This is a genomic window from Vibrio porteresiae DSM 19223 (genome assembly GCF_024347055.1).
GTDB lineage: Bacteria > Pseudomonadota > Gammaproteobacteria > Enterobacterales > Vibrionaceae > Vibrio > Vibrio porteresiae.
The window spans coordinates 1,441,554-1,672,239 of the sequence record NZ_AP024896.1 but is presented as its reverse complement, the minus strand read 5'-3'; the positions used below and the strand labels follow the sequence as shown (position 1 = coordinate 1,672,239).

The 230,686-nt window shown below is 44.9% G+C and carries 205 protein-coding genes (2 of these 205 only partly in view); 130 read left to right on the top strand and 75 right to left on the bottom strand.

Translation table 11 applies throughout. The features are described 5' to 3' along the window. The 9 genes from dgcN to OCV11_RS24095 all read left to right on the top strand — a co-directional run. A protein-coding gene (gene dgcN / locus OCV11_RS24135; RefSeq protein ID WP_261896995.1) for an N-acetyltransferase DgcN crosses the window boundary here: on the top strand, positions 1 to 506 show its 3' portion. Its footprint begins 505 nt before the window's first position; only the last 506 of its 1,011 coding nucleotides appear in the window; its start codon lies beyond the left edge, outside the window; the stop codon is at positions 504 to 506. Between the two features lie 12 nt (positions 507 to 518). Beyond that, a complete protein-coding gene (dgcA, locus tag OCV11_RS24130; RefSeq protein WP_261896994.1) occupies positions 519 to 1,484 on the top strand; it encodes an N-acetyl-D-Glu racemase DgcA in 966 nt (321 codons plus the stop codon). Positions 1,485 to 1,501: 17 nt separating this feature from the next. Beyond that, entirely contained in the window at positions 1,502 to 3,349 is a 1,848-nt protein-coding gene (locus OCV11_RS24125; protein ID WP_261896993.1) for an ABC transporter ATP-binding protein, read from the top strand. 86 nt (positions 3,350 to 3,435) lie between these two features. Beyond that, positions 3,436 to 4,977 (top strand): glutathione ABC transporter substrate-binding protein, encoded by a 1,542-nt coding sequence (locus OCV11_RS24120; protein WP_261896992.1) that lies wholly within the window; start codon positions 3,436 to 3,438, stop codon positions 4,975 to 4,977. Between the two features lie 18 nt (positions 4,978 to 4,995). Next, positions 4,996 to 5,916, top strand: coding sequence for an ABC transporter permease (locus tag OCV11_RS24115; protein WP_068716408.1), 921 nt, complete (start codon positions 4,996 to 4,998; stop codon positions 5,914 to 5,916). Between the two features lie 11 nt (positions 5,917 to 5,927). Beyond that, complete coding sequence (locus OCV11_RS24110) at positions 5,928 to 6,806, top strand: ABC transporter permease subunit (RefSeq protein WP_068716414.1); 879 nt, start codon at positions 5,928 to 5,930, stop codon at positions 6,804 to 6,806. Positions 6,807 to 6,867: 61 nt separating this feature from the next. Then, entirely contained in the window at positions 6,868 to 7,920 is a 1,053-nt protein-coding gene (locus OCV11_RS24105; protein ID WP_261896991.1) for a DmpA family aminopeptidase, read from the top strand. Positions 7,921 to 8,020: 100 nt separating this feature from the next. Further along, entirely contained in the window at positions 8,021 to 8,842 is an 822-nt protein-coding gene (locus OCV11_RS24100; protein WP_261896990.1) for a M55 family metallopeptidase, read from the top strand. A gap of 357 nt (positions 8,843 to 9,199) precedes the next feature. Further along, positions 9,200 to 9,562, top strand: coding sequence for an NADH:ubiquinone oxidoreductase (locus OCV11_RS24095; RefSeq protein ID WP_261896989.1), 363 nt, complete (start codon positions 9,200 to 9,202; stop codon positions 9,560 to 9,562). Positions 9,563 to 9,715: 153 nt separating this feature from the next. Here OCV11_RS24095 and OCV11_RS24090 read toward each other — a convergent pair whose 3' ends face one another. Then, positions 9,716 to 10,903, bottom strand: coding sequence for a dienelactone hydrolase family protein (locus OCV11_RS24090; protein WP_261896988.1), 1,188 nt, complete (start codon positions 10,901 to 10,903; stop codon positions 9,716 to 9,718). A 278-nt stretch (positions 10,904 to 11,181) separates the two neighbouring features. Between OCV11_RS24090 and OCV11_RS24085 the strand changes: the two genes are divergently transcribed. The 6 genes from OCV11_RS24085 to OCV11_RS24060 all read left to right on the top strand — a co-directional run bounded on the left by OCV11_RS24085 (position 11,182) and on the right by OCV11_RS24060 (position 16,699). Next, a complete protein-coding gene (locus OCV11_RS24085) occupies positions 11,182 to 11,427 on the top strand; it encodes a hypothetical protein (RefSeq protein WP_261896987.1) in 246 nt (81 codons plus the stop codon). A gap of 102 nt (positions 11,428 to 11,529) precedes the next feature. Further along, on the top strand, positions 11,530 to 12,534 hold the full coding sequence (locus OCV11_RS24080) for a response regulator (protein WP_261896986.1): 1,005 nt from the start codon (positions 11,530 to 11,532) through the stop codon (positions 12,532 to 12,534). Then, positions 12,534 to 12,986, top strand: a complete 453-nt coding sequence (locus tag OCV11_RS24075; RefSeq protein WP_261896985.1) for a PAS domain-containing sensor histidine kinase — start codon at positions 12,534 to 12,536, stop codon at positions 12,984 to 12,986. The genes OCV11_RS24080 and OCV11_RS24075 overlap by 1 nt, the downstream gene beginning before the upstream one ends. 66 nt (positions 12,987 to 13,052) lie before the next feature. Then, positions 13,053 to 14,522, top strand: a complete 1,470-nt coding sequence (locus tag OCV11_RS24070) for an NAD(P)H-hydrate dehydratase (protein ID WP_261896984.1) — start codon at positions 13,053 to 13,055, stop codon at positions 14,520 to 14,522. 424 nt (positions 14,523 to 14,946) lie between these two features. Then, complete coding sequence (locus OCV11_RS24065; RefSeq protein WP_261896983.1) at positions 14,947 to 15,990, top strand: GMP reductase; 1,044 nt, start codon at positions 14,947 to 14,949, stop codon at positions 15,988 to 15,990. 511 nt (positions 15,991 to 16,501) lie between these two features. Continuing rightward, entirely contained in the window at positions 16,502 to 16,699 is a 198-nt protein-coding gene (locus OCV11_RS24060; protein WP_261896982.1) for a hypothetical protein, read from the top strand. Positions 16,700 to 16,767: 68 nt separating this feature from the next. Here the strand turns inward: OCV11_RS24060 and OCV11_RS24055 are convergent, their stop codons facing one another. After that, a complete protein-coding gene (locus OCV11_RS24055) occupies positions 16,768 to 17,592 on the bottom strand; it encodes a hypothetical protein (RefSeq protein ID WP_261896981.1) in 825 nt (274 codons plus the stop codon). Positions 17,593 to 17,707: 115 nt separating this feature from the next. Between OCV11_RS24055 and OCV11_RS24050 the strand changes: the two genes are divergently transcribed. Beyond that, positions 17,708 to 18,819 (top strand): IS3 family transposase gene (locus tag OCV11_RS24050; protein ID WP_373332800.1). Its coding sequence is split into 2 segments (ribosomal slippage): positions 17,708 to 17,969 and positions 17,969 to 18,819, totalling 1,113 coding nucleotides; the frame shifts between segments, so codons are not numbered across the junction. Here OCV11_RS24050 and OCV11_RS24045 read toward each other — a convergent pair. Next, the gene (locus tag OCV11_RS24045; protein WP_261896980.1) at positions 18,800 to 19,438 is read right to left on the bottom strand and encodes a hypothetical protein; all 639 of its coding nucleotides are present in this window, start codon (positions 19,436 to 19,438) and stop codon (positions 18,800 to 18,802) included. The genes OCV11_RS24050 and OCV11_RS24045 overlap by 20 nt on opposite strands. Before the next feature lie 651 nt (positions 19,439 to 20,089). Between OCV11_RS24045 and OCV11_RS24040 the strand changes: the two genes are divergently transcribed. The 3 genes from OCV11_RS24040 to OCV11_RS24030 all read left to right on the top strand — a co-directional run bounded on the left by OCV11_RS24040 (position 20,090) and on the right by OCV11_RS24030 (position 22,067). After that, positions 20,090 to 21,091: a PAAR domain-containing protein gene (locus OCV11_RS24040; RefSeq protein WP_261896979.1), complete on the top strand. Its 1,002-nt coding sequence runs from the start codon at positions 20,090 to 20,092 to the stop codon at positions 21,089 to 21,091. Further along, positions 21,081 to 21,503, top strand: a complete 423-nt coding sequence (locus tag OCV11_RS24035; protein ID WP_261896978.1) for a hypothetical protein — start codon at positions 21,081 to 21,083, stop codon at positions 21,501 to 21,503. Before OCV11_RS24040 ends, OCV11_RS24035 begins: the two co-directional genes overlap by 11 nt. Positions 21,504 to 21,626: 123 nt before the next feature. Beyond that, on the top strand, positions 21,627 to 22,067 hold the full coding sequence (locus OCV11_RS24030; protein WP_261896977.1) for a hypothetical protein: 441 nt from the start codon (positions 21,627 to 21,629) through the stop codon (positions 22,065 to 22,067). Between the two features lie 73 nt (positions 22,068 to 22,140). On the opposite strand, the gene OCV11_RS24025 is transcribed toward OCV11_RS24030, so the two are convergent. Then, entirely contained in the window at positions 22,141 to 24,234 is a 2,094-nt protein-coding gene (locus tag OCV11_RS24025; RefSeq protein WP_261896976.1) for a TonB-dependent siderophore receptor, read from the bottom strand. Positions 24,235 to 24,631: 397 nt separating this feature from the next. On the opposite strand from OCV11_RS24025, the gene OCV11_RS24020 reads away from it, so the two are divergent. Then, positions 24,632 to 25,186, top strand: coding sequence for a helix-turn-helix transcriptional regulator (locus OCV11_RS24020; protein WP_261896975.1), 555 nt, complete (start codon positions 24,632 to 24,634; stop codon positions 25,184 to 25,186). 32 nt (positions 25,187 to 25,218) lie between these two features. On the opposite strand, the gene OCV11_RS24015 is transcribed toward OCV11_RS24020, so the two are convergent. Continuing rightward, positions 25,219 to 26,742 carry an alpha/beta hydrolase-fold protein gene (locus OCV11_RS24015; protein WP_261896974.1) on the bottom strand — a complete coding sequence of 508 codons (1,524 nt, stop codon included), beginning with the start codon at positions 26,740 to 26,742 and terminating at the stop codon, positions 25,219 to 25,221. Positions 26,743 to 27,055: 313 nt separating this feature from the next. On the opposite strand from OCV11_RS24015, the gene katG reads away from it, so the two are divergent. After that, positions 27,056 to 29,236 (top strand): catalase/peroxidase HPI, encoded by a 2,181-nt coding sequence (katG, locus tag OCV11_RS24010; protein ID WP_261896973.1) that lies wholly within the window; start codon positions 27,056 to 27,058, stop codon positions 29,234 to 29,236. Between the two features lie 129 nt (positions 29,237 to 29,365). Here katG and OCV11_RS24005 read toward each other — a convergent pair whose 3' ends face one another. Both OCV11_RS24005 and OCV11_RS24000 read right to left on the bottom strand, forming a co-directional pair. Further along, entirely contained in the window at positions 29,366 to 30,871 is a 1,506-nt protein-coding gene (locus OCV11_RS24005; protein WP_261896972.1) for an NCS1 family nucleobase:cation symporter-1, read from the bottom strand. A gap of 453 nt (positions 30,872 to 31,324) precedes the next feature. Continuing rightward, positions 31,325 to 32,236, bottom strand: coding sequence for a LysR family transcriptional regulator (locus OCV11_RS24000; protein WP_261896971.1), 912 nt, complete (start codon positions 32,234 to 32,236; stop codon positions 31,325 to 31,327). A 148-nt stretch (positions 32,237 to 32,384) separates the two neighbouring features. Here OCV11_RS24000 and OCV11_RS23995 point away from each other — a divergent pair, with 148 nt between their 5' ends. The 5 genes from OCV11_RS23995 to OCV11_RS23975 all read left to right on the top strand — a co-directional run bounded on the left by OCV11_RS23995 (position 32,385) and on the right by OCV11_RS23975 (position 39,059). After that, the gene (locus tag OCV11_RS23995; protein ID WP_261896970.1) at positions 32,385 to 33,707 is read left to right on the top strand and encodes an aminotransferase class III-fold pyridoxal phosphate-dependent enzyme; all 1,323 of its coding nucleotides are present in this window, start codon (positions 32,385 to 32,387) and stop codon (positions 33,705 to 33,707) included. A gap of 171 nt (positions 33,708 to 33,878) precedes the next feature. Beyond that, positions 33,879 to 35,156, top strand: coding sequence for an NAD-dependent dihydropyrimidine dehydrogenase subunit PreA (preA, locus tag OCV11_RS23990; protein WP_261896969.1), 1,278 nt, complete (start codon positions 33,879 to 33,881; stop codon positions 35,154 to 35,156). A gap of 20 nt (positions 35,157 to 35,176) precedes the next feature. Continuing rightward, positions 35,177 to 36,439, top strand: coding sequence for a Zn-dependent hydrolase (locus OCV11_RS23985; protein ID WP_261896968.1), 1,263 nt, complete (start codon positions 35,177 to 35,179; stop codon positions 36,437 to 36,439). Positions 36,440 to 36,452: 13 nt separating this feature from the next. Then, entirely contained in the window at positions 36,453 to 37,817 is a 1,365-nt protein-coding gene (gene hydA / locus OCV11_RS23980) for a dihydropyrimidinase (RefSeq protein ID WP_261896967.1), read from the top strand. A 9-nt stretch (positions 37,818 to 37,826) separates the two neighbouring features. Beyond that, on the top strand, positions 37,827 to 39,059 hold the full coding sequence (locus OCV11_RS23975) for an iron-containing alcohol dehydrogenase family protein (protein WP_261896966.1): 1,233 nt from the start codon (positions 37,827 to 37,829) through the stop codon (positions 39,057 to 39,059). A gap of 83 nt (positions 39,060 to 39,142) precedes the next feature. Here the strand turns inward: OCV11_RS23975 and OCV11_RS23970 are convergent, their stop codons facing one another. Genes OCV11_RS23970 through OCV11_RS23940 form a run of 7 tightly spaced genes read right to left on the bottom strand, consistent with a single transcriptional unit; the run spans position 39,143 to position 45,929 of the window. Further along, positions 39,143 to 39,508 (bottom strand): hypothetical protein, encoded by a 366-nt coding sequence (locus OCV11_RS23970; RefSeq protein WP_261896965.1) that lies wholly within the window; start codon positions 39,506 to 39,508, stop codon positions 39,143 to 39,145. A gap of 40 nt (positions 39,509 to 39,548) precedes the next feature. Next, positions 39,549 to 40,178 carry a bifunctional 4-hydroxy-2-oxoglutarate aldolase/2-dehydro-3-deoxy-phosphogluconate aldolase gene (locus tag OCV11_RS23965; RefSeq protein WP_261896964.1) on the bottom strand — a complete coding sequence of 210 codons (630 nt, stop codon included), beginning with the start codon at positions 40,176 to 40,178 and terminating at the stop codon, positions 39,549 to 39,551. Positions 40,179 to 40,187: 9 nt separating this feature from the next. Next, positions 40,188 to 41,150, bottom strand: coding sequence for a sugar kinase (locus OCV11_RS23960; protein ID WP_261896963.1), 963 nt, complete (start codon positions 41,148 to 41,150; stop codon positions 40,188 to 40,190). Continuing rightward, positions 41,147 to 42,565: a glucuronate isomerase gene (uxaC, locus tag OCV11_RS23955; protein WP_261896962.1), complete on the bottom strand. Its 1,419-nt coding sequence runs from the start codon at positions 42,563 to 42,565 to the stop codon at positions 41,147 to 41,149. The genes OCV11_RS23960 and uxaC overlap by 4 nt, the downstream gene beginning before the upstream one ends. Before the next feature lie 10 nt (positions 42,566 to 42,575). Further along, positions 42,576 to 44,039: a mannitol dehydrogenase family protein gene (locus tag OCV11_RS23950; protein WP_261896961.1), complete on the bottom strand. Its 1,464-nt coding sequence runs from the start codon at positions 44,037 to 44,039 to the stop codon at positions 42,576 to 42,578. A gap of 60 nt (positions 44,040 to 44,099) precedes the next feature. Next, positions 44,100 to 45,401, bottom strand: a complete 1,302-nt coding sequence (locus OCV11_RS23945) for a TRAP transporter large permease (RefSeq protein WP_261896960.1) — start codon at positions 45,399 to 45,401, stop codon at positions 44,100 to 44,102. A gap of 15 nt (positions 45,402 to 45,416) precedes the next feature. Further along, positions 45,417 to 45,929 (bottom strand): TRAP transporter small permease, encoded by a 513-nt coding sequence (locus OCV11_RS23940; RefSeq protein ID WP_261896959.1) that lies wholly within the window; start codon positions 45,927 to 45,929, stop codon positions 45,417 to 45,419. 298 nt (positions 45,930 to 46,227) lie between these two features. On the opposite strand from OCV11_RS23940, the gene OCV11_RS23935 reads away from it, so the two are divergent. From OCV11_RS23935 to OCV11_RS23920, 4 genes are all read left to right on the top strand, one after another. Next, positions 46,228 to 47,211, top strand: coding sequence for a TRAP transporter substrate-binding protein (locus OCV11_RS23935; RefSeq protein ID WP_261896958.1), 984 nt, complete (start codon positions 46,228 to 46,230; stop codon positions 47,209 to 47,211). 99 nt (positions 47,212 to 47,310) lie between these two features. Then, positions 47,311 to 48,093 carry an FCD domain-containing protein gene (locus tag OCV11_RS23930; protein ID WP_261896957.1) on the top strand — a complete coding sequence of 261 codons (783 nt, stop codon included), beginning with the start codon at positions 47,311 to 47,313 and terminating at the stop codon, positions 48,091 to 48,093. A gap of 136 nt (positions 48,094 to 48,229) precedes the next feature. Next, positions 48,230 to 49,423: a mannonate dehydratase gene (gene uxuA / locus OCV11_RS23925; protein WP_261896956.1), complete on the top strand. Its 1,194-nt coding sequence runs from the start codon at positions 48,230 to 48,232 to the stop codon at positions 49,421 to 49,423. A 272-nt stretch (positions 49,424 to 49,695) separates the two neighbouring features. Continuing rightward, positions 49,696 to 51,960 carry a glycoside hydrolase family 3 N-terminal domain-containing protein gene (locus OCV11_RS23920; RefSeq protein ID WP_261896955.1) on the top strand — a complete coding sequence of 755 codons (2,265 nt, stop codon included), beginning with the start codon at positions 49,696 to 49,698 and terminating at the stop codon, positions 51,958 to 51,960. A 419-nt stretch (positions 51,961 to 52,379) separates the two neighbouring features. Here the strand turns inward: OCV11_RS23920 and OCV11_RS23915 are convergent, their stop codons facing one another. From OCV11_RS23915 to OCV11_RS23890, 6 genes are all read right to left on the bottom strand, one after another. Continuing rightward, entirely contained in the window at positions 52,380 to 55,553 is a 3,174-nt protein-coding gene (locus OCV11_RS23915) for an HD domain-containing phosphohydrolase (protein ID WP_261896954.1), read from the bottom strand. Between the two features lie 360 nt (positions 55,554 to 55,913). Further along, positions 55,914 to 57,347, bottom strand: a complete 1,434-nt coding sequence (locus tag OCV11_RS23910) for a methyl-accepting chemotaxis protein (protein ID WP_261896953.1) — start codon at positions 57,345 to 57,347, stop codon at positions 55,914 to 55,916. A gap of 311 nt (positions 57,348 to 57,658) precedes the next feature. Beyond that, positions 57,659 to 60,355: a glycoside hydrolase family 3 C-terminal domain-containing protein gene (locus OCV11_RS23905; RefSeq protein WP_261896952.1), complete on the bottom strand. Its 2,697-nt coding sequence runs from the start codon at positions 60,353 to 60,355 to the stop codon at positions 57,659 to 57,661. A gap of 6 nt (positions 60,356 to 60,361) precedes the next feature. Further along, on the bottom strand, positions 60,362 to 60,622 hold the full coding sequence (locus tag OCV11_RS23900; protein ID WP_261896951.1) for a hypothetical protein: 261 nt from the start codon (positions 60,620 to 60,622) through the stop codon (positions 60,362 to 60,364). Positions 60,623 to 61,422: 800 nt separating this feature from the next. Beyond that, on the bottom strand, positions 61,423 to 62,040 hold the full coding sequence (locus OCV11_RS23895; RefSeq protein ID WP_261896950.1) for a HutD/Ves family protein: 618 nt from the start codon (positions 62,038 to 62,040) through the stop codon (positions 61,423 to 61,425). Then, entirely contained in the window at positions 62,033 to 63,454 is a 1,422-nt protein-coding gene (locus OCV11_RS23890) for a formimidoylglutamate deiminase (protein ID WP_261896949.1), read from the bottom strand. The genes OCV11_RS23895 and OCV11_RS23890 overlap by 8 nt, the downstream gene beginning before the upstream one ends. 157 nt (positions 63,455 to 63,611) lie before the next feature. Between OCV11_RS23890 and hutC the strand changes: the two genes are divergently transcribed. From hutC to OCV11_RS23865, 5 genes are all read left to right on the top strand, one after another. Next, a complete protein-coding gene (gene hutC / locus OCV11_RS23885; protein WP_261896948.1) occupies positions 63,612 to 64,367 on the top strand; it encodes a histidine utilization repressor in 756 nt (251 codons plus the stop codon). 217 nt (positions 64,368 to 64,584) lie between these two features. Next, positions 64,585 to 66,117 (top strand): histidine ammonia-lyase, encoded by a 1,533-nt coding sequence (gene hutH, locus OCV11_RS23880; protein ID WP_261896947.1) that lies wholly within the window; start codon positions 64,585 to 64,587, stop codon positions 66,115 to 66,117. 12 nt (positions 66,118 to 66,129) lie between these two features. Continuing rightward, a complete protein-coding gene (gene hutI / locus OCV11_RS23875) occupies positions 66,130 to 67,356 on the top strand; it encodes an imidazolonepropionase (protein WP_261896946.1) in 1,227 nt (408 codons plus the stop codon). Next, positions 67,346 to 68,170: an N-formylglutamate deformylase gene (hutG, locus tag OCV11_RS23870; RefSeq protein WP_261896945.1), complete on the top strand. Its 825-nt coding sequence runs from the start codon at positions 67,346 to 67,348 to the stop codon at positions 68,168 to 68,170. Before hutI ends, hutG begins: the two co-directional genes overlap by 11 nt. Positions 68,171 to 68,218: 48 nt before the next feature. Beyond that, positions 68,219 to 70,216 (top strand): urocanate hydratase, encoded by a 1,998-nt coding sequence (locus OCV11_RS23865; RefSeq protein WP_261896944.1) that lies wholly within the window; start codon positions 68,219 to 68,221, stop codon positions 70,214 to 70,216. Between the two features lie 87 nt (positions 70,217 to 70,303). Here the strand turns inward: OCV11_RS23865 and OCV11_RS23860 are convergent, their stop codons facing one another. Beyond that, complete coding sequence (locus tag OCV11_RS23860) at positions 70,304 to 71,482, bottom strand: MBL fold metallo-hydrolase (RefSeq protein WP_261896943.1); 1,179 nt, start codon at positions 71,480 to 71,482, stop codon at positions 70,304 to 70,306. A 589-nt stretch (positions 71,483 to 72,071) separates the two neighbouring features. Between OCV11_RS23860 and OCV11_RS23855 the strand changes: the two genes are divergently transcribed. Then, positions 72,072 to 73,475, top strand: coding sequence for a hypothetical protein (locus tag OCV11_RS23855; protein WP_261896942.1), 1,404 nt, complete (start codon positions 72,072 to 72,074; stop codon positions 73,473 to 73,475). Positions 73,476 to 73,569: 94 nt separating this feature from the next. Here the strand turns inward: OCV11_RS23855 and OCV11_RS23850 are convergent, their stop codons facing one another. Continuing rightward, positions 73,570 to 74,778 (bottom strand): MFS transporter, encoded by a 1,209-nt coding sequence (locus OCV11_RS23850; protein WP_261896941.1) that lies wholly within the window; start codon positions 74,776 to 74,778, stop codon positions 73,570 to 73,572. A 98-nt stretch (positions 74,779 to 74,876) separates the two neighbouring features. Here OCV11_RS23850 and OCV11_RS23845 point away from each other — a divergent pair, with 98 nt between their 5' ends. Further along, positions 74,877 to 75,686, top strand: a complete 810-nt coding sequence (locus OCV11_RS23845; RefSeq protein WP_261896940.1) for an AraC family transcriptional regulator — start codon at positions 74,877 to 74,879, stop codon at positions 75,684 to 75,686. 7 nt (positions 75,687 to 75,693) lie between these two features. Here OCV11_RS23845 and OCV11_RS23840 read toward each other — a convergent pair whose 3' ends face one another. Both OCV11_RS23840 and OCV11_RS23835 read right to left on the bottom strand, forming a co-directional pair. Then, positions 75,694 to 76,902, bottom strand: coding sequence for an MFS transporter (locus OCV11_RS23840; RefSeq protein ID WP_261896939.1), 1,209 nt, complete (start codon positions 76,900 to 76,902; stop codon positions 75,694 to 75,696). Positions 76,903 to 76,976: 74 nt separating this feature from the next. Continuing rightward, positions 76,977 to 77,159 (bottom strand): hypothetical protein, encoded by a 183-nt coding sequence (locus OCV11_RS23835; protein ID WP_261896938.1) that lies wholly within the window; start codon positions 77,157 to 77,159, stop codon positions 76,977 to 76,979. 132 nt (positions 77,160 to 77,291) lie between these two features. Here OCV11_RS23835 and soxR point away from each other — a divergent pair, with 132 nt between their 5' ends. Next, positions 77,292 to 77,732 carry a redox-sensitive transcriptional activator SoxR gene (gene soxR, locus OCV11_RS23830; RefSeq protein ID WP_261896937.1) on the top strand — a complete coding sequence of 147 codons (441 nt, stop codon included), beginning with the start codon at positions 77,292 to 77,294 and terminating at the stop codon, positions 77,730 to 77,732. 37 nt (positions 77,733 to 77,769) lie between these two features. Here the strand turns inward: soxR and OCV11_RS23825 are convergent, their stop codons facing one another. Further along, positions 77,770 to 78,180 carry a bleomycin resistance protein gene (locus tag OCV11_RS23825; RefSeq protein WP_261896936.1) on the bottom strand — a complete coding sequence of 137 codons (411 nt, stop codon included), beginning with the start codon at positions 78,178 to 78,180 and terminating at the stop codon, positions 77,770 to 77,772. A gap of 172 nt (positions 78,181 to 78,352) precedes the next feature. On the opposite strand from OCV11_RS23825, the gene OCV11_RS23820 reads away from it, so the two are divergent. From OCV11_RS23820 to OCV11_RS23805, 4 genes are all read left to right on the top strand, one after another. Then, a complete protein-coding gene (locus tag OCV11_RS23820) occupies positions 78,353 to 79,036 on the top strand; it encodes a tetratricopeptide repeat protein (protein WP_261896935.1) in 684 nt (227 codons plus the stop codon). Positions 79,037 to 79,375: 339 nt separating this feature from the next. Continuing rightward, positions 79,376 to 80,170 (top strand): NPP1 family protein, encoded by a 795-nt coding sequence (locus tag OCV11_RS23815; RefSeq protein ID WP_261896934.1) that lies wholly within the window; start codon positions 79,376 to 79,378, stop codon positions 80,168 to 80,170. Positions 80,171 to 80,341: 171 nt separating this feature from the next. Continuing rightward, positions 80,342 to 82,303, top strand: coding sequence for a methyl-accepting chemotaxis protein (locus OCV11_RS23810; protein ID WP_261896933.1), 1,962 nt, complete (start codon positions 80,342 to 80,344; stop codon positions 82,301 to 82,303). Between the two features lie 132 nt (positions 82,304 to 82,435). Then, the gene (locus OCV11_RS23805) at positions 82,436 to 83,188 is read left to right on the top strand and encodes an SDR family NAD(P)-dependent oxidoreductase (RefSeq protein ID WP_261896932.1); all 753 of its coding nucleotides are present in this window, start codon (positions 82,436 to 82,438) and stop codon (positions 83,186 to 83,188) included. A gap of 99 nt (positions 83,189 to 83,287) precedes the next feature. On the opposite strand, the gene OCV11_RS23800 is transcribed toward OCV11_RS23805, so the two are convergent. Further along, complete coding sequence (locus OCV11_RS23800; RefSeq protein ID WP_261896931.1) at positions 83,288 to 84,055, bottom strand: DeoR/GlpR family DNA-binding transcription regulator; 768 nt, start codon at positions 84,053 to 84,055, stop codon at positions 83,288 to 83,290. A gap of 164 nt (positions 84,056 to 84,219) precedes the next feature. Between OCV11_RS23800 and OCV11_RS23795 the strand changes: the two genes are divergently transcribed. Beyond that, on the top strand, positions 84,220 to 85,194 hold the full coding sequence (locus OCV11_RS23795) for a Gfo/Idh/MocA family protein (protein ID WP_261896930.1): 975 nt from the start codon (positions 84,220 to 84,222) through the stop codon (positions 85,192 to 85,194). 67 nt (positions 85,195 to 85,261) lie between these two features. On the opposite strand, the gene OCV11_RS23790 is transcribed toward OCV11_RS23795, so the two are convergent. Beyond that, the gene (locus tag OCV11_RS23790) at positions 85,262 to 86,218 is read right to left on the bottom strand and encodes a TIGR03571 family LLM class oxidoreductase (RefSeq protein ID WP_261896929.1); all 957 of its coding nucleotides are present in this window, start codon (positions 86,216 to 86,218) and stop codon (positions 85,262 to 85,264) included. 38 nt (positions 86,219 to 86,256) lie between these two features. After that, positions 86,257 to 86,703, bottom strand: a complete 447-nt coding sequence (locus OCV11_RS23785; protein WP_261896928.1) for a nuclear transport factor 2 family protein — start codon at positions 86,701 to 86,703, stop codon at positions 86,257 to 86,259. 173 nt (positions 86,704 to 86,876) lie between these two features. On the opposite strand from OCV11_RS23785, the gene OCV11_RS23780 reads away from it, so the two are divergent. Beyond that, positions 86,877 to 87,800 carry a LysR family transcriptional regulator gene (locus OCV11_RS23780; RefSeq protein WP_261896927.1) on the top strand — a complete coding sequence of 308 codons (924 nt, stop codon included), beginning with the start codon at positions 86,877 to 86,879 and terminating at the stop codon, positions 87,798 to 87,800. Positions 87,801 to 87,853: 53 nt separating this feature from the next. Here OCV11_RS23780 and OCV11_RS23775 read toward each other — a convergent pair whose 3' ends face one another. Further along, positions 87,854 to 88,477, bottom strand: coding sequence for a DsbA family protein (locus OCV11_RS23775; protein WP_261896926.1), 624 nt, complete (start codon positions 88,475 to 88,477; stop codon positions 87,854 to 87,856). 156 nt (positions 88,478 to 88,633) lie between these two features. Here OCV11_RS23775 and OCV11_RS23770 point away from each other — a divergent pair, with 156 nt between their 5' ends. Then, positions 88,634 to 89,524, top strand: coding sequence for a LysR family transcriptional regulator (locus tag OCV11_RS23770; RefSeq protein WP_261896925.1), 891 nt, complete (start codon positions 88,634 to 88,636; stop codon positions 89,522 to 89,524). 265 nt (positions 89,525 to 89,789) lie between these two features. Beyond that, positions 89,790 to 90,140 (top strand): hypothetical protein, encoded by a 351-nt coding sequence (locus tag OCV11_RS23765; RefSeq protein WP_261896924.1) that lies wholly within the window; start codon positions 89,790 to 89,792, stop codon positions 90,138 to 90,140. 125 nt (positions 90,141 to 90,265) lie between these two features. Here the strand turns inward: OCV11_RS23765 and OCV11_RS23760 are convergent, their stop codons facing one another. From OCV11_RS23760 to OCV11_RS23750, 3 genes are all read right to left on the bottom strand, one after another. Next, positions 90,266 to 91,435: an iron-containing alcohol dehydrogenase gene (locus OCV11_RS23760; protein ID WP_261896923.1), complete on the bottom strand. Its 1,170-nt coding sequence runs from the start codon at positions 91,433 to 91,435 to the stop codon at positions 90,266 to 90,268. 448 nt (positions 91,436 to 91,883) lie between these two features. Further along, complete coding sequence (locus OCV11_RS23755) at positions 91,884 to 92,381, bottom strand: (R)-mandelonitrile lyase (protein ID WP_261896922.1); 498 nt, start codon at positions 92,379 to 92,381, stop codon at positions 91,884 to 91,886. 222 nt (positions 92,382 to 92,603) lie between these two features. Next, positions 92,604 to 93,485, bottom strand: a complete 882-nt coding sequence (locus OCV11_RS23750; RefSeq protein ID WP_261896921.1) for a DMT family transporter — start codon at positions 93,483 to 93,485, stop codon at positions 92,604 to 92,606. A gap of 215 nt (positions 93,486 to 93,700) precedes the next feature. Between OCV11_RS23750 and OCV11_RS23745 the strand changes: the two genes are divergently transcribed. Beyond that, the gene (locus OCV11_RS23745) at positions 93,701 to 94,036 is read left to right on the top strand and encodes a metalloregulator ArsR/SmtB family transcription factor (RefSeq protein ID WP_261896920.1); all 336 of its coding nucleotides are present in this window, start codon (positions 93,701 to 93,703) and stop codon (positions 94,034 to 94,036) included. 11 nt (positions 94,037 to 94,047) lie between these two features. Then, complete coding sequence (gene arsB / locus OCV11_RS23740) at positions 94,048 to 95,112, top strand: ACR3 family arsenite efflux transporter (protein ID WP_261896919.1); 1,065 nt, start codon at positions 94,048 to 94,050, stop codon at positions 95,110 to 95,112. An 89-nt stretch (positions 95,113 to 95,201) separates the two neighbouring features. On the opposite strand, the gene alr is transcribed toward arsB, so the two are convergent. The 9 genes from alr to cobA form a co-directional block, all read right to left on the bottom strand. Continuing rightward, positions 95,202 to 96,431, bottom strand: a complete 1,230-nt coding sequence (alr, locus tag OCV11_RS23735) for an alanine racemase (protein ID WP_261896918.1) — start codon at positions 96,429 to 96,431, stop codon at positions 95,202 to 95,204. 89 nt (positions 96,432 to 96,520) lie between these two features. After that, entirely contained in the window at positions 96,521 to 98,152 is a 1,632-nt protein-coding gene (locus OCV11_RS23730; protein WP_261896917.1) for a methyl-accepting chemotaxis protein, read from the bottom strand. Between the two features lie 355 nt (positions 98,153 to 98,507). Then, positions 98,508 to 99,152 carry a two-component system response regulator NarL gene (gene narL, locus OCV11_RS23725; protein ID WP_261896916.1) on the bottom strand — a complete coding sequence of 215 codons (645 nt, stop codon included), beginning with the start codon at positions 99,150 to 99,152 and terminating at the stop codon, positions 98,508 to 98,510. Between the two features lie 67 nt (positions 99,153 to 99,219). Continuing rightward, on the bottom strand, positions 99,220 to 101,001 hold the full coding sequence (locus OCV11_RS23720; protein ID WP_261896915.1) for a type IV pili methyl-accepting chemotaxis transducer N-terminal domain-containing protein: 1,782 nt from the start codon (positions 100,999 to 101,001) through the stop codon (positions 99,220 to 99,222). A 93-nt stretch (positions 101,002 to 101,094) separates the two neighbouring features. Then, on the bottom strand, positions 101,095 to 102,855 hold the full coding sequence (locus tag OCV11_RS23715) for a protein kinase domain-containing protein (RefSeq protein ID WP_373332836.1): 1,761 nt from the start codon (positions 102,853 to 102,855) through the stop codon (positions 101,095 to 101,097). A gap of 49 nt (positions 102,856 to 102,904) precedes the next feature. After that, positions 102,905 to 104,371, bottom strand: a complete 1,467-nt coding sequence (locus tag OCV11_RS23710; RefSeq protein ID WP_196124172.1) for a NarK family nitrate/nitrite MFS transporter — start codon at positions 104,369 to 104,371, stop codon at positions 102,905 to 102,907. Between the two features lie 89 nt (positions 104,372 to 104,460). After that, positions 104,461 to 104,787 carry a nitrite reductase small subunit NirD gene (gene nirD / locus OCV11_RS23705; protein WP_261896913.1) on the bottom strand — a complete coding sequence of 109 codons (327 nt, stop codon included), beginning with the start codon at positions 104,785 to 104,787 and terminating at the stop codon, positions 104,461 to 104,463. Positions 104,788 to 104,810: 23 nt separating this feature from the next. Continuing rightward, complete coding sequence (gene nirB / locus OCV11_RS23700) at positions 104,811 to 107,351, bottom strand: nitrite reductase large subunit NirB (RefSeq protein ID WP_261896912.1); 2,541 nt, start codon at positions 107,349 to 107,351, stop codon at positions 104,811 to 104,813. 39 nt (positions 107,352 to 107,390) lie between these two features. Beyond that, positions 107,391 to 108,209 (bottom strand): uroporphyrinogen-III C-methyltransferase, encoded by an 819-nt coding sequence (gene cobA, locus OCV11_RS23695; RefSeq protein WP_261896911.1) that lies wholly within the window; start codon positions 108,207 to 108,209, stop codon positions 107,391 to 107,393. A gap of 405 nt (positions 108,210 to 108,614) precedes the next feature. On the opposite strand from cobA, the gene OCV11_RS23690 reads away from it, so the two are divergent. Further along, the gene (locus OCV11_RS23690) at positions 108,615 to 111,089 is read left to right on the top strand and encodes a molybdopterin oxidoreductase family protein (RefSeq protein ID WP_261896910.1); all 2,475 of its coding nucleotides are present in this window, start codon (positions 108,615 to 108,617) and stop codon (positions 111,087 to 111,089) included. Positions 111,090 to 111,311: 222 nt separating this feature from the next. Then, entirely contained in the window at positions 111,312 to 112,901 is a 1,590-nt protein-coding gene (locus tag OCV11_RS23685) for an ABC-F family ATPase (RefSeq protein WP_261896909.1), read from the top strand. Between the two features lie 106 nt (positions 112,902 to 113,007). On the opposite strand, the gene OCV11_RS23680 is transcribed toward OCV11_RS23685, so the two are convergent. Then, positions 113,008 to 113,949 carry an AraC family transcriptional regulator gene (locus tag OCV11_RS23680; protein WP_261896908.1) on the bottom strand — a complete coding sequence of 314 codons (942 nt, stop codon included), beginning with the start codon at positions 113,947 to 113,949 and terminating at the stop codon, positions 113,008 to 113,010. Between the two features lie 482 nt (positions 113,950 to 114,431). On the opposite strand from OCV11_RS23680, the gene OCV11_RS23675 reads away from it, so the two are divergent. The 4 genes from OCV11_RS23675 (at position 114,432) to OCV11_RS23660 (ending at position 117,807) form a co-directional block, all read left to right on the top strand. Next, positions 114,432 to 115,073: a carboxymuconolactone decarboxylase family protein gene (locus OCV11_RS23675; protein WP_261896907.1), complete on the top strand. Its 642-nt coding sequence runs from the start codon at positions 114,432 to 114,434 to the stop codon at positions 115,071 to 115,073. Between the two features lie 166 nt (positions 115,074 to 115,239). Then, positions 115,240 to 116,106: a DUF3737 family protein gene (locus OCV11_RS23670; protein WP_261896906.1), complete on the top strand. Its 867-nt coding sequence runs from the start codon at positions 115,240 to 115,242 to the stop codon at positions 116,104 to 116,106. Positions 116,107 to 116,111: 5 nt separating this feature from the next. Beyond that, complete coding sequence (locus OCV11_RS23665) at positions 116,112 to 117,299, top strand: MalY/PatB family protein (protein ID WP_261896905.1); 1,188 nt, start codon at positions 116,112 to 116,114, stop codon at positions 117,297 to 117,299. Next, positions 117,286 to 117,807 (top strand): cyclophilin-like fold protein, encoded by a 522-nt coding sequence (locus tag OCV11_RS23660; protein ID WP_261896904.1) that lies wholly within the window; start codon positions 117,286 to 117,288, stop codon positions 117,805 to 117,807. The genes OCV11_RS23665 and OCV11_RS23660 overlap by 14 nt, the downstream gene beginning before the upstream one ends. A gap of 93 nt (positions 117,808 to 117,900) precedes the next feature. Here the strand turns inward: OCV11_RS23660 and OCV11_RS23655 are convergent, their stop codons facing one another. The 3 genes from OCV11_RS23655 to cysM all read right to left on the bottom strand — a co-directional run bounded on the left by OCV11_RS23655 (position 117,901) and on the right by cysM (position 121,706). Then, positions 117,901 to 119,820 (bottom strand): PhoX family protein, encoded by a 1,920-nt coding sequence (locus tag OCV11_RS23655; protein ID WP_315972755.1) that lies wholly within the window; start codon positions 119,818 to 119,820, stop codon positions 117,901 to 117,903. Positions 119,821 to 120,146: 326 nt separating this feature from the next. After that, complete coding sequence (locus OCV11_RS23650; RefSeq protein WP_315972754.1) at positions 120,147 to 120,629, bottom strand: heme-degrading domain-containing protein; 483 nt, start codon at positions 120,627 to 120,629, stop codon at positions 120,147 to 120,149. Between the two features lie 195 nt (positions 120,630 to 120,824). Continuing rightward, a complete protein-coding gene (gene cysM, locus OCV11_RS23645) occupies positions 120,825 to 121,706 on the bottom strand; it encodes a cysteine synthase CysM (protein WP_261896903.1) in 882 nt (293 codons plus the stop codon). A gap of 244 nt (positions 121,707 to 121,950) precedes the next feature. Here cysM and cysP point away from each other — a divergent pair, with 244 nt between their 5' ends. The 4 genes from cysP to OCV11_RS23625 all read left to right on the top strand — a co-directional run bounded on the left by cysP (position 121,951) and on the right by OCV11_RS23625 (position 125,892). Next, entirely contained in the window at positions 121,951 to 122,961 is a 1,011-nt protein-coding gene (cysP, locus tag OCV11_RS23640) for a thiosulfate ABC transporter substrate-binding protein CysP (protein ID WP_261896902.1), read from the top strand. 70 nt (positions 122,962 to 123,031) lie between these two features. After that, positions 123,032 to 123,886, top strand: coding sequence for a sulfate/thiosulfate ABC transporter permease CysT (gene cysT / locus OCV11_RS23635; RefSeq protein ID WP_261896901.1), 855 nt, complete (start codon positions 123,032 to 123,034; stop codon positions 123,884 to 123,886). A 9-nt stretch (positions 123,887 to 123,895) separates the two neighbouring features. Beyond that, positions 123,896 to 124,747: a sulfate ABC transporter permease subunit CysW gene (gene cysW, locus OCV11_RS23630; RefSeq protein ID WP_261896900.1), complete on the top strand. Its 852-nt coding sequence runs from the start codon at positions 123,896 to 123,898 to the stop codon at positions 124,745 to 124,747. 11 nt (positions 124,748 to 124,758) lie between these two features. After that, the gene (locus OCV11_RS23625; protein ID WP_261896899.1) at positions 124,759 to 125,892 is read left to right on the top strand and encodes a sulfate/molybdate ABC transporter ATP-binding protein; all 1,134 of its coding nucleotides are present in this window, start codon (positions 124,759 to 124,761) and stop codon (positions 125,890 to 125,892) included. 199 nt (positions 125,893 to 126,091) lie between these two features. Here the strand turns inward: OCV11_RS23625 and OCV11_RS23620 are convergent, their stop codons facing one another. Then, positions 126,092 to 126,364: a hypothetical protein gene (locus OCV11_RS23620; protein WP_261896898.1), complete on the bottom strand. Its 273-nt coding sequence runs from the start codon at positions 126,362 to 126,364 to the stop codon at positions 126,092 to 126,094. A gap of 374 nt (positions 126,365 to 126,738) precedes the next feature. Between OCV11_RS23620 and OCV11_RS23615 the strand changes: the two genes are divergently transcribed. The 6 genes from OCV11_RS23615 (at position 126,739) to OCV11_RS23595 (ending at position 130,723) form a co-directional block, all read left to right on the top strand. Then, entirely contained in the window at positions 126,739 to 127,128 is a 390-nt protein-coding gene (locus tag OCV11_RS23615; protein WP_261896897.1) for a tautomerase family protein, read from the top strand. Positions 127,129 to 127,374: 246 nt separating this feature from the next. Next, on the top strand, positions 127,375 to 128,298 hold the full coding sequence (locus OCV11_RS23610; protein ID WP_261896896.1) for an AEC family transporter: 924 nt from the start codon (positions 127,375 to 127,377) through the stop codon (positions 128,296 to 128,298). Positions 128,299 to 128,620: 322 nt separating this feature from the next. After that, entirely contained in the window at positions 128,621 to 129,520 is a 900-nt protein-coding gene (locus OCV11_RS23605; protein ID WP_261896895.1) for a LysR family transcriptional regulator, read from the top strand. A 155-nt stretch (positions 129,521 to 129,675) separates the two neighbouring features. After that, the gene (locus OCV11_RS23600) at positions 129,676 to 130,332 is read left to right on the top strand and encodes an NAD(P)-binding oxidoreductase (RefSeq protein WP_261896894.1); all 657 of its coding nucleotides are present in this window, start codon (positions 129,676 to 129,678) and stop codon (positions 130,330 to 130,332) included. Between the two features lie 39 nt (positions 130,333 to 130,371). Continuing rightward, positions 130,372 to 130,503: a GFA family protein gene (locus OCV11_RS25140; RefSeq protein ID WP_444546125.1), complete on the top strand. Its 132-nt coding sequence runs from the start codon at positions 130,372 to 130,374 to the stop codon at positions 130,501 to 130,503. 1 nt (position 130,504) lies between these two features. Beyond that, positions 130,505 to 130,723, top strand: coding sequence for a hypothetical protein (locus tag OCV11_RS23595; RefSeq protein WP_261896893.1), 219 nt, complete (start codon positions 130,505 to 130,507; stop codon positions 130,721 to 130,723). 52 nt (positions 130,724 to 130,775) lie between these two features. Here OCV11_RS23595 and OCV11_RS23590 read toward each other — a convergent pair whose 3' ends face one another. Further along, positions 130,776 to 132,419, bottom strand: coding sequence for an ABC transporter substrate-binding protein (locus OCV11_RS23590; RefSeq protein WP_261896892.1), 1,644 nt, complete (start codon positions 132,417 to 132,419; stop codon positions 130,776 to 130,778). A gap of 242 nt (positions 132,420 to 132,661) precedes the next feature. On the opposite strand from OCV11_RS23590, the gene mpaA reads away from it, so the two are divergent. Together mpaA and OCV11_RS23580 are read left to right on the top strand one after the other, a co-directional pair. Further along, a complete protein-coding gene (gene mpaA / locus OCV11_RS23585; RefSeq protein WP_261896891.1) occupies positions 132,662 to 133,366 on the top strand; it encodes a murein tripeptide amidase MpaA in 705 nt (234 codons plus the stop codon). A gap of 355 nt (positions 133,367 to 133,721) precedes the next feature. Beyond that, positions 133,722 to 134,111, top strand: a complete 390-nt coding sequence (locus OCV11_RS23580; RefSeq protein WP_261896890.1) for a DUF805 domain-containing protein — start codon at positions 133,722 to 133,724, stop codon at positions 134,109 to 134,111. A gap of 73 nt (positions 134,112 to 134,184) precedes the next feature. On the opposite strand, the gene OCV11_RS23575 is transcribed toward OCV11_RS23580, so the two are convergent. Beyond that, complete coding sequence (locus OCV11_RS23575; RefSeq protein WP_261896889.1) at positions 134,185 to 135,405, bottom strand: AbrB family transcriptional regulator; 1,221 nt, start codon at positions 135,403 to 135,405, stop codon at positions 134,185 to 134,187. Between the two features lie 357 nt (positions 135,406 to 135,762). Between OCV11_RS23575 and OCV11_RS23570 the strand changes: the two genes are divergently transcribed. Further along, positions 135,763 to 136,143 (top strand): NUDIX hydrolase, encoded by a 381-nt coding sequence (locus tag OCV11_RS23570; protein WP_261896888.1) that lies wholly within the window; start codon positions 135,763 to 135,765, stop codon positions 136,141 to 136,143. A gap of 64 nt (positions 136,144 to 136,207) precedes the next feature. Here the strand turns inward: OCV11_RS23570 and OCV11_RS23565 are convergent, their stop codons facing one another. The 3 genes from OCV11_RS23565 to OCV11_RS23555 all read right to left on the bottom strand — a co-directional run bounded on the left by OCV11_RS23565 (position 136,208) and on the right by OCV11_RS23555 (position 139,495). Continuing rightward, on the bottom strand, positions 136,208 to 137,245 hold the full coding sequence (locus tag OCV11_RS23565; protein WP_261896887.1) for an alpha/beta hydrolase: 1,038 nt from the start codon (positions 137,243 to 137,245) through the stop codon (positions 136,208 to 136,210). 277 nt (positions 137,246 to 137,522) lie between these two features. After that, on the bottom strand, positions 137,523 to 138,602 hold the full coding sequence (locus OCV11_RS23560; RefSeq protein ID WP_315972753.1) for a tartrate dehydrogenase: 1,080 nt from the start codon (positions 138,600 to 138,602) through the stop codon (positions 137,523 to 137,525). 32 nt (positions 138,603 to 138,634) lie between these two features. Further along, positions 138,635 to 139,495: a GNAT family N-acetyltransferase gene (locus tag OCV11_RS23555; RefSeq protein WP_261896886.1), complete on the bottom strand. Its 861-nt coding sequence runs from the start codon at positions 139,493 to 139,495 to the stop codon at positions 138,635 to 138,637. Between the two features lie 318 nt (positions 139,496 to 139,813). Between OCV11_RS23555 and OCV11_RS23550 the strand changes: the two genes are divergently transcribed. The 33 genes from OCV11_RS23550 (at position 139,814) to OCV11_RS23390 (ending at position 168,477) form a co-directional block, all read left to right on the top strand. Further along, positions 139,814 to 141,298, top strand: coding sequence for an aldehyde dehydrogenase family protein (locus OCV11_RS23550; protein ID WP_261896885.1), 1,485 nt, complete (start codon positions 139,814 to 139,816; stop codon positions 141,296 to 141,298). A 776-nt stretch (positions 141,299 to 142,074) separates the two neighbouring features. Further along, positions 142,075 to 142,305, top strand: coding sequence for a Flp family type IVb pilin (locus tag OCV11_RS23545; RefSeq protein ID WP_261896884.1), 231 nt, complete (start codon positions 142,075 to 142,077; stop codon positions 142,303 to 142,305). A gap of 86 nt (positions 142,306 to 142,391) precedes the next feature. After that, positions 142,392 to 142,622, top strand: coding sequence for a Flp family type IVb pilin (locus OCV11_RS23540; RefSeq protein WP_261896883.1), 231 nt, complete (start codon positions 142,392 to 142,394; stop codon positions 142,620 to 142,622). An 86-nt stretch (positions 142,623 to 142,708) separates the two neighbouring features. Then, positions 142,709 to 142,939: a Flp family type IVb pilin gene (locus tag OCV11_RS23535; protein WP_261896882.1), complete on the top strand. Its 231-nt coding sequence runs from the start codon at positions 142,709 to 142,711 to the stop codon at positions 142,937 to 142,939. A gap of 22 nt (positions 142,940 to 142,961) precedes the next feature. Then, on the top strand, positions 142,962 to 143,417 hold the full coding sequence (locus tag OCV11_RS23530; protein WP_261896881.1) for a prepilin peptidase: 456 nt from the start codon (positions 142,962 to 142,964) through the stop codon (positions 143,415 to 143,417). Positions 143,418 to 143,445: 28 nt separating this feature from the next. After that, positions 143,446 to 144,237, top strand: coding sequence for a Flp pilus assembly protein CpaB (cpaB, locus tag OCV11_RS23525; RefSeq protein ID WP_261896880.1), 792 nt, complete (start codon positions 143,446 to 143,448; stop codon positions 144,235 to 144,237). Between the two features lie 16 nt (positions 144,238 to 144,253). After that, entirely contained in the window at positions 144,254 to 145,564 is a 1,311-nt protein-coding gene (locus OCV11_RS23520; protein ID WP_261896879.1) for a type II and III secretion system protein family protein, read from the top strand. Beyond that, entirely contained in the window at positions 145,561 to 146,052 is a 492-nt protein-coding gene (locus tag OCV11_RS23515; RefSeq protein WP_261896878.1) for a hypothetical protein, read from the top strand. The genes OCV11_RS23520 and OCV11_RS23515 overlap by 4 nt, the downstream gene beginning before the upstream one ends. A gap of 10 nt (positions 146,053 to 146,062) precedes the next feature. Beyond that, positions 146,063 to 147,295, top strand: coding sequence for an AAA family ATPase (locus OCV11_RS23510; RefSeq protein ID WP_261896877.1), 1,233 nt, complete (start codon positions 146,063 to 146,065; stop codon positions 147,293 to 147,295). A gap of 4 nt (positions 147,296 to 147,299) precedes the next feature. Continuing rightward, positions 147,300 to 148,586: a CpaF family protein gene (locus OCV11_RS23505; protein WP_261896876.1), complete on the top strand. Its 1,287-nt coding sequence runs from the start codon at positions 147,300 to 147,302 to the stop codon at positions 148,584 to 148,586. Further along, positions 148,586 to 149,518 carry a type II secretion system F family protein gene (locus OCV11_RS23500; protein ID WP_261897989.1) on the top strand — a complete coding sequence of 311 codons (933 nt, stop codon included), beginning with the start codon at positions 148,586 to 148,588 and terminating at the stop codon, positions 149,516 to 149,518. The genes OCV11_RS23505 and OCV11_RS23500 overlap by 1 nt, the downstream gene beginning before the upstream one ends. Before the next feature lie 8 nt (positions 149,519 to 149,526). Continuing rightward, positions 149,527 to 150,387 carry a type II secretion system F family protein gene (locus OCV11_RS23495; protein WP_261896875.1) on the top strand — a complete coding sequence of 287 codons (861 nt, stop codon included), beginning with the start codon at positions 149,527 to 149,529 and terminating at the stop codon, positions 150,385 to 150,387. After that, positions 150,387 to 151,175, top strand: a complete 789-nt coding sequence (locus OCV11_RS23490; protein ID WP_261896874.1) for a tetratricopeptide repeat protein — start codon at positions 150,387 to 150,389, stop codon at positions 151,173 to 151,175. The genes OCV11_RS23495 and OCV11_RS23490 overlap by 1 nt, the downstream gene beginning before the upstream one ends. Further along, positions 151,162 to 151,686 carry a pilus assembly protein gene (locus tag OCV11_RS23485; RefSeq protein ID WP_261896873.1) on the top strand — a complete coding sequence of 175 codons (525 nt, stop codon included), beginning with the start codon at positions 151,162 to 151,164 and terminating at the stop codon, positions 151,684 to 151,686. The genes OCV11_RS23490 and OCV11_RS23485 overlap by 14 nt, the downstream gene beginning before the upstream one ends. Continuing rightward, positions 151,667 to 152,227: a tight adherence pilus pseudopilin TadF gene (tadF, locus tag OCV11_RS23480; RefSeq protein WP_261896872.1), complete on the top strand. Its 561-nt coding sequence runs from the start codon at positions 151,667 to 151,669 to the stop codon at positions 152,225 to 152,227. The genes OCV11_RS23485 and tadF (OCV11_RS23480) overlap by 20 nt, the downstream gene beginning before the upstream one ends. Before the next feature lie 3 nt (positions 152,228 to 152,230). Continuing rightward, positions 152,231 to 153,568, top strand: coding sequence for a TadE/TadG family type IV pilus assembly protein (locus OCV11_RS23475; RefSeq protein ID WP_261896871.1), 1,338 nt, complete (start codon positions 152,231 to 152,233; stop codon positions 153,566 to 153,568). A gap of 123 nt (positions 153,569 to 153,691) precedes the next feature. Then, entirely contained in the window at positions 153,692 to 154,213 is a 522-nt protein-coding gene (locus OCV11_RS23470) for an OmpA family protein (protein ID WP_261896870.1), read from the top strand. A gap of 87 nt (positions 154,214 to 154,300) precedes the next feature. Beyond that, positions 154,301 to 154,687 (top strand): hypothetical protein, encoded by a 387-nt coding sequence (locus OCV11_RS23465; RefSeq protein WP_261896869.1) that lies wholly within the window; start codon positions 154,301 to 154,303, stop codon positions 154,685 to 154,687. 591 nt (positions 154,688 to 155,278) lie between these two features. Then, positions 155,279 to 155,485: a Flp family type IVb pilin gene (locus tag OCV11_RS23460; RefSeq protein WP_261897988.1), complete on the top strand. Its 207-nt coding sequence runs from the start codon at positions 155,279 to 155,281 to the stop codon at positions 155,483 to 155,485. Between the two features lie 21 nt (positions 155,486 to 155,506). After that, positions 155,507 to 155,959, top strand: a complete 453-nt coding sequence (locus tag OCV11_RS25100) for a prepilin peptidase (protein WP_373332835.1) — start codon at positions 155,507 to 155,509, stop codon at positions 155,957 to 155,959. Positions 155,960 to 155,987: 28 nt separating this feature from the next. After that, on the top strand, positions 155,988 to 156,773 hold the full coding sequence (gene cpaB, locus OCV11_RS23450; protein WP_261896867.1) for a Flp pilus assembly protein CpaB: 786 nt from the start codon (positions 155,988 to 155,990) through the stop codon (positions 156,771 to 156,773). Between the two features lie 10 nt (positions 156,774 to 156,783). Further along, positions 156,784 to 158,163, top strand: coding sequence for a type II and III secretion system protein family protein (locus OCV11_RS23445; protein WP_261896866.1), 1,380 nt, complete (start codon positions 156,784 to 156,786; stop codon positions 158,161 to 158,163). After that, a complete protein-coding gene (locus OCV11_RS23440; protein WP_261896865.1) occupies positions 158,160 to 158,645 on the top strand; it encodes a hypothetical protein in 486 nt (161 codons plus the stop codon). Before OCV11_RS23445 ends, OCV11_RS23440 begins: the two co-directional genes overlap by 4 nt. A 6-nt stretch (positions 158,646 to 158,651) precedes the next feature. Beyond that, positions 158,652 to 159,884 (top strand): type II secretion system protein Z, encoded by a 1,233-nt coding sequence (locus OCV11_RS23435; RefSeq protein ID WP_261896864.1) that lies wholly within the window; start codon positions 158,652 to 158,654, stop codon positions 159,882 to 159,884. A 5-nt stretch (positions 159,885 to 159,889) separates the two neighbouring features. After that, positions 159,890 to 161,173, top strand: a complete 1,284-nt coding sequence (locus OCV11_RS23430; RefSeq protein ID WP_261896863.1) for a CpaF family protein — start codon at positions 159,890 to 159,892, stop codon at positions 161,171 to 161,173. Beyond that, entirely contained in the window at positions 161,173 to 162,102 is a 930-nt protein-coding gene (locus tag OCV11_RS23425) for a type II secretion system F family protein (protein WP_261896862.1), read from the top strand. The genes OCV11_RS23430 and OCV11_RS23425 overlap by 1 nt, the downstream gene beginning before the upstream one ends. 6 nt (positions 162,103 to 162,108) lie before the next feature. After that, positions 162,109 to 162,978 (top strand): type II secretion system F family protein, encoded by an 870-nt coding sequence (locus tag OCV11_RS23420; RefSeq protein WP_261896861.1) that lies wholly within the window; start codon positions 162,109 to 162,111, stop codon positions 162,976 to 162,978. After that, positions 162,968 to 163,765, top strand: a complete 798-nt coding sequence (locus tag OCV11_RS23415; protein WP_261896860.1) for a tetratricopeptide repeat protein — start codon at positions 162,968 to 162,970, stop codon at positions 163,763 to 163,765. The genes OCV11_RS23420 and OCV11_RS23415 overlap by 11 nt, the downstream gene beginning before the upstream one ends. Beyond that, positions 163,740 to 164,279, top strand: a complete 540-nt coding sequence (locus OCV11_RS23410; RefSeq protein WP_261896859.1) for a TadE/TadG family type IV pilus assembly protein — start codon at positions 163,740 to 163,742, stop codon at positions 164,277 to 164,279. Before OCV11_RS23415 ends, OCV11_RS23410 begins: the two co-directional genes overlap by 26 nt. Then, entirely contained in the window at positions 164,260 to 164,826 is a 567-nt protein-coding gene (tadF, locus tag OCV11_RS23405) for a tight adherence pilus pseudopilin TadF (protein WP_261896858.1), read from the top strand. The genes OCV11_RS23410 and tadF (OCV11_RS23405) overlap by 20 nt, the downstream gene beginning before the upstream one ends. A gap of 1 nt (position 164,827) precedes the next feature. Then, the gene (locus OCV11_RS23400) at positions 164,828 to 166,264 is read left to right on the top strand and encodes a TadE/TadG family type IV pilus assembly protein (protein WP_261896857.1); all 1,437 of its coding nucleotides are present in this window, start codon (positions 164,828 to 164,830) and stop codon (positions 166,262 to 166,264) included. Between the two features lie 9 nt (positions 166,265 to 166,273). Continuing rightward, on the top strand, positions 166,274 to 166,897 hold the full coding sequence (locus OCV11_RS23395) for an OmpA family protein (protein WP_261896856.1): 624 nt from the start codon (positions 166,274 to 166,276) through the stop codon (positions 166,895 to 166,897). A gap of 230 nt (positions 166,898 to 167,127) precedes the next feature. Next, positions 167,128 to 168,477, top strand: coding sequence for a TadE/TadG family type IV pilus assembly protein (locus tag OCV11_RS23390; protein ID WP_261896855.1), 1,350 nt, complete (start codon positions 167,128 to 167,130; stop codon positions 168,475 to 168,477). Between the two features lie 72 nt (positions 168,478 to 168,549). Here OCV11_RS23390 and OCV11_RS23385 read toward each other — a convergent pair whose 3' ends face one another. The 3 genes from OCV11_RS23385 to OCV11_RS23375 are packed head-to-tail and all read right to left on the bottom strand — an operon-like array spanning position 168,550 to position 171,031. Further along, a complete protein-coding gene (locus tag OCV11_RS23385; RefSeq protein ID WP_261896854.1) occupies positions 168,550 to 169,428 on the bottom strand; it encodes a metal ABC transporter substrate-binding protein in 879 nt (292 codons plus the stop codon). 28 nt (positions 169,429 to 169,456) lie between these two features. Continuing rightward, positions 169,457 to 170,317, bottom strand: a complete 861-nt coding sequence (locus OCV11_RS23380) for a metal ABC transporter permease (protein ID WP_261896853.1) — start codon at positions 170,315 to 170,317, stop codon at positions 169,457 to 169,459. A 9-nt stretch (positions 170,318 to 170,326) separates the two neighbouring features. Next, a complete protein-coding gene (locus OCV11_RS23375) occupies positions 170,327 to 171,031 on the bottom strand; it encodes a metal ABC transporter ATP-binding protein (protein WP_261896852.1) in 705 nt (234 codons plus the stop codon). 396 nt (positions 171,032 to 171,427) lie between these two features. On the opposite strand from OCV11_RS23375, the gene argE reads away from it, so the two are divergent. Next, positions 171,428 to 172,585, top strand: coding sequence for an acetylornithine deacetylase (gene argE, locus OCV11_RS23370; RefSeq protein ID WP_261896851.1), 1,158 nt, complete (start codon positions 171,428 to 171,430; stop codon positions 172,583 to 172,585). 90 nt (positions 172,586 to 172,675) lie between these two features. Here argE and OCV11_RS23365 read toward each other — a convergent pair whose 3' ends face one another. Further along, positions 172,676 to 173,602, bottom strand: coding sequence for a 2-hydroxyacid dehydrogenase (locus OCV11_RS23365; RefSeq protein ID WP_261896850.1), 927 nt, complete (start codon positions 173,600 to 173,602; stop codon positions 172,676 to 172,678). Between the two features lie 313 nt (positions 173,603 to 173,915). Between OCV11_RS23365 and garL the strand changes: the two genes are divergently transcribed. From garL to OCV11_RS23320, 9 genes are all read left to right on the top strand, one after another. Further along, positions 173,916 to 174,680, top strand: a complete 765-nt coding sequence (gene garL, locus OCV11_RS23360) for a 2-dehydro-3-deoxyglucarate aldolase (RefSeq protein ID WP_261896849.1) — start codon at positions 173,916 to 173,918, stop codon at positions 174,678 to 174,680. A 9-nt stretch (positions 174,681 to 174,689) separates the two neighbouring features. Then, positions 174,690 to 175,574 (top strand): 2-hydroxy-3-oxopropionate reductase, encoded by an 885-nt coding sequence (gene garR, locus OCV11_RS23355; protein WP_261896848.1) that lies wholly within the window; start codon positions 174,690 to 174,692, stop codon positions 175,572 to 175,574. 54 nt (positions 175,575 to 175,628) lie between these two features. Next, complete coding sequence (locus OCV11_RS23350) at positions 175,629 to 176,771, top strand: glycerate kinase (protein ID WP_261896847.1); 1,143 nt, start codon at positions 175,629 to 175,631, stop codon at positions 176,769 to 176,771. A 31-nt stretch (positions 176,772 to 176,802) separates the two neighbouring features. Next, complete coding sequence (gene gntU, locus OCV11_RS23345; RefSeq protein WP_261896846.1) at positions 176,803 to 178,155, top strand: gluconate transporter; 1,353 nt, start codon at positions 176,803 to 176,805, stop codon at positions 178,153 to 178,155. A gap of 55 nt (positions 178,156 to 178,210) precedes the next feature. Next, a complete protein-coding gene (locus OCV11_RS23340; RefSeq protein ID WP_261896845.1) occupies positions 178,211 to 179,542 on the top strand; it encodes an enolase C-terminal domain-like protein in 1,332 nt (443 codons plus the stop codon). Between the two features lie 269 nt (positions 179,543 to 179,811). Next, on the top strand, positions 179,812 to 180,906 hold the full coding sequence (locus tag OCV11_RS23335; RefSeq protein WP_261896844.1) for a sugar diacid recognition domain-containing protein: 1,095 nt from the start codon (positions 179,812 to 179,814) through the stop codon (positions 180,904 to 180,906). Positions 180,907 to 181,252: 346 nt separating this feature from the next. Next, on the top strand, positions 181,253 to 181,966 hold the full coding sequence (locus tag OCV11_RS23330) for a glutamine amidotransferase (RefSeq protein ID WP_261896843.1): 714 nt from the start codon (positions 181,253 to 181,255) through the stop codon (positions 181,964 to 181,966). 156 nt (positions 181,967 to 182,122) lie between these two features. Next, positions 182,123 to 182,926, top strand: coding sequence for a polysaccharide lyase (locus OCV11_RS23325; protein ID WP_261896842.1), 804 nt, complete (start codon positions 182,123 to 182,125; stop codon positions 182,924 to 182,926). Between the two features lie 114 nt (positions 182,927 to 183,040). Continuing rightward, positions 183,041 to 183,958, top strand: a complete 918-nt coding sequence (locus tag OCV11_RS23320) for a LysR family transcriptional regulator (protein ID WP_261896841.1) — start codon at positions 183,041 to 183,043, stop codon at positions 183,956 to 183,958. A 37-nt stretch (positions 183,959 to 183,995) separates the two neighbouring features. Here OCV11_RS23320 and OCV11_RS23315 read toward each other — a convergent pair whose 3' ends face one another. Continuing rightward, positions 183,996 to 184,895, bottom strand: coding sequence for a LysR family transcriptional regulator (locus tag OCV11_RS23315; RefSeq protein WP_261896840.1), 900 nt, complete (start codon positions 184,893 to 184,895; stop codon positions 183,996 to 183,998). A 138-nt stretch (positions 184,896 to 185,033) separates the two neighbouring features. After that, on the bottom strand, positions 185,034 to 186,797 hold the full coding sequence (locus tag OCV11_RS23310; protein ID WP_261896839.1) for a tannase/feruloyl esterase family alpha/beta hydrolase: 1,764 nt from the start codon (positions 186,795 to 186,797) through the stop codon (positions 185,034 to 185,036). A 140-nt stretch (positions 186,798 to 186,937) separates the two neighbouring features. On the opposite strand from OCV11_RS23310, the gene OCV11_RS23305 reads away from it, so the two are divergent. Next, positions 186,938 to 187,750 (top strand): MerR family transcriptional regulator, encoded by an 813-nt coding sequence (locus OCV11_RS23305; RefSeq protein ID WP_261896838.1) that lies wholly within the window; start codon positions 186,938 to 186,940, stop codon positions 187,748 to 187,750. 9 nt (positions 187,751 to 187,759) lie between these two features. Here the strand turns inward: OCV11_RS23305 and OCV11_RS23300 are convergent, their stop codons facing one another. Further along, on the bottom strand, positions 187,760 to 188,668 hold the full coding sequence (locus tag OCV11_RS23300) for a LysR family transcriptional regulator (RefSeq protein WP_261896837.1): 909 nt from the start codon (positions 188,666 to 188,668) through the stop codon (positions 187,760 to 187,762). A gap of 136 nt (positions 188,669 to 188,804) precedes the next feature. Between OCV11_RS23300 and OCV11_RS23295 the strand changes: the two genes are divergently transcribed. After that, positions 188,805 to 190,760: a TonB-dependent receptor domain-containing protein gene (locus OCV11_RS23295; protein WP_444546124.1), complete on the top strand. Its 1,956-nt coding sequence runs from the start codon at positions 188,805 to 188,807 to the stop codon at positions 190,758 to 190,760. A 91-nt stretch (positions 190,761 to 190,851) separates the two neighbouring features. Here OCV11_RS23295 and OCV11_RS23290 read toward each other — a convergent pair whose 3' ends face one another. Beyond that, positions 190,852 to 191,307 (bottom strand): GNAT family N-acetyltransferase, encoded by a 456-nt coding sequence (locus OCV11_RS23290; RefSeq protein ID WP_261896836.1) that lies wholly within the window; start codon positions 191,305 to 191,307, stop codon positions 190,852 to 190,854. Positions 191,308 to 191,822: 515 nt separating this feature from the next. Here OCV11_RS23290 and OCV11_RS23285 point away from each other — a divergent pair. The 3 genes from OCV11_RS23285 to OCV11_RS23275 all read left to right on the top strand — a co-directional run bounded on the left by OCV11_RS23285 (position 191,823) and on the right by OCV11_RS23275 (position 195,412). Further along, on the top strand, positions 191,823 to 192,182 hold the full coding sequence (locus tag OCV11_RS23285) for a hypothetical protein (RefSeq protein ID WP_261896835.1): 360 nt from the start codon (positions 191,823 to 191,825) through the stop codon (positions 192,180 to 192,182). A gap of 213 nt (positions 192,183 to 192,395) precedes the next feature. Beyond that, positions 192,396 to 194,390, top strand: a complete 1,995-nt coding sequence (locus tag OCV11_RS23280) for a methyl-accepting chemotaxis protein (protein ID WP_261896834.1) — start codon at positions 192,396 to 192,398, stop codon at positions 194,388 to 194,390. Between the two features lie 248 nt (positions 194,391 to 194,638). Next, entirely contained in the window at positions 194,639 to 195,412 is a 774-nt protein-coding gene (locus tag OCV11_RS23275) for an ABC transporter substrate-binding protein (protein ID WP_261896833.1), read from the top strand. A 141-nt stretch (positions 195,413 to 195,553) separates the two neighbouring features. Here the strand turns inward: OCV11_RS23275 and OCV11_RS23270 are convergent, their stop codons facing one another. Together OCV11_RS23270 and OCV11_RS23265 are read right to left on the bottom strand one after the other, a co-directional pair. Further along, complete coding sequence (locus tag OCV11_RS23270; protein WP_261896832.1) at positions 195,554 to 195,979, bottom strand: MarR family winged helix-turn-helix transcriptional regulator; 426 nt, start codon at positions 195,977 to 195,979, stop codon at positions 195,554 to 195,556. 144 nt (positions 195,980 to 196,123) lie between these two features. After that, positions 196,124 to 196,978, bottom strand: a complete 855-nt coding sequence (locus OCV11_RS23265; RefSeq protein ID WP_261896831.1) for a universal stress protein — start codon at positions 196,976 to 196,978, stop codon at positions 196,124 to 196,126. Positions 196,979 to 197,358: 380 nt separating this feature from the next. On the opposite strand from OCV11_RS23265, the gene hpxO reads away from it, so the two are divergent. The 3 genes from hpxO (at position 197,359) to OCV11_RS23250 (ending at position 200,102) form a co-directional block, all read left to right on the top strand. Then, positions 197,359 to 198,513 carry an FAD-dependent urate hydroxylase HpxO gene (gene hpxO / locus OCV11_RS23260; RefSeq protein ID WP_261896830.1) on the top strand — a complete coding sequence of 385 codons (1,155 nt, stop codon included), beginning with the start codon at positions 197,359 to 197,361 and terminating at the stop codon, positions 198,511 to 198,513. A gap of 314 nt (positions 198,514 to 198,827) precedes the next feature. Continuing rightward, positions 198,828 to 199,625, top strand: coding sequence for a PhzF family phenazine biosynthesis protein (locus tag OCV11_RS23255; protein ID WP_261896829.1), 798 nt, complete (start codon positions 198,828 to 198,830; stop codon positions 199,623 to 199,625). A 30-nt stretch (positions 199,626 to 199,655) separates the two neighbouring features. Next, on the top strand, positions 199,656 to 200,102 hold the full coding sequence (locus OCV11_RS23250) for a GNAT family N-acetyltransferase (protein ID WP_261896828.1): 447 nt from the start codon (positions 199,656 to 199,658) through the stop codon (positions 200,100 to 200,102). Positions 200,103 to 200,115: 13 nt separating this feature from the next. On the opposite strand, the gene OCV11_RS23245 is transcribed toward OCV11_RS23250, so the two are convergent. Further along, positions 200,116 to 200,799, bottom strand: coding sequence for a response regulator (locus OCV11_RS23245; protein ID WP_261896827.1), 684 nt, complete (start codon positions 200,797 to 200,799; stop codon positions 200,116 to 200,118). After that, positions 200,793 to 201,680, bottom strand: coding sequence for an ATP-binding protein (locus tag OCV11_RS25095; RefSeq protein WP_373332852.1), 888 nt, complete (start codon positions 201,678 to 201,680; stop codon positions 200,793 to 200,795). The genes OCV11_RS23245 and OCV11_RS25095 overlap by 7 nt, the downstream gene beginning before the upstream one ends. Before the next feature lie 653 nt (positions 201,681 to 202,333). On the opposite strand from OCV11_RS25095, the gene OCV11_RS23235 reads away from it, so the two are divergent. From OCV11_RS23235 to OCV11_RS23215, 5 genes are all read left to right on the top strand, one after another. Further along, positions 202,334 to 203,548: an efflux RND transporter periplasmic adaptor subunit gene (locus OCV11_RS23235; RefSeq protein WP_261896825.1), complete on the top strand. Its 1,215-nt coding sequence runs from the start codon at positions 202,334 to 202,336 to the stop codon at positions 203,546 to 203,548. A 9-nt stretch (positions 203,549 to 203,557) separates the two neighbouring features. After that, positions 203,558 to 206,707, top strand: a complete 3,150-nt coding sequence (locus tag OCV11_RS23230) for an efflux RND transporter permease subunit (RefSeq protein WP_261896824.1) — start codon at positions 203,558 to 203,560, stop codon at positions 206,705 to 206,707. Then, positions 206,704 to 208,134 carry an efflux transporter outer membrane subunit gene (locus OCV11_RS23225; protein WP_261896823.1) on the top strand — a complete coding sequence of 477 codons (1,431 nt, stop codon included), beginning with the start codon at positions 206,704 to 206,706 and terminating at the stop codon, positions 208,132 to 208,134. Before OCV11_RS23230 ends, OCV11_RS23225 begins: the two co-directional genes overlap by 4 nt. A 376-nt stretch (positions 208,135 to 208,510) precedes the next feature. Then, on the top strand, positions 208,511 to 208,981 hold the full coding sequence (locus tag OCV11_RS23220) for a hypothetical protein (protein WP_261896822.1): 471 nt from the start codon (positions 208,511 to 208,513) through the stop codon (positions 208,979 to 208,981). A 98-nt stretch (positions 208,982 to 209,079) separates the two neighbouring features. Continuing rightward, entirely contained in the window at positions 209,080 to 209,619 is a 540-nt protein-coding gene (locus tag OCV11_RS23215; RefSeq protein WP_261896821.1) for a ferritin-like domain-containing protein, read from the top strand. Positions 209,620 to 209,686: 67 nt separating this feature from the next. On the opposite strand, the gene OCV11_RS23210 is transcribed toward OCV11_RS23215, so the two are convergent. Further along, positions 209,687 to 211,063, bottom strand: coding sequence for an IS4 family transposase (locus OCV11_RS23210; protein ID WP_261892255.1), 1,377 nt, complete (start codon positions 211,061 to 211,063; stop codon positions 209,687 to 209,689). A gap of 436 nt (positions 211,064 to 211,499) precedes the next feature. On the opposite strand from OCV11_RS23210, the gene OCV11_RS23205 reads away from it, so the two are divergent. Together OCV11_RS23205 and OCV11_RS23200 are read left to right on the top strand one after the other, a co-directional pair. After that, positions 211,500 to 211,898 (top strand): SpoIIAA family protein, encoded by a 399-nt coding sequence (locus tag OCV11_RS23205; protein WP_261896820.1) that lies wholly within the window; start codon positions 211,500 to 211,502, stop codon positions 211,896 to 211,898. Between the two features lie 78 nt (positions 211,899 to 211,976). Further along, positions 211,977 to 212,489 (top strand): GNAT family N-acetyltransferase, encoded by a 513-nt coding sequence (locus tag OCV11_RS23200; protein ID WP_261896819.1) that lies wholly within the window; start codon positions 211,977 to 211,979, stop codon positions 212,487 to 212,489. Positions 212,490 to 212,532: 43 nt separating this feature from the next. On the opposite strand, the gene OCV11_RS23195 is transcribed toward OCV11_RS23200, so the two are convergent. The 5 genes from OCV11_RS23195 to OCV11_RS23175 all read right to left on the bottom strand — a co-directional run bounded on the left by OCV11_RS23195 (position 212,533) and on the right by OCV11_RS23175 (position 219,859). Then, a complete protein-coding gene (locus OCV11_RS23195) occupies positions 212,533 to 214,689 on the bottom strand; it encodes a TonB-dependent receptor (protein WP_261896818.1) in 2,157 nt (718 codons plus the stop codon). A gap of 361 nt (positions 214,690 to 215,050) precedes the next feature. Beyond that, positions 215,051 to 217,045 (bottom strand): Fe(3+)-hydroxamate ABC transporter permease FhuB, encoded by a 1,995-nt coding sequence (gene fhuB, locus OCV11_RS23190; protein ID WP_261896817.1) that lies wholly within the window; start codon positions 217,043 to 217,045, stop codon positions 215,051 to 215,053. After that, on the bottom strand, positions 217,035 to 217,940 hold the full coding sequence (locus tag OCV11_RS23185; protein ID WP_261896816.1) for an iron-siderophore ABC transporter substrate-binding protein: 906 nt from the start codon (positions 217,938 to 217,940) through the stop codon (positions 217,035 to 217,037). Before OCV11_RS23185 ends, fhuB begins: the two co-directional genes overlap by 11 nt. A gap of 15 nt (positions 217,941 to 217,955) precedes the next feature. Then, complete coding sequence (locus OCV11_RS23180; RefSeq protein WP_261896815.1) at positions 217,956 to 218,723, bottom strand: ABC transporter ATP-binding protein; 768 nt, start codon at positions 218,721 to 218,723, stop codon at positions 217,956 to 217,958. 239 nt (positions 218,724 to 218,962) lie between these two features. Beyond that, positions 218,963 to 219,859, bottom strand: coding sequence for a LysR family transcriptional regulator (locus OCV11_RS23175; protein WP_261896814.1), 897 nt, complete (start codon positions 219,857 to 219,859; stop codon positions 218,963 to 218,965). A gap of 125 nt (positions 219,860 to 219,984) precedes the next feature. Here OCV11_RS23175 and OCV11_RS23170 point away from each other — a divergent pair, with 125 nt between their 5' ends. Then, the gene (locus OCV11_RS23170) at positions 219,985 to 221,385 is read left to right on the top strand and encodes a M20 family metallopeptidase (protein ID WP_261896813.1); all 1,401 of its coding nucleotides are present in this window, start codon (positions 219,985 to 219,987) and stop codon (positions 221,383 to 221,385) included. A gap of 128 nt (positions 221,386 to 221,513) precedes the next feature. Here the strand turns inward: OCV11_RS23170 and OCV11_RS23165 are convergent, their stop codons facing one another. The 4 genes from OCV11_RS23165 to cspE form a co-directional block, all read right to left on the bottom strand. Then, positions 221,514 to 222,812, bottom strand: a complete 1,299-nt coding sequence (locus tag OCV11_RS23165) for an MFS transporter (protein WP_261896812.1) — start codon at positions 222,810 to 222,812, stop codon at positions 221,514 to 221,516. Between the two features lie 173 nt (positions 222,813 to 222,985). Next, entirely contained in the window at positions 222,986 to 225,400 is a 2,415-nt protein-coding gene (locus OCV11_RS23160; protein WP_261896811.1) for a putative bifunctional diguanylate cyclase/phosphodiesterase, read from the bottom strand. 218 nt (positions 225,401 to 225,618) lie between these two features. Next, entirely contained in the window at positions 225,619 to 225,762 is a 144-nt protein-coding gene (locus OCV11_RS23155) for a hypothetical protein (RefSeq protein ID WP_261896810.1), read from the bottom strand. Positions 225,763 to 226,156: 394 nt separating this feature from the next. Next, positions 226,157 to 226,369, bottom strand: coding sequence for a transcription antiterminator/RNA stability regulator CspE (gene cspE, locus OCV11_RS23150; protein ID WP_068719007.1), 213 nt, complete (start codon positions 226,367 to 226,369; stop codon positions 226,157 to 226,159). A 500-nt stretch (positions 226,370 to 226,869) separates the two neighbouring features. Between cspE and corA the strand changes: the two genes are divergently transcribed. Together corA and OCV11_RS23140 are read left to right on the top strand one after the other, a co-directional pair. Further along, positions 226,870 to 227,826, top strand: coding sequence for a magnesium/cobalt transporter CorA (corA, locus tag OCV11_RS23145; RefSeq protein WP_261896809.1), 957 nt, complete (start codon positions 226,870 to 226,872; stop codon positions 227,824 to 227,826). Between the two features lie 281 nt (positions 227,827 to 228,107). Further along, positions 228,108 to 228,773 (top strand): OmpA family protein, encoded by a 666-nt coding sequence (locus tag OCV11_RS23140; RefSeq protein WP_261896808.1) that lies wholly within the window; start codon positions 228,108 to 228,110, stop codon positions 228,771 to 228,773. Between the two features lie 109 nt (positions 228,774 to 228,882). On the opposite strand, the gene OCV11_RS23135 is transcribed toward OCV11_RS23140, so the two are convergent. Next, the gene (locus OCV11_RS23135) at positions 228,883 to 229,602 is read right to left on the bottom strand and encodes a LysR substrate-binding domain-containing protein (RefSeq protein ID WP_261896807.1); all 720 of its coding nucleotides are present in this window, start codon (positions 229,600 to 229,602) and stop codon (positions 228,883 to 228,885) included. A 16-nt stretch (positions 229,603 to 229,618) separates the two neighbouring features. Beyond that, positions 229,619 to 229,741: a helix-turn-helix domain-containing protein gene (locus tag OCV11_RS25090; protein ID WP_373332834.1), complete on the bottom strand. Its 123-nt coding sequence runs from the start codon at positions 229,739 to 229,741 to the stop codon at positions 229,619 to 229,621. Positions 229,742 to 229,850: 109 nt separating this feature from the next. Here OCV11_RS25090 and OCV11_RS23130 point away from each other — a divergent pair, with 109 nt between their 5' ends. Together OCV11_RS23130 and OCV11_RS23125 are read left to right on the top strand one after the other, a co-directional pair. Further along, positions 229,851 to 230,372, top strand: coding sequence for a cupin domain-containing protein (locus tag OCV11_RS23130; protein WP_261896806.1), 522 nt, complete (start codon positions 229,851 to 229,853; stop codon positions 230,370 to 230,372). Positions 230,373 to 230,414: 42 nt separating this feature from the next. Further along, on the top strand, positions 230,415 to 230,686 hold the 5' portion of the coding sequence (locus tag OCV11_RS23125; RefSeq protein ID WP_261896805.1) for a MoaF-related domain-containing protein. It continues 43 nt past the right edge of the window; 272 of the gene's 315 nt are visible here — the first part of the coding sequence; its start codon is at positions 230,415 to 230,417; the stop codon falls past the right edge of the window.

Genomic DNA, 230,686 nt, shown 5'->3' with positions numbered 1-230,686 from the left:
TGAAAGCGGAATTTCGCGCGACAGGTCAAACCGGTATTTTGGTCGCGGGGGCAGGCATTCCGATTGACGCCGTTGTGTCTGACTTTATCTCTGGTGCGGCTGAGTGGATTTCTCCGGCCAACGATGCGGATCACTGGGATGTGATAGAAGGTCAAGGCTCACTATTCCACCCATCTTATGCGGGCGTGAGTTTAGGCCTACTGCACGGTTCTCAACCCGATTATTTAGTGATGTGTCATGAAATGGGCCGTCCACATACACGTCATTTACCGCACCATCCGTTGGTTGAAATGGAAGATTGTGTCTATCTCAACTTGTACAACGCTCGTCTGACAAATCCGAATGTACAGCTGGCGGGTATTTCAGTGAACACGTCTAATTACCCTGAAGAAGAAGCGAAAGCTTATTTGGCTGAACTCACTGAAAAGTTCCAAGTACCAGCCACCGATTCAGTGCGCTTTGGCATCGACGCGATCGCCGAGTTTCTTCTTCATCAAGTGAACTAAGAAGAGCGAATTATGCGTACTGTGGATATTGATGTGGTGGAATTGCCACTTTCAAGACCGTTTACCATTTCGCGCGGCACACGTACGGCGGTCACCGTCGTTCGTGTGAGTTTAGAGCAAGAGGGATTCGTTGGTTTAGGCGAATGCACTCCAACTCCGCGCTACAACGAAACGCCAGAAAGCGTTGTGGCACAAATCCAATCGGTCGTGCCGCAATTGCAAGAAGGGATTTCCCGTGAGGCGTTGCAAAACCTGTTACCCGCAGGCTCGGCTCGTAACGCGTTGGATTGTGCTCTTTGGCGCCTAGAGGCACTCAAAAAGCAGAGTACCTTATGGCGCTTGACCCATATTGCTCAGCCTGAAGCGATCATCACCGCGGAAACCATCAGTTTAGATACGGTTGAAGCAATGACCGCAGCAGCGAAATCGGCTGCAGAGCGCGATGGCATTCTGCTTAAGATAAAGCTGAATAGTGAACAGATCGTCGAAAAAGTCGCCGCCATTCGTTCGGTAGCACCGAAAGCAACGTTAATCATTGATGCGAATGAAGCGTGGACCGATTGCAATTTACCGGAACTGTTTGACGCGTTACTGCCATTTGATATCACCATGATTGAGCAGCCGTTACCTGCTGGCAACGATGACGCTTTAGCTGATTTCGCCCATGTGATTCCCGTATGCGCCGATGAAAGCTGCCATACCGCGACCGACATTGCCGCGCTGAAAAATCGCTATGAGTTCATCAATATCAAACTCGATAAGTGTGGCGGCTTAACTCAAGCCCTTGCCATGGTGGAAACGGCTAACGCATTGAATATGCGCTTGATGGTCGGCTGTATGCTTGGCTCGTCGTTAGCGATGGATGCTGCCTTACCGATAGCCGCTCAGTGTGAGCTGGTGGATTTAGATGGTCCGATTTGGCTTGCGATGGACAGTGCGCCTTATCTGGAGTATCGCCAAGGCAAAATTTGGATTTAATCAGGAGCGGATCAGGGATGACTTTTCAAGCAAGTAAACCACTGCTCGCGGTGGAAAACCTCAGTGTTGGTTTTCGTAGCCACGAAGGAATGAACTCGGCGCTGCGTAACGTGTCGTTTAGCGTCGAACGAGGAGAGATAGTGGCGGTCGTGGGGGAAAGCGGCTCTGGCAAGTCAGTCACATCGCTGACCATTATGGGGTTGTTGAGCGATAACGCGGTGATTGAGCAGGGAGAAATCCATTTTCAACCGGCGCAATATCGCCAAGATTTATTGCAATTGACCCCAAGTGAGCAGCGCCAAATTCGTGGCAAAGAGATTGCCATGATTTTCCAAGAGCCGATGACCTCGCTCAATCCCGTATTGCGCATTGGTGACCAGCTAACGGAAGCCTTGCTCGATCACCAAATTTGCAGTAAAGCCGAAGCGTACAGCAAAGCTTGTGATTTACTTAAACAGGTTCATATCGCTGATGTGGATCGGGTGATGAAAAGCTATCCCGATGCGCTATCGGGTGGGATGCGCCAACGTGTGATGATCGCTTTGGCACTCACTTGCGACCCTCAAATGCTGATCGCCGACGAACCAACCACGGCACTGGATGTGACTATCCAGTCACGCATTTTGAAAATTTTGAAAGACTTACAAGCGAAGCGCGATATGTCGGTGATGTTTATTACTCATGACATGGGCGTCGTTGCTGAAGTGGCTGACAAAGTGGTGGTGATGTTTCGTGGTGAAGTGGTGGAAACGGGCAGTGTGGAAGAGATCTTCCATCGGCCGCAACACTCTTACACCAAAGCGCTACTCGCTGCCGTTCCTAAACTGGGCGATATGACCGATAGCTACTGGCCAAAGCCGTTTGAATTGGTTGGACAGCCGACACTGGTTGGAGACCAAGAACATCGCACTGCAAACTACGATGGCAAACCGCTACTTGATGTACGCGGTCTAAAAGTCTATTACCCCGTTCGCAGTGGCGTGCTATCTCGAGTGCGTCATGAAGTGCATGCGGTGGAACAGATTGATTTTAGTTTGTGGCAGGGAGAAACCTTAGCCATCGTTGGAGAAAGTGGCTGCGGAAAATCGACTACTGGGCGCTCGCTGTTGCGTCTGATTGAAAGCCAATCAGAGAGCATTCATTTTCAAGGCAAAGAGATCTCTTTGTACAACGAAGCCAAATTCAAACCGATTCGCCGCGAAATGCAGATGGTGTTTCAAGACCCTTATGCCTCGCTCAATCCTAGGTTGACGGTGGGTTTTTCGATTGCCGAACCTTTGCTTATTCACGGCTTAGCCAAAAACTTGGCAGAGGCGACCCCAGAGGTAGAAAAGCTACTGGTGAGTGTCGGCCTTAAACCAGAACATGCGCAGCGTTATCCCCATGAATTTTCTGGCGGTCAGCGTCAACGTATTGCGATTGCCCGCGCGATGGCGCTCAAACCGAAAGTGATCATTGCTGATGAAGCGGTGTCCGCGCTTGATGTGTCGATTCAAGCGCAAGTGATCAACTTAATGATGGATTTGCAAAAGCAAACTGGCGTGGCGTGGATTTTCATCTCCCATGACATGGCGGTTGTGGAACGCATCGCCAACCGAGTCGCGGTGATGTATCTCGGCAACATTGTTGAATTTGGCAGTCGTCAGGCGGTTTTTAACCATCCACAACACCCATATACGCGCCGTTTGCTTGATTCGGTGCCGATTGCTGATCCGAACTTACGTAAAGAGCGTCAATTTGATGATAGCGAATTGCCACCATCACCTATGCGCCCTGTCGGGGTGGAAGGAACCAAATTGAATTACCGTAAAATCGCCCCAGAGCATTGGGTGGCACAATCGGTCGATGAATCACTCGTAGTTTAGCTAAACCCCATTCCCTAAAAGAGGCTTTGAGCTGTTTCTCTTTCTCTGGGACTGACATTTTGATTATGGATAATCAGGAGAAACCCATGAAATCATTATTTACCCGTTCAACGGTGGCCCTTGCGCTCGCCCTTAGCTTTTCCGGTGGCGTGCTCGCCGAAGATCTGAAAATCTCGATGTATGCGGATATTACCGGTCTTGATCCACACGATACCTCTGACAACGTGAGTTACTCAGTGCAAAGCGGCATCTTTGAGCGTCTGTTCCAGTTTGATAATCAGATGAAACTGATTCCTCAATTGGCGACCCAATACACCAGCAATGCCGATGCTACCCAATTTACCATCACCTTGCGCGATGGTGTGACCTTCCAAGATGGCACGCCATTCAATGCGGCGGCGGTGAAAGCGAACCTTGATCGTCTGTCAGATCAAACCAAAGGTTTGAAACGTAATAGCTTGTACAAGATGATCGAGAAAGTCACCGCAGTTGATGATCACACCGTTAAAATCGATTTAAACCAGTCGTTTGGTGCTTTTATTAACACCTTGGCTCACCCATCCGCGGTCATGTGGAGTCCTGCCGTATTGGCCAAATACACCAGTGAAGCAGAACTGCGCATGCATCCAACCGGTACTGGACCATTTAAGTTTGTGGAGTGGAAACCAGGCAAAGATGTCAAGTTGACGAAGTTTGACCACTACTGGAAACAAGGCTGGCCAAAAGTCGATAGCGTGACCTTCTATCCAGCGCCAGAAGATTCCACTCGCGTAGCGTCATTGATTGCAGGGCAAGTTAACGCTATCTATCCTTTGCCTGCCGATATCATCAACTCTGTTACCAAAGACAGCAAACTGGCGGTACAACGCGACCCTAGTATTTACATGATGTACATGGCGATCAACACCCAACATAAAGCGTTGGCAGATGTGCGTGTGCGCCAAGCGATTAACTACGCATTGAACCGCGATGTATGGTTGAAAATCAGTGCCGCTGGCATGGGCGTTCCTGCGCACTCAGCTATTGCTCCGAATGTGCAGTTCTACTCTCAGCAAACTTCTCCTGATTACAGCTACAACCCTGACATGGCGAAAAAACTGCTGAAAGAAGCGGGTTATGACAAAGGTCTATCGCTCAAGCTTTGGACTTCCAATGCGACCACAAGTGTGCGCTCAGCGCAGTTTGTGAAACAGCAGTTAGGCCAAGTAGGGATTAACGTCACCGTGGTGCCGATGGATTCTGGTACACGTAACTCCAAGTTGTGGAGTGTTAAAGATCCTAGCAAAGCTGAGTTCGACCTCTACTACGGTGGCTGGTCTCCATCTACTGGTGATGCCGACTGGGCTCTTCGTCCTTTGTTTGCTACCGAATCATGGACGCCAACCGCGTATAACGTCTCTTACTACAGCAACAAGGCCGTCGACAATGCCATCATGGATGGTTTGAAAACCGCTGATCCTGCTGCACGTGCGAAAGCTTACGCCAGCGCTCAATCGCTTATTTGGAAAGATGCGCCAATCGCGTTCTTAGGTACGCCAGATAACTTGGTAGGTAAACAGAAAAACCTCACTGGCGTTTCGATGCTAGCCGACGGTTCACTGCTGTTTAACCAAGCGCAATTTAACTAAGCGGTAGAGGAGAGCACCTTGTTATCGTATGTTGTTCGTCGATTATTAGAAATGATCCCGGTACTACTGGTGGTCTCCTTATTGGTGTTTGGTTTTATCAAACTGTTACCGGGAGATCCAGCGCGCGTCTATGCCGGGGAAGATGCCACATTGGAAGCGGTGGAGGCGGCGCGGATCCATTTAGGTTTAGATAAGCCATTACCACAGCAATATTTTCATTGGCTCAATGGGTTAGCTCATGGCGACTTAGGTGTGACCTACCGAACTCGTCAGCCAGTAAAAGAAGTGATTGCTGAAAGCTTTATGCCAACCTTCTGGTTGGCATTAGCGGGATTCGTTTGGTCGGTGATTCTGGGTTTAGTGGTGGGCGTATTTTCTGCCTTAAAGCGCGGGAAATGGCAAGATTGGACCTTAATGAGTGCCGCGATTGGCGGCATCTCAGTCCCACCATTTTGGCTGGGCTTACTGCTCATTCAATTTGTCGCGATGCCATTTGGGATTTTCTCGGTCAGTGGATTTAATCAACCCAGCGACATTATCTTGCCTGCATTAACGCTCGGCGCTTCGGTAGCGGCAGTGATGGCGCGATTTACTCGCTCAGCCTTTTTGGAAGTGGCACAAGAAGATTATGTGCGCACCGCGAAGGCCAAAGGGTTACGTGCTCGATTAGTTACATGGAAACACGTGATGCGAAATGCGTTAATTCCTGTGATCACCATGCTCGGTCTGCAATTTGGCTTCTTGCTGGGGGGCTCAATTGTTGTTGAGCGAGTATTTAGCTGGCCGGGACTCGGATGGCTTTTGATTGAATCGATTCAAACCCAAGACCAGCCCGTGATTCAAGCGTTAGTCATGCTGTTTGTTCTTGAATTTATAGTGATTAATTTATTGGTGGATCTGCTTTATGCCGTAGTGAACCCAGCGATTCGTCTGCGTTAGGGAGAAGCGTAATGGAAAACACTTTATCTATCAGTACTCAAGGGCCGATTCGCTCTCCTTGGCGTGATTTCTGGCAACGTTTCTTGCGTAACCCAATGGCACTGGCTTCTGGCGGATTTGTGCTGCTACTGGTGTTGGTTGCGCTATTAGCACCATGGCTTGCCCCCTATGACCCGATGATTTCTGATTGGATGGCGATCTCCTCGCCACCTAGTTGGGCACACTGGATGGGCACAGATGATTTAGGTCGTGATGTGATGAGCCGGATCATTTATGGCGCGCGAATCTCGATGTATGTCGGAACGTTTTCGGTCACTCTTGGTATGGTTGTTGGTATTGTTTTAGGGCTTGTTGCTGGCTATTACGGTGGCAAAGTTGACATGTTGATTATGCGTGGCGCGGATGTGCTGTTTGCTTTTCCCGGTATGCTGTTGGCGATTGCCGTCGTAGCGATTTTAGGTCCAGGCCTAAATAACGTGATCGTTGCTGTGGCAGTGTTTAGTGTGCCGGTATTTGCGAGGATCGTGCGAGCGTCGACATTATCTTTGAAACAATCGCCTTATGTGGACGCCGTGAAATGTGTCGGTGCATCCGACAAATTGATTCTGTTTCGTCATATCTTGCCAGGCACTTTATCGAGTGTGATTGTTTATTTCACCATGCGTATTGGTTCGAGTATCTTAACGGCGGCAAGCTTGAGCTTTATTGGCTTAGGGCCAGAGCCTGATGTACCTGAGTGGGGTAACATTTTGGCGATGGGACGCAATATGATGATGGCAGGTATTTGGCATGTCAGTGTGTTCCCCGGTCTCGCGATTTTTCTCACGGTACTGGCGTTTAATTTGCTTGGCGATGCACTGCGCGATACCTTAGACCCGAAATTGAAATGATCCCCCAATAGTGGTCAACCTAAATAGCTATTAACCTGTGCCTTAGGCACAATGAGTACACATGGACAGTTTACAAGCACGTATCTCCTTACTTTTAGACCGTTGGCGCTCTGAGCGCCAACTGGGCTTTCGCCATTTTGCCAGTGGTAAACATGACCGCATCACTGATGTTGCAGGAGTGACCGTCGGTCACCACACCTTAAATGATGGTGAATGCCAAACGGGCGTCACTGCGATTTCACCCAAAGCGGTGGGTATTTATGCTGAGCCTTTACCGTGCGGTGTGGCGGTATTAAACGGGTTTGCCAAACCCATCGGGCTAGTTCAAATCGAAGAACTTGGCCGCTTAGAAACCCCGATAGTGTTAACCAATACCCTCTGTGTTGGCCGAGCGTTTAGTGGCACAGTTCGCTATATGATTGAGCAAAATCCGCAAATTGGACGCACCTTGCCCACGGTCAATCCTCTGGTGTTGGAGTGTAATGACGGTTACCTCAACGACATTCAAGCGCTGGCGATCACCGAAGAAATGGTGATGGAAACGCTAAGTCACACAGAGACAGAATTTGCTCGCGGCAGTGTTGGTGCAGGGCGCGGCATGAGCTGCTTTGCCTTAAAAGGTGGTATTGGCACCAGCTCTTGTGTGGTTCCTAGTCTTAATGCCACTCTGGGTGTGTTGGTGCTTGCTAACTTTGGCGCTCTTAGTGCACTTCAGTTAGAAGGTATTCCGATGGGTGAAACGCTGCAAGCGCTGCTCAACACCCATAGCGAGCAGCAGGATAAAGGCTCAATCATTATTGTTATGGCAACCGATGCGCCCCTCGATGCGCGCCAATTGAAACGCGTGGCAAAACGTGCCGGGGCAGGGCTTGGTCGTTTAGGCAGTTATTGGGGACATGGCTCTGGCGACATTGCGGTCGCTTTTTCTACCCAGTCACAAAGTCAGAATATCTCTGATAGTGAGCTGGACCCAATGCTGCGAGCCGCAGCCGAAGCGACCGAGCGTGCAGTTTTGGATGCGTTAATGCAAGCGACGCAAGTAACCGGATTTGCTGGACATCAACGTCCAGCGTTAAGTGATCTGTTGGATCAGTTAGTGACTCAACAACATTAATGGCGCAACAGAATTTGATGGTTGAGCTCATATTCGCCACGGCTAACCGGTGGGCATATTGAGTCAGCTGTTGATCTAACGATTAAGTGAAGGATGCATAATGAGAATTTTTATTTCGGCTGATATTGAAGGCATAGCTGGCGTCGTAGCTTCGCAGCAGTGTCGTGCTGGCAATGGTGAGTACGAACTTGCCCGTGCTTTGATGGAACAAGAAGTGAATGCAGCGATTGCTGGTGCGTTCGATGCAGGTGCCACACAGGTGGTGGTGGCAGACAGTCACGGTCCGATGACCAACTTACGTGCGGATTACCTTGATCCTCGAGCGGAGCTGGTCTCCAGTAAACCTCGTCCATTTTCTATGGTCGAAGGGATTGACCATCAACCTTTTGATGGTCTGTTCTTGATTGGTTATCACAGCGCGGCGGGTGAAAAGGGCGTATTAGCCCATACCATCAACGGCGCCGCGTTCTATCGTGTGTGTGTTAATGGTCTGCCAATGGCAGAAGCCGATCTCTACACCTCATCAGCCCTAGAGCACGGCGCTCCTTTGCTGTTGGTATCGGGGGATGATCAGTTGCAAGGCTGGATTGCAAAACGCTATCCCGGTGTGAGCTATGCTTGTGTTAAACGCGCTATTTCCACCACTGCGGCTCAATCGCTCAGCCCTAAAGATGCACAAGAAAAAATTCGCGCAGCGGCGTTTAATGCCGTCATCAACCGCACTAAAACCGAGCAACGCTTATTAACTCCCCCTTATGTACTGGAACTGAGTGCCACTAAACCAGTAATGGCTGACCTGTTTGCTTTGATTCCTGGCGTGGAGCAATTGGATGCACGCACGGTCACTTATACGGCCAATGATATGAAAACGCTGATCAGTTTATTGTGTGCATTTTCCTATCTAGGTACGACGCAAAGTTAAGTAGAAACGGCACAAAATGAAAGTGTGAGTGCATATGCAAATTGGTGCAATTTAACCTCATTTTGCACAAATGTAACAGCCAAGCCGTAAAAAGTTAAATTGTAAATAATCTGTTAAATTTGCTTTGTGCGGCTTAATTAATAACGAATTTGCTAAGAGGAAGAATAGGTTGCCTACCCCTTTTGTGTAATACGGTGTTAACCTGTTGTTATTTTGAGCGGTTTTGTAAAAATTTGTCACAATTCCCTCTCTGCCAATGATTGAAAATAGTTTTTTACGGGCGACAATACCCGTGTCTTTGGCATGGATAGCGAGAGTCACTGTACTGGTTCGAGCTATTTTTGAGGTTGGCAGACTATGAAAATTTTATTGATCTTGATGACATCAGTGTCGGCGGGCGTCGCGTCAGGGGATCATTTCCACTCCTTCCTTCTGGGTTTAGGTATTGCGACCTTAGCGGTGGGTTGTTGCCACTGGTTTGCGTTTCGCAGCAGTAAATTCCCAGAATTAGCCCTTTTTTTGCTTATTTGTGGGCTGCTTGCGAAAGTCACCATCACTGTGATTGGGGTTATGTGGGGGATCTCTAGAGATCTGATCACTTCTCCATTGGTGTTTGCGTTGTCCTATTTGTTCTTCTCAGTAGTGGCAACCTATGTATGGTTCCGTTATCAAGAGTACTTGTTAGCGGTTAAGCAAAAGGTGCGGAAAAGGCTGGCATAACCACCATCACCATTTGCCCTAGATTGAAAAAAATGAACAGTTAAAAAATGGCTCCGTTTTCACGGGGCCATTTTTGTTTTCGCCATTACATTTTTGCGTTGGCCACAAAAGAGGTGAACCTAAGACAGCCAAACCGTTAGGATTGGCGATAAGTTAGTGTTTCACCTTAAATTGCTGATCGAGCCAATTAAACGCGGCTTCTTGCATATCCTGCGTAAAAATATGCGATTTTTCAGGCCAAACTTTGGTGACCAATTTATCGTCTGCGTTATTGGCTTGCCAAATGCTGTGCAATTTACCAAAGGCTTCTTTGACCGCAGTGACAGGAAAGAGCGGATCTTGACCACCGGCATAAACCAACATAGGTTTAGGCGCTGCCAAACCTGCGACATCAGGATAATCAAGATAACGGGCAATATAAGGGTGCAGCATGGTAAAAGAGGACTGACCTTTCAACTGGTTATTGCCCGGAACCATCAAACCTTGCATGGTTCCCATCCAACAATCAACAACGCTGGCTTTAATGTCGGGAGAAAGCGCTGCAACTTGCCACGAACGAAATGCCCCCATAGAGAAACCGACCGAAGCGACCCGTTGTTTGTCGACCTTAGGTAAGCTTGCAAGGTATTTTGCAGCGCGCAGGTCATCAAGAGCAATAATGCCAGCAAATGAACTGCCGAGGTTAAACAGGTTAGAGGCTAACGCTTGTTGTGAGTCGGTTTTAAACCCTGAGACAGAGCGGTCGCCCCAACCAAGCGCATCAATCGACAGCACCACGTAACCTCGTTTGGCTAACTCATCTCCCGGGAAACGATCGGTGAAGTATTTGTGCGCCCACTGTTTGGATGACGCTAAGCGTGCATCGTCGTTCCATGTTTCAACAAACTTCTCTTTACCTATGTCAAAGCGTGCGCCGTGGTCGTGTAAAAAGAGCGCAGCAGGGAAGGGACCTTTGCCTTTTGGCGTTAGCAGCAACGCCATGACGCGGCTCTCATCACTGATGTTAAACACCACCTTTTGTGCGATGTAGCTGCCACGGTCAATCTGATCAATCACCACCGAATTGAATGGCGTGTTGTCGGAGTAAGGCAGAATCAGTTCCTGCGCTTTTGCTAACGCCTTTTTGTGCCATGCTACCGGGTCCATGCCGTCATGCCAAGCCAGAGCAAACGGCATGCGGTGATCTTTTAGCTTTTGATAAAAAGTAGGAAAGCTGCGATCCGGTGAGTCAATTTCTTGGTGGACATAATCTTTACCCGTTGCGCCTTGTGAGGCCGCGTTGGAACTGGGGCTAAGCAGGCAGAACGCACTGCTAAGAAGTACACAGAGGAGTTTCTTCATCTCGTGATCCTTGTTATTGAGATTAAATAGGGTAGAAACGCTTTATCTTATTATTTGAAACGATGTTTTAATTTACATTTTGATGGGCAGTGCGTGCGTTAAAAGGATCACAATTGTTTATTTTTTCTACGCTTAGATAGGTAACTTACGACTTTAGTGCTAACGACAGTAGCAGGTTCTAAACCTATTCTTATCAGGAAGACACGGGAATTTGGGTGGGGTGTTCTTTGTCTCAGTGGGATTTGAGATGCAACACACACGGATGAAAGGATTGGATTATGGCGCTCACGATATTTTGGTTAGAAAAAGGCATTCTGCTGTTGGGTATTCTATGTTTAATGACGGGCATCCTGCAGTACGGTCGCCGCAGTCACGACTGGAAAGGCGTCATCACCATGTTTTATAAACGGGTGCCGCTTTCAGTGACGGAATTTAAATGGTATCGAAGTGGCATTGCTTTTGTGTTAGTTGCGGTGGTGTTGAAGGTGTTGCTGTTCACCCTATGGCCTCATCAAGTGGTCTAACAAGTGACTGATTTATAAAATATTACATCTTATCGCCTGCCGCTTGGAACGATTTAGGTATACAATTTATTAACTTATCAGAATATAAAAAAGGGTGGTGGCATGTCGTTCCCCGTACTTATCTGTGATGACTCTGCGTTGGTTCGTAAGCAGATGGCGCGTTCTTTGCCTGCGTCATTAAATGCAGATATCAGTTTTGCTGTACATGGTTTAGATGCTTTAGCTCAGCTTGAAAAAACAGAATTCAAGTTGATGTTTCTTGATCTCACCATGCCTGAACTGGACGGTTATGGCACGCTAGAAGAGATGCAAAAACGCGGTATGGCCACTCCCGTCGTAGTGGTCTCTGGCGACATCCAACCCAAAGCGAAAGAGCGTGTGTTAGGACTAGGCGCAAAAGCCTTTATCCAAAAGCCGCTTGATAAAGCCACCCTAAACTTAGTGCTCAAAGAGATTGTTGAACCACCTGCTCAACCTAAGTTAGTCACGCCGATCTCCATTGATTTACCCGTACTTAAACGGCGCGATATTTATATGGAAGTGGCTAACGTCTCGATTGGTCGAGCCGCTGATGCGCTGGCGCGTCACTTCGATGTGTTTGTGCATTTACCCTTACCAAACGTCAATATTTTTGAAGTCAGTGAGCTACACATGGCGCTTCGCGATATTGCTGATAACGACCAAGTTTCTGGTGTGTGTCAGGGTTTCAGCGGAGAAGGAATTGCCGGTGAGGCGTTAGTTTTGCTTAGTGATTCGAGCGTCTCTGATCTCAAAAAACTGATGAAAGTCCCAGCGGATAGTGAAGAATTAGAAGAGCTTGAACTGTTGATGGATGTTTCCAATATTTTGGTGGGATCGTTCTTAAATGGTTTGGGTCAGCAAGCAGAAGTGCGTTTTTTCCAAAGCTCACCAGTGCTGCTTGGACAACACATTTCTATTGAGTCTGTGATTCGTAATACGGCGGGCTCTTTCCACAAAACGATGACATTTGAAGTGAGTTACACCATCGAAGGCACGTCGATTCGTTGTGATTTGTTGTTTATGTTTGTTGATGAGTCACTGCCATTACTCGACAGCAAACTCTCCTATTTGATGGAGGATTTCTAATGCTTGCACTGCCTGCCGAATTTGAACAGTTCCACTGGATGGTCGACATGGTGCAAAACGTCGACATGGGGCTAATCGTTTTGGATCGTGAATACAAGATTCAGGTATGGAACGGTTTTATGACCCATCACAGCGGTAAACAAGCCCACGATGTGATAGGCAAACCCCTGTTTGAGATTTTTCCAGAAATTCCGCACGAATGGTTTAAGTTAAAAACCAAACCCGTATATGACTTGGGGTGTCGCAGCTTCATTACATGGCAGCAGAGACCGTTTTTGTTTAAATGCCGTAACGTACGTCCAGTGACTCAACAAGCGGAATTTATGTATCAGAACATTACGCTCAATCCGATGCGTACGCCCACAGGGGTGGTCAGTTCGATGTTCTTATCGATTCAAGATGCGACTGCAGAAGCGCTTGCATCACTTCAAGCTCGAGAAAATGATAGATAAGCCAAGGAATCCCTTGGCTTTTTTTGTACACTAGAGTCATGATTTTTCGACAATAGGGTAAAGCATATGCCACTGCCAAATTCGTTCTACACTGCGCAACAAGTCAAACAAGGTGAAGTCCAAGCTGCCAAAGCGAAGGGCCTTGAGATGTTCAGTTTAATGGAAAGAGCGGGGCAAGCGGTCTTTACCATTGCACTGGCTCAGTATCCTTCTGCTCATCACTGGTTAGTGTGCTGCGGTGGCGGCAACAATGGCGGCGACGGTTATATCGCGGCTTGTCTGGCTAAATCAATGGGACATCAAGTTACGGTTTGGCAAATTGGTGATCCTGAAAAACTCACAGGTGATGCCCTAACGGCTTACTATCATTGGTTGGATCATGGTGGTGATGTTTATCCTGTGGATGATCGCATTCCTCGCGATGTGGATCTGATTTTGGACGGCCTTTTAGGCACAGGTTTAAACGGACCAGTGCGCGAGCCTGTCAGTGATGTGATCGACACCATTAATCAAAGCGGTAAGCCGGTTATCGCCATCGATATCCCTTCGGGTTTGAGCGCTGATACGGGTGCAGTGCTGGGTAAATCTGTGCGAGCTCAGCACACCATCAGTTTTATTGGACTCAAACAAGGCTTAGTGACGGGCGAAGCTCGCAATTACGTTGGTAAGCTTCACTTTGCGGGGTTGGGCGTATCGGAAAGCTTTGATGAGCAGAATATTCCCACGGTAAAAGCGATTGATACGCGCCTGATGAAGCTCTGTTTGCCTCGTCGTGCGGCAAGCTCTCACAAAGGGAAACACGGTAAAGCGGTGTTGATTGGTGGCCATGCAGGCATGGGCGGCGCCATGATTCTCTCTGCTCAAGCATGCAGCCGTGTGGGATGTGGTTTAACCGCAGCGCTCGTTCATCCAGAAAACACTACCGCGATGTTAATGGCAGCGCCAGAAGTGATGTGTGCCGGTTGGACTGAAGAGCGCTTAGCTCAGCGTTTAGAGTGGTGTGATGTGATTGGCCTTGGCCCAGGTTTGGGGCGTGATGACCAAAGTCAGTACCTTTTCGATGCGGTAAGAGCCAGTCAAAAACCCAAAGTGGTCGATGCTGATGCGCTTTGCCTGTTGGCTCAAACGCCTAATTATGATGATCGCCGTATTTTGACTCCTCACTCGGCAGAAGCGGCACGACTACTGGGTGCCAGTGTTGAACTGATCGAAGCGGATCGCTATAAAGCCATTACGGCGCTGCAACAAAAATACGGTGGTGTCATCGTGCTAAAAGGGGCCGGCACTCTGGTGTGCGATGGACATGAAACGTTTGTTTGTCTAGCGGGGAATCCGGGGATGGCAACTGGCGGCATGGGCGATGTCCTCACTGGGGTGATCACCTCTCTGCTTGCGCAAGGTTTATCACTCTTTAACGCAGCAAAAGCAGGGGTATTGATCCACAGCCAAGCAGCTGACAAAGATGCAGAGCTCAAAGGTGAACGTGGATTATTAGCTAGCGACCTTCTGCCACATCTGAGAATGTTAGTAAATTAGTTGCTTATTCTGAGCCAGTGAAATGGCTAAGTGGCGAATAAATCACCTTTTTATGCGAAAAATCCAAGCTGCACAAAAGGTGATTTATGTCACGCTTTTTGCTTTATCTGAGAGTATGCTTAGAGAGTTGTGCGTAGTGCGGGAAATGTTGCGAACCAGTTATCTAGTTTAATCTACTGATTTATATAGGTTAATTCTAGTGTGCGGAAAGTTATCAGCGCGAGGGTATGGAATCTTCGTGATGGTATCACAAAAAAAATGCAAATATCAGACTTGCCGGAAAAAAAACGCAGCCTATAATGCTGAAAACCGGAGCGTCTGCCAACGCTCCGGTTTTTTTGTGTCCGAAATGTTCTGATGTCTGCCAACATTGGAACTACGCACCACGCGAGACACAACAGTGAATCAGACTAGGAAAAGCATAATGCGTATCGAACAAGAACTTAAGTTAGGTTTTAAAGATGTATTGTTTCGCCCGAAACGTTCTACACTCAAAAGCCGTTCTCAAGTAAATTTAACCCGCGAGTTTACATTCAAGCACAGCGGTCGTCAATGGTCAGGTGTACCTATTATTGCAGCTAATATGGATTCAGTCGGAAGTTTTGCGATGGCTGAAGCATTAGCTAAGCATGATGTGATGACGGCAATTCACAAACACTACACTGTTGAACAGTGGGCGGAGTTTGTGAACGGGGCTAGCCAAAACACCTTAAACAAGGTGATGGTCTCGACTGGTACTTCAGAAGCCGACTTCGTTAAGACACAACAAGTGCTAGCGTTAAGCGAAGAACTGATCTTTATCTGTATCGATATTGCCAACGGTTACTCCGAGCATTTGGTGGAATACGTAGAGAAAGTGCGTGCGGCATTCCCAGATAAAATCATCTCTGCCGGTAACGTTGTAACTGGCGATATGGTGGAAGAGCTTATCCTTGCTGGCGCAGATATCGTAAAAGTGGGTATTGGCCCTGGTTCTGTGTGTACCACTCGCGTAAAAACAGGCGTAGGTTACCCGCAGCTATCAGCCATTATCGAATGTGCTGATGCCGCACACGGCCTTGGTGGCCGTATCATCGGTGATGGCGGCTGTACTTGCCCTGGCGACGTATCTAAAGCGTTTGGTGGCGGTGCCGATTTCGTGATGCTCGGCGGTATGTTAGCAGCCCACGAAGAGTCAGGTGGCGAACTCATTGAACAAGATGGTTCTGTCTTCATGAAGTTCTACGGCATGTCTTCACAAAGCGCGATGGACAAGCACTCCGGCGGCGTTGCCAATTACCGCGCAGCTGAAGGAAAAACTGTACTATTGCCATACAAAGGCCCAGTAGAACACTCCATCCAAGACATCCTTGGCGGCGTACGCTCAACCTGCACCTACGTAGGCGCAGCGCAGCTTAAAGAGCTAACTAAGCGCACCACTTTTATCCGCGTACAAGAGCAAGAAAACAACGTGTACGGGAAAGAGTAACACTGCAATACTTCGGAAAAATCGAACTTTAAAAAGCCGCTGAAAAGCGGCTTTTTTATGCCCAAAATTGGGAAATGGCGACAAAGTGGCGACAACTTTGAAAAATGAAGCTTAATTTAGTGGCTACTATCAAGTAGACATTAATGGTCAAAGCAAGAGAACATCATAGGCAAAAAGGTCATTGAAGCGATGGGGAACATTGAACTGCTGGCAGTGGATACCTCGAACTTGGCAGTTTAGGCAATATGCAGTTGGCGACCGCTGGGGAATTGGTGGAAGTGATCGGCAAGCTAAGAAACATCGTCGTAGCTCAATAGGATAAATTAAAGGTCATGGGAAACAAATGGACCACCATTGAGAAAGACTGGGAAGCGAGTGCCAAGAACATTCGATTTTAGGCAGGTCTTATCGCACTGAACCAAGGTAAAGGGGGTGTTCAAGGGGACTGTATTTGTGCTTTTACGGGCAAACGCCATTCTGATTTATCCGCAACCGTAACGGCAGGGAAGTAATGGCATTAAGTCAATCATCGTTAAAAAGTAAGATTGTCTCTGAGTTGAACGCACAAGGTTTTGTGACAGAAGGAGATCATGCAATGGCTCAGAAAATGGCAGAAGCGATTGCCAATGCGGTCGTGGATGAAATCCAGGCTAACGCTAAAGCCACGGTACAAAGTGGCAGTTCTGCAGGAGTGTGGCCAATACAGTAGGCAGTCATTGTGGAATATTAAAGTAAGGAAACATATGAAGCCCTTAGATAGTTAAGGGCTTGAAATTATTATTTGAGGGATTTCAATATGTCAATAACTTGTTTGATAGTGTCAGTCTGCTTTTCATCTTTGATTTTTATAGATTTATTCACAAATATACGCATGACCAACTCAATTTTAGTATTACGCTTATAATCCCTGATTTCATCATCGGTCATTTCTGTTTTAGGCAAAGAGCCTGTAATCTGCTCTGCTAAAATTGATGCTTTAAGCATATTCATCTTATCTTCGTTGACAGAAATCATGTTGTTTACAAGATAAAATAACAAAGCAGACAAAGTGCCAATAATTAAGGTGGTGGCAGTGATAAGAGGTAATCGACTCAATAAAATATTCAATGTAGAGATTGTGGGGTTAACGTCGACTAGATCTGAATAAGTCTTTGCATTGTAATATATGAGCCCAAAAACACCGGCTAGTAATAGGATAGAAACTAAAGTCAACCAAAAATACTTTGAAATTTGATTATGACTCTCACTAGAGAAACCTCTCATATCTAAAGTGGTCACATTGATATCAGCTTTTGCTCTATCTATCTCACTTTTCAAGTCACTTAACTCCCCCATTGAATCTGAGATTGAATTGTTAATCTCATTTAACCTTGCCTGGCCAGAATTTATCTGGCTCTTATTTTCTTTGATTTTATCCAGAAGATCTTTGGCTGCATTAGAATATTCATTATGTTTAGCTTGCACCTCTTCGAAGTTTTTAGTTTCATTTTCAATATCAGAACGAATACGGCTTAAGATTTCATTTTCATTTTTAGAAATATTATGCAGCCTATCTCTTTCTTTAAGTAGTGAGGTAACTTCATTCTTAAATGACTTCATCATACTAGTTTTATCATTAATATAAATATCTATCTCAGACTGTAATCACCCCCTAAAATAGTGGCATACCATTTTAGAGTTCTTCTGCATAAACTGATTTAATCAGGGAGAACTCGCTATGAAGAAATCACGCTATACCGAAACACAAATCGTGAAGATTTTGAAAGAAGTAGAAGGTGGTCGTCTTATCAAGGAAGTTTGCCGTGAATACGGCATATCAGAGGCAACCTACTACAACTGGAAGTCTAAATACGGGGGTATGGAAGCCTCTGACGTCAAACGTTTAAAAGAGCTAGAAGATGAAAACCGTCGCCTTAAATCGATGTTTGCAGAACTGAGCCTAGAGCACCGTATTCTCAAAGATATCATCGAAAAAAAGCTGTGAAGCCAGCGATTAGACGTGAATTTGTTGACTATGCACGGCGAGTGCACAAAGTCAGTTTACGTCTTGCTTGTCGCGCAGTTGGCATCAGCGACTCAGTTTATCGATATCAGCCTAAATTGAACGATGACCAAGAGGTTATTAGTGAGCTACAAAAGGCCGCTGAGCGCTATCCAGCCTATGGCTTCAGTATGTTACTTAAGATCCTTCGTCGGTGGGGTCATACATGGAATCATAAGCGAATATATCGGATTTACTGCGAGCTAAAACTGAATAAACGCCGTAAAGGGAAAAAGCGTCTACCAAGCCGTAACCCTGAGCCGCTGAGTGTACCGCTGTCAGAGAATCAATGCTGGTCTATCGACTTTATGAGCGATAGCTTGCAATGCGGACGTCGGTTCCGAACCTTCAATATTGTGGATGATTTTAATCGAGAAGCGTTAGCCATCGAAGTCGATCTCAGCCTACCAGCTCAGCGAGTGATTCGAGTACTTGAGCGGGTCATTGCATGGCGAGGATACCCAGAGAAACTCCGAATGGATAACGGCCCTGAATTTATCTCTACAACATTGGCAACGTGGGCAGAAGAGCACGATGTTCAGTTGGAATTTATCCAGCCAGGGAAACCGACTCAGAACTCGTACGTTGAACGATTTAATCGCACATACCGCACTGAAATCTTAGATATGTACGTCTTCAAAACACTAACGGAAGTTCGAGAGTTAACAGAGGACTGGCTCAGAGAATACAACGAAGAACGACCTCATGGTGCACTGGATGATTTGACACCATGGGAATATTTAATGAAGCATGAAAAGGCTGAAAACTCTAATTATGGGTGTAACTAATTAGGGGAGGTTTACAAGACAACTGGGATTTGATATTTTTCTTTAATTCATGAGTAGCAAAATAAATGTCGTTTTGTGCTTTTGAAATCTCAGAAAGTTTTTTATCATTTGTATAGAGTTGTTCTAAATCTATACAATCTAAAGAGTTAAAAGTACTACCAGTAGGTAATATAAATCCCATTACAATTTCATTAGCAATGTAAACTGAATTAATAATATCTTCTTGAGAGTAATTTTGATGATGATCTAATGTGATCATTTTTTTATCAGTAAATCTACTGGTTAACAACCTGATTAAATTACTTTTATTATTATTGTAATTAGGCGTGCAATAAATATTTGATACTAAATAGGGCTTATCAAAAAGAACTACTCTTTCGCTTTTTAAAGCTTCGATATCATAATTAGTGATAAATATTTTATCTCTTAAATTTTGATTCAACTCATCTGTTTTTATTATTTCATTGAAAATAATGTGAGATGAGTCACTTTTGATGGAAATGTATTGGTCATTTACGGCATTGATAAATTCATCTAAAGTTTTGTCTAATTCCGTAGTATTCAGCCTATCAAGCAGAGGAATTTCATCATCAGGTAAAGTTATATTTTGAGTACTCATTCGTAATCAGCATCCAAGTAGTTTGGTCCTTCGCATAAGATACCATGAGTAATCAGTGTCATAAAGGAGTGCTAAATTATAGTGTTACCGCAAGCTCAGCGAGCTGATATGACAAAATCAAGCTTACCTTCCACGGAATCCGCACTCATCTACACCCGCCTGCGCGGTTTTTGGATCGCTTTTTTTGCAGTTTTGGATTAACGAAAAACGAGGGTGGTGTTCAGTATGGTAGACAGCGCGTGAGACCATACTGCATAAAGGTTTCGTTTGGGTGTCTGAAACAATAATCCTAGCTTTTATAAAAGATCAAAAATTTCGATCAGTTCAGTTTTTTTCAGTAAATTAAAAAGAATAAATCGAACTTCTTAGTTGTGGTGTTGCTCAACTATATGAAAAATAATGATTATATTGTTTTTGTTCAGTTGTTTGGGAAATGATCAGCCGCGGGTGGAGAATGAGATTCTCATGTAACCAATTGATATTTATGCATTCGCTATTGTAAGTTCTCATTGGTAGATGCAAACTATTTCGTTAACCCAAACAAAGTTTGAATCGAAGTCACTATTTGTATTTCAGGTAGTTAGGCAGATTTTTGCCTAGTAAAAATTGAGATTATGATGAGCCATTAGAATACTTACGTGAGGATAAGTCGTGACCTTTTTCGATATGTTTGACGAAGAAAAAATATATCAGTGCCCTATCGGATACAATCCTGAAACTTGTACTTGCTCTTCATGTGTGATGAATAGAGAGTGGGTTAGTAGTTTGGAGAGCATGAAGCGAGCTGATGCTAAGAATTTTGCTTCAGGTTCAAGTTTTGCAAGTATGAGCAATCAAACACAGGTCGATGTTCCTAAAAAGTCACTAAAGGAAAGACTTCAGGCTCAGCGTAAAGCAAATCTGGAAGAAAGTGATAAAGCTTTTGCCAACTTACAATCACAGAAAACATCAATTAATCCTAATAATATGTATTGGCCACCGTACAACCCATTAGCACCTGAAGGTGAAAAAACAATAGAGTTGGAATATACACAGGATGTGGTTAATTTTGCCGTTTTAGCTCCTATTGAATGGACATCTTTCTTTGACACTTTCGATATTGTGAAAAATTTAAAAGATGCAGGTACGGGATTATACAATGCCAAGACAACAGCGGCAGCTTTGGGTGGTGTTGGTGTTACCGCTTTAGTTAAAACTATTGATGGTGTTGATTACGTTATTCTGAAAAATTATAAATATTGGGAGCAGACTTTACTTCATGGTGGTGTCTTTAAAGCTGATAATGCAAGAGTAGTTAGACTTGGCTTAGGCGCTTTAGACTCTGTAAAAGGTATGACTCGTTATGTAAAAGTTACTGCACCAATGGATATTTTAGTTGGGTCAGCGATTAATGTTTTACAATTTATTGTAAATGATGAATACACGTTGAGAAAATTAAGTGTTGATGAAGCAAAGTTATTTATTAATACGCTAGTTGTTGCCGGAGTATCACTAGCCGCGGGAACTTTGGTTTCTTTGAGTGCCCCTATCACATTTACTACAGGAGCTATTATCTTAGTGGTTTCGAACTTAGTTGTTTGGGGCGTAGATAAATGGACCAATTTTGAATCAAAATTGGTAAACAAAGTAATTGAAGAATTTGATGATGAATAAGTTAATTATAGGTCTTGTTGGCTCTCTAGCCTTTTTTTTGGGAATTATGTGGTTAGCTATTGAAATGGCAATGCCATTATTTACAGCAAAAGAAAATTTACAATTTGTCAGATTCAGTTGGTTAGGTTTGCCACTTGTAGGTACTTATGCGTTTTTGGGGTTAATGGGGGCTAATATTGTCGCGATAAGTATATCGATAAAACATAAAAAACAGATTATGCGCTCTTCTAAGTTTTTACTTATACCGACATTAATTGCTGGACTATTTGGACTTGGAGTAAACTACGCAAATTATTTTATGGTTATCAAACCGCTGAACTTAAAAGCTTGTACCCTCATTCCAGGATACCGTGAAAATTTGCTTCTTGATTATGTGAAGGATATTTCTGAGTGTGAAAAGAGGGATAAATAACTATCTTGAAAAACACCGCTATTGTTTCCCTCTTAATAATGGCGACGAAATTGACTCACCAACGATTATAGATGTGTGTACAAAATGCATTGTAAGAGATTATTGATTATTAGCATTGGTTTGATGAGCACGAGTGTTTTTGCCAACACTTGGGTGGACGATTTAAAGCATCAGGTCGAATTAACGCATCAGCAGTTCAACGGCGCGATTGAACGATGTAACAATCTAAGGTTGTCATCACCTAAAAAGATAGAATCATCGTGGTTCGATACGCTTTCTTGGGAGAAAAAGTTTGCGGCCATTACGTATCTTTCATACATGGCCGATGAAAACTGTTATTCGCCAGAGCTAAACGCTTACAGCGCGGCACTCGTTAATTACGTTGCCGAAACTGGTGATCGAGATCCGTTGGATAAACTCATTAAAGCAAGGCGAGTCTATAAGCCAACTGGGACTAAGCACTATTTTGATTCTATCGACATGTCGCAGTTGAAAAAATTGGGCGAAAAATCAGAGCTAAGCAGACCTTTTGACCCTGTCGCACTGTCTGATCTTTATCGCTAATAATGAGATAAAAATAAGCCCCAAGACAATCCATCTTGGGGCTTTATAACTTACAACAAGCACTTCTCTTTGGTTAGAAGCTATAATTCAACGCCACTTTCGCATTAAACGGTGCGCCGTAACGGACGGTGTTGGATGAGTTTAAATAGCTGTAATAGCTTTTATCAAACACGTTTTCCATATTGACGCGCATCTTCAGATCTTTGGTTATCTGATAACTTGCCATTAAATCCACGATGGAATAGGCAGGTTGACTAATGTCGTCTGTAGCATGGATTTCACTTTGCCAACGTATATCAGCACCGATAGTTAACTCTGGTAGCCAGTTCACTAACTGATAGTTGCTGGAAAGCTTCACTTGTTTACGGGCGTAGTTGGTGTTGACGTCTGCGCCATCACTGTCTTCGGCGGTAAATTGAGTCAGGCCGAGGTTAATATCCATGCCATCAACAGGTTTAGCGGCAATCTGAATTTCGATACCTTTACTCACGGTTCCTTTCACTGCTTTTTGCGCGGTGTTGGTGGTATTAGGAATGGTGTAACCTGTGTCATCTTGGGCCAAGTTATCTTGCTCAATACGGAACAATGCACCCGATACGGTTACTTGCGAATTAAGGTTCGATTTAACCCCAATTTCATAGGTTTCCCCTTCTAACGGGTCAAGGAAATCGCCATTGCGGTCTTGCTCGTTTTGCGGCTCATAAATGGTCGCGTAGCTCACATACACACGGCTTTCCTCGGTGAAATCGTACAATAGACCGGCATATGGCGTGATGATGCCGTTATCACCATAGTTTTGATCGCCGTAGTTGTATCCTCTACGTTGCCAGTTAGCGATACGCGCCCCTAAAATCGCTTTGGTGTTGTCCGTTAAGCTCAAGCGTGTCGCGGTATAAAATGCCAATTGTTTGGTGGTGAAATCGTACTCTGTGGTCTTACTATCTTGCCATTGCGGTTCTGCTGAATGGCCATTCCAAGTAAAGAAGTTATCAATCGAACCGTAAGCAATCGGGTTTAACGCATAGTATTGGTTGAAATCTTTAAGGTGGTTGTAGCTCACACCGAGCATCAACTCGTGTTGTCGACCTAACAGGTTGTAGTCGCCGCTTACATTGACGTTAAAACTGTCTTGGGTGCTCTCACCCTCGTTATTGTATGACCAAGTCGACAGCCCAGAACCATCTTTGGCTAGCGATCCAATATTGATGTTGGTGAGCTTCGCTCTTTGACTGTATTGGGTATGGTTGTAGCTGGATTTGAGCTGCCAACCGTTGGAAAACTCATATTCATAATCAGCAAAAAGACTTAAGTGTTCAGTATTCCAATAGTTCCAATCCGCGGCTGCAGAAGTTGAGCGAGAAAAATGCGTCGCTGACCCATCGGAATAGACGCCCGGCAAACCACCCCATGCCGCACCATCGCGATCGTCGGCTTGGTAGCTTGCGCCCAAGCGTAATAGGCTGCTGGCGGTGAGATCTTTTTCAACCACGGTGTAGAGCACTTTGCGGTCGCTAGAATAACGGTCAACAAAAGAATCGCCTTCAGCGTATTTCGCGACCACGCGACCACGCAAACTGCCATCGTCATTCAAGGCATTACTGACATCCGCCGTCACGCCGCGTTGATCCCAACTGCCCGCCGAGACTTGAACATTGCCAGTTAGCGTGGTGCTGTCAGCATGTTTTCTAACTAGGTTTATTGATGCAGAAGGATTACCAACACCCGTGGTTAATCCGGTTGAGCCACGAACGACTTCAACACGTTCATAAATAGAGGTATCAATTTGCGTTTGACCACTAAAACCTGCGGTATCGCCCCAGCTGTAAGGCATGCCATCAACTTGATAGCTGGTAATGGCGAATCCGCGAGATTGGAACTGATTGCGCACGTCATCGGTTTTCAGTGAGCTAATTCCAATCACGTGATCAAGCACATCATCCACCGAAGAGAGATCACGCTCTTCGAGAAAATTAGCATCAAGTACGGTGACGGATTGCGGCGTTTCCTCTGGGGCAAGTGCTAAGCCTGTTGAACTACTGACTTTCTGTGTCGCAGCTTGGCTACCCACAACCGTCAGCGTTTCAACACTCTCTTGGGGATTCGCTTGGCTTAGCATAGGTATGAAGGGCAGACTCAGCATAATTGGAGAGTAAGCGAAAAGTTTCACGGTCAATTTCCTTGTTCCATCACGGGGCTAAACGGTGTGTGATCGCTTCTCGCTTTATCGCAATCGTGCTTTCTGCTGAGACACAGCCGTTATTAGGTTGGGATTAAACGATAAGATGAAATTCATTCTCATTATCGTTTCGCAATGTAAAGAAATGTACATGATTACGATGTGATATCATTACCGCCACATCGACATTTAATACGGGTAATCGGCCATCATTATAAAAATTCACTCCCTGAATCGTGAACAAACCAAAGAAGGGCCGTGGCATGAACACGACTGGGGGCAACTATATTGGGTAACCAACGGCATTATTAATGTCGAAACCAGTAAAGCCCAATGGGCGATTACGCCAGGTTCTGTGGGATGGACGCCTAAACACTGTTCTCATAAGGTGAAAATCTTCGCCGGGGTTCAAGTGTATGTGTTGGATTTAGATTACTCAGATGCCGATGGCTTCCTCAATGATCCGGGCGTGTTTGGAACGAGCGCCTTTCTTAACTCCTTGCTTGAGAAAGCAAGTGATCTTGATGACGTCAGTTATCCGTCTGGTTATATCCAGCATTTCGCCGCCTTGCTCAGTTATGAAATCGCGCGCTTGGAAGAACTGCCACTTGGTCTGCCATTACCTTCGGATCGCCGTGCGCGGAATATCGCAGACCAATTAATGAATTGTCCCGCGAGTGAATTAACACAAGATCAATTGGCTAATCAGTGGGGAGTGAGCGTGCGAACATTAAGCCGCATTTTCACTAAACAAACCGGACTTACTTTTAGTCAATGGCGGCAGCAAGCCAAAATTGTCACCTCGTTGCAATGGATTCAAGAAGGCTTGCCAATCAACGATGTTGCCGAGCGCAGCGGTTATACTAACGTAAGTGCTTATATCGAAGCTTTCCGCCAAAGGTTTGGTGAAACACCGGGTAAGTTTCAGTCAAAGACTCTTTAAAGTCTGTCCTCTGTCCTCGCTTGAGCGAATGCTTAGCGCTTAAAAAGCGCCGCTAAACCATGGGCGAGCGTCACGCGCCAGTTAAAATAGTCATGGCCGCTGGCGACTTCTTCAAACGTGACCTGATAGCCCAAGTGTTTGAGCGTAGCGACTAAGGTTCGATTGGTGTTGAGAATCTCGTAAGCCTTTGGCGTTATCTCAAACAGCCCCGCATTCATATAGATCTCTATGGCGTGTTTGGGCATCTCTTTTACCAAATCGACAAACCAATGCTCAGACGGGGTCTTTGTATTCGCATTGCTTGGTGGTGCCCACCAAAATGATCCCGATTGACAGAGCACTTTGCCAAAGTGGTCAGGATGAGAAAATGCAATAAACATCGAAGCTAAACCGCCATAGCTAGAACCCGAAAGGATCGTGTTTTGTGCACTAGGGGCAATGCCTAACTGATTACATAACCAAGGTTTAAATTCCGTCGCCAAAAAATCAGCGTAAGCTTGATTAGGCGTGAGTTCTTGCGCACGTAAATCTGGGCTCGGTGTATCGATGAAGACGGCCCGCATCGGAGGAATGGTTCCCTCTGCGATGAGATTATCTAAGATGGTCGGCGTAGGGACTTTAGTTAAGTAATCACTGCCATCAAAGAGCATCAGTAATGGCGAGCTAGGGGTAAGGGCATAACTGTTGTGCGGTGTATAGAGGTGAATTTTCCTTGAGTTACCCAATCGTGCGCTTGCATAGTCAAATGCTGTGATGTCTCCTTTCGGCACGTCTCGCTTAAACACTATCGCATCGTTTGGCGCATCAGGTAGGCTCACCGTAGACGCGCAGCCAAACAGTGATTGCGGATCGCCAAATTGCGGTTGCTGGTTTAATGGGTCAACCATCACCGAAGAGAAACACGCCAAATATTGCTCATTCCAATTGTCCTCAGCGAGCTGCGCCACATTCACCGCCAAGCGATAGGAGAAGCGACTGTGGTTCGGTAAACGATAACTTTTAAACCAAATCTGGCTGTGAGCGAGATGCGTTAAATACGCCCGTCCATCATAAGGAGCGCCAAGCAGCAAAACGTTCTCAGTTGAATCCTCTCCTTGATACACAAACGTCACAACCGATTCGCCAGCGCTGGTGGGTTCAATCAGTGGTGAACCTAGCTCACTCACCCTTTGCCAAAATTCAGCTTCTGCGTTGACATCGTGCTGCGCGATGCCTTTGCTGGTTGCCGTCAGTAGCGGACTGATGATCTCTTGCTGAGGTGAAACCCGTTGGTCTGGTTTTAATTCCAATAAGTGATAGTCGAATTCAATTGTGGTCGGCGTATTTGGCTGAGGTACAAAATGAAAAAGATAATGATCAGGTTTGTCGGCAAACCAATAGATCTCAGCTTTGTTGCCTTTAATTTTTAGCAGATGACGAATCGTTTGACCTTGGCTATCGGTAATGTAAATGGCTTGAACATCCATATCACAGCGAATCGAACCGCGTAAATAACTGGGTGTATCGATGATTTTCGCCCATGTAGTAGGTGCTGTGATAGTCAGTTGTTGCTGCATGATTACCGCCGAAATATCGTGAAAAAGGGGCTCGTCGGAGCGAGCTGTATTGCTCTGTTGAATCGGCGATTATCAGGAAAATGAGAATTGATGTCACGAATAAACTATGCAGCACGATGCCTGATTGTTTACTGTGAGTAATAGATAACTCGATATCAATCAGTTTTGTCTATCAGATTAATCGTTAAACAAGATTATCGCGTTAGTCACTTCCTCTATAAAGTGTTGATGAAAAGAATAATATCAGTGCCCGAGTTTTTCTAAGCAGAGTAAAGGTGGCACTTACCATCATCACTATCCAAGGGAAGAAACAATGACGCAGCAACTGAATAATTCAAAAGGGCAGTCTATCTCAAAAGGACAATGCCCAGTTATGCACGGCAGCCTTACGTCGCCAAATAGAGCGAAAGAGTGGTGGCCCAATAGCCTTAACTTAGACATTTTGCATCAACACGATCGCAAGACCAACCCGTTGGACGACGGTTTTGACTATCGCGCTCTGGTTCAACAGCTTGATGTTGCGGCACTAAAAAGTGACCTAAAAGCGTTGATGACCGATAGCCAAAGCTGGTGGCCAGCCGATTGGGGCCACTATGGCGCATTGATGATTCGTATGGCTTGGCACTCTGCTGGCAGTTATCGCACTGCCGATGGTCGAGGCGGCGCAGCCACTGGCAATCAACGTTTTGCTCCTCTGAATTCATGGCCTGATAACGCCAACTTGGATAAAGCGCGCCGTTTGCTATGGCCGATCAAGAAAAAATATGGCAATGCGATCAGTTGGGCTGACTTGATTATTCTTGCGGGAAACATGGCGTATGAATCTATGGGGCTAAAAACGTTCGGCTTTGCATTTGGTCGAGAAGATATTTGGCATCCAGAAAAGGATACCTATTGGGGTTCGGAAACCGAATGGTTGGCAAACAGTAAAGCACAGCATTCGCGCTATAGCGGTGAGCGTGACCTTGAAAACCCTCTGGCAGCAGTGATGATGGGGCTAATTTACGTCAACCCAGAAGGCGTTGATGGGAATCCCGATCCGTTAGCCACCGCACAGGATATGCGAGTTACCTTTTCTCGTATGGCGATGAACGATGAAGAAACCGTTGCGTTAACGGCGGGCGGCCACACCGTTGGGAAATGTCATGGTAACGGTAATCCTAGCCAGTTATCGCGAGAGCCCGAAGCAGCAGAGGTTGAAGAGCAAGGGTTAGGTTGGGTGAATCACCAATCACGCGGTATTGGTCGTGATACTGTCACCAGTGGTATCGAAGGCGCATGGACAACGCATCCAACGCAATGGGATAACGGCTACTTCGAACTTCTGTTCAAATACGATTGGGAACTGAAGAAAAGTCCTGCTGGCGCATGGCAATGGGAACCTATTGATATCGCGGAAGAAGATAAACCTGTCGATGTGGAAGACCCGTCAATTCGTCATAACCCGATCATGACTGACGCCGATATGGCGCTAAAAATGGATCCGACCTATCGCGAAATTGCCGAGCGCTATTATCGAGATCCTGCGCTGTTTGCTGATGCGTTTTCTCGTGCTTGGTTTAAGCTTACGCACCGCGATTTAGGTCCTAGAGAGCGCTATATCGGTCCTGATATTCCGCAAGAAGAGCTCATTTGGCAAGACCCCGTTCCTGCTGGCAACGCTGACTATGTTGTGGATGCAGTGAAAACCAAGATTCGTGAAAGTGGCTTACCTTTAGCAGAATTAGTGGCAACCGCATGGGATAGTGCCAGAACATTTCGCCAGTCGGATTACCGTGGAGGCTCGAACGGTGCGCGCATTCGCTTAGCTCCGCAAAACGAGTGGGTGGGGAATGAGCCAGAACGTTTGAGTAAAGTGCTGGCAGTATTAGAACCTATCGCTGTGGCGTTTGGAATTAGCATAGCTGATGTCATTGTTTTAGCGGGTAATGTTGGAGTTGAACAAGCGATTAGAGCCGCTGGTTTTTCTCTAACGGTGCCTTTTACGCCCGGTCGTGGTGATGCGCTACAAGAGATGACCGATATAGAGTCTTTTGCTGTATTGGAACCTATTGCCGATGGTTTTAGAAACTGGCAAAAAGCCCATTACTCGGTCAAACCAGAAGAACTGTTACTCGATAGAGCGCAACTGATGGGACTATCCGCACCGGAAATGACCGTCTTAATCGGTGGTTTGCGGGTGCTTGGTGTCAACCATGGCGGTAGTCAGCACGGGGTATTTACCGACCGCGTTGGCGCGTTAACCAATGATTTCTTCGTCAATTTGACAGACATGAATAATCGCTGGGAACCCACTGGTCGCAACAGCTACAATATTTGCGATAGGCAAAGTGACAAAGTGAAATGGACGGCGACGCGAGTTGACTTGGTCTTTGGCTCCAATTCGGTATTGCGAAACTACGCAGAGTTTTATGCTCAAGATGATAATCAGGAAAAAATGATCCGCGATTTTATCGCTGCATGGAACAAAGTGATGAATGCCGGACGATTCTAAGCTTAGCCTTTAAGATTCAATCGCCTTGAAGTGATTAGCTAAAAGAAGTGTTATTTTTAACCAAATGAACCCCACGTGATGTGGGGTTCGTTTTATTGGTATGGAAAATGATGCTTCTAGTTTCAATCATTAGCCCGCTTGAGCTGGTGCTGGTGCTTTTTGTGTCGCAAAGTTAGCGACGAAATAGTAGATAACGCCACCAGATAGTGCGCCGGTAAACCAACCGTAGTTATAGAACCAGTTAAAGACATTAAAGAATACGGAGACAAGAGTGAAAGCGACGGGAATCAGTAGGGCAATGAAACCGGAAGCATTGAAGGCAGGATAAAGATTCTTGTCAGAATAGAGCCCAATCACATCGATCTCTTGTTTTTTAATCAGGAAGTAGTCGACAATCATGATGCCAGCTATCGGGCCCAATAGACTGCCGTAACTCAGCAACCAGTTGGAATACATTGCTTCCACACTGACATCTGACTCGATTAAGTTCAGTTTTTTCAGTAGCTCCCAAGCCATCAAAAGAATACCGATAATCCCGGTCAGCAGTACGCCGCGCGTATGGTTGATTTTCTTCGGCGCGAAGTTTTGAAAGTCGTTAGTTGGAGAAACCACATTCGCTGCAGTGTTGGTAGATAAAGTGGCAACAATGATCAATACCATGGCAATACTTACCCAAAATGGGCTATCGATTTTGCCGATTAAAGTAATCGGATCAGAAACGGTTTCACCGACCAATTTGGTTGAGGCGGCAGTCAAAAATACACCGAGAGCCGAGAAGATGAACATGGTGAGTGGCAAACCGAGGATTTGACCGACCACTTGGTCTTTTTGCGATTTTGCGTAGCGGCTGAAATCAGGAATATTCAGTGACAATGTTGCCCAAAACCCAACCATTGCTGTTAAGCCTGCAAAGAAGTAACTGAAAAATCCGGCATTTTCAGGGCGAGTTGCAGGAGTAGATAATACTTCCACATAAGATATCTCACCGCCAGCCCAATACATTAATCCAAGGCCAACGACTAATAGAATTGGAGCTGATAAGGTTTCTAGCCACTTAATCGATTCTGCGCCTCGAATAACTACACCGATGTTTAATGCCCAGAAAATAAAGAAGCCAAGCACTTCACCTACACTACCTAAATGCGCCCAACTATCGGATAGTTCGGATAACAGCAGATGAATTGCCAGTCCGCCAAACATGGTTTGAATACCAAACCAGCCACAGGCAACAAAACCTCGAATTAAGCATGGGATGTTAGATCCCACAATACCAAATGAAGAGCGCAATATTACCGGGAAAGGAAGGCCAAATTTGGTGCCGGCATAGGCATTGAGCGTTAGTGGGAGCAACACAACTATGTTGGCTAATAAAATGGTGATGAGGGCCTCCATAACAGAGAGACCAAAATAGGCGGTGAGCACGCCACCCATGGTATAGGTTGGCACACAGATAGACATCCCAACCCAAAGAGCAGCAATATTGAATTTTCCCCAAGTGCGTTCGGCAACTTTGGTTGGTGCAAGATCGTGGTTGAAGTAGGTGCTACCTACTAAATCTTGACCGACTTCGAGTTCGTAAAACTCACCCACCTTTTTAAGTTTACTTGTATTCGCCTCTGTGACTGTATTTGGCATATTACATTCCTTGTCTATTCACTATGATCCAAGCCATTCATTGGCTAGTGTTGTGCTTATTGTTAAAAAACAAGAGATCACAGGAACCCTATCCTTTGTGTTCATTTAAAGTGAACTCTGAATTTCTAAGTAAGTCGCAATACCATTTTATGACTCTGATTAGTCGAGGGAATAACCTGCTGTTATTACCCGATAAGGTGGCATTCACTTCAACATACAAAATGATATTAGGTTCCTAGATGTACTGTAGGGGATTCAATAAGTCGGATAAATTACCAATTATCAACGTAAACATTAGGGTTTTTGCAACTATGAGGCTGAGTAGATAGGAATAATGGCAGAATGGTGTTGCAGATATGCAAGGGTGGTCTGAGCCTCGATTTCATATAACGTTATGATAAATAACGAGTTCAGACATGACCTTATGGTGTTGTTCCAGTGAATGATGAGCGGCTACGGATGCATCGTATGGGATAACGCGTCGATAAACTGTTGTACAACACGAGTGGGTTTAGGTGATTTACGATGTATAGAGGTAAATTCACAGTGGTAACTGAATTTGGGATTTTGTATTTTTTGAATTTGTTCTTCGCCTATCATATGTTCGACAAAATGCTCGGGTAGAAAACCGATATATTGGCCTGAACGAATGAGCGTCATAATCCCTTCTTGGTTGCTCGCGCCCGCACTTTTTATCAATCCCAGAGTGTTACTGTGTTCCATATTGGGGCTACTAAACGTGAGACCCGTATAGCGTTGTTCGAGGATTTCTTGAACACTTATTGTGTCAGTTCGACCGAATAGTGCGTGACCTTTACCGCAGTAAAGTGCCATTTTTTCACCGAATAGAGGCATATATTCCAAACTTTCTGACCGACGAGTTGGCGGGGCTATCCCTATATCATAGCGACCATCTATCACTCCTTTTTCAATTTCGTTGACTGGCACAACATGGATTTCGATAGAAATATCAGGTGCTCGCTCCACGTAGTGACGAATTGCCTCATTCACCTTACAGTCGGGATTGGTCGTGGTCATATCGAACATGGCGATGACCAAATGTCCTTTTAAGCTTTGGTGTAGGTCGTTTACCTCATTGCGAAAACCTTCGATAGACCGCACCAAACGTACTGCAGAATCGTAAATCTGTTTTCCTTCGCTGGTGAGAGAAAAGCCGCCTCTACCTCGGTGGCACAATACCATTCCTAAACGCCCTTCCAGCGTTTGCAAATGACGACTGATGGTCGAACGACCAATGTTGAGTTCCATCTCTGCAGCACTGATTCCACCGCTATCAACGACAGAAATAAACACTCGCAGTAAGCGGATATCCATATCAGACAACTGTCCGAGTAATGCTTTCATTGTTTCATAAACCCTAATGTTTACGTTGATAATTGGTAATTTATCAAACATAAGGGATTGCTTAAAGTACATATCATATTGAAATACCTTAGGTAATAGAGGTTACTTGTTGATACCTCTTTCCCTTGATTCTAAAAGGCGATGAAAAATGAATGGAAGCGAAGTAAAAACAACGCAGAAAAAATACAGTCTGCAATCATGGAGTGCACAAAAAGGAACGGACCCGATTCCGGTGCAAAAAGCCGATGGCATCTACTTTTGGGATTTTGATGGCAATCGCTATACCGACATGTCTTCTCAACTGGTTAACCTCAACTTAGGTTTTGCGAACCCGGTGATTAACCAAGCAATCAAAGAACAGGTGGATCAATACTGCTTTCTGTCGCCCTCTTATGCGTCGGAACCACGCGCTGAATTGGCCGAAAAAATCATTAGCTTGATGCCGGATAACATGGGCAAAGTGTTCTTCACCAATGCAGGGGCAGACGCCAACGAAAATGCGGTCAAAATTGCGCGTATGTTCTCTGGAAAATTCAAAGTCTTTAGTCGCTATAGAAGTTACCACGGCTCCTCTTTTGGGGCGGGTAACCTGACTGGTGAACCTCGCCGCTATGCGCTCGAGCCTGGTGCTCCTGGCTTCATTAAATTCTTCGACCCTTATCTCTACCGTGAGGTGATTGAATTTGCCTCAGAAGAGAAGGCAACCGAATACTATCTGGCCAAATTACGTGAGCAAATTCAGTACGAAGGTCCAAACAACATCGCCGCCATCGTGATGGAAACCATTACTGGCTCAAACGGCATCATCATTCCACCGCAAGGTTACTTGCCTGGGGTGCGAGCGCTGTGTAATGAATTCGGTATTCTGATGATTTGTGATGAAGTGATGACTGGCTGGGGACGTACCGGCAAGATGTTTGCTTTTGAAAACTTTGATGTGAAGCCCGATATTGTCACGTTCGCCAAAGGCGTGACCTGTGGCTACGTCCCATTAGGCGGTGTGGCAGTTAGTAAAGAAATTGCTGAGTATTTCGATGAGAACGTGCTCTCGTGTGGCCTGACATACAGTGGTCATCCATTGGCGTGTGCTGCGGGGTTGGCAACGGTTAATTATTACCAAGACGCCAATATTTTGGAGAACGTCAATCAGGTTGGTCATGCACTGGGAGAAATTCTTGAATCGTTCAAAACCAAACATGCTTGCGTGGGTGACGTACGTTACATTGGCTTGTTCTCGGCGATTGAATTGGTGAAAGACAAAACCACTCGCGAGCCATTGGTTCCTTACGGTAAAGACCCTGAAGGAATAATGAAAAAGATTCTTGGCATGCTGAAAGCGAAAAATTTCATGACCTACTCCCATGAAAATGTAGTGATTATTGCTCCTGCATTGATCATTACCAATGAGCAACTAAATGAAGAGATGTGCAAGATGGATGAAGTGCTCTCTCAAGTAGACGCACTGATTTAACGGTCGGTATCGAAAATGGATGCCTTAGCTTAGGCATCCGTTTTTGTTTTTACTGCGTAGGTTGTGAGAGCTTAGTGAAGGAAGAAATAGATTACTTATGATCAACAAGGTGGGGAGATCAATGAGTAAAAACTAATGGATGAACTGTTCGAATTATAGGGATTATAAACTATGGCAAATTTAGAAATTGATTTCAGTGGAATAAAAAGCCCAAACCCATTTTGGCTGGCCTCCGCGCCACCATCAAATACTGGCGATCAAATCATGCGCGCCTTTGAGACAGGGTGGGGCGGTGCTGTTTGGAAAACCGTGGGTAATCCCGTTAAAAATTTACATAGTCGCTATGCCGCGCTTAAAGGCGGCTCTGGCAAGATCATTGGTCTAAATAATATCGAACTGATCTCCGATCGCGGGTTGAGCATTAACCTGCAAGAGATGACTGAAGTGAAGAAAAAATACCCGCATCACGCTTTACTGGCCTCGATTATGGCGGGTACTCGTCAAGAGTGGATAGAGCTGATTCGTCGTGTAGAAGATACGGGCGTCGACGGCTTAGAGCTGAATTTTAGTTGCCCGCATGGCATGTGTGAACGTGGTATGGGATCGGCGATTGGGCAAGAGCCTGAGGTGGCGGCTGAAATCATGGCTTGGGTACGCGATGCCACAACGTTACCTGTGCTGATGAAGTTAACGCCGAATGTGGCGGACATTCGTGAGCAGGGACAAGTGGCGGTTAATGGTCATGCTGATGGTGTGGCTCTTATCAATACCATTAAATCGATTATTGGTGTCGATTTAGATGACTTCATTCCTTATCCAAAAGGTCGCAATGGGGCGACCAATGGCGGTTACTGTGGTACTGCCGTTAAGCCAATAGCACTGCATATGTTGGCAACATTGGGCAAAACCGATTGGTTTAATTTACCTGTTTCCGGTATCGGCGGGATTAACAGCTGGAGAGATTGTGCCGAGTTTATTGCTCTCGGTAGCACTTCGGTGCAAGTGTGTACTGCTGTGATGCATCATGGCTTTGGTATTGTTGACGGCATGATAGATGGCCTCTCAAAGTATCTCGATTCGAAGGGCATGAGCAGTGTTAATGAGCTGCGGGGCAAGGCATTAAATCAGTATAAAGATTGGGGCGAGCTCGACATGAATTATAAGGTTGTGGCGTCTCTTGATGAAAGACGATGCACCGGTTGTGGTAAGTGCTTTAAAGCTTGTAACGATGGTGCGTATCAATCCATTGAAATCACAGATAAAAAAGCCAGAACGGGTGATCCGATTCCACGGATTAACACCGACAAATGCAAAGGATGCAATTTGTGTTCGCTGGTTTGCCCACGTGACTGTATTTCAATGAAAGATGTATCAACAACGGAAGCGGTGAAAAGCTGGCAAGAGATGGTCAGAAGTGGTGAGTTCGCTGTGGCAGATGGAATTTTGTAAAAGGATTTAGAGGTATAACCATGTATCAATGTAATTTAGAAAGAATGACCGATAAAATCACAACGTTTAGCCAATTTGGTGATGCCGGACATGGAGGGATTACCCGCTATACCCTTTCACCAGAAGATATATTGGTGCGTAATGAATTTATCAAACGAATGGAAGCGATTGGCGCGACAATTGAAATTGATGACGTCGCTAATGTTTACGCGACGCTTGCCGGAACGGATCCTAAAGCGAAACGTATCGTGATGGGGTCACATTCTGACTCTGTTAAAAATGGTGGCAACTACGATGGCATTTTAGGTGTGATGTCCGCCATGGAAGTGCTCGAAACGGTGGCTGAGCAAGACATTCCGCATAAACACCCGTTAACCGCCATGATTTGGACCAATGAAGAAGGTTCGCTTTATCCACCCGCCATGATGGTGTCGGGCATTGTGTGTTATGACTATTTACCCGCAGACATCAAAGGCAAATTTCAACTCGATAACATGCTGCAATCAAAAAGTGTGTTGGATAAAGAGACGACCTTTGGTCAGGCACTAGACTCCTCTGGTTTCAAAGGTGATAGCGCTTATCGACTTTCACCTGAAGCTTATAAATGCATGTTTGAAATTCACATCGAACAAGGGCCAATTTTGGAAGATGCGGGTAATGACATTGGTGTGGTGGATTGTGTCTTAGGTATGTTTAACTACCGTCTACGTTTTTATGGTCAAACTGTCCATGCAGGGACGTTTCCGATGCCAAAACGTCGTGATGCGTTGTATGCCGCTTCTCAAGCGCTTTGCTATCTCCATGATGAGATCGATAAATTAGGTCACTCCGATTTGGTGTACACCACGGGGGAAATTGAGTGTCATCCTAATGTTCATACGTGCGTGCCTGATGCGGTCGATTTTTCCATTGATGTCCGCCATGAAAGTGCTGCGGTTTTAGAGCAAGTACTTGCTGTGGTCAAATCGTGTGCAGAGAAAAGTTGGGCAGGTTGCCGTTGCGACGTGGAAAAAATGTGGAACCGTGACACTGTGTATTGGAACGATACTCTAGTGAGTTTTGTAAAAGAAGCGGCTGAAGAATCGGGCGTTTCCCATCAAGTGCTTCATTCTGGCGCAGGGCACGATGCTCAATTTGTGGCGTATATGATTCCTACCACCATGATTTTTGTGCAGTCCAAAGATGGCTTGTCACATTGCGAGTTGGAATACTCATCACCGGAACAGTGTACGGCTGGGGCGACAGTGCTGCTTAATGCCGTGTTAAAAGCCGATGCAGAATAAGGAAGAGACTCATATGGATATGATAATCAAAAATGGTTCCGTGGTAACTGCTAGCGAAACCGTAAAAGCAGATGTGATGATTTCGGATGGCAAGATTATTGCGATTGGCAGCAATTTACCGACAGCGGGGATAACTGTTGTTGATGCCAAGGGCAAACTGGTGTTGCCCGGTGCCATTGACGTGCACACGCACCTGGCGATGCCTTTTGGTGGTACAACATCAGCCGACAGCTATTTAGCCGGCACTCGCGCAGCCGCGTGTGGTGGTGTGACCACGGTATTCGATTACCCAATGCAGCGCAAAGGCATGACCATCAAAGAGGTGATCGACTCCAAAAAGGCCATTTGCGCCAAAGAAGCGTGTGTCGATTATGCTTACCACTGTATTATTACGGATTTAAACGACGGCGCGATTTTGGAAGAGATGGCTTCTGCGGTTGAGTCCGGCATCACCAGCTTTAAGTGTTTCTTTGTTTATAAGAAAGAAGGGATGATGGTTGATGATGGCACCTTTGCTCGATTGCTGCTTAAAGCAAAAGAAGTCGGTGCGATGATCAATTTGCATGCGGAAAACCCCGATCTGATTGATTACAACATTGAGACTTTCTTAGCGGAAGGGAAAACCTCGGCTTGGTATCACTATTTAAGTCGTCCTGAATATGTGGAAGCGGAAGCGGATAAACGTGCTGTGCACTGGGCTAAACATTTACAAGCGCCTTTGTATTTGGTGCATATGGCAGACAAAGAAGGATTGGAAGCCGCGATCGAAGCCAGAAAAGAGCACAGCGACATTTACATAGAAACCTGCCCTCAATACTTAGAATTTACCTGCGATGTTTATAAACGCGAAGATGGGCGCAACTTCGTATGTTCACCACCGATGAAAGGTCAAGAGAGCCAAGATGCCTTGTGGAAGGCGATTAAAAATGGCGAGATTGATGTAGTGGCGACCGATCACTGTCCATTCCAATCCTATGAAAAAGATTGGGGCATTGACGATTTCACTAAAATTCCTAATGGATGTGCAGGGGTCGAAAACTTGTACCCGTATATGCTTTCTGCCGCTAACCAAGGTAAAATTTCGTTTAACCGTGCGATAGAGTTGTGCTCAACGAATCCAGCGAAGATTTTCGGTTGTGCTAACAAAGGCAGTATTGCTGTGGGTAAAGATGCGGATATCGTGATTTACGATCCGGATATCGATTTCACCATCACCGTTGATAAAATGCATTCCGATTACGACCACACCATTTGGGAAGGCATTCAGTTAAAAGGGTATCCTATTCAAACCTATTCACGCGGTCGCTTGGTGTACGATCATGGCGATTTTATCGGAGAACCGGGTTGGGGCCAATTTGTGAAACGCGAAAAACGCTGAGAGTTAAAGTTGGGTATAGCCATTTTCTATTTGACCTCTGCGTCGTCAGAGGTTAATGAAAATGCGTTACATCAAGGTAAGATCAAACGGATTTTGAAAAAAGAGAACAGCATGAATTACAAATACCATATGCCAACCAAAGTGTTTTCTGGCAAAAATTGCATTGTTGCGAATAGCGATGTGTTTAAAACGTTCGGCACCAAAGCGATGTTGGTGACTGGACGCTCTTCCGCGAAAAAAAATGGGTCACAACAAGATGTGATCACAGCTTTAGAACAACAAGGTATTGATTACGTTGTCTTTGATAAAGTAATGGCTAACCCAACAATTGCCTGTGCTTACGAAGGTGCTGAGTTTGCCAAAGCGAATCAGGCCGATTTTATTGTGGCCATTGGTGGTGGTTCCCCTATGGATGCGGCGAAAGCGATGGCCTTGCTGGCGAAGCAAGACATTCAGCCCGAAGACTTGTTTAATGGTCAATACGCTGCGGATGTATTACCGATCATAGCCGTACCAACGACTGCTGGGACTGGCTCAGAGGTCACTCAATATTCGATTCTAACCAACGATGTATTGGAAACCAAAACCAGCATTGCCGCTGAGATTCTATTCCCTAAAGTGGCGTTTGTGGATGCAAAATACATGCTGGGATTGCCGGTTACCACAACCATTAATACGGCAGTTGATGCGCTATCTCATTCAGTGGAAGGCATGTTGAGTATTCGTTCCTCACTGGTCTCTGATGCGTTAGCGAAAGAGAGTATTCGCTATTTTGTGAAAGCTGCCCCTGCGATGTGTGATGCTGTTGGCTCTGGCGATGTCAGCCTGCTTGATGAAGCCGTGAGACAAGATTTAATGCAGTGTGCCATGCTGGCGGGCATGGTGATTGCCCAGACCGGAACAACAGCAGTGCATGCGATGGGCTACTCGTTGACCTACTTCAAGAATATTGACCATGGTCGCGCGAATGGCTTGCTGCTTGCTGAGTACATGGCCGTAGTGCAAGAGAGTGAACCTCAGCTGGTGGCGGAAATCCTTGCTGCTCTTGGCATGAGTAAGTTGAGTGAATTTAAGGCGTTGTTGAGCAAACTGTTGGGCGAAGTGGAAGTGCTCACCAAAGATGACATCGCTAAATACAGTGCTAAAGCGGTGGCAGCACCGGCTATCAAAGGTAACTGTAAAGTGAAACCGTCAGAAGACGAAGTGAATGCCATGTTTAGGCAGGCATTTCAATTAAGTTAATGCATTGATGTGTAACGATAGGCCGCTCAAAATGACGCGGCCTTTTTTGTACTTTTTTACTAAGCCGACAGATGCGTTGCGGATTATTTAATGGCGGTTAATTTACCGGCTATGGCATTCATTGCGGGGATCCACACCAAACGGTCTGCTGACATTTTTTTGCCATTCGGCATTTTGACGTGATTAACGAGCCACAACACGCACCCTTCAGTAAGGTTAAATAGGCAGCGTGTTTGAGTGTACAAATTGCCATCGTCATAGGCTTCTGATACGGGCATTGCGACCTCTTGCCACGCTTGACTTAACTGCTCTAAAGGTGCGGATAAGGTTAAGGTGATCTGTTCAGGTTCAACGTCTTTGACGATCGTCATCTGAATTTGTGTATGCCCATCGATCTCATTGAGCGCCAGTTGATGTGGGATTGAACCATCTTTCCATGTGAGTTGCATGATTATTTCCTCAAATGAGTCATTAGGTGAGTTACCTAGATTAGTGATGAACAAGCTCTACGGCTTCGCGAGTAAGACGAGCCAGCTCTTCCCATTGACCTGCGGCAATGAGCTTTTTGTCTACCATCCATGTACCGCCACAGGCTATCACGCGAGGAATCGCAAGGTAGTCACGTATATTGGCAGGCGTAACCCCACCTGTTGGCATGAGTTGAATGTTAGTGTAGGGGGCCAGTAAAGCTTTGAGCATATTGATACCGCCTGATGCTTCGGCTGGGAAAAACTTGAGGGTATTCAGACCTAATTCTAGTGCTGCCTCAATAGTTGACGGGTTGTTTACCCCAGGAATGATGTCAATGCCCAATTCTTGGCATGCTTTGACGGTATTGGGGTTAAGACCAGGTGAAACAATAAAAGTCGCACCAGCTTCTTTGGCTTCTATGACTTGTTCACGAGTCAGCACGGTTCCGGCACCAATCAGCATGTCTGGTTGGCTTTGACGCAGCAAGCGAATGGCTTCTGCGGCAGCATCGGAGCGAAAGGTAATTTCGGCTGTTGGTAATCCGTTCTCGGCTAACACTTGTCCCAAGGGAATAATGTCACTGGCCTTATCAATAGCGATGACAGGAATGACTTTTAGAGCTTTTAATTGTTCAGTAATGGTAGACATATACGATCCTTAAATAATGCCAAGAGCGGCCTGAGTTAATGCTTTGGGAATAATGGCGCCTTGGTGTTGAATGACGGTGCCAGCCAATGTATTGCCGCGTTGGCAAGCGGTGATAAGATCCTCACCGCAAAGATAGGCAGAAAGAAAACCGCCGTTAAAAGAGTCACCAGCGGATGTAGTATCGACGACCGCATCAATCTTCTGGGTGGGGACAGATTGGGGAGGAAAATCCGTGGTGAAGTCTTGAACCAAACAGCCCTCAGCACCCAATTTAATGATGCACTTTTTCACTCCATCGGTGGCTAGACGTTGCAACGTTTGAGTTGGCGTGTTATCTCCCCAAATCAACTGTTCATCGTCAAAGGTCACTAGAGCGAAGTCGGTTATTGCGTACAGAGCTTGATAGAACTCTCGGACAGTATGGTGTTGGTCTTGTGGCCATAATGCCGGACGGAAGTTGCTGTCAAAGGCGATTTCAACATTGTGTTCTTTGAGTTGGTGTAACCAGTGGATCAATGCCCAACGATCTTCTTCGGGTAAAATGGCGAGAGAGATACCACTGATGAACACCATGTCGACTTGATTTAATGCTTGTTTAAGCAGCCCAAAGTTGGGGTGTTGCAACAGGTATTTGGCAGCAGATTGATTACGCCAATATAAGAAGGTCCGTTCACCTTGATCATCTAATTGGATGAGATACAAACCTGGAGTACGAGTATCGTCCTCTAAAACCCATTGTGTACTAATGCCTTCGTTCTCCCACCGGGACAACATGCCTTTACTGATGGGATCTGAACCGAGCGCGGTGACATAAGAGACTTGAATTGCCTCTCCATTGAGATTGGCTTCTTGGCCACGGCACAGGTACACCGCCGCATTGAGCGTATCTCCCCCGAAGGTTTGCTGCATAGCCCCAAATGGTTTGCCATTCAGCTCTATCATGCATTCACCAATAATCGCAATGTGTTTCATTGTGGGTTTCTCTCTTCAAAGTAACGTTGAGCATTGCCGAAACAGATGTTTTCAATCATGGGACCAAGGAGTGACATATCGTGCGGGATTTCACCGTTTTCAGCCCAGCGCCCAACCAAATTACATAAAATGCGACGAAAATACTCATGACGGGTATAAGAGAGAAAACTGCGCGAGTCCGTCAGCATCCCCACGAATTGGCTCAGTAGACCTAATGAAGACAACTGCTCCATTTGGCGCTGCATGCCATCTTTTTGATCGTTAAACCACCAACCAGAACCAAATTGCACTTTGCCTGCAATGCCTCCGCCTTGGAAATTGCCAATCATCGTTGCCATCATTTCGTTATCTCGTGGATTGAGGCAATACAAAATGGTGCGTGGCAGTTGGTTGGTTTTATCCATTTCATCGAGTAAATGAGCCAATTCAAAGGCAAAAGGTTTATCCCCAATAGAATCAAACCCTGTATCAGCGCCTAACTGCAGGAACATGCGGCTATTATTGTTGCGTTGTGCGCCGATGTGCAGTTGCATGACCCAGCCCAGTTGCGCGTAACGCTGACCTAGCCATACCTGCACGGCTGTTGAATATTGTGCGCATTCCAGCTCGGAAAGTGACTCACCATTGAGGCGACGAGAAAGGAGCTTATCCAGTGTTTGCTCGGTTGGGATTGGCGCATATCGTACCACTTCAATACCGTGGTCTGCTGAGCGGCAGCCATGTTGGTTGAAGTGAATCAATCGCTTATCTAGCGCAGCAATAAGGTCGGCAAAGCGGGATATTTCGATGTCAGCAGAACGGCCAAGCATCTTGATGTAATCGGTGAAGGTATCGAGCTCAATCTTAAACGCTTTATCTGGACGCCAGCTTGGGCACACTTTGGTGGAAAAAGAAGTGTCTTGAGCGATCGCTTGGTGATGCTCTAAAGAATCGATCGGATCGTCTGTTGTCCCCACCATGACCACATTCATCTGTTGCATAATGCCACGAGCGGTAAAGTCGGTTGTGGAAAGCAGCTCATTGCATTGATTCCAAACCGCATCGGCAGTCTCTGGGCCAAACAAGGTATTGGTAATACCAAATGGTCTACGTAATTCAAGATGAGTCCAGTGGTATATGGGATTGCCCAAGGTGAGCGGAACGGTTTTCGCCCAAGCCATGTATTTGTCGTAATCACTGGCTTGGCCAGTGATCAGTTGCTCATCGATCCCTGCAGAGCGCATGCAACGCCACTTGTAATGGTCACCCTCAAGCCATATCTGCGCCAAATTGGCGAATTGACGATTGTGGGCAATTTCTGCAGGGTTAAGATGGCAATGATAATCGTAAATCGGTTGATGACTTGCGTGTTCGAAATAGAGTCGGCGAGCCGTCTCGTTTGACAGTAAGAAATCTTCGGTTAAGAAATTCTTCATGTTGGCTCTCCTAAAGGGCGGCAACTGTTGCCCGCGCTCCACGTTCGATGAGTGATTGATAGGCTTTCGTCACGGCTTGAATCACTTGTGGGTTTTGACCAATGTCGGCTGGGAATATGGCTTCAAGTGCCAGCAGTGCTGGAACCACCGAGACATTTAACCCATGTTCATCACAGATGCTGCGCAGTGTGGTGCTCATGGGATCACGAACATCAATCGCATTCCCTTGCTCATCTACCCCAGCGACATAACGCATCCATCCAGCAATCGCTGTTGCAATCCAGGAGAAATCCGTGCCTTGCTTGAGGTGATAACGTAAGCTGCCGCCCATCCGTTGTGGGATTTTCTGGCTGCCATCCATCGCAATTTGCCAAGTTTTATGTTTGAGACTAGGGTTGGTGAAGCGCTCAATCAATAGCTTCGCATAGCTTTCGAGATCGGTGTCGCCGGGCATATTCAAAGAGGGAGCTTGCGCTTTGATCATCATGTCGTAAGCCGCTTTTTTGTAGCCTTGGTCGGTCATGGTGTCGGAGATGTGTGCATAACCGCCTAGGTAGCCAAGATAAGCCAAAAATGAGTGGCTACCATTGAGCATACGTAACTTCATCTCTTCATAAGGGACGACATCGGCAACAAATTCCGCACCAGCCACATTCCAATCGGGACGACCAGCAACAAAATGGTCTTCAATAACCCACTGACGGAACGGTTCACATGCAATACCACATGGATCTTCACAACCAAGAAGTTGTGCAATTTCGGCCAATGTTTCGTCTGTGGCTGCGGGAACAATGCGGTCCACCATGGTACATGGGAAGGTGACGTTAGTTTCAATCCAATCACGCAGTTCAGGATCCAATAATTGGGCGAATTCAAGTATAGCGGCTTTTGCGACATGACCATTTTCTTGCACGTTGTCGCAAGACATCACGGTAAAAGGCTTCAGACCACGTTCACGGCGCAGTCTTAGTGCTTGCACGAGGTAGCCGAGAGCCGATGTTGGTTGAGTGGGATTAGCAAGGTCGTTGATGATGAGCGGATTATTTTTATCCAATTGTCCTGTTGCTGAATCCGTGCAGTATCCTTTTTCTGTAATGGTCATTGAGACAATAGCAACTTGGGGTTCGGCCATTTTTTCCAAAATAGCCTCAGTGCCATCAAAATTAGGATGCATAGATTCGGTTACCGAGCCAATGACTTTCACGTCGGTGCCTTGTGCGCCTTTTTCAGCAACCGTGTATAGATGGTTTTGCGCGCGTAGCGCTTGAATCAGTGCTTCTCCGCCAAATAGGTTAACCTCGCAAATGCCCCAATCACTGCCCGTCTCGCTGAGCATAAGATCAGTAAATAAGCCTTGGTGTGCACGATGAAATGCGCCAAAACCGAGGTGAACGATACGACTTTTCAAGGTTGAACGGTCGTAAGTTGGAACAGACACATTGCTGTTAAGAAGCGAGTTTGAGATATCTTTCATTTCCTAGTCCTTAAGAGCTACCAAGTTTGCACTTGGTAGCCGAAGTATTGTCATTGAGAATCAGTAGCCTAAGACGAGGTGAGGTAAGAATAGACTCAACTGTGGGAAGAACGTGACAGCGAGTAAAGCTACAACTAAAGCCCCATAAAATGGCAGTAGAGGTTTGATGACTTTGTCGATGGAGATGTTGGCGACAGAGCAGCCGATAAATAGAGCACTACCCACTGGTGGAGTACAAATACCGATAGCTAAGTTAAAGGTCATCATGATGCCAAAATGAACCGGATCGACACCCATATCCAACACGATAGGTAGGAAGATCGGCGTAAAAATAAGGACCGCAGGTGTCATATCCATGAAAATACCAACAATCAATAAGATGACGTTAATGATCAGGAGAATCATGAATGGGTTGTCTGAAATGGACAGTAGTGCATCGGCGATCATATAAGGAATATCAGCATTAGCCATTGCCCATGACATACCCATTGATGCGCCTACAAGTAGCAGCACAATCGAAGTCGTGACAGCGGACTCTAGAACAATCTTAGGCAACTGCGACCACTTCACTTCTTTATAAACCAGAACAGCCAAGATAAAGGTGTAAATAACGGCAATCGCAGAAGCTTCAGTTGCAGTAAAAATACCGCCGATAATCCCCCCCATGATCACGATGATCAGCATGAGCGATGGGGCTGCTTTTAAAAAGGTACTCCACACTTCAGCGAACGATGGGCGAGCAGCAATAGAATATCCTCTGCGTTTAGCGATAAAACCAGCGATGACCATAATGCTAAGACCCATCAGAATACCGGGAATATAGCCAGCTAAGAATAATGCGGCGATAGATGTCCCACCTGATACTAAAGAAAAGACAATGAGCGTATTGCTTGGTGGAATCAGTAGCCCAGAAGGACAAGAGGTGATATTCACCGCGGCAGAGAAGTTTTCATCATAGCCATCTTTCTTTTGTAAAGGTGACATCGTGCCACCGACCGCTGCTGCAGAGGCGACGGCTGAACCGGAAATAGAGCCAAACATCATATTCGCCATGACGTTGACGTGGGCTAATGAGCCTGGTAGCCGCCCGCCTAACACTTTGGCAAAATTAATTAAGCGCAATGCAATACCACCTTGGTTCATGATATTGCCAGCTAAGATAAAAAATGGGATTGCCAATAAGGCAAAGTTATCTAAGCCGGCTGCCATACGTTGCGCGACAACGGCAATGGCAGGTTCTAAAGGTAAACTCATCAAAATGGTTGCGAGTGATGATAGACCGATGGCGAAAGATACCGGTATCCCGAGTATTAATAAGACGGCAAAAGAGCCGAATAAGGTAACAATGACTTGCCATTCCATTATGGGATCCTTTTATTAATCTATTTGCGAATGAGTAATAAGTGCGTTGCTGTTTTTAAATTCCTGCACGCGTTCGTAGGTATAGGCCACTGAGTAGAAAATCATTAATGCTCCACTAAGCGGTAAACAAAAATAGATGTAGCCCATTTGAATACCCAAGGCTGGAGTGACTTGGCCTGTTGATAATGTTTTTGCTGCTAATTGCGCTCCGCCATAAACCAAAACAACACAAGCAAATCCTGCGATAGCGATTTGAATAATAATCTCGTTAATTATTTTTCTTGTGCCCGTTAATTTCATCGTTAATAAATCGATAGCGAGGTGGCGTTTTAATCCAGTGGTATATGAAGCGCCTATTAAAGCCACCCACATAAATAGATATCTGGCGAGTTCATCAGTAACAGTACTTGGTTTACCAATGACATAGCGTGAGATGACTTGCCATACCACGCAAAAAACCAGAAAGGTTAAGAGAGAGATAGTAAAGGCGGATAGGCCCTTATTGATTACCCCGACCAGTTTATTCATGTTATTTCCCTTATGTAGTTATTATCCCTACATTAATTGGTTAACCAAAAATGAGTTCTAATAGATAGATTTCGTCACTTACACATTTCTAATTTGTGGTGAAGTATAAGTTTGGTTATTAAATCGTCCTGTGAGTGTGTTCACATTTAGATTGGTTGACCAATTTTGACGTGATAAATGTGATATTGGTCGTTATGTGAACTATTTTGGTTTGACGGTTGGGTTTCTTACGACAAATAATGCCTATGAAATGTCGAGTTCCTACGATATTGGACAACCAATTATGGAGATGGAAATAATGATTACGAGAAAAAGCATCATTTGTACGGTCGTTGGCGCGGCACTGAGTTTTGGTATGGCTGCATCCTCTTATGCAGCAACAACACTGAAATTAAGTCATAACCACCCTCGTGACCATGCTGTGCATAAGGCGATGGATTTCATGGCGAAAGAAGTTAAAGATCTGACCCATGGTGAAGTTAGGATTCGTATCTATCCCGATGCCCAACTTGGTACGCAACGTGAGTCAATGGAACTCATGCAAAATGGTGCTCTGGATATGGTGAAAAGTAATGCGGCTGAATTGGAAGCGTTTTCTCCTGATTATTCTGCATTTAACTTGCCGTATTTGTTCCGAGATAAAGAGCACTATTACAAAGTCATCGGTGGTGAAATTGGGAAAGAAATTCTTGAGTCTTCGAGAAAAAGTGGCTTTATTGGCGTAACCTATTTTGATGCAGGCGCTCGTAGTTTCTACACTTCAAAACCGATTAATAGTCCTGCCGACCTGCAAGGGTTGAAAGTACGTGTGCAGCCAAGCCCAACCGCGATTGCGATGGTGAAATCACTGGGGGGTAACCCAACACCATTGGCTTACGGTGAACTTTATACTGCATTGCAACAAGGTGTTGTGGATGCGGCTGAAAATAATATTCCTTCATTCAGTTTGAGTCGCCACAGCGAAGTCTCCAAATTCTTCAGTTTGGATGAACATACCATGGTGCCTGATGTGTTGGTTATTTCTACCAAATCCTACGATAAGCTGACGCCCGATCAGCAAGCGGCTTTAATGAAAGCAGCAAAAGATTCCTCTGAATACATGAAAAAACTGTGGGCTGAATCTGAAGCGAAAGAAACAGAGAAGGCCGAAAAAATGGGCGTGACTTTTGTTCATCCTGACAAGGCTTCATTCGTTGCTGCGGTACAACCTATGTACCAAGAATTGAGCAAAACGAATCCAGAATTGAGTGCTCTGGTTGAGCGCATTAAGAATGTCAAATAAAGTCACTGAATTCTGAAGAAAAATTAGGTGTTGTCACTGTTGTAAACAAATAGGTTGACCAATTGCTCTTGGTCGCTATGATTGTATAAGCATTTCAGCATGATTAAACATAACTCCATGATATTATTCGAACCGAAACGCCCTTATCAAGAAATAGGGTTGGTACTAAGACAGCAGCTTATCGACGGCTTATATCAGGTAGGTGAACGTTTACCTCCAGAGCGTGATATTGCAGAGCAGTTAGATGTCAGCAGAACCGTTGTGCGTGAAGCGATCATTATGCTTGAGTTGGAAAACTTAGTAGAGGTGAAGAAAGGGTCAGGAGTCTATGTTCTCAATATTCCCACGACGTCGGATTCGCAGGAAAATATCATCAATGATGATGCGGGGCCTTTTGAGATGTTGCAAGCGCGGCAATTGTTGGAAAGCAATATCGCCGAATTTGCCGCAACGCAAGTGACTCCTGGTGATATTGTGCGCATGCGTGCTGCACTTGAACTGGAACGTAAAGAGTTCGAAAACGGCACTGCTGGGCAAGAAGGAGATGAAAAATTTCATCTTTGTATTGCAGAAGCGACACAAAACTCTGTGTTGGTTGAGATGCTGAAATATTCATGGCTACGGCGCCAACATAGCCCAATGTGGAATAAATTACATTCACACATTCGTGGTGTTGGATATCGAGCCGACTGGATAGACGATCATGCCAAAATACTGTCTGCACTTAAACGTAAAGACCCTATTGCAGCCAAGAATGCCATGTGGCAACACCTAGAAAATGTAAAACAACGTTTATTCGAACTGTCTAACGTTGATGATCCTGATTTCGATGGTTATTTATTTAGTTCAAATCCGGTCTTTTTAGTAGACCAAGATAAATAACATTATATTGAGTTATTCAATCGGGAACTGAACCAGACAATATGTATTTTGCTATTTATTGTCTTCTATGTGTCGTTATAACACTTAATCTTGATGCAATCAGGTGGGTTAAGTGTGTCTTTAAAAGGTATATATCATGGAACAAACTTGGCGATGGTATGGTCCTAGCGATCCCGTAACTTTAGATGATATTAAGCAAGCGGGAGCAACAGGTATTGTAACGGCTTTACACCATATCCCTAATGGAGAAGTCTGGAGTAAAGAAGAGATCCTGAAACGTAAAGCGATTTTAGATGAGAAAGGGTTTAATTGGTCGGTAGTTGAAAGTGTACCTGTTCATGAAGAAATAAAAACACGCAGTGGACAGTATCAGAAATGGATTGCAAATTATCGCCAGTCTCTCATTAATCTTGCCGAATGCGGTATTGATACGGTTTGCTATAATTTCATGCCTGTATTGGACTGGACAAGAACCGATCTTGAATATCAGTTACCCGATGGTTCTAAAGCGTTGCGTTTTGATCAAATTGAATTTGCTGCGTTTGAATTATTTATATTAAAGAGACCAGGTGCTGAGCTGGAATATTCAGATAGTGAACAATCAGAAGCGAGAGTTCGCTATGAGCAGATGTCTCAAGCTCAAATTGATAAGCTGACGGCAAATATTATTGCAGGTTTACCTGGAGCCGAAGAAGGTTATACATTAGACGAATTCCAAGCGCGACTCGATACCTACAAAGGTATTACAAAAGAGAAGCTACGTGAACATATGGTATTATTTCTTCAAGAGTTAATGCCAGTGTGTGAACAATATGGATTGAAATTGGCGGTGCATCCTGATGATCCACCACGTCCAATTCTAGGTTTACCTCGTATCGTGTCAACGATTGAAGACATTGAGGCGTTGACAACAGCGGTATCGAGTAAAATGAATGGTATCACCATGTGTACTGGTTCCTACGGTGTCAGAGGGGATAACGATCTCGTAAACATGATTGAGACGTTTGGTGACCGAATTTATTTTACTCACCTCCGTTCTACTCAGCGTGAAGAGAATCCATTAAGTTTTCATGAAGCTGCCCATCTTGAAGGTGACGTAGACATGTATTCTGTCATCAATGCGTTGTTGAAAGAGGAAGTTCGTCGTGAAAACGTTGGAGATTTGCGAAAAATACCGATGCGTCCTGATCATGGTCATCAAATGATTGATGATTTAAGAAAGCAAACCAACCCAGGTTATTCTTGTATTGGTCGCTTAAAAGGTTTGGCAGAAATTCGAGGGGTTGAATTAGCTTTAAGACGAGCATTTTATCCCAAAAAAAGCGCATAGCTACTAGCCATTATTACTGAACATTAAGATGTAGAATTATTTTATATCTTAATGTTCTTTATTTTTTATGCAATGGTTTTTCTGCATATATTTGATTTATAGCAATGATAATACTAAAAATATTTATTTGTTATTTTAAATCCAATCTGTATTTTTTCATTTTAGATTCGTTGTGTTCGTATATTAATCGATGTAGGTTGTGTGCGTTATTAGAACGCCTTATATCGGTTAATTGGTAATTCTAACCTGACCCTACATTAGGACAAAAATAAATGAAAAAGCCTAAATATCTTCTTACCCCGATCGCTTTAGCTATCTTATTAGCTGGATGTAATAACGATTCGAATACCTATCAACAGCCCATATTAGGAGAACATGTTACCAATATTCTCCAACAAGATGGTTATCAATTTAAAGATCTGAATAAAAATGGTGTGCTAGACCCTTATGAGGATTGGCGTAATACTATTTCGATTCGTGTGGATGACTTAGTTAGTCGTATGACGCTCGAAGAAAAAGTCGGAATGATGTTGATTGATACCATGAATGCGGCGGCTTACGGGGCAACCAATGAGACGCATGTTAACTATATCGACCAACAAAAAATGACACGGTTTATCTTCCGTAACTCTATTTTGACGGAAGAGCAGCTCAATGGGATGAGTGAATCTGAGCGTAATCCGAGTGGTAATGTGATTACTGGTTTAAATAGTGCTCCGATTTCTCCTCGTGAAGCTGCACGTTACATGAATTTGATACAGGAACTATGCGAAGGTACTCGGTTAGGTATCCCTGCCTTATTTAAATCTAATGCACGTAACCACTTAGATCCTAACGCTCTGCCGGGGATTAACGTTTCAGCTGGGGCATTCTCTGAATGGCCTAAAGAAGGTGGATTAGCTGCTGCCGCATTGGGGGATGGTGATATGAGCACCATCGAAGAGTTTGCTCGCGTCATGAAAGACGAATGGAAAGCGATCGGTTTACGCGGTATGTACGGTTATATGGCGGACTTATCGACAGAACCACGTTGGCACCGTGTGCATGAAACCTTTTCTGAAGATTCGGACTTGACCTCTAACATCATCACCACTTTGGTCAGTACGTTACAAGGTAGCTCAGTGAGCAGTGACAGTATTGTGTTGACCATGAAACATTTCCCTGGGGGCGGCCCACAATTTATTGGTTTGGATCCTCATTATATTGCTGGTCAACACCAAAGTTACCCAACTCATAATTTTGAGTATCACGTGAAACCTTTTATTGCGGCAGTAAACGCAGGGGTTGCTGCGATTATGCCTTATTACGGTGTGGTTGGCGGCGGTGAATGGAAGTTGAGTGACTTAGCGACCGGTCAAACCGTCGCGGCAGATGGCACCAACTTGTACGTCGGGACACGTACCTCTGACGGTCAAGTACTCTCTTTAGCGGATGTCGTTTCTGATCGAGTGAAAGATACGCTCAGAGTGCCCAATAACGACTACAACAATGATGCGACAGCGGGGACTCCAACTGGCAACGTTGGTGTGGCGTTTTCTGCCGGGATTTTAAATGGGTTGTTACGTCAACGCTTAGGCTTTACTGGAGTGATCAACTCTGATACCGGTATCATTAATGACCCTAATACTGGCGTGCCAGATGATGAAGCGATGCAGAATAACCGTGCTTGGGGTCTGCAAGATAAATCGAAAAATGAGTTGTTCAAAATTGCGATTGACGCTGGTACCGACGTTTTTTCAGGATTTCATCGAAATGCCGACATCATGAGCGCAGTACAAGAAGGTGCGATTCCTGAAACTCGTATTGATCAATCGGTGAAACGACTGCTTACCGTTCAATTTGAATTGGGGTTATTTGAAAATCCTTATGTGGATGAAAGCGTAGCGAATCAGATCGTTGGAAGCCAAGATCATCAGAATAAAGCGGACATTGCTCAGCGCAAATCGGTCGTATTATTGAAAAGCGAAAATGCGCTGTTACCACTGCCAACGGGGACTGCTGCTTCTGATGTTAAATTGTTTACTTTAGGTGTGAACGATGGGGTTGCTGCGCAATACGGTTTTACTCCAGTCAGTGATATGAACAGTGCCGATAAAGCCGTTGTTCGCGTGCGAGTGACCAATCGAAATACCGGTGCTTTAGTTTTTGGTGGCGCCAAATTTGATGAAGTGGATGTTCTTGATTTTACCGGAATGTCGCAAGCACAAACGTGGGATATTAGCCCATCCCTTGCCGAGATTAAGCAAGTAATGGACACTGTTGGTGCGGAAAACACGGTGTTATCGATCTACTTCCGTCATCCTTTTGTGTTGGACGATGTGAGTGGATTAAAAAATGCGGGCGCGATTTTGGCCACCTTTGGTGCCAGTGATTCTGCTCTGTTTGATGTGTTAACCGGGCGCTTTACGCCGAAAGGGAAATTGCCATTTGCTCTGGCAAACAGTGCTCAAGCGATTATTGATCAAGCTTCGGATGCTCCGGGGTATACTCCTGCGGATACTTTGTATGGCTTTGGTTATGGACTGACGGACTATTAGTCAGCAAGTCAATCACGAGCTAAGTTGTTGTAATGAAAGGCTACAGAGAGTGTCATTCTGTAGCTTTTTTGTTGCTAGGTGGCCTAGCTAATGAAATATTAAAGTTGGCTATTTCCTGTTCTGGTTGGATTTCGGTGAGTCGCGGAATTCGCTTAAAAGCTATGAAATTATTATCGTTCGACTGCTTGCTGTTCTGGTTTTAGGGCAGTTTGGTAAGAGTACATCTGCAGATTTAGAGCACTTAAATTGTATCGCTAATCAGCAGGCTATGACCTTAGTTTCCCTGATGGACTTCTATCTGATGCTGCCATTGTTACTTCTGTTACGTAAGCCTGCAAAATAACGAAAGTACACATTACCAAGACGGAATGTTTTTGTGAGCTTTCTTATGGTCGCTAAATACGCGTGAGCTACGTCTCTTAGTAGAGATATTTGCTCTCCTCAATCTTATCGATTTGTTCTGGCGCTAAAAAGCGGGTGGCGTATTCTTGATAAATCCCACTAGTGAGGAGCAGTTTGAATAGGTCAGCGTCTAGATGCTGGTCTTTCACCATTTTGGCTAAAATATCAATTGATTGACTGAGTGTTTTGGCTTTTTTGTATGGCCTGTCAGAGGCGGTAAGGGCTTCAAAAACATCAGCGATGGCCAAGATTCTGGCTTCAATCGATAGCTCTTTGGCGGTGAGCTTTTTCGGATACCCAGTCCCAATCAGGGTTTCGTGGTGACCTCCGGCGATTTCGGGAACGCGCGATAGCTCTTTGGGTAAGGGAAGAGATTCCAACATATGAATGGTCGCGATGATGTGCTCGTTAATCCGGTAACGATCAGAATCGGTCAGAGTGCCTTTTTGAATCGAGAGATTGTATATCTCACCCAAATTAGCGCGTACTTTCGGCACGTTCATGTGCATATCCGCACTCAAAATTGCGTGAGGGTCGGTAACCCAAGGAAGAATATGTTCTTGCTTGTCATCGAGTAAATATTCCGTCGCTGGCAGTGGCTTTTCTGGAATCTTAGCGAGGTGCTTTTCTTCCTCTGGAGACAAACCAAGGCGGTCACTAAAGTGGCGGATCCAGGATTGTTTGCCTATCGCGCGAATAGCGTTAATGCGCTGCTCATCCATAAATTCTGTCCCCACGTTACTTTTGGCAATCAGCGCAAACTGCTCGGTCAGCTCAGTTTGGCGCTTTTGTAATTCGGCCTGCGCTTCTTGCTCTGAATCCTGCTTGAGTAGCCGCTCGAGATAGCGGATTTTTGCATCACGCCACAGCACTTCAAAGCGCGTGCGAACTTCATGAATTCGGTTGTAAATGGTTTCAAGCTTAGTGCCTTTATCAATAATGTGCTCTGGTGTGGTGACTTTGCCGCAGTCATGTAGCCATGCCGCAATTTCAAATTCACGCCGTTGATCAGCTGTGGCAAAAGAGAAGTTCTCAAAAGCGGGCAAATGGCTTTTGTGCGCGCGTTCAGCCAACATAATCGCAAGCTCTGGGACGCGAGCACAATGGCCACCGGTGTAGGGGGACTTTTGGTCAATCGATTGGGCAATAAGCTGAATAAATGAATCTAGCAACTCTTGCTGGTGCACTTGGTGTTGCTCAAGATCTTTTGCCATAGAGACGATAGAGTCTGACAGTTGGTCGAGTTCTTTGATCCGGCTCGGCACTCTTTTTACAAATGAGAATGCTCGATGTCGAATCTTGCCGTTTTCTACGGAAAGCGAACTAATGGGGGTCACGATAGCGTTGGCAAAGTGGTACAGAATCGGGAACAGCAGAATCAGCAGAATAAATGTAATGCCAATAGAAACATACACTTTTTGTAAGTGAGGTGTTTGGATGATGGACGTTGGCACCATCACGCCGAGATAGTAGTTTCCTTCTTTATCCGACAGCACAGAGTTCACGTACAGAGTGTAGTTTTGTCCGTTGATGTTGGTTTGTGATAACTGAGCTTGGTTTCCTCGTATCTGTTTAGCGATGGACACAAAAGCCGAAGTAGGAACGAGACCTGCCATAATACGGGCTTGAATGGTCGCCTCTTTGGGCTGATTGAACCATTTGTTTTCCAGCATTTCATGCTCTTGTGGCGTGAGAGAGTTGATTGCCTTATTGATGATCTCGGTGAGCAGTGGTTGTTCGGATGTGCTCAGAAAATGCAGATTTTGGTTACCTTGCAGCGGCATCGCCGATAGACCTGCATGAAGAGAAAGGTTTTCTAAGCCGTACAACGCGATAAAGTACTTGGCGACGTATTCAGACTCAATCGCCATGTCCGCCTGATGTTGACTCACTGCTTGAAGCGCTGCGATGGTGGTTGGTACTGAGAGAATGATGGCATTTGGGTAGGTACTCTTCACCTTTTCAGCTAACGACCAACCTTGTGGTATCGCGATGGTTCTACCGCTGAAATCATCATTTTCTTTAGGAGAGAAGGTGGTAGAAGTGACGACGACTGTTTTTAACTCTTTGTAGGGTATTGAAAAGTCACCTAGCCCTACCCGAGAGGGAGATTTAAAAACCGCACTGACGATATCAATCTTATTGTTTTTAAACAGGTCCATAAACTGATCCCAGCTATAACCGTTGATGAACTCAAATTCCAAACCGGTTTTTTGGGCAATCAGTTTAAGCAAATCAACAGAGTAGCCTTGTGGTTCTCCACTGTAAGAAAAATCAAACGGTGGCCAGTCTGATTCATTGGAGACGCGAAACGTTCTATGACGACTAACAAAATCTCGCTCTGCTTCATTTAACCGAATTGGAGTTACTTTAATGGCCTTGGGAGCGGCAATATTGGGTTGAGATTGCGCAGAAATCTTGCCATTAGCATCAAAAATGAACGTCTCACTTTGCTGCATCGGGCGATTTTTTTGCAAATAATCAGACATCTCCGCTAATGATATGTCTACGCCTAACACGTTGTTTGAGTGAGGGATTGTCTGCGCGAAGGTGATGCCAGATGTTTGCGTTGAATGAAAAATATAGGGCTGAGTTTTAATCGTTACATCAGGGGTTGCCAACGCTTGTCGAAACCATGGGCGAACGTTGGCATAGTATTGACTCGGTTTGACGATTTGCCGGGATATCTGAAAATGTTCATCGAGATATTGGTTGGTTTGCAGGCGCTTATCACCCTGATTCTGAATGGAAAGAATCAGCCAGCGTTCGTTTGCGTTAGCATCCACTGTGGTGCGCAGAAAAGAGCCGCTATTCAGATTGATCAGCTCATAAAAATCACCGTTGCTATAGCCGACATACACAGCATAAAGATATGGGCGTTGTTCAATCACTTTCGCCATGACCGGAATGATGGGACGGATGGCATCGTTACCAGGAATGCTATCAATATTGGGAAACTGGCTAACCAGCGAGACGACCGAACTGCTTTCTCTATCAATAGTGGCGATTTTCTCGCTGACATTTGCAGCCGTATGGTTAAACAGGGTTTGAGCTGAATCTTTTGCCAGAGATTGCGAAAAGTAAAACTGCAAACCTAATGCAATCCCAACAATGATGGCAGACAGGGTGATAAACAGAGTTAACACGGTGACTTTTATACTGAATTTTGTTTGCTTTAACTCATCGAACATAACAACCATCCTTGATGTATCCATTACGTAATGCACCAGCGTTAGTGTTAACGACAAGGCATCCCCTCATTTCGATTGCCCCTAGTGAGCTTATTTACCTGCGGTGGTGTGGATTTGCGATGAAGATAAGTTAATCAAAAGAGAAATCGAGGGAAAATACAGTGCGCTAGTTATCATTTATGTAATGATACTGAATGCGTATTGATAGAATTTGATTGGCTTGGGAAGCAATATCGAAGAAAAATAAAAGTAGTTGATCTCTCAGATTTGCCTTATGAGGCATTTGCGGTTGTTAAAAAGTTCTCTCAGCAGAAGTGGCTGTAGTAATTAAGCCAATTCGTGAGAGAACTCAATCATGATTTAAATAATAAATTTATTTCCCGATTCTTTGAGTCGAATCATCTCAGTTTGCAGTTCCTGAATATTTTTGCTTTGGCGTTCAACTTCATTGAATATCATTTTCGATACGTCATTCACATTGATGATGTTTTCGTTCACTTGACTAAGGGCATGGGTTTGCTCAGTGACAGATGAGGAAATTTGATACATTTGATCATTGATACCAACGGTGTGGTGGCTAGACTGACTAATCGAGGTTTGAATCAATTGAATTTGGTTGTTTAAGCTGGTGGATACTTCATTAACATGCGCCATGCCATCGGTTGCCACTTGGACGTTTTTATCCAGTGATGAGAGTGTTTCTGTTATTTGTTCGACACTTGCATTTGTGCGCAAAGATAAGGCGCGAACTTCATCCGCCACCACGGCAAAGCCACGTCCCGCTTCCCCGGCTCGTGCTGCTTCAATTGAGGCGTTGAGGGCGAGCAAGTTGGTTTGTTCGGAAATATCGCGGATGTTTTTCAAAATGACATGAACATTCTTGGTTTCTTGCACCACACGTTCAATATTACCTGTGGTGGTTTTGAGCAAACCACCCAGTGCACGGATATTATCGGCACATGTTTTCGAACTGCTGACCACTTGTTTATTCAATTGAGTGGCATTTTCAAGCTCGGTCTTGCACTGATGAATGTTATTGTCGACTTCATTAAAAGAAATGCCAATTTCCTCAGCGGCTGAAGCAACAAGTTCGGTATTTTGCGTATTTTCTTGAATTTTGTTGTGGATTATTTTTGTGCTTTCCACTGAGCTATCAGAAATACGATGCAGTTTTTCAATCATTTGTTGGTTAGATGCAGTTGATTCTTGTAGCTGGCGGATAATCTGATCAAACTTATGACAAAATTCATCATCAATGGAATTCAACGTCACTTTTAAGTTTAAACGATCTCCTTCAACGATTTTATCAAGCATACCTGCAACATACTGACGGCGCTGTATATTGAGTCCGTTCATAAAACAGCTGTACATCGCGATAACAGCCAGCAAGCCTGCATAGAGACAGTGCTCAATAGGGAGCCAAATCGTTAAATGGTGATCAAAAATAAATAAGTTATAGCCTGTTGATTGAAGGTAGTAGAAAAGAAAGTGATGTATGGCGGCGGCGATTAGGTTAGACAGAATCATCATCCAATCGTTATATATCATCAGCAAACCGAGCAAAATAAAAACTTCAAAATGCAACATAGTAAGACCGTGTGACTGGTCGATATGCATCGCGACAAAACCATACAATAGGAAAGCATTAATCAAGCGAAACCGAGGTTGATTAAGCGCGATAATAATGATGCTCAGCACGATGTTAATCATAAGATCGATCGCCGAGAAACCGTATAAAAACATGTAGATAAAAGTCAAAGCGGCCATCGGGACTAGGATGACTGCAGTTTTCATCTGAAAGGAAAAGTCCTTTTTTAACTCAGATAGATAGGATGACATAAAAGTTAGCTAGCTCCATGTATTGGCAGACCGTCGGATCGTTTAACCGCAAGCATTCACGATGCCCATTAACGAACTTGGTTTATGGCTAATTCTAGTCTAAGGAATTAAAGGAAATTGAAATTAGCCCATAATTGGTAGAGCTTCTAAAATGGAAAAAAAGCCTCCATGGCTGGAGGCTATATAAGATGTCACCGAGGTGATGATACTCACCTGTAACTAAGTGCTACGTGGCTCTTAGTCAGACGTTAAATACAAGTTGCCAGTTAGTACGCTTCGTCATCCGCGACTTGTACGGCATTTTGTACTGGTGTCGGTAACGGATTCGAAACCGTGGTACTTACGGCGATTGCATTTGGTGCCGAAATAGAAGCAGAGGTATCTAAGTCGTCAGAGCTGCCGCCGACCAAGACATTAAACTGCGCGTTTTCTGGGATAGTCCAAGTATTATCACTTTGTTTGTAGTAAGAGAATGAACGAGCATTTAGTGGAATCGTCACTTGCTTGCTTTCCCCTGCTTCTAAGTACACTTTGCTAAAGCCTTTCAGTTCATGATCAGGACGTTCCACTTCTGGATTGATCGGTTGAACATAAAGCTGAGCCACTTCATAACCTGCATTACCACCTGTATTGGTTACCGTTACGGTTGCGTAAATAATGCCGTCACGAGTGATGGTGTTGGATGACAACTTCAGATTGCTGAATGAGAAGTCGGTATAGCTTAAACCAAAGCCAAATGGGTAGAGCGGTTTATGCTGGCTTGATTGATAACCACGGTAACCCATGTTGAGGCCTTCGCTGTAGACCATAGTGGTTTTCGCATCGTCACCTAAGTAATCATCTGGATCAGAATAAGAAGCATAACTTGGGTTATATTTCACATACTTATCTATAGTGATTGGCAAGCGACCTGATGGGTTAACATCGCCATAAAGAATCTCAGCAAGTGCTTGACCACCGAATTGACCACTGTACCAAGCATGAAGCGCTGCGCCTGCATCTTGGATCCACGGTTCCATTAACATAGCGCTACCACCGTGCATGACCACAATCGTGTTCGGGTTTGCTTTGGTGAGTTTTTCTAGCATGTAACCTTGGCGATCGGGAAGGGTGTAATCGTGATCGAGTGTTTCACCTTCTGTTTCGTAGTTACGACCAACAATCGCGACGACCGCATCGTAATCCCCAATATTGTCTGGCACTTCAAGTGAGGCCCAGCTCATTTGTAGACCACGAATACTACCGTAATAAGGAGTAAATAGACGCGTGCGGTTATACTCTAGTTTCACGGTATACAGTTTACCCGCTTGCAGCTTCTTGGTTTTCACTGATAGAGGAACAGCATCGATCAAGTCGGTTGCTTTTGGCACACCATCGAAGGTCAAAATCTGCTCGCCATCCAAATAGAGGGTAAATGGACCATCTGCTTTGACTTTGATGACCTGTCGACCGGAAATGGTCGGTTTGATTTGACCAGTAATACGCAAGCCAAATGAGCCAACTGAAGGATCAACATTATCTAAGTCGTGACTTCCTTCTGAATCAGTGTTGGTCAGGTCGTCCCAGTCAAAGTTAGCTACTTGCTCGGTACTGGTTTGAACAGGCTCACCGCTCAGTTCATTGTTATCGAAGTACTCGACTTGCAAACCTGTTTCACAATCATCAGTACAGTCTGGTTGATACCAAGTCGTCGCTGATGGTGTCAGTGACATAGCACTAATAAAAGTGACGTTGTCGGCCGAATAGTTGATATCTTGCAGACCCGCCAATTCGGTTACATAACCAGATTGAGGAACAGAATAAGGCGTACCAAAAGGTGAACTTGGCGCGTTGATTGCCCCGTCACCAATGACCGCAATTGTTGCATTTTTGCTCAGTGGTAACAGACCGCCAGTCCCGCCTTGAGCGCCTTGGTTTTTCAGCAACACGATACTTTCACGTGCGAGATCGAGCGATGCATCTTCACCGTGTTCGGGGTTATCTAGCGTTTGAGCATCATACACAGTTTGGTCGAAACCATAGTCAAATAGAGCGCGCAGATTGCGGCGAACTTTGTTGTCGATGACATTTTGCGTTAGCGTGCCATCTTCTAGATACGGAGTGAGCTTTTTCTCGCGGAAATAGTAGCCACTAGGCTGATCAAGGTCGGTTCCAGCGTAGGCGGCATCATAGGCGCTGATGATCGAGTTGAAGTCCGATGAGACGTAACCTTTAAAGCCCCATTCGCCCTTTAAAACATCAGTAATGAGGAAATGGTTGGAACATGCTTGCACGCCATTGATGTAGTTAAAGCCACACATGACGGCGCCAACACTGGCATTTTTCACTAAGGATTCAAACGCTGGCATGTAGATTTCACGCATCGGGCGCGCTTCCATTTGTACATCAAGATTGTAGCGGTTGGCTTCTTGTTCATTGGCAAGCCAGTGTTTCACAGTGGCAACAACGCCTTGTTTTTGTACAGCATTGGTTAGTGCAGGGGCCAATACTGCACAGAGGAACGGGTCTTCACCACAGATGGTTTCGGCGTTACGCCCACCAAACGGAGTTCGGTACATATTCACCACGGGAGAGAGAAAGTGCTCCGAACCAGACATGCGAGTTTCATAGCCTAAAGCCAAACCCAGCTCTTTAACGCGGTTGATGCTCCAAGACGCGGCAGCTGCCGTTTGTGAAGGGTAGCTCGCACCATAAAGAAGTTTGGTGGATTTGACACGAATACCCATTGATGAGTCTACCGAGTTGGTTCCGGGTAAACCTAAGCGATCATTAGGACGAAACAGGTAGCCGCTATCGACGTGAATATAGTTGAATTTTTCTGACTGCGTCATCTGACCCAAGATATTATCGACCTTGTTTTCGACTTCCACGGCGGTGCGACCAGAAGTCCCAGCAGCCAACGCAGTAAGTGGTGCACTGAAACAGAGTAAACCCGTAATGAGGGTGTGTTTATGTGTCATCATCGTTATCTACTCTTGTTCATTATTGAGTTCGACGTTGGTAGGAGCATCGTCGGTTTTGATGGGAGCGCTAAGTAGATTTTTTCGAGCACCGCGTTCATCGGAAACATAATCCTTGAGATTAACCACCGCCTCTTGCTGCTTTTCTATTTCAATACGTTGTTCGACGGCCTGATTTGCCTCGTTGACACTCATGGTATGACTATTAGCTTGGTAACTAATCGTCAGTAATGTACCTGCAGTTATACAGCACCAAATTAATTTAGACATAGAGATCCTCTATTGAATATTTTATATCCATATAAACATCAATGATTATGTAGTTTGCTATGAAGATGAGTTAAAACTCAGAAAGATGAGCTACTAATTTATGGTTTTATTATTTCTAAAACAAATTGACTGGAACTTTTTTGGTTAATGAGTATCCAACGTTTTACTCATTTAAAATTTGATTTGGTTTTGGTTTAATCATTTGTTTTAATGATATTAAATGATGATTATTAGGTATTTTTGAAAAAGTAAATTCAACTAATGCATTGTTTTGTAAATAAAATAAAAACATTGTCAGTCTTGTGCAATATTTGACATTGATGTCAAAGTCAAAAATATAAAAATTATATTAATAAATTTATTATTAATTTTAGTAAATTCTTTGAATCTGTATTCCGATAAAAGTATTGATTTATTGGGAGTAAGATCAAAATAAATTATGGATTTAATATTTTACAAGAGATGAAAAATGATATTCAGTCATTGTGTTACACAATGATAGAGATAGGAAATGGCAATATAACTGTGCCAAGTGTTAAATAAGTAGCATAGTTGGTTTTCTTGATTTTAAATGAATCTATTTTTATTGTGTATATAACCGAAGGGTGATTTAGGACGTGGCATTATATTAATAAAATTATACCCAAGTAACCTCAAGATGCTGTTTTGGCGAGAATGTAATCGCTTATAGGCACGGCACCGATTTGAATACATCGTTATTCTATGTAGAAAACAGGAGTAGAAATTAGCGGTTAATTTCTACTCCTCACTTTTGAAGTGGTATGCGAGTTTATGAACAGTTACGCATTGTGTGGCAAAAAGTTGCTTTGTATAGCGACTCCTTTTCCTTTTTGTACAGCAAGTGTTACCGGCGCAGTGATCCGTACGGTAGACATTGCTGCAAGATTGAGGGTGAAGGGGATAGCATCGGTTGCGATTGGCGTGATAAGTAATACGCAATTATCTGTGGCATAAAAGCCGTCAAATAAGGTTTGATCGGTTTCGTTAAATTCGAGCGATAGACCTGAGCGCAGTGCTTGTACATACGAGATCACTTCCTCTTCTCTGACCATGATATTGAGATCTTCTATCGGACCATGAGTCAGATGTGCTGCGGTTTTATCGGCTCCAGAAAAGCGCGCAATATCAAGTGGGTGGGTTAAGTGATGACGGCTAATTTCACCCGACGACGCGGTATGGGTGAGCTGCATACCGTCACCATTGATCAAGACCAAGGTGCGGTGCATGCCACTAAAATCAGAGAACTCACCATCTTCCACTACCGCTGCTTGGCTGAGGCGAAACAGTACGCCATTGGCATCTTCGATGCGGGCAATTTCTAAGGTGACACCGAGGCCATTTTTCCATGGCATACGCGTGTATTGGTCAGGAGAGAGTAGGATATGGTCGCTATGCATCGTAGATCACCGTTTTTATCACATGAGTAAAGGCAGCGCGGCTTTCGACCTCAAGTGCATGTCGGCCATTTTTAATCACCAAGTTGCCTGCAACATAGACATCTTTAACCAGATTCTCGTTGCATGCAAATATCCAGCGGTTGAATAGGTCCTGTGGTTGACTCGCGCCAATAAACGGATGGGATTCATCCAGCACCATAAAATCGGCACGGTTACCTACCGCGATGCCCAATTTAACCGCACAGGATTGATTTCCGCCCTGCAATGCCTGATTAAACAGATATTCGCCAACATTATTGGTCTGGTTTGGCGCTGTTGTAGAGGCAGAGGAGTTTAGTTGAGTTCGATAGAGACGGTTACGCTGCTGATCGCGCAGGCGTTGACCATATTCCAAGGTGCGCAGCTCATCAACAATCGATAAGCTCACATGGCTATCAGAACCGATCGCCCAGTGCCCGTGGTGCTTTTCGTATTCAACGCCTGGGAAAATACCATCTCCGAGGTTGGCTTCGGTGGTTGGGCAAAGTCCAGCAATCGCGCCGCTGTTGGCAATCGCAGCGACCTCTTGTGGATTAAGATGTGTGGCGTGGATAAGCGTCCAACGGTTATCAAGACCGATGTGGTTATTGAGCCACTCGACAGGCCGCTCACTACTCCAGCTTAAACAGTCGTTAACCTCTTTTTGTTGCTCAGAAACATGAATGTGAATTGGGCGAGGCGCTTTGATGTGACTGAGAACGTCTTTAATTTGTTGTTCACTCACCGCACGCAACGAGTGAAAGCAAATCCCCAACGTATTCTTGGCGTCATCTTTAAAGTGAGCCTCTAACTGCTGGTGTAATGCAAGGTAAGAATCGGCGCTGTGAATAAAGCGAGCTTGCCCGCTATTGGCTGGCTGTGAGCCAAAACCTGAGTAGCTATAAAGCACCGGTAGCAGCGTTAACCCCATGCCAGTGCGCTGAGCGGCATCAAGCAGTTGCAGCGACATTTCCGCAGGGTTGGCGTAGGCCGCGCCGTTAGCTGCATGGTGCAAGTAATGAAATTCACCTACTTGAGTATAACCCGCTTTGAGCATCTCAATATAAAGCTGCGTGGCAATCACATTGGCTTGCTCAGGTGAGAGCTTTCCGACGATCTTGTACATCAAGTCGCGCCAACTCCAAAAGCTGTCATCGGGACGTAGGCTAATTTCTGCCATACCTGCCATCACCCGTTGAAAGGCATGGGAGTGCACGTTGGCAAGCGTCGGTAGCAGTGGACCTGTTACGTGCAGGGCGCCGGCTGGCTTTACGCTATTGGCTTGAACCGAGACAAACGTGCCTTGCTCAATCTCTAAAGTCACTTGTTGTTGCCAACGATCATCGATCCATGCGAGATCAGCAAAAACAGTGGTACGTGATTGATGAGCGGTCATTTTTCTTCCTTGCTAAAATGATTTCCTATTGACGTCAGCATAGCAGGGTCTAACATGTATAGACAAGTGGAGTGTGATGTCTATATGTGTTCTGTTAAGGTGCTACGTTTTCCGTTATACTCAATTTCCTCTGATTTCTGTGGATGTTCAATGACCTATGCCTGATTCAACGACGAATATGATGAACCATTTATCAAAATTGATTGATGACTCACCGACGCCCATTTATGCCAAGGTGAAACAGGCTATTTGCCAGCAAATTGATAGTGGTGAGTGGCAACCGGATCAACGTGTTCCGTCGGAATTGGAGATGGTGAAAGCCTTAAACGTGAGCCGCATGACGGTGAACCGCGCTCTGAGAGAATTAACGGCAGAAGGTATACTGGTTCGTCAGCAAGGGGTAGGGACATTTGTCGCTCGTAAGAAAACCCATTCAGCCCTTTCTGAAGTCCATGCGATTGCAGATGAAATTGCCCAGCGAGGTAATTTGCACAAGGCCGAATTGTTGGAGATCTGCCAGACCAAGGCCACGATGGAAGAAGCGATGGAGCTTGGGGTGAGGACCAATCACCGCATTTTTCGCGCAACGATTTTGCATTATGAAAATGAAGTGCCGATTCAAATTGAATACCGAGTTGTTAATGCAGAATTAGCCCCTGAATATGACCAGCAAGATTTCCAAAATAATGGCGCTTATACCTATTTGATGACGGTCGCGCCGATTACGGAAGGTGAGCATCTTGTTGAAGCCGTGAATGCCTCAGAAAAAGAGTGTGAGTTGCTGAAAATTTCAGCCTCTGAGCCGTGTTTGCAGATCAAGCGTCGCACATGGTGTAAAGAGAACTTGGTCACCAACGCACGTCTAATTTCACCCGGTTCACGCTTCCAACTGTTTGGACATTTTAAACAGTAACAACACACTATTTATCACCAACTCAACCTATTGATTGATTTTATTTTTCCCTATAAACAAGGTGAGTCAGCCTTGTTTATCCGCTGGCATTTCGTAAAAGCACTTGAACTATTCGCCCTTTGCTTATATTGTTTATTTAAGTTGTATATACATGTTAAGTCATTGCGGATGAAATGACTTCTCAATTTCGTGTTTGTGTTATGGAGAACGTAGGTCAATGCTCGAACTAACTCTAGTGCCTGGAGAATTGACGCTGGCGCAGTTGCGTCAGATCAGTCGTGGTAAAGTCAAATTGTCACTGGATCAACAAGCGATCGCAGGTATTCACGCGAGTACTCAAGTGGTGAACGACATCATCGCAGAAGATAGAGCGGTGTATGGTATCAACACCGGCTTTGGTCTTTTAGCCAACACTCGTATCGCTACTGAAGATTTGGATGAGTTGCAGCGTAGTATCGTGTTGTCACATGCTGCTGGCACAGGCGAACTGATGAACGATGCGACCGTGAAGTTAGTGATGACACTCAAAGTCAACAGCTTGGCTCGCGGTTTCTCTGGTATTCGCCTTTCCGTCATTGAAGCGCTTATCACGCTGATCAATAAAGAAATCTACCCATGTATTCCCCAAAAAGGCTCAGTAGGCGCGTCTGGCGATTTGGCCCCGTTAGCGCACATGAGTGCGGTGTTACTGGGTGAAGGGAAAGCACGCTACAAGGGCGAAATCATTTCGGGTCAAGCTGCGCTTGCGATTGCGGGAATGGAGCCGATTAAACTTGCCCCGAAAGAAGGCTTGGCGCTATTGAACGGTACTCAAGCATCGACGGCGTTTGCGCTGGAAGGGTTGTTCCACGCGGAAGATTTATACGCTTCAGCGATTGTGTGTGGTTCACTGTCTGTCGAAGCGGCGCTCGGCAGTCGCCGTCCATTCGATGCGCGCATCCATCAAGTTCGCGGTCATCAAGGTCAAATTGATGCAGCGAGCGCGTATCGTCATCTGTTGTCTGAGCACAGTGGCTTGGGCGATTCCCATATCAACTGTGAAAAAGTGCAAGACCCATACTCACTGCGCTGTCAGCCACAGGTAATGGGTGCTTGTTTGGACCAAATTCGTAATTCCGCCAGAACGTTACTGGTGGAATCCAACTCTGTTTCTGATAACCCATTGGTGTTTGCAGATGATGGTGACATCATCTCCGGTGGTAACTTCCATGCTGAGCCAGTGGCGTTTGCCGCAGACAACTTGGCCCTTGCAATTGCTGAAATTGGTAGCTTATCTGAGCGCCGTATGGCGCTGCTGATCGACAGCAATTTAAGCAAGTTGCCGCCATTTTTGGTCAACAACGGTGGGGTGAACTCAGGATTTATGATTGCTCAGGTCACCTCTGCCGCATTGGCAAGTGAAAACAAAACCTTTGCTCATCCGGCTTCTGTCGATAGTTTACCTACCTCGGCTAACCAAGAAGACCATGTGTCGATGGCAACCTTTGCGGCGCGCCGTTTGAAAGATATGTCGGAAAATACTCGCGGCATTTTAGCGGTCGAGCTTCTCGCTGCCGTGCAAGGGATGGATTTTCGTACCGGATTGAAATCGTCGGAATTGCTTGAGCAAGCGCGCGCCGAGCTGCGTTCGCGTGTGCCTTTCTACGATAAAGACCGTTATTTTGCGGCAGATATCGAAAAGGCCACCGAGCTTCTTGCAGAAGCGGCGCATAACCGCTTGATGCCGTTGGATCTACTGCCAAGTCTGTAAGGGAGAAAGACCATGAACCAAGAGATTCATTTTGATTCACTTTGGGTTGGCTTTCATCTTGCGACCATGGAAGACGGTCAATACAACACGGTTACCGATGCGGCCATTGGCGTTATCGGTGGCAAAATTGCATGGTTGGGTAAAGCGAACGCATTGCCTGTTCATACCTGCGATACAAAACACGATTTACAAGGCGGGTGGGTTACACCCGGCTTGATCGACTGTCACACTCATTTGGTGTTTGGCGGTAACCGTGCTGGCGAATTTGAACAGCGCCTCAATGGCGTGAGTTATAAACAAATAGCCGAGCAGGGCGGCGGTATTGCAGCGTCAGTCAAAGCAACCCGTGAAGAGAGCGATGAACAACTGCTCGCATCTGCAGCGCGCCGTTTGCGTTCACTCATTAAAGATGGTGTTACCACGGTAGAAGTGAAATCCGGCTACGGTTTATCTCTGGAACATGAACTTAAAATGCTGCAAGTCGCCCGTTCGCTGGCTGAGCATTTTCCGGTTGATGTGCAAACCACTTGTCTTGCCGCGCACGCTTTACCTGCCGAATACCAAGGCAAAGCCGATGCGTATATCGACTATTTATGTGCTGAAGTGCTGCCCGCGATTGCACAATCAGGCTTAGCCGATGCGGTTGATGCTTTTTGCGAAGGGATTGCGTTTACTCCAGCCCAAGTCGAACGTTATTTCCAAACCGCGCAAGGTTTGGGGCTGCCCGTGAAGATTCACTCTGAGCAGTTGTCGTCGTTTGGCGGCACGCAACTGGCCGCACAATATCACGCCTTATCGGCAGACCATCTTGAATACATGACCGAAGCCGACATTGCCGCTATGGCGAGCTCTGGTACGGTGGCGGTGCTTCTGCCCGGTGCCTATTTCACATTAAGAGAAACTCAGCAACCACCGGTCAATTTACTGCGTGATTATCACGTACCGATGGCGATTGCTACGGACGCCAACCCTGGCACATCGCCTGTGCTATCGCTGCGTTTAATGATGAATATGGCGTGCACGTTGTTCGGTTTTACACCGGAAGAAGCACTTGCTGGTGCTACGATTCATGCTGCGAAAGCGCTTGGTTTGGAGCAAACTCACGGCTCGCTCAGTGTGGGTAAAACCGCCGATTTCATCTGTTGGGATGTCGAAAGTCCGGGAGAGCTTAGCTATTGGTTAGGTGGCGAGCTTTTAAAAACGCGAGTTAAAGCAGGGGAGGTGGCTCATGTCACTTAAGATCAACGACCCATTTTGTTTTACGGCTGGTGATAGCCAGCTGTTAGTAAGCATGCCCCATTGTGGTACGCAGCTTTTACCTGGCATGGAAGAGACACTGACCGATGCTGCAAAAAAATTGCCAGATACCGACTGGTACATGCCAGAGCTGTATGTGTTTTTACGCTCGCTCAATGTCAGTATCATCAGTGCTAACTATTCTCGTTTTGTGGTGGATTTAAATCGCCCTGTCGATGATAAGCCGCTCTACACCACCAAAACGACCGGATTATTTCCCGATATTTTGTTTGCCGATGCACCGGTGTTTCTCGAAGGCAAAGGGTTAAGTGATGCAACCAAAGAGCAGATCAAAGCGCAGATTTGGCATCCTTATCATCAGCAAATCGCCAGCGAATTAGAGCGCATTAAAGCTCGCTTTGGTTATGCAATTTTGTTTGATGCGCACAGTATTGCTGCGCAAGTGCCAATGCTGTTTGAAGGCACGTTGCCCGATTTTAACTTTGGCAATAATGGTGGCCTTTCCTGTGCCGCGCAGCTGCTGAATAACGCTGCAGAGATCGTTAGCCAAAGCCCTTACACCCATGTGTGTAACGGACGCTTTAAAGGCGGCTACATTACGCGCCACTTTGGTCAGCCAGAGCAGCATGTTCATGCTCTGCAGCTTGAATTATCGCAAGCGACCTATTTGGCCGACTTTGCCAATACAGAAGGCCAACCCAATGACTATGTGCTCGATAGTGATAAACAGCAGTGCGTTGGCGCGGTGTTACAGAAGATCATCGCTTCTCTACTAGCGGCCGACCATCTGGCCTAATTCACTATCGATAATCACACCTGAGTAACAAAGGATAAGGTAAGCAGTATGACTTTTAAGGAAATGATTTTAGAAGGGATCCCTGACGTTTTGCCACCGAAACGTGAGCGTAACGAGAATCTAAGCCATGCGCCAAAACGCAAAGAGATTTTAACCGCGGAAGAGAAAAAACTGGCGATTAAAAACGCCCTGCGTTACTTCGATAAAAAACATCATGAGCTATTGGCGCAAGAGTTTTATGCAGAGCTCGAAGCCTATGGCCGCATCTACATGTATCGTTTGATGCCTGACTACAAAATTACTGCACGTTCGATTGATGAGTTCCCTCATCAGTCCAAACAGGCGGCTGCGATCATGTTGATGTTAAGCAATAACTTGGATGAAGCGATTGCTCAGCACCCACAAGAGCTGATCACCTATGGTGGCAATGGCTCGGTATTCTCTAACTGGGCGCAATATCGCCTCACCATGAAATACCTAGCGGAAATGACGGATGAACAGACGCTGGTGCTTTATTCCGGTCATCCAATGGGGCTTTATCCTTCCCATCCTAATGCGCCGCGTGTGGTAGTGACTAACGGGATGATGATTCCGAACTACTCCAAACCGGATGATTGGGAGCGTTTTAATGCCCTTGGCGTGACTCAGTATGGGCAGATGACCGCTGGTTCGTTTATGTACATCGGCCCACAAGGCATTGTGCACGGCACTACCATTACCGTGCTGAATGCGGTTCGCATGAAAAAAGACCGTGATACCAGTAAGTTACCTATTTTTGTTACCTCTGGTCTGGGTGGTATGAGTGGCGCACAACCCAAAGCAGCCGTGATTGCCAAAACCATCGGTGTGGTGGCGGAAGTGAATCCGAAAGCAGCGTACAAACGTCATGAACAAGGTTGGGTGGATGAAGTGCATCCTGATTTGGATGAGCTGATTACTCGTATTCACCGTGCGGTGGAAGAGAACAAACCAGTCTCACTGGCGTACTTAGGTAACATCGTTGATTTGTGGGAACGCCTTGTTGATGAAGATCTAACGGTTGACCTAGGCTCTGACCAAACCTCACTGCATAACCCATGGGCGGGTGGTTACTACCCAGTCGGTTACAGCTTTGAAGAGTCAAACGACTTGATGGCAAACGATCCTGCGGCATTTAAAGCGGCAGTGCAGGCAACCTTGCAGCGTCATGTGGCGGCCATCAATAAATTGACCGCCAAAGGCATGTATTTCTTCGATTACGGGAATGCGTTCTTGCTAGAATCGAGCCGCGCTGGCGCGGACATTATGCAAGCGGATGGCACCTTTAAATATCCGTCTTACGTGCAAGATATTATGGGCCCGATGTGTTTTGATTACGGCTTTGGCCCGTTCCGCTGGGTGTGTGCATCGTCTGACCCTAAAGATTTGGATACCACTGACCAAATTGCCGCTCAGGTGCTAGAAGAGATGCTGGAACACGCGCCTGAAGAGATTCGTCAGCAAATCTCCGATAACCTACTTTGGATCAAACAAGCCAAAGCCAACAAGCTGGTGGTCGGTTCGCAAGCGCGTATTCTTTATGCCGACGCTGAAGGGCGCATCAAAATCGCGGCAGCGTTTAACAAAGCAGTCAAAGAGGGCGTGTTGTCTGGCCCTGTCGTTTTAGGCCGCGATCACCACGATGTATCGGGTACCGATTCGCCTTATCGCGAAACCTCAAACATCTATGATGGTTCAAAATTCACTGCCGATATGGCGATTCAAAACGTGATTGGCGACTCTTTCCGCGGCGCAACGTGGGTGAGTATCCATAACGGTGGTGGTGTGGGTTGGGGCGAAGTGACCAACGGCGGTTTTGGTATGGTGCTAGACGGCTCAGCCGAGTGCGATACCCGATTGACCTCTATGCTGCACTGGGATGTGAACAACGGTATTTCTCGCCGCAGCTGGGCAAGAAACGACGGCGCAATGTTCGCCATCAAACGGGCGATGGAAATCGAACCCCGTTTAAAAGTGACCATTCCAGAAATTGCCGACGATGAGTTGTTGGATGCGGTGGTGAAGTAGCACGTTCTATAGTCTAAGTTAACTTCAATAAATAGAGCCGCATGATGCGGCTCTATTTGTTGTTACGCTCTGATGTTGAGCATGAATTTAAGCGCCTTCTTCGCCTTTCCACCACTGGCTAAATTCTTGTTGCGGGTTATCAACCAAGATGGTTTCACCAATCATGGGTGTCATCAGGCGAAATTCATGCTCGCGACTGGCTTCGGTAATGCGATCGAGTGGGTCATACCAAGTATGATGCGCGAGTTTAAATTTGCTGTTGTGCGAGGGAATGAGCGCTTTGGCTTTAAGATCCGCCGCTGCTTGTGCGGTTTGCTCTGGGGTCATATGGATATCGGGCCAATCTTTGTCGTATTGACCATCCTCGAGTACCGCAATATCGAATGCGCCGACTTTAGCCGCTATCTCTTTAAAGTGGCTTGCATAGCCACTGTCACCGCCAAAATAGAGTTTATGTTGCGCCGTTTCGATGCCAAATGAGCTCCACAGAGTTGGGTTACGTTTAAGCATGCGACCTGAAAAATGGTGCGATGGCAAAATATGAATTTTCAAGCCATCGGCTTTAAATGCACTGTACCAATCACCCTCGAAGATGTGCTGTTCATCAAATCCCCATTGACGGAAATAAGAACCCACACCGATAGGCGTAATGATCTGATGGATTTTCGATTTCAGAGCGGCAATGCTTGGATAATCAAGGTGATCCCAGTGATCGTGGGTGATCAGCAGGTAATCAATTTCTGGAATATCGTCTGCGTGATAGACATTGCTCCCCTCAAAAACGACGTTAGTTTTCGGTATGGGAGACGCATTGTCACTAAAGACAGGATCGATGAGAAAGCGTTTACCTGCGAGTTGAACGAAGTAGGAAGAATGCCCCATCCAAACGATAACGTTTTGTGATTTATCCAGAGTATGCAAATTGGTTTTTTGCGAAGGAATATCGTGCAATGGAATCGCATCTTTATCTTTCTCAAAGAGAAAACGATACATGATGCCCATCGAACTGCTTTCAACCTTGGGCGCATCACTCACGGTTGGATTATGAAAGGCACCATCGTAATACTTACCTTGATAATCTTGCTTAGTGACTTTGGGTGAAACGTATTGCGGTTGCTGCAAGTAACCCCATAATCCGGCAACGATGGCCGACAAAGAATAGAAAGCGGTTTTCACTTTACGGCGAGAATGCATTGGCTTTGCTTGTGCTTCTTGGGTTTCATTAGCACAGTTTTCTTGCACTAATGTCGATTTGTTGTCTTGCATATTTGAACTATTTCACCTGAGTTAAGAGTGCGTTAGAGCAAAAGACGAGCGATCAACTGATCGCTTTAAGGTTGATGAGTGGTTACTGTTCAGACCCTGCCTAAATTCTTTGCCACTGTGTTGAATGCTCGATGTTGATGTAACAGATATGGCGCTTTGGTACGGGCTTTTCAATGTGAGTGGCGATTTTTTATTCGCCTCACTGAGTTTCGCTGTTTCACGGTTTCACTGAGCATGTGATGAGCTGTCGGTACAGTGTAAGGGAATAGGCCGGGTGAATTAATGGGGAAATTTTAATTATACTTATGAGCTAATTTAATGAATTCTCGGGGCCAAATGGCGATGACTTTCTTGGGTTGATACCGGACATGACGATTGTTGTAAAAGTAAGTTCAGGTAAATCAATGTGAAGATGGTTGCTGTCTCTTAACGAAGTTTCGACAATCGTAAAAAGTCATATCTAGGTCATCTTGAGAGTGAATCAACATCGTTGCTGTCGCTTGGATGATGACGGAATAGCCAATGTCTAACGCTTAGATGTTGACAGTGACAATTGCGAAAAGACGTCGAATAGGTAGAGGCATCATTGATGAAAAAATCATGGTTTATATTATGTGGGTTGGCCTCATTAACGGGTTGTGCGCCAGGGCCTGATGGGCAGCCGATGATTGATGCGCGGATATTAACGCCGGCGATAGGACCTTTTGTTGTTGACCCACAAGGTGGGCCACCGCCACTACCTCCTGAAGGTATGCCACCACACCCCGATAATCGTATGCCACCGCCTCCGGGTGGTTTCCAACCTGGCGGTCCGAAAGCGGAGTTTGGTACAGCGGCGTACATTGTGGCAGATGGCGAACGCATCGATGGCGGTACTTACTCTTCCGGTCGTAATGATGAGAACGTGATTCGTGCTCAAGGCGATACAAGCGCCACTCTCAATGGGGTGACGATCGTGAAGAATACTGGGCGTGCGAGTAGTAATGAAGGTTCGAGTTTCTACGGCCTTAACGCCGCAGTATTGGTGAAAGATCACGCCAACTTAGATATTAATGGTGGTCGAATTGTCGCCAATGCAGAAGGTGCCAATGGCGTGTTTGCTTATGGTAATGCCATCATTCATATCCGTAATACTCAGGTGCAGGTCTCTGGCGGTAATGCGGGTGGTATCGAAGTGGCTGGTGGAGGCGTGTTGTACGCAGATAACCTTAATGTTCATACGACGGTTAAAGCAGCGATTCGTAGCGATCGTGGGGGCGGCCAACTCTTTGTTAATGGTGGAGAATATACTACCCAAGGCAGCATGGGCGCGCCAGCCATCTACAGTACCGCGGATATTCATGTTAACAATGCGAATTTAACGGCTAACGACTCTGAAGCGGTGGTGATTGAAGGCTTTAATTCTGTGACCTTAAATAACTCTCACTTAACAGGTCATATGCGCGATCCGCAGGGTAGAGATGGCGATGACGTCGTGCGTAATGTCATGCTGTATCAAAGCATGTCGGGTGATGCGCAAGATGGTATGAGCAAATTTACTATGAATGGCGGTGACTTAACGGCACGCAGTGGTGATATGTTCTATGTGACCAATACTGATAGTGTCGTTAACTTGCACAATGTGGCGGTGACGTTAGCCCCCAATTCTTTGCTTCTTCGTGTTTCTGGAAATCACCATCAGAATGGCTGGGGAGCTCAGGGGCATAATGGCGGCATTTGTGGTTTTAATCTCACTCATCAAACCATAACAGGCGATATTCTCGTCGATACCATTTCCCAGCTGAATTTGAGTATGACCGCTTCGTCTCATTATACGGGCGCGATTAATCGTCAGGGGATGGCTGCTCAGTCGCTCTCTGTGACGATGGATGATTCAAGTACTTGGATCTTGACTGATAACAGCTATATCAGTGAGTTTCACGGCAATTTGCACCGTGTTGAATTCAATGGTCACACCTTATATATCGGTGGCAAGGCAGTCACTCACGCATGATGAATTTATGATGAGAAAAGTAAAAGCAGAGGATTTCCTCTGCTTTTTTATCTTTATGCTTGATATAAAGCCGCGTTAACTTGCCGCTGTTTCACTATCCATTTAACGCTTCTGCCGCTTTTAAATGAATGGTGCGCGTGCGTCCGGCTAAAGCGCCATTAGACAGCATGACGAGTGATAACAAAGTGGCAATGATCAACATGGCACTCCAAGAATGGGTAAGATTATGCAACGTGCCCACAAGAGTTGGGCCTAACGCTGCCAGCAGGTAACCAACACCTTGCGCCATTCCCGAAAGCTGTGTGGCTTGCAAAGTGCTCGTCGTGCGAAAGCCAATAAACATAAACGCTAATAATATGACACCGCCCGAGCCAGCACCAAAGCAAGAGACCCAAATGGCAGCTTCTTTAGGTGCAATCCAAAGACCGATTAAACCCACGCTGATCAGTGCGCTCATGATGATCGCAATGATGACTTGGTTCTTCATCCTGCTTACGATTGGTCCAAGAAAAAGTCCTGGGAGAGCCGATGCCATTTGCATCAGACCATGTACTGAACCTGCTTCCAAAGTTGAAAAGCCTGCGTCTGCCAAGATGGAAGGTAACCAAGCAATTAATATGTAATAAAGCAGCGAGTTGATGCCCATAAATAGAGTGATTTGCCATGCCAGCGGTGACTGCCAAATGGGCTTATGATCCTCTGCCGACGTTGCCGGTTTAGCATGGTAGGTTTGCACATTTAATTGAGTGCACCAAACTAGCGTTGCCAACACGGGTAAGATCATGGTGGATCCCAAAGCCACTTGCCAGCCGCTCCAAAGCTCGAGCGGAACGATGGTAGCTGAAGCAACACCCGCGGATACGCCCATAAACAGACCACACAGACCCGTGGTGTTTGCCACTTTATGCGGGAAATTTTGTTTCACTAAACTCGGCAGTAGTGTGTTCCCTACAGCGATACCTGCACCCGTCAGCAATGTGCCCAAATACAAACTGGAAACCCAACCTAGAGAGCGAGTCACGATGCCGATCATAAGTAGAGTCAACGCCGTGAGTAGTGTGGTGTTGAGGCCAAATCGCTTTTCTAACCGAGCCACAAACGGAGAAATCACCGCAAAGCATAACAGCGGTAGAGTAGTCAGCAGCCCAGTTTGATACGCGGAAAGAGAAAAAGCAGATTGAATGGTATCGAGTACTGGTGCTATGCCGGTAAAGGGAGCGCGCAGATTGCAGGCAATCAGCAGCAAGCCAATGATCAAAAACAGTGATGACAAGCTTTTCTTGTCAGTCGCTTGATGGTTCATTTAAGGGACTCTTGGTCGAAGTAACTGTTATCACCTTATCATTTGTCGCATAGTGATAATTTTTATATTATGACAAAAAATCGCTAAATTATGACAACATGTTCAACGACAAATCTTCTTTACTCGAAACCATTAATCAGTTTGATCATGAGCATCATGGTTCGCCAGTGATTGCACTGCGCGAAAACGTAAAAGACAAGCAGAGTGAAGTGCCTATTCATCAGCATACGATGGGACAGCTTGTGTTCGCGTTAAAGGGCGGAGTGACCTGTCAGCTACCGCAATCAACTGTGATCGTACCACCACAATGTGCGGTGTGGATTCCCAAAGGCGTATTACACCGAGTCAATGCCACTGCCAATGCGCAAATTTGCTATCTGTTTGTCCGTCCAGACATGGCGTCGCTGCCTCAATCCGGTTGCACCTTGTCTATTTCGCCGCTGGTTCGTGAACTGATTTTGGATATGAGTGAGCAGCCCCATGATTACAGTGACGACCTTAGTGTAGTTCGTAAGGCATTGGTGTTACTCGAAGAGTTGGGCAAAATGCCGATCGAGCATCTATCCCTACCCAATCCCGATGATCCTCGCTTGAAAAGGATCGCCAAAGAGCTGTTTGATAATCCTGCCGACCGCCGCACTTTAGCAGAATGGGGAATGGCAGTGGCGATGAGTGAGCGCTCGCTGGCACGACTTTTTAAACAAGAAACCGGCATTACTTTTGGTCGTTGGCGACAGCAGTTGCACCTGATCATCGCGATGCACCAGCTGTCAGAAGACTACCCAGTGCAGCGCGTGGCTGACTATCTGGGTTATCAGTCGGTGACTGCCTTTATCACCATGTTTAAAAAATCGGTCGGCAAACCACCCGCGCAATATTTTGCCAAACTGAAACAGTCGGAATCTTAGCGCTTTATTAGGCTTGTGCTGGACTGATGTTGAACTCGGGGTTTTTGAGTAAACGCATCATGACGATCACTGCAGTTGCCATCACCGCCGCAGCGAGGTAAAAGCCGAGTTGCGTGATGCCAAAATGGCTTAAATAAGCTATCGCCACATAACTGATGCTTTGCGCGAGTGTGCTGAACATTTGCAGCATACCATCGGCTCGTCCGCGCTGCTGAATATCGATCACATGGTGCATCCAATTGGTGCGAGCGATGCGATTTAATGCGTTGAAAGTGCCAAAGAAAAAGGTAAACGCGAGTAGTATTTGTGGGTAAGGGGAAAGGCTCATACCCAGTAACATGACACTGGCGATGCTCATCGCGCCAATCATGATTTTTGGGTGTGAGCTTAAGCCGAGTAATCTTCCGACGAGAAGTCCAGTGACTAGTGATCCCAAAGCAAACGCGATGTTGTATCCCGCGAACCAACTGCCTGATACGCCTGTTTCTGCAAACCAAATAGGCACCAATTTACTTAGGAAAGTGAGAATGGGGTAGCTTAATGCCGACAGCATCACAAAGGCAAAAAAGCGCGGTTTGCAGGCAATAATGGTGCGACTCTCTTTGATTTGAGTGACAAAAGAGCTGGCGATGGACTGGCTCAGTTGGCGTCGGTAAGGGGTGACAATGTAGCTGATACTGGCAATAGTTGAAGCTAGCGCGGCAAGGCATGAAAACTCAAACATCCCCCACATTTCTAATAGCATCACGCCCAACGCACCCGAGCCAAGGGTGGTGGTTTGCATGATGATCTCTTGTTTTCCTGATAGTGCAGCGTATTCGTAGGGTTCAAAGTTTTCTTGGGTAAAGGCGCCGTTGCTTGACCAGCCGAGGTTATTTGAAACCCAAAAAATCAGTTGTGCGGCGGCCAATATCCATTGAGATTCAATCCCTAATCCATAGAAGACAGCCACTAAGGCGGCGGTGGTAGCTTGCACGACTTGTACCCAAATCAACAACTGTTTTCTCGAAAAGCGGTCAATAAAAGTAGCGAAAACAGGTGTCAGAAGAAACGATAAAACCGTGCAGGTGAGTGCCACCATGGCGACAAACGAGCCCATGTTAGGCTTTGATAGCATCATCCAAGGTACTGCCATCATAAACATGCCGGAGGAAATGCCATCAAAAAATAGCCCCGTTAGATAAGGCCGAGTACTCGAAGTAAAGGTAAAGTTCATAATGTGATTCCGTTGAGAGTGACCAAAGTCGTTAATAAGTAATGAGATGCGAGGTTAAACATTTATTTATGTTGCTATGGCTGCATCAAAGCGTTAACACACCCCCATAAGAACGAGATAACACCGAGCAAAACGGCCAGTTTCCCGATGCGAGAAATCACTCGTGCCACAGGGCCTTGCTCTTTTACGGCAATGAGCACCTGGCCTTGTTCGTTTTTGCTGAGTAGTGCTTTCACAAAGTCAAAATACATAGTCATGTTTGATCCCTAGCCTTACGCTGCTTCCATAGTTTGAATCTTTACAACGGGTTAATGTTGCGGTTATGGTTGAAGCCTAATTCCTCATGTTAACTTGAGGTCAAGGGGTAAATGGCAAAATGGAGAGAGCAAATGGAAATGAGTGTGGGCCAAGTGGCGAAGCGTTCAGGCGTAAGTGTTGCGACATTGCATTTTTATGAGTCAAAGGGACTGATATTTAGCCATCGCACAGCAGCAAATCAGCGGCGCTATAGCCAACATATCCTGAGACGCATCGCGTTTATCAAGGCTGCGCAGAATGTGGGGTTAACGCTTAATGAGATTGCCGATGCGCTGGAGCAACTGCCCAAACACCAAGCACCAAGTAAGGAAGAGTGGGAACAGTTAGCGCGATCGTGGAATGATCTTCTCGAGATGCGGATTCAAAGTTTAAAGGCACTACAAACCCAATTAGGGAGCTGTATCCATTGCGGGTGTTTATCTTTGGAGCGTTGCGCGCTGTATAACCCTAACGATACCAAAGGTGTATTTCATAGTGGTGCGGCGTTGGTTGATGTAAAGCAACTCGATTAAGCCGCACTTAATCATAAAAACAAGCATAAAAATAGGGTTAGCGAATATCGTCTTGGCAAAAACGAAATAAATATCCGTCAGGGACTTGGATAATAAATTGTTTTTGGATAACAAGCTCTTCTTTTACCTGATAACCTTTGCTCTCCATCGGTAAATATATGGAATCAGGCGCTCTCTTTAAAATATCGGCATACATACTATCGATATTGTCTACATCCCATTGAAAGTTGATGCCGCGTCCGAATGGCGCCTCTAGTTCTTGCGTGATCCATTTTCGACTCGGACTGGATAGCCCCTCGAGCATGAGATCAACGCCAGAACGAGTTAAATAGGCAAAGTGTTCTTCTGGTCGTTGATATTTAATTTCAAATCCCAAAACATGGATAAAAAATTCGACACTGGTATGAATATCAGTGCAGTAAAGCTCGGGAACAACACGTAATTTCATTCGATTCCATTTTGATTATGACAAGCAATCTGGCTACGATACCCAAGTCTCCTATGATGAACAATAAAGAGATTATTGAGTTAGCGTTAATGTGCCAAGTTATGAGCGACTGTCATTGCTCCGTCACGGTGCATTTTTATTATCGTATTCCCAATGTTAAGCAAGTAAGGGTATGGACTTGAGTTTCCCAATCCACAATAAAAAATCTTCGGACACAGGCCTGCCATTGGCGACCGGATTTGTGCGTCTTATTGGTGCGTTAAGTGCCGTATTTGCAGCTCACAGTTATGCAGGAACCGTAGATACCTATCCTTATGAAGTGCAATGGTCTAAGTGCCAATATCAAACCGAGAAAGAAAAGCAACCACCTTGTTTCTCTGCTTTAGTTGATGAGTTATATCAATTGCACAATCAATATCCCAACGATGCGGATATTCAGGCGCTCTGGGGTATTAATATTGCTTCACTTGCAGGTGTGTCAGGGCTATCTCAAGCCCTGAAGTTAATCGATAAATCAAAAGAGATCATTGAACAGGCTCTTGAGATGGATCCGGAAGCATTAAATGGCGCACCTTATGTGACGTTGGGCGCACTATATTATCGTGCTCCGGGGTGGCCACTGAGCTTTGGTGATGATGACCTCGCAGCTCAGTTTTTGGAGAAAGGGGTTAAGCGCAACCCTAATAACAGTTCAACGTTGTATTTCTATGCTGATTTTCTCGCATCTCAAGGGGAGAAAGAGCAAGCGATTAAGATATTGCAGCGCGCATTAGACTTGCCAATCAATCCTAAATATAAAATTGGTGATATGGGTAGGCGCGAGGATATCAAGGTGCTACTTGCTTCATTGAAGTGATTGAAGTTTACCCTAGGTATTAGACTGAGAATACCTAGGGATCGAATCGCTAGACAATGTTTTAATCGGCTGGTAGACGGTAAATTTATATTGTTTAACGCATTGAAAATATAACCAGTGCTATTCAATCTCACTGTTAAATATTATTTATTATTATCCAGTCTAATATTAATTTTATGAAATAATCGAGTCATTGGTTCAAGCGATATTATTTATTTTCATTAAAGTGTCATGTGAATACCGTTAACTAAATCGACATCAAATACAGTGGATGTAGATGATGGATATTTCGGTAATTTATGCTTCGGCCCATTAACGATGTTTCACGTAGGAGAACTCATGAAATTAAATACGATTTGTCTTCTTTGCTCTTTGACATTATCAGGGCTTACTTTACCTGCTTATGCAGATGATTTTGCCAAACTTGATCAAGCTTTGCCTAACAATGTCGATGCTGATTCTATTGCTCCGGTATTTGATTTTGATAGTGACGGATGTTTACCTAGTGCAGGTATTAGTCGCACAGGTGCGCAAAATGGCGGTCTCAATCCCACCGGGTCGATTACGGGCGGTTGTCGTAGTTCCAATTTTCTCGACCTTTCCAATACCTATCACCGCTACGCCTGTATTACTGAATCTAGCGACCAATATTGTGCCCATTTTTATGCACTCTATTTTTTAAAAGATCAGATTTTAGATGGAATTAAGAGCGGCCATCGTCACGATTGGGAGAACGTCGCCATTTGGACCAAAAATGGTGAAGTAACTCATGGAAGCTATAGCGCACACGGTTCATTAACCACAAAAACAATCTCTGAATTAGACACGGACGGCAATCATATTAAGTTTGTCTACCATAAAGATGGCGCTTTAACTCACGCTATGCGCTTTGCGAAAAGTGGTGAAGTTGCAGAAAATGATTATGGCAGTTTTGTCACGCCAGATATTGTCAGTTGGTACACTATGTATGGGGATAATACGACCAATAGTGAACTGCGCAATGATTTAAATACTTACGATTATGGCAGTGCTAATGTACCGATTAAAGACAGCAATTTTTTGACCAATATTAATGAAGGCAAACCAAGTCAATATCCTACGTTCACGGCTGATAGTATTACTTCTTCAAATTAAGCCTGTCTAACCCAAATTGACTCATAAAGGGCATCCCATGATGCCTTTTTTCATTTTTTCGTGCTTTAGGAGATTAATCCCCGGCGAATTCCTGACGACCTCAATAAAAGCGTCTATTTTTAATGCTAGGTAGATGATGGTCTTTGCTTTTTTGAAAGGATGTTACGCGCTATGAAAATTCGGACAAAACTGATCCTAACGTTTACGGTTGCTGTCTTGGCACCTGTGGCGATTTTGGCAGCCTACTCAATTAATGAAGTGAGCAATACAGCGATCGAGCAGTTTCAAAAGTCGAGTGCGAAAGAGATCGTGCAAGTGGATAAGGCGTTTAATATCTTTTTTGATGATGCCAAGAAAAGTATTGATTACCTCTCTTCAATGCCTACGATGCAAAACCCTACTGGGGCACCCAGTTTTGTGACTCAAGCTCAAGTCGATGGCTTTTCAGGATGGGCAAATGTCTCCGGTTCGGCTGGGGAGCTTTGGGTCAGCTTTGGCCGTTTTGCGAAAGCGCATAAGAACTTAGCCTATGTTTATACCGGGCGTGAGGATGGAACCTACATTGAATGGCCGGGAAGTGTATTCAAATCACCGTTTGATCCTCGAGTGAGGCCTTGGTATATCAAAGCCAAGCAGGCGGATGGCAAAACCGTGATGACCAACGCTTATTACTGGAAAGGGGACGACGCAACCTATATTGCTATCGCCAAAGCCATTAAGAATGCCCAGAATCAGCTTATGGGCGTGGTAAGTTTGGACGTATCGGTCAATGAGCTAACTGAAATCGTTAAGAATATCACCATCGGAGAAAAGGGTTTTATTGTCTTGATAGAAGACAATGACAATATCCTTGTTGACCCTCTTCAACCAGAAAACACCTTTAAATCGGTTACCTCGATTGATGCTCCGTTCTACAAATTATTAGCTTCACATCCTAAAGGCTTGTTCACCATTGAACGCAATGGCACAGACTATTTGGGGCAAGTGGTTACGTCCAAATATCTCGGCTGGCGATTCGTTGCGTTAGTGCCAAAGGCGGAGGTTTATTCTGCTGCGGTGAAACAGAGTTATGTGACGTTTGCGATTGCTATTCCATTGGTCATTCTCTTCATTTTGATGGCCTCTTATGTAGCGAAGGTGATCACGTCACAAATCAGTAGTGTTGCCAATGTGCTGCGTCAGATTTCTCAAGGGCATGGTGATTTAACCGTGAAGTTAGATGTCTCAAGTAATGATGAAGTGGCCGATTTGTCGTTAGCATTTAACAGTTTTGTTTCTAAGCTAAATAGCCTAATTCGAGAAGTCGTGAGCTTAAGTACTCAGCTAAAAGGTATGGCGGATAACGCTGCTGGTAAGGCGCATCAATGGCAGGCGGATTCGGGAAGACAATTGGAAAAAGTCACGTTGGTGACCGAAGCAATCAGTGAAATGTCGAAAGCCACCGCTGAAATAGCCTCTAATTCTGAACAAGCAGCGGTTGTGGCTGAGCAGGGCTCGACATCATGTACTGAGGGTAAAACGGTCGTAGAATCAACCCGTAAGTCTATCGAAACGTTGTCGAAAGAAGTAGAAACGACCAGCAATATCATTGGTAAATTGAATACCAACACTCAGCAGATCACCACCATTCTGACCACTATCCAAGGCATTGCTGAACAAACTAACTTGCTCGCTCTGAACGCGGCAATTGAGGCGGCTCGTGCTGGTGAACATGGGCGTGGATTTGCGGTGGTAGCCGATGAAGTCCGTAATTTGTCCCAGAAAACCACTGCGTCTACGGAAGAAATTCAGCAGATGATCCACGAGTTACAACAAACAACGCAACAAGCGACATCCGTGATGGAAAACAGTCGAAACATGACTGGAGATGCGGTGGAACAGGCGAATCTAGCTAGCGACAGTTTGATCAAGTTAGCTGGCTCAATTGATGAGATTAAGGGAACCTCAATTCAGATTGCAACCGCGACAGAAGAGCAGTCGTTCGTTTGTGAAGATATCACTAAAAATACCCAACAAATCAATGATATTGCTAATCAACTGACCGAAGAAGCGAAAGGCCAATTGCGCACTGCAGAAGAGTTTCGAAATCTGGCCATAAACATGCACGAGTTGGTTGGAAAATTTAAATTATAGGTGGGTCTCGTAAGCCGCTTATGTTCGATTATGGAAAATAAAGCCTATCACTTCGGAATTAAGTGGTCTTTATTCCTTGTGTCAATATCCACATAGTCACGGGTAGATTATGCTGACTTTGAGGATTAAGTTATGAATAAAGTCGTTGTTGTTACCGGTGGCACACGCGGTATTGGCTTTGAAACAGCGAAGAAATATCTTGTTAACGGCGATAAAGTGGTGATTGCAAGTATCGATAAACCAGAAATTATCGAGCAAGCGATGGCAGAATTGAAAACCTTTGGTGAAGTTGAGTTCATTGAATGCAACGTAGGTAATACAGAGCAATGTCAGGCGGCTATTGATCTCGCGGTTAACAAGTTTGGTACCATTGATGTTCTGGCTAACGTTGCTGGGATCGTGGGGCAACGAGTTGATCTCATAGAAGCTGACTTAGAAGATATCTTCCGCACGATCCAAGTCAATCTCATGGGAACCATCCAATTGTGTCAGTTTGCGGGTAAAGTTATGGCAGCAAACAAATCCGGCGTTATTATCAACGTGGGCTCAATTTGCGGTGCTATTGCCAATACAGAGAGTATTGGTTATCACGCGAGTAAAGGTGGCGTGCGCATGGCGACTCAAGCGATGGCTCGTGAATTATCTCCTTACGGGGTTAGAGTGCTTTCCGTTGCTCCTGGCTGGGTCAAAACAGGCATGATTGATAAACCGATTGAAGAAATTGGCAGCAAACTGCACATGAAAGGTCGCATCATAGAACCCACTGAAATTGCAAATGCGATTTATCTGTTGTCACTTCCAGAGGCCAGTGCTATCAACGGTTCGACGGTAATGGTTGATGATGGTTACTCTTCATTTAAAGGTGTGGATGGTTTCATTGCCTAGCAATGACTAGTTCAACAAAGAAGGTGTGTAAGCATCTTCTTTGTTGGAATCATAGCCGACTGTGATATTCAACGGTGGCCTGCTTTGGACAACTGCACGTTAGTGATTAAGCACAATCAATTCCACGTCATGTTGTTCAATTTGTTCAAGCAGATTTTGGGGCGGTTTTTTGTCGACGATTAGGCAATCAATATGCTCCCAACCACAAGATTGATACATTAGCTGGGTATTGAACTTAGCTGATGTGCTAATACAGATCACTTGAGTCGATTGCTCTGCCATGGCGAGTTTAAGCCGTGCATCCATCTCGCTATTGGTGGTTATCCCTGCGTCCGAGAGCGCGCTGACGCCAATAAACGCGCGGTTGGCGCGATATTTTCGAATATGCTCAATGGTCATTTCGCCCAAAATAGTATGGGAATAATCATCAAACCCGCCGCCAAGTACGCATTTACGAATTTGCGTTTTGTTGATCAGTTCATTCACACACTCAAGAGAGTTGGTAATCACACTCGATTCCACATCGAGATAACCCGCCAGTAAGCTGTTGGTGGTGCCCGCATCTAAGAAAACAATGTCATTTTTTTCAATAAGGGACGCGCCATATTCTGCCAGTTGTTGTTTGACAGGGTCGGGTTCATTGCGTTGAGAAAAGGAGAGATAGCTTTTGCTTTCGTTAAGAATCGCCCCACCGCGAATACGCAAGATCCCTGGCTGAGCGCCTAATTTCACTAGGTCGCGGCGTGCTGAATCATAAGAGATATTAAAGTGTTCACAGATAAACTCTAAAGTCACTTTGCCATGATTACGAATGTAGGTTGCTAGTTCAATTAAACGCTCATCTTGGGTCATCTTATTCTTACTCATCACTTACTTTTGCCGATTATCATAAGGTTTTGTAAGTGATTGTGCACTATTTTTATCTTTATACTGGTTTGTAAGTGGTGTTGATAACTTACATTGACTTATGCCTTAATATGTTGGATATTGGCACTTAACGTATCCGTGAATGTAAGTGAAGGTAAGTTTTTATGCGTATAGGTGTGGTAGGTGCAGGTAACATCGTCAACATGTGTTTGGATGCTTTGGCACAAATCGATGACGTAGTGTGTGAAGCGTTGTGCGTTCGCGAAGCGAGCAAAACCAAAGGGCAACAGCTGTGTGATCAATATGCGATTAACAAACTGTATACTGATTACGCAAGCATGCTGACGGATAGCCAGATTGATTTTATCTATATCGGCATTCCCAATAACATGCACTTTGATTATGCCTTGCAGGCATTGAATGCCAATAAGCATGTGGTGTGCGAAAAGCCATTTACCACAACGGCGGAAGAGCTGACTAGCTTGATGGATACGGCAAAACAAAAAGGCCTATTTTTGTTTGAAGCGATCACCAATATTCATTCACCTAACGTAAAGTTATTTAGAGAAAAGTTGCCCTTGATTGGCGATATTAAATTGGTGCAAGGTAACTATTCACAGCTATCTAGTCGTTATGCTGCCTATTTACAAGGGGAAGTCCACCCAGCGTTTGACCCGAAAGCATCGGGCGGTGCGTTGTACGATATTAATATCTATAACATTCACTTAGCTTGTTTTATGTTGGGGGCGCCAACCTCGATTCAGTACACCTTCAACCGTGGTTTTAATGGTATTGATATGTCGGGTGTGGTTGTGATGCAACACGAGAAAGCTATCTCGATGTGCGCTGGCGCGAAAGATTCTGACAGTGAAGGGCGTTTCGTGGTGCAGGGCGATAAAGGATACCTAGCGATCCAAGGTATTCCGAATGTGGCGGCATCATTTGAGCTTGGCTTAAAAGGCCAAGAGGTACAGACGTTCAACTTAAACCATGCTGATAATCATATGGTGTATGAGTTCCAAGACTTTAATCAGATGTTTAAAGAGAACGATTTAGCGCAATGTTATCGTTATCTTGAACACTCTCTTGAAGTGATGAAAGTCTTGCAGGTTGGGCGAGATCAGGTGAACGAGGCTTAAACTCGTCTATGAGATAGTGGTGAACGGAATCCATTCACCACTATCATTTACTGAGTCACGTCTGCTGCTACCCGCGTTGTAACGCGGGTAGAACGTGATCACCCATTTCATCAATGACGTCTTGCGCGCTGCGCTGTGAAGGTTTGAGGTTTAGAGCAATATGACTTACTCCAAGTTCTTGATGTTTAAGTAGACGTTCAATAAGAGCATGACGCCCGATTCGCACCACATTATAGAAACGTTGGTAAGGGGCATCAGGATTCGCGGCTAAATCAAAAAAGGTCGCATAGCCATATTTTGGGGGCGCTTTATCACCCGCTGCAATAGCGAGAGAGGCGTTGATCTCTTGAATGGCGCGTTCATCATCCACAGACCAAATCCAAGCATCCATATTCTTTGCTAACCACTCAATCGGTTGACGTGAACGACCTACTGCCATCATCGGGATTCTGCCATTGACTGGTTTCGGATGCAGATCAAGATTTCCGGTTAATGCACCGTAAAACTGACTCTTCATGCGTGGGTAATGTTCCGTATGTAAGCGTTGGATCATCTCGATGGAATCTCGATAACGTTCAGCACGTTCATCAAACGCTACGCCAAAGGCTGGGTATTCGGTCGGGCGATCGCCAGTTGATAGCCCTAAAACGAAACGCCCATTGGTCAGCATGTCGACAGAAGCCGCTTGCTTGGCAACGGAAATCGGGTCACGCAATGGCAGCACGATACCTGCTGTTCCTAAGGTGATCTCTTGGGTTACGGCACTTAAAAATCCCGCATAAACAAAAGGATCAAGCAATTGTGCCGCATCACCAAAGCTTGGATCGTAAAAAGGGACATCCCGCAGCCAGATGCTAGCAAACCCAGCATCTTCTGCTAATTTTGCGATGCTTTGGTGCTGTGCCAGCGTCGGAAATGGCGAGTTGGGATACGCTTCGACAGGAGTGAGCAGTCCTATCGATAATCTGTTTTGAGCGAATACACGCGTAAAACTGTTTGGCAGTGCCATATTATGCTTATTCATGAAGGAGACTCTTTTAGCTGAAATTTGGAGTGGCGGAATTACTGTTCAGGCCAAACGACATCCAGTTCGCTATGAGCAATGCGCCATTCGCCGTTGACACGAACATACTGATCAACATAGTGACCTAGCAGAAGGAAGGGATGTTGCCCTTGTTCGCGGTCGGTCACGAAATCAAGTAGGTAGCAGCTACCATGAGCATGATTGTCATCTACTAAGGTAATGGTGTGATTGGTAACCGCATGAACAAATGGAAAATGTTGACGGTTTTTGGTATCGAACGCATGGTAGGCGTCTTTTAGGCTCTGCTTGATTTGTTCGATGCCTTTCATTGACCCGACTGTCACTTTCACCTCTGCATCTTCAGTAAAGACTTCGTCCATTTTCTCTGCTTGGCCGCCATCTAATAGCTGGCTGTAACGCAAACGCAGTTGGCGGATCTCTTCGCGATCGAGTAACGCATTAATTCGTTGTGTGTTGTTAGTCATGACCTATACCTCATTGATAAAAGTGAACGATTTATCGTATGAAATGGCCATCTAACATCATTGGTGTGATAGACATTGGTAAACCGATAAATCTTGAACAGGGCTATTGTATTATTTTGTTTAAAAATGATAATGGAGTTCTATTTCCATTTATTTAGTCCTGTGGTTCTATAATGAAATTAAATGAAACCCAATTCTCTGGCGTGATTGAATACGTTGAAACCTTAAGAACTGGCTCGTTTACGTCAGCGGGAGAGAAGCTTGGGTTGACAGGCTCTGCCGTCGGTAAAAGCGTGACTCGCTTGGAGCAGAAATTAGGAACTAAATTATTGCATCGCACCACGCGCAGTTTGACACCCACTCCCGAAGGTCAGCGTTATTTTGATGGTTGGATTGCGATTTTGGATGAAATCGAAAGTCTAGAGCAAGGGGTCGTCGCGGGGAGTATTAAAGTCTCTGGGCGACTGAATGTACATCTGCCTGCCGCATTCGGGCGTCGTCATGTAATGCCGGTGTTGCTGGAGTTGACCAAAGCGTATCCCCAACTCGATCTTGCGGTGGCGTTTAGTGAACGACGTATCAATCTCGTCGATGAAGGGGTCGATTTAGTGGTGCGTATAGGCGCTTTAGAAGATGATGCCGATTTGGTCGCAAGATGTTTAGGTCGCCAGCGTTTAGTAGTCTGTGCCAGTCCCGAGTACCTAAGCCGAAAAGGCGTTCCTAAATCGGTTGCAGAGTTGACCAAGCACGACTGTATCTTGGGCAGTCAGCGCAGTAATCAACCAGCTTGGCTATTTAAACGAGGCAATGGAGAGGGCTTTTCTCAAGTGATTCGCGGACGATACAGCTTTACAGATGGTGATGCCATATTATCTGCGGTCCTAGATGGTATGGGTTTATCTCAATTACCGACTTGGCTAATCAATGAGCATTTGGCCACTGGAGCTTTGGTGACGGTATTGGATGAATTCGCAGGCGCAGAAATGCCAATTCACGCAGTATGGCCCCGCTCCCGTTACCTAAAACCGAGACAACGAGTTGTGATTGATGCATTGGTCGCTGACGCAGAAAAGGCAACGTCCGTTTATCGAATGTAGATTTTGGGGGCGAGCTGTTAAATAGCCAATGCCCTTAAGGCATTGGCGTCGCATTATTTCACCAGTGAATCCAAGAGTTTATTCCACTGCTCTTGTTTTCCATAGAATTGCTCATGGGGCAATTTAATGAACTGATTGTTGATATTGGCAATTAAGGTTGGGTAGCCAGAGACGGACCAATGTGCCATCAATTCATGACTATCTATTATTTCTTGCTCAATGTGGTCGGCGCTCTCTTGCATTTTGCGTTGCCACTCTACCTCATTTAGCCCAAAGCGCTGCGCCAGTAAAGCGAGGGTTGCTTCATCAGACACCACCAAACCTTCTTGATAATGGGCCGTTTGAATGGCTTTGATCATTTTGTATGCCTCAATGCCCATCGATTGAGCGACCGAGATGGCGCGAATCGGTAGGTAGGAATCCAAAATGAAAGGCTGATCGCTTTTTAAGCGTTCGATGTAAGCTTCACCGAAAGATGCCCCTGTCAAAGCGGCGATGCGGGGATCAGCCTGTAGGACATGCTGCTTAAAGCCCTCGGTAAGCGCTTTTCTTTCAATCATCCCGCCAGGGTGATACACCAAGGTAAATTGTGGATGTTCAGCAATGGCCTGAATCAAGGATGTTGCGCCGTAACACCAGCCACACATAGGGTCATAAAAATAATGGACTTCATTCATTTTGTTCTCTCCTTCAGATCGATACGCTCGCAGTGTTGTGCTTTAGGTTTGGGAGCCTGTTTTAGGCGCTGCGTTATGTCACTACTATAGAAAATTGATTCGCTCAGATAAATGCATTAATATAGACAATAGTGTTTCTTAAATCGTGCAAATAAGATGGATAGATTAACTGCCGCCAAGGTTTTTGTAGATGTTGCCCATTCCGGTAGCTTTACCGATACCGCAGACCGATTAAATATGTCTCGCCCGATGGTGACACGCTATGTTGAAGCGCTGGAAAACTGGTTGCAAATGCGCTTATTGCATCGCACCACCAGACGAGTGACGTTAACGACATCGGGGCAACAGAACCTTGAGAAAATCGAGAATTGGTTGAATGTGGGCGAAGCGCTCACTGATGTGGTTGGCGATGCGACCCTGTTATCAGGGCAGATTAAAGTTTCGACCAGTATGTCGTTTGGTTTTGCTCAGTTGGTTCCAGCAACCAAACATTTTATGCAGTTGCATCCTGAGATTAACATCGAGATATTTGTTGATGATTCCCATAACGATCTGGTTGAGCAGCAGATCGATTTATCCATTCGTATTGCCTCTAATCCAGACAGCTCGCTGATCGGCAAACCGATCGGCGTGTGTCGCTCCTTACTCGTGGCTTCACCTGAGTATCTTAATCACGCAGATCCCATTGAAAAACCGACTGATTTGTTGCGGCACTCTTGTTTGGGCTATAAACATTTTGAACGTCATACATGGCATTTAACCAATGGCGAACAATATGAAGCGATTGAGATAAAACCAAGGTTATCGGCGAATGAAGCGACGGTGCTAAGGCAAGCCGCTTGTGAAGGGATAGGCATCTCTTTACAGCCCACTTATTTGGTGGCAAACGAGCTGGCGTCGGGACAATTAGTTCACATTCTTCCCGATTGGAAACCCAATGACTTGCAGATCTACGCGCTCTACTCCTCGCGTAAGCATCTTTCATCTACCACCAGAGCGTTTATTGACTATTTGGCGGACTATTTTCAAGAGTCTTTATCTCTCTAATTAGCAGCAGTTGAGAGATTGAGCGATAGCGAATTTTGGGTGTACGGCGCTCGATCTCTTCTTACTTTTAATACTGATGTTATGAGTGACTTATCTCTGTGGTCTTTTCTTATAAAAAGCGAACTAGTTAACCCCTAATAACGTCTTCATAGGCTATGTTTAAACTGGTTTTATAGCTCAATACCTAACGTTACTTCGTTTCACTATCTGTGATGACAACGCTAAAAGGCGATGTGTTTCGGCCCTCTTTTGGAGAGTTTTTAGTATGACTAGTTACGCTAACGCATGGTTTAAATCTATTAAGAACGAGTTGATTAATCGAAAAAACAACAAAGCGGCAAACAGTGCTCAGCTTGAAAAAGTGCCACTGCGAACTCCGTTGGGAACGCTCTTTAACGCGTTGAAATCTGGAGTGCTCTTTACGCTGTGTCTGTACGGTATTCTTTTTGTCGCAGCGGGATTATTAGCATTTGAAGGTGAAGTGAGTTTCTACCAAGAATGTGCTCGCATCTTGACCACGGATATGACGGTGGCGATTGCTTCATTGGGCGCTATTGCAGCGCTTATCTCATGGCTGAGTCATATCTGGGCAACGCCGAATAGGAGACGAAAATGAGTGAGCATTTATCTCTTCCTTCCCACTTCGTTTCATTAGAAAAGAAAAGCCAGCAATATTGAATTTGCTGGCTTTTTTCTGTTATCGACCTCAATACATTGAGGTTTTATCTCAGAAGGTCAGGCTTAAAAGCACGCTTCTAGTACTTGTTGAATCTCTTGTGTGGTGATGGCATGGTAACCGCCACCGAGAATGATGGTAGATTCAGCAATCTTAGGTAGCATCTCTTTGGTTGCACCGAGTTCTTCCAGAGAGGTCACAATGCCACACTCTTTAGTGAAGGCTTCTAGCGCATCGATACCAGCAAGCGCGATCTCTTCATCCGTTTTATCTTCAGCAGCGATACCCCAAACTTGAGTCGCGAAACGGACGAATTTTTCTAGACCAAATTTGTAGATTAGGCGGTAGTAAGGCAGTGAAATTGCCGCTAGACCCATACCGTGAGCACAGTCGGTGTAAGCACCTAATTGGTGTTCAATCATGTGGACTTGCCAGTCTTGTGATTTAGACAAACCAGTTAGCGTGTTCAGTGCTAGGGTCGCGTTCCACATTAGGTTTGAACGAGCTTCGTAATCGTTTGGAGCTTTTAACGCAACACGTAGGTTATCGATAGACGATTTTAGTAGGCTTTCAATCACATAATCTGTGGTGTTCGCACCTTTGTCAGAGAAGTACTGTTCCATAAGGTGAGACATGGTATCAAACACGCCGCTCACCATTTGGTATTGAGATACAGTGAATGTGTACTCTGGGTTTAGGATCGAAAATTTAGGAAATACGTGCGCAGGGAAAACACGACCTGCTTTGTATTTGGTCTCTTCGTTAGTGATAACAGAACCACCGTTCATTTCTGAACCCGTACCAACCATAGTTAAGATAGACGCTACAGGGACTACTTCGTTATCCACATCTTTGAATTCACACCAGTATTTTACAAATGGGTCTTGATCTTCACAGTAGGCAGATACAGAAATACCTTTGGCACAGTCAATAACAGAACCGCCTCCGACAGCCAGAATAAGGCTAACGTTGTGGTCACGTACGATTTGCACGCCTTCACGCATTTTTTCAAGGGTAGGGTTAGGCATCACACCGGATAGCTCAACCACTTTTTTGCCTGCTTGTTCAAGGATGGCAACCACTTTGTCGTAAAGACCGTTGGCTTTGATCGCGTTACGACCGTACACCAACATGACTGTTTTGCCGTATTTGGGTGCTTCTTCTTTTAGTTTGGCTAGCGAGTCTTTACCAAAGTGAATGGTGGTTGGGTTGTAGTAAGAGAAATCTAATTGCATTGTCACACTCTTCTTGTTTGATGAGTTATCAGCCTTTTGGTGTGATGGTGTAAGCACATCACTAGCGACCTAAGGTGTCGTTATCAAGGCGTTATTATTGGATATATCGGTAACAGACGTATCCGTTGATGTGGGTATATTACGAATAACTAATGAATTGGTTAATATCCAATCATCCTTATTCATTGCCTAAAATTCCAAAATGATGGATCTTGGTTTGAACAAAAAGCTGCTGATGGCTTGGTGACTCTACGTAACGGATTGTTTATTTGTCCGTTATTTTGAATTTATGCTGTGGTTGAAAAAGGTCAACGGACGATATTTTCCAATTAACCAAGGTTTACTCAATGTTGATGGATGAAGGCTAGTAGAAATTTTGGATAAAAAAACAGGCCATACAGGCCTGTGTAATTGCTCATTCCATTGAACCAAAGCAGTGGATTTAACATTATTTAGTTTGTAGCGCCGCCTGATACTCTTTATCTGAGACTTTCTCTTTCCAGACGACATTCTTACCTTGAGCGTCAGAAGCGGTAACGACAAAGTGAGTCATAGCTGCGTTAGCAGTGGCGCCGTGCCAGTGATCGACATCTGGTGGACACCAAACGGCTTCACCAGGATGAAACGCAAGGACTTTACCATCGCGGGTAACGGTCAGCGCGGTTCCTTGGGTCACTATCATATGCTGACCCGCCGGGTGCGAATGCCAAGCGGTTCTTGCACCCTGTTCAAAGGTAACAAAAGCACCGGAATAGTGGGCAACCTCATTGGCAGGAAAAGCCATTTTTACATGTACTTTACCAGTGAAATACTCCGCTGGGCCGTCAAACTCACCTTGAGTTTCAGCAGTATACAGAGATTGTTCTGCAGCCATTACTGCGGGTGTAGCAATGCCAAACACGGTTGCTATGCCGGCCAGTAGCCATCCATTAAGTCGTCGTTGCATGATGATTCCTTATCGATTGATGAACTAGAACGTATCTCAACGTGTTGACTGCAGTCAGTTAAGACACAACTAGCTTAAGGGCTCATCAGGTAAGTCGTTATCTTGATAATCCACGATTGTTGCCTAATCGACTTAGCTTAGCGTTTGTTGTGTAACAAGATGTGGCAAAAGTGCTAGGTAGTAAAACCATGGCTAGGATCGCTAACGGTTTGAGCATCAATCCTATTTGGCGGGATCTTGAGCCAACGAAGTTTGCGCTCGAAATAGCCATTTTCGCCATTGGATCGGCATCATCGGAATCACGATAAGCACGATACCGATACAGGTCAGCAGATCGGGCATTTCCGCAAACAAGACAAATCCCAAAATGGTGGCAAAAACCAATCCAGAATACTCAGCCAACGCAATTCGGTTTGCTTCGACGGGACGGTAAGCCATCACGACTAATGCATGGTAACCCAGTACCAACAGGTTGATGAGGACTATCCAGCCTAAGTTAGCCCAGCGAATAGGTTCCCACTGCGGTAACGCCAGCAGTAACGAGATAGGCAAGGTCATCAAGCCCGTCCAAAACAGGGTTGATACTAACGCTTGTTGCGCGGGGAGACGACGAATTAATAGGTTGCATAATGCATTTGAGAGGGCGCAGCCTAAGCCCGCTATCGCTGCCCATTGAAATTGTTCTGGGCGGAGCACAATCAGCACCCCAGCAAAGCCCGCCGCCGTTGCCAATATCTGTTTTAAGGTTGGGTGCTCTTTCAGCAATAAAAAGGCGAGTGGCAACATGAGTAATGGCGCAACATAAAACATTGCGTTAGCCGTTGCTAAGGGTAAGTAAGTGACCGCTATCATGGCACAAGCGCTGCCTAATAGAATAAGCTGCGCACGCGAAAACGTAATCCAACTGAGCCCTTCTTGACGTTGCTCCTTCGGCAGTTTCCACCAAAAAGGAAACAGCAATCCCGTACCGATCAGTTGACGGATAAACACGTATTCAAAGGTCGGTACTTCACCGTTCAGTACTTTTAACGTGACATCAGAAAAAGCAGCCAGCAGGTTAGCCCCAACCAGCAATAGGATTGAACGAGAAACGGCGTTAGACATCAAGATTACCCAGCAGAGATTGAAGCGCCATTCTAGCGAATTTATCCAAATTGAAAAGGTGTTTTAAAAAACAAAATCGAAGCTGTGACTATCGACAGATTTGGTGCTTTTATCGGCGCTGGTTATTCGGCAAAAATGTTTAACTTTGTGCAGATCTTTACATATGGAAAAACAGATATATTATTTAACGTATGTGTTGATAATGAAATGACCCTATGGATGCTCTTGTTTTTTACAAATTGCTCGCTGACGAAACTCGTCTTAAGTCATTGTTACTTTTAGAAAGTGCCGGTGAGCTTTGTGTGTGTGATTTGATGACGGCTTTAGAACTAAGCCAGCCCAAAGTGTCACGCCATTTGGCTGATTTGCGTAATAACCAAGTGGTAGAGGCCACGCGCAAGGGGAAATGGGTCTTTTATCGTATTCATCCTGATTTACCAAGCTGGATGAAGCAGATTTTGCAGCTAACCGCGCAGCATAGTCCGACATTGATAAGTGCTGAGCAAAGCAGATTGATCGGGTCTAGATGCGCGCCAAATGATGACTATTAGGACAAAGATGAATGAGTAATAGCATGGCAAATGTGCACAACGCTCCATCGCAAAATATGAGCTTTCTTGATCGCTATCTGACCTTATGGATTTTTCTAGCAATGGTCATTGGAGTTGCTCTTGGCGCTGCGTTTCCGCAAATAGGGCATTGGAATGAGCGCATGTCGGTGGGCTCAACCAATGTTCCTCTCGCCATTGGCCTTATTTTGATGATGTATCCGCCATTAGCGAAAGTGAATTACGCTCTGCTGGGGCAAGTGACACGAGACAAAAAGGCGATTGGTTTATCGCTGGTGATGAACTGGATTGTTGGGCCGGTGTTTATGTTTACCTTGGCACTGATATTTTTGCACGATTATCCCGGATACATGGTTGGTCTGATCTTGATTGGTTTAGCACGTTGTATTGCGATGGTACTGGTGTGGAATGACATCGGTGGCGGCAACAAAGAATACGGTGCTGCGCTGGTGGCACTGAACAGCGTGTTTCAAATTGTCACCTACAGTTTTCTGGCTTGGTTATTTATCACCGTGATTCCACCGATGCTCGGTATTCAAGGAATGGACGTGACGATCACCATGGGAGACATTGCCCAAAGCGTGCTGATTTACCTTGGTATACCGTTTGTTGCGGGCTTTTTGAGTCGCGTTATCTTGGTGTCGATGAATGGCGAAGAGTGGTACAAGAAGACTTTTATTCCTCTGATTTCACCTCTGACTCTAATAGCTCTGTTGGCGACGATTGTTTTGATGTTCAGCCTGAAAGGCGAAATGATCTTACAATTGCCAATGGATGTGGTGCGAGTTGCCATCCCACTCGTCATCTACTTTTTGGTGATGTTTATGGTGACCTTTTTCATCGGTCGACGGATGAATTTGCCATACGACAAAAATGCATCAATTTCATTTACCGCCACAGGAAACAACTTTGAGTTAGCGATTGCAGTGGCGATTGCTGTTTTTGGCGTTAACTCGGACCAAGCATTCGTCGGAGTCATTGGTCCTTTAGTCGAAGTACCTGTGTTGATTGGCTTGGTTAACTTGGCGTTGCGCATGAAAAAGGGCTATCACGCATAACTCTCTTTAGATTCGGCACAAATGAAAACGGCCTGCGATCAGGCCGTTTTGCATTATTGCTTGTTGTGGCAAACCCTGTTTAAGATTGGCTATTTGACATAAATGCGAGGGTTTGAGTAACCCCAGATGGTGTAAAGCTCTGGGAAAATCACATCTGAGCTACTTTCCATATCTGCCGCGATAATCGACTGTCCTTTGGAATGACCAAACAGAATCACTTCCATGCCCGGCTTCACCCCTTTGATGTTAGAGACATCGACCATGGTGGTATTCATTGACGCTACGCCAACTACGGGTGCTTTCTTACCGTTGATGATTACTTGCGCTTTGTTGCCCATTTTACGTGGGTAACCGTCAGAATAACCGACGGGCAAGTTCGCCAGCACACTGTCTTTTGGGGTCGTAAAGGTACTGTCGTAGCCGACCGTATGATCTTTCGGTAAATGGTGAATTGATGCGATACGCGTTTTGAACGACACAATTGATGGGTACTCTAAGTTGGTTGGCTGGTCACCATAAAGCGCGCCACCAGGACGAACCATGTCTAACTGAGCTTCAGGAACATTCAACGAGGTAAATGAGTTAGCGACGTGCAGCGTAATGTCTTCACGCTTCAAGTTGGCTTCTTTCATCAGCCAAGCTGAGTGCTCGTTAAATGACACCAATTTTTTACGCACATCGTCGGCTTCATAGGTTGGGAAGTGGGTCATAATGCCAACTACACGAATGTTTTTGTGGCTAGCAATTTGTACCGCTTCTTTCTTACCCGCATCGGTACTCATATCAATACCGTTACGTCCCATGCCACCATCGTTAAGTGCAATATGGACGCGAATTTCTTTGCCTGATTTTTTGGCAAGATCAGCCAAAGCATCGGCTTGCGCTTTGCTACCAATCAGCTCTTCCATATCCAAATGTAGCGCTGCTTTAATTTCGTTGAGACTGGCTGAGCGCACGCGCATCAACTCGCCTTTAAAACCGCTGTCGCGCACCATTTGTGCATCCGCATTACTTGCCACACCAACACATGGGATTTGTTGTTCAAGAACAATGGGCATTAAACCTTGAATGCCGTTGCCGTACGCATCCGCCTTCATGATGGCACAAATTTTGGTGTGATTATTCATCTTAGTTTTGAACTGTTCAATGTTAGAACGGAACTGACCAAGATTGATTTCTAGCCACGAGTTGGCTGACTCGATATCCGTTGCTTGTTTATCTACTCCCAGTAACGCCATCGGCGCGCTGTGGGCAGGCATGATTGGGGCTAAGGTCGCTGCGGCAATAGAAAGGGCGAGTAAGGTTTTTTTAATGCGCATGGAAACTCCAAAAAAAGTGATTCTGGTCGATCAATTAAGAGTCAAAGAAAAGCTCATGCTGTGGGATGAACCACAGCATGAAGATAAGATTAGTTCAATTTGAAGCGTCGCATCGCTTCTTGTAGTGAAGAGGAGAGGCGACTCAACTCTTGGCAAGCTTGAGAGGTCTTTTGTGCACCTTGTGCCACCTCTTGTGATGCCATATGAATTTGCTCAGTGCTGCGGCTAAGGTCTTCGGCAACCGAATCTTGTTGGGTACATGCCGTCGCAATTTGTGTACTGGTATCGGAGATATCAGCAATCGCTTGACCGATGTCGCTCATCAGTTGTTTCGAACGCAAGCCTTGCGCTGCACATTCGGTAATATTGTTCCGCGACAACTCAGACGCTTGTTGTGCCTTTTTGGCTAACGATTGCAACTGTTCAATGATCGCTGTGATTTCGCTGGTGGAGTGTTGCGTACGACCCGCAAGTGTGCGGACTTCGTCTGCTACTACTGCAAAGCCTCGACCTGACTCTCCTGCACGCGCGGCTTCAATCGCTGCGTTGAGTGCAAGAAGGTTGGTTTGATCAGCAATATCACGAATAACATCAAGGATCACGTTGATTTGGCTCGATTGTTTTTCTAGTTCAGTGACAGTGTCACCTGCAACGCCGATAACAGTCGCCACCTCTTCAATAGAATCGATGATGTTTTGCGTTTCACGCACGCCCATTTGAGTGCGGTCATTTGCGTGACTTGCTTTGCTCGCAGACGCTTGAGTATTCTCAGCCACATCGGCAACTGTTGCTTTCATTTCGGTCATTGCCGTTGCAATGTGGGTGATCTGCAATTGCTGCTCTTTCATACCTGTCGCGGATTGCTGAGAAATGTGGGTCATTTGCTCAACAGAGTGACTGAGTTGGTTAACCGCATCCACCACGTTGTGAATGACCGTGCGCAGGTCGTCCTGCATTTTTGATGTGGCGTCGGCAAGTTCGCCTAGCTCATCGTTACCAATAGAGCTGCGGTCCAGTTTTTTCGATAGGTCACCCTTAGCGATGGCATTCGCTTGCGCCACCACGATTTTCAATGGGCCACAAATGAGGCGCGCAAGAGCTAAAGTCATTACCACCATCAAAGCTAAGATAAACACGTTGCTCAAAATAGCCGACATGTTCATGTTGTCTACCGAGGTCAGAATGCTCACCTTGTTGCGATCCATGGCTTCTTTAAGGATGTTGGTTAGCTTACCCAATTCCACATCGATTCGACCGAATGTTTCTAAAGAAGGGGCAATGGTGCCCTTGGCTGTCGCGCGGTCGCCATTTAGCATCGCATCGTAATAGGTATCGACAATCCCTTTGTAAGAGGTCCATTCTCTCATCAAGCGATTGAAGGTTTCTTGCTCTTCACCTGGCCATACGGTTTTACCATAAGCTGCGATTTGCGCTTCAACTTGGTGACGTTTGGTGATGTTTTCATTGATATGCTGTTGGATTTCCGATTTTTCTTCTTGAGTATAAATCGCTATTTGCCACGCACGCAGACGCGCTAAGTCATAACGGATAGCGTTGACAGCATCAACTGCAGGTAAAGTATCGTCAGCAAAGTTAATCAGTTCTGCTTTGATGCCATTAAGTTTGGTATTTAAAAAAACGCCGAAAAGAATGTTAATCAGCGCAATGAGCAGAAAAGACAGGGAGATCTTTTTCGCTATCGATAGGTTTTTTATCAGCATGGTGTTGTTTTGCCTTGTTTTCTTTAATTTGCAAAGAGTTACTTATCCCTAACTATAACCAGTATCCATGTATTAACTGGGCTAATTATAACCTTGTCAATATAGTTACGGATACCCAACAAAGCAAACCACGCGAAAAAAAATTGTTTAAGAACGTAAAAAAGCGAGCTTTATTTAGGCAATGTTTTGATTTAGCTAAATAAAAGGTGAATTGGTGAGCATGGGCGTTTTGAGAAACTAAGAATTAGCAAACGTTCTGAACTTACTTAGCCACGAGGGCCCAGAACATGGCATTTTGCTAGGGTTCATCCAATCAGAAAAACCTGCTCAAAACTGGTAACGAGAACCAATGGATCTAACGAGAGTTTTCCATCAACCAGGCGGCGGCTTCTAAGCGGGAGTGTAAATCGAGCTTTTTCAGTAGATTTTTCACGTGGACTTTGGCGGTTGCTTCAGAAATCTTTAATTCAGTGGCGATAAGGCGATTACTCATGCCCTTAGTTAATAAGATCAGCGTTTGATGTTCGCGTTCCGTGAGGCTTGAAAGCTTGTTGGGGTGCTGCGTTTTGGGTTTATGCCATGATTGGGCGAGCACTTGTGTGAGCCGATCAGACAGTGCTAATTTGCCGAGCACGGCTTGTTTGATGTTGGCGACAATGTCCTCGGGTTCCATATCTTTAAGTAGATAGCCATCAGCACCATATTGCATTGCGGTAAGCACATCTTCTTCCGTATCAGAAACAGTGAGCATCACGATTCTTGCGGTGACGCCTTTCGCGCGCATTTGGCGCAGGGTTTCTAACCCATCCATCCCTTGCATGTTCAAATCAAGCAAAATTAAATCAGGATCATCTTGCAGCGCACTCTCTAACGCTTCAGCACCGGAGTGACATTCCTTGGTCACTTCTAAGTCTTCTTCATAGGTGATAAAACGCTGTAATCCTTTACGAAATAAGGGATGGTCATCGACGATCATGATAGTAGATTTCCCATTACTCATTTGGCTCTCCTTTGCGGCTTGAGTGAAAGGTGTTAGTAAACGTCAAACGATGATGTTGTGGCATAGTCTACCCAAGTTCCTTGCTATTGTTGAGGTAATTCGGGGTAAACACCAAACTCACTTCGGTTCCGCCATCGGGTAAGGTGTTGATTGCCAATGTTCCTTTCAGTGAATGACAACGCTCTTGCATAATTTCAGTGCCGTAATGGTTGAGCACCCGCTCGGTTTGAGTAAAGCCTATTCCATCGTCTTGTACCAACAGAATGATGTTTTTCTCCTTGTTTTCCGTTAGAGAAATGGTGATGAGTGAGCCTTGCGAATGTTTGACGGCGTTCTGCACCGCTTCTTTGGTGATTTGCAATAGGTGAATTTCCTCATTGGGTTCGAAGGGCACATGGCGACAGTCGTAATGCAGTTGGATTTGCATGGCGCTGTGTTTCGCTAAGGTCTGCACGGTATCACTCAGAGCCGCTTGCAAACCGCCACTGTCAATCTGTAAGCGAAAGGTAGTGAGGAGCTCTCGCAGTTGACGATAAGCCGATACGACACCTTCTTTGAGTTCATAAACTGGGGTGGTGACTCGCTCGCTCACTGGCTCTTTCTCAATGCCTTTTTCAATACACGCGACCTGAAATTTAAGGTACGAGAGAGATTGAGCCAAAGAATCATGCAGCTCGCGCGCAATAATATTTCGTTCACTCAGTAGCGCGATGCGTCTCTCTTGGTTGAGTTGGTTCGAAAAACTCCGTGCAATGCCCAATTGATCCACCAAGGATTCCACCAAATCGCGCTGCCAATTTGCCATTGGTGATTGGGTAAAAACACGGATGTCGCCATAGTGGTTGTCATTGCGTTCTATTGGAAAGTGAACGGGTTGGCTCGATGCGCTATTTTCCAGCTCTGAACCAATAAGCACTTGGTGATAAGGAAGTTCAGGCTGCGAGGTAAAGAGTGTCAGCTGTAGGCTATTGAGTTGGCTAACGGCGCTTAATTGCTGCAAAATCGACTCAAAATCGAGTTGACCATAATGAGATTGGTTGACCTGTTGAGCTACATTGTACAAGAACGTGAGCATCTGATTGCTCTGGCTGAGCGCTTGGGTCTTTTCGTCAATCCGTTGTTCAAGATCTTGATGAATCGACTGCATGCTTTGATTGGCTTTGTTGATGGTTTTGGCCAAAAGACCAAGCTCATCATCGCGATGCACCAAACAGCGTTGGCTCCAATCACCTTGTGACGAACTTTCCGCCACGTCGGTTAGCTCGCGTAGCGGTCGCGCGATGTATTTGTGAATCGAGTAAATCGAGAGAAGAATCAGGCCCAATGTGATGGCAAGCGTAATGGTCTGAATGATTTTTAGCTCTTGCAGGCGCTCTTCCAATACTTTTTGATAGCCATAGACTAGACGGTCAATGGATTGCACAAAGCTTTCGAGTTTGGGCAAAAACGGCCCTAATTGAAATTGAGCGTTGGCATTCGCCAGTGTTGGCTTAATCTCTTGGTTCCATGTGTGTGCGACTTGATCGTATTCGTCTTTAATCGCCACCTGATGAAAGCGAATAAAATCCTTTTTTAACACAGGGTCGTTAAACAGGGTTTCGAACTGTTGAATCAGTTGCTGTACTTTGTGGCGATTCTCTGGGGAATCTTCGCTTTGCAATAGCGTTACCTGAGTGGTGATACGGTAACTCATCATGCGCAGAGATCCAGAAAGGTTGATGGTTTTGCCATCGTACTCACTGATTTGCGACATATACATCGATGAGAAAATACTGACGAACGCCATCAAGATCAAACTGACCATGATCGCGGTGATCTTCATGACAATTGAGCGGCTAAGTTTGGGCAATCTAACGTCCTTTTCCTTTTAATAAATCCATTTTCTCGCCGCTTTTTCACTCCTTCCCCTTGGCCGTCCTGATCTTTACGCACTGCGGGTAACCTAGTGATTGAGCAAAAGCAGCGCCTCTACGATAGCGACAAACAGTGCTGCAAGGGAAATCATTTTCCAAAATAGCACAGGATTGCGAGTCATTAGTGGTCGATTGCTTGGACTATTGATGAGTGCGGTATTGGGTGTACTCAAATCGGTAACAAAATCGCCTAATGCTTGATAGCGCTGCTGAGGTGACTCTTCAGTTGCTTTACGAAAGGCCAAATCGACCCAAAGCGGAATGTCGGCGCGATAAGTTTGTAGCGACTGATAATGCCATTTGGTATGACGGGCACTTTGAATCGCTTGCGAGGTATTTTCTTTAAAGGGCAAGGAGCCGCTCAGCATCTCATAACCAATTACGGCAATGGAGAACAAATCCGATAAGGTGGTAGCTCGCCCTGTATTGATGTATTCCGGCGCAATGTAGTTAACCGTGCCAAGTGGGAACGGATCATCTTGATGTGTTTGTGCCTCCTTGAGTCCCAGTACGTCGACAGTACCAAAATCGATCAATTTTACTGTCCCTTCTGGTGTAATCATGATGTTCTCGGGTTTGAGATCGCAATGAACCATATCAGCGCGCTGCAACACTCGTACTGCTCTCACCAATTCGGTGAGCAGTGTCCGAACCTCATTGAGAGAAGGATTGGGATGATCAAACATCCATTGGCGTAATGTTGCTCCGGGAATCCACTCACTGATTTGATAGAGAAACGGCGTTTCTGCTGGGGGCGCGTACATTTTCATTATGCGTGGGTTATTGAGTTGTGAGGCAATCCAATATTCGTTAGCGAATCGGCGTAACGTCGGCAGATCGTCGCTGGCATTGACTGATGGCGCTTTAAGTACTCGCTGCTCTCTTATGTATGTATCTTCCACCAGATAGACGTGACTACGCGAGCCATCGTGCAAGGTGCGCAGCACTTTAAAGTGGTCGAGGCTCATTCCGGCTTTGAGTACCGGAGGAATGCGGCGGCTGATAAGTTGCTGTTCCAGTTCTGGTAAGCTCTTTTCTGGCAACGCCATGATATCGAAAATGACACAAGTGCAGTTATCTTGACTGCCATTGTCGATGGCGAGTTGGCAAAGCTTAGCACTCAGCGCTTCGGCACTGTCTTGCTGCGCTAACACTGCGCTTATTTGCTCAGGGGAGAGTGTTTGGTGAACACCATCGGTGGTAAGCAAAAAACGATCATGTCGGTTCACTTCCAGCGTTTGATAGTCCACATCGGCGTTCTCATCCATGCCGAGAGCTCGAGTGAGATGGCCCGTTCCTTTGGCGGTCGTGCGTTGATGGTCGCGGGTCAATTGGGTGAGTTTGTGGCGGCGATAGCGATAGATACGGCTATCGCCAATATGAATCAAATGAGCGGTATTGGATTTTAGAATGATCGAGCTAAACGTGGTGACCATACCGTTATGGCGCAGCGCATCTTGGCCTTGAGTATAAAGCCATTGATTGAGTTGACTTAAAAGCGAAGTGACAGAATGAGAGACGCTCCAACTGTGAGGCGTGGCGTAGTAGTCTTGGACAAATTGCGTGGTGACCGTGTGACTGGCTTGCTGACCTTGGTCGCTGCAACTGACGCCATCGGCAATGCAGACTACGGTGCCTTTGAACGTCAGCTCATCTTGCCTTTGCGGGTGTTTAACAATAAAGGCATCCTGATTTTCAGCGCGAACACCGGTGAGCGATGTACCGCCGAAGGTGACCTGTTGGAGTGATTTATCCATCCTCAAACTGCTCCTTGTGGTGTGAACCATCAATAACGAAAGCTCCTCAGCCATCGACTGAGGAGCTAAGGGAACATCAACCTTAAGAGACTTTGATCAGCGTAACTGAACCGTCTTCGTTCACTTCAGTTATTTCACCTTTAGGCTCTTCCATAAAGAACAGCGTAGCAAAACCAACCACAGCGGTTGCTGCAATCACGTAGAAGAAGGTTTGGTAGCTCACAAAAGAGAGAATCGTCAGATAAACCACTGAACCTACGTTACCGTAAGCGCCTGTCATCCCAGCAATTTGTCCTGTCATGCGACGTTTAATCAGTGGAACGGTAGCAAAAACCGCACCTTCACCGGCTTGAACGAAGAACGAACACGCCATCGCAGCCGCAACCGCCAGCCATAGTGGCCATGAGCCGTTTACTTGTCCCATCAAGAAGTAACCCACAGCCAAACCCGCAGTCAAAATCAGTAGCGTCATCTTACGGCCGTATTTGTCAGACAAGATACCGCCACCAGGACGAGACATCAGGTTCATAAAGGCGTATGAAGAGGCTACCATCCCTGCCATCACGGGCGTTAGTTGGAATGTGTCGGAGAAAAACAGTGGTAGCATTGATACCACAGCAAGCTCAGAACCAAAGGTCGCAAAATAGAGTACGTTTAGCACTGCGACTTGTTTGAATTTGTATTGGTGTGCAGGTTCAACCGGAGTGGTGAAGATGGTTTTGTTCACTTTCCAAACTTGCAGCGCATCGAAAAGATAAAGTGCAGTCAGGCCAACGTAAATACCGATAACCACCCCTTCACTGAGCATATTGATACCGCTTGGAGAGAGTTTCCATGCCAGTAAACCAAGTACGGCGTACATCGGGATTTTCATCAGCAGGAGGAAAACAAAATCGCCTTTAGAGGTCACTTCCATGGCTGACAGATGTTTAGGACGAAAATAGGTGGCGCCTTTTGGCGTATCGGTGACGTTACGATAGAAAATAACAGAGAACACCAAACTCATTAAGCCCGTTAATGCAGTCGCATAGCGCCAGCCGTCATCACCGCCGAACGCTAAAGCCAAAGCAGGTAAAGTAAACGCGGCGGCGGCAGAGCCAAAATTACCCCAACCGCCATAAATGCCTTCTGCTGTGCCCAGTTGGTTGTGCGGGAACCATTCAGAGACTAAACGAATGCCCACCACGAAACCGGCACCGATAAAGCCAAGTAAGAAGCGAGCAATCGCTGCTTGAATAAAGCTGTCGGCAAAAGCAAAAGCAAAACAAGGAATGGAGCAGATGGCGAGGAGCGCTGAGTAAACTGCGCGTGGACCAAAGCGGTCGGTAAACATACCAATCAGTACCCGAGCTGGAATGGTCAGTGCCACGTTGAGGATCAGCAAGGTTTTGATCTCTTCCGTTGATAGCCCAAGGGAGGTTTTGACCATTTGCAGCATCGGCGCAAAGTTAAACCAGATAACAAAGGTGATGAAAAAGGCGATCCAACTGAGGTGGAGGATCTTCATCTTGCCGCTAAATGAGAACAGCGAAAATTTAGTATTGTCCATAATCTAATTCCTAACTGTAGAGTGTGTTGGTCCGCACAGTGCTGCAACCAGCACTGTGTGTACGAAATAGTGATAAACGATGTAAGTAACTAGATTCTTATTTGAATCTCATCATTGGCTTGCTGAACTTCATAAGTGGCGATGCTCAGTTCCGGCTTTTCTAAACAAGCACCAGTTGCTAAATTCCAGTGTTGTTTATAAAGGGGGGACGCCACATACAGTTCATTGTCGATGGAGCCGATGATCCCGCGCGACAGCACATTGGCTTTGCCAATCGGGTCATAGTTGCCAATCGCATAAAAGTGGTTGGTGCGTTGACTAAAGAAGATAGCGACCTGTTTATCGCCCACCTTGGCACAAACGCCACTGTTTGGTGCGATATCGCTGATTTTACAAATGGTTTGCCATTGACTCATCTTGTGTTTCCTTCTTTAACCAATTATTGAACTTGGGTGATTTCGATAGCGAGATCATCGCGGTGCGCTTTAGGGGCAATTTGTCCGCGAATATCGACAAACTGGATGTTATCATCACGGTCATCACTGTTGATGAAGTGGCTAAAGCGTTGCAATTTTTCGGGTGTTTCTAGTGTGGTTTTCCACTCGCATTGGTATTTGGCGATGTTGTCTGCCATGGCTTGATCGAGTTCGGTGCAAATGCCGAGTTTGTCTTCAATCACTACCTCTTTGACGTAATCTAAGCCGCCTTCAAGGTTCTCTAACCACACTGACGTGCGTTGCAGGCGGTCGGCAGTGCGGATGTAGAACATCAGCACGCGGTCGATATATTTCACTAAAGTAGCTTGGTCGAGGTCGGTCGCGAATAGGTCTGCATGACGAGGGCGCATACCGCCGTTACCACAGATATAGAGGTTGAAACCTTTATCAGTGGCAATCACGCCGATGTCTTTCGATTGCGCTTCAGCACATTCACGGGTGCAGCCTGAGACGGCAAACTTGAGTTTGTGTGGTGAGCGCAGCCCTTTGTAGCGATTTTCTAAGTCAATCGCGAGACCCATGCTGTCTTGCACGCCGTAGCGACACCAAGTTTGTCCCACACAGGATTTGACGGTACGCAGAGATTTGCCGTAAGCATGACCCGTTTCAAAGCCCGCATCCACCAAACGTCGCCAAATAAGCGGTAAATCGTTAAGTTGTGCGCCGAACAGGTCGATACGTTGTCCGCCGGTGATTTTGGTGTACAAACCAAAATCTTTAGCGACTTCGCCCAGTACAATCAATTTTTCTGCGGTGATTTCGCCGCCCGGAATCCGTGGGACGACCGAGTAAGTGCCATCTTTTTGCATGTTGCCCAAGAACAGATCGTTGGTGTCTTGCAGCTCAATGTGCTCTTGGCGCAGGATGTAATCGTTCCAGTAAGAGGCAAGGATAGAACCCACTGCCGGTTTGCAAATTTCACACCCTAAGCCCGAACCGTATTGAGCAAGCAGTTCGTCGAAGGTTTTGATTTGATGGACGCGAATCAAATCGCTCAGTTCTTGGCGTGAATAGGCGAAGTGCTCACACACATGGTTGTTGACTTCGACGCCCAATTTTGCCAGTTCGCGGTCTAACACTTGTTTAGCCAGAGCGCTACAACCACCACAACCTGTCGAGGCATTAGTGGTCTCTTTCAGTTCAGCCATGGTGGTGCAGCCGGCTTTAACGGCTTCGACAATGGTGCCTTTGGTGACATCAAAACATGAACAGATCACCGCGCTATCAGGCAGGGCATCGACGCCCATGGCAGACGATTCATCTTCTGCCACGTTAGGTAAAATTAGCACTGATGGGGTTTCTGGCAACGTCATGTTGTTTTGACGCAGTTGCAGTAAGTTGGAGTAGCATTGCGCATCACCGACTAATACTGCGCCGACAATGGATTTCTTATCGTGAGAGAGAATCAGACGTTTGTAGACTTGCTCAATGTCGTCTTTATAGGTGTACGACAGCGCGCCTGCGGTTTTGTCGTGCACTTCACCGATGCTCGCCACATCGACACCGAGTAATTTGAGTTTGGTGCTCATATCTGCGCCAGTAAATTCAGCAGCTTGCTCAGGCGTTAAGATATGTTGCGCGGCGACTTTTGCCATTTGATAGCCCGGAGCGACCAAGCCAAAAATTTGGTTATTCCACAGGGCACATTCGCCAATGGCATAAATATCGTCATAGTTGGTTTGGCAGTGATTGTTGATCACAATCCCACCACGTTCACCGATGGTAATGGTGGAGTTGCGTGCCAGTTCGTCACGAGGACGAATCCCAGCGGAGAAGACAATCATGTCGGTTTCGAGATGCGAACCATCGGCAAAGTTCATGCGATAACGTGCCGACTCGCCAGCAACGATTTCCGTGGTTGCCTTTTCGGTGTGCACATTGACGCCCATGGCTTCAATTTTACGGCGCAATAATTCGCCGCCGTCTTGGTCGAGCTGCACTGCCATGAGGCGTGGTGCAAATTCCACCACATGTGTCGTCAGACCTAAATTCTTAATCGCATTCGCCGCTTCTAAACCCAGCAGACCACCCCCCACGACCACACCGCTGGTGCTGGATTGGCTAGAGGCTTCAATGGCATCTAAATCTTCCAGAGTGCGATACACATGGCAATGTTCGCCATCGTTACCTGCAATCGGAGGGACAAATGGGAATGAGCCGGTCGCTAAAATCAGTTTGTCGTAGGCTAGGGTTTCACCATTGGTTAACGTCACGGTGCGCTGTTCGGGATTGACCGCGGCAACTTTGGCGTTCAAGCGATATTGAATGCCGTGAGTTTGGTAATACTCTTCGGTGGTGAGGGCTAAATCGGCGGCCGTGCTGCCAGTAAGATAAGAGGTTAAATGCACACGGTCATAGGCTAGACGGGCTTCTTCACAAAAGGTGATTATCTCATACTCATTGCTGCCAGATTGAATCACATTGTCGATAAACTTATGACCGACCATTCCATTGCCTGCCACAATAATGCGTTTTTTGCTCATGATGATGTCCTTATTTTGTTTTTAGAGTCAGTGCTGTCATTACGCGGTGAGGCGAATGGTTGTGGTGTCTGACTTTGCTTCCCGTTCTGTTAATTGTTCTAGCCACTCCATTTGTGACGCCACTTTGACCACTTGACCGATGACGATCAAGGCAGGCGAACAGACTTGGTGGTGTGTTGCTAAATGGTGTAATTCGGTCAATTCGCCTGTGAAGGTGCGCTGGCGAGTGGTGCAGCCATTCTCAATAATCGCAACAGGGGTGCTTTGATCCATGCCATGTTTGATTAAGGTCTCTTGAATCCATTGCGCTTTCGATAAGCCCATGTAAATGACTAAGGTTTGGTTCAGTGACGCCAGTGCGCCCCAATTAACATCAAGGGATTTATCGGCATGAGCAGTGATAAAAGTGCACCCTTGTGCGAGCCCTCGATGAGTTAAAGGAATATTGGCGTAAGTGCTGCAACCTGAAGCGGCGGTGATACCCGGTACCACTTCAACTCGGATCCCTCTTTGAGCCAGAAACAGCATCTCTTCACCACCGCGACCAAAGACAAACGCATCACCGCCTTTGACTCGGCACACTTGCAACCCTTGCATGGCGTAGCTGGCAATCAGTTCATTGATCTCTTCTTGCTTCATGCTGTGGTGGCCTTTGGCTTTACCCACATAGACATGCTGAGCAGAATGCGGAAAGGTCGCTTGAATTTCACGACTCACCAAATTGTCGTAAATGATGACGTCCGCAGCATCAATGGCCTTGACCGCTTTCATGGTGAGCAAGTCTGGATCGCCAGGACCTGCGCCGACCAAAGCCACATTACCGAATGTGATCGTTGAGCTTGTGATTGTCTTCATCATTCCAGTGCCTCGTCATGGTGATTAAGTTTGGGCGTCGATTGTTCCGACAGCGCTTTTCCCCTCTAGAGCAAGTTGAATGCCAAATAGGTGATGTAATGAGAGAATACTTTTTTAAAATAATATTTTTCAATAAGTTAGATAACGTCATCTCCAAAGAATCACCATATACGGGTCATAAGCGAGAATGGGCAAGATTGAGAAAAATGGTCCATGGATGTGCGACGATTTCTTTTCATGGTGAAAAATACATAAAAGTGGGTAGTAGTCTTGGGTAGTCACCTCTACCTAATAGTGGGTAGATAAATTATTTTATTTAATAAATTCAAATACTTGATTGGTTTACGTGAGGGTATTGGTCTATAAATTGCTTTTCTATGCTGAAAGTAGAAATAGTAAGGGAAATGTATGGTGACGCATGATGGATGGACCAAGTCAACGTGTGCTTACTGCGGAGTCGGTTGTGGTATTGAAGCCCGTGTTTTAGGCAGTGGAAAGCTAGAAGTGCGTGGAGATAAAAGTCATCCTGCCAACTTCGGCAAGCTGTGCACCAAAGGCATCGCCTTGGGCGATACGGTCATTGAAGATGGTCGCTTACTTTATCCTCAGCAACGCATTGCGGGGAAATGGCAAAGAGTGGCTTGGGATGAAGCCCTGACTACCGTTGCTGACAAATTTACGCAAACCATTGCAGAATATGGCCCTGATTCCGTTGCTTTTTATGTTTCAGGTCAGCTCCTTACCGAAGACTACTATGTCGCTAATAAATTGATGAAAGGCTTTATTGGCAGCAGCAATATCGACAGCAATTCGCGTTTGTGTATGGCATCGTCAGTCGTAGGACACAAACGTGCCTTTGGTATGGACAGTGTGCCGGTGGTCTATGAAGATTTGGAACAAGCAGAAGTAGTGATTCTGGTTGGTTCGAACCTCGCATGGTGCCATCCAGTTCTGTATCAACGTTTGCGTGTCGCCAAGGAAAATAACCCTGATCTTAAAGTGCTGGTGGTGGATCCACGGCGTAATGAAAGCTGCGATATCGCCGATCAGCATTTGCCCATTCATTCCGGCTCTGATGTCGCGTTGTTTAATGGTTTATTCGGTTATCTTGCCGACCATCAAGCGCTCGATAGGGAGTTTATTACTAAGCACACCAACCAGTTTGAGGCAGCGTTAGCCGCAGCGCAGCAAGAAACCAATACGGCAGATGTAACGGGATTAACGAGTACCGAGCTAGATCAGTTTTATCGAGTGTTTGCTGAACATAAAAGAGTAGTGACCATTTACTCACAAGGGGTCAACCAATCCACTCAGGGCTCAGATAAAGTCAACAGCATTATCAATTGTCACCTTGCGAGTGGAAAAATCGGTTATGCAGGCTGTGGTCCGTTTTCGGTGACAGGGCAGCCTAATGCGATGGGCGGACGAGAAGTGGGTGCATTAGCCAGCACCCTTGCGGCGCATATGGAGTTTGATCAGCCGCAAGAGATGGCGGCGATTCGCGAATTTTGGCACACCGACTCGCTCGCCAGCAAACCGGGACTCAAAGCAGTGGATATGTTTGATGCGCTGGCGGTAGGCAAAATCAAAGCGATTTGGATTATGGCGACCAATCCGGTAGTGAGTTTACCGAACAGCGACAAAATCCAAGCTGCACTTGAGAATTGCCAATTTGTAGTGGTATCCGACTGCATTGCCGATACCGCCACCACGCGCTGTGCTGATTTACTGTTACCTGCCCAAGGTTGGAGTGAAAAATCCGGCACCGTCACTAACTCTGAGCGCCGTATCTCGAGACAACGAAAATTGCTCGCCAGTCCAGGGCAAGCGAAACCCGATTGGTGGATCGTCAGCCAAGTGGCTCAGCGCATGGGATTTAAAGAGCAGTTCGATTATCACCACGAAGGGGAAGTGTTTCGCGAATATGCAGCGATGACGGGGCTGAATCAGCATGTGAAACCACGGGATTTGAACTTGATTGGTTTGGCTAAACTGACCGATCAAGAGTATCACCACTTGATGCCACAGCAGTGGCCCGTGCTCGAGTATCAATCTGAGTTAGTTAATCAGCGCCTTTTTACCGATAAGCAGTTTTATACCGCTAATGGCAAAGCGAATTTTTTAGCGGTGAGTCATCGAATGCCTCAACGGCAGATCTCAGCGCAATATCCGTTGTTGCTCAATACTGGACGTACAAGGGATCACTGGCACACCATGACACGTACCGGATTATCAACGCGCTTAGCCTCGTTTCACTGCGATCCTTACTTTATGATCCATCCAGATACCGCGCAGCAATATCAGCTCAATGACGGGCACATTGCGACAGTGAGCAATCAGCAAGGTAAAGTGCGGGCTAAGGTGATGTTTAACGATGGGATGAAACGTGGTGAGCTTTTTATGCCAATTCATTGGAATGAATTAACCGCTGCGGATGCCAAACCTTGCAGCTTAGTTGACCCACGAGTTGATGCCTATTCGGGACAACCGGAATTTAAATGTACCCCAGTGGAGATTGCTCCAGAGCCAACGCCCAATTCGGTAGTGGTTGCCACTGAAAATCCGCTTACGCTTGGCCGCAGTGATTATTGGTCGCGACAAAAAATCGCTGGGGGATATCTCTACTATATCCGCAGTGGGCGAGAAGTTGCGCAGATATTATCCGAGTTACCTAAGCAGGAAGGAGACGAGGTCAGTTACCGTTCTGGCTCTTGGCATTTCAAAGCCACGCGGCAAGGTGCAAAAACAGTGCGGTTAGTGGTGGTGAGTACCGTTGCCAACTTTACGTCTGAACACGTTTCCGATGTGGCAGAGCTGTTTGCACAGACGGAAGAGGTCATGTCGACTCAGCAGCGCTTTTATTGGTTAGAACAACGTTGGTAGTTTTTTCGTTATCATAATGATTTATATTGATATTTTTCGACATATTTAAAGGTATGTCGTAGGCTATCAATGATAAAAGTGACAAGATTAAGATGAAATATCCTCGGAAGGGCTGAAGATTAGAAAAAAAACTGCTACTATGTCACAAATTTGAAAGTTGGCTAATGCCAACTTTTTTCGTGTTTATCACGCTGTTTATGTAAAACGAACTTAGGATTTCTTGTGCTCTCAACTGCAAACATCACAATGCAATTTGGCGATAAGCCATTGTTTGAAAACATTTCCGTTAAATTTGGTAATGGTAACCGCTATGGTCTTATCGGTGCGAACGGCTGTGGCAAATCGACCTTTATGAAGATTCTAGGTTCTGAACTTGAACCTTCTGGCGGTATCGTTATGGCGGATCCAAATGAGCGTATGGCGAAGTTGGGTCAGGACCAATTTGCGTTTGAAGCGCATTCGGTTATCGATACCGTTATTATGGGTCACAAAGAGTTGTGGGCAGTAAAAGAAGAGCGCGACCGCATCTATGCATTGCCAGAAATGTCTGATGAAGACGGTATGCGTGTTGGCGATCTAGAGACCGAATTCATGGAGATGGACGGTTACTCAGCTGAAGCTCGTGCGGGCGAATTGCTGTTAGGTCTTGGTATCGAAGAGTCTTACCACTACGGTTTGATGAGCGAAATCGCTCCTGGTCTAAAACTGCGTGTGTTGTTGGCTCAGGTTCTGTTCGCTGAACCTGACATCATGCTACTTGACGAACCAACCAACAACTTGGACATGAGCACCATCGCATGGTTGGAGCAAACGCTATTGGCGCGTAACTGCACCATGATCATCATTTCCCACGACCGCCACTTCCTAAACACGGTATGTACACATATGGCGGACTTGGATTACGGTGAGCTACGTATGTTCACTGGTAATTACGACGAATACATGATTGCAGCAGAGCAAGCTCGTGAACGTCTCCAAGCGGACAACGCGAAGAAGAAAGCACAAATTGCTGAACTAAAAACGTTCGTAAGCCGCTTCTCTGCTAACGCATCAAAAGCAAAACAAGCAACTTCTCGTCAAAAACTGATTGATAAGATTCAGATTGATGAAGTGAAACCGTCAAGCCGTCAATCGCCATTTATCCGTTTTGACCAAGCGAAAGAGCTTTACCGTAACGCACTTGAAGTGACCGAAATGAAACAAGGTTACGACGACAACATCTTGTTCAACAACGTGAACATGATGGTTGAAGTGGGTGAGCGTATTGCGATCATCGGTGAGAACGGTATCGGTAAATCAACCATGCTAAATACGCTAGCGGGTGCGATGGAACCAATGCACGGTGAAATCAAATGGTCTGAGAACAGCAACATCGGTTACTACGCTCAAGACCATGCGCATGAATTTGCGGAAGATTTGAGTCTACTGGACTGGATGGGTCAGTGGAAGAAAGAAGGTGACGATGAGCAAGTGGTGCGCGGCATCCTAGGTCGTATGCTGTTCTCACAAAACGACATTAAGAAATCAGTAAAAGTGATTTCTGGTGGTGAGCAAGGTCGTATGCTGTTTGGTAAGTTGATTATGCAACAACCAAACATCCTATTGATGGACGAACCAACCAACCACATGGATATGGAATCGATCGAAGCATTGAACTTGGCGCTTGAGAACTACAAAGGCACCTTGATGTTTGTTTCTCACGACCGTCAGTTCGTATCGTCTATTGCGACGCGTATCATCGAAATCAGTAAAGAAGGCGTTAACGACTTCCACGGCACTTACGATGAGTACCTAGCGAAAAAAGGCCTATAGTGGCTTAAGCAAGGCTCGATTAACGAAGAAAGGCGGCTTATAAAGTCGCCTTTTTTATTTGTGAAAAATTCCCTTTTCCTATTCCTTTCCTAGCTTCACAAACCGTTTAACTGGCGGGAGCAAGAGCGCCTGATTCTCTCAACTGCTTGATGTCTTTTACCGGTGGCGCGCCAAAAAGACGGCTGTACTCGCGGCTAAATTGCGATGGGCTTTCGTAACCCACTTTAAAGGTTGTGGCGAGCGCATCTAGATTTTCTGTGAGCATCAAACGACGCGCTTCATTTAAACGCAGTTTCTTTTGAAATTGCAGCGGCGTCATTGAGGTGATGGAACGAAAGTGGTTATAAAACGCTGACTTACTCATTCCCGCATAAGAGGCAAGATCACTCACGTTCAGCGGTGAGATGTAGTTACGTTTGATCCACTCAATCGCACGAGAAATATGGTGTGTGTGGCTACCATTGGTCACCAGTTGATGTAAGCGCTTCCCTTGTTCTGTGGTCAGTAATCGAAAGAAAATTTCCCGTTTGATCATCGGCGCGAGAATTGCAATGTTATGCGGCTCTTCAAGTAAATCCACTAAGCGCACGAACGCATCCAATAGGGGCTCAGTTAATGAACCAATGCCAATCCCTTTCTCTAGGGTGCTCGAATTGGCGTAATTCATTTCTGTATCGACCATGAGCTGCGAAATCTCTTGCAGGTCCAATTCTAAGATCAATCCCAAATAAGGTTTCTCTGGTGAGGCTTCGATGATGTTGGCTATCACGGGTAAGTTAACCGATGAAATCAGAAAATGATTGGCGTCATACACATAATGCTCATCGCCCAATACCACCTGCTTTTTACCCTGAGCAATAAGACAAATGCTTGCGTTGTGGGTGTAGCTAGTGGGTAAGGTTGTTGAGTCCCAGCAGGTTAAAGTTAGGCCTGAGATTTTGGTTTCAGTGTGATTTCTACCACCGCTCCATTTGGCTAAACATTCCGCCAGTTTGGTTGAGGTTGCGATTGAAACTTGCTCAGTTCTATCAGAGTTATTTGAGGTCATGATTCCACCGTATATCAGTAGGCTGACGAAGCCTTGATCCTATCATTGTTTAGCAATAAAGGAATATTAGGCAATTTGTAAGTAAGTGTGACTTAAGCAAATTATTAGAATTTGTCATAGATAACACCTCGAAATCATTGAGTTTGTTGCTGGATTGATGAGCTATTTCACTTAAATCAATGAGTTTTTATCACTAATTAATCCTAGCGAACTACGGGATAATGAGCAATCACAGTGAGAGTGAATTGGATTTTTAGGCAATGAATCGAGCCAATCAGGCTACCGTTATCGCTTTTTAAACGGCTAGAGTAATGCCTATTGTGTTGCTCACCCAAAACTGACGCGCTTTGTTGTCGGTTTGGCGAGCATTTTAGGCAGTTACCGTCGTTTAAAAGGAGATTCTAATGAAATCATTCATGTTGGTAAGAAGGACCCTCACTGTCGTATTACTCATGCTCATCGGACTAACGGAGACATATGCCATGTCAGAATCAGCCTTAAATAAAAGACAAATCGCCATCATTCCAATCGCTGCCCAGACAGCCAGCGGCGACATTGATGGACTCAAAGTCAGCTTAAATAAAGGACTGGATGCGGGGTTAACCGTTAATGAAATCAAAGAGATTTTGGTTCAAATGTACGCTTACACTGGTTTTCCGCGCAGCCTTAACGGTCTAGGCGCTTTCATGGGCGTACTACAAGAACGTAAAGAAAAAGGCATTAAAGACGAAATCGGTAAAGAAGCATCTGCTCTACCCGCCGATTACGACAGCTTACAAGACGGTACGGCTAACCAAACACAATTGATTGGTGTGGAAGTCAAAGGCCCACTATTTGACTTCGCTCCAGCGATTGACCAATACCTTAAAGCCCATTTATTTGGCGATATTTTTGCTCGTGATGTACTTAGCTGGCAAGACCGCGAACTTGCGACCATTGCCGCTCTTGCAAACCTGAAAGGAGCAGGCAGTCAGCTAGGCTCACACTACGCCATCAGTATGCACAATGGGTTAACTGAACCTCAAATTCGTGCTTTCATCGAAGTGTTGCGTCAAACCATTGATGAGCAGACTGCAACCGATGCTGCGCAAGTGTTTGACCAAGTTCTCGCAGCTCGTCGCTGATCTTAAAAACGCTGCGTGCAATACGCAGCGCTTTCACTCTGTTCGTTTCAATTTGCGCCCTAGGGCGATCCTGTTTGCTAGCACAGCACATTCATCATAAGCATTGAGAACTTTTCAGTGCTTTAGCTCGTTATGGGCAATAACAACTCAAGAGGACACTTTCCCAATGACCGCTACGACGTTGGAAAAACAATTAATAAAAGAGACCTTTTTTGAAGGTGAGCGCCCATTATTTGCGTGTGAAAACACCACGTTGGAAAAAGTTCGTTTTTATCCAGGGGAGTCTGCGCTCAAGCATTCCAAACACATGATCGCCAAAGAGTGTGAGTTTATGGGTAAGTATCCATTTTGGCATAGCGATGATGTCGTACTTGAGAACAGTGTGTTTACCGTTTATGGCCGTGCGGCGATTTGGTACACCCAAAATATGGTGATGCGTCATTGCAAAGTTGAAGCGCCGAAAATGTTTCGTAAGGTGTCGCATCTTACGGTGGAAAATACCGTCTTCTCTTCTGCTGGCGAAACCCTGTGGTGGTGTGACCACGTGACCTTGAACACGGTGCAACTGAAAGGGGCTGATTACGTCTTTATGCATGGCGAACATATCGACATCAACGATATGAACCTACAAGGTAACTACTCATTCCAAGAAGCCAAAAATGTCGTGATTCGTAACTCTCATCTTGACTCAAAAGATGCCTTTTGGGAGTCGGAAAACGTGACGGTTTACGACAGTGTTATTGAAGGTGAATACCTTGGTTGGCACTCAAAAAATCTTCGGTTGGTGAATTGCACTATTCGCGGTGAACAACCTTTCTGTTATGCAGAGAATCTCATTTTGGAGAACTGCATCATGGGTGAAGATACTGAACTTGGGTTTGAATATTCCACCGTAGAAGCGGATATCCAGTCCCATGTGATGAGCATTAAAAATCCCAAAGGTGGCTATATCCGAGCACTTTCTGTCGGGGAGATCATCATTGATAAGCACTGCATTAATCCCGGTGCCTGCGTGATTGATGTTGTGGAGTAAATGGGATGACCGATTTTGACCAAGTGGCTTATTTTGACCAAGTCATAGAACGCAAGGGTAGCGGAAGTTATAAATGGGATTCTGTTGAGCAGGAGAATGCTTTGCCGATGTGGGTCGCTGATATGGATTTTGCTACTTCTCCCGCGATTGTTGAGGCATTAATGCGACGTGTTCAGCATGGCATTTTCGGTTACGCCAAAGTTCCAGACGTGTACTACCAAGAGTTGTTGAGTTGGTTTGCTCGTCGCTATGATTTTGCGATTGAGCGCGATTGGGTACTGTATACCTCAGGCGTTGTGCCTGCGGTTTCGGCAGCGATCAAAGCGTTGAGCATGTCAGGTAATGGCGTGATTGTGCAAACGCCAGTATACAACTGCTTTTTTAGCTCCATTCGGAATATGGGGTGCCAAGTAATTGAAAATACGTTGATTAACCGTGAAGGTTACTACGAAATCGATTTCGAAGATCTGGAGCAAAAAGCGCAAGATCCAAACAACACCGTATTGTTATTGTGTAACCCACATAACCCAGTGGGTCGGGTTTGGACAAAAGCAGAACTGCTACGTATTGGCGAAATCTGTTTTGCTCATGGCGTGAAAGTGATCAGCGATGAGATTCACTGCGATTTGGTGTTTCCTGGGCATAAGCATCAGCCTTTTGCTGATTTAGGCCCAGAATTTCTCAGCAATACAGTGACCTGTCATGCGCCAAGTAAATCATTCAATATTGCCGGATTGCAAATCGCTAACATCATTGTGCCAAATCCAGAGTTACGCTTACGTATTGATAAGGCACTGAATATTCATGAAGTGTGCGATGTGAACCCGTTTGGTATTGAGGCGTTGATCGCCGCTTATCGAGATAGTGAACGCTGGTTCGATGCGCTGCTTTGCTATCTTTATGGTAACTATCAATTTGTTGCTGAGTTTATTCAGCGGGAAATTCCAACGCTCAAGCTAACCAAACAAGAGGCGACCTATCTAGCGTGGATTGATTGTCGTGAGTTGGGACTGCCCGCCGAAAAATTGGTTGACCTTCTCGCGCAACATGCCCTGCTCATATTAAGCCCTGGAACCTTATTTGGTGACGCTGGCGAGGGGTTCCTGCGGTTGAATATGGCTTGTCCGCGTAGCGTCTTAGCCGAGGGATTACAGAGACTAAAAATGGGAGTCATGGCCTGTGAACAAATTTAGTCGCGATGATCGCCAAGTTTACCGGCTGAGTACGGCAAAAAAATGGTGGCGACGAACGTCGGGTTCCCTATTGTCACTGGCGTTTGCTTTTTCCATATCTGGTGTGTCGCTACCGATTAATGCGATGGACCATCACTTAGATTTAGAGAGTTCTACGATGAAAATTCGTTTTGTTTTTGACGATCAAACTATTCACGCAACGCTCGATGACACGCCTTCTACTCGTGCTTTCGTGCGTCAATTACCTTTGTCATTCGAATTGGAAGATTACGCAAGTACCGAAAAAATCGCCTATCTGCCAGAAAAGCTCACTCGTGAAGGTGCTCCTTCAGGTACATCAGCTCGCGCCGGTGATATCGCCTACTACGCGCCGTGGGGCAATCTGGTGATCTTTTATCGCGATTTTGGTCATGCGAATGGTTTGATTCATTTGGGAAAAATCGATGCGGGCTTGAAACGGTTTACGTCAGGCAAGTCGATGGAAGTGACGATTGAGCTAGATGACTAATTCACTAAGCGGCCTTAAAAACAAAAGGCAGCCGAGTAGTAACGGCTGCCAGTGCATTTTTATAACAGATGAATTTAGCTTTAACAGCTGAAACTAGCTCAGTTTTGGCATACCTGTGATGTAGCCGACCGCCGAACCATAACCCCCTTTGTAATTGGCCTTGATGTACGGGTCGAGAATGTCTTTCACTTTGTCATGTAGTGGGCTTTCCCAATCACCTGGGTGCTGAGCGTTACTCATGATGTAGGTCCAACCGTTGATTTCATCAACTGCGTGAAGCCCTGTCGATTCAGCACCTGCGGCACAAGAGATGATGCGCGACAATTCGCCAGTATCGACATGGTATGCCCACAAGAAGTTGTTGACATGGTTGCCACTGTCTTCACCGATAAAGAGTGTACGCAATTTTTCAGAGAACTTAATGTTATCTGGGTTTGCGATACGGTTTGCATTCGCGGTATTGCCAAGTGCATCTGCTTTTGCTAAGTCTTCACCTACTAGGTTATAAGGCACATGCATATGTGTGGAAACCCATTCACTGTCGATCGCGTGCCCATCCAAATCGCGTTGATTGCCTTTCAGTGTATGTTCATACACTGCGCCAGCTTTAGGGCCTTCAACATGAATATCGGTAGTACCATCGGTCATACTTTTGTAGATGTAAGACATAGCAGAGTAGGCTTTCTTATCGGCAATGTTCACTGTGGTGCCTTCCATTTTAGTAAAGCCAAGTGAAGCACCTTTCAGCGCAGCATAACGGTGCGTTTCAAGGAACGTTGCCGCCTTTTCCATTCCAGGTTTGAGTTTGACCCAGTTATCTTTGCCTGAGTAGCGAATGTGCGTAAAGCTGTTGTCATTCGGGTTCTTAGTACGAATATCCATGATATCGGCGGCTTTAATACCACCATCAATCAGTTTCTTGATCTCTTGACTGGTTGCGTGACCCAGTTTCATCCAATGGATATCGCCTGCACCTGGGCCCTTGCTTTCAGTCTGCTTCCATTTAGCGACATACAGAGTACCTGCTGATAAATTGCGCTTTTTATCTGCAATGAACATAAAAAGGCCGCCATTGGTCGCATCATCACCCATTAGTACCGTACGTTCATCAGGCATGACTTGGACTAACTCGTGAGAAATACGACCAAGGCAGTAATGCTTGGCAATACGGCCTGTGCCGTCTGGTTGTACAGTCACTTCTGGTAAATGACCGTAGTTATAAGGATTCGCGTGGTTTTCATCACCAAAAAGATGACGGCTAAAGCCTTTAAATTCAGCGTTGTTAAGATCAGATGCGTCAGGCTCATACTCTTCACTGGAAAGGTGTGTACCCCAAGGAGAGAGGCTTGCGCCACACGTAATCCATAAACCGCCCACCGATGAAGTGTCAACATTGCTGTATTTCACCAGCTTCAATTCGCCCGTCATTGGGTTTTGGTCTAACGTCAGCACTGCGATAGGAGATGGCAATTGACCATACATGTCCTCTTTCGCGCCGTTTTGCGTGGTGTATTCAAACTGCACCACGGCAAAAACTGGATTGCCATACACGCCATCTACTTGAGCGTTAGGAATGGTTAATAGGCTTGAACCATCTGGGCAGTCGGAGAAAAATTGACGATTGTTGGCGGTTGGGTCAAGAATCGGCTTGTTGTGGATATCGTAGTAGCCACCCGCAACGACGGTATTTCCTTTGCCATCTGGCACGCGATCGCCAGTGATAAAAAACGGTTGGTATGCCAATTTTACTTCGCGCGTTGAACCATCACTAAAGGTTAACTGCATTGCAGAGTCGATGGTTGTCTTTGCCATCGCCGCTGGGTTCGCCAGTGTTGGGGCATCCATAGAAATAAAACGTACGCTCTTTAGCGAGGCGTTGCTGTCGGAGGCAAAAGCCAATGAACTAACGCTGCTGCCAATCATGCCACTGGCAAGAGGCAATAGTGGTGCGCCAGCCAAAAATTGCAACATACGACGTCGTGTATTATCAGTCACTTGTGATGGTTGAGACATTGAGCACTTCCTTGAAAAATCAACTCGATAAGTTGGGAAAGATTGGCGCATTGATATGATTTAGTTGTATTTCTTTGCGCTAATCCAAAGTCATGCAGGACTGTAGCAACCGTTTATGACGGTTATCTTGCATCGTTGTTAAGCTTTGGTCACATTCGATGGCTCAACGTGGAAATCAACTGGGGATACAACGAACTGAGATCTCATTGATATTAGAGTTGCAGTACGCCTAATTCGCTTTGATAAGCCATTGATTTAAATGCCAAACATGGATATGTATTCCCTCCTTTGGGTAAGGAGGGCGAATGATACTGAGAGAATCCAAGTTATCTGCTAAATAGAGATTGTTCCAACTCATGCTTAATTGCGGTGAGGGCCTCGGCCACTAAAGCGTGGTCTTCTTCAGCACTTAATGCGGAGGTGGTAACAGTGCCGATAAGGCCACAGCCTTGAATTCGGATCGGGAAAGAGCCTCCGTGGCCGCAGTATTCTTGGTTATCGATGTGCGGCATTTCTTCAAAAACACGCTGTTTTGCTTGGTTATACAAGGCGATTTGGTAACTGCTTTTGTTGTAACGCAGTACGGCATTACGTTTGCGGCGCATCCAATCCAACTGATCGATACAGGTGCCTTGCATCGAATATTGAAACAGGGTTTGCCCAAATGCGTACACTTCAATAACAACCGTTTTATTGCGAGATTCTGCCAACTCTTTAATTTTTAATCCTAATTGCCAAGCAATGTCATTATTAAAAAGAGGCAGTTGCAACTGCTTCTCTTGTTCTATCACTTCATTTAACGTCATCATAACCCTTCATATTCACTTATTTATAATTGATATCCAGCAAGATACTAGCATAGTACGCATAAACGCTTAAGTGATTATCAAGTTTTGTTCAGTAAACGAAGGGTAAGAAGATAGGTTGAAGTATCTGTCAGGCTTGGGGGACAAAAAAGCCACCTCAAATAAGGTGGCTTAAGTAGGCGTTAATCGGTCTGAATATTAAGAAAAGAGACCAGATGAAAGGTAACGATCGCCACGGTCACAAACGATAGCGACTACAACTGAACCTGGATTTTGTTTAGCAATTTGTAGCGCTGCATAGACCGCACCACCTGAACTGATACCAGCACTAATGCCTTCAATACGAGCGAGTTCACGGGCAGTTTCTTTTGCGTCGGCTTCTTCCACATCAAGCACTTGGTCAACGCGAGCTGCATCAAAAATACCTGGTAGGTATTCCGCTGGCCAGCGGCGAATACCAGGGATAGAGCTGCCTTCTGCTGGTTGTAGACCAACAATTTGTACCGCTTCGCTTTGCGATTTTAAATATTTAGACACGCCCATGATAGTACCAGTGGTGCCCATACTAGAGACAAAGTGAGTGATCGTTCCTTCGGTTTGTTGCCAGATCTCTGGACCTGTCGTTTTGAAATGAGCGTCTGGGTTATCAGGGTTATTAAATTGGTCTAGCACTTTGCCTTTACCTTCTGCTTGCATTTGCAGAGCAAGGTCGCGTGCCACTTCCATCCCTTCAACGAGAATAAGCTCGGCCCCATAGGCTTTCATGGAATCAACACGTTCTTGAGTTGAGTTCGACGGCATGATCAGAATCATCTTGTAGCCTTTAATTGCCGCAGCCATCGCCAATGCAATACCCGTGTTACCGCTGGTGGCTTCGATGATGGTGTCACCTTGTTGAATTTCGCCTCTTGCTTCGGCTTGAAGAATCATATTCAGCGCTGGACGATCTTTTACTGAGCCTGCAGGGTTATTGCCTTCCAGTTTAACGAGTACAGTACTGGTTGGTTCGGTGTTCAATCGTTGCAGACGTACTAGTGGCGTATTGCCAACAAAAGATTCGATAGAGGGAAATTGTGCCACGTTGGGTTCCTTTATTCCGTTATTGGGGGAGGGATTTGAAAGCCAATGATAAAGCGGTCGATAGCCAGAGTACACCCTATCTTGTCCCTAGAGCTCAATTTCTCAAGTATTTCGGCAGTTGTGAATACAATTAATAAGCTGAAAATATTCCAAAAGGTTATATTGATTCATTTTATTATTACACCAATTTACCATAATCTATCTCCCTGTTATCGCACCACTTTACCGTGATCACGGAGTCATCATGAAAAGCCATTTTGCCAAATCTCTTTTAAGTGCAGTGTTACTTGCAGGAAGCATCACACCTGCCTTTGCTGCGGACCAAACGTTGCTTAACTCGTCTTACGATATTGCTCGTGAGCTATTTGCCAGTTATAACCCAGTGTTCCAAAAACATTGGCAAGAAAAGACCGGTAAAACAGTAGAAATCAAGCAGTCTCATGCTGGCTCTTCTGCTCAAGCGCGTTCGATTTTACAAGGCTTGCCAGCTGACGTGGTCACCTTTAACCAAGTGACTGACGTCCAAGTATTGGCTGATCGCGGTCATCTCATTCCTGCCAACTGGAAAGAACTGCTACCAAACAGTAGCTCACCATACTATTCCACCACGGCATTTTTGGTGCGCAAAGGTAACCCAAAACACATTCAAGACTGGGGTGATTTGGCACGTGATGACGTTTCTTCTGTCTTCCCTAACCCAAAAACTTCTGGGAATGGACGTTACACCTACCTTGCGGCATTAGGTTATGCACAAAAGACCTTTGGCAAAGAAAATATTGCTAAGCAAGACACCTATCTAAAAACCTTCTTAAAACATGTGGCTGTGTTTGATACCGGCGGTCGTGGCGCTACCACCTCTTTTGTTGAACGTGGAATTGGTGATGTACTGATTACCTTTGAATCAGAAGTAAACAATATTCGTAACCAATACGGTGTTGATCAATACGAAGTCGTCGTCCCTAAAACTTCAATTTTGGCTGAATTCCCAGTTGCAGTGGTTGAGCGTAATGCAAAACGTAATGGCACGTTGGATGTTGCGAAAGAATATCTTTCATACCTTTACAGTGAAGACGCACAGCGTTTGCTCGCCGGCTTTAACTATCGCGTGCACAACGACAAAGTGGTTAGCGAGTTTGCTGATCATTTCCCGAAAGTGGAATTAATGACGGTTGAGCAGATTGTGGGCAGTTGGGATAACGCGATGAAAACCGAATTTGCCAATGGTGGTCGCTTAGATCAATTGCAACGTCGTTAATCACTGTTTAGTGACTCTCCCACTGCTTGGTGGGGGAGTTTTAAGTATTTAGATTTAGAAAAGAGTGGTTATGAGTCAATCCCTTTCATCGGTTTCCCGCCCGAAAACTATGCGAGTGTTACCTGGCTTTGGTTTGAGCCTTGGGATTTCGCTACTATTTGTTAGCTTAATTTTACTGTTACCTATCACTGGCTTGATTGCCCAAACCAGTCAAATGACGTGGTCGGAATATTGGTTTGTGATTACCGATCCACGAGTCGTGGCCAGCTATAAAGTCACAGTATGGGGCGCACTGATCGCCTCGGTATTTAACGGGTTCTTCGGTTTGTTGCTGGCATGGGTGCTGGTGCGCTACGATTTCCCGGGTAAGCGTTTGTTGGACTCTCTCGTTGACTTACCTTTCGCTTTGCCAACGGCGGTGGCGGGGATTACGCTTGCGACCCTCTATTCCGCTAATGGCCCTTTAGGGCAGATGCTGGAAAGTATTGGCATTAAAGTCGCTTATACTCCGCTCGGCATTATTGTGGCCATGGCATTTACCAGTATTCCTTTTGTCGTTCGAACGGTTCAGCCAGTTCTTGAAGAATTGTCTATTGAGGAAGAAGAGGCGGGGATGACTCTCGGTGCTTCCGATTGGCAGGTATTTCGCCGTGTGATTTTCCCATCTTTGTGGCCTGCTTTGCTAGTGGGTGTTGCGCTGTCATTCACGCGTAGCCTTGGGGAATTTGGCGCGGTCATTTTCCTAGCGGGCAACATGCCTTATGTGAGTGAAATTACCTCATTGATGATTTTCGTTAAACTTCAAGAATTTGATTTTGCAGGCGCGAGTGCGATTGCTTCAGTTGTTCTAATGGCATCTTTGATTTTGCTGTTTTCTATTAACCTGTGGCAGGGTCGTTACCTGCGTCGTATCCACGGACGTTAGGAGCAAACGATGAAAACCTTTTCTGTGCAGCGTGTCGGCGATAGACCTATCGTCAAATGGAGTTTGATCGCGCTTGCTTTAGTGCTCTCATTTGTATTACTGCTTTTGCCATTGCTCAGCATTTTTCAGCACGCTTTTTCTAGTGGGCTCGGAGCCTATCTTGATAACTTATCTGATCCTGATACGCGTAAGGCCATTGGGTTAACGCTCTTGGTTGCCGTGCTAACTGTACCCGTTAACCTAGTGTTCGGGGTATTGCTTGCTTGGGCGGTAACTCGCTTTGAATTTGCGGGTCGTAAGGCGCTGATCACCTTAATTGATATTCCTTTCGCAGTTTCTCCCGTAGTGGCTGGTTTGCTCTATTTGCTACTTTACGGCAGTAGCGGTTGGCTAGGGGAGTGGATGTTTGAACACGATATCCAAATCATGTTTGCTTGGCCGGGCATTGTGTTAGTGACCGTATTTGTTACCTGTCCATTTGTCGCACGTGAATTGATTCCTCTGATGCAGCAACAAGGTCGCTCTGATGAAGAAGCTGCGGTGATTTTGGGTGCCTCATGGTGGCAGCTGTTTCGTAAAGTGACGTTACCCAATATTAAATGGGCATTGATTTATGGTGTGATTCTCACTAATGCTCGTGCTGTTGGTGAGTTCGGTGCAGTTTCTGTGGTCTCTGGTCATATTCGCGGTGAGACCAATACGTTGCCACTGCATGTCCAACTGCTCTATGAGGATTATCAGTCCGAAGCAGCCTTTGCCAGTGCATCACTGCTGGCCTTTATTGCCTTAATTACCTTAGGTTTAAAAACCTTTGTTGAATGGCGTCAACAGCGCGCCAAACTTGTCGATAACGAAAATTAAGTAGTGGCACCATGAGTATTTCAATTAATAATCTTTCAAAAACATTCGGCCAGTTTCAGGCGCTAACACCGTTGTCGCTCGATATTTATGACGGTGAAATGATTGGCTTATTGGGGCCATCCGGTTCAGGTAAAACGACGTTATTACGTATTATCGCCGGTCTTGAGCATGCTAATTCTGGCACCATTAAATTTGGCGACCGTGATGTGACTAATCTGCACGTTCGCGATCGCCGCGTGGGTTTTGTCTTCCAAAACTACGCACTGTTTCGTCATATGACCATAGAAGACAACGTAGCATTTGGGCTGCGTGTGATGGATCGTAAGCAGCGCCCAAGCAGTCAAGAGATTGATAAGCGCGTGGCGGAATTGCTGGACATTGTGCAGCTAAGCCACGTGGCAAAGCGCTATCCAGAGCAGCTCTCCGGTGGTCAAAAGCAGCGTATTTCGCTGGCCCGTGCGTTAGCCACTCAGCCTGAAGTGCTGTTATTGGATGAGCCTTTTGGTGCTTTGGACGCCAAAGTGCGTAAAGAACTTCGCCGTTGGCTACGCAGTTTGCATGACGAACTGAACTTTACCAGCGTGTTTGTAACGCACGACCAAGATGAAGCGATGGAGCTATCGGACCGCGTGGTGGTGATGAGTAATGGTCGCATTGAGCAAGTCGATACCCCTGCCCGTTTGTATGACCAGCCTAACAGCCGTTTTGTGTTTGATTTTCTTGGTGGCGTAAACGTCTATAAAGGAGATTGGGACAATGCAGAGCATTGGCGCAATGGCTCGGCTTTTATTACGCCGCATGATCAAGCACCATTTAAACATAATGGTCTCTTGTACGTGCGCAGTCATGAACTGACCTTGTCTGATAAAGAGAACAAACAAGCTTCGTTACCCGGTAAAGTGATGTCGGTAACTCCGATTGGGGCGGAAATTCGAGTTGAAGTGGCTCCTATTGGTTGGGAATCAGAGGAGTATTGGGAAGTCAGACTTTCCCATCGCCATTTTGATAACCACCAAATCAAACGTGGTGATGTGGTCTATATGGTGCCTGAAGCGGGATATTTCTTTGCAGAAAATACCCATCAAAATCCGCAAAAGCTCTCTTGGCCATTCCTCGAACGCGATGCGGTTATGTTTGAAATCTAATTCAATCGATGAAAATCAATCGATGAAAAACGCCCTTCCATTTTTCCAAATGAAAGGGCGTTTTTGTTAATTCGGTATTTAAATGTGCAGTGGAATATAGGTTAATACTGTGGTTTCTCAGAATAGAATATAAGCTCTAAATTAAGGTTAAACTCTCTTTCTGTTCATGTTTAAGTCTAAAAAAACCGGTCTTCGAGCTCTAATGTAATACGCGTTCTGGAACCAAAGTAACTCGGAATTGAGCCACCACTTCCTTAATGAAATGGGCTGTGTACTCTATGTTGATACTAATGGAACGCCAACAGATATCGTTGATTAAGTCTTGTAGCTTCTTCTCTCTTAGGTGAAATCGTTTAATATCCGCTTCTGTTAACTGGTTCACTTCATCCTCAAACATCTGGATGAAATCGTTTAACGCTGGCAACTCTTGCTTTGCCATGACGATAAAGGCGGAGACATCATCTCTAAACATGTTGATCCCTTACAGTACAGTGCTCACTAACCTATAGTTCGACTCTAATTATTGTTACTATTTTGTGAAAATCTATAAAAAGCTCAATATACAGCACAACATTTGGTACTGTATCACACTCTTACATTTGGACAGCAGCAGGGTTGTTTTGGTTCTCAAAAGTGGTATGAATTTTATCAATAACCCTATTTAAAGTAATTTTATTGAAATTTTTATTTCATTTATTTAAGATGGAAAACATAAAGACCAAGCAGGAAGCTTTTGAATTGTTCCTGCGTCTGATGTGATTTTTACATTCAATATCGCGATAAATTGAGACATTAGCGCGCTCTTTTAGGCGAAGTAGAGTGAGACATTCCTATGGGAGGGAAAGGATGCCGTTGTTACAATTCGATATGATTGAAGGTCGTTCTCAATCAGAAATTAAAACCTTACTTGATACTGCCCATGAAGTGGTATTGGAATCATTTCATGTGCCAGAAAGAGATAGATATCAACTGGTTCGAGAAAACAAGCCTTATCAGATGATCTTCCAAGATACTGGTTTAGGGTTTGAACGCAGCGATAATTTTGTCTTGTTGCGAGTGTTTACCAGCCCGCGTCCACCGGAACAAAAAGAGAAGTTTCTTAAATTATTGGCAGAAAAATTTCATGAGCGCTGTGGCATTGAAGGAAAGGACCTTATGGTGGCTTTTATCAATAACGATCGCAGTGATTGGAGCTTTGGTTTTGGTGAAGCTCAATATGTGACTGGTGCTTTGTAAATCTGTTCAACCCGTTTTGACTGATAGGGAGCCTCATTGGCTCCCTTTTTTAGCGCATCTTACTCTGTTGTTAGCGCTTGTTTAGTGAAAAAATCTAACGAATTGCATTGTATGTGCGTATTCTCGTTTAAATTTGCACTATATGGCGATAAATGCATGGATTTATGCTTTTCATCATTTTTAGTCAATTATTGAATATGAGCGTTAATGTATAATGGTGCATTGTTTTTATTCAGGCAAAGCATCATGGCAATTAGCATTATTATCAATCAAATCATCGTATTGTTTCTTCTTATGGGGCTCGGTTATGGGCTTGCGAAATCGAAGGTGTTGGAAAAGGCGATTTGCGATCGGCTAACGTGGCTGTTGTGTTACATTGTGATGCCTTGTCTGATTTTTAATGCCTTTCAAATTCCATTCACTGATGAACTTTGGCACAACTTTACGTTAATGGCGGGTTTAACAGTGGGTATCCACCTGATTTATATAGTATTAAGTAAGTTATTACTCAACGGTCAGCATTTGAAGAAGAAGGCGATTGCTGAGCAAATGCAGTTTACCGCGGTCTATTCTAACTGCGGTTTTATGGGCTTGCCGTTAGTGATGGCTTTGGTGGGAAGCGCAGGTGCATTTTATGGTTCGGTTTACATTGCGGTAAACGGCCTATTCGTTTGGACACACGGTTTGCTCACTTATTCTGGCCGTTTTGATCGCCGTGCTCTGATTAAAGTGTTGGTTAACCCTAATACCATCGCCTCTGTGGTGGGGTGTTTGTTCTTTTTATTTTCTATTCGCTTACCTCTGCCATTACATACCGCATTGGCTCATGTTGGCGGAATGAACACGGCACTTTCGATGATTTTGGTTGGCGCTGCGATGGCTCAAGTGGATATTCGTAAGATTTGGGTGAGCAGTTACGCTTGGTTAAGTGTATTTATGCGCAATTTATTATTTCCTGGAATTGTGCTCATTGCGCTTTTCTCCCTTGATATCCATGGCAATCTTTTGATTATTGCTATGGCGTTGAGTGCTTGCCCTGTGGCGGGTATGTCTGTGTTGTTCGCGCAGTTAACGGGCAAAGATACCGATTTCCCTTGTAAAAGTCTGACGCTTTCTACGTTAGCGAGTTTAATCACCTTACCTTTGATGCTCTCCCTTGCATCGCTTTAATCTATCGTTCTTAGAACAAGGGGAAGATAGGCGCTCCTTGTTCTCTGTGCGTATTTGATCCTGAATCAAGCTGAATCTGGTTTATGATTATTAATGAACTATAGTTATTCTAATAATGAATAATCTTCATTAATAATAAGTGTAACGAATTAAATCTATTTCAAAATCATATGGTTATTTTGATGTGTCATGTCAAATGTCATTCGGTTCAATGGAATTGATTAAAGTGTCGCCATTGGTTTGCTAGAACGGTAAGTTGACCGTTTGGGCGTGGCAATGAGATTCGATATTATGTTGCAATTCAGATGATTAGGTTTTTGTTATGCCAAGAGAAAACTACAGTGACATTATTGCTTTTATCGCCGTTGCCAAAGAAAGCAGCTTCACCCGAGCCGCTGCCAAGCTTGGCGTGTCTCAATCCGCGTTAAGCCATACCATTCGCTCACTTGAAACTCGCCTTGGTGTGCGCTTGTTAATGCGTACCACGCGTAGTGTGTCATTAACTGAAGCGGGAAAAACACTGTTTGATGAAGTCGCTGATATGTTTGAAGCGATCGACGCCAGTATTGAGTCGCTGAGTGATTGGCGTGAACATCCGACGGGCACCATTCGTATCACCGCCAATGATCATGCGGCAGACAATATATTGTGGCCACGTTTGGTCCCTTTACTGGCGCGTTACCCGGATATTAAGTTAGAGATCAATATTGATTACGGTTTGACCAATATTGTTGAACAACGCTTTGACATTGGCGTTCGAATTGGCGATCAAATCGCAAAAGATATGATTGCGGTAAAAATTGGACCAGAGATGAGAATGGCTGTGGTTGGCTCACCAGAATACTTTGCCAAGCATCCGATACCCAAAGAACCCAGCGATCTGATGCATCATCAATGTATTAATTTGCGTTTGCAAAGCCATGGCGGTCTCTACGCTTGGGAATTTGATAATGGCGTTACGCAAGTCAATGTTCACGTGGAAGGCCAATTGACCTTTAATACCACCAATCAAATGCTTCAAGGTGCGCTTGATGGTTTTGGTTTGGCTTATGTACCAGACGACATTATTGCGCTGCATATCGAACAGGGAAAACTTGTCAGAGTGTTAACCGATTGGTGCGAACCTTTTCCTGGTTATCATATCTATTATCCTAATCGTCGTCAGTCGTCTGCTGCCTTTAATCTGGTGGTCGATGCGCTGCGTTATTCTACAAATATGTAGCGTCCTGAAAATAATAACGGACATAATCTGTACCAATATCTATAAAAATATGCCTTAAGTATGAGTGAGTTGCACTTATTTTCCTCCTAGGGCACAGTAACAGTGTTATGCTTAAAGAGGCATAAGTCGTTGACGTACTACGGATGGGAGAATCTATGAGCTCAGTGTTGGTAATTGGAGCAGCAGGTAAAGTTGGGCATTGGCTTATTCCTAAATTGGTGACGAATCATCACGAAGTGATGGGGATGTATCGTCATGCGGAACAAAAAGAAACTTTGTTGGAAGCCGGAGCTTATCCTGTCTATGGCGATTTGCTTGAGTTGGATGTCAATGGTTTAGCCACGTTAATGAAAGGCTGTGACTGCGTTATTTTTACCGCAGGTGCGGGCGGCAAAGGTGGCGAGGAAATGACAAATGCCATTGATGGGCGAGGGTTAGAATTGGCGGTGGACGCCGCGACATTAGCGGGTGTGAGTCGCTTTTTGTTGGTATCGGCTTTTCCGGAGGCAGGCCGAGCGCGCTTTATATCAGATACCTTTGAAAACTATATGCGTGTGAAGAAGTTAGCGGATGTTTATCTTGCCCAGTCCAATTTGAATTGGGTTATCTTGCGTCCTGGAACATTGACGGATACATCTGGTAAAGGACTTGTCAAAGCGGGTCTTGCTATTCCTTATGGGAAAGTCTCTCGCGAAGATGTCGCGAGTATGTTGGTCGCTCTAGTCGAGCATCCGCAAATTAATCGCATGATTATCGAGCTTACGGAAGGTGATACCTTTATTGAACAGTCGATTCGCCAGTTAAACGGCTAATTGAATGGGACACGCACATTAAGAACGCAGGGATCGCAGATGATCAAATTGACGTGTCATTGTGGCAACATCGAGTTGATGTTATCTAAATTGCCAACGGAAGCAACAAAGTGCAACTGTTCGATTTGCCATCGTTACGGCGCGCTCTGGAGCTACTTTCCCAAAAAGTGACGTGACCATAACCGCTCACGAGCAACCCGCCAAAGGTTATCTATGGGGCGATCGAGAAGCTGAATTTATGCACTGTCCCATTTGCGGCTGTATTACCCATTATGAGACGACAGAACGGTGTGATAGCCAGTTTGTCGCGGTAAACATGAGCATGGCGGATATTGAAGTTATTGAAGAGTTGCAGATTAAGTTGCTCGATAAAGCAGATAGAAAGAGATAAGGGAAAGCGTATGCTTTCCCTTATTCATTCACAATTACACACTCTACCCGTTTTACTTGGTGTTTTGAGTTTTCGCTTTGATGTAGAGATCTTTCGTGTAGATCTTCCCTTCTGCGTTATGCATTGGGAAACCACCTACCGTTGCACGGACTAAACGGGGCTGCATGTAATAATAGATTGGCGCAATCGGCATGTCTTGGCTCAGCAATGCTTCAGCATGATCATATGAGTGATTACGTTCACCCACATCGGTGGCTTTTTGTGCTTTGTCTAACGTGGCGTCGTATTCAGAATTTTTGTAGAAAGCGTAATTGCGTTCGTTATCGGTGGTAAATAGATTTAAGAACGTAGAGGCTTCGTTGTAATCACCACACCAAGAAGCACGCATGATATCGAAATTACCGGATTTACGTGATGATAAATACGATTTCCATTCTTGGTTTTCTAAGGTGATATCGGCACCTAAGGTCTTCTTCCACATAGAGGCAATCGCCACAGCAATCGCTTTGTTACTTTCATTGGTGTTGTAAAGCAAAGTGCCTTTCAGTGGATGTTTTTCATCAAAACCTGCAGCTTTGAGCAGCTCTTTGGCTTTCTGATTACGCTCTTCTTGAGTCATCAAAGCATAAGCTGGCTGGGTCGCAGTAAATCCTGCCACATCTTTGTGGGCAAAGGTGTAGGCCGGAATATTGCCAACATCGGTAATGCCATTGGTGATGACGTCACGCATAATGGAATAGGAGAGCGCTTGTCTTACGCGGGGATCATCGAAAGGTTTGTGCTGAGTGTTAAACGCATAGTAATAGGTACACAGTAGCGGAGTGACGCGAAAATCTTGAGGGTGCTCTTTTTTCAGCTTGCTCGCCATTGCCACTGGAACATTCGATGTAATATCCACTTCCCCAGTGAGATAACGATTCATCTCCGAGGTTTGATTTTCAAATGGGATATAGGTGACTTTATTAATTACAGTATGGCTGTTATCCCAGTAATTAGCATTGCGTGTTAGCTCCACCCGTTCATTGATCACCCATTTGGTCAGTTTATACGCCCCGTTTGAGACCATGTGTTCCGGTCTAGCCCATTTGTCTCCGTATTTTTTTACGGCGGCTTCAGGCACCGGCATCATTGAAGTGTGGCCAGTCATCGCTATAAAGTAGGGCACTGGTTTGTCTAAGGTAAACTCGAGTGTTTGTGGATCGATGGCTTTGACACCAAGGCTATCAACAGGCTTTTTCCCTTCGATAATGTCTGCTGCATTTTTAATGGATGCGAGTTTTAAGTACCAAGCATTTGGCGAGGCAGACGCTGGATCAGCAACTCGTCTCAAGGCATACACAAAATCTTGGGCAGTAACTGGTGTTCCATCAGACCATTTTGCTTCTTTACGTAGATAGAAAGTGTAAACCTGATTGTCTTTATTTTCCCAACGTGACGCGACTCCTGGCACCACTTTTCCGTTCTCATCCTGTATCACCAAGCCTTCGAACAGGTCTCGGACGATATGCATTTCAGTCAAACCTTCCGCCTTCATAGGATCAAGCGTGGCGGCCTCTGCATCATTACCTCGCACTAAGGTTTGATTTTTCGCCAAAATGGTATTCTCAGGAACATTGGCGGCAAGAGCAGAGAAACTAGAAACGCCCGTGGTTAGGGCAAAGAGAGTGGTAAAAGCGGCTTTAATATTAGGATTCATAAACACGTCCTTGGCTGGGGAGGACCCAAAAATATGCACAGTGGGCATACTATACCCTGTTATGACAATGAGTTGCAGCAGCTTAGCGAGGATTAATTGTCGTAAAATCTAACAAAGGGCGTTTTACGTCGCATCTTTGGTTCGGTATGGTAAAAGAGCACAGACTAAAGAGATAGTTTTTACTCTAGTCAAACCCGTATATCGTTAGTAAGTTAACTAAGAGTACGCAAAAGGAAAAGGGAATGTCGCAATTGATCCAAAGGACCCAACGGGGATTTTTTCACCGAATGCCCATTGAATATGGACGTTCGGTTATGGGAGCTCCATTGATCTATTTCCCAGCAGGGAACGTCACGTCGACGACGGGGCTTATTCTCGCGGGTACCCATGGCGATGAGAGTGCCTCAATCGCATTGCTGTCAGCGGGATTGCGTTCATTACCGCATGATGCTTTGCGCCACCATGTGATTCTATCGATGAATCCTGATGGTAATCAGCTTGGAACGCGTTGCAACGGGCGTGGCGTGGATCTCAATCGCAGTTTCCCTACGAAGAATTGGTCTGATGCAGGTACGGTATATCGGTGGAATCAGCATGCTAATGAGCGCGATGTCATCCTTTCTTCGGGAACAACTAACGAGTTAGAACCTGAGACGCAAGCGCTCATCGAACTGATAAATGAACTAAACCCCGCGTTTGCAGTGAGTTTTCATGAGCCGCTCGCCTGTGTTGACTCAGCAGATCAATCCATTTTGGGTCAGAAGCTATCACAATGGTTCTCTTTACCTATGGTGACTAATGTTGGTTACAGTACTCCAGGCTCATTTGGTACGTGGTGTGATGAACAGAAGTTACTGAATGTCACTTTGGAACTGCCTCCCATTTCAGTTGATGAGGTAACTGAACGCTATTTTGCGGCTACGCTCGAGTTACTGACCATGGAGTAATGGGGTTGCTTACAGACTGTGGGTAGAATTTTGTGGTGAGTCGCAATTTATTGATGAATCTGTCGAGTCGAATGGCATTCGCTTAGACAGATATTCCAAATTAGTCACGGCACAAAATAGAGTGATTGCTTTAATTTGGAAGGTTGATAGGATGCATTTCGAGTTCACGAGCAGCTAAATAAAGGGGAATTACCCCACGCATCTTAAGGTAAAAGTTACTTATTCTATATGGCTTAATAGAAGAGATAACTGGCTGAATTTATCTTATGAATTGCATTCATGCCGTGATTTCAATGCACAATGATATTCAACTAATAACGTCAGTAATATAAATATCCATTAATGAGATAATAAAATGAATTGGTATATTTCGGCTATAAAAAATGGCTTTAATTTCAACGGGCGTGCACGCCGCAAAGAATATTGGATGTTTGGCTTATTTCATGCCATCGCTCTGTGTGTTTTTTTCGTTCTAAATGTAATTACCAACGAGAACAGCATTATAGCATTTCTATCCTTGTTCTACATGTTGGCAATGATATTGCCAAACATTGCCGTAACGATTAGACGTTTTCATGATATCGATAAATCGGGTTGGAATATTTTGTTTAGTCTAATTCCGTTTGTTGGTCCATTTATTATGCTGTATTTTATGGTTCTAGATAGTAAGGACTATACGAATCAGTACGGTATGCCACCAAAGTCGGCCAATGAATCAGTAACTACGAAATCAGCGAGTTACTAAATACATTGGTTAGCTAATACATCAGAACAGATTTAAAAAGCATAGCGAAAGCTATGCTTTTTTATTTGCCTACCTAATCAAGAGTCTTATTGCTCTTATGGTAATGTTCAACAATCTGTGCCGCCTTTGTGGCGAGAATCGGTCCAAAGATCAACATAAAGAATAATCGACAGGTTTGCATCGCCATAACAAACGAAACGTTGACACTATTGGCGGTTGAAGAGGCGATGATCGCAATTGAATCAGCGCCGCCAGGGCTCATTGCTAAGTAAGCTGTCAGCGGGTCAATATCAAAGTAACGAACTAACGCTAACGATAACAAAGAGCAAAAGCCAATCAGAAGTAATATCGAAATACAGATATTAGGCATGATCTTAATCGCATAGCGAGTTGCCTCTCCCGTAAATTTAGAGCCGATATTCCAACCAATAATTGCATAGCATAAGAACAAATATGGCGTTGGGAGTGAGATAGTAAAAAGACCAATATAATTGACGGTTATTGCCAATACGATGGCGATAATTAATGGCCCTGATGGCAGTTTTAGATACTTACTCACGACCACACTGACACCGATAAGGATAAGTGTGTTGATAAAATTAGACCAAACAATAGGCTCATAAAGATGAATATGATGCTCTGCAGCGACACTATCTACTGGCATAAAAAAGTGAGTCACTAAACCAGCAGCAAGTGACACCATAATAACGCGAAGATATTGCATTAAAGCCACTAGTCTTACATCAGCGCCATAATCTTGTGCCATTAATGTCATTACGGCTGCAGCGCCTGGACTACTTCCCCAGATCGCGACGGTGCCAGGGACGATTCTTCGGTAGGCCAAAATACCGCTTAATACGGTGCTTGCCACCAACACCGAAAACACCCCACCTAAAAACAATACCCAGTGCTCAGCGATGTTGCTTAACGCCTCCATTGGCAATGCTAAAGAAATCATCACCCCGATGGTGCTTTGACAATAGCGAATAAGAGGTTTAGCCGGTTGCATGGCTCGATTCTTTTGCGCAAATAAAATGGCAGCGAACATTGGCCCAAGTAAAAATGCAGCAGGGAAGCCGAAATATTGCATTCCTACAGAGATAACAAATGAGAGTACGGCGAGCTCTAACCAGTAACGCTCTTTTTTTCGTTCTAAATAGTGGGTTGATAATAAAGACATATAGCTCTCTGCGCGATTGACGATACGGCTGGCGATATAGATTGCTGACGTAAAGTGATAAATGGTACTGGTTTGGTGACCGCTATGATAAACAAGGTCGCGATCATAGACCATACCCGGAATCAAAATAACGTTCGTGTAAGAGCTAAAAATGCGTATGCGTTTCTTTCCTGAATGCTATATGGGTGACAGGTTGAGTATAAAATGAAGTGACGAGCACTAAGATTCTATTGATTTACTTTTAGGCGAAGTGGGGGAGAAAAGTGTGAAGTAACTCCGGAGCTTTGTCGCATATAATGAGAATTTGGTTGTGGAATTCTCTTAAGATTCTCATCGACTGGGATTTGATATCAAATTTATTGCGTAATACTCTTGGGGATCGAAAAGGTTCGTGCTATTAAAATAGTAACAAACATAACTTATTCGAGAGTTTTTAACGTGGATGTATTTTGGCAAGGAGCAGGCGATACAATGAAAAACTTATCGATGGCAGTTGTCATAAAAGGCAGCACGGTTTTAATTCAGCAACGTTATCGTGCAGCCAAAGGAATGGTCTACGAATTTCCTGGTGGCTCTGTTGAAGATGATGAATCAGAAGAGTTTGCCGCTATTCGAGAATTGTGGGAAGAAACTGGCGTAGCGGGTGTGCGTACATTGGGAGAGTATACGTGCAAAAATCAGTTTGGTGGTGATAGCCACTATGTGGTTATGGAACCAGCAGCTGATGTTTTCCCAACGACGACAGCCCCTGAGAAAAGCCTACACTGGTTGCCGCTGGGTGATATCCCTCGCGATCATCTCTATCCTGCAGATAAAGAATTTATCGAACGCTATTTACCTGACTATATGTAGTCATAGCCGATGATGTAATAAAGGGAGCTTGATGCTCCCTTTAGCTTTTATAAGTATCTAACCATTACAGTGATGAAGAATCTTCGGGGTGTTCTTGTTCTGGTTTTAGGTAATCATTAATCAGCTTTTTGACAAACCAATTGACCACTAACTGAATCACTGAGTCTTGATACCAGCTAATGTCACCATGCTCTGCGCCCTCAATGAGATAGTAGTCGGCAGAAACGCCGTCCTCTTGTAATGTTTGATACAGCTGCGAACTTTGAACTGGTGACACAAGCGTATCTTGACTGCCGTGCATGATTAAAAACGGAGGCAAGCCTGGTCGAATGTGACCCATGGGAGAGGCATACAATGCCTTTGCTTTGTCGCTATTGATCGTTCCCCCAAGGTGGTCAGAAAAGGCAACACCATTGACCAATAACGCTTCGGTCACGTTGTTCTGTAGATGAGTGCGATAGTGCTTACCTTCATATCCTTCGCCTATGTTTAGCAAGTTAGATATGCCGTATAGAGTCGCAGCTGCTTGGACATCTGACGAGTGTTCATTAAACCACCCTTGGTCAAACTCGGTAATCTGGTTGGTTGTACCTAACATGGCGGCAAGCCACCCACCAGCGGAATTGCCAAGAACGCCAATACGAGTGACATCAATACCATACTCTTTGGCATTGGCACGCAGAAAACGCACTGCCGTTTTACCATCAACGACAGGAGCGGGAAACACATCCGGTACAACACGATATTCCGCAGACGCTACCACAAATCCTGCCTGTGCCAACGCCAAACGTAATTCCAAAAATTTCCCACGTTCTGCTGTAGTAAAACCGCCACCAGGGAAAAAGACAATCGCTGGTTTCACTTGGTCGGTTCTTGGAATCAAAAGCGACATATGCAGTAACGTATTATCGGTGAGCTTTTTTACCTGTGAATAGACGACATCGCTGATCGAGTCGATTTGAACTCGTTCTGGCTGTGCCATTTGAAGAACTTGTACTCCGTTGATGTATCCTGGAAGGCTCTGTGTTTCAAAATTAGGCATATCATCTACTGGGTATCCTTGATTGTCAGCAGATTCGAAATGCATTTTTTTATAAGACATATTGGCCACCTGAGGTCATGATTGTTTAAGCAACGTGAAAACGGATAACCACAGTATAGAGTGAATAGTCAGCAGATTATTCGGACACGTTGGCATTTTTAATAGATGAAATGAGTTTGGGTCGAGAGCTCGAATTTGGCAAACCGATTCATAAAAATAGTTTTGTGAATGAACGAGTTGCTATACGTATAAATGGTAATGTTCAGAGGAATATCGGGATGTGTTAGGGATAAAGAGAGCACCACTGGCTGTTCAAAAACCAGTAGTGCAATACAGACTAATGATTGGTATGTTTACTGATAAACTCGCTCACCGCAGAGCCAAGCTCTTGAGTCGATGCTGTTCCGCCCATGTCAGGCGTTAAATGGGTTTTGTTTTCCAATACGTGCTCAATCGCGTTCATGATCATTTTGGCTTCTTCGGTAAGACCAAGATGATCGAGCATCATTGAACCAGCCCAGATGGTGCCGATGGGGTTCGCAATATTACGGCCATAAATATCGGGAGCAGAGCCATGCACTGGTTCAAACATAGAAGGGAAGGTGCCTTCAGGGTTGATATTTGCTGATGGAGCGATTGCGATGGTGCCAGTACATGCAGGACCTAAATCCGAAAGAATGTCACCAAACAGATTGGATGCAACGATGACTTTAAAATGCTCTGGCTTTTTAACTAAGTTGGCACACAGAATATCGATGTGGAATTGGTCGCAGTCAATATCTTCATATTGAGTTGCTTTGTTCCAGAAGCACTTGTCCCAAAATGGCATCGAGTGAAACATACCGTTTGACTTGGTAGCAGAGGTTACGCGATCAAGGCCTTTCTTTTGACATAAATCGAATGCGTATTGAATGATGCGATCACAGCCCTTTTTACTAAAAAGACTTTGTTGCACCACGACCTCTTCCGGAGTTCCCGGATTGAAGTGACCACCGATATCAGAATATTCACCTTCGACGTTTTCACGTACGACCCAAAAATCAATATCGCCGACTTTCTTGTTCGCCAGTGGTGATTCAACGCCTTTAAATAAGCGCACTGGGCGCAAATTGACATATTGATTAAATTGACGGCGAATCGGTAGTAACAACCCCCATAGTGAAATATGGTCAGGGACATTAGGAAAGCCGACCGCGCCAAGGTAGATCGCATCAAATTGGGCGAGGATATCCAGACCATTATCCGGCATCATGTGTCCAGTTGACATGTAGGTCTCACATGACCAGTCAAAATATTCAAATTTCAATTTGATATCTGATCTAGCACTGATAGCGGCTTGCAATGCTTTGATTCCTTCAGGTATCACTTCTTTACCAATTCCGTCACCTGGAATCACCGCAATTTTTATGGTTTTCATTATCCTCATTCCCTTGTTTAATGCCGAAAACGTTAACCGATCGCCTGAGTAACGAAGCTATAAGTAAATGGAGCTGCAGTGCTAACCGGTGGTTGACCGATTGCCATCAGAGAAACATCATCTACTTGCTCTAACCCCCAATTGATGAGCATCGGTTCAAGGCCATAACGAGTTGGTGTATCGATACGAACAAATTTTCCTAAGTATTGTGCCAGCAGTGATTCAATCAATAATGTGGCATCAGTCTGATTTTGTGCCACCACTGGACCAATTGCATAACCTCGACCAAATGGGCGAATACAAGCAAAACCTGACACTTGGTTCTCTGTTTCCAACACCATGACATGTTCGGCAATATTGAAGATTGCCTCACCTACCGCATCACGGTTCATGCCTTGCGGTTGATTCATCAGCTCGATCAAGGCATCTTTGTCGCTGGTTAAAGCCGGGCGTAATCCAGTGAAGGCTTGAGTCTGCATGTTGGGGGATTGAATGACATTACCTTGGAACTGCTTGGCTCGACCATATTCTTGGAAACCCAATTTCTCGTAAAGTGGCTTGCCGGCAACCGTTGCACTCAAAAATAGGTTTCGTTTACCTGCTTTATTCATGATGGCTGTCATCAACTGTCGGCCAAGTCCGAGTCCCTGAAATTCATCAGCGATGATGATCAGTCCAATACTGGCAAAGTTACCCTGTAGCACGGTACATGCGGTTCCGATCAACTCCCCTTCGTGTTCCAATACGATGGTTTCGGCCAAGTTCTGCATCGTCGTCCAGTCTTCACGACGATGGGGCCAGCGCAACGCTTGTGTCAACGCATGGGCTTTCTCAAGATCCTCTGCGAGCATTGCTCGCTGGCTAATCGCCAATTTGTCAACGATGTTATTCATGCGCTAGATCCTTGTTTCATTGTAATTTTGTCGATTAAACACAGAGAAGCACGTTATGACATTACCTAGTCCAAATGCAAGATGTCACTGCTATTTCGGCAAATAATGCCGAAATAGTTCGGCCTTTAACTCGAGATGCTGTCTGTCCCTATAAGCTCGGCAGCACCTGCTGACCTAATTTATTTACTATGAATAGCATGAAGTACCTTCAATACGAATTCTCTTTGGGGCGCAGAATTTATGGCCGTTCTCCTTTTATTCGGTGGGCTTTGCGCATCAAAGAATTCAATAGATTTAAGCACCTAATAAGGACTATTCATGGAAGAACAATATTTAGAAAACACTCCCATCCCCAAAGGACACTTCTACCATGGTGAGTGCCAAACGGGTGATCATGATGTTTATATGGATGTGATTTGCCCATCAACAGGCGCGGTCTATGCAAAAATGCCTATTGCAACGAAAGAGATGGTCAATCTGATAGTAGAAGCATCTTATGCTGCGCAAAGAAATTCCGATTGGGCAACTCGAGCTCCACGCGAAAGAGCCAAAGTGCTTTATCAATGGGCGACACTTATCGAACAGAATCAAACCTATTTAGCTAGGCTTGAAGCGATAGGATCAAGCCGACCATTGCATGAAGTATTGGCATGGGACATCCCTTATATTATTGATACCGCACGCTTCTTCGCTGAGCTTGCTGATAAACATGGTGGCTACATCGGTGCGACTCAATCCAATCATTTAGGTATGGTCATTCGCGAACCTTATGGTGTTGTCGGAGCGATAACGCCATGGAATTTCCCGTTAAGTATGGCAATGTGGAAAGCGGCTCCGGCTTTGGCTGCGGGTAATGCCATCGTGATCAAACCATCAGAACTCACACCATTTTCAACCGTTTACTTAGCCAAGTTAGCGTTTGATGCCGGGTTACCAAGTGATATCTTCAATGTGGTGCTCGGCTCTGGGCGTGAAACGGGAGCGGCTTTGTGTGAACATCCGCAGATTAATAAAGTCACCTTCACGGGGTCTACTCAAACAGGCTCTTCTATTATGTCAGCCTGTGCGTTGACTGGCCCAAAACCTGTAACGTTAGAACTCGGAGGGAAAAGCCCTCAAATTGTTTTTGCTGATACGAAAGATTTAGAACGTACAGCGCTGACCATCGCCAAAGCCATCACTGGCAATGCTGGTCAAGTGTGCGTGTCTGGTTCTCGCCTCATTATTGAAAAGAGTATCGAGTCTCCTTTTATTGCTCTACTTAAAAAGTATTTTGAGCAACTCTCTCCCGGTGTGACTTGGCATAGTTCGACCACGCTATCGCCGATCATTTCACAGCAACAAGCTCAACGGATTCAATCAATAGTCGATCAAAGCCTTGCTCAAGGGGCGGAATGTCTCTGTGGTGGCACTATGTTTGAGGGATTCGGCGGTGCCTATTTTGCGCCAACGTTACTCAAAATACAGGACGAACAAAACATAGCATTAGAGCAAGAAATTTTTGGACCAGTTCTAACCATTCAGTCCTTTGAATCCGAAGATGAGGCTTGGCGTCTATCTCGCCATGAAGTTTATGGTTTGGCTGCTGGTATTCACAGTGCCAATTTGGATCGAGTTATGCGTGGCATTCGCACTTTAGAAGTGGGTTCTGTGTGGGTGAACCGATATGGGCGTAGCTTCGACCATATTATGCCTACTGGAGGATACAAAAAATCAGGTATCGGCAAGGATATTGGTGTTGAAGCTTTTGAAGCGAACTTAAGAAGTAAGTCGGTACTGCTCGAATTCGAAGAGAAAATCTGAACTGGTCGCTCGCTTTTGTAGCCTCTGCATCGTCAGCAGCCTGGCTGCTTCTCATCTCAGGCGCATGAGTTTGGTTCTTGCGCCTGTTGTTCGTTACTAAGACTTCTGTTTATCTACCTATATAGAGGTAGTTTTTTACTATTTAAATAATTTCTTTGTTTATACATTTTATTCGTGCGACAAATTGTCTCGAAATAAAACACATCTTTTGCAATCTGTTTAATATAAAAGTTTAAAATTCAGCTAATCCTTTAGAGGGTGAAATAAATACCAATAAAAGTGTGATCTTATGCCATCTAGCAGGCTGCTTTATAAATGTTAATTGACTTAATTAAATATCTTCATATAATTCCAACCCTTCAAAATTCATAATGCGTCATTTTGTCTCAAGTAATACTAAAGGACTAAAATAATACCATTATATATCATCATGTTATCTAAATTGGCTAATTATCTCATTTAAATGTAATAAAATGAAATTTATCTAGATATTGATACATTTGTCACTCGTTCGATTTTTTGTCTCAGAAAAAAGTATTCATTAAAAATTGGTTTGGTTAAATTAGCACTGTCGAAGAGACAAAGCGGGTAAGGAAATAAAACCTACCCAAACAATAAAGAATTTAGATTGGATTTTAACGTTACATTATGATGCTTAATAAGGCTTGTAATGGAGCATTGAAAAATAACTTTTACTCTACTGAAGAATTAATTGAATCTTTACTAGAGAGCTCCCTGAATAATAAAGTTCAATCGTCAGTTGAAGGTAAATATAAATGTTAAATACACTAACCACTAAAATGTATGCAAACGTAGTTTCTTTTCTTAAAGACCAACGCGGTGTTACGGCGATTGAATATGCAATTATCGGTGTTGCCATGTCCGCAATCGTTCTTGCAGTGTTTAATTCAGGTCTTTCTGATTCATTAAACTCAGCGATTACAGCAATTTCATCAAATATCACTACTGCTGGCGGTACATCTGCAAGTGGTGCATCAGGTAACTAATTAAACCTGACCATCCAGTTGTTTAATAACTGGCAAATAAACAAGCTCTCTTAATAGATTAACTTAGCAGTAGAAGGTAACAAATCATGTTGAATACTCTAATCACTAAAGTTTATGCAAAAGCAGTTTCATTTGTTCAAGACCAACGCGGTGTTACGGCAATCGAATACGCAATTATCGGTGTCGCTATGTCAGCAATCGTTTTAGCAGTGTTTAACTCAGGTCTCTCTGACTCATTGAACTCAGCTGTAACTACAATTTCGTCAAACATTACTACTGCTGGTGGTACATCTGCAAGTGGTGCATCAGGTAACTAATTAAACCTGACTAACCAGTTGATTCATAACTGGCATTTAAACAAACGCTTTAAATATATTAATTTGGCAGTAGAAGGTAATTTATCATGTTGAATACTCTAATCACTAAAGTTTACGCAACCGTAGTTTCATTTGTTCAAGACCAACGCGGTGTTACCGCTATCGAATACGCAATCATCGGTGTTGCTATGTCAGCAATCGTTCTTGCAGTGTTCAACTCAGGTCTTTCAGACTCACTGAACTCAGCTGTTACTACGATTTCGTCGAACATCACTACTGCTGGCGGTACATCTGCAAGCGGTGCATCAGGTAACTAATTAGTCTGAAGACTTAGTTGTTATGCAACTAGATTTAACTCAACAAGGACTATACCTGGTGGTACTAGTCCTTGTTTTTTTTAAAATCATCGTCAGCGATATTCGCTATCGGCTCATAAAAAACTACGACGTCTTGATAGTATTGATACTAGTATTACTAATACGTCGAAATGACATGGAGACTGCGATTTTAATGCAATCAGCTTACGTTTTAGTAGCTGGCTTCATTATCGTAAGTCTAGGCATATGTGGCGCTGGAGATGTAAAACTCTTTGCTGTTATTGCCTTAGGAATTGACCCTACTTGGTTTTTGCTTACGCTCAATTTGATGCTGTGGTTGGGTGGAGCGTTAGCTGTAGTGATGTGGCTTAGGAATAGGTTAAAGCAGCCGGAACGTAGAACGGTAGTTACGATTCCTTATGCTGTTCCTATTGTTGTCAGTTCTAGTGTAGGTATAGGTTTGAGTATGCTGACCTAGATGACGTATCTATGTGTTAGGTAATGACATGAATATTAAGCTAATGATCGCCATCGCCGTTATTGCTATCGGGGTGGGGGTCTACGGGATTAATCGCAAGAAAATCATGCCACCTGAGGCTCCTCCTAAAGTAGTAAAACAGGAGAAGCTCATTTCTGTTCCGGTTGCGACAACCGATATCATTCATGGTGAGTTATTGACTAAAGACAACACCACGTTTGAAAAATGGTCAGAAACTAAAGCCAAAGAAAACGGTATTCAAGAAGATGTGGTAATTGATTATAAGCAAGCTCCTATTGCAACAGTGGATTTAGCGAAAGGAGACATGGTTGCTAAGAAACAATTTATTACTGAAAACGATCTAAATTATATCGATTTTATTATCAAGCCTAATATGGTTCCATTCCCAATTGAAGTCGAACCAGACTCAATTGTTGGTGGCGTGGTGCTGACATATGGCTATGTCGATATATTAGCATTGGCTTCAAACTCTCAGAATTTAGCTCATGACAGTACTATTAAGAATTTTAAAGATGTCTCTTTAACACCCGTGTTAACTCATATTCGAGTTTTAAAAATAACACATGACAGTAAGGTGATTAAGGAAAAAGAGCCTGCTCAAGTTAAGACGACATTAATTCTGGAGTTGAACACAAAGCAAGTAGCGACATTAAGCATCGCTAAACGCATATCGAAATTAGAAGTTCATAAATCGATTAAAAATGCCAGCTATGAAGAATTATCTGCTAACGCAGGTGATGTTTTGGAATCTTACCATGCGATAAAAGAATTTCGCGCTAGTAGCATTTCAGTGAAATAGGCAATAAGGGCCAACTATGTATAGAGCTTTTTATAACCTAATAATACTATTGATATTTTCATCACTTTCACTGTGTTCATATGCTGCTGCAGTACTGAACTTGAATAAAGATGAAGCTAAGACCATTCAGTTAGATGTCGATATGAGTTCGGTCTTTATTTCTAATCCCAACATTGCAGACTATTCAACTATCGGTAAAAAAACGTTGGTGGTTTATGGCAAATCTGTAGGTACAGCTTCACTGATCATTTTCGATAGTGACGGTAAGACCGTTTATTCTCGAACTGTTGTAGTTAACACCAGCCTTTTAAACGTCAAGCAATATGTCAGTGTTAAATTTCCTGATTTGGATATTGATATTTATCACTTAGGAGATCACGTCGTTATTGATGGTTTAGTGGCAACTGAACAGCAAAAAGCAGATGTTGAATCCTTGGTAGGCGAATTACTCGGTAAATCTTTTACCGAAAAAACGCTGACACCGACAGGCGGTACTTTACCTATATTCACATCGACTAAATACCAGGGCATTTTAAATAACCTCAAAGTTGCGGTGACGAAACAGGTCAATGTGAAACTCACTGTGGCCGAAGTGTCGCAATCATTTGTGGAAAACTTAGGGGTGCAACTCTTTTCTGATGGTAATTCATCAGGATCATTTACCAATTCCATCGTGAATTTTAGTGCCGCGGATATTGTTTCCGTGATCAATGCCATCCAAGACAATTCAGTTGGACAAGTGCTTGCGGAACCGAATATTTCGGTTATTTCCGGTGAAACAGCGAGCTTTCTCGTCGGTGGTGAATTGCCTGTAGTGACGGTCATCGATGGCAGCACCAGTGTAATGTATAAAGAGTACGGAATTAAGCTTGATCTTGCTGCTAATGTATTGAAAGACGACAAGATCAAACTCTCTATCGTTCCAGAAGTGAGTTCTTTAGACAGTCAATATCGTAATGAAACCTATGACTTACCTGCACTAAAAACACGTAAAGCCTCAACGGTTGTTGAACTAGGTGATGGACAGAGTTTTGTCTTGGCTGGGCTGTTAAATAATGAAGAGGTTGAATCTCTGTCGAAGATTCCGCTGATTGGTGATATTCCAATTTTGGGGGCATTTTTCCGTTACTCCCAAACTGAGCGCAAGAAAACAGAGTTGGTTATTGTGGCAACCGTCAGTCTTGTAAAACCGATAGAAAGTAATGAAGTACGCCTTCCTGTATTTCGTCAATCAACCACGCTAGAACGTTTGTTTGAATTTTCTTCTGAAGAAGAAGATCAACAAGAGACACAAGAATGGCTAGAAGAAGGAGGATTTATCCAATGATGTTGAACAAATACCTTCTTATTGGTTCATTGCTATTACTCCTCAGTGGCTGTGGTTCGGTTAATCGCAGCAAGGGGGCACAAGTAGAGCTTTACCCTATCACGACTCAACTTACGTTAAACATTGTTGATGTGAAAGACGCTAGCCAAAGGGTGGATGACTTTCTACAACAGCATGCTAACGAGTTGAGTAGCGCCAAGTTTACTTTTATTTATCAGACAGATGTTGCTCGTAAGTTGTCTATTCTGAAGCGAAAAAAGTTGATCAAGTCAGGCATTGAAGATAGCCAGATTGAACTACGTAAGTCAGCTTCGCAAGAGATGCAGTTCACGTTGCAAATGGTGACTTTACTGATGAAGAACGATAGCTGCCCAGAGATTTCATACCGGTCGATGAAATCGAATAAAAACATGTACGGTTGCACCGTTGAAACGAACCGTTGGAAATCCATGGTTCACCCTGAACGTTCTGCTGGCGCGATGAAATAGGAGTACATGTATGTTTGATTTAACAAGTATTCTCAAATCGGGGAAAGGTCAAGAGGGTAATAACGACCACATCAAGACCGTTCTTTTTTACCAAACTAAGCAATGTCGAGAGTTGTTCGAAGAGTCATTTCGTTTTGAAGGGATCGCTGTGCCGATCACGATTGAAAACAAAGATGACAACATTATCGAGCATGTCAAAAGTAAATCGGCAGAAATCATCATCATTGAGCTCAATAAATCAAAGAGCTTAGTCGCTGATGCTGAACGTATTTCTCATCTTATCCCAACGGGATCGGCCGTGGTTATCGTCGGTGGCGAAGACGCCATGTCGACCATGCGCGGTTTGAAGAAACTTGGCTTCTATTACCTATTTTGGCCCGCGACGAAAACGGAATTAGTTGAGTTTGTAAACAGTATTTATGACGAGCGTGAGCGTCCATTCAGTGTCAGCAAAGGTCGCAAAGCAAAACGTATCTCTATTGTTGGATCGAAAGGTGGTGTCGGAGCAACGATGGTGACCGCTGAGCTCTCCTGCCTATTAGCAGAGACTCGCCATTCTTCATCAATCATTGTTGACCATAACTACAACAGCGGAAACCTAGACATCATGCTAGGTATCAATAAGTTCGAAAAGAAGAAGGTTCAGAAAGGTAATCTTTCCGACAATATCGACGTATCTAGCTCGCGTAGCTTACTGATTAAGAAGAGCAATTTGTTGTCGATATTAAGTATTTCGGCAGAAGAGTTCAGTTACGGCGAAATGGTGGATTATCGACGAGCCATTATCGATGTGATGCGTTCGGAATGTAACTTCATTGTAGAAGACATTTCCGCGTCTACCGGGCAAGTGTTCGACTTCAACAATGACTGGATGGAAAGTGATTGTATTGTCATCGTGACTAACGCGACTGTCTCGTCGTTACGTGATGCGGGAAGACTCAACTCTATCATTGAAGCGATGCCTACAACGGAACGACCACGAGTTTTTATCGTGGTGAACCATACCATTCCTGAAAAGTACGCCAGTGTGTCGTTTGATGAAATTGAAAAGTTTCTTAAACGTAAAGTTGACCTGGTGATTCCTTATATCAAGGACTTTTCGGATGTCATTTTGGATGGTAAGCGTCTGGCCTCTAGACGTCACCGTTCAGCGGTCGTTCTTAACCAACTGTCTGCTTTAGTGTTGGGTGAGGACATCAATGCGAAAAAATCGCTTTTCAAAAAAATAGTATCGAAGGGTTGATGGCATGAGCGTCGCAAAGAATCTTTATGTCAAATTACGTCGGCAGATCTTTGATGCATTAGATCCATCAGCGATTGCGGATATTAAACGCGCACAGCTTGAAGAAGAGCTAGAAAGTGCGATCAATTTATTGATTGATAAAGAGAGTGCCGCGGTTTCTAACTCTCTAAGACGTGAGTTTGTTTCAGCACTAGCTGATGAATTGATCGGGCTTGGTCCTCTGCAGCGCCTTATGGATGATGACACTATCTCCGATATTATGGTCAATGGTCCTGAGGCAATCTTTATTGAACGCAATGGTTTGGTCGAAAAGTCCAATGTGACGTTTATCGATGAACCTCAGTTAGTCGGTATCGCCAAACGGATTGCAAGTCGAGTAGGGCGTCGTGTCGATGAGTCAAGCCCACTGTGTGACGCCCGTCTTTTAGACGGTAGCCGTGTCAATATTGTTATTCCTCCGATTGCAATTGATGGCACGTCTATTTCTATTCGTAAGTTCAAAAAGCACAGTATCGACTTTGCCAAATTATGTCAGTTTGGTGCAATGAGCCCAGAAATGGCTCAGCTATTGATGGTCGCGGCGCGTTGTCGACTCAACATTATTATTTCCGGTGGTACGGGCTCTGGTAAAACAACCATGCTTAATGCGCTGTCTCAGTTTATTTCTGAGAAAGAACGTATCGTTACGATAGAAGATGCCGCTGAACTTAAATTGCAACAGCCTCACGTCGTGCGCTTAGAGACACGTGCGGCCGGTATTGAAAATACTGGTCAAATTAGCCAGCGTGAACTGGTTATCAACGCCCTACGTATGCGTCCAGATCGAATCATCGTAGGGGAATGTCGTGGTGCTGAAGCATTTGAAATGTTGCAGGCGATGAACACCGGTCACGATGGTTCAATGTCAACGCTTCACGCCAACACGCCGCGTGATGCGATGGCGCGTGTTGAATCTATGGTAATGATGGCCAGTAACAACCTTCCTTTAGAAGCGATTCGTCGCACGATCGTTAGCGCAGTCGATCTTATTATCCAGATTTCTCGCCTCCATGATGGTAGCCGTAAAGTGATGTCGATTACGGAAGTGATTGGTTTGGAAGGAACCAGTGTTGTTCTGGAAGAAATCTATCGTTTCCAACCAACGTATGAAAAAACGCCTGATGGGAAAGTAACAGGGCAGTTTGTTACTGCGGGTTTGATGCAACGCTCAGTGTTAGTGGAAAAAGCCAAATTTTTTGGCTTAGAAGAGAAGCTGATGAGTTCATTTAAAACAACCGGAGGCAAGGCGTGATGAGTGATGATCTCTATTTTCTATTGATTGGCGTCGTGATCATTATTATTGCGTTAATCATTAACTACCGAACAAAAAAACGGCGCATGACGTATTTGCGCAATTTTGATAGTAGCTTTGGTTCGACAACTATAGTAAGTCAACATCAAGCGGTTGATATTCAGTCGTTGCTAGATCGTGGCTTTAAAGAACGAGCGTTGCAGAATTGGTATAACTTTAAGAGTCAATTAGGCAACATGCCAGAAATTAAGCTGATCGTGATTACCTTAGTTTTGATTGCGGCCTCAATTCTGTTTAATCGCAATTTTCTGCGGGAATCGCAATATATCGTCACTCCGTTAGTGTTGCTCCTAGGGTATTTTTTCCTATTCCGTTGGTTACAAAATCGTGAACGTCAAAACTTTGAGTCTCAATTCCCTGATGCGCTGAATATGATGACCAGTGCGGTTTCATCTGGTGACAGTATCATGCATGCAATTATGTATGTAGGACACCAGCTTGAAGGTGACGTGGGTAATGAGTTTCGCGTGATGGGACAACGCTTGCAATTGGGGGAGGACCCTGATGAAGTATTTCGTAAGTCGTGCCATCGTTATCCTTATCCATCATTCTATTTCTTTGTGATCACACTGCGGGCCAATATTTCGCGGGGTGGACAATTAAAAGATATTATCCAGCGTTTAAACCGCACTATGTTTAATGCGCGTGCGATGGATAAGAAAAAATTTGCCCTAACGTCAGAAGCACGCTCATCCGCTAAAATAGTGGCGGCAATACCGTTCTTTTTCCTCTTTATGCTGCAGTTTTTAAGTCCAGAAAACTATGAATACGTGATGTTTAATGAGGATGGCAAGGTCATTCTTTATTACGTATTGGCTAGTGAGTTTATTGGGATATCCATTGTTTGGGGTCTAATGCGAGGCGTTAGCTAGGAGAACTTATGGATATTATTGCACTAGCATCAATTGGTTTAATTGTTCTTGGTTTAGTTGCTTTAATTGTATCGGCACTTAAAGCCAAGAGAGCAAAAAGATTAGAAAAGCTTAACTTCTCCGAGGAAGAAAAGGCGTCCATTAACTTTTATGGACTTAGTGAGTTTTTAAATAAGGTCTTTTCTACTAACCAGAAAGATGTCGATGATAAATTTATAGCCGCTGGCTTTTATGACTTAAAGTTCTCGAAATATTTCATTTTGATCAAATATACCGCTGTTATTGGCGGAATATTGGGTGTTGCCATTTTAGGCACAGTATGGCATTTGAAATCGAGTACCTTTATTGCGGTTGAAGCATTGTGGATCGTCCTTAGCTTAATGGGGCCAGACTACTATCTGACTTTCAAAGCTAACGCAGTACGCAAAGATATCTCTAATAAATTGCCTTATATGCTCGATTTAATGGGGGTTTGTGTTCAAACCGGGATGACGATTGAATCAGCAATCAGCTACCTGTCCCATGAGTTTAAAGCATTTGATAAAGACCTCAGCTATATCCTCAATTTGGTGAATGATCGCTCGCGTTTGGTTGGCATTGAACAGGCGCTCAATGAACTTTATAAACGTTTTCCGTCCAACGAAATTCGCAGTTTCGTTATGACCCTAAACCAAAGTATTCAATATGGTTCCTCAATTTATCCGGTATTGATTACTTTAGCTTCCGATATTCGAGAAGTGCAGTTGTTACACATCGAAGAAAAAATTGGTCAATTATCAGCGAAGATGTCGATTCCTTTGATTCTATTTATCATGATTCCAATTGTTGTGCTCATTGCAGCACCTGGTGTAATGAGGATGTTAGGCTAATGAGCAAAATGATCGTGGTGACTTTATTACTGATCAGTTTATCTGGGTGTGTTGCGACCTCGGGTAAACGTAATGGTGGTATCGATACACAGACGCAAGAAAAAGTATTGTTAAGCAGCAAAAACTACCAAAAGCTGATTACTTTTTATAAATCACAATTATTGGCCAAAGAAGATTTTGCTACACGGATAAAGTTGATTCGAGCTTATGTCGAAACAGCAGATTTTCATTCGGCAATTTTTTATTTAGAACCATTGCTCAACACCAAAAAGGAGTCATTTGATGTCAATTACTTGGCTGGAAAGTCCTATTTGAATTTGGGTGACTTGGATCGTGCTAATCGATATTTGACTCAGGCAAATCGCCTTAATCCGCGAGAAGCTGATGTATTGAATTTGCTGGGTATCAATGATTGTTACCGGGGTGAATTTTATCAAGCTAAGCAGCGGTTTTTGCAAGCCCGTGTATTTATGGATGATGATATCACCGTGAAAAATAATTTGGCGTTAGTGGCTATATTGCAGCAACACTATTTTACTGCCAAGGATCTCCTTGAACCAATGTATTTCTCCAACGCCAATGGTAGCCAGAGGATTAAAGCAAATTTAGCCATCGTATATGCAAAATTGGGTGATATGGGCGGTTTTACTAGGTTAACCACAACGCTGTCGCCAGAGCAGCGAAATAAGCTATTTGCCAATTTGAAAGCCTTGAAGTTATCGGATGTCAAACGGGCAGTACTGGGTTCCCCTGAAAAACAACAGGAGGAACTCAGTGAAAAACGTTAAAGCGGTTTTAACGGCCAAAGTGCAAAAAGGCACTGCGACCATTGAGTTTGCGATGGGCTTTATCTTCTTTTGGCTGATGTGTGCTTTTTGGGTTGAAATTGCCTTCTTATCTTATGTTTCTGGGTTGGGGGATATGGCGATTGCCCAAGCCTCTTTGCACAGTAAACGATTGGCAAGTACCACGGAATTCTTAGGCGACTTTGAAGAAATGCTCGCCAAGGAGGACAGCGTGTGGGCGTCTGTCATTGATGTCACCCAGTTTCGTTTTAGTGTGCGCTATTTAACCAGTTTCACTGAGCTTTCTGCCGTGACGGAAAAATGTGCACCTGATGAAGAGAGTGAGGATATCAGTATTGAATGTGGGACCGCGACAGGATCGTCCATCGCTATTTACCGAGTGGACTATATGGCGCCTCATATTTTTAGTTACTTCTTTGATACTGAATCGATGTTTACCCGCGAAGCAATTGTAATACAGGAATATCAACGCGATGAATTCTCCATTGATTAAACAACGTGGCAATTTCACGGTGGAATTTTCGATTGTCGGTGTGTTTTTGTCACTGCTGATTGTATTTACCGGTGATTTGATTATGAAACTGAGCATGAAAGGAAAATTGGAACGTCTTTCTTATTCAATCGCGAGTGTCATAAAAGAGCGAACACAGCTTTTCGAAGAAGAAGAGTATGCCGTCGATGATGATCAGGCCAAAGAGGCCTATCAAATCGTAGTGAACTCGTTAAATCGGTCTATGGGACATTTTGATCAAAATGATTTCGGCTTTGATTTGAAAGTAAGACAGCGCAGTTACTACGGTTTGGGTAATCAGCTGATTGAAGTGTCGAACTGGAACAGCGCGACGACATTGGGGGTTGGACTTGCCTGCCCTGGAGTTACTCCTGGCGTGAATTTGCTATTTCAAACGTCGTGGGGACGCTCAGCTACTTTATATCAAGTCACTCTCTGTTATCGAAGTACAAATTGGTTTGGCAGTTTGTTTGGTAAAGATTATTCGTTGGTTGCAGCAAATGCGTTTACGTTGGCACGGTAAAATATGAAAAAACAGATAAGGTTTAATAAACAACAAGGACACGCAGCATTGCTGTTCGTTTTGTTTATTCCGATGCTTTTTGGCGTTTTTGTTCTCGGCCTAGATGGTGCTCGTGCATTGCAAAACAAAGCTCGTTTAGATGAAGCAACGGAAGTGATGGCGCTTGCTATGTCTGGGCAGAACGCTAGCTCGGAATCGACTCGCAACGCGATTGTAAATAATTATGTAGATTACTTTTTCCCTAATGCGACCATTGAATATGTAGAAACCAATGTTATTCCATGTGATGACAATCCTAAGTGCGATTTATCCGCATTAGCGACCAAACAGTTTTTCGAATATGACATCAAGTTGACTATCAGTGAACCAACTTGGTTCCCAAGCAGCGGGATTTCAAATGGCTTTGGAGAATCCGTCGATATAGCCAGTACTTCAGCTGTGCGTAAGTACAACTCAAAATCGGTAGATGTTATCTTAATCTCCGATTTTTCAGGATCAATGCAAGAATCGGTCAGTTCTGATCGGGATGCTAAGTATATTGAACTGAAGGATATTATTAGTACGGTTTCAAGTACCCTTGCTGAATATAACCAAAACACAGGTACAAACAGCCAAATTTCATTTATTGGTTTTGATGGCTTTGTATTTCCGGGCACCGGTTATACCACAAGAGTTTGTAATAGTTTTTATTGTACGAATCGACACTATTATTATGCCTACTCCTATTTAATTTGTGATCGTGATAAAGAATCTAACGGTAACGTTTATCCAAAAAACAGTGGTTGGTGTTACAGCCAATCTGAATACGTTGATCCCTATGCAACGATAAGTAACATTTTCGATGAATCTGCTTATGCAGCCACTGGAGTTACCAGCAGCTTACACTTTTATACATTAGGTCTGACTAATGATTTTTCGACATTTGTGAGTGAAGTGAATCAATTCACTCCTTCAGGAACAACAGCATTTTATGCTGGGCTGATTCGTGGGGCGCAAGTTGCCGCTGCAGGTGACAACTCTCGTCGACTGTTCATTATTCTCTCCGATGGGATGAACAGCTACGAGCAGATCACCGATTCCTTGGTCTCTAATGGACTGTGTTCAGCGATCACGGACGAATTAAATACCCGATTGACTTCTGAAGGGGAGACAGTGAAGTCACGTATGTTTGCTATCGGCTTTGGTTATACGATTTCGAATTACCCGCAGATGAAAAACTGTGTGGGTGAACAGAACGTGTATGACGCAACCGATAAAGACTCAATCAAAAACAAAATATTAGAACTTGTAGCAGATGAGATGGGACGACTAGAGCCATCGGATCTTGCACCGTCCAACTAAAGGTAGATAAGGTTAATTATGTTTAAACGAACTTCGCTAGCACTTGCGCTCATATCTACATCGCTTAGTGTCGGAGCTGAGCCGCATTCTTTATATTCCTTCTTGTGCAATAAAAATAGCAATATGCAAGGGTATGAGTTATCCGTCGGCACACCGCAACGGATCGAAATGTATCCAGGAAACACATTACAAACTGCAGGTCACGATGCAAAAATCGACCAAGAATGGATCATGCAACATATCGAGCCTGATGTGATTCCACCCAAATGCTTAAGTTACTTTCTAAGCCAAGGATATTGGAAGTCAGGCCAAAGTATTGCGCGTTTTCACTTTGAATTTGATAGTCGAAAACTGACTGACGAGGACAAAATGATCTTTGCTCGATTGGTAGCTGCTTTATCCAATACCCCGAATGTTTCAGTCGTTGGACATACCGATAATTTGGGATCGGATAAATACAATCAAAAGTTAGGACAAAAGCGTGCGGATGAAGTGGTGAAACAGGCGACGCAACAAGGAGACAATATAATGCTGACGTCAAGTAGCCGTGGAGAGTCTTATCCTACGAATGATAATGCAACAGAGACTGGTAGAGCCTATAACCGCCGGGTAGAAGTGATCTTCGATGACCGTTCTGCAAAATAGTCTGTCATCATCTCATTGCTAAACAAAGGGAACCAATCGGTTCCCTTTGCCACATAAGGAGGTCGTCGATACGAAAAGACCCTTTTTATGAAATGGCTCATTGTTGTACTTCTCCTATTAACATCCAATCCTGTATTTGCATCTTGCTTTGTTATCAATGGATTACAAGGAATAGGAGCAAGAAAGGCTGACAATTACATAGTGGCACCGGACCAATCCAGTGCGGGACGAATTATGGTCGAGATCGAAGGTAAGCAGAGTCGTGTTTCCTCAAATCAGTATCAATGCCAGCAACTTAGCCTCTATTCCTTGCTCTGTACGATGAGTAATGCTACGCAAGGTATTGCTGAAACTTGGTTGCTTGACCCCCAAATCAATAAGGTTCTCTATACCAAAACAGTATCGGGTTTTGGTGCCTATGATGGAGTTAATGCCTTTGTTGGGAAGATTATCGCTAGATGCGATGGTGAATAAATATATCAAATAGTTATCTTCGTTCAGTTTTTTATGTTATTGTCCGTCGCCCGCACAATAGTGATAGTTCTAAAAACAGTAATAATGCAATACCCACTATTGGTGATTTTAAAGCAATCTTTTATCCTGACGATTCTCTCGTTGGTGAGAATTGCTTCTGTAATTACCTTCCTGATTCTGACACGCTTTAACTTATAGTATTGAAATTTAAAGAGTGTGTATTCATTGAATATACTATGCAGCTGTATCGTATAGTCTATTTTGTCATGAAAAATGTCTTATTTTTGAGAAAATAAATCAACTCACTAAGTTTCTCGATAGTTTTTGCTATTCATCAAACTCATTGCAAATTATGCTTGCGCAATCCAGTTGTCCAAACGCTGACATTTTGTTGACACAATCTCACCTCATACGTTTTTTAGGTGGATAGCGAAGGTCGTCACTGGATCACATGATCTAAAACACACTAGCAAGTTAGTTGACTACAACACTTGTAGGGGATGCTTTGTCTTGATTTTCCGTTACAGGTTAGTAAAGAGAAGTGTGGATCAAAAAATAAAAATTGAATTAGTTAAATTTAAGGATATTAAAATGTTGATGAATCTAAGCTGCAAACTTTACTCAAATATCGTTGCTTTTGCTCAAGACAAACGCGGTGTAACTGCAATTGAATACGCAATTATTGGTGTGGCAATTTCTGCAATTGTTTATACTATGTTTAACGGTACTCTTAAAGGTGCGTTAACAGGCGCGATGACCACTATTAGCAATAAGATTTCTAGCGCTTCTAGTATTTAATAAATTTTAACTGTTATTTTAATGATAGTTAATTTGGAAGGACTGATATACAGTATATTAGTCCTTAATTTGCTTTATATTGTTATATCTGATTGTCTAAACAGAATTATCAGTAATAAAGCGATTGTTTTGCTTGCAGCTATCGCATGTTTTTTGATTAAGCAACATTTTGATCTCATATCATTTTCTGTTGCTCTAACAGTACTTGTGCTCGGGGTCATTATGTTCAGCGCAGGGCTCTGTGGGGCGGGTGATATAAAGCTGCTGTTTGTCCTTATCCCAATTATCGACCATCAATGGTTATTGCTCTGTTTTATGTTGATGTTTGCTTTGGGTGGGATTCTAGGGATCGGGCTATGGCTAGGCGATAAAATTTGGCCGCAATGCAAACTGAAAACTAAAGGCGTTCCTTATGCCGTACCTATCTGCATCAGTTTCGGCTTTGGCCTATTTCTTACAGCAATAACGCATTAAATAAACTCTATATTTTATCGGTTATATTATGAATATTAAAGTGGTTACTCTCATCGCTGTATTAGCCATTTTTTCGGGTGGTTACGGCTTAACACATCAGTCGACAGCTAAACCGGAAAAACAGGTAGAACAGAAAGAGCAAGAGCAGTTGATCCAAGTTTATTTGGCAAAACATGACCTAGCAAAAGGTGAACCGCTGTCTCGTTCCGATGTTGTCGTGGAGAAATGGAAGCAAGCTAAGGCGAATCAGTTTGGTATTGATAAAGATCAGTCACTGGCATTTAAAACGGGGCAATTAGTTAGGGCGCCAGTATTAGCAGGAGCTGTTATTTATCCTGAAAATATTATTTCTCAGGAAGATTCTGATTATGTCGATTTTATTATCCAACCAAATAGAATTGCTTTCCCTTTAGAAACAACCAATGATGCTATTGTAGGTGGAGTCATCCGTGCAAACAGTCATATCGATGTATTAGCGTTAACGTCGACCGCACAAAACTTAGCGAACGATCGTTCAATAAACTCTTACAAAGGCGTCTCTCTTGCTCCCATTTTGATGAATATTAAAGTATTAAAAGTAGCAACTGAGAAAGTAAAAGAAAACAAAGAAGAACGTGAGAAAACGAGTTTAATTCTTGAGTTAACCCCTAAACAGGTATCGACACTCACCATTGCCAAGCGTATTGCACAATTAGAAGTTCACCAAACGGTTAAGAATGCTACCGCAAAAGACTTATCAGCGAATTCCGGTGATGTGATGGGAACTTACCATGCGATTACTGAGTTCCGCGCCGGAAACTCATCTGTTAAATAGAGTACTTGAAATGAAACTTAAAAATAGTTGGCTATACCAAACGCTGATGCGTTTATCCTGTCTGTGTATTGTTGTGGCTAGTCCAACCGTGTTTGCTGCGCAAGTGACAAATATTGCCAATGGCGAAGCTACTGCTTTAACAACCAAAGAAGATATCAGTTCGGTTTTTATTGCCGATCCTGCGGTTGCCGATTATCAAGTTATCGGCAAGAACAAAGTGGTGGTGTTTGGTAAAAGCATTGGTAGTACCTCTATTTTGGTGTTTGATGGTGATGGTAACACGCTATTAAGTCGCACAGTTGTGGTGAATGAAAGCCTATTGGCCATCAAACAACAAATCGCGTTGCGTTACCCTGAGCTAGATATTTCGATCTATAACTTGGGCAAACAAGTGATTTTAAGTGGCACGGTGTCATCTGAAGAGCAAAAACAAGATATTGAAACATTAGTTGGCGAGCTTCTTGGTAAGAGTGGTACTGATAACTCTGTAGCTCTAACGAGTAGTAGCAGTGACAGTTCAGGTTCATCAGAATCTTCTAGTTCTTCATCAAGTTCAAGCCAAAGCTTGAAAATGGGTAAAACGTATCAAGGTGTAGTCAATAACCTTGAAGTTGCTGTGACAAAACAAGTCAATGTGAAATTGACGATTGCTGAAGTAACCCAGTCATTTTCTGAACAGCTTGGTTTACAGACGTACAGTGATGGTCAAAGTAATGGTATTTTTGTTAACCCATTAAAGAGCTTTAGTGCCAGTGACATTGTTTCTGTTATTAATGCTATTGCAGATAATTCTGTCGGGCAAATATTAGCCGAGCCTAACATGTCAGTGATTTCCGGTGGTAATGCAAACTTTTTAGTGGGCGGTGAATTGCCAGTCGTGACTGTCATCGATGGTAGCACCAGTATTTCTTATAAAGAATACGGCATCAAACTGAGCTTAGCAGCTAACGTACTACGTGATGACAAGATTCAGCTTTCTATCCAACCAGAAGTAAGTTCACTGGATGATACCTATTCCAATTCAACCTATGATGTGCCTGCATTAAAAACACGTAAAGCACAAACCACTATCGAGCTCGGTGATGGTCAAAGCTTTGTATTAGGCGGCTTACTGAATAACGAAGAGACCGAATCATTATCTAAAATTCCTTACATTGGTGATATCCCGATTTTAGGTGCTTTGTTTCGATATACAGATACATCGCGTAGAAAAACAGAATTGGTGATTGTCGCGACTGTGAGCTTAGTTAAACCGATTGAAAGTCAAGACGTTAAATTGCCAGCGTTTGAACGTACCACAAACTTACAACGCTTCTTTGCTTGGGATAAAAAGACAGATAAAAACTATCCAGCTCGTCAATTGCTATTGGATGGAGGATTTATCCAATGAAAAATATGACTATAGTCGCGCTCTTCTCATTATTCTTAATGGCATGTAGCCAAGTAAGAGACCGTTCTGGTATTGAGTTAGATCTTTATCCTATTACTGCTTCGCTATCAATGGATGCTGGAAATGTAGTTCAAGCTAAACGTCAAGTTGACCAATTTATTATTGAGCATAAGCAAGAATTGCTGACAGACTCGATTGAATTGTTTGCGAGCAATAAAAAGCAGCGTCAATTGGTTAAATACACTCATCAAAAGTTATTGGTTATTGGCGTTTCTAAACAGCAAATATCATTGAGTGATAGTACCGCATCCGGTCTTTTTGAACTGCGCATGACTAAATTTCACGTCAAGAGTGGTCAGTGCCATTACGTGAATTACAACTCTTTAAGTACCATGTCGGATGATCACGGTTGTAATGTTGAAAGCAATCGCTGGACTTCTATGACTAATCCAGAACGTTCATTAGGTTCTATAGGTAAGTAAGCAAGCATGTTTAATTTAGTTGACACACTAAAGTCAAAACAAAAGCAGGAAGTAGAGCAGGAACATATCAAGACGGTATTGTTTTACCAGACCGAGTCCTGTCAAAACCTTGTTCAAGAATCTTATCGTTTTGAAGGGATTGCCGAGCCGGCAACCCTTTTGAACAATGATGACGAAATTGCAGAGCACGTTCGATTACAAAGTGTCGAAATTGTTATTATCGAATTGAATGATAGTAAGAATATCGCCAAAGATGCTGAGCGTATCAGTCACCTCTTGCCAAGTCATGCTTCTGTGATTGTTATTGGTAGTGAAGATGCTATTTCAACCATTCGTAACCTTAAGGCGCTAGGCTTTTATTACCTGTTTTGGCCAATCACTAAACAAGAACTGATTGATTTTGTTCGTAGTGTGCATGATAACCGTGAACGTAATCGTGGCCCAGGTCAAAACCGTCGCGCTAAGCGTGTATCGATTCTTGGAGCAAAGGGTGGAGTAGGAGCGACGGCCATTACGGCTGAGCTATCTTATCTGCTTTCTGAGGAAAAACATGCCTCTTGTGTCGTTGTAGACCATAACTACACGAGCGGTAATATCGATATTATGCTGGGGATTCAAAAATTCGAAAAACGTCGTATCCAGCGTGGCGCGTTTACCGAATTGGTGGACTTATCCAGTGCGCGTGGTTTGCTCTATAAACAGAGTGAGTTACTTTCTGTATTAGGTTTAACCTCCAAAGAGTTTTCGCATGAAGAGATTGCTGAGTATCACCGCTCAGTAATCAATGTCATGATGACCGAATGTAACTTTATAATTGAAGATTTCTCGGCGTCATCAGGCCAAGTTCATCTCGAAAAAAACAGTTGGCTCGACAGTGACTGTATTATTTTGGTTCTTTCTCCGACGGTATCATCATTGAGAGATGCCGGACGTATCAAATTATTGCTAGATAAGGTGCCGTTGTCTGAGCGCCCTCGAGTATTAGTCGTCGTTAACCATACTTGCCCAGAAAAGTTTTCTACAGTGACCTTTTCTGAAATAGAGAAGTTTTTGGAAATTAAACCAGATGCCATCGTGCCTTTTATTTCCAACTTCGGTGAAGAAATCCTCAATGGCAAACGCTTAGCTAAATTGAATAATAAATCATCGGTACCTATTAGAGCGCTAGCATCTTTAGTTGTGGGTGAAAAAACCATAACTAAATCATCTTGGTTAAATAAGTGGTTTAAAAAGGCCTAAATACCATGATCGGAACTAAAGATCTTTACGTCAAACTACGTAAGCAAATATTTGATGCGCTGGATCCGACAATGATCGGTAGCATCGAACGGCCGCAATTGCAGTCACAGCTCGAAAGCGCTGTGAATCTTTTGCTGGAAAACGAAGACGTTCCAGTATCTAACGTTGTTAGGCACCAGTTTGTGGATAGTTTAACCGATGAATTAGTCGGATTAGGGCCACTACAACGTTTAATGGATGACGAATCGATCACCGATATTATGGTCAATGGTCCTGATGCGGTATTTATTGAGCGTAATGGCTTAGTTGAAAAAGCACCGATCAGCTTTATTGATGAAAACCAACTGTTAGCGATTGCCAAGCGGATCGCAAGTCGAGTCGGTCGTCGAGTTGATGAATCCAGTCCAACCTGTGATGCACGTTTGGCTGACGGAAGCCGCGTTAATATTGTTATTCCGCCAATTTCTATTGATGGGACTGCAATATCGATTCGTAAGTTTAAAAAGCACAGTATTGATCTGAAAAAGCTATGTGAATTTGGCGCTATGAGCCCAGAAATGGCTCAATTACTGATGATCGCTGCGCGTTGCCGACTCAACATTTTGATTTCTGGTGGTACAGGTTCTGGTAAAACAACCATGTTGAATGCGTTATCAGAGTATATTTCTGAGAAAGAACGCATTATTACCATTGAAGATGCTGCTGAGCTAAAAATGCAGCAACCACACGTTGTGCGCCTAGAAACGCGTACTGCCGGGATTGAAAACACAGGTTTGATCAATCAGCGTGACTTGGTAATTAACTCATTGCGTATGCGTCCTGACCGTATCATTGTTGGCGAATGTCGTGGTCCAGAGGCATTTGAAATGCTCCAAGCCATGAACACAGGTCATGATGGCTCGATGTCAACATTGCACGCCAATACACCACGTGATGCAATGGCCCGTGTGGAATCTATGGTGATGATGGCGAATAACAACCTGCCTCTGGAAGCAATTCGTCGCACGATTGTGAGTGCGGTTGATTTGATCATCCAAATTTCTCGTCTGCATGATGGCTCGCGTAAGGTCATGAACATTACTGAAGTGGTCGGCTTAGAAGGCAGTAATGTGGTAATGGAAGAGATATTTCGCTTTCAACCCTCTTACCAAGCGAATGAGGATGGCAAGGTACGAGGTAATTTCATTACTGCGGGTTTGATGCAGCGTTCTGTGTTGGTCGAAAAAGCGAAGTTTTTTGGTTTAGAAGAACAATTAATGGCTGCTTTTAGAGCTGGAGAGCATGCATAATGATTTATCTTCTTATTATTCTGTTAGGTGTGGCAGCCATTATCTACGCTGTGGTAAACCAGCGTAAATTGCATCGTTCACGCCATTCCTATCTCAATGAGTTTAATAAGACAGAGTTTGTTCATTCTCTAGTCACCAATCAGCAAGCAGTTGATCTTGCATCGCTTTTAGATCGTTCGTTTATTGAAAGCGTGAAACAACGTTGGGAGAACTTTAAAAAGCAACTCGGCACAAAACCTGAGCTTAAGTTATTGCTGGTATTAGCAGGATTGTTCTTTGGTGCGATTGTTTTTAACCGTACCTATCTTCGTGCCGACAACACTTTATTTGTGCCGATTTTTATGTTGTTAGGTTTTGTTTTTTTCTACCGTTGGATGCAAAACCGTGAACGTAAGTTATTTGAAGAGCAGTTTCCTGATGCACTCAATATGATGACCAGTGCCGTTTCTTCAGGTGAAAGTATTATGCATGCGATTTTGTATGTTGGCGATAAACTCGAAGGTGATATTGGTAAAGAGTTCAATCTCATGGGACGAAGATTACAACTTGGAGAAACGCCTGATGAGGTTTTTCGTAAGTCGTGTCGGCGTTATCCATACCCGTCTTTCTATTTCTTTGTTATCACGCTACGAGCCAATATGCAGCGAGGCGGGCAATTAAAAGAAATTATGCATCGTTTAAACCGAACGATGTTTAATGCTAGAGCGGTAGAAAAGAAAAAATTCGCGTTGACCTCGGAAGCTCGTACGTCTGCAAAAATCGTTGCTGCTATACCGTTTATTTTTTTATTTATGCTGCAATTCTTGAATCCTGAAAACTATGAATTCGTCATGTTCAATGCTTCTGGTCGAGTCATTCTTTATTACGTCATTATTAGCGAAGCGATTGGTATTGGCATTGTATGGTCATTAATGAAGAGTGTTAAGTAGATTGCTATGAATATAATGATGGTATTATCATTTTTACTACTGAGTTTTGGGATTGGCTCATTATTGTTTGTGATGGGTAAGAGTCGTCGACAAAAAAAGCTGACTCGCTTTAATCTCGATATTCCTCAGAATGATGATAATGAATTAGCCAAAGTTGCAGACTTTTTCGACCGAGTATTTTCTAACAGTCAAGAAGAAATAGAGAAAAAACTCTTAGCTGCGGGGATTTATGATACCTCTTGGGCTAAATATTATTCCATAGTGAAATATGGTTTGTTGTTTTTGGGCGTAGCATTCGTTGCTGCTGGCTACTACTGGTTTGATTTTACTCAAAAACAGATCATTATGACTTTAGGTATTTGGGTCTTAGTCTTGCTACTCGGTCCTGATATGTATATGGCACAACGTAAGAAAGATCTCCAGAAGGTGATTTCTGCAAAGTTGCCATATATGCTTGATTTATTAGCAGTTTGTGTTCAAACCGGTATGACGATAGAAGCCGCTGTTAGCTACTTGTCCTTAGAGTTTGGTGCTTTCGACAAAGATTTAAGTCATATGTTGAAGAAAGTTGATGAACGCGCACGTCTTGTTGGATTAGAGCAAGCATTATCTGAATTGTATGAACGTATTCCGAGTAATGAAATTCGCAGTTTTGTTATGACGCTTAACCAAAGTTTGCAATATGGATCCTCTATTTATTCTGTATTAACAACGTTAAGTGCTGACATTCGCGAAGTGCAATTACTTCATGTGGAAGAAAAAATAGGTCAGTTATCCTCAAAGATGTCTATTCCACTCATTATTTTTATTATGGTTCCGATCGTTATTTTAATTGCCGGTCCAGGGATTATGAGGTTAATGCAAAATGGTCTATAAACTATCCAGTTATCTATTATTAGCCATTGCTTTATCTGGATGTACATCGCTCCAAGACAAAGGATTACATCTTTCTGATCAAACAAATGAAAAAGTTCTCATTACCAGTGGTAACTATCCAAAATTGATTGAGTTTTATAAGAAACAACTCAAAGATAATGATGACAATAAGACGCGCATAAAACTTGTCGATTCTTACGAACGAGTGAATGATTATGGGTCAGCCATCTTTTATCTTGAGCCTCTGTTGAAAAAAACTCATGATGTCACTGTTGATGTCAATATTCTTGCTGGTCGTGCTTATCTTAATCAGGGCGACTTTAGTCAGGCTAAGCAATATTTAGATCGAGCAAATAAACAAGAGGCGAATAATGCGGAGGTGATGAACTTACTTGGTGTGCTAGCAAGCTATCAGGGGGACTTTGTCTCGGCCAAAAAATGGTTCTTAGCTTCGCGGACTGCAATGGGTGATGACAAAAAAGTAAAAAATAACCTTGCTCTTATTGCCATGCTTGAAGGTGACTTTGCAACGGCAAAGTATCTTCTTTTACAACTAGTTGACGATAAAAGTGCCCCACAGAAGAAAGTTCGTTCTAATCTGGCACTGGTCTACGCCAAGTTAGATGATAAAGCCGCGTTTGACAGGTTGATGAGACAATCCGATTCAGCAAACAAGGATGAGTTATTTGCCCAATTGCAACAAGTAAAAATAGTGAGTATTCACTCGCTAATCTCTAACTCTTCTTTAGATAGCGGTGAGAATGATGAAACGCCAATATCTAAGTAGTAGTATCAAAAAGCAGAAAGGTGTCGCTGCAATTGAATTTGCAATGGGCTTTTTCTTTTTTTGGTTAATGTGTGCTGTTTGGGTTGAAATGAGTTTTCTATCTTATGTGTCGGCTATTGGTGATTTGGCAATTTCACAAGTTGCGTTACACAGTAAGAGAGTTTCTTCTGAATGGTCGAGTGCTAATGATGTCTTTTTGGCTGATTTTGAATCTGTGATAGATAACAGTGACAGTTTGTGGCGCTATGTTGTTGATTCTGATGATTTTAGCTACAGCATTCGTTATGTTGCAAGTTATGAAAAATTAGTTGATGAAGATGATACGTGTGAAGTAACGGATACCAGTGAGTCGAATAGTACTACCTGTGGTAATGCATCAAATGCGGCTATCGCTATTTATCGTATTCAATATGATGCCTCACCTATTTTTAATTACTTTCTCGATAGTAACACTCTGTTTTCTCGTGAAGCCATAGTCATCCAGGAATATCAACGTGAAAAATTCGCACTGTAGTAGAAGAAAAGGCAATTTTACAGTTGAATTTGCCATCGTAGGAGTGTTCTTCTCTTTATTACTGGTATTTAGTGGTGACATTATCATAAAACTCAGTATTAAAGGAAAATTGGAGCGACTCTCTTATTCAATCGTTAATATTGTAAAAGAGCGTACCCAGTTATTTGGGGAAGACGAATATAGTGTTGATGATACGGAAGCAGAGAATGCTTATACCATTACCGTCGCCTCATTAAAAAGAACCATGTCAAGTTTTGATGAAAGCAAATTTGGATTTGTTTTAGATGCATACACAAGAAGTGATTATGGTACTGGCGATAAGATAGATAGCATAGTCTCAGGTTCAGGCTCTTGGGTTCACGAGGGAAGTAATATTTCTTGTCAATCGACTAAGCCAGACAAAGATCTTATTTTTCAAACCTCTTGGGGTAGATCTGCGACGTTTTATCAGGTGACACTATGTTATGCATCACCTAATTGGTTTGGTTCTATTATTGGGGGTGATTATTCGAAGATATCAGTACGCTCTGCAGCGGTAGGACGATAAGATGATAAGTCATCGTAATAAGCAATCAGGACATGCAGCAATACTCTTTGCCATGATGATCCCGCTATTGTTCGGCGTTTTCATTCTTGGTACTGATGGGGCAAGAGCGTTACAAGCCAAAGCTCGTTTAGAAGAGGCATCTGAAGCAGCGGTGCTAGCCGTCGCGGGTCAAAGTGGGTCAACTCAGGCTGCTCATGATGAAATGGCGACCAACTATATCCAATACTATTTTCCGTTTGCGGAGATGGAAGACATCACCACTGAAGATATCCCTTGTGCCGATAACTCTGCCTGCGATACTGAAGATGATGCAGTGAATCGCTTTTATGAATATACCGTTTCTGCAACCATATCAGAGCCGAATTGGTTTTCTAAGGATACTATATCAACCAGTTTTGGCGATTCTACCGATGTCGGTGGTTATTCATCCGCACGAAAATATCAGTCGCAAACGGTCGATATTATATTAGTATCGGATTTTTCGTCCTCGATGTTACAAAGTACAGGCAGTAGTGTTAATTCAAAAGTAACGGATTTAAAATCGATAATTTCAGACGTTGCGGATACGATTAACGAATACAATGAGCATACTGGAACACAAAAAAACACCATGGCATTTGTTGGCTTTGGTTATTATACCTATGGTGCGTACTCAACAAGTATTAGTAAGAATGGTTCTACATATAGTGGGTTTCCCTATTACACATATCTAATGTGTACTGGAGCGAAAAATAGTTCCCATCCTGCTAATGATGGGTGGTGTGGAGCTTCATCAAGTGACTTAGGAAATATTGATTATTCACAGTCTGTAAGCGCGGCGAATATTTTCGATGAAAGTGCCTACTTACCCACTAGCATTATTCAATATCCATATACAATTTCTGCTAGCACATACAATAATATAGATTATTCTTATCAGAAAATGTATACAAAAAATTCAGATAGTAATACATATCATTTTCGATATTACAATTTGGGTTTAACGTCAGATGTTTCTGAGCTTAGTGACACCATTGATAATTTCGTTCCTCAAGGTTCAACTGCATTTTATACTGGTTTGATTCGAGGTGCTCAAATTGCAAATAAAGGAAATAATTCACGGCGTTTAATTATTATTTTATCAGATGGTAATAATACGCATGAAGATGTTACAACTGAGTTAGTTGCTGATGGCCTCTGTGACAATATTACCGACACACTAAATAGCCAAACTACGACAGTTACCGATAGTGAAGGTGATGAGGTTGAAGAATCGGTTAAGTCTCGAATATTTGCAATCGGATTTGGATATCAAGCGAGTCAGAACCCCGGCATGACAAATTGTGTTGGAACGAATAACGTTTATGACTCAAACGATAGTGACGAGATCAAAGACAAAATTTTGGAATTAATTGCAGAAGAGATGGGGCGGTTAACGCCATCAGATGAGACAAATTAGGATAATTTTATGAAAAAACAATTAATAATTTCTTTGGTGGCAAGTGTTATTTCTGCAAGCTGTTTGGCCCAAGAATCTGATCTGTATTCTTATTTATGTAATAAAGATGGCAATACGCAGGGTTATCAAATGACGGGTGGCACTGCAAAAAAATTGGTGATGTATCCTGGCGATAGTTTACAAACCGTTGCGATCACTGCAAACCCAGATCAAGAGTGGTTACTTGGCCAAGTAAAACCAGACCAAGTGCCTACCGATTGCTTGAGTTACTTTTTGAGTCAAGGTTATTGGCAAAAAGGTCAGAGTATCGCTCGTTTCCATTTTGAGTTTAACAGCAAGTCATTGTCCGGTGCTGATAAGGCGATTCTTGCTCGTTTAGTGACTACATTAGCGCATACACCTAATGTATCTGTTGTTGGACATACAGACTCAATCGGCTCAGATGCTTACAACCAAAGCTTGGGTGAAAAACGCGCACAATCTGTGGTTAAGCTTGTATCGAGTCAGAGTAAAGACGTGTCGTTGACAACGAGTAGCAGAGGGGAAAGCCAGCCAATCGCTTCCAATAGCACTGTGCAAGGTCGCGCGCTCAATCGTCGTGTTGAAATTGTGTTAGAAGATGTAATGCAATAAATAATATTTATTTAAAACAATTTAAAGGCTTAACGTTTACGTTAAGCCTTTCTTATTGTCCAGCCATTAAGCAAATTCCTTATTGTTAAACTACCCATGTAATTTTATGTAAAGATGTGTCATTGTTATGTCAGCTCCTGTTCTCACATATACTCAAATTCGAAATACGATATAGTACGCTGCGAACGACACCCTGTTAAAATACTCCGTAAATTCAGTTGGTTGATATAATGATAAATAGAAATAGGCGAGTCCAATCAGGCCACGCTGCGTTGCTTTTTGCTCTAATGATTCCATTACTTTTTGGTGTTTTTATTTTGGGAACTGATGGAGCAAGAGCATTACAGAGCAAAGCTAGGATAGAAGAAGCATCAGAAGCGGCTGCATTAGCGATTGCTGGGCAAAGTGAATCTTCACAAGAATCTAGGGATGCTTTGGCAAGTCGTTACATTCGGTATTATTTCCCTCATTCCGATATCATACGAATGGAAACACAAAATATTCCATGTTCTCAGAATCAGGATTGCGAAAAAATTACTTCTGCCACAGAACAATATTTCGAGTATACGGTTTCTACTAATATTGAACAAAAAAACTGGTTTTCGAAGGATACAATATCTACCAGTATGGGGAATGGGCTCAATGTCGGTGGTTCCGCTAAAGCAAGAAAATACCAATCACAGGCAGTAGATGTTATTTTGGTGGCTGACTTTTCTGGGTCGATGCAAGATCGCCTACCTGGTGAGAATAAAAATAAAGAGCAACAACTAATCGAAGTAATGAAAGAGGTAGCAGATACTTTAAATGATTATAATCAGCATTCAAATTTAAAAAGTGAACTCGCTTTTACCGGTTTTAACTTTTTCACCAAAAAGTATACTTTTGATAGTAATGATTTGAAATATTATAATTATCTTATATGTAAAAAAGCACATCAGAATCAAGTTAGGCAACAAGGCTGGTGTTTTGATTCTTATGAGAATGGAAGAAATATAGATGTCAATGCAACTGTTTCCCAAATTTTTGATTATGGTGCTTATGATTATTGGACGGAAAAGCAAATAATAGAAAATAATTCTTGGGGGCAAGATATAGTTAGCGCAAGATTTCGTGAAATACCATTAACAGATGATTTTAGTAAGTTTAAAAGTGAAATAAGTCACTTTTATGCCAAGGGTGGAACAGCCTCTTATACAGGATTAATAAGTGGTGCTCGTTTAGCCTATGACGGTGATAATCAGAGAAAACTGATAATTTTATTATCCGATGGACAGGATAGTAACTATTCTAAAGCGGATGATAATATATCATCTTCTCTGATTTATAAAGGGAAATTATGTTCAGTCATAATATCTAAACTTAATGAAAAATTGGTATATAACGATAGTACACAGTCAAACGAACATGTAGTTTCGAAAATGTTTGCCATCGGTTTTGGGTATGCCGCGTCAGATTATCCAGTTATGCAACAATGTGTCGGTCAAGGTAACGTATACGATGCAAAGAACAGTGAAGCAATAAAGGATAAAATATTAGAACTGATTGCAGAGGAAATGGGGCGTCTTTCCCCATCGGATTAGTCCTCTCTCTTTCAATAAACAAGGCCTGAATATTCAGGCCTTGTTTATTTTCGATAGTAATAAATTTAATGCTTACTTCATGCTGTTATAAATAGCATTAACGTTGTGTTCGAATGCTTTTGCGTAAGTTGGTGCTTCACCGTTAGCGTCGGTTAATGCTTCAGGATAAAGCTCGCCACCTGACTTAGCACCAGTGGCTGCCGCAATCTGTTTAACTAGACGTGGGTCAGTTTGGTTTTCGATAAAGTAAGTGTGGATATGTTCTTGTTTGATTTGGTCAATCAGTTTACCGACATCTGCTGCACTGGCTTCTGCTTCGGTTGAGAAGCCTACAGGTGCTAGAAATTGCACGCCATATTCTTGGCCGAAATAGCCAAATGCATCATGACTGGTCATCACTTTACGTTTGTCGTTAGCGACACCCGCGAATTTGCCTTTTGCCCAGCTATCCAGTTTTTCTAGTTTCTGAATGTAAGCTTGGCCTTGAGTTTGGAAGTATTTCGCATCCGCAGGGTCAGCTTTGATCAATGCGTTCATTACGTTACGCGCGTAAATGACACCATTGGCTGCACTGTTCCATGCGTGTGGGTCAGTAATGGTTTCGCCATCTTCCACCATAGAACGAGTTTTAACGCCTGTTGAAGCTGTCACTACGTCACCCTTGTAGCCTGAAGCTGTTACCAAGCGATCCATCCAACCTTCTAGACCTAAACCGCTAATAAACACCACATCGGCTTTGTTGATCAGTACGCTGTCTTTAGGTGATGGTTCGAACGTGTGTGGGTCGCCGTTTGGACCAACCAGTTCGCTGACTTTTACGTGTTCGCCACCGACTTGTTGCACAATATCGCCTAGCACAGAGAAGCTTGCTACGGTATTTACCGTGTTAGCAAAAACAGAAGGGCTAAGCGCGATAGCAACAGACAGTGCAGTGGTATACCAAAGTTTCATTATAAATTCCTTATAAAAAGTGGATCAGTTAGTGTTGTTGTTTGCGATAAATCGGGAAAATGCCGTTTTCTTTGCCAAAGGCAATCGAGAGCAAAAAGCAGATGGTTGCAGTTAAAACGATGGCTGGCCCAGCCGGTACTGATTGATACCAAGACCATGTCAGGCCAATAAATGAACTCACCATGCCGGTAATGGCGGCAATCGCCATGGTTGAAGGTAAATGGTTGGTCCAGCAGCGAGCTGTGATGGCTGGCAGCATCATTAATCCAACAGTCATCAAGGTGCCAAGGATCTGAAATCCAGCCACTAAGTTCATCACCACCAGTGCCATAAACATCGCGTGAACTAAGGTTGGAAAACGCTTAGAGCGCGCTTGGAAAAAGGCCGCATTAAACGATTCAAATACGATGGCGCGATAGAAAAAGGCCAATACGAGAATCGTGATGGTCGCGATCACACCAATAAAAAGCAACGACTCATTATCGACAGCCAATAGCGAACCAAACAGCAGGTGTAGAAGATCAACACCGGAGCTGCGCAAAGAGACCAGAGTTACCCCAAGTGCGAGAGAACCCAGATAGAGACCCGCGAAGGTAGAATCCTCATGTAACCTAGTCGCATTACTGATCCAACTTGAACTCATTGCGACGAGTAGGCCGGCAACAAAGCCGCCTAATCCCATGGCGAGCAAAGACATGCCAGCACATAGATAACCAATTGCAACGCCAGGTAATACCGCATGGGAAAGGGCATCACCGATAAGACTCATGCGGCGCAGTAACAGAAATACGCCAAGTGGCGTCAGGCTAAGAGACAGAGCTAGGCAAGCGACCAAAGATCGGCGCATAAAGCCAAATTGAATAAAGGCATCGATTACGTGGTAAGTCATCTTTTTTCCTTAACCGAAGCTCAGTTCCATGCGAACCGATGGGTTATAAATTTCACAGCTATTTAAGACATCCTGGGTCTTGCCCCAGTGAGAACATTGTTCGTTGATCAGCAGTGTGTCAGGGAAATAAGACTCCACAATGCTTGGGTTATGCAGCACGGTGATAATGGTTTTTCCCTGTTGATGCAGCTCGCAAATCAGATTGAGAAGTGTCTCTTGAGTTTGACTATCAATGCCAGTGAAGGGCTCATCCATCATCATCACAGGGGAGTCTTGCACCAGCAGTCGGGCAAACAGCATGCGCTGAAACTGACCGCCAGAAAGCTGATTGATGGTGTAGTTAGCCAGATCAATAATGCCGACATGATCCATCGCGTTGGCAATTTTTGCCATGTCAATGCGATTAATCGAACTTAAGATACCTTTGTGTGGCCAGCATCCCATCGCAACCACATCCGATACCGTGATAGGGAAACTACGGTCGATATCGCTTTGTTGAGGTAGCCATGAGAGCAGCTCCTTGCGTGGGCGACTAAAAGAGAGTTCGCCAGCAATTGGTGGCAGCAATCCACATAAGGTTTTTAACAGGGTTGATTTCCCTGCGCCATTAGCACCCATGATGGCAGTGAGGCTACCGGACTCAAATTGCCCAGAAATAGGTTGAATAAGACTCTTTCCCTGATAGCCAACAGTGAGGTTATGTAAGGTAATCATGGCAGCTTAACCGCCCAAAAAATGGCGCCCCAGAGCAGTGCTAAAAGAACCAGTATCAATGCCACGCGGGTGATGCCAGAGCGAGTTAATAAGGAGTGATAGGCTTTATCACTCAAAGCTGTAAAACGAATCATGGTCAGGTCTAAGATAGGCTTGGTTTGTTATGTTATACTATAACAATAACATTTTCTTACAATTTGAGGGAAGTGCAATTGTTTTGATAATCAAAGTGATTGAGTATTGGAGTGTGTGTTAGCCCCTTTTTTGTTGAATTAACTTTTTGACGATATTTGGGTATATACTTTGCGGTCAGATGGTTAGCGTGCGCCAGTGCGGCGATATTCAAGCACTTTATGCTCTCCTATTCGTCCTCAACCAGCCAAGAGAATTGCTTAAATGAACAATGTCGAACTGCTGCAACAGCTCATCCGTTTTCCTACGGTTTCTTCCGAATCCAATCTGGATCTTATTCACTATGTTGCTCATTTATTGGAAGAAAAAGGCATTCAAGCGCAGGTTATTCAAGATCCAGTTCAGGCGAAAGCGGCTTTGTTTGCCACCGTGGGTGACCCGATGGTTCCCGGAATTTTGCTGTCTGGACATTCAGACGTGGTGCCGGTTGAAGGGCAGGCTTGGAGTGTTGATCCTTTCTCTGCCACTCTTGTGGAAGATAAGCTCTTTGGCCGCGGTGCATGCGATATGAAAGGGTTTATTGCGGTCGCGCTTAACCTAATGTTATCTCTGGCTGACAAGCCATTGGCGAGGCCGGTACATCTGGCGGTCAGTTTTGATGAAGAGCTTGGCTGTCTGGGTGTCAAAGATATGCTGTTGCATTTGCAGCATCTAAAGGTTGAGCCGTTATTGTGCATTGTTGGTGAGCCCACCGAGATGAGCATCGCATTGGGACATAAAGGAAAAGCGGCTTACCGCGTGCACTGCTGCGGTGAAGAAGCCCATTCGTCGCGAGCTCCGCTCTCGGTCAATGCGATTTATCTGGCCTGCGATTTCATCGCCAAGTTAAGAGAACTGCAGCAACAATTTAAAGTGCGTGGAGCAAGAGATGATGAGTACGACATTCCTTATTCGACTGTACACGTCGGTAAAATAGAGGGCGGTAAAGCCATCAACATTGTTCCGCAGTCCTGTCAGTTCGATTTTGAAATCCGTCACTTAGCTCAAGATGATCTGGATAAAGAGTTAACCACGCTTTTTAGTCAAGCTCAGCACATTGTCGAGGCCGCGCGTGCAGAGTTACCCGCTAGCCGAGCTGAGATTCAATTTACCTGCATGAGCCGCTATCCAGGGTTAAATACCGATGCCAGTCACCATGCTATTCAGCGCCTTAAAAAATGGTCGGCAGATGATGCAAAATTTATTCGCGTTGCGTTTGGCACTGAGGGCGGGCTGTTTTCTCAGGCGCTTAACGCACCCGTTGTGGTGTGTGGTCCGGGGTCGATAGAACAAGCGCACAAGCCGGATGAGTTTGTCGCATTAAGCCAACTGCACGATTGTGAGCAGGTACTGACCCAATTTATTTACGATATTTGCCAATAATGTTTTGTCACCAAGCTAATAGAAAAGCAGCAGTCGTATGAATGACTGCTGCTTTCTGGTAAACAAATTGAACAGAGGGCTATTATTTAATTAATAACCTTGCTTAAGGTCCACAACGCCTAGCAGTGGCAATCCCTTTTGCCAACGTTCAATATTCTCTTTGAGAGAGATAAAACCAGCCTCTGGGCGTGTAATGCCAGCAATGTGCGGAGTAAGTTGCACTTTAGGATGCGACCAGAAAGTATGCTGTTCAGGAAGGGGCTCAACACAAGCCACATCGAGCAGCGCGTAGCTGAGTTGATCGCTGTTTAATGCCTCAATAAGATCTTCTTCATTGACATGTTCGCCACGGCCCATATTGATAAGAGATGCACCCTGTGGCAGATCCGTAAAGATATCTTGGTTTAAAATACCTTTGGTTTCTGCGGTGAGAGGCAGCAAGCAAATCAGTACATCTAAGTCACTCAAAAAAGTGTTTAACTCTTTCGCTCCAGCAAAGCAGTCCACACCTTCTATGTTGTGCTGACTGCGAGCCCAGCCTTTACAGTTAAAGTGGAACTGTTGCAGTCCGCGTAGAACGGCTTTCCCTTGTTGTCCTAGCCCCATCACACCGACATTAAATTGGTTCGCTGGTTTGCAATACCACGGCTTCCAGAGATGATTTCGCTGCTGAGCATTAAACAGAGGTAGGCCACGGTAGATATTCAATACCCCCATGCAAGCGTACTCAGTTAGCTGCTGCTCCAAATCGGTATTGATCATTCTGACCAGAGTAACGTTTTTGGGTACATACTCAGTTGGGATTTGATCCACCCCAGCAGAAACTGTAAAAATCACTTCCAAATTAGGAAGCTGAGCAAGCAATTCTGGTTTGAGCTGCCATACCACCAAAGCAGTAATCTCGTTTAAATCGCCATGATCAGGCCAAAGCCTAAATTCAATATTAGGAAATGCCGCTTTGATTTGCTGTTGCCAATGAGCTCCACGCTTAGGCTCAGAGTAATAAAGAATAACCATTTTAGTCCCTTAAAAATGTCGGTCTTGTCAGTGTGCCACAAATGACACTCAAATGGAGCGAATATTCAAACGAAGTCATGAGCACTTTTGTTCACCCGTACAAATTCTCCCTCTTTAGCGATTTAGTTCACCCTCCTCATTTTGTGAATTGGCACACATTTCTATAGGTTTTAACGACTTAGATCACATGTCATTTGTGCATCTGCACTAAGGTGATTAAAAAAACAACGTTGAGATTTGTAGTACTGCCTAATGTGCTGGGTGGTCGAGGGTGGTTTAATTTCCCCATCGTAATCGACTATCAAGGTGCGTCATGAAAAATATATTTCCAAATCAAGCAAGACAGAAACTGAAAAACTGTGAACGAATGATCGGCTGCTGGGCAGCGATGACTAACCCGCTGACGACTGAGCTACTGGGTCAAGTTGGCTTTGATTGGCTATTGATTGATAGTGAACATGCGCCTAATGATATCAACTCTCTTATTCATCAGTTGATGGCACTGAAAGACAGCGACTCTGCTCCTTTTATTCGCCCAACTTGCAACGATAAAGTTGAAATTAAACGCCTGCTCGATATCGGTTTTTATAATTTCCTCATTCCTTTCGTTTGCACGAAAGAAGAAGCAGAAAATGCGGTGAGCTATACACGTTATCCATCAGCAGGCGTGCGTGGTGTCAGTGTAGCGCACCGCTCCAATAACTGGGGATTCCAGTCTGATTACCAACAAAAAATCAATGACAACATCTCTGTAGTTGTGCAAATCGAAGACCGTACCGCGTTAGAAAATGTTGAACAGATTCTTTCTGTTGATGGCATTGATGCAGTCTTTGTTGGCCCATCAGACTTAGCTGCTTCACTTGGCCATCTAGGCAATGCAGCCCACCCAGAAGTGTTTGACAGTATTTGTCATGTTATTGATGCCGCTAAAAAAGCAGGCAAAAGCTGCGGCATTCTTGCCCCTAAACAAGAAGATGCTAACCGTTACCTTGAATTAGGTGCCAATTTCGTAGCGGTAGGTAGTGATATCGGTATCTTCAAGTCAGCCGCTGTTCAACTCAAAGAGAAGTTCCTATAAGGAGGATTCATGAAAATCGCATTTATCGGCCTAGGTATCATGGGTAAACCTATGGCAAAAAATCTGCTTAAAGCAGGTCACGAACTGACTGTATTCGACAACAATGCAGACGCTATCAATGAACTTGTCAACGCTGGTGCAACTGGCGCTGAATCATCAAAAGATGCAGCTAAAGGTAACGAAGTGATCGTGACTATGTTACCAAACTCACCTCACGTAAAAGCGGCTTTGCTTGGTGAAGGTGGTGCGGTAGAAGGTGCTGAAAAAGGCGCTACCGTGATTGATATGAGTTCTATTGCTCCTCTTGCTAGCCGTGAAATCTCTTATGAGTTGGCAAAATTTGGTGTTAACTACCTCGATTCCCCAGTGTCTGGCGGCGAACCTAAAGCAGTTGACGGCACTCTTGCTGTGATGGTAGGTGGCGACAAAGCGCTGTTTGATAAATACCAATCCGTGATCAGTGCAATGGCCTCTTCTGTGACTTATGTCGGTGAAGTGGGTGCTGGTAACGTGACTAAGTTGGCTAACCAAGTGATTGTTGCTTTGAACATCGCAGCAATGAGTGAAGCACTGACTTTAGCGAAAAAAGCAGGCGTTGATCCTCGTAGCGTGTACCAAGCTATCCGCGGCGGTCTAGCTGGCTCTACCGTGTTGGATGCAAAAGCACCAATGGTATTGGCTCGTAACTTTGAACCTGGTTTCCGTATCGACTTACACATCAAAGACTTAACTAATGCTATGGACACTTCTCATGGGGTTGGTTCTCAACTTCCATTGACCAGCCAAGTGTTGGAAATGATGTATAGCCTTCGCGAAGATGGCCATGGTGGTTGTGACCACGATGCTTTGGCTCTCTACTACGAAAAACTCACTAACACAAAAATCGCTGACTAATTGGCCTTTGTAGTGGCTGTCATTACGGCCACTACCTCTCATAAAGGACGACGTATGAAAATTGTTATTGCGCCCGACTCTTACAAAGAGAGCATGTCTGCTGAGCATGTTGCGCAGCACATTGAAAGTGGCTTTAGACAGGTATTTCCTACTGCAGAATATGTTCGAGTGCCGATGGCCGATGGTGGCGAAGGTTCTCTCGATGCAATCAAAGCGTCTTTGCAAGGTCAAGAAGTGACCTTGACGGTAAAAGATGCTTACTTTAATGACCGCCCAGCGAGCTATTTCCTTGAAGCTGACGGTAAAACAGCCCTTATCGAAATCGCTAAGATTTGTGGCATTGAACAAACGACTCCAGAGCAACGTGCCCCAGGGCGTGCAACCACTTATGGTGTCGGCCAAACCATCGCCGATGCGTTGAACAAAGGGGTTGAACATATTGTGCTGTTCATTGGTGGTAGTGCCACAAATGATGCCGGTGCAGGTATGGTTCAAGCGCTGGGTGCCCAACTTTTAAATCAACAAAACCAAGAGTTACCTGTTGGCTGCTTAGCCCTAGCTGACTTAGCTCATATTGATTTGAGTCGTTTTGATGCCCGCATTAAACAAGTGGCCTTTGAAGTGGCCTGTGATGTGGATAACCGCCTTTTAGGACCTCAAGGGGCAACCTATATTTTTGGCCCACAAAAAGGGGTTCAACCCGATCAACTGCAACAGTTTGATGACTGCTTACGTCAGTTTGCCAATGTGATTGAGAAAGACCTCAACCTAGATGCGCCCAGCATTCGTGGGGGAGGAGCGGCTGGCGGTTTAGGTGCTGGATTAGCGGTGTTCTGCCAAGCAGAACTGCGTAATGGCTTTGACATCATCAGTGATCTTGTTGGTCTGCGTTCTCAAATCAAAGATGCCGATTTGGTGCTGACTGGCGAAGGCCGGATCGATAGCCAAAGTGCTCGTGGCAAAGTGCCTTGTGGTGTGGGCAATTTGGCGTTTGAGTACAGCGTTCCTGTCATTGGGATTGCAGGCAGCGTGGCTCACGATCTTGATGAAGTTTACCAGCAAGGGGTGAATGCCGTTTTTTCCATATTGAATAAGCCGATGACTTTAGCAGAGGCGTTCAAGAACTGTGAAGAAAACTTAATTAATACAAGTAAAAACATAGCGTTAGTAATTAAAAGCGCAGCTCTAGTGAAGTAACTAAACCCTATAACTAACGTGGAACAGTATTATGTCAGATATGTATCTTATCTGGACCGCTGTCGGTTCGATCATACTTTTACTTTTTTTGGTGATGAAAGCGCGTTTACACGCTGTTATCGCTCTGATCTTAGTTTCTATGGTGGCAGGGATTGCAACAGGCATGTCTCCTGCAGATATCAATAAAACCATCCAACAAGGTATGGCGGGTACCTTAGGTTTTATCGCGGTGGTTGTTTCTCTTGGCTCTATGTTCGGTAAGGTAATGGAGCAAACTGGTGCTTTGGATGTGATTGGCCAAACATTGGTTCGTAAAGTTGGGGCGAAATATACCCCGTGGGCCGTTGGCTTAACGGGCTTAATTTGTGCTCTGCCTCTGTTCTTTGATGTGGCCGTGGTGCTGCTGATTGGCTTGGTGTTCGCAACGGCTCGTCGTGGTGGTGGTACTGTCACTGCGAACGGTTGTGCGCTCCTTGCAGGGATTGCTTCATGCCAAGCGTACCTGATTCCAACCGCTGGTCCAATTCTCGTGGCTTCGCAATTAGGCGCTGATTTTGGTTATGTGATTCCTTTTGGCATCCTCGCTGCAGTTCCTGCCATGATTCTTGGTGGCCCAGTGTACGGCAACTGGATTGCTAAACGTGTACAAATGCCTCTGCCTGAATTAAAAGGTAAAGAGTGCGCTGGTGAGTGCGCATCTGATCAACCAATGCCACCAACATTTGGTTTGGCTCTGGGCTTGATTTTGCTGCCACTTATCCTGATTGGCGTGAAATCCATCGCGCTGCACATCATCGATAAAAGCTCTTCGCTTTATTCATGGTTTGAGTTCATCGGTCACCCATTTACCGCCATCTTGGTTGCCTGTTTCATGGCGTTCTACATGTTGGGTATTCGTCGCGGTTTAACCAAACAAGAAGTGATGGATATCTGTAGTTCTGCACTGCAACCAGCAGGTGTCATTATCCTTGTTACAGGTGCTGGTGGTGTATTTAAACAAGTGCTAGTGGATTCTGGTGTGGGTCAAGCGGTTGGTTCCTTCCTCGCTCAGTATGACCTCTCTGTCGTGGTACTTGCGTTTCTTTTCGCTGGATTTGTCCGTGTGATTCAAGGGTCAGCAACGGTTGCCATGCTCACTGCGGTTGGTTTGATTCAACCTATGCTCGAACCAATGCACTTAAGTGGCGCTGAATTGGCAGTAGTGACTATCGCTATCGGCGGTGGTGCGAAATTGCTCTCCCATGTTAACGACTCCGGCTTCTGGTTAGCCAACCGTTATCTGAATTTGACTGAAAAGCAAACCCTGCAGACGTGGACCGTTACCGACACCATTGTCGGGTTCACCGGGTTCTTTGTGGCACTGATTATCTACTCTCTGATTTAAAACGAATTTACTTTCAAAATTTACTTTCAATTGGCAAAGATTAAAGGAAAGAATTATGTCTGTACCTACTATTACTGAAATGCATGTTATTCCTGTTGCTGGTCGCGACAGTATGTTGTTAAACCTAAGTGGCGCTCACGCACCGTTCTTCACTCGTAATATCGTTGTACTGAAAGACAGTGCTGGTAACGAAGGTTTAGGTGAAGTCCCTGGAGGCGAAAAAATTCGCCAAACTCTAGAAGATGCACGTGAACTGATCTTGGGTCGTTCTGTTGGTGAGTATAAAAACGTTAAAACCGCAGTAAAAAATAAATTCAACGATCGCGACAGCTCTGGTCGTGGTCTACAGACGTTTGACCTTCGTACGACGGTACACGTGATTACCGCCATTGAAGCTGCATTCCTTGATTTGCTGGGTAAACACCTAGGTTTGAACGTTGCTTCACTGCTGGGTGATGGCCAACAACGTGATGCGGTTGAAGTGTTGGGTTACCTGTTCTTCGTCGGTGATAAAGATAAAACTGACCTGCCTTACCAAAATCAAGACGATGAAACTTGCGAGTGGTACCGCATTCGTCACCAAAAAGCGATGACTCCAGCCTCTGTTGCTCAATTGGCACGCGCTAGTCACGACCGTTACGGTTTCCATGACTTCAAATTGAAAGGCGGTGTGTTAGCTGGCAAAGAAGAAGCGGAAGCAGTAAAAGCGATTAAAGAAGCTTTCCCTGATGCTCGCGTAACTCTCGATCCAAACGGTGCTTGGTCTTTGGAAGAAGCGGTTGAATTGGGTATCTACCTAAAAGATACGCTCGCTTACGCAGAAGACCCATGCGGCGCAGAAAATGGCTTGTCTGGTCGTGAAATTCTTTCTGAATTCCGCCGTCGTACTGGTTTGCCAACCGCAACCAACATGATCGCCACCGACTGGCGTCAAATGGGCCACTCTTTGAGCCTACAATCTGTCGATATTCCATTAGCAGACCCACACTTCTGGACAATGGAAGGCTCTGTTCGCGTTGCGCAAATGTGTCATGAGTTTGGTTACACTTGGGGTTCTCACTCAAATAACCACTTCGATATTTCTCTAGCGATGTTTACTCACGTTGCTGCTGCCGCTCCAGGCCATATCACTGCAATCGATACACACTGGATTTGGCAAGAAGGTAACCAACGTCTAACTACCGCTCCGTTTGAAATCAAAGACGGTAAAATTGCGGTACCAACAGCACCAGGACTTGGTATCAAACTGGATTGGGAAAAAGTCGAACAAGCAAACAAACTGTATATGGATAACTGCCTAGGTGCACGTGACGACTCTATCGGCATGCAATACCTGATTCCTGGCTGGAAATTTGATCCTAAAAAACCTTGTTTAGTCAGAGACTAATCAAGCCAAAATAATAATAGGCTTTATACCAATCGCAGTGAGGTGTGGCTGTAGTCGCTTATCCACTGAGCGCATCACGCTGTGATTGGTCTTATCGGGAATAAAGCCGTACTACTTGCTTTGCCACCGTTGATCCGAGGTGGCTTTTTTTCCCTGTTTGAGAGTCGTTCCCTTTATACCTAAATAACTTTAATCCCTTATCACCAGGTTATTTAGGTATAGATATCTATCCATTGTTCTGCATGTAGTGATTGCAGATGAGGTGACCTATGGAATTGAATACCGAAATTGCTGAGCAAATTGTGTATCACGCGCGTCGAGTTATCCAATATCCCATCAATGTCATGGATGCGGATGGATTGATCATCGCGTCAACAAACCCGGCGCGTAAGTATCAAAAACACAGCGGGGCCGTGGTGGCATTGAGCCAGAGAACCACCGTCGAGATCGATGACGTGAGTGCGCAAAACATGCGTGGCACACAGCCTGGCGTGAACTTACCGATCCGCTTTAAAAATACCATTATTGGTGTGATTGGTATTTCTGGACCGCCCAATGACATTCGCCATTTAGGTGAATTGGTGAAAATGGCGGCCGAGATGACAGTAGAACACGAATATGTCGTTGAGCAGAGTCATTGGAAAGATCAACGCAAAAAGGATCTGTTGCTCCAGTGGATTGATCAAAAAGCGGATTTTGAGATGATTGAATCACAAGCGATCCCCTTGAAAATCGATCTGTACGCCAATTACGTGGTGTGTCTGTTAGAAGCCAATAGCAGTGAGCAACTGGCGGAATTGAACAATGCGTTAAAGCGCTGGAAAAAAGAGTTACTGTCAGTAGAGCTCACCAAAAATCGCTTACTGATATTACTTAAATACTCAAGCAGTCAAAGTGAATGGAATCAGCTACGCCGCTATATCGACGGAGAAATTAACTTCAAATTATACGGCGCGTTAGGCAAGTTTTACTCTGACCCTCGTGAGCTATTTGCTTCCTACCAAAGTGCGTTAGCTGCACTAAATAGTGGTAAGAAACTGCTTAAAAATCAGAAGTATTTTGAATTTGATCAGGTCACGCTTCCTGCGATATTGGATAACGAACGTAAACACTGGCAACAACAGCTCCTTTTTGAACCGATTCGTCGTGTTGAAGAGATGGACCCAGTATTGAAGAAAACGTTGTTGAGCTGGTTTGAGAATAATCTCGACAGCGCTAAGACCGCGGAAAAGCTTTTTATTCATCGTAATTCACTGCGTTATCGCTTAAATAAAATCGGAGAAATTTGCCACCTCGATTTAAACAATTATCAAGACAGAGTCTGGATTTATCTGAGCTTGATACTCTCGCCAAGTGAAGGTTAACGCCTTCTTAAGCTTCTCGCTTTTGGGGACCTTATATCATGTTCTCCGTCATGGTTGACGGCCCGTCGCCCTAATCATATAGCTCCACTATGCGTTAGGGCATTTTTTTGCTAACGAGCCCAGTTTTACACTGTAAAGCCAGCAAGATTATTTAACGATACGTCCGGTTAAAAAATGCACTATTGATTAAGCTAACTGCCGGTTACTGTTAAAAAATCGGCCAACCAAGCATGCAGTATGCGATTAAATAAGGATAGGGATTGTGCTGTAAGGGGAATAACCGTTATCTTAGAACTGACTCGCTAATGACAGCGAGTTTTAGATGGATGTAGAGAGGGATTTCGCCGTGAGTAGTAAACCGCTTATTATTGAAACAGGGACAGCCCCTAGGGCGATACGAGAACGATTTTTGGATTTGGGCGATTGGTTTTATCTTGCTTTAGATAAATTAGCATCGGATGTTGAGATCGTGCGACCTTATTTGAATGAACCACTACCAGAACCCGATCCAACGCGCGTGACGCTCATTACGGGCTCATGGGCCATGGTAACTGATCATGAACCTTGGAGCGAGCGCACTGCCGATTGGATTCGCAAAGCGGTTGCTTGTGATGCGCCGTTGCTCGGTGTCTGCTATGGGCATCAATTAATGGCTTATGCGTTAGGTGGCGAAGTGGCCTATTTCCCCGATCGTAAAGAGATTGGTTGTTTGCCGGTGACTTTGCTTAAAGAGGCTGAAAGCGATCCGTTGTTGCAAGGATTACCGACTCAGTTTGAAGCCTATTTAACTCACGCTCAGCGCGTAACAAAAGTACCAGCGAGCGCACAAGTACTCGCAACGTCAGAGCGCGATGGACACCAGATCATTCGTTATTCTCCGACCGCCGTGTCGACGCAATTTCACCCTGAATTTACCGCCGCCCTGCTGAAAGCCGTGATTAACCTCAATTATGAGAAGTTAGTTATTGAAGGTCAGCCAGTGGAACAGCTCATCGCAGACCTCAAAGCCGCCGACGTTCCTCGAACGATTTTGCATCGCTTTGTGCATCAGTATCAGTAATTGAGTTTGCCGACTTAACGCGAGAATCTGGCGCTACCAGTGTCTTGGTGATAAGGCACTGGTAATGTAACGTCAAATCTCGCTCTAGCGCACTCTTTGCCTCGTGATTGTTGCTTATGATAGCGCCATTATCAGTGCAAAAGGGGAGTGCTCACCGTGACAAAATTGGCCGCCAAGTTGACCTTACTCAGTTGCTTTGTTTTGAGCAGCGCAAGTGTGATGGCGAACTCAGAAGAGTTGTCGCAATGTCCTGCCCGCAATTTCCCAGGCGAAACGAGCACTTCAATTTCGTTTGATCCCAGCCAATGGCCACTCAAAGGTTGGCTCATTCAGTCTCCTAATTCGCGCGCTTTGTATCTCTCCAGCGATCCGACCGATGCGCAAAATTCCGTAGTCCGCTTTGAACTGCGCCAAGGTGAAACGCTCCAGACACGCACCGTCAATCGCCCTAGAGCAGAGCTATACGAGCAGTATCGCGCGCCATTTCATCATCCGATTGAGTATCAATTTCGGGTGTTTTTCCCCGATGAGTGGCAAAACGATGATGTGCGAGCTTTGATTGCTCAATGGCATGCCACGCCGGATTTGCATCTCGATGAAGTGAGTCGTAGCCCCAATTTGGCGCTGGATGTTCATGGTGATCAGCTCTTGATCAAGGTGCAAACCTCCCCAGTGGCGGTGAATCAAGATAACCGTACCGACATGCTGCACGAAGTGCTCTATCGAAGTGATCCTATTAAGAAAAACCAGTGGTATCAGATTAAAGTCGAAGTGAATTGGAGTTGGTCTACGGATGGGTACATTAAAGTCTGGATTCAAGGTCAACAAGTGGTCAACTATGTTGGCCCAACGGCCTATCAAGATTGCTATGGACCTTATTTCAAGATGGGCATCTACCGTCAAGATTCACCCAATACCTTTGTCATGTACGCAGATGATTACCAACGCAAACTGCTTTAAGGCCAATAATCTTCTCCCTAAACGAGATAAACACCTCGTTTAGGGAAAACAAAGGCGCTCGTTGTTGGCTTTTTCGTTACACTAGCACTCGCTTTTGCTGACTCTCTAACAATCATGAATATTCTTAATCGCGATCTGAATTTATTACTGACGTTTCATCTTCTTTATCAAGAACGTAATGCCTCACGAGCAGCGCAATTGCTGAATGTCAGTCAACCTGCATTAAGTCATAAGCTCAATAAACTGCGCCATGAGTGGGGCGATCCACTGTTTGTCAAAACCGCGCGCGGATTGACACCCACGCCCAAAGCTAATCAACTCGCTGAGCAAATTGCACAACTGCTGCCAACTTTAGAGCGTTTTTATGCGTTACACAGCGAGCCGGATTTTTTGCAACGTGAAGATGAAATTCGTATCGCTCTGCCAGAAAGCGTGGAAGTCGATGTTTTACCTCCTCTGTTTCGCCGAGTGCGAGAGCGCGCGCCTAATGTGCGCTTGTTAACCTTGCAAAGTCGCGGTGAAGTGCTGTATGAAAAGCTACGCCAAGGCAGTTGTGATATTGCAGTGTGCCGTGATGTGAATCAGATACAAGAAGGGTATGTGCAGCAAACCTTGGGCGAGGAGCCCTATGTCGCTCTGGTTTCTAGCGCCAATTCACTGGTTAAACCTAGCCTCACTCTAGAGCGCTATCTGGCGTGTGATCATTTGGTCATCACCCCCGATGGTGGCTTACTCAGTGATGTTGACGACGCGTTAAAAGCGCTCAACATGGCGCGTCATTCAGTGATTGGATTAAGTAATAACCAAGCACGAAATCAGATTTTGCTGGAAAACCCGACCACACTGGTCACCACCACCGCAAGACAAGCCAGGTTGGCCTTGGGTCATTATCCTAATCTATTGGAAATACACCCTTTGCCCTTTAACGTACCACCCATTTCGCTCTATTTGGTATGGCATCAACGCACCGATGAAGACCCATTGCGCAGGTGGTTACGTGAACAGCTGTTACTCTGTTTCCAAGCCCGTTAGACGCTATTTCACCGCGCTTTTGCGGTGTTGATGAGTGCTATTCAGAACGGTTCAAAATATCTTCAATCAATTTGGCGATGGTTTCATAGCGAGTCGCCAATGGACGATGGCGTTTTTTCACCAAATAAAGAGGTTCGTTAACGGGTTGTTTGGTGTGGAACTCAACGAGTTGGTCACGCAGAGGGAAAAGCGTGAGAGCACGTTTTGGCAACACGGTACAACCAATCCCGTTGGCAACGGGCAAGAGAATTTGGTGAATTTGGTTGATGTAGCCTCGCGAAGGAATTTGGTCTAAGCGAATATACTGCGATTCTCTGGTGGTCACGTTAGTCACAAACTGCGCAAGATAGTGTTTTAAATCAGGATGATGGATTAGTCCTAATTCGTTAAGCACCTCGTTTAATGAACGATTTTCCATGTGCGCATCACGGGGTAAAATCAACACCAAAGGTTCTGGCGTGAGCGGGCGAGATTCAAATTGAATCGGGTTTGGCTCTTCAACCACGATACCCAGTTCAATGTCGTCAGAGAGAATTTGCGCCAGAATGCGTTGGCTCGGCGCGGCTTCCAAATGAATCGAAAGCTTGGGGTGATCTTTTTGAAATTGCAAAAGCTCTGGATAGATCTGCAGTGCCAGAGTGCCTGAGCAGGCCACTCGACATTCTCCCTGATCAGCCTTGTCATTACTTAGATGATCCAACAGGCGTTTTTCACCTTCAGCTTGTTCCAGCGCGTATTGATATAAAACGCGCCCTTGTGGCGTGGTTTCAAAGCGCTTTTTGTCACGCACTAACAAAGGGTGACCACAGGCTTCTTCAAGCTTTTTGATATGTTGGCTGACACCCGGTTGAGTCATGTTCAACCGTTCAGCGGTTTGCGTAAAATGCCCAGTTTCAATCAAGGTGATGAAGGTGCGCATCCAAATTGGATTTAACATGGTTAATAATTCATATTTATCGAAGTTGAGTATATTTATAATTTTTTGTTTGAATTTGCAAGGGCGAGTTGAAACTCGCCCAATTTTATAACGGGGAAAATAGTAAAGAGACCGTCACATGATGATCTCTTCTCGATGTTATAGCCCAGTTTCTTGCCTTGGTTGGCATTGCAGTTGGTTATTGACTACTTGGCAAGTGAGCTGTTTGCCAGGTTGATAATATTCCTGACCCATCCACGAGTAATCTGCCGTACCTTCTTCCCCTTTAACCGCATGGTAGTTGCTTGCCTGATTTTCATCGCCATTACCGTTGTATTGAGCAACATATGGGAATGGATAGACAGGACGAGAGCGCACGATACTCACATTTTGTGGCTTGATAGGCATTTTCTTACTTTGCGATTTTTGTGGTGCTCCTGCTCCGTCAGCTTGAACCTTGTTCATCTGATTAGCCACAATCGCATTAGGTTTCTGACCTTGTTCAACCCAGCTCATCAGCGGAGTGAGCAGATCAAATGAACTTGGACCATCGCCGCCAAAGCAGTGATACATGCCAGGAATGAGGTAGAAGTTCATGAATTGCTCCATTTGTGCTTCACCCATTTCCGCTTTCACTGCTTCAAAGTAAGCAATACTGTTGATAGGAGAGATATGTTGATCAGACCAACCATGCCACAGAATCAATTTGCCGCCATGTTGTTTGAACGCACGTAGGTTAGGATCAACCGCACTGTATAGACCATACAATGGACGCAGTTGGTCGAAAGTGGCAGAGTCAAAATGCAGATCAGATAAAGTAAAGTGGTCTGGGTTATGAGTAAACAGCACTTTTTGCAGAGCGCCTTCAGCAATCATTTTGCTGAAAATTTGGTTTGAACCATCTTGTGGTACGAAAACACCAATCCATGCTAATTCAGAGCCGGGAAGAGGTGCTCCGAGAGCAAGTGCTTCTCCTGTTTTTGCATCATGTGGGCCCGCATAAATTTTCTTCGCCGCATCGATTTGTGCTTGGCTCAAACACCCTTGGGTTTGGCCTACTTTACACAGGAGAACTTGTGGATTGAAGTGGCATTGACGAGGGTCGCGTAGCAAACCATCGGTTTGACCATCAAGCGCATCACATTGATCGAGCACGGCTTGATGCAAAATAGGCATCTGTTCTGCTCGCAAAATAGGTTGACCGTTCTTGTCGGAGTTTGCCAAGGCTAACCAACCGTGATGCATTGAGTTTTGCACCGAAAAGTTCATCGCAGGCGCACCAGCGATAATACCGTTAAAGTCGGTAGGGAAGCGCTGTGCTTCCATCAGAGCTTCACGTCCGCCGTCTGAACAGCCATTAAAATAGGCAAATTTTTCGGCTTGTCCGTAATAGGCTTTTATCAGTGCTTTTGTTGCAAGAGCGGTGACGTGTACCGAACGATACGCAAAGTCGATACGTTTTTGCGCGATGTCGCCAAAATCACTGGTAGGTCCTTGGTGGCCCATATCGGAGGCTGCCAGTACCATTGACGAATTTTGTACCATAGGGCATTGATCGGCTGCGCCTACGCGTAGGTCAATACGGCCACATAAGCCACCGCAGCCAAGTTGCATGAAGCGTTGTCCCCAATTCTGAGTGGGCATTTGTACGGTAAAACCTATGGTTGGAGCAAGCATGCCGTGCACTTCACATACGGTGGCACCTTGTTGATTGACCACTTGTTTAGCCGATTGGATTTGGCTTCCTTTACCGCCGATAGCCGTCAAATCCACTTGGGTTAACGCTTGGCAATCGGTAATTGGGTTCACCAAAGCTAATGAGCTTGGATGGGATTCTACTGGGGCTGATTTTGCAATTAGGTCACTGCAGCCTGCTAATAAAGCGATAGAACAGGAGAGCAGGACTAGAATCGATCTCTTCATTACGATGTCTCTCGTTTATAACATTGCTACCCAACTACTGGGTTTGCATGAAAATGGGTTTGCATAAAAGAACAGATGCATAGCGTAAAGGTTAGAGATACTCTAAGGTAAAGCGGTTTTTGCGATAGGATAGTTTGAGCGTGGCCAATCACTTCACCATTAAAGAGTTTGAGAAGATTACTGGGATTTCATCGCATACGTTGCGTTTTTTCGACAAGATTGATCTCCTAGTCCCGATTCGTAGCGAGAATGGCTATCGACAGTATTCTCTAGCGCAAGTGGCGCAGGCACAGGTGATCATCTTGTTGCAAAAGGCACGTTTTACCAATGCCGAAATTGCGGTGATGTTGCAAGAACATCTCTCGGAAAATACGGTCGCTAAGCTTAAAGTGAATCGCGCGGCACTGCGCAAAGAGATTACTCAGCTCAATCGTGTTTATGATCGCTTGGGTGAAAGCATTGTTCGTTTAGAGGAGCTAGCGCAGGTGCGTAACAATCTCAATCAGCCATTTTGCGAATTACGTGAGGTGGTTAAGGTTGGGCTAGTTGAGCAATCAGAAGGGAATATTGTTGACCTATTTAGCACCATTCACCACAAAGTCGGCGATTACTCTTGGTCACATCTCAACATTCATGGTTTACGAGTGCCAACAGCGCAAGTTCAGCAAACGGACTATCCGGTGGTGGCGATGTACGCCTGTCAGCCCAAATTGCAACTGATGCACCCTTATGAGATTGACGCGGGAAGGTATTTGTCGATGTACTGTGCGGGCAGTATGGAGAGTAACCCGCAAGTGGCATATCTTATTGAATTAGCGCGCCAATGGAACTATGAGATTGGTGAGTATGTGTATATTCAGCAGGTGAGCGGTCCAACCATGGAACGTGATAAGCAGGATTTTTTAGTCAAAATCCTGCTGCCTATCGATGGGGATAACTCAGCACTGGAATAACAACGTTGTTCAGGAAAGACGCTGATTCCAATGCTTTGGACGTGTTTCTCGCATCCGGTTGACGAGTGTGTGCGCTTTCACTTGTTGTTTATCGCGCGGGGTGTAGCAGATGATGGGGCGTGGATCGCTATGCCAGTCGGGTAGGCAAGCCACCAGTTTGCCATGATGCATCTCATTAAACTTATGATAAACCCCCACAGGAAGCAGTCCTATGCCTCGTCCAGAGGTGATGCTATCTAACTGTAAGGTGATATTGTCACTGTGAAAGCGGCTCGGAAAGCGTTCCACCTGAAAGGTTTCGCCCTGTGAATTAGAAAGCTCAATGTTTTCCAGTTCTGCCGCCGCATAGTGTAACCATTGGTGTTGGTGAATATCGTTAGGGTGAGTGAGAGCACCGTTTTTGTCTAAGTAGCCTTGAGAAGCAAACACGGAATAACACCAATAACCAATGGTGTCTTGGCGCCAGTTTAGTTCTGGAAGATCGCCAAGCCAGATGATCAAATCGGGTTCGAGTTGTTGGTAAGCCGCTTGATATTGGCTAACGATGTTAATACTCAGGTTAGGGTTTTCATCTAAATAGCGATTAATCAATTTGTTAAACCATCCCCGAACTAGGTTGGTATGAACCACAATGGTTAACTCGCCACTGATTTCATTGCTCACTTTCTGCATCGCATCAATGCTTTCCTCAGTTAAGGCTAACATTTTTTTACAATACTGATGGAAGACTTCACCTGCCTGAGTAATCGCCAGACGATTACCTTTACGAATCATCAGTGATTGACCCACTTCATTCTCTAAAGAGACCAAACGACGGCTAATCGTGGACTTTGGCTGCTTTAAATGTTTGGCCGCCGCCGTCAGGCTTTTCTTCTCACAGAGTGCATAAAAAGCCTTTATGGACGCTAAATCTTGCACTTGTTTCCCCTTGTTAAATCCACTGTGTTCCAGCGATGGAACACAGTTTCCATGAAATGAACCCTATGCAGGACATTGTAAATCTAGATAATTTTAATGCAACTAATAACTATTATCATTTAAGGGAAAGAAAATTATGTTTGCTTCTTCCAAGCCCGTTCTTTCAGCAGTGGCTCTAGCGGTTCTGGGTGCGATGCCAAGTGCTTACGCACAAGATTCAACGAGTAGTGATGACACCACAGAAACCATGGTCGTGACTGCGGCGGGTTATGACCAAAAGGTGCAAAACGCGTCGGCTAGCGTGACGGTAATTACTCGTGAAGAGCTGGAATCTCGTTACTATCGTGACATCGCCGATGCATTGTCTAGTGTTCCGGGCGTTGTGGTGACTGGCGGTGGTGATGCGAAAGATATCTCTATTCGCGGCATGGGCTCTGCTTACACGCTGATACTGGTCGATGGTAAACGAGTGTCAACTCGTCAAACTCGTCCTAACAGTGATGGCCCAGGCGTTGAAGATGGCTGGCTACCACCGCTGGAAGCGATTGAACGTATCGAAGTCATTAAAGGCCCAATGTCGACACTCTATGGTTCTGACGCGATTGGTGGTGTGATCAACGTGATTACAAGTAAGAGTCACCAACATTGGACGGGTAAGATCTCATTGAGCACTGTTTTGCAAGAAGATCGTGACTCTGGCGATGAGCAAAATGGCAATTTCTTTGTAACGGGCCCTTTGACTGACTCTCTTTCTCTACAAGTTTATGGCCAAAACCAACACCGTGATGAAGATAATATTATCAACGGCTACGCTGAAAATGACATGCGCAGTATTAATACTAAGCTGACTTATCAACTGAGTGATAATCATCAATTTAGTTTGGATGCCGGTATCAACGAGCAAGATAGCCGTTCCAATGCTGATAAATCTTATGAATCTACCAGCGCTTATGCGTTGTCATCCGATTACACCGAAGCAAAATATAGCCGTAAGACCGCTGCGCTTTCTCACCAAGGAACGTGGGGAGACAATGCGAAGGAAAACTCATACGTACAGTATGAGCGCTCTTACAGCTATTCGCGTGATATCACATTAAATAACACCGAATACAAAACTACTGTCGTCATGCCGTTTGCAACCAATACCCTCTCCATGGGTGTGCAAGCTCAACATGAGAGTATGGATGATACGACAACCAATACCGGCGGGACGATTACCCATTTGTCCAATACCGACTTTGCGTTGTTTGTTGAAGACGAATGGCGCGTACTGGATCCTCTGGCGTTAACTGGCGGTATTCGTTACCAACATGACCAACGTTACGGTTCTCACTTTAGCCCACGTGTTTACTCGGTGTGGAATATCGATGATGCATGGACATTAAAAGGTGGCGTTTCTACCGGTTTCCGTGCGCCAGATCTTCGTCAATCTAGTCCGGGTTGGGTACAGGCAAGTCGTGGTGGTAACCGCTATGGTACAGCGGACTTGAAACCTGAAAAATCGGTAACTGAAGAGATTAATCTGGCTTATCGTAGTGAGCAGGGGCTACATGCAGAGTTGGGTCTGTTTAATAACGATTTTAAAGACATGATCACCACCACAAGTTGTACGGCATCGACCTGTGATACCTTGACCAACTCTTGGGGTAATACCAACAAACGTAACGTGAACGTTGATAAAGCCGTGACTCGTGGCGTTGAAGCGTCATTTGATACGCCAGTGACTGACACGATCGATTTTAAAACCAGTTACACCTATACCTACTCTCGCCAGAAAACCGGTGATAACAAAGGTAATCCTCTAGAAAACTTACCTAAACACTTAGTTTCTTCAGATGTGACTTGGCGTGCGACCGAGAAACTGGACAGCTGGTTGAAATACACCTACCACGGTGTAGAACGTGCTGATAGCGGCGCTACTCCAGTGCCTTCTTATACCTTCTTTGATGCAGGTATCACTTATCAATTGGCTGATAACGTGAAAGTGAAGGGTGCTGTGTACAACCTATTTGACAAAACCGTGGACTACGACACCTATGGCTACACCGAAGATGGTCGTCGCTACTGGTTAGGTATGGATGTTGCCTTTTAATTAACTTTAGCTTGAGTATTGTTTTATTTAAGATTCACATCTTTTGGGCCAAGGTCTTCCTTGGCCCTTTTTTGTTGTATTGAGTGAGAGCTTAGGCCACCGCAGAACTGAAGCAGAGAAGCTCACTATTGGGTTGGTAATTGAGTTTGGAGCAAAGCTCATGGACACCAGCGCAACGACACTTATCGGACATCAGTACGATACGCTGCGCATGAACATCGGCAGCATGATCTTTAATACGCTGTAACAGCGCAGTCGCCACTCCTTGTCGTCTCGCTTTCGGGCTCACAAAAAGGTCACTTAATAAAAGTATACGCCCGGCAGTAATTGACGAGTAAGTGGGGTAAAGCTGAACAAAACCGAGTGGTTCTTTAGTTGGGGTTGTTGCGACAAAAAGGATGGATTCTTGTTTCATTAAACGAGCAGTAAGATATTGCTCTGCTTGGGAAAGATCACTTTCCTGTTGGTGAAAAACGCGATATTCATTAAACAATGGGGCGATAGATTTCGCTTGCGAGGGAACCACTTGAATGACAGAAAAAGTCATAAAATACCTATACTCCTTTTCGGTATGCACAATGAAAATAAAGCGCTAAAAGCACACATGTTGACTTGAAAGATAAAGTAAAGACCAAAAAAAGCTGTTGATCCACTTTCCAATTTATTCACGCTTTGGTTTGAATTCTGTATTGATGAATGCCTCATAATAAAAAATTCAAAAATTAGATAGGTAGTTATAATTATTTGATTAAAAGGAATTTGTTTAATCACGTTTAGTTATAAATTGTGTTTATTAGCGATGCAAGAAATATTTGACCATTTAGTTAGCTGAGCCATAAATCTCGCTATCATGGTAACGAGATTATCACAAATGAAACAAGGTGCATATTGTTCGTATGCGTTTTATTCCCCCTTGTTTTGAGCATTTGTCTGTTGAACATACGTGTTTTGGATAGGATTGTGCGGTGCTAACAAGGGGCAACGCTGGGCATGGTCACACAGTGAGGTTTTGGGTATAGTGCGCGCTGAGATAAGAAAGGGATTAATAAAGAGGTTTACCCAGTGAAATTTGCCAAATGGTTCCAGTTTGTTGTGTTAGTTAATGTGGTTGGTTTGGCGCTCTTGTATGCCGAAGAACAATGGCTCGACGTATTTCAGTTGGTACATTGGGTTGATTATGCGTTCTTTTTACTGGTGACGTTTTGGTGTGTTGCTGGCCTTATGACAATGACCCGCGTTAGCGATCAAGGTAAGAAAGGCAAAATCAATTGGCTGCGCCGCGATGAAGTGATGGCGGCAAAAAAGACCGCTATAGAAAAGGGTAAGCAAGATTCCAGCTGGTATAAAAAACCAGAATGGACGCTGTTTTTTGCCGGCTTACCCAGTGCTTTTTTTGTATTAATCTATCACTTTCTTTTTTAATCATTTTTCTGTAACCACAGAGTCATAGTTCTCTGGCAATCTGCACTAGTTATTCCTTCCTACGGATACTGATTGGCGAAAAAGTAGCCATCACGTACACATAACCTTCATAACCGGATGGTATACAGGTGACATACATTGTTGCAGCGAGTTGTGCGCATTATCGCATTCGCTGCAGCACTATGCTCCTTAGTTCAGAGGTTTATGATGTATTTGTCTCTTATACACCGGGTGATTGCAGGTTTTGCTGTAGTGATCCTTTTGGTTTTAGGCATTAGTGTTTCTGCTTATGTTTCCCAAGTAAAAATGGCTGATCAGTTAAAGCTCACTTCCTCGACATTGACGGAGTTGCTTGACGGGTCGAACACCTTGTTACTGGATTTGGAAAACATCAATCGCATTACGCTGTTCCACGCGAATGAAAACGATCAGGCGCAGCGCCAAAAACTGGCAGCGGAATTTCGTGAAGCCGTCAGTCACTACCAGACGAACCGTGACAAACTGGCACAGCGTTTACAAAATTACCCAGAGCTTAATCAGCAGTTAACTAAGGTTGACGAAGAGGCGAGTGCATTGATTCACGGCGCTGAGCAACATTTGCAAATTCAGGATCAACGTATTGCGGCTAAGAACGCTTCTACTGTAGAACTGATGCAATTTGAAGCAGGATGGAAAAATCTTGAGCAAGATTTAACGGCGCTGAACTCTGAAGCAGAATGGAACAATCTGGAGCTGGTGGTAATTGATTTAGATATCGCTGAAGCAAAAGGAAAGAGTGTCGAAAACTTGCTGCAAAAAGCATTACTCGTTGAAAACGATCAAGACATCCAATCTCTGACTAAGCAGGTGAAAGAGCATCTGGCACTGTTTAGCGAAAAGCTCACTTCGGTCATCAAAGAGATGCCAGACAGTAAAAAAACGCTGCAGCCTTATATTGATTTGCTTACTCGCACAGTGGTTGCTCCTGAAGGATTGATGAGCCAGCATCTGCAATCGCTGGCTTTACAGAGACAAAGTAGCGCCAAATTGGCCATCTTAGGTCAACAAGTGGATCGAATTATTGATGATGCAGGAGAGATCACCACTCAAGTACGTCACTTGTCCGATGCAGCACGCGCTGAAGCCGAGCAACAAGCTTCCTACTCAATGATCACCAATGTTGTGCTCTCTTTGGTGTCGATCATTGTGGCCGTCGTTGTTGCAGGCACGGTGGTTTACGCCATTAAGCGTCCACTTAACGTGATTACGAAAGCGTTAAGCGAGCTGGCGAATGGCAATTTGGCATGGACCATTAAAGAAGAGTTTCGCTCAGAAATGGGCATAGTGGTGCGTGATATTAACCAACTGGGTAAGCAGCTTCACCATCTTATTGGTAGTGTGAAACAGTCAGCGAATACCCTGACTCAAGTGGCTGGCGACAGTTATGCGATGAGTGATAAAACCCATCGTGATTTGGCATTGCAGCGCAAGCAGACGGACTCTATCGCCACCGCGATTACGGAGATGGAAGTGGCCGTCGATGAAGTCGCTCATCATGCGAGCGATGCCAGCAATGAGGTGGAAAAAGTCACCGATTCAGCCAACACCAATATTGCTAACATGCAAAATAACTTGGAATTTATTGGTTCGCTTAAAACCTCTTTAGAGAGCGCATCGGAACTGATTCTTAAACTATCCGGTGAAACGCAAGAGATAGGGCATTTTATTGAAGTGATCCAAACCATCTCTGAGCAAACCAACCTGCTGGCATTGAATGCGGCCATTGAAGCCGCGCGTGCAGGGGAAAACGGTCGTGGATTTGCGGTGGTGGCTGATGAGGTGCGCTCACTTGCCACTCATTCTCGTCGTTCGGCGGATGAAATTAGTCAGAAAATCGATGGCCTGCAAAAAATGGCACAGCAGGCGGTGGGGATCATGGAGAGCAATTTGTCCAACGCAGATCAGTCGGTGACACAAACCGAAGAAACCCATGCGTCACTGCGCGCCATGATTGCTCGTCTAGGGACGATTAATGAAATGAGTCGGTCAATTGCCACAGCGTGTGAGCAGCAAAGCGTGGTTGCCAAAGAAGTGGCCGTTAACATCGTTACCATTTCCGATATGGCTTCCAACATTGCCACGGACTCGGAAACCTTGGCCAACAACAGTGAATCACTCAATACCTTGGCGACGGAGCAGAGCCAACTGGTGGCGAAATTCACGCTGTAACAGCCATCTCTCATGTTTCACGGTAAGACCAGCCAGCGGCTGGTCTTTTTTTTGCTCGTGTTTTTTGCTGATGCTTTTTTGAATACAATCTCATGTCAATTTCCCATTAATGAATAATAAGTCAAAAATATTACTTGATTATTCATTTTGATTATTGTAAAAATAGCACCACGCACTTAGGGTGCAACCAAATAACATTTGCAAATACAGCGCAGTACAACAATAAACAACTAAAAATAAGAGCCAGTATGAAGAAGACTATCATTGCCGTATTACTAACAGGAATCGCACTATCAACGTCAAGCTTTGCAGCTAATAAAGTGCGTCTAGGGGTTGAACCAGGCTATGCTCCATTCGAATTCAAAAAGTCAGACGGTTCACTGGCTGGATTCGATATCGACTTAGGTAAAGAGATCTGCCAACGTATTCAAGCAGACTGTACTTGGGTTGAAAGTGATTTTGATGGCCTTATCCCAGCGTTAAAAGCGAAGAAAATTGATGCGATTTTGTCGTCTATGTCGATCACGCCAGCGCGTGAAAAACAGATCGATTTCTCAGACAAATTGTATGGCACACCTGCACGTCTTGTGACTGCAAATTCAGTGACACTGCAACCAACACCTGAGTCTTTAAAGGGTAAACGTGTGGGTGTATTCCAAGGCACGACTGCAGAAACCTACGCCAAAGAGCAGTGGGTGAAGAAAGGTGTTGATGTTGTTACTTACCAAAGCCAAGACATCGTCTATGCCGATATGGTCAATGGCCGTTTGGATGCTGCATTCCAAGATGCTGTTGCAGCAAATGATGGTTTCTTAAAACGCCCTGTTGGTAAAGGCTTCCACTTCAGTGGCCCTGAAGTGAATGATGCAAAATACTTTGGCGTTGGCGCAGGTATCGGTATTCGTAAGGCCGATGTTGAGCTGAAAAACAGCATCAACAAAGCGCTAGCAGAGATGCACGCTGATGGCACTTACGACAAGATTGCGAAACAATACTTCGATTTCGACATATACGGTAAATAAGGCTAATCATGCCAATGGAGAGTTTCCTAGTTAATATCTCCTGACCTGATTAACATTACTGTTTCCCGACAGCTTACCGTATGTTTCCCAAAGCAGCGCAAATGCGCTGCTTTTTTTTCATCTCAACTATGTTCACCGCTCTTAGTGGCTAAGATTATTTTCCATCACTTGAATCCAGCTTAGCATTTGTTGCTGCTGTTCGGGGGCAATTCCTTGGGTCATTTTTTCTGAGATTTTTTGGCGGATGGCGCGGATCTCTTCATAGCATTCTTGGCCTTCCGCGGTCAAAGTAAGGAGTAGCTGGCGTTTGTCGGCGGGATTGGGTTCACGGTCTAAATAGCCGATGGCAATGAGGTCGTTAACCAAGCGAGTGATTTGCGCCTTGTCTTTCTTGGTGGTGACCACCACATCGTGTGCAGTACACGGTGTTTTCTCTGCGACGCGAAACAGCACTAAGCTCTGATAGAAAGTGAGGGTTATCCCTCTTTTAATCAGATCTTTAGAGATGTTCTCTCTGATACTTTGGGTTAAATGGGCAATTTGTTGTTCTAAGCTATTACGATTCATAGGAATGGTGCAGGCAGCAATTTAGTATTATGGTTGACTATATCAACCAATCAGTTGCTATGTCCTAATAAAGATCAAAAAAATGGCAATTACCTCGCTTAACCTCACTGAGTAGCGATAGTGCTGTATTGCTACTAGGGAGTATCAACGCAAGACCAACACCGACGCATCCGTGTGATTCAAAATGGTATTGGTGTGACTACCAAACACCCAGTTGTGCAATTTTGAATGACTATAAGCTCCCATCACCAATAGTGGAATATGTTGCTGGGTTTGAAATTCTGCAATCGCTTCGGCAATCGAGCCACGCAGTAGCGTCGTGGTCACTTCAAATCCTGTTTGGTGCAGCCTTTCTTGAGCACGAATCAGAGCATGATGGGTATACGGGGTTTCATTGACCATGACCAAATGGCATGGAAGGCTTGCCAACATCGGCGAACTAACCACTTTTTCGAGTATCTCTTCGGCATGAACCGAACCATCAAAGGCCAGCATAAAACGGTCTGGAACTTGTTGATAGGAGTGCGGGGCAATTAAGATGTTGCCAGCAAATGTGCGTAGCAATGGCTCGATGTGATGGCCTAACGTCGACTGTTCCAGTTGAAAAGAGTGCCCAGTCTTGCCGACAACGAGGGTGCGAATTTCCAGTTCATGGGCATTTAATGTCTCGATAAGATGCCCATGATACTGCTCTTGATAGATGTGACTTGCCGTATGCTCTTGTAACTCTTGTTGTAGTTCGTTGAGAAGGTGTTGACTCTGTTCGACTTGATGATGAGAACGCAATAAGGCCGAGCTACACCACGAATCGATCATCTCCTCATGGCCGCCTAAACCGGCGTAACAGGCAAAATCCGTATCGAGGCAGATATCTTCATCATCCACCACATGCACCAGCTTTAATGGTGCTTGCAACCGTTCGGCAGCCCACGCCGCAAGATGAGTTACTGGCAGTGAACCGTTGCGAGTTTCTATACAAGCAGTGACATATCTTCTCATCGTCGCATCCTTACGCATGACCGATCGCCTTGCTATAACCATAGTCTTCATTAGCGTTTAGTGAAAGCGGCGTAACGATTGATGCAAAGATTGGGCTTGATGAAACGGTTGCACCGTAATTACTCATTTCCTGTTATCGTGCACAATTTTAGTTCGACAGGGATGACATGTTCGATTTTATAGCGTGATTTCTTTAGCGTTTGTTATTAGTTATCTATCTGAAAAATAATATTATTTAAAAGGTAAACGTTTGCTTTTTTGGGCGAGGAAAATTGGCATGGGATATGCCTAGATTGTATACAATATCCAACGAGAACAAGTGTGGATGGATTGTTTGCTAAACCATCAGCGCTTTTCTCAGCAGAAAAAGGAAACAACAGATGAAAGGAATCGTCATTGGGGCTGGAATGGGGGGCATGTCTGCTGCTGCCGCCTTGCGTAAACAAGGGATTGATTGTGAAGTCTTTGAAGCTGTAAAAGAGAATAAGCCTGTGGGTGCCGCCATTTCGGTTTGGTCTAACGGAGTGAAATGCATGAACTACCTCGGTATGGGGGAGATCATGGATAAACTTGGCGGCCCAATGCATCACATGGCTTATATCGAAGGGTTGACCAATCAGGTGATGACCCAATTTAGTTTACAGCCGCTGATTGAAGCGGTCGGGGAGCGCCCTTGCCCTGTTTCTCGCGCGGATCTGCAAGCGAGTATGATCGATTGGTGGGGCAGAGAGACTGTCCATTTCGGCAAAGTGATTGAAAAGGTTGAACAAGATAATTTTGGTATCACCGCATTTTTCACGGATGGTTCAACTGAGCACGCCGATTTTTTGATTGCCGCAGATGGCACGCACTCTGTGATTCGCCCTTATGTGCTGGGGTATCAGCCAGAACGCCGCTACGCAGGGTATGTGAACTGGAATGGCTTAGTTGATATCGACACTGAGATTGCCCCTGATAACCAATGGACAACGTTTGTTGGTGAGGGCAAACGTGTCTCTTTGATGCCCATTGCTGGCGGCCAATTTTACTACTTCTTTGATGTGCCTTTAGCCAAAGGTTTGGCAGAAGATCGTAGCACTGCGAAAGCGGATTTGGCGCGTTACTTTGCTGGCTGGTGTGAACCGGTGCAAAAACTGATTGCTGCCATTGATGACAGTAAGATCAATCGAATTGAAGTTCATGATATTGAACCGTTTCCTACCTTAGTAAAAGGTCGCGTTGCTCTACTTGGCGATGCAGGACACAGCACCACACCCGATATCGGTCAAGGTGGATGCGCCGCCTTTGAAGATGCGGTTGTGCTCTCTAATGTATTGCAACATTACGACGATGTTGAGCAAGCTTTGTCTGAGTATCAACGCTTGCGCGCAGAGCGAGTCAAAGATTTGGTACTCAAGGCACGCAAACGTTGCGATGTCACCCATGGCAAACAGATGATCAAAACCGAGCAGTGGTATAACGAGCTCAAGCAAGAGAGTGGCGAACACATCATCGAAGGGTTGAAAGTGACGATCGCGGGTGGACCTCTCGGCTAAGTGAAGAGTAAGCCTAACCACGAATACAGATAACAATGTTAGATTGGCAGCCAAAAGCACCTGATGTTCAGGTGCTTTTTTATTGGTGACATCGCGGGGCAGACGTTCCCGGCTGGCGGCAAATACTCGGGGCTTGACCAATGACAATATTCTGTCAAATAGCGGTAAAAGAGCCGATCTCGACTCGAATTTCTTGTCATGTTCAAGCACACTGACACAGAGAATCACACTCAGTTTGGGTGCAAAGGTGAAGTCATTGCGTGATTTTTCAAACTATTGCACCCTTCAATCTACCCTAGACATAAGGACATTTCATGGAATTGGATATCTATCAGGTAGATTCATTTACTACCGAAGCGTTTAAGGGCAATCCTGCCGGTGTTTGCATTACTGAAGAGGCATTAGGTCAAGAACAGATGCTGTCAATCGCTCGGGAAATGGCGTTATCAGAAACTGCTTTTTATGTTCGCCACACTGGGCAATTGCGCTGGTTTACGCCGCAAGTGGAAGTGGCATTATGTGGGCATGGCACGTTGGCGCTGGCTCATGTGCTCAAAGAGCGCGGCGAGGCTCATTTGGGTGATGCGCTGGTTTTTAACACCATGTCTGGTCCGCTTACCGCAACGATTGAAGAGGATGTCATAGCTCTTGATTTCCCACAGGCAAAGTTGCATGGTGCTGAGATGGCGCGAGAGAAACTGGCGCTGCTGGGCATTGATGAAGAGAGCGTCGTCAGTTATCTGCAGTTTGATAACAAAGAACTGATCGAAATTGATAGTGAGCAATTACTCATCTCACTAGCGCCGAGTTTTGAGCGCTTAAAACAGTTACCAGGAAGAGGGATCGTGGTAACGTCAAAAGCGGGCTGCAATAAACTCGATTTTGTCTCACGTTATTTCGCACCTTGGGTTGGCGTCAATGAAGACCCAGTCACCGGTTCTGCGCACTGTGCTTTGGCGGTTTACTGGGGTGAAAAGCTCAATAAAACGCAACTGGATGGTTATCAGGCTTCCCAACGTGGCGGACATGTTAATTGCACTTTACTTGCGCAGCAACGGGTCGCATTGCGTGGTAAAGCGAAAACCATAGTCAAAGGTACGTTGTACTTATAGCGACCACTCTTATTGAATAAAGGAAGAACAATGGATTTTGCGTTAAGAAAAGCAACAGCAACAGATATTCCTTACTTATTAGAATTGCGTGATATCACCATGCGCCGCTATCTGGAAGAGACGGGCTCGCCCACCAGTCAAAAGGCCTATTTGGAGCGCATTATGTTGCACTTTGAAGATGCCAATATTATTGAGGTCGATGGCCACAGTGCGGGGCTGTTCAAAGCGACTTTTCTTCCAGAGACGCAGCAGTGGTTTGTGGTGCAGATTCAAGTACATCCTGATTATCAAAATCATCACATTGGTAGCCGTTTACTTCGAGACTTAATCAACCGAGCGGAACAAGAGCAGGTTGCCGTGACATTAGGAGTGCTAAAAAGTAACCCTGCGCGCAGCTTGTACGAACGCCTTGGTTTTCGTGCGGTGGCAGAAACGGAGTTTGAATATGAGATGCTGTTAGCCGCGCCGCTTGCCTAGCAAGAGGGGGAAACTAGGTATTATCTTCAAAACGATAACCGACACCGTAAATGGACTGAATCCACTCTTCGCCTTGCTCACCCAGCTTTTTACGTAAGTTTTTGATATGGCTATCAATCGTTCGGTCGGTAACGATACGATGATCTGAATAGACGGAATCCATCAATTGATCGCGCGAGAAAACTCGACCCGGGTTTTGTGACAGGGTGGTGAGCAGGCGAAATTCTACTTGGGTGAGTTTGATCGGTACGCCGTGCATGGTGACACTGAAAGTCTCATGGTCGATTTTTAAACCCGATAATGATGGTGTCGTCATGCGCATTTGGCGGCGCAGTGCTGCTTTCACTCGTGCCACCACTTCTCTTGGGCTAAACGGTTTACACACATAATCATCTGCGCCCACTTCCAGCCCTAAAATTCGGTCGATTTCATCCACTTTAGCGGTGACGATCATAATCGGTACATCAGTCTCTTGGCGTAGCGCTTGGCACAGGGTGATCCCATCGACATTGGGTAACATTAAATCCAGCAAGATGAGATCCGGTTGAACCTGATGAAATGTCTCCAAGACTTCTGCACCATCAGCCACGTGGGTACAGTGATATCCCGAAGCGACCAAGTAGTCGTTCATGATTGACGCAAGTGCCATCTCATCTTCAACAATCATAATATGAGCAGAATTAGACTGATTTAACATAAGCTTACCGGCAAAGTAATAGTGATGCGTAACCCACCCAAGGGGGACTGAGTCGCAACAATTTGACCATGATGGGCGATGACGATGTTGCGACAAATCGCCAGCCCTAAGCCACTGCCTCCGCTTTTACGGCTGCGAGAGGAGTCACAACGATAGAAACGTTCGAATAGATGCGGCAAGTGGTGCGCAGCAACTCCAGGCGCACTGTCTTCAATCGTGATGCTGGCGCTAGAGTTTAGGAATTCACAGCGCACCACCAATTGGCCGCCGGATTGAGTGTATTTTACTGAATTGTTCAACAAGTTAGAGAAGAGTTGGATCAATCTTACTTCATCACCTTGCAGCAACATCGGGCCTGTATAAGGCGTAAATTTCAGTTCCAGTCCCGCTTTGAGCGCTTGAGTCTCGATACCGTCCACTGTCGATTGAATCAACATCGCTAAATCCACGCAGTTACAGCGCGCAGGATTGAGACCATTATCCGTCACAGAAAGCTCATGCAGATCGTCCACCAGCTTGTTGAGTTGGCCCATTTGCTGCGCCAACGAACCAAGTGATTGGCTGTTCATTGGGCGAATGCCGTCTTCAATTGCTTCAATTTCAGCGCGCATGACGGCCAATGGGGTGCGCAGTTCGTGAGAGATATCGGTCATAAACTGACGCCGCTTTTGCTCTGTATCATCAAGCTCTTGGGCTAATAAGTTGAAATGGTTGGCTAGTTCGTCCACTTCATCATTGTGGTCTGCCGTGAGACGAACGCCGTAATTGCCTTGGGCTAATTGCTGAGTGGCATTTTTCATCCGGTGCACGCGGCGCAGCACAGTACCACTGATCAGCCAAGCAATCAGCGCGGCAAAACCCACCGAAGCAAGACCAATCATCCACCAGTTTTTGAGCTGTTGTTGATAGAAATTGATGGCACCAATGGTCACCGCCTTTTGAAACGGGATCATGGCAAACCACCCAACGACTTGGCTATTGACGCGAATGGGTAACAAAATAGAGTGCGCATCTGCCGCTGGATGACCAACAATGACACGATATTGGGTGTCCAAAAGAGCCATGCGTGGTACGGCCCCAATTTGATCGGAGATCAGTGGCAATCCATGCACTGGCGTGTTGTTGTGTCGAGAGATACGCAGCAGATCGTACCAAGTTCGCTTGTTATGCTCTAAGAAAGCCCAGCTAAATTGATTCTCTTCATAGGCCGTGACCAATTGTGGCATCGCCATCTCCATCCGACTCATACCCTGCTGATTGAGATAACCGAGAAAGTTGGTCTTAAATGAGAGTCGTGAAGCGATGCTGCTGACCAACAGTACGGTGGTACAGGAGGCAAGAATCACGATAAATAGCTTGCTGGTAATGCCCAGTTTGATGTTCAAACTATGAGTCCGAAAGGTCGATCACAATAGAGCGAACTGTATAGCAGACCTTGTGAAAAATCTATGTTACTGATATTAACTCCATAATATCTGCACATTTGTCGTTTAACTTGGCTAATGAATATCATTTTTTGTATTGGAGTCGATCGGTGTTGTCTATCTATCGCAAGAAGAGTGTGGTGACGGCGAGCCTTATCGCGTGTTTGACCACGATTTTAATGACCGGTTGTACTGAAGAGAAACCGAAACCTTTGAGTGCTCCTATTGAGGTTGGGGTTTGGCAAGTGACAACGCAACCTTTCACATTGCAGCAAACCTTAGTGGGGCGAACCGTGGCGCACATGACGTCCGATGTTCGCCCACAGGTGAGTGGTATTATCAAAAAACGCCTTTTCACCGAAGGTGAGATGGTAAAAGAGGGGCAAGTTCTGTATCAGATTGATGATGCTGCTTATATTGCTGCTTACGATAATGCCAAAGGTTCGCTAGCGGAAGCCGAAGCATCGGTGCTGTCTGCCAAACCGAAAGTAGAGCGCTACGAAAAACTGATTAAGATCGATGCGATCAGTCAGCAAGAATTGGATGAAGCGGTCGCGACGCTGCGTCAAGATGAAGCGGCCGTGCTGGTAGCAAAAGCGGCACTGGAAACGGCCAAAATCAATTTGGGTTACACCAAAATCAAAGCGCCAATTTCGGGGCGCATTGGTATTTCTGATTACACACCAGGGGCGTTGGTGACGGCCAGCCAAAGCGATGCGCTCACCACGATTCAAGAATATGACCCTATCTATGTCGACTTAACTCAGTCAAGCTCGCAGATGTTACAACTGCAACGCATGCTCAAAAGCGGTGTGTTAACCGCGCAAACAGGCAATATTCCTGTCTATATCGAACTTGAAGATGGTTCGCTCTATCCGCACATGGGCACACTTAAATTTGTTGGTACCTCAGTGGATACCACGACGGGTAACATCAAGCTACGTGCGTTACTTCCCAACAGTGAACAGATGCTGCTGCCGGGAATGTACGTTAAAGCCATTTTGCCAGTTGCAGTCAATAATAACGCGATTTTAGTACCGCAAGAGTCCGTCACTTATAACACCAAAGGCCAAGCCACAGTCAAAGTTCTGGATGGTGAACACAAGGTGCACCAACGTGTAGTGCAAATTGGCGATGCGCGTGATAACCAGTGGATTGTCACATCCGGTCTTAAAGCGGGCGAACAGCTGATCATCGAAGGCAATACCAAAGTGAGTGATGGTCAAACGGTTACCTCTCATGCGTCTGCTAACCCCACATTGACGACGCAAGAAGGCGATCAGCTCCTCACCGAAGCGCAAAAACTGCCGAGTTCACAACAGTAAGGATACGGGATGTCACGATTTTTTATTGATCGCCCCGTATTCGCGTGGGTGATTGCGATTATGATCGCGTTCGCAGGGGCTTTGTCGATTCGTCATCTGTCGGTTGAACAGTATCCCGACATTGCTCCACCAACCATTTCTATTAAAGCCACTTACACTGGTGCTTCCGCTCAAACGGTTGAAAACTCCGTCACCCAAGTCATTGAACAGAAAATGACTGGGTTGGACAACTTGGTATACATGACCTCATCCAGCCAATCAAACGGCACGGCTAGGATCAAACTGACCTTTACCGCAGGTACGGATCCTGACGTAGCGCAGATGCAGGTAGAAAACAAACTGCAAGAGGCAGAATCTAAGTTACCTGACTCCGTACAGAGTTCGGGTTTGACGGTATCTAAATCGAGTGCCGGAAGCTTCTTTGTCATGCTGGCATTCAGTTCAAGCGATGGCTCACTTAATCGTACCGACTTAGCTGACTTTATGGTGTCGATGATTCAAGACCCAATCAGCCGTATTTCTGGGGTGGGTAACGTGCAGATCATGGGCTCTCAATACGCGATGCGTGTCTGGCTCGACCCTGCTAAATTGCGCCATTACTCCTTAATGCCTTCAGACATTACCGCGGCCATCAAAGCACAGAACACCGACGTTTCTGCTGGGCAAGTGGGCGCGTTACCTGCGATTAATAATCAGGCGCTTAACGCAACCATCACCAGTCGTAGTCGCTTAAAAACGCCCGATCAATTTCGTAATATCATCGTCAAATCTGACCCAAGCGGTGCGGTAGTACGTCTATCGGATGTCGCGACGGTTGAGCTTGGTAGTGAAGATTACAACAGCACCAGTATGTTCAACGGCAAACCAGCCGCCAGTATGGGGATTGAACTGGCTAGTGGCGCGAATGCAATGACAGTGGGTAAGGCGGTTGAGCAGAAACTCAATGAGCTCTCACCTTATTTCCCACCGGGTGTGAAATTCTACACTGCATCTTCAACGACGCCGTTTGTTAAGGTCTCGATTGAAGAGGTAGTGCAAACGCTGTTTGAAGCCGTGGTATTGGTCATTGCCATCATGTTCCTGTTCTTACAGAACTGGCGCGTGACCTTAATTCCGGCTATTGCTGTACCTGTCGTGTTATTGGGTACGTTTGGCGTGTTATCCGTGATGGGTTACTCAATCAACACCTTGACCATGTTCGCTATGGTGCTGGCGATCGGTTTGCTGGTGGATGACGCGATCGTAGTGGTCGAAAACGTCGAACGTGTGATGTCGGAAGAGGGACTCTCTCCGGCGGAAGCGACCAAAAAATCGATGGGGCAAATCTTTGGTGCCCTCATTGGGATCACCTTAGTTCTGTGTGCCGTGCTCCTGCCGATGGCGTTTTTTGCAGGCTCGACTGGGGTGATTTACCGCCAGTTCTCGGTCACTATTATCTCTTCTATTGTACTGTCGGTATTGGTCGCACTGACCTTAACCCCTGCACTTTGCGCCACGCTGCTTAAGCCGATCGGTTTAGGCGAGCCAACCTCTGCTCCCGGATTACTGAAACGAGCCTTCGGCGGTTTTAACACAGGGTTAAAGCTGGGCACGTTACGCTATCAAAAAGGGGTGAAGGTGTTTCTGAAACACCGTTGGTTATTTATTGGCGTGTATGTGTTGGTGTTGGTTGGGATTGGGGTGTTATTTAGAGCCTTGCCCACCGCGTTTATGCCTGAAGAAGACCAAGGCTCTTTGATGGTGTCGGTGAAGTTGCCGATTGGCAGCACCGCAAACAAGACCGAAGTGATAATGAAGCAGGTCTCTGCCTATGTTGAGCAGCAACCTGAAGTAGCGAGTGTTCTGTCGATTCTTGGTTACAGCATGGGGTCAAGTGGTCAAAGTGCAGGGATGGCTTTTGTGCGGCTGAAAAATTGGGATGACCGCGAAGCCAGTGCAGCCGAGGTTGGACGTCGGATTACTCAAGCCATGAAGAAAAAATTCCCTTACGCGCAGATTTACGCGTTTGGCCGTTCAGGAATTCCTGGCTTAGGTGATGCAACGGGGTTTGAAATGCAACTGGAAGACCTTGGCGGCGCAGGCCACGAGGCGTTAGTCAGTGCACGTAAACAGCTGATTGCTATGGCGGCACAAGATCCGCTATTAACCAACGTTCGTTATTCAAAACTGGATGATGCGCCGACCTTGAGTGTCAATATTGATGATGCGAAAGCGGGTGCTATGGATCTGACCAGTAGTGATATCAACTCAACCCTATCAACCGCGTTTGGTGGTACTTATGTGAATGACTTTGTCGACAAAGGCCGTATCAAAAAAGTGTACGTCCAAGGCGAAGCGCAATCGCGTATGTTGCCGAGCGATGTCTATCGTTGGAGCGTGCAAAACAGTGATGGCGATATGGTGCCGTTTTCTGCCTTTGCGACCAGCGCTTGGACCTATGCACCTAGTTCGCTGTCACGCTTTAATGGTGTGTCTGCGATGGAGATCAACGGTCAGCCAGCGCCTGGCGTCAGCTCTGGTGTAGCGATGCGCGAGATGGAAAAACTCATCAAACAGCTGCCACAAGGCTTTGGTTATAGCTGGTCTGGTGTCTCCTTCCAAGAACAACAAGCAGGCAGCCAAGCACCGATGCTCTATCTTGTGTCGGTTATCTTTGTCTTCTTGTGTCTTGCTGCTTTGTATGAGAGCTGGACAGTGCCGCTTTCAGTCATGCTTTCAGTGCCAATTGGGGTGATTGGGGCGCTGCTATTTACCTATTTCCGTGGATTTAACAACGATATCTATTTCCAAGTGGGCTTATTGGCGACGATGGGCTTAGCCGCGAAAAACGGTATTTTGATTGTTGAATTTGCGAAAGAGCTGGAAGAGCAGGGCATGGAGCTGGTTGAGGCGACACTGGAAGCGGCGAAACTGCGTTTGCGCCCAATTTTAATGACCTCATTGGCCTTTTTGCTGGGCGTATTTCCACTGGTTATCAGTACCGGTGCGGGCGCTGGCGGCCGCACCTCGGTTGGTACAGGCGTATTTGGTGGCACCTTGATTTCAACCATCTTTGGTATTTTCTTTGTGCCGCTGTTTTATGTGATTATTCGCTCGCTGTTTGGCCGCAAACTGAAAGTCAAAGGAACCACACAAGGTAATGATGAGGTGAATCAATGAACGCGTGGAAGGTAAAAAACGTCCCTCTAATCACCTTAGCTGCGTTGCTCTCTGGGTGTTCGTTAGTGCCTCAATATGAGCGCCCAACGTCGCCAGTGCCAAGTCAGTTCGCTAATGCAGCGACCAAAACGGAGCAAGATTCAACGGCGCAAAAATCATCTACGACAACGCTTGATTGGCAAGGCGTATTGCGCGACCAGCGTTTGCAACACGTTGTCGCGATGGCTCTCAATAACAACCGTGATTTGCGCGTTGCGCTACTCAATATCGAAAAGGCGCGGGCGCAGTATCGGATTGAAGACTCTGCGCTTTATCCTTCAGTCACCGCTGGGCTAACCCATACGGCGAGTAAAGCCAATGGTTCAATTACTCGCAGCGATGCCTTAAAGGTTGGCATCAGTAGTTGGGAAGTCGACCTGTTTGGGCGACTGGACAGCTTAAGCCAAGAAGCGATGGAAACCTATTTGGCAACGCAAGAGACGCAACGCAGCACGCGTATGACATTGGTCTCTGAAGTGGCGGTCGATTGGCTCAATGTTTGGGCTTATCAGCAGCAGTTAGCCTTGGCACAACAAACCTATCAAAGTCAGCTCAATACCCTGCGTTTAACTCAAGAGATGCATCGTTTAGGCGCTGCTTCGGGTGTTGACTTAGCGTCGGTGCAGTCCAGTGTTTTCAGCGCGCGTGGCGATGTGGCGTTATATCAAACCAACTTAGAACAGGCGCGTAATGCACTTGAGCTGGTGGTGGGGACTGCTGTGCCAGAGGCGTTATTGCCGAGTGATGATGATATCGACCAGGCGATCGCGCTTGCGCCGCTAACCGACAACTTATCATCAGACGTACTTTTGCAACGCCCGGATGTGTTGTATGCAGAGCACAGCCTAAAAGCGGCTAATGCCAATATTGGCGCCGCGCGAGCCGCGTTTTTCCCAACGATTTCATTAACCGCCACCGCAGGGCGCAGCAGTGAGCAACTCTCTGATCTGTTCTCCGCTGGGCATGGGACTTGGTCGTTTATTCCGTCGATTTCGATTCCGATCTTTAACGCGGGTGAACTGCGTGCATCGTTAGATGTGGCGAAGATCGAAGAGAAAGTAGAAGTGGCGCAATATGAACAGGCGATTCAAACCGCCTTTTCGGAAGTGGCGAATGCCTTTGCTGTGCGTCGCCGTATTGATGAACGCTTAGATGCGAAAGAGGGAGAAGTTGCCGCTAACCGTAAAACCTATCAGCTAACCGATGCCTTGTATCGTAACGGTGCCGACAGTTATCTCAATACCTTAACGGCGCAGCGTAGCTATTACAGTACCCAACAAGAGCTGATCACATTGAAACTGGCTGAGTTAGGTAACCGTGTCACCCTCTATCAAGTGCTCGGTGGTGGAGCGGATGCGAAGGCGGAATCCGTCACTCAGACGCCATAATTTATCAAGATAGGTCGCCTTGTTGTGGCATTTACCTCGAACGCCTCTGGCTCAATGCTAGGGGCGTTTGTCTATCTAAAGTCAGAGAAAAATGGGATTTATATCAGGTTTCTTTCAATACGTGATCTAAGTCACGCAAATAATTGCGTGCTAAGTAACTGATATTACTATTTTTTGCATGTGTTAACTAATTGAAAAACTTAGTAAGTTCTGTTTGTTATGCAAGATATTGCCTGTCGGGCAAGTTTTTACCCAGTTATACACCCCGCTATACTGCTCCCATTAGAAAAACAATATTGAAACAGTCGGTTACGGACTAAAGCCGCTTAGTTAACCGAACCAGTACTCAAATCTATGGTTCAGGAGTTTGACTCTCATGTTTACAACGTCTCAGGCTTGTACGTCTTTGTCGCACAGGACAGTGCTCTTAGTCGTCGCAATGGTTAGTTTGCTGTCAGGCTGTTTTAGCGACAGTAAAGCTGAACATATCCGCGATTATCTACAACACAATATCGAGTTCACACAGAACGGCTGGACGATCACCGATGTGCATCAGGGCAGCCATGGCTATTACGTTTCGATTACCATGGGACACAATGATGAGAATAGTTACAAGTTCTTATACAACATGGCTAAAAATCGCAGGAATAAAACCAAGTTTGTCGATAATCTCGATACGACCTACCAACAACGACTTAAAGCATTGTGCCCAAATCCGCAATCCGAACGGGGTGAAGACTTTTGGCAGGAGATGGATGGGCAAAAGTTCTTTGATATGAGCATCACCATCAAAGATTTTGGCAAAGGCGTTGTCGCCGAATCGTATTGCCATCGCCCTGGAGCATAAGCTGGTTTCTCTTGCTACCTTGTTGGCAGAGTGTTGGTAAACTCACATAGTGACTAAAGTGCGCTTTCTATACTGGAAGAAAACGCAAGGAGAGTGCTATGTCGCATAACAAGATTGGGCTTAGACAAATCAGTTGGAGCTTTTGGGTGGTGATCATGCTCTGTTGGACTGCGTTCACCCATGCCCAAGAAGCGCCGTTTGGTGCACTAGGCTCAAAAGCGAACCCACCACAGTCGATTGAGCAAGCAATGAATTTTGCGATTCAAGATGAGTATCTGGCGCGAGCAGAATACCAAGAGATCATTGCCCACTATGGCTCAGTCAAACCTTTCACTAATATTTTGCAAGCAGAAGAGCAGCATATCAGTCGCTTAGTTGCCCTTTATCAACAGCTTAAATTACCTCTACCCGTGGATAATGCCAAAGATCATGTCATGCTACCAAGCTCAATACGTGATGCTCTGTCGACAGGCGTTACCGCTGAAATTGATAATATCGCCATGTACGATCGTTTTCTTACCATGCCGCAAATCAACGATGCAGCGTACACCGAGGTAAAACAACTGTTTATCGCCTTACGTGACGCCTCGAAAAAGCACTTACGTGCGTTTGAAAAAGGGGTGGCACAGTACGACTAACACGGGTTGTGGTGAGTGTCATACTGTCATGAGTAAAGGGTGCGTAAGCCTGTCTCTTGATCACATCTCAAAGATCTAGAGACTTGGCAAGCAAGTAACCTTCAAGGATGGTTTGCAAAATAAACCATCCTTCCCAAAGCCGTTCCCAGCCAACTCGCCCGTTGCGTTTAGAATCATACCAACCGGCTAATTTCCCAAGATTAATGTATGCCCAATAGAGACTCGGTGCTTTCTTTGGCGGCTTTCTCTTTTCCTGTTTTGACCACAGGATCTTCCAGCTTTGAGGACTCAATATCATTTCACAACTCTGTTTCTCGGCTTCTTCTTTGTTCAGCCCAAGATAACGAAGTTGGTGCAACCGAACGGCAATGAAAGCCAGTATGACAACCATTCGCTCCAAGTTTTCTTTGCTTTGCATTCGTAAGTTTTCAACCTGAGTTCCACCACTCTTCCACGCTTTGTGGAACTCCTCAATTAGCCACCGCTTTTCGTAATAATCTAATATTCGTTCGGCCTCTTCTTTTGAGCGGACTGGCTCTGATGTGAGAATATGCCAGTTGAGACCTTTTTCCTGTTCACGCTCCTGACAGCCTACATAATAAAGCTCTACAGGTTCTCCCTTTTTGTTGGATGGAACCTTCACTGTAATGGGGGCGTAGCGAACTTCACACACAGCTCGTCGTGCCTTACGGCCGCCTTTTTGTCTGACCTGAACTGTTCTCATACCTGCATCAGTTAAGGACGCGCTGTACTGATAAAGTTTATCTTCACTCTCCAATATGCAGCGACTTTGCATCGAACGAACGACAAAACGTTGTTGATTAGATGTTTTGTAAGCCAAATATTCAATAAGGTCGGCTTCTCGGTCACACACGGAGATAATCTTGCTCATCCCTTCGCCAAGGCGAGTTTCCATAGCTCGAGATGCGCGTTCCCATTTGTAGCTCTCTTTTTCAAGATACGGTCTTTTCGCATGATTCTGACTCTTGCCGTAATCTTTGATATTTCGAGTCCAGCGCTCTTGTTCAATAAGACCAACGACATGCTGCTCGTGTGGTGCAAAAAGAAGGACGGAGTGGGCGAACATCCCTCGGGAGTAATTATTCGAGGTCGTATGCCCCATGTCTCCCCGGACAGTTGAATGGGAAAATTCAAGTGAAGTGGTATCTTCCAACGCCAGTAAGCACTCATAGTGCTTCGTATTTTCGACCGTTGCGGCAAAACCAGCCTCGGCAATGGCTTGAGGGTCAATGGCTTGATTGCGAGTAAAGCGATAAGCAGCTTCAATATCAGCGGGAGATTTCAAAGATTGCACAAGTGATTGTCCTAAATGATTAGCCAAAGAAGAGGCAAGTTGTACTAGGCGCTTGGAGCGACGGCGATCGCCTAACTCGGAGTGGTGAAAGGTATCTCTGGCCCATTGCTCTGTATCTGCTGAAAACATAGTAACCTACCTCAACTTGTCAGTTTTTGTTGAGATCAATCAGTGAGATAAAAGTTCAAAAAAATCCCTCAATTTTTATCGAGGGATTTGTGTAGGAAAGTCAGGCGTAAGCGCCCTTTTTCGTCAAGTTGTGATCTCAAGGTCGCCATTCCCTTTATAACGCTAGCGGATTCACATCAGCGCTATTTCCCTGTTTCTATACTCAATCTAACGTTAAAAATAAGTGAAATAGGCTGTGCATTTGGCTTAGAGAGGTGTGTCAATCTTCGCCAAATGATAGGAGCAAGGTGCATTGAGTAGAGTCTAAGGTGAATTGGCAGGTTGATTTACCCGCGCCATTTACCCGCGCAATTAGTGGCGTGCAACGATTTTAGGTAGTAGCGAAAGAGACGACTTAGCCTCAGTACACCCAACGGAGCTATTCCAGGAGGCGACGATGAGCTATTACAAACATGGTGTATCGATTGGGTTAGTACAGATTAACAGTGAATTTGTCCTGTCGATAAAGGCGGTTGGCACGTTAACTCACGAAGATTATCAACACTTAGCCCCGATGCTCGAAGCTGCTATCACCAAAATTGATGAACCTAAAGTGAAAGTGCTGTTTGATGCCACCGAGTTTGCCGGTTGGGAAATGCGCGCTGCGTGGGATGATTTACGTCTCGCCATTAAATACGGTTCAGGCGATAAAAAAGTCGCGGTCTACGGCAATCATGATTGGGTCGGGTGGGCCATGCGAGTTGGCCAATGGTTTATGGCAGAAGGTGAAGTCGAATCGTTTGATACCTATGAACAGGCCGTCGATTGGTTATGTGAACCGGAAATGGCGCTGTAAAATTCATAGCCAATCAAGAAGATATCTGCTAAACAGAGTACCATGTTGCCGCGCAGGTAAAACGGCGTGGCTTAGAATATGGCTAAGCGCTTAACGCGCAAGGCGAACATGGACATCATGATGATCGACTTACTCACGGAAATGACCGAAGCAGAGTTTCTGCATTTTAAAGCAGAAACTACTCTCGAATACGCAGAAGAAAATGTGACTTCGGGCCGTTGGCCTGCAGAAGGCGCATTGGCACGTTCCGAATCGGAGATGGACACCATTCTCCCTGAGGGCCAACAGACGCCACATCACTATTTTTTCAATTTAACTCCCGACGAAATCGGCCAGCCAGTCGGTCATTTATGGCTTAACGTCACGCCGCTATTTCAAAGCGCCTTTGTCTACAGCATCAAAGTTGATGAAGCCTATCGCCGCCGCGGCTACGCCAAAAAAGCGCTGCAAGAAGCGGAGTACTACGTTCAAAAACTCGGTATTAAACAACTCGGGCTGCACGTATTTACTTATAACGAAGGCGCCGTCGCGCTTTACCAATCCCTCGGTTATCAAACCACCAGTATCAATATGACCAAGAAGATTGATTAAGCAAAGAGAGGCCATCTCATTGATGACCTCTTTTCTTTTGCTATTAGAATGTTACTTGATAATTGAGAGTATAGGTGCGTCCGCGACCTTTGTAGTCATAAGCTCCAGCAGCATAGTTCGCTGCGTAGAGGATTTGAGCACGTTGTCCCCAAATCGTGGTGTAATCTTTGTCTAACAGGTTCTGTATACCAAAACCTAAGCTACCCACTGGTAATTGATAGCTGCCGACTAAATCGAATACGGTATAGCCATTAAGCTTGTTGTCTTGATCGTCCTCATAATCGAACATCGTTTGGCTTTGCACTTTGACAGCGAGACTGTCATCTTGCCAGCCAACCCAAGCACTGGCTTTAGACGTACTGGCTTCACTCGCCGTAAAGTCCTCCCAGCCATTATCCCCCTTAAGTTCTGACACCACGTAATGGCCTGACGCTCCAAGTTGAATATGGTTGCTGAGCCAGTATGATGACATCGCTTCTAAACCGTATACTCGTTTTTCATCACTTACCTCTTCGATAAGCATAGTGGTACGGTTATAGGTGGCTGAATTATCTGATTTGGAATAATAGGCAGCGCTTTGTAGCGCTAGTTCTCCATCATCGTAACGATAGCCGAGTTCAAAACTGTTGGTTTTAATCGCTTCCATTTTGGAGTCATTGACGTTGATACTATCGTTGAGCTGCCAGTGATCGCCTACCAATGTATAGTTACCTTGACCATAGTATTTTGATGGGTCTGCTACATCAAACCCTTGTGAGAAGTTTGCCCAAATTTGCGATTCATCTGAGAGATGATAAATCGTACCTAAGTTAAACAGTGCGACATGATAATTGGTGTGACCTCCAGGTACGGCATCTGCAGACGCGCCTTGACCAGCGGCGATTCGACGTTGTTGATTGTAGGCAACAAAATCATCAATTTTATTATACAGATACTGATAACGAACACCGCCTTCGACGCTCCAATCTTCTGTTAGTGCGTAGTCGGCTTGTAAGAAGGCCGCCACAGAACTGACATCAATATTAGGGTAGCGACCAACTTTGGCGAACGTTCGGTTAATCATGTCTCCTGAGTTGCTGGCAATCGTTGGGTCATAGAGGGCTTGATTACTATCAAATTTATCTAGATAACCATCGATGCCGTATACCAGATTCAAACGGTCTAACTGCTTAGCTAATGCTAATTTCATCGCATACACATCAGTCACTTGTTGTCCCGACGCTTGATAGTAAGGGGTATAGGTTTGGTCTTCTTTTCGGTAAGACGCTTCGGCCAGAAGTTGGTGCCCTAAGAACTCATCATCGACATAAGATGCACTCAACATCACTCGTTTAGTGCCATGCTCACGATCGGACTTAAAGCCTCTGCGCACATCAATAAAATTGCGATTGATAATATACAAGCCGTAAGGAGAATCTTGCTGGCTATCATAGTACTGAGCTAATAAATTTAGACGCTTAGTTTCAGAAAGGTCAATGCCAACATTACCGAGTAGGTCAACAGTTTTATTGTATTGTAAGGATCCTTGAGAAATATCGGGAGTGACGATCGTGCCATCACCATCGTAAAATCCTTGTGTTTCGGTATACACGGCAGATAAACGAGCCTTAACATTATTGTTGCCACCTGAAATGGATTGCCCGATTTTATAGTCAAAATCTTCGTTGCTATTAAAACCTGATGTCCCACCCACATAGGATTCAAATTTAAGATCTTTGCTCTGTGCTTTTTTGGTGATGATATTGATCACACCACCTGATGCACCAGCTCCATAAATTGATGTGGCACCTGATAACACTTCGATGCGTTCGATATTAAACGGATCGATAGAATCCATATAGCGGCTAATTTGCCGAGACGATTGCAGTGAAACGCCATCGATCATCACCAACATCTTACGACCGCGAAGGTTCTGACCATAGTTGGTTCGAGCGCCACTACTGACATCTAAAGAGGGAATAGTCGCTGCAAGGATTTCTCCTAGGCTTTTACCACCACGATACTCTTGTTCGATCTGTTGTGAATCGATGTACCAAACCGTGCCGGGAATATCACTGATTGCTTTTGGTGTGCGGCTAGACACCACGACCATTTTTTCTTCCGTTGAAGTTTGTGCTGCTTGCGCTGACGTTGCTAAGCCGATGGCAGCCACTGCAAGCGCAATTGACGACAGCTTGAAACTGCCTTGTAATGAATTCATCGTTATATTTCTCTTATTCTAGTCTTAAGTAACTGATAAATAACTCTTTATATGGTGACGTTGCTACCGTTATCTAACGAGATTTATCTTTCTTAGCTGGTCACATGTGAGCGAATGCGACCCGTGAAATGTCATTTGTTTCAATAACAAAATGACGCAGGAAAGAGTCTATTTGAATGATTCTCCTATCCGATTTTTAATAATTATAAATAGTAATCATTATCATTTGCATGATCAATGGTTTGTTCGCTATTAGGTGTTATAGGTAACGTTTTTACAAAAAAATACTTATATTTCAATATCTTTTGTGTGGTTTTGGTGGGGCTGGAATAGCCCCGGGAAGAGAAAATGAAAAAGGGAGTTACCGACGCATCAAATAGAGGAAATAACCGCCACCGAATAAAGAGGCTAATAAGCCTGCCGGAAATTGCCAAGGGTACCACCAGGTTCGACCAACCCAGTCTGCTCCCACCAAAATGAGACTCCCCAGTAGGGCTGCAGTGATCATCTGTGGTTTCGCTCGGTATTGATGCAGTGTGCGGGCCATATGAGGCGCAAGTAAACCGACAAAACTAAGAGGCCCAAGTACGATAGTGCATAAGGTGGTTAATGCTGCAACAATAAGTAGCAATACGCCACGTACCCAAGGCAAAGGCAAGCCAACGCTTTGAGCCGTTGTGCTACCCAAGCCAATGATGTCTATCCAACGGTGCAATAGTAGGGCTAGGCCTCCTAATATGCCGACACCGATGGCCAATAACCAGACGTCTTGATTTTCGACAAGATAAGTAGATCCAGATAGCCAAGTCAGCAATGTTGTGGCGTTGTCGTGTCCTGAGGCCAGAGCAATTCGTAGCAGAGCGTCCAGTCCAGCACTTAGTCCAATGCCTGCGAGGAGGGTTTGCGTTGGTGCAAATTGATGCTTTTTCCCCATCCAAGCAATAATCGCTGTCGCCAATAGAGCGCCTAAGGTGCCGAACAGCATTTGTTGTTCTCGCGTCATCGCGATGCTGAAAAGGGTACCCAGTACTAAAGAAAGTGCGGCCCCTGAACTGATACCAAGGACTTCAGGGCTTGCCATCGGGTTCGATGAAATGCGTTGAATGAGCAATCCCGCGATCGCAAGCCCAATTCCAGCTAGGAGTGCAATCGCAACTCGAGGGGCTCGTAAGTCAAATAGCCTAGGACTCCAATCAATGCTCCAGCCAAACGAATCTTTCCCGACAAGCAAAGCAATACTGACAGTGATAAGTAACCCCAACGATAAGAGCGTCCAAAGTGTACCAGGATGTACCGAACGATAGTGTTGTAATGGCAATGCCCGCATTTTTAAATCGCTTTGCAGCGCAATACTATGAAGTAACCATAATAGGAATGGTGCGCCAATCAGTGCGGTCATGGCTCCGGTAGGCAGTTGTTCGCCTCCCAGCCCAGACAAAGGTTGTACGATAAGATCCACCACAAGCAGCAGCAAGGCGCCAAGTGTACCGCTCACCAAAAGCTGTCTACTTAAAGAGCGGACCCCAAGAATACGAGAGATTGCAGGGGCGACAATACCGATAAAACCAATGAGTCCGACTTCGCTGACGACTGCCGCAGTCATAAAAACAGCCAGCGAGAGAGAAATGATTTTAATTTGCTTTATATGTACCCCGATGGAACTTGCTACCGCATCGCCAAATTGCAGACTCGCAAGAGGGCGCTGTAAACACATAAGCAACAAGACGGGTAGCAGAGTCAGCATAAGAAGGTGTTGAGTGACAGACCAATCCGTTTGATTCAATATTCCAGCTCCCCACACGAATACACTCGATAATTGCTGTTCGTGTAACATTAAGAGCATGGTATTCAGCGAACCGAGAAAGAGGCTGATCACCATACCGGATAGCACCATATGCAGTGGAGCATATCCTCTTGACTTACTTAGTAAAAAGACCAACGCGGTTGCCCCAATTCCACCGAAAAAGGCGGGAATAAAATCAGGAATAAGCCATTGAGTGGGGAGAATTAATATCGCGAGAACTTTGCCTAACTCTGCTCCAGCGGCAACCCCAAGTGTGGTCGGAGAGGCGATAGGGTTACGTAAGACAAGCTGCATCACGTTCCCTGCGATTGCCAAACTGAAACCGCATAGCAGAGCGACGGTTAGCCGTGGTAGATACGTGAAATAGGTAATGAGGTGTTGATAGTTGCTTGGATTGTAATGAAATAGGGTATTCCATAGTAACGGCAATCCCTTAGCATAAGGGGCCGTGAACTGCAGCAAAGCAAGTAGAGCCACGCACAATATAAGAAGGCCTATGCCGCGTCTAACAGGTGTTTGCCAAGCAACGATTGGAGTCAAATCAGTGTTCATGATGGCTTATCAACTCTTGCGTTATATAGTCACTAAAACGCTGTGCAGCGATGAGCCCCCCAAACGTCCAAATGGGGGGCAGTTTATGACTTTTGTTATCACGGACAAAGGCCATGGCTTGCCAAAGCGGAGATTGATCCAGTTTCTGTTGTACGACGGGTGACATTGGGCCGAATATCATTAATTCAGCCTCTTGATGTTCTGCTAACTTTTCAATACCAGCAGTGGTAAATCCCCAAGAATTAGTGCGCTCCTGCCAATCATTGTGCAGCCCCATTTGAGTAATAGTGGCTTGAGCTAATGAACCTTGGCCATGAATTCGTAGGTTTCGGTCATTGATAAAACGTACGAACAGTAACGATGGGGAAATACCTAGCGCTTTTAATCGTTCGCCATTACGTTTTAAATGCGATTGTGTTTGGCTAATGACTTGCTCAGCCTGAGCTTCACGCTTGAATAAATGACCTAACGAACGAGTGACTGTTTGTGCAGCAGCGAGTGGGGTTTTGTCTTCATTATAAAAGCTGTATACCAAAACAGGCGCAATTTTACTCAGGCGCATGTAAGCTGCGGCCATTGGTTTACTGATCAATATGACATCGGGCTTGAGGCGAGTCAGCAATTCCAGATTGGGCTCGCGCCGCGATCCGACGTCAATAGCTGATGACGCTAACGAAGGCTTGACTACCCATTCTCGGTAACCTTGAGCATCGGCGACACCAGCTAAAGGTAGCCCTAAACTCAACACGGTTTCCGCTAAAGACCAATCTAAAGCGACGATGGTTTTAGGGCTGCTTTTAAAATGAGTCGTGCCCAACTCATGTTGGATATCAAGCGCTTGAGCAGAGTAAGAGCATGTCATGATAAAAAAGAGAAAGTAGCGGATGATCATCATATGTTCACTCTTGTTCTAGGGAATGTAACTGATTGGCTGACCTGTTTGTGGATGAACAAACAGAGCTAAATCAATGCCATATATGTGTTTGAGAGTATCTGGTGTCATGAGAGCTTCTGGCGATCCTGTCGCGATGACTTTACCAGTATGGAGTGCAACTAAAGTATCACTGAATTTGGCTGCCATATTGACGTCATGCAGCACCATAATAACCGTTAAACCTAGCTCTAGATTCAACCTGCGAATAAGAGTGAGCAGTTCATGCTGATGGGCAACATCTAAAGCGGATGTGGGTTCATCAAGTAAAATGCATTGGCTTTGTTGAGCAAGCAGCATGGCGACCCATGCACGTTGGCGCTCACCCCCAGATAAGGTTGCGACAAAGCGGTCAGCAAAAGGTTGTAAGCCAACATGATCAATGGCTTGTGCTACGATCTGATGGTCGGTCTGATTGTAACGACCCAAAGCACCTTTCCAAGGATAGCGACCGAAGTAGACTAATTCGCGAACCGTAATGCCGTCTGTTAACGGTGGATGTTGTGGCAAATAGGCAACACGATGGGCGAATTCCTGTGGCGAAAATTGCTGTAACGATTGTTGCTCAAACAACACTTCGCCCTGTGTAGGCGTTGTTTGTCGGCTAAGCAAATTCATTAACGTCGATTTGCCACATCCATTATGTCCCAATAAAGTGGTCACTTTATGGGAATCAAATGTGAGGTTAGTGGGGGCTAGAATCGTTTTCCCATCGATGTCAAAAGTGGCATCAACCAATTGAAACATTGTGAATTAGTCCAGTGTTGATTCGGCAATTGGTTAGGGATGTTAACATAATGAAATCTAAATGATAACGATTAGCATAACTATTTATTTGTCGGTGATGGATACCGAAGAAACAATCATGGGTTCACTGATATTGTTGTGCGTTAACCATAGAGAAGGAAACAGAGCTTGGCAGCAAGTTAGAATGACGCTGTTGCCCTATTTCGAATCAATAGCGTGAGGCAGGTTGGAGGTGAGTGTCAGTTTTCAACTAACTTTGCCATTAAATAGTCGACAAACACTTGTACGCTTTCTGGGTGTTGGCGGCCGGCCATGACTTGCAGCTGCAGGCTGCGTTGCACAAAGGTGGATTCGGTCATTGGGCGCAAAATAAGGCCATCTTTAGGGGCTTGGCGCTGGATTGATTGGGCACCGAACAGTGCGACGGCTTGCGGCGTATCTTTGGTGAACGTGTAGATTGCGCCCATGGCATTACTAGTGAGGGCGGGGTAGACCTTAATTCCGGCTAAGTGGCAGGTAATTTCAAACAAATAGTTCAGCGTGGTGCCTGATTCCGACAATGCCAGTGGATAAGCGGCGATATCCGATACGGTTAATTTCTCTTTGTTTGCCAATGGGTGGTCATGACTGAGCAGCGCAAAAACGGGTGAAGGGACTTGCAGTGCCACTTGCACACCTTGCTCTGGTTGCAGGCTGAATGTTAGGGCGGCATCGACAACACCTTCTTTGACTAACTGAGTGGCCCTTGCTGAATCCACCACTTGCAGAGAAAACAGCGTTTGCGGATGGGTTTGGCGAAACTGAGTAATAATATGCGGTAGAAAATCCCACGCCATCCCTTCAGGACACGCCAGCGAGATCGATTGCTGCTGGCGATTGGTGATCCCTTGCATTTCGGTAATCACATTGGTCAGTTCTACATCATTACGTAATGCGTAGGTATACAGCAGCTCGCCCGCGGGCGTTAGGGTCATACCACGGGCTTTGCGTTCAAAGAGGGTTAATTGCAACTGCTCTTCTAACTGACTGATTTGGCGACTGACGGCAGAGACGGCAATATGCAGCTCTTCAGACGCAGCGGAAAGCGAACCGGTTTTCGCTACCGAGTGAAAATACTTAAGATTGATGTCGTGCATTGTTTAGCTTTCTATTTAAGGCAAAACTTAGTTGCCTATTTAATAATTGTTGCAAACCTGAGCTCATCATAAGCTAAACCCTATAACGAAATCGAGCCTTTGCGAGAGAAAAATAGGGAGATTAGATGAGTGAGTCACAAGCCTTTGGGCGTTCACATGCCATTACGTTGGCAACTCAGACCATGGAAAATGGGGAATTTATTCAAACATTAACCCGCCGGGTTGCGTTAATGACCGAGAGTCAAAATCCAGAGGCAACTGCGCATTTGTCCGCTTATCTTAGCGAAGAGATGACGCCATATTTGGCAGCGCTTGGTTTTCGCTGCGAGCAATTTGACAATCCAGTTGCTGGCAAGCCGCCACTGTTGGTCGCAAAACGTATTGAAGGCACTGATCTACCCACGTTATTGCTTTATGGACATGGCGATGTAACCAACGGCCAAGAAGAGCTTTGGCAAGCGGGCACGCATCCTTGGCAGCTTAGCCAAATTGACGACAAAATTTTTGGTCGCGGCACAGCCGATAACAAAGGTCAGCACACGATTAACTTTATCGCGTTAGAAGCCGCGCTCAAAGCGCGCGAAGGTCAGCTAGGCTATAACGTGAAAATCTTGTTTGAGATGAGCGAAGAGGTTGGCTCTACTGGTCTGGAAGCCTTCTGTCGTGAACATGCTCAAGAACTCGAATCGGATCTGTTCCTGGCATCAGATGGTCCGCGCCTTAATGCGCAAAGTCCAACCATCTTCTTAGGTTCGCGCGGGGTGTGTCAGTTCCGTTTGCGTTGTGAAACCGGCAATGGTGCAAGACACTCTGGTAACTGGGGCGGCGTGATGACCAACCCAGCGATTCGTTTGCAGCATGCTCTGGCGACCTTAGTATCGGCTAACGGCAAATTATTGGCTGATTGTTTAAAAGCGCCCGCGCCGCAAGGTTTAACTGCTGAGATGATGCGAGAGCTGCCCGTTGGCGGCAATGCTGGCGACCCTGAACTCAATCCGAATTGGGGTGAGGCGCATCTCTCTGTGGGTGAACGTTTGTTTGGCTCTAACACCCTTGAAGTGATTGCGCTTGGTGCGGGTAATATCACCAAACCGATTGGCGCTATTCCCAATTCCGCCGAGGCAGTGTGTCACTTACGTCTTGTTCCGGGTACGGATTTAGATAACTTAGTGAGTAACCTATTGGAGCATTTTGCCGCCCACGATTTTCTTGATATCGACGTTACTTATGAAGGGGGATACAACGCAACTCGTCTTGATCCAACCCATCCATGGGTGGACTTTGTTAAAACATCGATGGAGCACTCGCTCAATCAACCGATTACCGTATTGCCAAACTTAGGTGGCACGATTCCTAATCACTGTTTTGCCGATGTATTAGGTTTGCCAACCGTATGGATGCCTCATTCGTACCCATCTTGTCAGCAACATGCTCCGGATGAACACTTGCTGGCGAGCGTTGCCAAACAAGGCTTAGCTGCCGCAGCGGGTTTGTTCTGGGACTTAGGGGAACATTTCCCTCGTTAACACTGGCTTTTTATGTCAGTCAATTTAGCTGAACAGTTAAAGAGCACTTCGGTGCTCTTTTTGCGTTTTGTGAGCAGAAATAAAAAAGGCTACCGAAGTAGCCTTATCTAATCACCGTTGGGGATGGTTTAGCGAATCTTAAAGTGCTTACGAATCGCAATCATCGAAACTAGGCTCACACAACAAGAGAAGATGAGGTAGTAACTTGGAGCCATTAAATCGCCAGTTGCACTGATAGACCAAACCAGTAGCGCCGGAGTGAAGCTACCAAATACCGTGGTGGCGATGTTGTAACTGAGCGCCATGCCGGTGGCACGAACTTCGGTTGGGAAGAGTTCCGACATCAGTGCGGGTAAGCCACCAAAGTACATCGCTTTTAGAATACTCAGCCAGAATAGTACTGCCGCGAGCATCAGCAGTGTCGCGTTGTGCGAGAGCAGGACAAACGCGGGGTAGACAGAACACAAGAACAAACCACCGGCACTCATCATTAAGCGAGTTCGGCCAATTTTATCCGATAAGCTGCCAATAAACGGTGTCAGCACCGTCAGCACGGCGTAGCTAATGAGCGTGCCGCCGTAACCAATTGAGCCGCTTAAGCCAAGAAACTTGGTGGCATAGGTTGGCATAAAGATGATGGAATAGGTCACTGAGGTGGAAAGCACCATAGCGCCGATGTTGTAGAAGATACCGCGTTTATGGTTTGCAAACAGTTCCACTAACGGTACTTTGGTCTCTTTTTTCTCGGCAAATTCGTCGGTTTCTTCAATATGACGACGGATGTACAAGCCGATTGGGCCGATTAACAAGCCAAAAATGAATGGCACGCGCCAGCCCCAGTCGGAAAGCTGTTCAGGCGTTAGCGTCGCGCTGAGTAACAAGCCAAACCCTGCACCCAGTAAGCCACTGATCCCTTGGCTCGCAAACATAAAGCTAGAGATAAAGCCTTTGCGATCTGGGTATTGCTCTACCAACATGGCCGTCGCGCTGCCAAATTCACCGCCTGCAGAGAAACCTTGCAGTAAACGAGCGAGCAAAATGCCGATAGGGGCGAGCAGTCCAATCGTTGCGTACGTTGGCATGATGGAGATAAGTAAAGTTCCCGCCATCATTAACCAAATGGTAAGCAGCATGGCGGATTTGCGACCGGCTCTATCTGCATAGCTGCCGATAACCACGGCGCCGAGAGGACGAATCAGGTAGGACAACGCAAACGTCACCAAGGTCATCATTAGGGACAAGGTGTCGTTATCCGTTGGGAAAAAGAGCGTTGAAATGGTGCGCGCAAAAAAGGCGTAAGCGATTAAGTCAAACCACTCCAGCGCGTTACCGATGGAAGAGGCTACGATCAATTTGTACAGTTTCTTGTCGCTCGGTTTACTTACCGCAAGCGACTCACTGCTTTGTGCCGCATAACTGTTGGTCATACTGATTCCCTGTAAATAATACGTTCCTGTATTTATCTCGATACTAGGGAGTCGCTCACAATTAAACAATTATTCATTTCTTAATACAGCTTTGCCTTTTTTAGAAAGATTAATTGCCAGATAGGCATCTAAGTGCAAGCTATTCAATGAACGACGAGCACTTAGCGTCGCAATCACTGGCTGCTTTGCTCTTTTCTGATTCGTGCGATCAATGCCTCTGCGGCTAAGGGTGGAGAGTAGTAATAGCCTTGAATTAATTGACTATTACGCTGAGCAACAAAGGCGAGTTGTTCACGAGTTTCAACCCCTTCAACAACGATATCCAGATTGAGAGCGTGGGCCATTTTGATGATGGTCGCCGTCAGTTTGCACTGCTCCTGATCATCAGGAATGCCGATGATAAAGCTACGATCGATTTTCAGCGTGTCCCACGGCATTTTGGATAAGTAGGAGAGCGATGAATACCCTGTACCAAAATCGTCGATGGCTAAACGAACGCCGAGCTGTTTCAATTGATGCAGTAACGGTAGAACTTCATTTTCTCGTTCGATATAAGCCGATTCTGTCAGTTCCAACTCCAGAAAACGGACGGGAAATTCGGTTTGCTTGAGCACATTGTTGAGCGTTGCTATAAATTGGCCAAAACGCAGTTGATAGGCTGACACGTTAACCGACATTTTCAATTCGCCTAACCCCTGCGCAATCCATTTGGCGCCGTCTTCGCAGGCACGTTTAAGAACGAATTCGCCTAAAGGTTCGATTAGGCCCGTCTCTTCTGCAATCGGGATAAACTCGGCTGGTGAAACCCAACCCAGTTCATCATCATGCCAGCGTGCAAGGGCTTCAACCCCCACCAAGCGTTCAGTTTTGGCGCAGTATTGCGGTTGGTAATAGACCTGCACCTTGCCCTCTTGCAAGGTTTGCTTGAGCTTGCTGCTTAGGGTCAATTTGCGTTGGCTTTCTAACGTCAGACGTTCTTCGTATAGCCCATAACTGCCGCGGCGGTTACGTTTGGCTTCATAAAGCCCTGCGTCTGCCTCTTGTAGCAAATCTCGGTTCTCTCCTTGCGCTTGGAAACTGGCCCCAATCGTAGCGGAAATGTAGACCTCAACTTGATTATTAAGTGGTATTACTTGGGCAAGACGGTATTGAATCGCATTGATCAATTGGGTGACTTTCAATAGCGGCAAGTTGGCGATCAAAATCGCAAATTCATCACCACCGGTTCGCGATAAACCGAGCACATCATCGGGAAATTCGTCATGCAGTAAGCGCAGTCTATCAGCCAGCGTGCACAACACGGTATCGCCCGCCGCATGGCCGTAACTATCGTTGACGTCTTTAAAATGATCCAAATCGACGACCAATAGCCCAAAGGCTTTACCCTGTAGGCTTTCAATCACATCATCTAGCACGCGACGGTTAGGTAACTGGGTAAGCTGATCATGGCGAGCAAGATGGTTGAGTTTGGCCTGAATCGCCTTTTGTTCATCAATGTTGACCAGTGACAGTACAAAGGTCACGGGCTTATTGGACTCAGACTCAACTTTGGCGATGGAAAGTAGCCCATGATGCTCAGCGCCAAAGCTAACTTCGCCACGCCAAGGAAGCTTGCGTAATATCTCTAGGTCTAAGGCGTGCTGCTGATAAGTGAACAGCGCAAAGATCGAATCTGTACGCACTAATAATTGGGTAAGTGGCAACGCCAACTCCTCGCATAAGGCTTGGTTTGCTCTTAGCACTTTTCCTTGGTTATCAACAATGGCTAAGCCTTCATCCGTGTGTTTAAACACGGTATCGGCTTGCTCACGATAAGTCTCTTGTGCCGACATTTCTTCGGCCAATTGAGTGCTGGTTTTAAGGAGCAGCGTCCAGCGAAAATCATCCGCGCTCAAATAACTGATGAACGACTTGCGGCGAATGAGGGTAAAGAGAATCAGTGGCAGCGCATAGGCACTGGCAGTGAGAATTTTGCCATCCAACGATCCAAACACAATATTGATGATCTCTTGGCTAAAGCCAAAGGCTAACAGCGGGAAGAGAATGCCATCAATACAGAGCACCGTAATAAACAGCAGAATATAACAAAAGGCGGTTACCACTGGATTGAAATGGCATTTTTTCAGTTTTTCAAAACTGTAGAGTAGCGTAAGCAACTCAAGAATAATCAGCACGCCACCCAAAATAATAAAAGGGGTGGAGATATCAAACAGGGCTGGCGAAGTATTATGGGGATTCATTATCCCTTGGTGTGACAAACTGCGTGCAGCCAAATCAGAAAATAGCGCATTAAATAAATCGACAAACAGCACTAAGCGCACCAAGTGGCGCAGAATGAATAGGTCACGCTCAACTAAAACAAATAAGACCGACGACATCATAAAAGCGCCGTAGCAAATATTGCCACCGGATACAGTAATATCAGCAGTTACTGGCAGAGAATAAACGTTACCAAAGAATCCACCAATCAATAACACCAACGCAATGTAGATGTAATAAGAGACGCGACGTAGTGGACCATCAAGGACAGTGAAGTAGAGTGGGAAAATCGAAAACAGAGCTATTTGCAGCAAAAAGAGTTCAAGCATAGATGAGAATCGTGCGATTAACAGACTGGGTGAATTCTATACGAAGTTTTCTATATTAGCAGTTACTACTTTGCACAAAGTGGCTGAAATGTCGAAAAATCTTAAATTTGAGCAGATTTAGGCGTGTGTTTGAAGAAAAGCAAGAAAGGCGCGGGAGTGCTGGTCTCAAGTTGGATGGGTGAGGGCCATCCATAGAGAGTAACGGGATGAGGTAAATCTTATAACTCGAACTGACGATCAAATGCTCTTTGTTCTAGAAGTTCTTCAATTTTTTTGCGAGTTTCATGTTCGCTTAACGATTTCTTTTCAAGAGTATCGCCTTGCTCAGTTTTTGCTTTAGTAGCTTTTGTCTTTTTTGACATAGAGATTCATTCCTTTTTAAAACACAAGAGCATAATCACTAGGAATAAAATGAAAAGTAATACCTACGTATTATGAGATCTTGTGTGAATAAATAATAAGGTTTTGGTGTTGTTCATAATTAATGAACACATATTTGTACCGCTTAACTCAAAATGATGTTGAGTAAACGAGCGCGAGAGATAAGGAATTAAATTTGATATTCAGATTGAGGAGTGCTTTGTTCTTTCAATTTTTTATCACGTAATAATTGATACCAATGACGCTGACGCGTAGTTCTTCGAGACATATATTTCCTTCATGTAGATAGAGAAAAAAGTAAGTTGTATCTAGTAGAGCGAGGGTAATAGAAGGGAGGAATTGGCGCGATGGAGAGCCATCACGCCAATAAATTCATTACAGCGCTGTAACGTTTGCTGCTTGAGGGCCTTTTTTACCCTGTTCAACGTCAAAGCTTACACGTTGACCTTCAGCAAGAGTTTTGAAACCTTCAGATACGATAGCGTTGAAGTGTACAAACACATCTTGACCACCGTTGTCTTGGCTGATGAAACCGAAACCTTTAGTTTCGTTGAACCATTTTACTGAACCAGTCGCTTTGTTAGACATAGATATTTCTTCTTTTTTACGTTTAAAATTTAATGTTACGCTTTTAACAAATTGGATTAGATGGATTTTCAGGAAGAGTTGTCGCAGGAGCTAAACGAAAAAGTTCGAAAGATATCTGAGAGGTAACTTGTACTAAATGTTTCACATATAACTCATTTGTTAGAGCTGGTCAGAGTATACACGTTGCTTGAATAATGACTAGTTTTATTTTTGATAAATTTACTCATTGAATAAATTTGTGAGCAGAATCAATCCTACAGCGGCATAAAAAAATTTACCGAGAATTATTCTGTTTGGGTTTTCAATGAACTGCGATGCCCTCAACTGGTCTAACCGCCAGATTTTGAGTGTCTCCCCATTCTTCCTGTATACTCCGGCGAGCGCAAGGAGCGACACTCTACTTTAAGGAAAAGTATAGAGTATTTTTTCAGTTATTAAGAAACTGAAACATAAAAAAGATAGATTACGAGCCGACTCGTAACGATGGAGAGGAGTGTGCGATGCTGCGTTTTTTTAGAATCATAAATGGCGTGATTACTGCAATGCCAACCGATGATAGCAGCGATCTTAGGCAATTTGTTCAGCAGGCCGAGTGGATTGATGCACACGAGCCCACCGATGAAGAGCGACAACTGATTAGCTCTCTTTGGCGCATCGAACTGCCTGAATCTACTGATGTAGAAGAAATTGAAACTTCAGCGCGTTGTTTTATTGATCGTTCAGGAATCCATGTTCACTCACTGTTTCTTTCCCCAACGGAAGGACGACACAACTCAGTGACCGTGGCTTGTATTTTACAAAACGAACGTCTGATCACCATACGCGATGGTGATGTGGCTGACTTTCGCTTACTGCGTTTGCGGGCCCGCCGAGGGCAGATTCATTGCAATACAGTGGATAGCCTATTGGTGACATTGCTTGAGCAGAAAGTCGAAAATCATGCGGATATTCTTGAGGACATTCATCGCCAACTGGAGCGAGTGAGCCATGATGTTTTGGAGAATGAAGAAGCGGATTTAGAAGAGTGTATTAGCCGTTTGGCCCGTCTTGAAGACAGCAACGGTAAAGTGCGCCTGTGTTTGATGGATACTCAGCGAACCATTTCATTTTTGCTAAGAAACCTCAAGTCACGTAATGAACATCGAGAAACCTTAACCGAGGTTGGGCATGACATTGAAGCCTTGATGTCTCATACCACGTTTTTGTTCGATAAAATCAACTTCTTAATGGATTCAACCCAAGGTTTTATCAACATTGAGCAGAACCAAATCATCAAAATTTTCTCAATTGCTTCCGTGGTCTTTCTCCCACCGACAGTGATTGCGAGTATTTACGGGATGAACTTTGATTTCATGCCGGAGTTGCACTGGTTAGGTGGTTATCCATTCGCGCTCGGATTGATGTTGGCTTCAGGCTTTGCCCCATATGTGTACTTCAAACGCAAAGGGTGGCTCTGAAGGACAATTGTGATCCTAGCCCCGTATGAAGTCCTCACGTTTAGACTGTGGGGACTTTTTTTATCTGCATTTTTCGCGCTCTTTCCCGACAGTATAAATCACCTATCTATTGCTTCCTTTCATCACACTGCTGACAAAATTCACATAAGGCTTACCTGTTCCCTTTCTTCTCTTTACATTCCTTTACGTTTTCTCTTTATCATCGCTGAAAATTGCTCAGTTAATCCCATTGAGTTCTAAACTGGATTAAGTGAACGCTAACGATGAGAGTAGGAAAAACAATGAAAAAATTGTCGTGTTTATTGGCAGTGGCATTAGTGCTCACGGGCTGTGAAGCCACCCAAAGACAAAACGCCACAACAGGCGAGCAAGAAACTAACTCGGCAACCAAAGGTGCCATGATCGGCGCTGTAGCGGGTGTATTAACCGGCTTAGCCACGGGCGGCAGTGCGAAAGAGCGACGCCAACATGCTTTGATCGGGGTTGCTGGTGGAGCGGCGGTTGGTGCTGGTGTGGGCTATTATTTTGACCGTCAAGAAGCGGCACTGCGCAAAGAGTTAGTTGATTCTGGTGTGCAAGTGAAGCGCGTCGGAGATGGTCAACTGGTGTTGGTGATGCAAAATGGGATTGGCTTTCAATCCAACTCTCACAACCTCGATGCCAGTATCTATCAATCACTGAATGGCGTTGCTCGTATCCTAGTGGAATACCCTAAAACCCAACTTTTGATCACTGGGCACACCGACAGTACGGGAAGCGCTAGCTATAACCAGCAGCTTTCAGAGCAACGTGCGAGCTCGGTTCGTACTTATTTGATTGGTCAAAAGGTGGCTTCAAACCGCATTCAAGTTCAAGGTGCGGGTGAAAGTCAGCCCATTTGCTCCAACGATACTCAAGCTGGTCGAAAGTGTAATCGCCGAGTTGAAATCTCGATTTTGCCGCTGTAATCATCTTGAAACCCCGCCGCCGAGCGGGGTTCTTCATAGTAACGTCACCTAACAAATCTCTTAGTCAAGTTGAGTAGTAAAGCTGCTTAGATGAGCCGATTAGTAAAGCTCAACTCGATTGCCAATGTGTGGAAAAATAATCAATAAAAGCCCGCAATTTTGAACTGACGTTTTTATTATGCGGCCAGACAATACTTACTTCCCGAATGCTCTGTCCTGAGCCGCTTGCTTTGATCAATTGACCATTGGCTAACTCATGCAAGCAGACTCTCTCTGGTAGATAAGCCAAACCTTGGCCTGCCATACACAGTTTCTTAATCAATGGGATAGAGTTGAAGGTGCGATAAATGCCAATCTTATCCATGTTTAGTGGCATCACGTTGTTCCAAGATTCGATTTTCCCTGAGGCGGGATAGCGATAAAACAAAAACTGATTGGCATACAGATCAGTTTGTAAAACATATTGGGCAGAATGAAAGACGTTCATAGTAATATCGCCAATACGTTTGGCAAATAAGCGAGAGTCGGAAATATATCCAAAGCGAATAACGGCATCGTAACTCTCTTTGATAATATCCACATAGTCATCACTAAGGGAAATATCTAACTCAATATTTGGATGTTCAAGAATAAAACCAGCGATTAATTCATCAAAAATCTCATCAATATTGGGAACGCTAATTTTTAGTTTACCCTGACAATTATTTTTCATCTTTTCTAGGGTAATTGTTGCCGCATCGAGTTCTTGCAAGATGTTTTCTGCATAGCGATACAGAATTTGCCCTTCCTCGGTAAGCGAGATACTGCGCGTACTGCGAGCAAATAACATAATATTATGCTTTTCTTCAATTTTTTTGTATGGTTTTGCCAACGGATGAGGGGGTGATGCCTAATGCGGTTGCCGCTTCAACGAAACTACTGCTTCTTGCTGCTTGAACGAAAACACTGAGATCTCTAATCGAATACATAATCGTAATTTAGATTGTGGACAAACTGTCTATTAAGAAAATACAGATTGTAGATTAACTATGCTAAATAGAAAAGATAATATTATCAGCAGGTTGTTAGGAGATAAAAATGAATATTCGTGTATTAGGTTTGGCCTGTTTATTGACGCCTTGTGTCGTAATGGCTGGCGTACCAAATAACAAAATAGGGTATGAAAGTTTATATAACGATGCCAATGGTGTGACTCACCAAGCTTATTGTGAATTAGACAAATTGTCATTTCAGAATTTCAGTGTGGGTGGTGCTCCAGAGTTGGTATCAACTGACGACATGAAAACCACACGTTACGTGTTCAACATCATGCCTGTAGGCTGGGCGGGAACTTGGCATAAAAGCCCAAGTGCTCAATGGGTGATTCCTGTTTCAGGACATTGGTATATCGAAACCATGGATCATCACCGCGTGAAATTTGGCCCAGGTGATCTCTCATTTGGTTACGATATCGACGCAGTCCAACAAGATGGCAAGATTGGTCATATCTCAGGCACGTTGGGTAAGGAACCGGCTAAAGTACTGGTGGTGCAAGTCAATTCTCTGCCCAAAGAGATCAAAGACAAACGCTGTATGGCGGGTGGCACGTTCATTCGATAGATGGGCAACTTAAGAACGATGTATCAAAGCAAGGAGTATTTTGTGACTGACAATGTCTTTCCTTATAAAGGACAGGAATTTACCATTCGAATGGATAACGGCTTAGAAGTTAAAAATGGCTATCTTCACGATGGCAAAACCATTCGTATTGAATTTTTAACCGGTGATCTTACCGGCACAGTAATGGAAGTGCCTTTCTCTTGGCGCGAACTGGATGGAAATAATTTTCTCATCTCATGGCAAGAAGCGGACAAGAACACCGTGGTTCATTGCGACAATTTTGTCTCCCGCATTTCCTACGCTTACTACACCAC

Excerpts from the sequence above, each read along its gene's own strand:
- dgcA (WP_261896994.1), top strand. The coding sequence starts at position 519 with ATGCGTACTGTGGATATTGATGTGGTGGAATTGCCACTTTCAAGACCG.
- OCV11_RS24125 (WP_261896993.1), top strand. The coding sequence starts at position 1,502 with ATGACTTTTCAAGCAAGTAAACCACTGCTCGCGGTGGAAAACCTCAGT.
- OCV11_RS24120 (WP_261896992.1), top strand. The coding sequence starts at position 3,436 with ATGAAATCATTATTTACCCGTTCAACGGTGGCCCTTGCGCTCGCCCTT.
- OCV11_RS24110 (WP_068716414.1), top strand. The coding sequence starts at position 5,928 with ATGGAAAACACTTTATCTATCAGTACTCAAGGGCCGATTCGCTCTCCT.
- OCV11_RS24105 (WP_261896991.1), top strand. The coding sequence starts at position 6,868 with ATGGACAGTTTACAAGCACGTATCTCCTTACTTTTAGACCGTTGGCGC.
- OCV11_RS24100 (WP_261896990.1), top strand. The coding sequence starts at position 8,021 with ATGAGAATTTTTATTTCGGCTGATATTGAAGGCATAGCTGGCGTCGTA.
- OCV11_RS24095 (WP_261896989.1), top strand. The coding sequence starts at position 9,200 with ATGAAAATTTTATTGATCTTGATGACATCAGTGTCGGCGGGCGTCGCG.
- OCV11_RS24090 (WP_261896988.1), bottom strand. The coding sequence starts at position 10,903 with ATGAAGAAACTCCTCTGTGTACTTCTTAGCAGTGCGTTCTGCCTGCTT.
- OCV11_RS24085 (WP_261896987.1), top strand. The coding sequence starts at position 11,182 with ATGGCGCTCACGATATTTTGGTTAGAAAAAGGCATTCTGCTGTTGGGT.
- OCV11_RS24080 (WP_261896986.1), top strand. The coding sequence starts at position 11,530 with ATGTCGTTCCCCGTACTTATCTGTGATGACTCTGCGTTGGTTCGTAAG.
- OCV11_RS24075 (WP_261896985.1), top strand. The coding sequence starts at position 12,534 with ATGCTTGCACTGCCTGCCGAATTTGAACAGTTCCACTGGATGGTCGAC.
- OCV11_RS24070 (WP_261896984.1), top strand. The coding sequence starts at position 13,053 with ATGCCACTGCCAAATTCGTTCTACACTGCGCAACAAGTCAAACAAGGT.
- OCV11_RS24065 (WP_261896983.1), top strand. The coding sequence starts at position 14,947 with ATGCGTATCGAACAAGAACTTAAGTTAGGTTTTAAAGATGTATTGTTT.
- OCV11_RS24060 (WP_261896982.1), top strand. The coding sequence starts at position 16,502 with ATGGCATTAAGTCAATCATCGTTAAAAAGTAAGATTGTCTCTGAGTTG.
- OCV11_RS24055 (WP_261896981.1), bottom strand. The coding sequence starts at position 17,592 with ATGATGAAGTCATTTAAGAATGAAGTTACCTCACTACTTAAAGAAAGA.
- OCV11_RS24045 (WP_261896980.1), bottom strand. The coding sequence starts at position 19,438 with ATGAGTACTCAAAATATAACTTTACCTGATGATGAAATTCCTCTGCTT.
- OCV11_RS24035 (WP_261896978.1), top strand. The coding sequence starts at position 21,081 with ATGATGAATAAGTTAATTATAGGTCTTGTTGGCTCTCTAGCCTTTTTT.
- OCV11_RS24030 (WP_261896977.1), top strand. The coding sequence starts at position 21,627 with ATGAGCACGAGTGTTTTTGCCAACACTTGGGTGGACGATTTAAAGCAT.
- OCV11_RS24015 (WP_261896974.1), bottom strand. The coding sequence starts at position 26,742 with ATGCAGCAACAACTGACTATCACAGCACCTACTACATGGGCGAAAATC.
- katG (WP_261896973.1), top strand. The coding sequence starts at position 27,056 with ATGACGCAGCAACTGAATAATTCAAAAGGGCAGTCTATCTCAAAAGGA.
- OCV11_RS24005 (WP_261896972.1), bottom strand. The coding sequence starts at position 30,871 with ATGCCAAATACAGTCACAGAGGCGAATACAAGTAAACTTAAAAAGGTG.
- OCV11_RS24000 (WP_261896971.1), bottom strand. The coding sequence starts at position 32,236 with ATGAAAGCATTACTCGGACAGTTGTCTGATATGGATATCCGCTTACTG.
- OCV11_RS23995 (WP_261896970.1), top strand. The coding sequence starts at position 32,385 with ATGAATGGAAGCGAAGTAAAAACAACGCAGAAAAAATACAGTCTGCAA.
- preA (WP_261896969.1), top strand. The coding sequence starts at position 33,879 with ATGGCAAATTTAGAAATTGATTTCAGTGGAATAAAAAGCCCAAACCCA.
- OCV11_RS23985 (WP_261896968.1), top strand. The coding sequence starts at position 35,177 with ATGTATCAATGTAATTTAGAAAGAATGACCGATAAAATCACAACGTTT.
- hydA (WP_261896967.1), top strand. The coding sequence starts at position 36,453 with ATGGATATGATAATCAAAAATGGTTCCGTGGTAACTGCTAGCGAAACC.
- OCV11_RS23970 (WP_261896965.1), bottom strand. The coding sequence starts at position 39,508 with ATGCAACTCACATGGAAAGATGGTTCAATCCCACATCAACTGGCGCTC.
- OCV11_RS23965 (WP_261896964.1), bottom strand. The coding sequence starts at position 40,178 with ATGTCTACCATTACTGAACAATTAAAAGCTCTAAAAGTCATTCCTGTC.
- OCV11_RS23960 (WP_261896963.1), bottom strand. The coding sequence starts at position 41,150 with ATGAAACACATTGCGATTATTGGTGAATGCATGATAGAGCTGAATGGC.
- uxaC (WP_261896962.1), bottom strand. The coding sequence starts at position 42,565 with ATGAAGAATTTCTTAACCGAAGATTTCTTACTGTCAAACGAGACGGCT.
- OCV11_RS23950 (WP_261896961.1), bottom strand. The coding sequence starts at position 44,039 with ATGAAAGATATCTCAAACTCGCTTCTTAACAGCAATGTGTCTGTTCCA.
- OCV11_RS23945 (WP_261896960.1), bottom strand. The coding sequence starts at position 45,401 with ATGGAATGGCAAGTCATTGTTACCTTATTCGGCTCTTTTGCCGTCTTA.
- OCV11_RS23940 (WP_261896959.1), bottom strand. The coding sequence starts at position 45,929 with ATGAATAAACTGGTCGGGGTAATCAATAAGGGCCTATCCGCCTTTACT.
- OCV11_RS23935 (WP_261896958.1), top strand. The coding sequence starts at position 46,228 with ATGATTACGAGAAAAAGCATCATTTGTACGGTCGTTGGCGCGGCACTG.
- OCV11_RS23930 (WP_261896957.1), top strand. The coding sequence starts at position 47,311 with ATGATTAAACATAACTCCATGATATTATTCGAACCGAAACGCCCTTAT.
- uxuA (WP_261896956.1), top strand. The coding sequence starts at position 48,230 with ATGGAACAAACTTGGCGATGGTATGGTCCTAGCGATCCCGTAACTTTA.
- OCV11_RS23920 (WP_261896955.1), top strand. The coding sequence starts at position 49,696 with ATGAAAAAGCCTAAATATCTTCTTACCCCGATCGCTTTAGCTATCTTA.
- OCV11_RS23915 (WP_261896954.1), bottom strand. The coding sequence starts at position 55,553 with ATGTTCGATGAGTTAAAGCAAACAAAATTCAGTATAAAAGTCACCGTG.
- OCV11_RS23910 (WP_261896953.1), bottom strand. The coding sequence starts at position 57,347 with ATGAAAACTGCAGTCATCCTAGTCCCGATGGCCGCTTTGACTTTTATC.
- OCV11_RS23905 (WP_261896952.1), bottom strand. The coding sequence starts at position 60,355 with ATGATGACACATAAACACACCCTCATTACGGGTTTACTCTGTTTCAGT.
- OCV11_RS23900 (WP_261896951.1), bottom strand. The coding sequence starts at position 60,622 with ATGTCTAAATTAATTTGGTGCTGTATAACTGCAGGTACATTACTGACG.
- OCV11_RS23895 (WP_261896950.1), bottom strand. The coding sequence starts at position 62,040 with ATGCATAGCGACCATATCCTACTCTCTCCTGACCAATACACGCGTATG.
- OCV11_RS23890 (WP_261896949.1), bottom strand. The coding sequence starts at position 63,454 with ATGACCGCTCATCAATCACGTACCACTGTTTTTGCTGATCTCGCATGG.
- hutC (WP_261896948.1), top strand. The coding sequence starts at position 63,612 with ATGCCTGATTCAACGACGAATATGATGAACCATTTATCAAAATTGATT.
- hutH (WP_261896947.1), top strand. The coding sequence starts at position 64,585 with ATGCTCGAACTAACTCTAGTGCCTGGAGAATTGACGCTGGCGCAGTTG.
- hutI (WP_261896946.1), top strand. The coding sequence starts at position 66,130 with ATGAACCAAGAGATTCATTTTGATTCACTTTGGGTTGGCTTTCATCTT.
- hutG (WP_261896945.1), top strand. The coding sequence starts at position 67,346 with ATGTCACTTAAGATCAACGACCCATTTTGTTTTACGGCTGGTGATAGC.
- OCV11_RS23865 (WP_261896944.1), top strand. The coding sequence starts at position 68,219 with ATGACTTTTAAGGAAATGATTTTAGAAGGGATCCCTGACGTTTTGCCA.
- OCV11_RS23860 (WP_261896943.1), bottom strand. The coding sequence starts at position 71,482 with ATGCAAGACAACAAATCGACATTAGTGCAAGAAAACTGTGCTAATGAA.
- OCV11_RS23855 (WP_261896942.1), top strand. The coding sequence starts at position 72,072 with ATGAAAAAATCATGGTTTATATTATGTGGGTTGGCCTCATTAACGGGT.
- OCV11_RS23850 (WP_261896941.1), bottom strand. The coding sequence starts at position 74,778 with ATGAACCATCAAGCGACTGACAAGAAAAGCTTGTCATCACTGTTTTTG.
- OCV11_RS23845 (WP_261896940.1), top strand. The coding sequence starts at position 74,877 with ATGTTCAACGACAAATCTTCTTTACTCGAAACCATTAATCAGTTTGAT.
- OCV11_RS23840 (WP_261896939.1), bottom strand. The coding sequence starts at position 76,902 with ATGAACTTTACCTTTACTTCGAGTACTCGGCCTTATCTAACGGGGCTA.
- OCV11_RS23835 (WP_261896938.1), bottom strand. The coding sequence starts at position 77,159 with ATGACTATGTATTTTGACTTTGTGAAAGCACTACTCAGCAAAAACGAA.
- soxR (WP_261896937.1), top strand. The coding sequence starts at position 77,292 with ATGGAAATGAGTGTGGGCCAAGTGGCGAAGCGTTCAGGCGTAAGTGTT.
- OCV11_RS23825 (WP_261896936.1), bottom strand. The coding sequence starts at position 78,180 with ATGAAATTACGTGTTGTTCCCGAGCTTTACTGCACTGATATTCATACC.
- OCV11_RS23820 (WP_261896935.1), top strand. The coding sequence starts at position 78,353 with ATGGACTTGAGTTTCCCAATCCACAATAAAAAATCTTCGGACACAGGC.
- OCV11_RS23815 (WP_261896934.1), top strand. The coding sequence starts at position 79,376 with ATGAAATTAAATACGATTTGTCTTCTTTGCTCTTTGACATTATCAGGG.
- OCV11_RS23810 (WP_261896933.1), top strand. The coding sequence starts at position 80,342 with ATGAAAATTCGGACAAAACTGATCCTAACGTTTACGGTTGCTGTCTTG.
- OCV11_RS23805 (WP_261896932.1), top strand. The coding sequence starts at position 82,436 with ATGAATAAAGTCGTTGTTGTTACCGGTGGCACACGCGGTATTGGCTTT.
- OCV11_RS23800 (WP_261896931.1), bottom strand. The coding sequence starts at position 84,055 with ATGAGTAAGAATAAGATGACCCAAGATGAGCGTTTAATTGAACTAGCA.
- OCV11_RS23795 (WP_261896930.1), top strand. The coding sequence starts at position 84,220 with ATGCGTATAGGTGTGGTAGGTGCAGGTAACATCGTCAACATGTGTTTG.
- OCV11_RS23790 (WP_261896929.1), bottom strand. The coding sequence starts at position 86,218 with ATGAATAAGCATAATATGGCACTGCCAAACAGTTTTACGCGTGTATTC.
- OCV11_RS23785 (WP_261896928.1), bottom strand. The coding sequence starts at position 86,703 with ATGACTAACAACACACAACGAATTAATGCGTTACTCGATCGCGAAGAG.
- OCV11_RS23780 (WP_261896927.1), top strand. The coding sequence starts at position 86,877 with ATGAAATTAAATGAAACCCAATTCTCTGGCGTGATTGAATACGTTGAA.
- OCV11_RS23775 (WP_261896926.1), bottom strand. The coding sequence starts at position 88,477 with ATGAATGAAGTCCATTATTTTTATGACCCTATGTGTGGCTGGTGTTAC.
- OCV11_RS23770 (WP_261896925.1), top strand. The coding sequence starts at position 88,634 with ATGGATAGATTAACTGCCGCCAAGGTTTTTGTAGATGTTGCCCATTCC.
- OCV11_RS23765 (WP_261896924.1), top strand. The coding sequence starts at position 89,790 with ATGACTAGTTACGCTAACGCATGGTTTAAATCTATTAAGAACGAGTTG.
- OCV11_RS23760 (WP_261896923.1), bottom strand. The coding sequence starts at position 91,435 with ATGCAATTAGATTTCTCTTACTACAACCCAACCACCATTCACTTTGGT.
- OCV11_RS23755 (WP_261896922.1), bottom strand. The coding sequence starts at position 92,381 with ATGCAACGACGACTTAATGGATGGCTACTGGCCGGCATAGCAACCGTG.
- OCV11_RS23750 (WP_261896921.1), bottom strand. The coding sequence starts at position 93,485 with ATGTCTAACGCCGTTTCTCGTTCAATCCTATTGCTGGTTGGGGCTAAC.
- OCV11_RS23745 (WP_261896920.1), top strand. The coding sequence starts at position 93,701 with ATGGATGCTCTTGTTTTTTACAAATTGCTCGCTGACGAAACTCGTCTT.
- arsB (WP_261896919.1), top strand. The coding sequence starts at position 94,048 with ATGAGTAATAGCATGGCAAATGTGCACAACGCTCCATCGCAAAATATG.
- alr (WP_261896918.1), bottom strand. The coding sequence starts at position 96,431 with ATGCGCATTAAAAAAACCTTACTCGCCCTTTCTATTGCCGCAGCGACC.
- OCV11_RS23730 (WP_261896917.1), bottom strand. The coding sequence starts at position 98,152 with ATGCTGATAAAAAACCTATCGATAGCGAAAAAGATCTCCCTGTCTTTT.
- narL (WP_261896916.1), bottom strand. The coding sequence starts at position 99,152 with ATGAGTAATGGGAAATCTACTATCATGATCGTCGATGACCATCCCTTA.
- OCV11_RS23710 (WP_196124172.1), bottom strand. The coding sequence starts at position 104,371 with ATGGACAATACTAAATTTTCGCTGTTCTCATTTAGCGGCAAGATGAAG.
- nirD (WP_261896913.1), bottom strand. The coding sequence starts at position 104,787 with ATGAGTCAATGGCAAACCATTTGTAAAATCAGCGATATCGCACCAAAC.
- nirB (WP_261896912.1), bottom strand. The coding sequence starts at position 107,351 with ATGAGCAAAAAACGCATTATTGTGGCAGGCAATGGAATGGTCGGTCAT.
- cobA (WP_261896911.1), bottom strand. The coding sequence starts at position 108,209 with ATGATGAAGACAATCACAAGCTCAACGATCACATTCGGTAATGTGGCT.
- OCV11_RS23690 (WP_261896910.1), top strand. The coding sequence starts at position 108,615 with ATGGTGACGCATGATGGATGGACCAAGTCAACGTGTGCTTACTGCGGA.
- OCV11_RS23680 (WP_261896908.1), bottom strand. The coding sequence starts at position 113,949 with ATGACCTCAAATAACTCTGATAGAACTGAGCAAGTTTCAATCGCAACC.
- OCV11_RS23675 (WP_261896907.1), top strand. The coding sequence starts at position 114,432 with ATGTCAGAATCAGCCTTAAATAAAAGACAAATCGCCATCATTCCAATC.
- OCV11_RS23670 (WP_261896906.1), top strand. The coding sequence starts at position 115,240 with ATGACCGCTACGACGTTGGAAAAACAATTAATAAAAGAGACCTTTTTT.
- OCV11_RS23665 (WP_261896905.1), top strand. The coding sequence starts at position 116,112 with ATGACCGATTTTGACCAAGTGGCTTATTTTGACCAAGTCATAGAACGC.
- OCV11_RS23655 (WP_315972755.1), bottom strand. The coding sequence starts at position 119,820 with ATGTCTCAACCATCACAAGTGACTGATAATACACGACGTCGTATGTTG.
- OCV11_RS23650 (WP_315972754.1), bottom strand. The coding sequence starts at position 120,629 with ATGATGACGTTAAATGAAGTGATAGAACAAGAGAAGCAGTTGCAACTG.
- cysP (WP_261896902.1), top strand. The coding sequence starts at position 121,951 with ATGAAAAGCCATTTTGCCAAATCTCTTTTAAGTGCAGTGTTACTTGCA.
- cysT (WP_261896901.1), top strand. The coding sequence starts at position 123,032 with ATGAGTCAATCCCTTTCATCGGTTTCCCGCCCGAAAACTATGCGAGTG.
- cysW (WP_261896900.1), top strand. The coding sequence starts at position 123,896 with ATGAAAACCTTTTCTGTGCAGCGTGTCGGCGATAGACCTATCGTCAAA.
- OCV11_RS23625 (WP_261896899.1), top strand. The coding sequence starts at position 124,759 with ATGAGTATTTCAATTAATAATCTTTCAAAAACATTCGGCCAGTTTCAG.
- OCV11_RS23620 (WP_261896898.1), bottom strand. The coding sequence starts at position 126,364 with ATGTTTAGAGATGATGTCTCCGCCTTTATCGTCATGGCAAAGCAAGAG.
- OCV11_RS23615 (WP_261896897.1), top strand. The coding sequence starts at position 126,739 with ATGCCGTTGTTACAATTCGATATGATTGAAGGTCGTTCTCAATCAGAA.
- OCV11_RS23610 (WP_261896896.1), top strand. The coding sequence starts at position 127,375 with ATGGCAATTAGCATTATTATCAATCAAATCATCGTATTGTTTCTTCTT.
- OCV11_RS23605 (WP_261896895.1), top strand. The coding sequence starts at position 128,621 with ATGCCAAGAGAAAACTACAGTGACATTATTGCTTTTATCGCCGTTGCC.
- OCV11_RS23600 (WP_261896894.1), top strand. The coding sequence starts at position 129,676 with ATGAGCTCAGTGTTGGTAATTGGAGCAGCAGGTAAAGTTGGGCATTGG.
- OCV11_RS25140 (WP_444546125.1), top strand. The coding sequence starts at position 130,372 with ATGATCAAATTGACGTGTCATTGTGGCAACATCGAGTTGATGTTATCT.
- OCV11_RS23590 (WP_261896892.1), bottom strand. The coding sequence starts at position 132,419 with ATGAATCCTAATATTAAAGCCGCTTTTACCACTCTCTTTGCCCTAACC.
- mpaA (WP_261896891.1), top strand. The coding sequence starts at position 132,662 with ATGTCGCAATTGATCCAAAGGACCCAACGGGGATTTTTTCACCGAATG.
- OCV11_RS23580 (WP_261896890.1), top strand. The coding sequence starts at position 133,722 with ATGAATTGGTATATTTCGGCTATAAAAAATGGCTTTAATTTCAACGGG.
- OCV11_RS23575 (WP_261896889.1), bottom strand. The coding sequence starts at position 135,405 with ATGGTCTATGATCGCGACCTTGTTTATCATAGCGGTCACCAAACCAGT.
- OCV11_RS23570 (WP_261896888.1), top strand. The coding sequence starts at position 135,763 with ATGAAAAACTTATCGATGGCAGTTGTCATAAAAGGCAGCACGGTTTTA.
- OCV11_RS23565 (WP_261896887.1), bottom strand. The coding sequence starts at position 137,245 with ATGTCTTATAAAAAAATGCATTTCGAATCTGCTGACAATCAAGGATAC.
- OCV11_RS23560 (WP_315972753.1), bottom strand. The coding sequence starts at position 138,602 with ATGAAAACCATAAAAATTGCGGTGATTCCAGGTGACGGAATTGGTAAA.
- OCV11_RS23555 (WP_261896886.1), bottom strand. The coding sequence starts at position 139,495 with ATGAATAACATCGTTGACAAATTGGCGATTAGCCAGCGAGCAATGCTC.
- OCV11_RS23550 (WP_261896885.1), top strand. The coding sequence starts at position 139,814 with ATGGAAGAACAATATTTAGAAAACACTCCCATCCCCAAAGGACACTTC.
- OCV11_RS23545 (WP_261896884.1), top strand. The coding sequence starts at position 142,075 with ATGTTAAATACACTAACCACTAAAATGTATGCAAACGTAGTTTCTTTT.
- OCV11_RS23540 (WP_261896883.1), top strand. The coding sequence starts at position 142,392 with ATGTTGAATACTCTAATCACTAAAGTTTATGCAAAAGCAGTTTCATTT.
- OCV11_RS23535 (WP_261896882.1), top strand. The coding sequence starts at position 142,709 with ATGTTGAATACTCTAATCACTAAAGTTTACGCAACCGTAGTTTCATTT.
- OCV11_RS23530 (WP_261896881.1), top strand. The coding sequence starts at position 142,962 with ATGCAACTAGATTTAACTCAACAAGGACTATACCTGGTGGTACTAGTC.
- cpaB (WP_261896880.1), top strand. The coding sequence starts at position 143,446 with ATGAATATTAAGCTAATGATCGCCATCGCCGTTATTGCTATCGGGGTG.
- OCV11_RS23520 (WP_261896879.1), top strand. The coding sequence starts at position 144,254 with ATGTATAGAGCTTTTTATAACCTAATAATACTATTGATATTTTCATCA.
- OCV11_RS23515 (WP_261896878.1), top strand. The coding sequence starts at position 145,561 with ATGATGTTGAACAAATACCTTCTTATTGGTTCATTGCTATTACTCCTC.
- OCV11_RS23510 (WP_261896877.1), top strand. The coding sequence starts at position 146,063 with ATGTTTGATTTAACAAGTATTCTCAAATCGGGGAAAGGTCAAGAGGGT.
- OCV11_RS23505 (WP_261896876.1), top strand. The coding sequence starts at position 147,300 with ATGAGCGTCGCAAAGAATCTTTATGTCAAATTACGTCGGCAGATCTTT.
- OCV11_RS23500 (WP_261897989.1), top strand. The coding sequence starts at position 148,586 with ATGAGTGATGATCTCTATTTTCTATTGATTGGCGTCGTGATCATTATT.
- OCV11_RS23495 (WP_261896875.1), top strand. The coding sequence starts at position 149,527 with ATGGATATTATTGCACTAGCATCAATTGGTTTAATTGTTCTTGGTTTA.
- OCV11_RS23490 (WP_261896874.1), top strand. The coding sequence starts at position 150,387 with ATGAGCAAAATGATCGTGGTGACTTTATTACTGATCAGTTTATCTGGG.
- tadF (WP_261896872.1), top strand. The coding sequence starts at position 151,667 with ATGAATTCTCCATTGATTAAACAACGTGGCAATTTCACGGTGGAATTT.
- OCV11_RS23475 (WP_261896871.1), top strand. The coding sequence starts at position 152,231 with ATGAAAAAACAGATAAGGTTTAATAAACAACAAGGACACGCAGCATTG.
- OCV11_RS23470 (WP_261896870.1), top strand. The coding sequence starts at position 153,692 with ATGCAAGGGTATGAGTTATCCGTCGGCACACCGCAACGGATCGAAATG.
- OCV11_RS23465 (WP_261896869.1), top strand. The coding sequence starts at position 154,301 with ATGAAATGGCTCATTGTTGTACTTCTCCTATTAACATCCAATCCTGTA.
- OCV11_RS23460 (WP_261897988.1), top strand. The coding sequence starts at position 155,279 with ATGTTGATGAATCTAAGCTGCAAACTTTACTCAAATATCGTTGCTTTT.
- OCV11_RS25100 (WP_373332835.1), top strand. The coding sequence starts at position 155,507 with ATGATAGTTAATTTGGAAGGACTGATATACAGTATATTAGTCCTTAAT.
- cpaB (WP_261896867.1), top strand. The coding sequence starts at position 155,988 with ATGAATATTAAAGTGGTTACTCTCATCGCTGTATTAGCCATTTTTTCG.
- OCV11_RS23445 (WP_261896866.1), top strand. The coding sequence starts at position 156,784 with ATGAAACTTAAAAATAGTTGGCTATACCAAACGCTGATGCGTTTATCC.
- OCV11_RS23440 (WP_261896865.1), top strand. The coding sequence starts at position 158,160 with ATGAAAAATATGACTATAGTCGCGCTCTTCTCATTATTCTTAATGGCA.
- OCV11_RS23435 (WP_261896864.1), top strand. The coding sequence starts at position 158,652 with ATGTTTAATTTAGTTGACACACTAAAGTCAAAACAAAAGCAGGAAGTA.
- OCV11_RS23430 (WP_261896863.1), top strand. The coding sequence starts at position 159,890 with ATGATCGGAACTAAAGATCTTTACGTCAAACTACGTAAGCAAATATTT.
- OCV11_RS23425 (WP_261896862.1), top strand. The coding sequence starts at position 161,173 with ATGATTTATCTTCTTATTATTCTGTTAGGTGTGGCAGCCATTATCTAC.
- OCV11_RS23420 (WP_261896861.1), top strand. The coding sequence starts at position 162,109 with ATGAATATAATGATGGTATTATCATTTTTACTACTGAGTTTTGGGATT.
- OCV11_RS23415 (WP_261896860.1), top strand. The coding sequence starts at position 162,968 with ATGGTCTATAAACTATCCAGTTATCTATTATTAGCCATTGCTTTATCT.
- OCV11_RS23410 (WP_261896859.1), top strand. The coding sequence starts at position 163,740 with ATGATGAAACGCCAATATCTAAGTAGTAGTATCAAAAAGCAGAAAGGT.
- OCV11_RS23400 (WP_261896857.1), top strand. The coding sequence starts at position 164,828 with ATGATAAGTCATCGTAATAAGCAATCAGGACATGCAGCAATACTCTTT.
- OCV11_RS23395 (WP_261896856.1), top strand. The coding sequence starts at position 166,274 with ATGAAAAAACAATTAATAATTTCTTTGGTGGCAAGTGTTATTTCTGCA.
- OCV11_RS23390 (WP_261896855.1), top strand. The coding sequence starts at position 167,128 with ATGATAAATAGAAATAGGCGAGTCCAATCAGGCCACGCTGCGTTGCTT.
- OCV11_RS23385 (WP_261896854.1), bottom strand. The coding sequence starts at position 169,428 with ATGAAACTTTGGTATACCACTGCACTGTCTGTTGCTATCGCGCTTAGC.
- OCV11_RS23380 (WP_261896853.1), bottom strand. The coding sequence starts at position 170,317 with ATGACTTACCACGTAATCGATGCCTTTATTCAATTTGGCTTTATGCGC.
- OCV11_RS23375 (WP_261896852.1), bottom strand. The coding sequence starts at position 171,031 with ATGATTACCTTACATAACCTCACTGTTGGCTATCAGGGAAAGAGTCTT.
- argE (WP_261896851.1), top strand. The coding sequence starts at position 171,428 with ATGAACAATGTCGAACTGCTGCAACAGCTCATCCGTTTTCCTACGGTT.
- OCV11_RS23365 (WP_261896850.1), bottom strand. The coding sequence starts at position 173,602 with ATGGTTATTCTTTATTACTCTGAGCCTAAGCGTGGAGCTCATTGGCAA.
- garL (WP_261896849.1), top strand. The coding sequence starts at position 173,916 with ATGAAAAATATATTTCCAAATCAAGCAAGACAGAAACTGAAAAACTGT.
- garR (WP_261896848.1), top strand. The coding sequence starts at position 174,690 with ATGAAAATCGCATTTATCGGCCTAGGTATCATGGGTAAACCTATGGCA.
- OCV11_RS23350 (WP_261896847.1), top strand. The coding sequence starts at position 175,629 with ATGAAAATTGTTATTGCGCCCGACTCTTACAAAGAGAGCATGTCTGCT.
- gntU (WP_261896846.1), top strand. The coding sequence starts at position 176,803 with ATGTCAGATATGTATCTTATCTGGACCGCTGTCGGTTCGATCATACTT.
- OCV11_RS23340 (WP_261896845.1), top strand. The coding sequence starts at position 178,211 with ATGTCTGTACCTACTATTACTGAAATGCATGTTATTCCTGTTGCTGGT.
- OCV11_RS23335 (WP_261896844.1), top strand. The coding sequence starts at position 179,812 with ATGGAATTGAATACCGAAATTGCTGAGCAAATTGTGTATCACGCGCGT.
- OCV11_RS23320 (WP_261896841.1), top strand. The coding sequence starts at position 183,041 with ATGAATATTCTTAATCGCGATCTGAATTTATTACTGACGTTTCATCTT.
- OCV11_RS23315 (WP_261896840.1), bottom strand. The coding sequence starts at position 184,895 with ATGTTAAATCCAATTTGGATGCGCACCTTCATCACCTTGATTGAAACT.
- OCV11_RS23310 (WP_261896839.1), bottom strand. The coding sequence starts at position 186,797 with ATGAAGAGATCGATTCTAGTCCTGCTCTCCTGTTCTATCGCTTTATTA.
- OCV11_RS23295 (WP_444546124.1), top strand. The coding sequence starts at position 188,805 with ATGTTTGCTTCTTCCAAGCCCGTTCTTTCAGCAGTGGCTCTAGCGGTT.
- OCV11_RS23290 (WP_261896836.1), bottom strand. The coding sequence starts at position 191,307 with ATGACTTTTTCTGTCATTCAAGTGGTTCCCTCGCAAGCGAAATCTATC.
- OCV11_RS23275 (WP_261896833.1), top strand. The coding sequence starts at position 194,639 with ATGAAGAAGACTATCATTGCCGTATTACTAACAGGAATCGCACTATCA.
- OCV11_RS23270 (WP_261896832.1), bottom strand. The coding sequence starts at position 195,979 with ATGAATCGTAATAGCTTAGAACAACAAATTGCCCATTTAACCCAAAGT.
- OCV11_RS23265 (WP_261896831.1), bottom strand. The coding sequence starts at position 196,978 with ATGAGAAGATATGTCACTGCTTGTATAGAAACTCGCAACGGTTCACTG.
- hpxO (WP_261896830.1), top strand. The coding sequence starts at position 197,359 with ATGAAAGGAATCGTCATTGGGGCTGGAATGGGGGGCATGTCTGCTGCT.
- OCV11_RS23255 (WP_261896829.1), top strand. The coding sequence starts at position 198,828 with ATGGAATTGGATATCTATCAGGTAGATTCATTTACTACCGAAGCGTTT.
- OCV11_RS23250 (WP_261896828.1), top strand. The coding sequence starts at position 199,656 with ATGGATTTTGCGTTAAGAAAAGCAACAGCAACAGATATTCCTTACTTA.
- OCV11_RS23245 (WP_261896827.1), bottom strand. The coding sequence starts at position 200,799 with ATGTTAAATCAGTCTAATTCTGCTCATATTATGATTGTTGAAGATGAG.
- OCV11_RS25095 (WP_373332852.1), bottom strand. The coding sequence starts at position 201,680 with ATGATTGGTCTTGCTTCGGTGGGTTTTGCCGCGCTGATTGCTTGGCTG.
- OCV11_RS23230 (WP_261896824.1), top strand. The coding sequence starts at position 203,558 with ATGTCACGATTTTTTATTGATCGCCCCGTATTCGCGTGGGTGATTGCG.
- OCV11_RS23225 (WP_261896823.1), top strand. The coding sequence starts at position 206,704 with ATGAACGCGTGGAAGGTAAAAAACGTCCCTCTAATCACCTTAGCTGCG.
- OCV11_RS23220 (WP_261896822.1), top strand. The coding sequence starts at position 208,511 with ATGTTTACAACGTCTCAGGCTTGTACGTCTTTGTCGCACAGGACAGTG.
- OCV11_RS23215 (WP_261896821.1), top strand. The coding sequence starts at position 209,080 with ATGTCGCATAACAAGATTGGGCTTAGACAAATCAGTTGGAGCTTTTGG.
- OCV11_RS23210 (WP_261892255.1), bottom strand. The coding sequence starts at position 211,063 with ATGTTTTCAGCAGATACAGAGCAATGGGCCAGAGATACCTTTCACCAC.
- OCV11_RS23205 (WP_261896820.1), top strand. The coding sequence starts at position 211,500 with ATGAGCTATTACAAACATGGTGTATCGATTGGGTTAGTACAGATTAAC.
- OCV11_RS23200 (WP_261896819.1), top strand. The coding sequence starts at position 211,977 with ATGGCTAAGCGCTTAACGCGCAAGGCGAACATGGACATCATGATGATC.
- OCV11_RS23195 (WP_261896818.1), bottom strand. The coding sequence starts at position 214,689 with ATGAATTCATTACAAGGCAGTTTCAAGCTGTCGTCAATTGCGCTTGCA.
- fhuB (WP_261896817.1), bottom strand. The coding sequence starts at position 217,045 with ATGAACACTGATTTGACTCCAATCGTTGCTTGGCAAACACCTGTTAGA.
- OCV11_RS23185 (WP_261896816.1), bottom strand. The coding sequence starts at position 217,940 with ATGATGATCATCCGCTACTTTCTCTTTTTTATCATGACATGCTCTTAC.
- OCV11_RS23180 (WP_261896815.1), bottom strand. The coding sequence starts at position 218,723 with ATGTTTCAATTGGTTGATGCCACTTTTGACATCGATGGGAAAACGATT.
- OCV11_RS23175 (WP_261896814.1), bottom strand. The coding sequence starts at position 219,859 with ATGCACGACATCAATCTTAAGTATTTTCACTCGGTAGCGAAAACCGGT.
- OCV11_RS23170 (WP_261896813.1), top strand. The coding sequence starts at position 219,985 with ATGAGTGAGTCACAAGCCTTTGGGCGTTCACATGCCATTACGTTGGCA.
- OCV11_RS23165 (WP_261896812.1), bottom strand. The coding sequence starts at position 222,812 with ATGACCAACAGTTATGCGGCACAAAGCAGTGAGTCGCTTGCGGTAAGT.
- OCV11_RS23160 (WP_261896811.1), bottom strand. The coding sequence starts at position 225,400 with ATGCTTGAACTCTTTTTGCTGCAAATAGCTCTGTTTTCGATTTTCCCA.
- OCV11_RS23155 (WP_261896810.1), bottom strand. The coding sequence starts at position 225,762 with ATGTCAAAAAAGACAAAAGCTACTAAAGCAAAAACTGAGCAAGGCGAT.
- cspE (WP_068719007.1), bottom strand. The coding sequence starts at position 226,369 with ATGTCTAACAAAGCGACTGGTTCAGTAAAATGGTTCAACGAAACTAAA.
- corA (WP_261896809.1), top strand. The coding sequence starts at position 226,870 with ATGCTGCGTTTTTTTAGAATCATAAATGGCGTGATTACTGCAATGCCA.
- OCV11_RS23140 (WP_261896808.1), top strand. The coding sequence starts at position 228,108 with ATGAAAAAATTGTCGTGTTTATTGGCAGTGGCATTAGTGCTCACGGGC.
- OCV11_RS23135 (WP_261896807.1), bottom strand. The coding sequence starts at position 229,602 with ATGTTATTTGCTCGCAGTACGCGCAGTATCTCGCTTACCGAGGAAGGG.
- OCV11_RS25090 (WP_373332834.1), bottom strand. The coding sequence starts at position 229,741 with ATGTATTCGATTAGAGATCTCAGTGTTTTCGTTCAAGCAGCAAGAAGC.
- OCV11_RS23130 (WP_261896806.1), top strand. The coding sequence starts at position 229,851 with ATGAATATTCGTGTATTAGGTTTGGCCTGTTTATTGACGCCTTGTGTC.